The 230,686-nt window shown below is 64.5% G+C and carries 176 protein-coding genes, 3 tRNA genes and 1 pseudogene (2 of these 180 only partly in view); 90 read left to right on the forward strand and 90 right to left on the reverse strand.

Annotated elements, in window-relative coordinates; genetic code table 11:
• On the reverse strand, positions 1-432 hold the 5' portion of the coding sequence (locus FIV42_RS20590; protein ID WP_141199514.1) for an acyl-CoA dehydrogenase. It extends 1,383 nt beyond the left edge of the window; 432 of the gene's 1,815 nt are visible here — the first part of the coding sequence; it begins with the start codon at positions 430-432; its stop codon lies beyond the left edge, outside the window.
• Between the two features lie 382 nt (positions 433-814).
• Here FIV42_RS20590 and FIV42_RS20595 point away from each other — a divergent pair, with 382 nt between their 5' ends.
• Positions 815-1,777, forward strand: coding sequence for a transposase (locus tag FIV42_RS20595; protein WP_141199515.1), 963 nt, complete (start codon positions 815-817; stop codon positions 1,775-1,777).
• Positions 1,778-2,146: 369 nt separating this feature from the next.
• Positions 2,147-2,497, forward strand: a complete 351-nt coding sequence (locus FIV42_RS20600; RefSeq protein ID WP_141199516.1) for a DUF3140 domain-containing protein — start codon at positions 2,147-2,149, stop codon at positions 2,495-2,497.
• A 157-nt stretch (positions 2,498-2,654) separates the two neighbouring features.
• On the opposite strand, the gene FIV42_RS20605 is transcribed toward FIV42_RS20600, so the two are convergent.
• Positions 2,655-3,671 carry an SDR family oxidoreductase gene (locus FIV42_RS20605; protein WP_141199517.1) on the reverse strand — a complete coding sequence of 339 codons (1,017 nt, stop codon included), beginning with the start codon at positions 3,669-3,671 and terminating at the stop codon, positions 2,655-2,657.
• A 246-nt stretch (positions 3,672-3,917) separates the two neighbouring features.
• Here FIV42_RS20605 and FIV42_RS20610 point away from each other — a divergent pair, with 246 nt between their 5' ends.
• Both FIV42_RS20610 and FIV42_RS20615 read left to right on the forward strand, forming a co-directional pair.
• Complete coding sequence (locus FIV42_RS20610) at positions 3,918-4,580, forward strand: UdgX family uracil-DNA binding protein (protein ID WP_141199518.1); 663 nt, start codon at positions 3,918-3,920, stop codon at positions 4,578-4,580.
• Positions 4,581-4,775: 195 nt separating this feature from the next.
• Positions 4,776-5,525, forward strand: a complete 750-nt coding sequence (locus FIV42_RS20615) for a YceI family protein (RefSeq protein ID WP_141199519.1) — start codon at positions 4,776-4,778, stop codon at positions 5,523-5,525.
• Between the two features lie 113 nt (positions 5,526-5,638).
• On the opposite strand, the gene FIV42_RS20620 is transcribed toward FIV42_RS20615, so the two are convergent.
• Entirely contained in the window at positions 5,639-7,672 is a 2,034-nt protein-coding gene (locus tag FIV42_RS20620; protein ID WP_141199520.1) for a hypothetical protein, read from the reverse strand.
• A 98-nt stretch (positions 7,673-7,770) separates the two neighbouring features.
• A complete protein-coding gene (locus FIV42_RS30270) occupies positions 7,771-7,944 on the reverse strand; it encodes a hypothetical protein (protein ID WP_168210810.1) in 174 nt (57 codons plus the stop codon).
• A gap of 174 nt (positions 7,945-8,118) precedes the next feature.
• On the opposite strand from FIV42_RS30270, the gene FIV42_RS20625 reads away from it, so the two are divergent.
• Positions 8,119-8,754: a peroxiredoxin gene (locus tag FIV42_RS20625; RefSeq protein WP_141199521.1), complete on the forward strand. Its 636-nt coding sequence runs from the start codon at positions 8,119-8,121 to the stop codon at positions 8,752-8,754.
• Between the two features lie 98 nt (positions 8,755-8,852).
• Here the strand turns inward: FIV42_RS20625 and FIV42_RS20630 are convergent, their stop codons facing one another.
• Positions 8,853-9,281 (reverse strand): hypothetical protein, encoded by a 429-nt coding sequence (locus FIV42_RS20630; RefSeq protein ID WP_141199522.1) that lies wholly within the window; start codon positions 9,279-9,281, stop codon positions 8,853-8,855.
• 244 nt (positions 9,282-9,525) lie between these two features.
• Between FIV42_RS20630 and FIV42_RS20635 the strand changes: the two genes are divergently transcribed.
• The 9 genes from FIV42_RS20635 (at position 9,526) to FIV42_RS20675 (ending at position 24,933) form a co-directional block, all read left to right on the forward strand.
• Positions 9,526-10,032, forward strand: coding sequence for a PaaI family thioesterase (locus FIV42_RS20635; protein ID WP_168210811.1), 507 nt, complete (start codon positions 9,526-9,528; stop codon positions 10,030-10,032).
• Between the two features lie 39 nt (positions 10,033-10,071).
• Positions 10,072-11,256 (forward strand): DUF3089 domain-containing protein, encoded by a 1,185-nt coding sequence (locus FIV42_RS20640; protein ID WP_141199524.1) that lies wholly within the window; start codon positions 10,072-10,074, stop codon positions 11,254-11,256.
• Positions 11,257-11,413: 157 nt separating this feature from the next.
• Complete coding sequence (locus FIV42_RS20645; RefSeq protein WP_141199525.1) at positions 11,414-12,874, forward strand: DUF4856 domain-containing protein; 1,461 nt, start codon at positions 11,414-11,416, stop codon at positions 12,872-12,874.
• Between the two features lie 83 nt (positions 12,875-12,957).
• The gene (locus tag FIV42_RS20650) at positions 12,958-14,181 is read left to right on the forward strand and encodes an imelysin family protein (RefSeq protein ID WP_141199526.1); all 1,224 of its coding nucleotides are present in this window, start codon (positions 12,958-12,960) and stop codon (positions 14,179-14,181) included.
• A gap of 2 nt (positions 14,182-14,183) precedes the next feature.
• On the forward strand, positions 14,184-15,572 hold the full coding sequence (locus tag FIV42_RS20655; RefSeq protein ID WP_141199527.1) for an HTTM domain-containing protein: 1,389 nt from the start codon (positions 14,184-14,186) through the stop codon (positions 15,570-15,572).
• Between the two features lie 126 nt (positions 15,573-15,698).
• Positions 15,699-18,050 (forward strand): TonB-dependent receptor family protein, encoded by a 2,352-nt coding sequence (locus FIV42_RS20660; protein ID WP_141199528.1) that lies wholly within the window; start codon positions 15,699-15,701, stop codon positions 18,048-18,050.
• A 304-nt stretch (positions 18,051-18,354) separates the two neighbouring features.
• Positions 18,355-21,456 (forward strand): WGR domain-containing protein, encoded by a 3,102-nt coding sequence (locus FIV42_RS20665; RefSeq protein ID WP_168210812.1) that lies wholly within the window; start codon positions 18,355-18,357, stop codon positions 21,454-21,456.
• A gap of 2 nt (positions 21,457-21,458) precedes the next feature.
• A complete protein-coding gene (locus FIV42_RS20670) occupies positions 21,459-23,075 on the forward strand; it encodes an SWIM zinc finger family protein (RefSeq protein WP_141199530.1) in 1,617 nt (538 codons plus the stop codon).
• Positions 23,076-23,406: 331 nt separating this feature from the next.
• Complete coding sequence (locus FIV42_RS20675; protein WP_141199531.1) at positions 23,407-24,933, forward strand: reverse transcriptase family protein; 1,527 nt, start codon at positions 23,407-23,409, stop codon at positions 24,931-24,933.
• Between the two features lie 86 nt (positions 24,934-25,019).
• On the opposite strand, the gene FIV42_RS20680 is transcribed toward FIV42_RS20675, so the two are convergent.
• Entirely contained in the window at positions 25,020-25,997 is a 978-nt protein-coding gene (locus FIV42_RS20680; RefSeq protein WP_141199532.1) for a hypothetical protein, read from the reverse strand.
• 139 nt (positions 25,998-26,136) lie between these two features.
• On the opposite strand from FIV42_RS20680, the gene FIV42_RS20685 reads away from it, so the two are divergent.
• Complete coding sequence (locus tag FIV42_RS20685; RefSeq protein ID WP_141199533.1) at positions 26,137-30,513, forward strand: hypothetical protein; 4,377 nt, start codon at positions 26,137-26,139, stop codon at positions 30,511-30,513.
• A gap of 91 nt (positions 30,514-30,604) precedes the next feature.
• Here the strand turns inward: FIV42_RS20685 and FIV42_RS20690 are convergent, their stop codons facing one another.
• The 3 genes from FIV42_RS20690 to FIV42_RS20700 form a co-directional block, all read right to left on the reverse strand.
• Positions 30,605-33,529, reverse strand: coding sequence for a MopE-related protein (locus tag FIV42_RS20690; protein ID WP_141199534.1), 2,925 nt, complete (start codon positions 33,527-33,529; stop codon positions 30,605-30,607).
• Positions 33,530-33,637: 108 nt separating this feature from the next.
• On the reverse strand, positions 33,638-34,480 hold the full coding sequence (locus tag FIV42_RS20695) for a helix-turn-helix transcriptional regulator (protein ID WP_141199535.1): 843 nt from the start codon (positions 34,478-34,480) through the stop codon (positions 33,638-33,640).
• Positions 34,481-34,544: 64 nt separating this feature from the next.
• The gene (locus FIV42_RS20700) at positions 34,545-35,594 is read right to left on the reverse strand and encodes an alpha/beta hydrolase (protein WP_141199536.1); all 1,050 of its coding nucleotides are present in this window, start codon (positions 35,592-35,594) and stop codon (positions 34,545-34,547) included.
• A 126-nt stretch (positions 35,595-35,720) separates the two neighbouring features.
• Here FIV42_RS20700 and FIV42_RS20705 point away from each other — a divergent pair, with 126 nt between their 5' ends.
• From FIV42_RS20705 to FIV42_RS20725, 5 genes are all read left to right on the forward strand, one after another.
• Positions 35,721-36,560 carry a lysophospholipid acyltransferase family protein gene (locus FIV42_RS20705; protein ID WP_168210813.1) on the forward strand — a complete coding sequence of 280 codons (840 nt, stop codon included), beginning with the start codon at positions 35,721-35,723 and terminating at the stop codon, positions 36,558-36,560.
• 181 nt (positions 36,561-36,741) lie between these two features.
• Positions 36,742-37,614: an MbnP family copper-binding protein gene (locus tag FIV42_RS20710; protein WP_168210814.1), complete on the forward strand. Its 873-nt coding sequence runs from the start codon at positions 36,742-36,744 to the stop codon at positions 37,612-37,614.
• A 17-nt stretch (positions 37,615-37,631) separates the two neighbouring features.
• Entirely contained in the window at positions 37,632-38,816 is a 1,185-nt protein-coding gene (locus FIV42_RS20715; RefSeq protein WP_141199539.1) for a methanobactin export MATE transporter MbnM, read from the forward strand.
• Positions 38,816-39,679: a hypothetical protein gene (locus FIV42_RS20720; RefSeq protein ID WP_141199540.1), complete on the forward strand. Its 864-nt coding sequence runs from the start codon at positions 38,816-38,818 to the stop codon at positions 39,677-39,679. Before FIV42_RS20715 ends, FIV42_RS20720 begins: the two co-directional genes overlap by 1 nt.
• Before the next feature lies 1 nt (position 39,680).
• Positions 39,681-40,544 (forward strand): hypothetical protein, encoded by an 864-nt coding sequence (locus FIV42_RS20725; RefSeq protein WP_141199541.1) that lies wholly within the window; start codon positions 39,681-39,683, stop codon positions 40,542-40,544.
• Between the two features lie 165 nt (positions 40,545-40,709).
• On the opposite strand, the gene FIV42_RS20730 is transcribed toward FIV42_RS20725, so the two are convergent.
• Positions 40,710-41,648 carry a hypothetical protein gene (locus FIV42_RS20730; RefSeq protein WP_141199542.1) on the reverse strand — a complete coding sequence of 313 codons (939 nt, stop codon included), beginning with the start codon at positions 41,646-41,648 and terminating at the stop codon, positions 40,710-40,712.
• 334 nt (positions 41,649-41,982) lie between these two features.
• Here FIV42_RS20730 and FIV42_RS20735 point away from each other — a divergent pair, with 334 nt between their 5' ends.
• The 3 genes from FIV42_RS20735 to FIV42_RS30605 all read left to right on the forward strand — a co-directional run bounded on the left by FIV42_RS20735 (position 41,983) and on the right by FIV42_RS30605 (position 44,808).
• Positions 41,983-42,711: an RluA family pseudouridine synthase gene (locus tag FIV42_RS20735; protein ID WP_141199543.1), complete on the forward strand. Its 729-nt coding sequence runs from the start codon at positions 41,983-41,985 to the stop codon at positions 42,709-42,711.
• The gene (locus FIV42_RS20740) at positions 42,708-43,319 is read left to right on the forward strand and encodes a hypothetical protein (protein WP_141199544.1); all 612 of its coding nucleotides are present in this window, start codon (positions 42,708-42,710) and stop codon (positions 43,317-43,319) included. The genes FIV42_RS20735 and FIV42_RS20740 overlap by 4 nt, the downstream gene beginning before the upstream one ends.
• Before the next feature lie 478 nt (positions 43,320-43,797).
• A complete protein-coding gene (locus FIV42_RS30605) occupies positions 43,798-44,808 on the forward strand; it encodes a GNAT family N-acetyltransferase (RefSeq protein ID WP_187027609.1) in 1,011 nt (336 codons plus the stop codon).
• Positions 44,809-45,028: 220 nt separating this feature from the next.
• Here FIV42_RS30605 and FIV42_RS20750 read toward each other — a convergent pair whose 3' ends face one another.
• The 3 genes from FIV42_RS20750 to FIV42_RS20760 all read right to left on the reverse strand — a co-directional run bounded on the left by FIV42_RS20750 (position 45,029) and on the right by FIV42_RS20760 (position 48,345).
• Entirely contained in the window at positions 45,029-47,065 is a 2,037-nt protein-coding gene (locus tag FIV42_RS20750; protein ID WP_141199546.1) for a hypothetical protein, read from the reverse strand.
• Positions 47,066-47,219: 154 nt separating this feature from the next.
• Positions 47,220-47,591: a flagella basal body P-ring formation protein FlgA gene (locus FIV42_RS20755; RefSeq protein ID WP_168210815.1), complete on the reverse strand. Its 372-nt coding sequence runs from the start codon at positions 47,589-47,591 to the stop codon at positions 47,220-47,222.
• Positions 47,592-47,850: 259 nt separating this feature from the next.
• Positions 47,851-48,345: an NUDIX hydrolase gene (locus FIV42_RS20760; RefSeq protein ID WP_168210816.1), complete on the reverse strand. Its 495-nt coding sequence runs from the start codon at positions 48,343-48,345 to the stop codon at positions 47,851-47,853.
• Positions 48,346-48,591: 246 nt separating this feature from the next.
• Here FIV42_RS20760 and FIV42_RS20765 point away from each other — a divergent pair, with 246 nt between their 5' ends.
• Positions 48,592-49,413 carry an SDR family NAD(P)-dependent oxidoreductase gene (locus tag FIV42_RS20765; RefSeq protein ID WP_141199549.1) on the forward strand — a complete coding sequence of 274 codons (822 nt, stop codon included), beginning with the start codon at positions 48,592-48,594 and terminating at the stop codon, positions 49,411-49,413.
• 362 nt (positions 49,414-49,775) lie between these two features.
• Here FIV42_RS20765 and FIV42_RS20770 read toward each other — a convergent pair whose 3' ends face one another.
• Positions 49,776-50,342 (reverse strand): PhnA domain-containing protein, encoded by a 567-nt coding sequence (locus FIV42_RS20770; RefSeq protein ID WP_141199550.1) that lies wholly within the window; start codon positions 50,340-50,342, stop codon positions 49,776-49,778.
• 229 nt (positions 50,343-50,571) lie between these two features.
• Between FIV42_RS20770 and FIV42_RS20775 the strand changes: the two genes are divergently transcribed.
• Positions 50,572-51,081: a hypothetical protein gene (locus FIV42_RS20775; RefSeq protein WP_141199551.1), complete on the forward strand. Its 510-nt coding sequence runs from the start codon at positions 50,572-50,574 to the stop codon at positions 51,079-51,081.
• 751 nt (positions 51,082-51,832) lie between these two features.
• On the forward strand, positions 51,833-53,158 hold the full coding sequence (locus FIV42_RS20780) for a HEAT repeat domain-containing protein (protein ID WP_141199552.1): 1,326 nt from the start codon (positions 51,833-51,835) through the stop codon (positions 53,156-53,158).
• 389 nt (positions 53,159-53,547) lie between these two features.
• On the opposite strand, the gene FIV42_RS20785 is transcribed toward FIV42_RS20780, so the two are convergent.
• The 7 genes from FIV42_RS20785 to FIV42_RS20815 form a co-directional block, all read right to left on the reverse strand.
• Positions 53,548-54,396 carry a hypothetical protein gene (locus FIV42_RS20785; protein WP_141199553.1) on the reverse strand — a complete coding sequence of 283 codons (849 nt, stop codon included), beginning with the start codon at positions 54,394-54,396 and terminating at the stop codon, positions 53,548-53,550.
• 377 nt (positions 54,397-54,773) lie between these two features.
• Positions 54,774-55,337, reverse strand: coding sequence for a PP2C family serine/threonine-protein phosphatase (locus FIV42_RS20790; RefSeq protein WP_168210817.1), 564 nt, complete (start codon positions 55,335-55,337; stop codon positions 54,774-54,776).
• A gap of 304 nt (positions 55,338-55,641) precedes the next feature.
• On the reverse strand, positions 55,642-56,331 hold the full coding sequence (locus FIV42_RS20795; RefSeq protein ID WP_141199555.1) for a toxin-antitoxin system YwqK family antitoxin: 690 nt from the start codon (positions 56,329-56,331) through the stop codon (positions 55,642-55,644).
• Between the two features lie 11 nt (positions 56,332-56,342).
• The gene (locus FIV42_RS20800; RefSeq protein WP_141199556.1) at positions 56,343-57,059 is read right to left on the reverse strand and encodes an AAA family ATPase; all 717 of its coding nucleotides are present in this window, start codon (positions 57,057-57,059) and stop codon (positions 56,343-56,345) included.
• Positions 57,060-57,554: 495 nt separating this feature from the next.
• Positions 57,555-57,626, reverse strand: a tRNA-Val gene (locus tag FIV42_RS20805).
• A gap of 58 nt (positions 57,627-57,684) precedes the next feature.
• Positions 57,685-58,518 carry a hypothetical protein gene (locus FIV42_RS20810; protein ID WP_141199557.1) on the reverse strand — a complete coding sequence of 278 codons (834 nt, stop codon included), beginning with the start codon at positions 58,516-58,518 and terminating at the stop codon, positions 57,685-57,687.
• Between the two features lie 93 nt (positions 58,519-58,611).
• Positions 58,612-64,734: an IPT/TIG domain-containing protein gene (locus FIV42_RS20815; RefSeq protein WP_141199558.1), complete on the reverse strand. Its 6,123-nt coding sequence runs from the start codon at positions 64,732-64,734 to the stop codon at positions 58,612-58,614.
• Positions 64,735-65,073: 339 nt separating this feature from the next.
• Between FIV42_RS20815 and FIV42_RS20820 the strand changes: the two genes are divergently transcribed.
• From FIV42_RS20820 to FIV42_RS30285, 7 genes are all read left to right on the forward strand, one after another.
• Positions 65,074-65,448, forward strand: a complete 375-nt coding sequence (locus FIV42_RS20820) for a response regulator (protein ID WP_141199559.1) — start codon at positions 65,074-65,076, stop codon at positions 65,446-65,448.
• Positions 65,449-65,460: 12 nt separating this feature from the next.
• The gene (locus tag FIV42_RS20825; RefSeq protein ID WP_141199560.1) at positions 65,461-68,439 is read left to right on the forward strand and encodes a hybrid sensor histidine kinase/response regulator; all 2,979 of its coding nucleotides are present in this window, start codon (positions 65,461-65,463) and stop codon (positions 68,437-68,439) included.
• A 26-nt stretch (positions 68,440-68,465) separates the two neighbouring features.
• Positions 68,466-69,143, forward strand: a complete 678-nt coding sequence (locus FIV42_RS20830) for a YceI family protein (protein ID WP_141199561.1) — start codon at positions 68,466-68,468, stop codon at positions 69,141-69,143.
• Positions 69,144-69,881: 738 nt separating this feature from the next.
• Entirely contained in the window at positions 69,882-70,784 is a 903-nt protein-coding gene (locus FIV42_RS20840) for a hypothetical protein (RefSeq protein WP_168210818.1), read from the forward strand.
• A gap of 1,216 nt (positions 70,785-72,000) precedes the next feature.
• Positions 72,001-73,233, forward strand: coding sequence for a zinc metallochaperone GTPase ZigA (gene zigA, locus FIV42_RS20845; RefSeq protein ID WP_141199564.1), 1,233 nt, complete (start codon positions 72,001-72,003; stop codon positions 73,231-73,233).
• A gap of 54 nt (positions 73,234-73,287) precedes the next feature.
• Complete coding sequence (locus FIV42_RS20850) at positions 73,288-73,956, forward strand: DUF1826 domain-containing protein (protein ID WP_141199565.1); 669 nt, start codon at positions 73,288-73,290, stop codon at positions 73,954-73,956.
• Between the two features lie 144 nt (positions 73,957-74,100).
• Positions 74,101-74,271 carry a hypothetical protein gene (locus tag FIV42_RS30285; protein ID WP_168210819.1) on the forward strand — a complete coding sequence of 57 codons (171 nt, stop codon included), beginning with the start codon at positions 74,101-74,103 and terminating at the stop codon, positions 74,269-74,271.
• A gap of 50 nt (positions 74,272-74,321) precedes the next feature.
• On the opposite strand, the gene FIV42_RS31550 is transcribed toward FIV42_RS30285, so the two are convergent.
• From FIV42_RS31550 to FIV42_RS20895, 9 genes and pseudogenes are all read right to left on the reverse strand, one after another.
• Positions 74,322-74,693: a GTP-binding protein gene (locus FIV42_RS31550; RefSeq protein ID WP_141201374.1), complete on the reverse strand. Its 372-nt coding sequence runs from the start codon at positions 74,691-74,693 to the stop codon at positions 74,322-74,324.
• A 177-nt stretch (positions 74,694-74,870) separates the two neighbouring features.
• Positions 74,871-75,050 (reverse strand): annotated as a pseudogene (locus FIV42_RS31555) (GTP-binding protein); the annotation flags it as partial.
• Positions 75,051-75,087: 37 nt separating this feature from the next.
• Complete coding sequence (locus FIV42_RS20865) at positions 75,088-75,504, reverse strand: MerC domain-containing protein (protein ID WP_141199566.1); 417 nt, start codon at positions 75,502-75,504, stop codon at positions 75,088-75,090.
• Between the two features lie 198 nt (positions 75,505-75,702).
• Positions 75,703-76,074, reverse strand: coding sequence for a Fur family transcriptional regulator (locus FIV42_RS20870; RefSeq protein ID WP_141199567.1), 372 nt, complete (start codon positions 76,072-76,074; stop codon positions 75,703-75,705).
• Positions 76,075-76,156: 82 nt separating this feature from the next.
• The gene (locus FIV42_RS20875) at positions 76,157-76,897 is read right to left on the reverse strand and encodes a ZIP family metal transporter (protein ID WP_141199568.1); all 741 of its coding nucleotides are present in this window, start codon (positions 76,895-76,897) and stop codon (positions 76,157-76,159) included.
• A 20-nt stretch (positions 76,898-76,917) separates the two neighbouring features.
• Positions 76,918-78,834 carry a permease gene (locus tag FIV42_RS20880; protein WP_141199569.1) on the reverse strand — a complete coding sequence of 639 codons (1,917 nt, stop codon included), beginning with the start codon at positions 78,832-78,834 and terminating at the stop codon, positions 76,918-76,920.
• 13 nt (positions 78,835-78,847) lie between these two features.
• Positions 78,848-79,765, reverse strand: coding sequence for a metal ABC transporter substrate-binding protein (locus FIV42_RS20885; protein WP_168210820.1), 918 nt, complete (start codon positions 79,763-79,765; stop codon positions 78,848-78,850).
• Positions 79,766-80,092: 327 nt separating this feature from the next.
• A tRNA-Val gene (locus tag FIV42_RS20890) sits at positions 80,093-80,164 on the reverse strand.
• Between the two features lie 40 nt (positions 80,165-80,204).
• Positions 80,205-80,276 (reverse strand) — tRNA-Val (locus tag FIV42_RS20895).
• A 124-nt stretch (positions 80,277-80,400) separates the two neighbouring features.
• Here FIV42_RS20895 and FIV42_RS20900 point away from each other — a divergent pair.
• Positions 80,401-81,318, forward strand: coding sequence for an SDR family oxidoreductase (locus FIV42_RS20900; protein WP_168210821.1), 918 nt, complete (start codon positions 80,401-80,403; stop codon positions 81,316-81,318).
• Positions 81,319-81,515: 197 nt separating this feature from the next.
• Here FIV42_RS20900 and FIV42_RS20905 read toward each other — a convergent pair whose 3' ends face one another.
• The 5 genes from FIV42_RS20905 to FIV42_RS20925 all read right to left on the reverse strand — a co-directional run bounded on the left by FIV42_RS20905 (position 81,516) and on the right by FIV42_RS20925 (position 89,086).
• Positions 81,516-82,049 (reverse strand): DUF2505 family protein, encoded by a 534-nt coding sequence (locus FIV42_RS20905; protein ID WP_141199572.1) that lies wholly within the window; start codon positions 82,047-82,049, stop codon positions 81,516-81,518.
• Between the two features lie 81 nt (positions 82,050-82,130).
• Positions 82,131-83,282: an FIST signal transduction protein gene (locus FIV42_RS20910; protein WP_168210822.1), complete on the reverse strand. Its 1,152-nt coding sequence runs from the start codon at positions 83,280-83,282 to the stop codon at positions 82,131-82,133.
• Between the two features lie 172 nt (positions 83,283-83,454).
• Positions 83,455-84,807, reverse strand: a complete 1,353-nt coding sequence (locus FIV42_RS20915; protein ID WP_168210823.1) for a CAP domain-containing protein — start codon at positions 84,805-84,807, stop codon at positions 83,455-83,457.
• A 4-nt stretch (positions 84,808-84,811) separates the two neighbouring features.
• Positions 84,812-85,540, reverse strand: coding sequence for a uracil-DNA glycosylase family protein (locus tag FIV42_RS20920; RefSeq protein ID WP_222615282.1), 729 nt, complete (start codon positions 85,538-85,540; stop codon positions 84,812-84,814).
• 126 nt (positions 85,541-85,666) lie between these two features.
• Positions 85,667-89,086, reverse strand: a complete 3,420-nt coding sequence (locus tag FIV42_RS20925) for an Ig-like domain-containing protein (RefSeq protein ID WP_141199576.1) — start codon at positions 89,084-89,086, stop codon at positions 85,667-85,669.
• 351 nt (positions 89,087-89,437) lie between these two features.
• On the opposite strand from FIV42_RS20925, the gene FIV42_RS20930 reads away from it, so the two are divergent.
• Together FIV42_RS20930 and FIV42_RS20935 are read left to right on the forward strand one after the other, a co-directional pair.
• A complete protein-coding gene (locus FIV42_RS20930; protein WP_141199577.1) occupies positions 89,438-90,034 on the forward strand; it encodes a response regulator in 597 nt (198 codons plus the stop codon).
• 5 nt (positions 90,035-90,039) lie between these two features.
• Positions 90,040-90,519 carry a GNAT family N-acetyltransferase gene (locus tag FIV42_RS20935; RefSeq protein WP_141199578.1) on the forward strand — a complete coding sequence of 160 codons (480 nt, stop codon included), beginning with the start codon at positions 90,040-90,042 and terminating at the stop codon, positions 90,517-90,519.
• Between the two features lie 108 nt (positions 90,520-90,627).
• Here FIV42_RS20935 and FIV42_RS20940 read toward each other — a convergent pair whose 3' ends face one another.
• Positions 90,628-91,443 (reverse strand): symmetrical bis(5'-nucleosyl)-tetraphosphatase, encoded by an 816-nt coding sequence (locus FIV42_RS20940; RefSeq protein ID WP_141199579.1) that lies wholly within the window; start codon positions 91,441-91,443, stop codon positions 90,628-90,630.
• 186 nt (positions 91,444-91,629) lie between these two features.
• On the opposite strand from FIV42_RS20940, the gene FIV42_RS20945 reads away from it, so the two are divergent.
• The 3 genes from FIV42_RS20945 to FIV42_RS20955 are packed head-to-tail and all read left to right on the forward strand — an operon-like array spanning position 91,630 to position 94,648.
• Positions 91,630-92,997 carry a cystathionine beta-synthase gene (locus tag FIV42_RS20945; RefSeq protein ID WP_222615283.1) on the forward strand — a complete coding sequence of 456 codons (1,368 nt, stop codon included), beginning with the start codon at positions 91,630-91,632 and terminating at the stop codon, positions 92,995-92,997.
• 5 nt (positions 92,998-93,002) lie between these two features.
• Positions 93,003-93,923 carry a hypothetical protein gene (locus tag FIV42_RS20950; RefSeq protein WP_141199580.1) on the forward strand — a complete coding sequence of 307 codons (921 nt, stop codon included), beginning with the start codon at positions 93,003-93,005 and terminating at the stop codon, positions 93,921-93,923.
• Positions 93,924-93,976: 53 nt separating this feature from the next.
• On the forward strand, positions 93,977-94,648 hold the full coding sequence (locus tag FIV42_RS20955) for a hypothetical protein (protein WP_141199581.1): 672 nt from the start codon (positions 93,977-93,979) through the stop codon (positions 94,646-94,648).
• 6 nt (positions 94,649-94,654) lie between these two features.
• Here FIV42_RS20955 and FIV42_RS20960 read toward each other — a convergent pair whose 3' ends face one another.
• Positions 94,655-96,556 carry a putative metal-binding motif-containing protein gene (locus tag FIV42_RS20960; RefSeq protein WP_168210824.1) on the reverse strand — a complete coding sequence of 634 codons (1,902 nt, stop codon included), beginning with the start codon at positions 96,554-96,556 and terminating at the stop codon, positions 94,655-94,657.
• Between the two features lie 83 nt (positions 96,557-96,639).
• Positions 96,640-98,577 carry a putative metal-binding motif-containing protein gene (locus tag FIV42_RS20965; RefSeq protein WP_141199583.1) on the reverse strand — a complete coding sequence of 646 codons (1,938 nt, stop codon included), beginning with the start codon at positions 98,575-98,577 and terminating at the stop codon, positions 96,640-96,642.
• 194 nt (positions 98,578-98,771) lie between these two features.
• Here FIV42_RS20965 and FIV42_RS20970 point away from each other — a divergent pair, with 194 nt between their 5' ends.
• Together FIV42_RS20970 and FIV42_RS20975 are read left to right on the forward strand one after the other, a co-directional pair.
• The gene (locus tag FIV42_RS20970; RefSeq protein WP_141199584.1) at positions 98,772-99,605 is read left to right on the forward strand and encodes a tetratricopeptide repeat protein; all 834 of its coding nucleotides are present in this window, start codon (positions 98,772-98,774) and stop codon (positions 99,603-99,605) included.
• A gap of 9 nt (positions 99,606-99,614) precedes the next feature.
• Positions 99,615-101,036 carry a hypothetical protein gene (locus tag FIV42_RS20975; RefSeq protein ID WP_141199585.1) on the forward strand — a complete coding sequence of 474 codons (1,422 nt, stop codon included), beginning with the start codon at positions 99,615-99,617 and terminating at the stop codon, positions 101,034-101,036.
• A 40-nt stretch (positions 101,037-101,076) separates the two neighbouring features.
• On the opposite strand, the gene FIV42_RS20980 is transcribed toward FIV42_RS20975, so the two are convergent.
• On the reverse strand, positions 101,077-102,879 hold the full coding sequence (locus FIV42_RS20980; RefSeq protein ID WP_141199586.1) for a carbon starvation CstA family protein: 1,803 nt from the start codon (positions 102,877-102,879) through the stop codon (positions 101,077-101,079).
• A 200-nt stretch (positions 102,880-103,079) separates the two neighbouring features.
• On the opposite strand from FIV42_RS20980, the gene FIV42_RS20985 reads away from it, so the two are divergent.
• The gene (locus tag FIV42_RS20985) at positions 103,080-103,868 is read left to right on the forward strand and encodes a hypothetical protein (protein ID WP_141199587.1); all 789 of its coding nucleotides are present in this window, start codon (positions 103,080-103,082) and stop codon (positions 103,866-103,868) included.
• Here FIV42_RS20985 and FIV42_RS20990 read toward each other — a convergent pair.
• Complete coding sequence (locus FIV42_RS20990) at positions 103,865-105,136, reverse strand: aminotransferase class I/II-fold pyridoxal phosphate-dependent enzyme (protein WP_141199588.1); 1,272 nt, start codon at positions 105,134-105,136, stop codon at positions 103,865-103,867. The genes FIV42_RS20985 and FIV42_RS20990 overlap by 4 nt on opposite strands.
• Positions 105,137-105,212: 76 nt before the next feature.
• The gene (locus FIV42_RS20995) at positions 105,213-105,452 is read right to left on the reverse strand and encodes a phosphopantetheine-binding protein (RefSeq protein ID WP_141199589.1); all 240 of its coding nucleotides are present in this window, start codon (positions 105,450-105,452) and stop codon (positions 105,213-105,215) included.
• 251 nt (positions 105,453-105,703) lie between these two features.
• On the opposite strand from FIV42_RS20995, the gene FIV42_RS21000 reads away from it, so the two are divergent.
• From FIV42_RS21000 to FIV42_RS21030, 7 genes are all read left to right on the forward strand, one after another.
• Positions 105,704-106,867 (forward strand): GNAT family N-acetyltransferase, encoded by a 1,164-nt coding sequence (locus FIV42_RS21000; RefSeq protein WP_141199590.1) that lies wholly within the window; start codon positions 105,704-105,706, stop codon positions 106,865-106,867.
• 3 nt (positions 106,868-106,870) lie between these two features.
• Positions 106,871-107,851, forward strand: a complete 981-nt coding sequence (locus tag FIV42_RS21005) for an NAD-dependent epimerase/dehydratase family protein (RefSeq protein ID WP_141199591.1) — start codon at positions 106,871-106,873, stop codon at positions 107,849-107,851.
• 17 nt (positions 107,852-107,868) lie between these two features.
• Complete coding sequence (locus FIV42_RS21010; protein ID WP_141199592.1) at positions 107,869-108,504, forward strand: hypothetical protein; 636 nt, start codon at positions 107,869-107,871, stop codon at positions 108,502-108,504.
• 68 nt (positions 108,505-108,572) lie between these two features.
• The gene (locus tag FIV42_RS21015) at positions 108,573-109,586 is read left to right on the forward strand and encodes a helix-turn-helix transcriptional regulator (protein ID WP_141199593.1); all 1,014 of its coding nucleotides are present in this window, start codon (positions 108,573-108,575) and stop codon (positions 109,584-109,586) included.
• 274 nt (positions 109,587-109,860) lie between these two features.
• Positions 109,861-111,798, forward strand: coding sequence for an arginine--tRNA ligase (gene argS, locus FIV42_RS21020; RefSeq protein WP_141199594.1), 1,938 nt, complete (start codon positions 109,861-109,863; stop codon positions 111,796-111,798).
• Between the two features lie 328 nt (positions 111,799-112,126).
• Complete coding sequence (locus FIV42_RS21025; protein WP_141199595.1) at positions 112,127-113,767, forward strand: hypothetical protein; 1,641 nt, start codon at positions 112,127-112,129, stop codon at positions 113,765-113,767.
• A 9-nt stretch (positions 113,768-113,776) separates the two neighbouring features.
• Positions 113,777-115,495, forward strand: a complete 1,719-nt coding sequence (locus FIV42_RS21030; RefSeq protein ID WP_141199596.1) for a sigma 54-interacting transcriptional regulator — start codon at positions 113,777-113,779, stop codon at positions 115,493-115,495.
• On the opposite strand, the gene FIV42_RS21035 is transcribed toward FIV42_RS21030, so the two are convergent.
• Positions 115,490-116,272 (reverse strand): enoyl-CoA hydratase-related protein, encoded by a 783-nt coding sequence (locus FIV42_RS21035; protein ID WP_141199597.1) that lies wholly within the window; start codon positions 116,270-116,272, stop codon positions 115,490-115,492. The two genes, FIV42_RS21030 and FIV42_RS21035, sit on opposite strands and share 6 nt — an antisense overlap.
• Before the next feature lie 229 nt (positions 116,273-116,501).
• Between FIV42_RS21035 and FIV42_RS21040 the strand changes: the two genes are divergently transcribed.
• A complete protein-coding gene (locus tag FIV42_RS21040) occupies positions 116,502-117,461 on the forward strand; it encodes a diacylglycerol/lipid kinase family protein (protein ID WP_141199598.1) in 960 nt (319 codons plus the stop codon).
• Between the two features lie 49 nt (positions 117,462-117,510).
• Here FIV42_RS21040 and FIV42_RS21045 read toward each other — a convergent pair whose 3' ends face one another.
• From FIV42_RS21045 to FIV42_RS21060, 4 genes are all read right to left on the reverse strand, one after another.
• Complete coding sequence (locus FIV42_RS21045; RefSeq protein ID WP_141199599.1) at positions 117,511-118,602, reverse strand: tRNA-queuosine alpha-mannosyltransferase domain-containing protein; 1,092 nt, start codon at positions 118,600-118,602, stop codon at positions 117,511-117,513.
• Positions 118,603-118,607: 5 nt separating this feature from the next.
• Entirely contained in the window at positions 118,608-119,159 is a 552-nt protein-coding gene (locus FIV42_RS21050) for an ExbD/TolR family protein (protein WP_141199600.1), read from the reverse strand.
• Positions 119,160-119,241: 82 nt separating this feature from the next.
• A complete protein-coding gene (gene rpsD / locus FIV42_RS21055) occupies positions 119,242-119,853 on the reverse strand; it encodes a 30S ribosomal protein S4 (protein WP_141199601.1) in 612 nt (203 codons plus the stop codon).
• Between the two features lie 223 nt (positions 119,854-120,076).
• Entirely contained in the window at positions 120,077-120,745 is a 669-nt protein-coding gene (locus tag FIV42_RS21060) for an SDR family oxidoreductase (RefSeq protein WP_168210825.1), read from the reverse strand.
• A 225-nt stretch (positions 120,746-120,970) separates the two neighbouring features.
• Here FIV42_RS21060 and FIV42_RS21065 point away from each other — a divergent pair, with 225 nt between their 5' ends.
• The 4 genes from FIV42_RS21065 (at position 120,971) to FIV42_RS21080 (ending at position 132,558) form a co-directional block, all read left to right on the forward strand.
• On the forward strand, positions 120,971-122,368 hold the full coding sequence (locus tag FIV42_RS21065; RefSeq protein WP_141199603.1) for an NERD domain-containing protein kinase family protein: 1,398 nt from the start codon (positions 120,971-120,973) through the stop codon (positions 122,366-122,368).
• 636 nt (positions 122,369-123,004) lie between these two features.
• Complete coding sequence (gene rpoB / locus FIV42_RS21070) at positions 123,005-127,225, forward strand: DNA-directed RNA polymerase subunit beta (RefSeq protein WP_141199604.1); 4,221 nt, start codon at positions 123,005-123,007, stop codon at positions 127,223-127,225.
• Between the two features lie 110 nt (positions 127,226-127,335).
• Positions 127,336-131,493: a DNA-directed RNA polymerase subunit beta' gene (gene rpoC / locus FIV42_RS21075; RefSeq protein ID WP_141199605.1), complete on the forward strand. Its 4,158-nt coding sequence runs from the start codon at positions 127,336-127,338 to the stop codon at positions 131,491-131,493.
• A gap of 180 nt (positions 131,494-131,673) precedes the next feature.
• Entirely contained in the window at positions 131,674-132,558 is an 885-nt protein-coding gene (locus tag FIV42_RS21080; RefSeq protein ID WP_141199606.1) for an ABC-2 transporter permease, read from the forward strand.
• A gap of 168 nt (positions 132,559-132,726) precedes the next feature.
• Here the strand turns inward: FIV42_RS21080 and mtnC are convergent, their stop codons facing one another.
• A complete protein-coding gene (gene mtnC / locus FIV42_RS21085) occupies positions 132,727-133,473 on the reverse strand; it encodes an acireductone synthase (protein ID WP_141199607.1) in 747 nt (248 codons plus the stop codon).
• 301 nt (positions 133,474-133,774) lie between these two features.
• Here mtnC and FIV42_RS30290 point away from each other — a divergent pair, with 301 nt between their 5' ends.
• Together FIV42_RS30290 and FIV42_RS21090 are read left to right on the forward strand one after the other, a co-directional pair.
• Positions 133,775-133,951, forward strand: a complete 177-nt coding sequence (locus tag FIV42_RS30290) for a hypothetical protein (protein WP_168210826.1) — start codon at positions 133,775-133,777, stop codon at positions 133,949-133,951.
• A gap of 148 nt (positions 133,952-134,099) precedes the next feature.
• Positions 134,100-134,945: a class II glutamine amidotransferase gene (locus FIV42_RS21090; protein WP_141199608.1), complete on the forward strand. Its 846-nt coding sequence runs from the start codon at positions 134,100-134,102 to the stop codon at positions 134,943-134,945.
• Here FIV42_RS21090 and FIV42_RS21095 read toward each other — a convergent pair.
• Both FIV42_RS21095 and murI read right to left on the reverse strand, forming a co-directional pair.
• Positions 134,942-136,129: a PEGA domain-containing protein gene (locus FIV42_RS21095; protein ID WP_141199609.1), complete on the reverse strand. Its 1,188-nt coding sequence runs from the start codon at positions 136,127-136,129 to the stop codon at positions 134,942-134,944. The two genes, FIV42_RS21090 and FIV42_RS21095, sit on opposite strands and share 4 nt — an antisense overlap.
• Positions 136,130-136,263: 134 nt before the next feature.
• Positions 136,264-137,106, reverse strand: coding sequence for a glutamate racemase (murI, locus tag FIV42_RS21100; RefSeq protein ID WP_390618743.1), 843 nt, complete (start codon positions 137,104-137,106; stop codon positions 136,264-136,266).
• Positions 137,107-137,453: 347 nt separating this feature from the next.
• Here murI and FIV42_RS21105 point away from each other — a divergent pair, with 347 nt between their 5' ends.
• The 6 genes from FIV42_RS21105 to FIV42_RS21125 all read left to right on the forward strand — a co-directional run bounded on the left by FIV42_RS21105 (position 137,454) and on the right by FIV42_RS21125 (position 142,921).
• Entirely contained in the window at positions 137,454-138,275 is an 822-nt protein-coding gene (locus FIV42_RS21105) for a hypothetical protein (protein ID WP_141199611.1), read from the forward strand.
• A gap of 71 nt (positions 138,276-138,346) precedes the next feature.
• Positions 138,347-139,042, forward strand: a complete 696-nt coding sequence (locus FIV42_RS21110) for an ATP-binding cassette domain-containing protein (protein ID WP_168210827.1) — start codon at positions 138,347-138,349, stop codon at positions 139,040-139,042.
• Complete coding sequence (locus tag FIV42_RS30295; RefSeq protein WP_168210828.1) at positions 139,042-139,953, forward strand: cell division protein FtsX; 912 nt, start codon at positions 139,042-139,044, stop codon at positions 139,951-139,953. Before FIV42_RS21110 ends, FIV42_RS30295 begins: the two co-directional genes overlap by 1 nt.
• A complete protein-coding gene (locus FIV42_RS21115; RefSeq protein WP_168210829.1) occupies positions 139,916-140,989 on the forward strand; it encodes a murein hydrolase activator EnvC family protein in 1,074 nt (357 codons plus the stop codon). Before FIV42_RS30295 ends, FIV42_RS21115 begins: the two co-directional genes overlap by 38 nt.
• Positions 140,971-141,729: a glycosyltransferase family 2 protein gene (locus FIV42_RS21120; protein ID WP_141199614.1), complete on the forward strand. Its 759-nt coding sequence runs from the start codon at positions 140,971-140,973 to the stop codon at positions 141,727-141,729. Before FIV42_RS21115 ends, FIV42_RS21120 begins: the two co-directional genes overlap by 19 nt.
• 10 nt (positions 141,730-141,739) lie before the next feature.
• Positions 141,740-142,921, forward strand: coding sequence for a glycosyltransferase (locus FIV42_RS21125; RefSeq protein ID WP_168210830.1), 1,182 nt, complete (start codon positions 141,740-141,742; stop codon positions 142,919-142,921).
• Between the two features lie 8 nt (positions 142,922-142,929).
• Here the strand turns inward: FIV42_RS21125 and FIV42_RS21130 are convergent, their stop codons facing one another.
• The 3 genes from FIV42_RS21130 to FIV42_RS21140 form a co-directional block, all read right to left on the reverse strand.
• Positions 142,930-144,255: a DUF1552 domain-containing protein gene (locus FIV42_RS21130; RefSeq protein WP_141199616.1), complete on the reverse strand. Its 1,326-nt coding sequence runs from the start codon at positions 144,253-144,255 to the stop codon at positions 142,930-142,932.
• Positions 144,256-144,284: 29 nt separating this feature from the next.
• Positions 144,285-146,336, reverse strand: a complete 2,052-nt coding sequence (locus FIV42_RS21135) for a DUF1592 domain-containing protein (protein WP_141199617.1) — start codon at positions 146,334-146,336, stop codon at positions 144,285-144,287.
• 251 nt (positions 146,337-146,587) lie between these two features.
• Positions 146,588-148,669, reverse strand: a complete 2,082-nt coding sequence (locus FIV42_RS21140; RefSeq protein WP_141199618.1) for a recombinase family protein — start codon at positions 148,667-148,669, stop codon at positions 146,588-146,590.
• A 387-nt stretch (positions 148,670-149,056) separates the two neighbouring features.
• On the opposite strand from FIV42_RS21140, the gene FIV42_RS21145 reads away from it, so the two are divergent.
• A complete protein-coding gene (locus FIV42_RS21145) occupies positions 149,057-150,418 on the forward strand; it encodes an ISAs1 family transposase (protein WP_141199619.1) in 1,362 nt (453 codons plus the stop codon).
• A gap of 301 nt (positions 150,419-150,719) precedes the next feature.
• On the opposite strand, the gene FIV42_RS21150 is transcribed toward FIV42_RS21145, so the two are convergent.
• From FIV42_RS21150 to FIV42_RS21175, 6 genes are all read right to left on the reverse strand, one after another.
• Positions 150,720-151,073 carry a YtxH domain-containing protein gene (locus tag FIV42_RS21150; protein ID WP_168210831.1) on the reverse strand — a complete coding sequence of 118 codons (354 nt, stop codon included), beginning with the start codon at positions 151,071-151,073 and terminating at the stop codon, positions 150,720-150,722.
• Positions 151,074-151,199: 126 nt separating this feature from the next.
• Positions 151,200-151,532 (reverse strand): hypothetical protein, encoded by a 333-nt coding sequence (locus tag FIV42_RS21155; RefSeq protein WP_141199621.1) that lies wholly within the window; start codon positions 151,530-151,532, stop codon positions 151,200-151,202.
• 19 nt (positions 151,533-151,551) lie between these two features.
• Positions 151,552-151,890, reverse strand: coding sequence for a DUF883 family protein (locus FIV42_RS30760; RefSeq protein ID WP_222615284.1), 339 nt, complete (start codon positions 151,888-151,890; stop codon positions 151,552-151,554).
• Between the two features lie 184 nt (positions 151,891-152,074).
• Positions 152,075-152,368, reverse strand: a complete 294-nt coding sequence (locus tag FIV42_RS21165; protein WP_141199622.1) for a glycine zipper domain-containing protein — start codon at positions 152,366-152,368, stop codon at positions 152,075-152,077.
• Positions 152,287-152,799: a phage holin family protein gene (locus tag FIV42_RS21170; protein WP_141199623.1), complete on the reverse strand. Its 513-nt coding sequence runs from the start codon at positions 152,797-152,799 to the stop codon at positions 152,287-152,289. The genes FIV42_RS21165 and FIV42_RS21170 overlap by 82 nt, the downstream gene beginning before the upstream one ends.
• A 59-nt stretch (positions 152,800-152,858) precedes the next feature.
• On the reverse strand, positions 152,859-153,314 hold the full coding sequence (locus FIV42_RS21175) for a hypothetical protein (RefSeq protein ID WP_141199624.1): 456 nt from the start codon (positions 153,312-153,314) through the stop codon (positions 152,859-152,861).
• 508 nt (positions 153,315-153,822) lie between these two features.
• Here FIV42_RS21175 and FIV42_RS21180 point away from each other — a divergent pair.
• Complete coding sequence (locus FIV42_RS21180) at positions 153,823-155,934, forward strand: FG-GAP repeat domain-containing protein (RefSeq protein ID WP_168210832.1); 2,112 nt, start codon at positions 153,823-153,825, stop codon at positions 155,932-155,934.
• 88 nt (positions 155,935-156,022) lie between these two features.
• Here the strand turns inward: FIV42_RS21180 and FIV42_RS21185 are convergent, their stop codons facing one another.
• Positions 156,023-157,858, reverse strand: a complete 1,836-nt coding sequence (locus tag FIV42_RS21185; protein WP_141199626.1) for a coiled-coil domain-containing protein — start codon at positions 157,856-157,858, stop codon at positions 156,023-156,025.
• 234 nt (positions 157,859-158,092) lie between these two features.
• Between FIV42_RS21185 and FIV42_RS21190 the strand changes: the two genes are divergently transcribed.
• Positions 158,093-158,467 (forward strand): response regulator, encoded by a 375-nt coding sequence (locus FIV42_RS21190; protein WP_168210833.1) that lies wholly within the window; start codon positions 158,093-158,095, stop codon positions 158,465-158,467.
• A gap of 33 nt (positions 158,468-158,500) precedes the next feature.
• Here FIV42_RS21190 and mrtP read toward each other — a convergent pair whose 3' ends face one another.
• The 4 genes from mrtP to FIV42_RS21210 form a co-directional block, all read right to left on the reverse strand.
• Complete coding sequence (mrtP, locus tag FIV42_RS21195) at positions 158,501-159,685, reverse strand: myxosortase MrtP (protein ID WP_141199628.1); 1,185 nt, start codon at positions 159,683-159,685, stop codon at positions 158,501-158,503.
• On the reverse strand, positions 159,678-160,895 hold the full coding sequence (plbQ, locus tag FIV42_RS21200) for a PLuB system PQQ-binding repeat protein (RefSeq protein WP_141199629.1): 1,218 nt from the start codon (positions 160,893-160,895) through the stop codon (positions 159,678-159,680). Before plbQ ends, mrtP begins: the two co-directional genes overlap by 8 nt.
• Positions 160,895-164,695, reverse strand: coding sequence for a PLuB system helicase-like protein (gene plbH / locus FIV42_RS21205; protein ID WP_141199630.1), 3,801 nt, complete (start codon positions 164,693-164,695; stop codon positions 160,895-160,897). Before plbH ends, plbQ begins: the two co-directional genes overlap by 1 nt.
• A gap of 375 nt (positions 164,696-165,070) precedes the next feature.
• The gene (locus tag FIV42_RS21210; protein ID WP_141199631.1) at positions 165,071-166,000 is read right to left on the reverse strand and encodes a LolA-like protein; all 930 of its coding nucleotides are present in this window, start codon (positions 165,998-166,000) and stop codon (positions 165,071-165,073) included.
• Between the two features lie 427 nt (positions 166,001-166,427).
• Here FIV42_RS21210 and FIV42_RS21215 point away from each other — a divergent pair, with 427 nt between their 5' ends.
• Both FIV42_RS21215 and FIV42_RS21220 read left to right on the forward strand, forming a co-directional pair.
• Positions 166,428-167,705 carry a glycosyltransferase gene (locus FIV42_RS21215; protein WP_141199632.1) on the forward strand — a complete coding sequence of 426 codons (1,278 nt, stop codon included), beginning with the start codon at positions 166,428-166,430 and terminating at the stop codon, positions 167,703-167,705.
• Positions 167,705-168,160, forward strand: a complete 456-nt coding sequence (locus tag FIV42_RS21220) for a hypothetical protein (protein WP_141199633.1) — start codon at positions 167,705-167,707, stop codon at positions 168,158-168,160. The genes FIV42_RS21215 and FIV42_RS21220 overlap by 1 nt, the downstream gene beginning before the upstream one ends.
• 27 nt (positions 168,161-168,187) lie before the next feature.
• On the opposite strand, the gene FIV42_RS21225 is transcribed toward FIV42_RS21220, so the two are convergent.
• The 5 genes from FIV42_RS21225 to FIV42_RS21245 form a co-directional block, all read right to left on the reverse strand.
• The gene (locus FIV42_RS21225; protein ID WP_141199634.1) at positions 168,188-171,976 is read right to left on the reverse strand and encodes a calcium-binding EGF-like domain-containing protein; all 3,789 of its coding nucleotides are present in this window, start codon (positions 171,974-171,976) and stop codon (positions 168,188-168,190) included.
• Positions 171,977-172,074: 98 nt separating this feature from the next.
• On the reverse strand, positions 172,075-173,337 hold the full coding sequence (locus FIV42_RS21230; protein WP_141199635.1) for a choice-of-anchor D domain-containing protein: 1,263 nt from the start codon (positions 173,335-173,337) through the stop codon (positions 172,075-172,077).
• A gap of 167 nt (positions 173,338-173,504) precedes the next feature.
• On the reverse strand, positions 173,505-175,016 hold the full coding sequence (locus FIV42_RS21235) for an ATP-binding protein (protein WP_141199636.1): 1,512 nt from the start codon (positions 175,014-175,016) through the stop codon (positions 173,505-173,507).
• Positions 175,017-175,087: 71 nt separating this feature from the next.
• A complete protein-coding gene (locus tag FIV42_RS21240) occupies positions 175,088-176,227 on the reverse strand; it encodes a sensor histidine kinase (protein ID WP_168210834.1) in 1,140 nt (379 codons plus the stop codon).
• A 31-nt stretch (positions 176,228-176,258) separates the two neighbouring features.
• Complete coding sequence (locus FIV42_RS21245) at positions 176,259-176,915, reverse strand: MEDS domain-containing protein (RefSeq protein ID WP_141199638.1); 657 nt, start codon at positions 176,913-176,915, stop codon at positions 176,259-176,261.
• 220 nt (positions 176,916-177,135) lie between these two features.
• On the opposite strand from FIV42_RS21245, the gene FIV42_RS21250 reads away from it, so the two are divergent.
• From FIV42_RS21250 to FIV42_RS21265, 5 genes are all read left to right on the forward strand, one after another.
• On the forward strand, positions 177,136-178,563 hold the full coding sequence (locus FIV42_RS21250) for a class I SAM-dependent RNA methyltransferase (RefSeq protein ID WP_141199639.1): 1,428 nt from the start codon (positions 177,136-177,138) through the stop codon (positions 178,561-178,563).
• Positions 178,564-178,685: 122 nt separating this feature from the next.
• The gene (locus tag FIV42_RS21255) at positions 178,686-180,506 is read left to right on the forward strand and encodes a hypothetical protein (protein WP_141199640.1); all 1,821 of its coding nucleotides are present in this window, start codon (positions 178,686-178,688) and stop codon (positions 180,504-180,506) included.
• Entirely contained in the window at positions 180,506-181,036 is a 531-nt protein-coding gene (locus FIV42_RS30300) for a hypothetical protein (RefSeq protein WP_168210835.1), read from the forward strand. Before FIV42_RS21255 ends, FIV42_RS30300 begins: the two co-directional genes overlap by 1 nt.
• A 31-nt stretch (positions 181,037-181,067) precedes the next feature.
• Positions 181,068-181,922: an NAD-dependent epimerase/dehydratase family protein gene (locus FIV42_RS21260; RefSeq protein ID WP_168210836.1), complete on the forward strand. Its 855-nt coding sequence runs from the start codon at positions 181,068-181,070 to the stop codon at positions 181,920-181,922.
• A 31-nt stretch (positions 181,923-181,953) separates the two neighbouring features.
• Positions 181,954-182,334 carry a hypothetical protein gene (locus FIV42_RS21265; protein ID WP_141199642.1) on the forward strand — a complete coding sequence of 127 codons (381 nt, stop codon included), beginning with the start codon at positions 181,954-181,956 and terminating at the stop codon, positions 182,332-182,334.
• Between the two features lie 130 nt (positions 182,335-182,464).
• On the opposite strand, the gene FIV42_RS21270 is transcribed toward FIV42_RS21265, so the two are convergent.
• Entirely contained in the window at positions 182,465-184,513 is a 2,049-nt protein-coding gene (locus tag FIV42_RS21270) for a response regulator (RefSeq protein ID WP_141199643.1), read from the reverse strand.
• 260 nt (positions 184,514-184,773) lie between these two features.
• The gene (locus FIV42_RS21275) at positions 184,774-185,925 is read right to left on the reverse strand and encodes a 4-hydroxyphenylpyruvate dioxygenase family protein (RefSeq protein ID WP_141199644.1); all 1,152 of its coding nucleotides are present in this window, start codon (positions 185,923-185,925) and stop codon (positions 184,774-184,776) included.
• Between the two features lie 330 nt (positions 185,926-186,255).
• On the opposite strand from FIV42_RS21275, the gene FIV42_RS21280 reads away from it, so the two are divergent.
• From FIV42_RS21280 to FIV42_RS21330, 11 genes are all read left to right on the forward strand, one after another.
• On the forward strand, positions 186,256-186,846 hold the full coding sequence (locus tag FIV42_RS21280; RefSeq protein ID WP_141199645.1) for an HD domain-containing protein: 591 nt from the start codon (positions 186,256-186,258) through the stop codon (positions 186,844-186,846).
• A gap of 23 nt (positions 186,847-186,869) precedes the next feature.
• Positions 186,870-187,871: an NAD-dependent epimerase/dehydratase family protein gene (locus tag FIV42_RS21285; protein ID WP_141199646.1), complete on the forward strand. Its 1,002-nt coding sequence runs from the start codon at positions 186,870-186,872 to the stop codon at positions 187,869-187,871.
• A gap of 163 nt (positions 187,872-188,034) precedes the next feature.
• Positions 188,035-188,898 carry a Flp pilus assembly protein CpaB gene (cpaB, locus tag FIV42_RS21290; protein WP_141199647.1) on the forward strand — a complete coding sequence of 288 codons (864 nt, stop codon included), beginning with the start codon at positions 188,035-188,037 and terminating at the stop codon, positions 188,896-188,898.
• Between the two features lie 260 nt (positions 188,899-189,158).
• Positions 189,159-190,598 carry a type II and III secretion system protein family protein gene (locus FIV42_RS21295; RefSeq protein ID WP_168210837.1) on the forward strand — a complete coding sequence of 480 codons (1,440 nt, stop codon included), beginning with the start codon at positions 189,159-189,161 and terminating at the stop codon, positions 190,596-190,598.
• 42 nt (positions 190,599-190,640) lie between these two features.
• On the forward strand, positions 190,641-192,524 hold the full coding sequence (locus FIV42_RS21300; RefSeq protein WP_141199649.1) for an ATPase, T2SS/T4P/T4SS family: 1,884 nt from the start codon (positions 190,641-190,643) through the stop codon (positions 192,522-192,524).
• 125 nt (positions 192,525-192,649) lie between these two features.
• Complete coding sequence (locus tag FIV42_RS21305; protein ID WP_141199650.1) at positions 192,650-193,501, forward strand: type II secretion system F family protein; 852 nt, start codon at positions 192,650-192,652, stop codon at positions 193,499-193,501.
• A 15-nt stretch (positions 193,502-193,516) separates the two neighbouring features.
• Positions 193,517-194,455: a type II secretion system F family protein gene (locus FIV42_RS21310; RefSeq protein WP_141199651.1), complete on the forward strand. Its 939-nt coding sequence runs from the start codon at positions 193,517-193,519 to the stop codon at positions 194,453-194,455.
• A gap of 209 nt (positions 194,456-194,664) precedes the next feature.
• Positions 194,665-196,011, forward strand: a complete 1,347-nt coding sequence (locus tag FIV42_RS21315; protein WP_168210838.1) for an FHA domain-containing protein — start codon at positions 194,665-194,667, stop codon at positions 196,009-196,011.
• A gap of 43 nt (positions 196,012-196,054) precedes the next feature.
• A complete protein-coding gene (locus FIV42_RS21320; protein WP_168210839.1) occupies positions 196,055-197,431 on the forward strand; it encodes a tetratricopeptide repeat protein in 1,377 nt (458 codons plus the stop codon).
• 44 nt (positions 197,432-197,475) lie between these two features.
• Positions 197,476-197,958: a hypothetical protein gene (locus tag FIV42_RS21325; RefSeq protein ID WP_141199654.1), complete on the forward strand. Its 483-nt coding sequence runs from the start codon at positions 197,476-197,478 to the stop codon at positions 197,956-197,958.
• 9 nt (positions 197,959-197,967) lie between these two features.
• The gene (locus tag FIV42_RS21330) at positions 197,968-199,578 is read left to right on the forward strand and encodes a hypothetical protein (RefSeq protein WP_141199655.1); all 1,611 of its coding nucleotides are present in this window, start codon (positions 197,968-197,970) and stop codon (positions 199,576-199,578) included.
• Between the two features lies 1 nt (position 199,579).
• On the opposite strand, the gene FIV42_RS21335 is transcribed toward FIV42_RS21330, so the two are convergent.
• From FIV42_RS21335 to FIV42_RS21385, 10 genes are all read right to left on the reverse strand, one after another.
• Positions 199,580-200,269: a heme exporter protein CcmB gene (locus FIV42_RS21335; protein WP_141199656.1), complete on the reverse strand. Its 690-nt coding sequence runs from the start codon at positions 200,267-200,269 to the stop codon at positions 199,580-199,582.
• A 120-nt stretch (positions 200,270-200,389) separates the two neighbouring features.
• Positions 200,390-201,082 carry an ABC transporter ATP-binding protein gene (locus FIV42_RS21340; protein WP_141199657.1) on the reverse strand — a complete coding sequence of 231 codons (693 nt, stop codon included), beginning with the start codon at positions 201,080-201,082 and terminating at the stop codon, positions 200,390-200,392.
• Positions 201,079-202,449, reverse strand: coding sequence for a hypothetical protein (locus tag FIV42_RS21345; protein WP_141199658.1), 1,371 nt, complete (start codon positions 202,447-202,449; stop codon positions 201,079-201,081). Before FIV42_RS21345 ends, FIV42_RS21340 begins: the two co-directional genes overlap by 4 nt.
• Positions 202,446-203,012, reverse strand: coding sequence for a zinc ribbon domain-containing protein (locus tag FIV42_RS21350; RefSeq protein WP_141199659.1), 567 nt, complete (start codon positions 203,010-203,012; stop codon positions 202,446-202,448). The genes FIV42_RS21345 and FIV42_RS21350 overlap by 4 nt, the downstream gene beginning before the upstream one ends.
• Complete coding sequence (locus FIV42_RS21355) at positions 203,009-205,210, reverse strand: heme lyase CcmF/NrfE family subunit (RefSeq protein WP_141199660.1); 2,202 nt, start codon at positions 205,208-205,210, stop codon at positions 203,009-203,011. The genes FIV42_RS21350 and FIV42_RS21355 overlap by 4 nt, the downstream gene beginning before the upstream one ends.
• Positions 205,211-205,244: 34 nt before the next feature.
• On the reverse strand, positions 205,245-205,757 hold the full coding sequence (locus FIV42_RS21360) for a cytochrome c maturation protein CcmE (RefSeq protein ID WP_168210840.1): 513 nt from the start codon (positions 205,755-205,757) through the stop codon (positions 205,245-205,247).
• Positions 205,758-206,066: 309 nt separating this feature from the next.
• Positions 206,067-207,101, reverse strand: coding sequence for a GTP 3',8-cyclase MoaA (gene moaA, locus FIV42_RS21365; RefSeq protein ID WP_141199662.1), 1,035 nt, complete (start codon positions 207,099-207,101; stop codon positions 206,067-206,069).
• Between the two features lie 49 nt (positions 207,102-207,150).
• Positions 207,151-208,035 (reverse strand): hypothetical protein, encoded by an 885-nt coding sequence (locus FIV42_RS21370; RefSeq protein WP_141199663.1) that lies wholly within the window; start codon positions 208,033-208,035, stop codon positions 207,151-207,153.
• 143 nt (positions 208,036-208,178) lie between these two features.
• Positions 208,179-210,350, reverse strand: coding sequence for a protein kinase domain-containing protein (locus FIV42_RS21375; RefSeq protein ID WP_168210841.1), 2,172 nt, complete (start codon positions 210,348-210,350; stop codon positions 208,179-208,181).
• A 97-nt stretch (positions 210,351-210,447) separates the two neighbouring features.
• Complete coding sequence (locus FIV42_RS21385; protein WP_141199666.1) at positions 210,448-211,545, reverse strand: CpaF family protein; 1,098 nt, start codon at positions 211,543-211,545, stop codon at positions 210,448-210,450.
• 235 nt (positions 211,546-211,780) lie between these two features.
• Here FIV42_RS21385 and FIV42_RS21390 point away from each other — a divergent pair, with 235 nt between their 5' ends.
• From FIV42_RS21390 to FIV42_RS21400, 3 genes are read left to right on the forward strand one after another with little or no spacing between them, the layout of a single operon-like run.
• Positions 211,781-212,494 carry a cytochrome c biogenesis protein gene (locus FIV42_RS21390; RefSeq protein WP_168210842.1) on the forward strand — a complete coding sequence of 238 codons (714 nt, stop codon included), beginning with the start codon at positions 211,781-211,783 and terminating at the stop codon, positions 212,492-212,494.
• Positions 212,495-212,510: 16 nt separating this feature from the next.
• Complete coding sequence (locus FIV42_RS21395) at positions 212,511-212,780, forward strand: CcmD family protein (protein WP_168210843.1); 270 nt, start codon at positions 212,511-212,513, stop codon at positions 212,778-212,780.
• A 47-nt stretch (positions 212,781-212,827) separates the two neighbouring features.
• Positions 212,828-213,022, forward strand: a complete 195-nt coding sequence (locus tag FIV42_RS21400; RefSeq protein WP_141199669.1) for a hypothetical protein — start codon at positions 212,828-212,830, stop codon at positions 213,020-213,022.
• A 63-nt stretch (positions 213,023-213,085) separates the two neighbouring features.
• On the opposite strand, the gene obgE is transcribed toward FIV42_RS21400, so the two are convergent.
• The 4 genes from obgE to FIV42_RS21420 all read right to left on the reverse strand — a co-directional run bounded on the left by obgE (position 213,086) and on the right by FIV42_RS21420 (position 215,764).
• Positions 213,086-214,141: a GTPase ObgE gene (gene obgE, locus FIV42_RS21405; protein WP_141199670.1), complete on the reverse strand. Its 1,056-nt coding sequence runs from the start codon at positions 214,139-214,141 to the stop codon at positions 213,086-213,088.
• Between the two features lie 75 nt (positions 214,142-214,216).
• The gene (gene rpmA, locus FIV42_RS21410; protein ID WP_141199671.1) at positions 214,217-214,492 is read right to left on the reverse strand and encodes a 50S ribosomal protein L27; all 276 of its coding nucleotides are present in this window, start codon (positions 214,490-214,492) and stop codon (positions 214,217-214,219) included.
• Between the two features lie 67 nt (positions 214,493-214,559).
• Entirely contained in the window at positions 214,560-214,877 is a 318-nt protein-coding gene (gene rplU / locus FIV42_RS21415) for a 50S ribosomal protein L21 (protein WP_141199672.1), read from the reverse strand.
• Positions 214,878-215,041: 164 nt separating this feature from the next.
• Positions 215,042-215,764 carry a TrmH family RNA methyltransferase gene (locus FIV42_RS21420; RefSeq protein WP_141199673.1) on the reverse strand — a complete coding sequence of 241 codons (723 nt, stop codon included), beginning with the start codon at positions 215,762-215,764 and terminating at the stop codon, positions 215,042-215,044.
• A gap of 214 nt (positions 215,765-215,978) precedes the next feature.
• On the opposite strand from FIV42_RS21420, the gene FIV42_RS21425 reads away from it, so the two are divergent.
• From FIV42_RS21425 to FIV42_RS21435, 3 genes are read left to right on the forward strand one after another with little or no spacing between them, the layout of a single operon-like run.
• Positions 215,979-218,489, forward strand: a complete 2,511-nt coding sequence (locus tag FIV42_RS21425; protein WP_141199674.1) for a hypothetical protein — start codon at positions 215,979-215,981, stop codon at positions 218,487-218,489.
• Entirely contained in the window at positions 218,489-218,902 is a 414-nt protein-coding gene (locus tag FIV42_RS21430) for a hypothetical protein (protein WP_141199675.1), read from the forward strand. Before FIV42_RS21425 ends, FIV42_RS21430 begins: the two co-directional genes overlap by 1 nt.
• Entirely contained in the window at positions 218,895-219,746 is an 852-nt protein-coding gene (locus FIV42_RS21435; protein WP_141199676.1) for a hypothetical protein, read from the forward strand. The genes FIV42_RS21430 and FIV42_RS21435 overlap by 8 nt, the downstream gene beginning before the upstream one ends.
• Positions 219,747-219,779: 33 nt before the next feature.
• Here FIV42_RS21435 and FIV42_RS21440 read toward each other — a convergent pair whose 3' ends face one another.
• The 5 genes from FIV42_RS21440 to kamE form a co-directional block, all read right to left on the reverse strand.
• Entirely contained in the window at positions 219,780-222,059 is a 2,280-nt protein-coding gene (locus FIV42_RS21440) for a WD40/YVTN/BNR-like repeat-containing protein (protein WP_141199677.1), read from the reverse strand.
• A gap of 71 nt (positions 222,060-222,130) precedes the next feature.
• Positions 222,131-223,876: an OmpA family protein gene (locus FIV42_RS21445; protein WP_168210844.1), complete on the reverse strand. Its 1,746-nt coding sequence runs from the start codon at positions 223,874-223,876 to the stop codon at positions 222,131-222,133.
• Positions 223,877-223,945: 69 nt separating this feature from the next.
• A complete protein-coding gene (locus FIV42_RS21450; protein WP_141199679.1) occupies positions 223,946-228,187 on the reverse strand; it encodes a hypothetical protein in 4,242 nt (1,413 codons plus the stop codon).
• A 71-nt stretch (positions 228,188-228,258) separates the two neighbouring features.
• Positions 228,259-228,696, reverse strand: a complete 438-nt coding sequence (locus FIV42_RS21455) for a tetratricopeptide repeat protein (RefSeq protein ID WP_141199680.1) — start codon at positions 228,694-228,696, stop codon at positions 228,259-228,261.
• A gap of 393 nt (positions 228,697-229,089) precedes the next feature.
• A complete protein-coding gene (gene kamE, locus FIV42_RS21460; RefSeq protein ID WP_141199681.1) occupies positions 229,090-229,863 on the reverse strand; it encodes a lysine 5,6-aminomutase subunit beta in 774 nt (257 codons plus the stop codon).
• A gap of 142 nt (positions 229,864-230,005) precedes the next feature.
• Here kamE and FIV42_RS21465 point away from each other — a divergent pair, with 142 nt between their 5' ends.
• Positions 230,006-230,494: a CYTH domain-containing protein gene (locus tag FIV42_RS21465; RefSeq protein WP_141199682.1), complete on the forward strand. Its 489-nt coding sequence runs from the start codon at positions 230,006-230,008 to the stop codon at positions 230,492-230,494.
• A gap of 15 nt (positions 230,495-230,509) precedes the next feature.
• Here FIV42_RS21465 and FIV42_RS21470 read toward each other — a convergent pair whose 3' ends face one another.
• Positions 230,510-230,686, reverse strand: the end of a protein-coding gene (locus FIV42_RS21470; protein ID WP_168210845.1) for a pentapeptide repeat-containing protein. It continues 453 nt past the right edge of the window; the window shows 177 of its 630 coding nt (coding positions 454-630); the start codon falls outside the window, past its right edge; its stop codon occupies positions 230,510-230,512.

The following is a 230,686-nucleotide window of genomic DNA, read 5'->3' on the forward strand; positions in this document are numbered from 1 at the left end:
TTGTTCGTCGGTGGCGTGGGTGGCCAACAGGTTGGCGGCGGCGAGGGTCAAGAGCGGATAGCCCGCGGTGGCGCAGTTGGCGGCGTAGAAGACGGCCATGTAGGCCTGTGCGATGGAGTAGGGCAGCTGCATGCCACCGTCGTCGGCGTCGAAGGAGGCGCTCAAAAAACCTGCCTCGGTGAATGCCTCGATGGCTTCGGCGACCTCTGGAATGATGTGGACGCGGTCGCCGTCGAAGCTGGGAGGCTCGCGGTCGAGTTTGGCGGCGTGAGGCTCGAATTTGTCGCGCGCGATACGAATGGCGGTGTCGACGACCGCCTCGAATGTCTGCCGATTGTGGTCGGCAAAGTACGGGTGCTCGGTCAGTTGGTCGACATGGAGGCAGTCGTACAGCAGGAAGTCGAGGTCGCGGCGGTCGATGATGTCGCTCATATTCGCTGGCCAAGAAGGCGTGTGAGTTAAGTGGCACGTCGGCAGAAGCTTCCAGCCCGGCAGGTCTCGATGGTACTCCCGCGAGCCGCGCGGGCGGACCACGTTTGGCAGGTCGATGGTAATCAACACCGCGAGACAAGACCAGTGACTCGCGCCAATTCGACAAACAGAAAATGCCCCCCGATTTTACCCCACCCCCCACACGGTGTCAGACACCGTGTAGGCCAGCATTCATGCGCGTCTGAGCAGGATCTTGTGCGCGATCTCTGCCCGTGGCTCGCCAAGAAATTTCGCCCGATCACGCAACGAATCGTCCCCTTTTGCCGAAAACCGTATTGAGGGCTGTTGATGAACCTTCACCACATTACGGAGCACGGCACCCATGGGACACCCGTTGCGAAATCAAGAAAAGGACGTCATTTACGAATTGAGCAATCGCACTCTGCACCAGATGTACGCGCTTTTGCCCGAGGAGCAGGTCAACGCCATCATCCTGGGGCTGTTGGCCAAGTATGCCTGGCGCTACAGCGTCGAAATCTTCGCGTTTTGCTTTATGTCCAACCACTTTCACATGCTGGTGCGCTCCAAGAAGCTGCAGCTGCACCTGTTCATGCGCGACTTTCAGAGCCAGTTGGCAAAGAAAATCAACGCCCTGCGCAACCGCACTGGCACCTTCTGGGAGCGCCGCTACACCGCGACCAAGGTGATGGACGACGAGGCGATGGTCGACCGGTTGCGCTATATCGTGTGCAACCCCAGCGAGTCGGGCCTCGTGAGTCACCCGAAGCTGTGGCCGGGGTTGTGCTCGTGGGATATCCATAAGTCTGGTGAGCCCATGGTGGGAGAAGTCGTCAACCGCAAGACCTATTGGGCGGAGAAGCGCAAACGCAAGAACAAGTACAAGACCGAAGCCGAGCTCATCGAGATGGCCACCGAGCGCTACACGCTCGAGATGGCGAAGCTCCCGCAGTGGAGAGATCTCGACGACGAGACCTACCATCGAAAGATCGTCGAGACGTGCCACGAGCACGCCGGTGAGCTGGCCAAGAAGCGGAAAAGGCCATGTCCTGGGCCTCAGAAGGTGCTCAGCGTGAAGTGGAACGAACGCCCTAACAACCCCAAGAAGGCGCCTCGCCCGCTATGCCACGGCGGCGACTGCAAGCAGCGCCAGGCCTATCGAGAGAACAGACGCCTGCTCGTCAGTGGCTATCGAAAGGCGGTGCGCAAGTGGCGCAAAGGCAAGACTGAGATCGAATTCCCCGATGGCACCATCCCGCCCGGCCACCAGTTCTGCGTGGGCGGGAGTCACGATATCCGCCGCGACCCACCTCCCCCCAGCAATTAGCGTCTACAACGTCACTTTGTAGTATCAGGCCTTGTCCTTGACGGCTTGCCATCCATTGAACCCCCACTCACGCATCTCGCGTCGTGAGTCCACCGAAGTGCGTCTTCGTTTCGACGTGGATCTTGAAATCGATGCAATCGGACGGCCGGCCTACCGAGTGATGTCGCCGGTAATGGGCCGAGACACGTTTTTGTATGCTGGGGCGTGTGAGTGGGCGCTGTTTTTTGGCGGTGCGCAAATCGAAAAGCAGCCTGAGAGGCGCATGAGAGCTGGTTGCCACGGTGTCTGACACCGTTTGGAGGGGGTCGTTAGGTGGGGGGCACGTGCATACGTTCCGAGGGCAACAAATCCTCATACCTCGGAGGAGATATGGCGACGAGTAACCACGACGAAATCTACCGGGAGTTCAACGACGCGGTGAACATGGCGCCCAAAGAACTCGAGGAGTGGCTCGACACCAACGAGTCACGCTCGGTGGGCCAGGACTCGGGCGACGGGGAGGCCATCGGCCACAAGTCCGGCCGCCGCATCGTCGACATCAAACGGACCAAGAAGGCCGACCTGACCGACGGCGACTACGACCACATGCAAAAGGTCGTCGGCTACGTGAATCGCCATCTGGCCCAGAAGCCCTCATCGGACGTCGTAGACTCCAATTGGCGCTACTCGTTGATGAACTGGGGCCACGACCCCTGCAAAGATTCGGGTGTCAGTTGCTGACACTCAGATTATCGGTTGCCCATGCCGGATAGGCGCTGCTCCACTAGTCCGCACATCGCGCCGCTTCCAGTCCAGTGAGCGCTCTACGGACAGACCGTAGAGTCATCGTTGCCCGAGATGACGATCGGTCCGTCGATCTTGGCCGTTTTCATCGCGTCTACAACCGTCTTGCCAGCGCGGCAGCCCCCACCCCGAGCAACAGCCCGGCCGCCGCGGTGGCGACCGGGTGCATCGACAGCGCCGTGTAGAGGCTGTGCTCGAACACGGGCACCGATTCGTCGATATCCCCGCTTCGGGTGGGGGCTTCGTTGTTGTTCGGAGCGTAGAGCGTGCCCAACGACCCACCATTGGTCGGCTGGTCGGTCTTCTGCCCGGCGAACATCGTCGCCTCCATGACCCGGTCGCCCAGCCCGGGCGCCAGCTTGCCCATCAACGACAGCGCGCGGGCGCCGCCGCCAACGACGACGTCGCGTCTGGGATGTTCGGCACACTGCAGCACCGCGCGGGCGACGACCTCCGGGGCGTACACCGGCGGCGGCAGCGTCGGCTCGACGTCCATGTTGTTTTTGGCGTGCTTGACATAGTTGGTGTTGATCGACGCCGGCTTGATCAGACACACCGCGATGGGGTCTTCGTTCTTCTCCAGTTCCATACGCAGCGCGTCGGTATAGGCTTTGACCGCGTGCTTGCTCGCCGAGTAGTGGCCCTGCAGCGCCAGCGAACGATCGGACAGGGTGCTGCCGATATTGATCAGCGTGCCGCCGCCTTGGCGGCGCAAAAAGGGCAGGGCCGCCTGCGAGCCGTTGACCACGCCCCAATAGTTCGTCTCGAAGAGCTGGTGGGCGTCGTCGAGGGCGGTATCTTCGAGGCGGCCGAAGATGGTCACCCCGGCGTTGTTGATCCAGGTGTCGATCCCGCCGTAGCGCTCGATGGCGGTGTGGGCGAGGAGCTCGAGTTGGTCGGGCTTGGTGACGTTGGCGCGCACGTAAGTCGCCTCGAGGCCGCGCTCGGTGATTCGGTCGGTGATCGTGCGTAGCTTGGGCTCGGCACGCGCCGACAGAACCACACGCGCGCCGCGCTCGGCGGCCATCTCGGCGATCGTCATGCCGATGCCGCTCGAGGCTCCTGTAACTACGATAACTTGCTCGTCGAGTGGTTTCGGGTGGAAGTTCATCGAGCGTTCCCCGTCTATGGAGTGAGATGTTGACACAATTTGGGCTTGCGGCTGGGAGCGAAACCGAAGCAGAGGCCACTATTTGGTTCACAGCCGCAATCTAAGCGCCGAAGGTAATGTCGACAGTGCGGTGGTCGGGTGTTGGTGGGGTGAAAGGTGAGCGATCTTGACCGGTTAGCGTTGACGCGCACATTCGCAAGGGACACGGCCCGACCGAGCGAATCGACCCCCACCCAGGAGGAGACGATGGCACGTGACGAATATCCCGGAGCAGAGCAATTCGTTCCCGAACAGCGCAATCGCGACGACCTCGCGATGGCCGCAGCCGACTGTCGCGGCTGCCCCCTCTACAAAGACGCCGAACACGTCGTCTTCGGCGAAGGACCCACGGACGCACGTTTGATGCTGGTGGGCGAGTCGCCCGGACGCAACGAGGACAAACAGGGGCGACCCTTTATCGGTGATGCGGGCAAGCTCCTCGAGCGTGTGCTCGAAGAGGCGGGGCTGAGCCGCGACGAGGTCTACATCACCAACGCCGTCAAGCATATCCGCTGGAGTGTCGAGGACGGCCCGGGCAATCCCAAAGCTCCCGGCGTAAAGCATATCCAGGCGTGTCGTCCCTGGCTCGACGCCGAGATGCAGATGGTCACCCCGCAGCGCATTGTGGCCCTGGGCACGCGCGCGGCTCGCGGAGTGCTCGGCCAAGAGGTCACCATCTCGAAGAGCCGCGACCAGTTCCACACCTCCTTGTGGGGCGTCGAAGTCGTGGTGACCTATCACCCGGCGGCGGTGCTTCGCCATCCTGTCAGCGAGGAGCGCGACCGCATCTTCGAGCGCATGGTCGAAGATCTGCGCCGCGCGCAGCGTCCTCTCGAGGGGCCTAGCCCCGAGCCGGAGCTGCGAATCTGACCGCCTGGCTAACCACTCCTGCGTGCAGGGGATTGTTGTTCTGCGGAAACAGCCTGTTTTTCTCGCAGGCATTGCTCTTTCGGGGGGGCTCTCTATCATACGCCAAACGCTTTGGATGAAATATCCGGAGCCAAACTGGTATTTGAAGTCAACGAACACCGTTCATCCTGAAACTCGAACGATAGAGAGACCCCGATGTCCAAAAAGATTGCAGTCCTCCTCCTCGCCGCCGGTATGGCCATGGCCGCCGGTTGCAAGAGCGAAACCGACAACAAAGCCGCCGCGAAGGTCAGCGAGGCCTCGGCCGAAGAGAAGACCGACGAGAAGGCCGAAGAGGCCAAGGCTGACGAGAAGGCCGACGAGGCCAAGAGCGAGCCGCGCGAAGTGGCCGTGGCCACCGACAAGTCGTCCATCGGCTGGGTGGGCGCCAAAGTCACCGGCGACCACAAAGGCGGCTTCAAGAAGTTCGAAGGCAAGCTGTGGGAGAACGAGGGCGAGGTCGAGAAGGTCGAGTTCACCGTCGACACCACCAGCGTCTTCTCGGATGCCGAGAAGTTGACCGGCCACCTCAAGTCCGATGACTTCTTCCACGTCGAGAAGCACCCGGAGGCCAAGTTCGTCTCCAAAAAGATCGTCGAGAAGAAGTCGAAGTCTCCCGACGGCAAAGAGTTCTCGCACGAGGTCACCGGTGACTTCACCATCCGCGGTGTCACCAAAGAGCTGACCTTCCCGGCCAACATCAAAGCCGGCGACGACAAGCTCGAGGCGTCGACCGAGTTTACCTTCAACCGATTCGACTTCGACATCGTCTACAAAGGCAAGCCCGACGACCTGATCAAAAAAGAAGTCCTCCTGAAGGTCGACCTGGTCGCCCCGATGGACAAGCAGGCCGAAAAGCCCAAGCAAGCTGAGGCGGAGGCCGCCAAGGACGAAGCCGGCAAGTAATTGCCGGTCACGTAGTAGCACGCCGCCCGTTTCGCACACGACGGCAACAAAAAAGCCGCCGCTCCCTCGTTGGAGCGGCGGCTTTTTTGTTGCCCGGGTGGCCCTCGCGGGCGTCAGTTCGGCAGGATGATCCCGCCGGAGAAGGCGTAGCTGATGTAGTTGTCCATGCCGTGGACGACGATGCCGAAGTTCTGGTTGGCGCTGGCGGTGTGCACACCGCCTGCCAGCGAATCGACGAGCTTGTATGCCCAGCCGCTCTGGCCGCCGACCTGCGTGAACGTCGACGCGGCGTGGGTCGTCCCGTCGAGTTGGACGTCGGTGCCGCTGGGCGCGATCAGCGTCACGAAGTTCATGGCGTACTGGTCGGGGACCAAGAAGACGTAGCTGTCGCGGAACTGTTGGACGGCCGGCGGCAGCAAGAAGGCCGGGTCGCCGTCACCCGACGGCGAGTTCGTTCCGCCGATCATGAATTGGGCGACCATGATGGGAGCGCTGGCGTTCATCTCGAACGCATCCGGGGTGTGGAACTGGCGTACCTCGCCGCGGTCGAGCGTCATGCTCGAGACGCCGTTGACCGGCGGATCGATGCTCACCGTCGTGTTGTCGTTGGCGGCGGTGACTTTGTAGATCGAAAAGTCGTTGACGCCCCGGTTATAGAAGGGCGTGGCCACGTAGGAGGTGCCCCAAGTGTCGGTGGGGAAGAGTTGTTGCTCGACATGGTCGCCTGCGCTCAGGCTGTCCATGCACTCCCAGGCGACTTCGTTGCCGTTCTGATAGGGGTGGCCGCAGATGCCCGTGCAGCAATCGGCGTTGTAGGTGCACGGGCTGCCCGTCTGCACGCAACTCGACGGCGGGTTCGAGATGATCGGCTGGTCGGGGATATTGACGAGCGTCGCGCCCGTATAGACCGCCACCGGCTTGTTCGACGTGATGACCGTACCCGACAGATCGGTGCCCGAGCTGGTGATGCCGCCGTTTTCGGCCAGATGGAGCACGTGGTTGCGCGGGATCGAGAAGCTCTGCGAGCTATTCGCCGCCATCGAGCCCAACGAGCCGGCCGACAGCGCCTTAGGCCCGGAGACCTGGATGGTGGTGTTGTCCTGCATGGCGACCACGTCGATATAGGTGCCCGCCGACTGGAAGCCGCCGAAGCCGGGAGGGCCCTGCCAGCCGAGCACGATATGCTCGGTGCCGAGCACGTTCGTCGGCAAGAGCAGCGATGCGTCGCTCGTCTCGCTGCCTGCGCCCGGGTTGTTCAACGGGGCGAACTGGGTGGCGATGACCGGCAGCGAGGTGTTGAGGATGTAGATCTGGTTGGACACACCGGCCTGGTCGATCATCGGCGAGGTCGGAAAGTCGATGATCGCGCTCTGCTGGGGCTGGATGGTCTGGTCGGGCATGCTGAAGTTGGAGATGCCCGGGCTGGTCACACTGACCGTGGCCGGTTGGTCGCCCGGGTTGGAGACGACCACCGTGTGCGGCAGCGTCTGCAGGCCGTTGGCCTGGTTCAGGCGCATGCTCACGTACTCGCAGCCGAGGTTCGATTTTTCGTTGAGCACGCCGTTGCAACCCGAGCTGCACTCGCCGCCATCGCAGCTCTCGCCCTGGCCGCAACTGACGGGGTCGCCGAACGACGAGCCGTCCGACTCGCACACTGCATAGGCCGTCGGTGAGACGCAGCGCGACTCGCCGGGCTGGCAGGAGACGCCGTCGGGGATGCAGTTGCCTCGCTCGCAGATCTCGTCGTCGGAGCACTCATCGGTGAGCTGGAATTGCCCGCTATAGCACGTCTCGACGTTGCCGTTCTGGCAGCGACGTTCGAGCTCGGAGCAGGGCGCATCACTCGAGGTGTCCTCGGTCTGCGCATCGGGGCCCACGTCCGCGCTCCCGGTGTCGTCGGGCGGGTCGGCGTCGGCCTCCTCATCCGTATCGCTCGGCTCGCCGGTATCGTCGGTGCCGCTATCGAAATCGCCGCGCACGATGGGATCGCAGGAGCCCGAAATCTGGTTGAGTTGCGTCCCCTCCGGGCACTGCGAGCCACCGTCGGTGGTGTCGTCGCTGCAGCTGAAGAGGAGGGTTGCTGCGCTAAACAGCAAGACGAGGCGCCAGCGGAGGGCGCGGGGGGTAAGGCCGTAACAGGTAGGCATGATCTCTTGTCGTCAAAAAAGGTGCTCAGGTTATCCACATAGGCCCACACGGTAGCAGGAGTCGCCCAGCGGAGAAAGCGCGTCGCACTCTGCACGACTCAGCAATCGGCGAAGCATTGCGTGCGCCGGTTCAGGCAGTAGTGGTTGGCGTCCGGGGTGCCCATCTGGTCGAGGCACGCCTGGTAGGTGTCCTCGCAGGTCTCTTGGCAGCTCTCGGGGTTGCCGAGCACCGAGTCGATGACGGCGCCACACCCGCCCAGGCCTATCGCCACGAGACAAACGAGCAACGTGCGGGTGACATGAGAGGAAAGCCGGTGATGAGGGGTTGCCATCGTTGCGCCCGTGTTTACAGGTATGTCGACCGACGAGCAGCGTGCCGTCGGGATTCAGGTTCGATCTTCGTGTAGTTACTGACAGTTTCTCACACAACAAATGAGGTTTAGAAGATGACTCTACGACTTGGCGACGAAGCACCGAATTTCAAGGCGATGACCACCGAAGGCGAGATCGACTTCCACGAGTGGGGCGGCGACTCCTGGGTGGTCTTCTTCTCGCACCCGGCCGACTTCACCCCCGTGTGCACCACCGAGATCGGGCGCGCGGCGAACTTGAGCGACGAGTTCAAAAAGCGCAACGCCAAGCGTATCGTCCTGTCGGTCGACCCCATCGAAGACCACCACGAGTGGGTCAAGGACGTCGAGGAGACTCAGAACGCCAAGATGGACTACCCGATCATCGCGGACGAAGACCGCGAGATCGCCAACATGTACGACATGATCCACCCCAAGGCCGACGACACCGCCACGGTGCGCTCGGTCTTCGTGATCGACCCGGACAAGAAGATTCGCCTCACGCTGACCTATCCGCCGGCCATCGGTCGTAACTTCGACGAGATCTTGCGCGTGATCGACGCACTTCAGCTCAGCGACGACTACGATATCGCCACCCCGGTCGACTGGACCAAGGGTGAGAAGGTCGTGGTCAAGCCGTCGATCGACACCGAAACGGCCAAAGAGCAGTTTGGCGACGTCGAAGAGCTTCGCCCCTACCTGCGTCTGACGCCGGACCCGAGCACCAAGTAGAGGCGTCCTGATGCGGTCTTTCGACCGCTTCGAACGCAAAAGGCCCCGCAGCGCCACGGACGCTGCGGGGCCTTTCGTTTTCTGCTGTCGATGTCGCGTCAGCCGCCGGCCGACACGCGCTGGCGCAGCACCACCTTATTGCCCGGCGCCCCGACCGTCTTGTTCGGCTCGGCGGTCACCAGCACTTCGAAGTCGGAGTAGGGCGTGGTGAACTCGATATCGGCTTCGCGCGAATCCTCGTTGACCTTCAGTTGCCCGACTTTGATGGTCTGGGCCGACTCCGCAGTGTCGAGCCAGACGACGTAGGTCGACAGCGATGGCCCCAGATTCTTGGGCGGGGCCATATGTTTGACTTCCAGGTCGACCTTGTAATTTTCATTCTCGTCGGCGTCCTCGACTTCGACCTTGCCGGTGGCCGAAGGGGTCAGGTCAGTGGGTTGCAGTTGATAGGTCGACGGGCCGCAGCCAACGAGGGTGAGGGCGAAGACCGCAGCGATAGCGCTCAGCATTCCAGACAGACGCGACATGCAAACCTCTCATGTGTGCTCGAATGAAGTTAGCGTAATTGTTGAGGACAGCCTCCGGGTCGAGCAGCTTAGGCAGTCCTCATGAATGCTAATTTCGGCGTGGATTACATCAAGCTGCGGGCGCGGCCGGCTGGGGCGCGTCGGCGGGTAGCGCCAGGGCGAGATTCGTGGGTGCGCCAAGCGTCGAGTGCGCTACACTGGGCATCGAGGAAGGCTGTTCGCGAGATTGACTAGGAGTATGGCGGTGACAAGTTCCCTCCCACAAGACATCGACCTCAGCATCGGCCCCGGCCACCGGCCGGCCGACGAGCACCTCGCACATCTCAAGCTCGGGCGCTCCTTTTTGGCCGGGCCACACGCCGGCGAAGACATCATTCGACTGCGCTGGTACGTGCGTGAATCGGACGGCGCGTTGGTCGGACGCGTCTGGTTTGGCCCCGGCGCGCAGGGCCCGCCCGGCCACGCTCACGGCGGCAGCATGGCGGCGGTGCTCGACGAGGCGCTCGGCAGCTCGTGCTGGGTGGCGGGCCACCCCGTCGTCGCCGCCGAGTTGACCACCTCGTTTCGCGCGATGTTGCCGCTGGGCACCGTGGCGACCGTCGAGGCGTGGATCGAGAAGGCCGACGGACGCAAGCTGTACCCCAAGGGCCATATCCTCGCCGACGACGGCACGGTCTATGCCGAGGCGAGCGGCCTCTTCATCGAGATGACCTCCGAGGCGTTCGATGCGTTGGCCGACCGACTCGAGTAATTGATTGTCTGGCATATGCTGGCAGATTGAGGAGACAAGATGCGCAACTTGATAGGGCGAGCCCTACTGCTCGCAGTTGTATGTGTGTTGCCGGCTTGTTCTCCGGCGTGCTTTCTCAAGCCGACCGAGGCGTTCGACCAGGACCGCCTGGCCAAAGCTCCCGATTATAGCGATCCGGAATCTTGGGCCGCGTTGCCCGGTCGCGACGACAAAGCCGACTTCACGCCGCCGGGCGCAACCGATCGGCAGGCCGACGCCCCGGCCGACGTCTTCTTCGTCCACCCCACGACCTGGTTCGACCGCGACCTGTGGAACGACCCGCTCGATTCGGCGAAATCCCGCGAGTTTCTTCACGAGATCGTCCTGCCGGGCCAGGCCAGCGCCTTCAACGCGTGCTGCCGCGTGTTCGCTCCGTACTACCGCCAGGCGACCATCGGCGCGTATTTCGAGGAGCCCGCCCAGGCCAAGCAGGCCTTTTCGGTCGCCTACGCCGACGTCGAGCGCGCCTTCGATGCGTTCATCGACAAGTACAACACGAACGAGCAAGACAAGGGCCGCCCCTTCATCGTCGCGTCGCACAGTCAGGGCAGTCAGCACGCGATGCGTCTGCTCGAGAAGATCGACGCCGATCCCGAGCTTCGCGAGCGTATGATTGCTGCGTACGTGCCCGGCTTTGCGCTGCCGATGTCGCGCTACGGCGAAGTTTACGAGCACCTCGAGCCGTGCACGGAGCCCACCCAAACCGGCTGCATCGTCGCCTGGGACACCTACCGTTACGCCGCCGAGCTCAACTCAGACACACTCCTACACTGGCAGGGCGACGAGCTTCGTCGCGTGCCCGTCGACGCGCCGCGCCAGTGCACCAACCCGATCACCTGGCGAGCCGACGAAGAGACCTCCTCCCCCGAGGCGCATCGGGGCGCCGTCCAGCCGCTCAACGAAGGCGACGACCCGTCCCTCTTGACGGTACTTCGCTCCGACAAGCCGGTCGGCCTCGACGTGACCGGCCTGAGCGAGCCGCGCGAGGGCTTTTTGGTCGCCCAATGCAAGGACGGCGTGCTGCGCGTGCCCGATCTCGACGAGCTCGGCTACAACGAGGATGAGATGGCGCCCGGCAATTACCATCTGATGGATTACGAGCTTTTCTACATGGATATCCGTCACAATGCGGTGCGCCGCACCGAGGCGTGGCTGGCGAATCACGCGCAGCAAAAGACACCTTAAACCCCTCATTTCGAGCAAATCACGCTCAAACGGGTCTTCAGTCCGAAGAATTTGCGCTCGATCTCTTGATCGGAGCGTATTTGCCTGTTACGTTGCGCCGGAATTGAAACTCATTTTCATTTTCATTCAACCTTTGAGACGCAACACGGAGTAGCAAATGAAGTTGAAGAAGACGGTTTCGGTAGGCGCGATGGTCGGCCTGGGTTTGTTGGCTGGCTGCGGTGATGACACGGAGAGCAACAACGCCACCAACAACGGCGGCGGCGAGCTGCAGGTTCCGGAAACCTACAACTTCGACAGCAAATTCGTCGAAGGCGAGAGCAGCGTGTCGTACTCGGGCCAGGTCGCCCGCCAGGTGCTGATCGCCGACCTCAAGAGCTTCATCAGCGGACTGACCGACTCGGTCGACGCCGGTGACTACGATAGCGCGCAGGACGGCGACGTGGTCGCCGCACTCGACTACTACTTCCGCTTCGATTCGGACGCCAACGGCGACAGCGAGTTCATGCTGAGCACCGATCCGGCCACGAAGCAGACGACCTATAACGACATCTCCGGCGGCAAGAACCTCGTCGGCAAGCTCGCCGGCAACGACTCGGTCACCGACCACAAAGACTGGGCGACCGAGTTCACCGGCTGGAGCGACACCACCATTGCCGCCAACGGTGGCTCGGTCGACACGCCCGAGGGCCTTGTGACCGCCTTCTTCGAGACGCTCGAAGAGAACGCGCTGGGCCGCGTCGCCGGCACCGAGCGCACTGGCACCGACGGCCAGACGCTGCCGGTCCACGTGACCGAGCAGGGCCAGGACCTCAACCAGCTCACCCAGAAGTTCTTGCTCATGGCCGTGACCTACTCGCAGGCCACCGACGACTACATGGACAGCGACACTGACGGCAAAGGCCTGAAGTCGTCGAACACCCAGGACGAGGACGCGCCGTACACCACCCTCGAGCACCAGTGGGACGAGGGCTTCGGCTACTTCGGCGCCGCGCGTGACTTCCTTGCTTATAGCGACGAAGAGATCGCCAGCCCCGGCTACATGGACACCGACGGCGACGGCGCCATCGACCTCAAGTCGGAGTACAACTTCGCCAACGCCGCCTACTTCGCCAAGCGCGACCTGAGCGCGGTCGAGCCGACCGACTTCACCCAGCAGGCCATGGAGGCCTTCCTGACCGGTCGCGCCATCATCAGCTCGGCCGACGGTGAGCTGAGCGACGAGCAGATGGCCGCCCTCGAAGAGCAGCGCGACATCGCCGTGATGGCCTGGGAGAAGGTCATGGCTGCCAACGTCGTCCACTATATCAACGACACCCTCGAGGCGATGAGCTTCTTCGGCGGCAACGACTACGACTTCGTCGAGCACGCCAAAGTCTGGTCGGAGATGAAAGGTTTCGCGCTGGGTCTACAGTTTAACCCGCACTCGATGCTCAGCGACGCCGACTTCGAGCAGTTCCACACGCTCGTAGGCGACGCGCCGGTGCTGGCGGACGCCGACCAGGCCGACATCGATCAGTACAAAGCCGACCTGATCGCCGCGCGTCAGCTTCTGGGCGACGCCTATGGCTTCGCCGACGCCAATCTCGGCAATGACAGCGGCCAGAACGGCTGGTAAACGAGGTTAGAGTTACATCTTCGGGGCGGGTGCGCGAAGCACTCGCCCCGTTTCTAATCGACCCCCAGACGCATCTTCAAACCATGCGATATTCACGACACATTCTACTCCCCCTGCTGGTCGCCTCGCTCGTCGGCGTGGCCAGTCTGAGCGCTTGCTCCGACGACGACGGCCCGGCCAACAACGCCCCCGTCGAAGATCCGGAGGCCGCCGAAGCGCGCCGCGCAGTCCTGTCGAGCCTCGGGGACGACGTCATCTTGGCGACTTACGCCGAGTTCGAGCAGAAGACCGACACGCTCGCCTCGGCAGCCGATGCTTACGCGGGCTCGCAGAGCGACGCCGACCGCCAGGCCGTCCAAGACGCATGGCGAGAGGCGATGAACACCTGGCAGCGCGCCGAGATGTTCCAGATCGGCCCGGCCGGCCCCATGGGCGCGGTCGTCGGCGGCGAGGACCTGCGCGACCAGATCTACTCGTGGCCCATCGTCAACCCGTGCCGCGTCGACCAAGAGCTCGTCGAGCAGAACTACACCGACGCCGAAAGCTTCGCCTCCGAGCCGGTCAACGTGCGCGGTCTCGACGCGATGGAGTACCTGCTCTTCGTCGAGGGCACCGAAAACGCCTGCGCGCCCAACAGCTCCATCAACACCGACGGCAGCTGGGAAGCCTTGAGCGCAGACGACATCACGAGCCGACGCGCCGCCTACGCCCAGACGCTCGCCGCCAATCTCGCCGAGCGCGCAGGCGAGCTTCGCCAGATGTGGGCTGCCGACGGCGGCAACTTCCTGGGTGAATTCAGCACCGCCGGCGCCGACAGCGAGACGTACGCGACCTCGCAAGAAGCGCTCAACGCCGTCAGCGACGCGATGTTCTACCTCGACAAAGAGACCAAGGACATGAAGCTCGCCCAGCCCACCGGGCTGATCGACTGCGTCGAAGACGTCTGCCCCGAGGAGCGCGAGTCGCTGTGGGCCGACCACTCGCTGGCCAACGTGCGCAACAACCTCGTCGGCTTCCAGCAGCTCTTGACGGGTAACGAGGACGTCGACGGTTCGACCGGCATCAACACCCTGCTTCGCGACATGGGCGCCGGCGACTTGGCCGACGACCTGAACGCGCGCATCGACGCGGCCATCGCCGCGGTCGACGCCGTCGACGGCACGATGGCCGAGGCGCTGCAAAACGACCCGCAGTCGGTCATCGACGTCTACGACGCCACCAAGAGCGTCACCGATATCTTCAAGTCGCAGTTCTTCGACGTCCTCGACCTCGAAGTGCCCAAGCGCGGCGAGGGCGATAACGACTGATCATGAGCGTCGCACCCGCCACAACCTGGTTGGACACCCTGCGAGAGCGGGCAGCCGAGCACGTCGACGTCAGCTCGCTGGCCGCTTTTCGCGTGCTCTTTGGCCTGATGATGTGCTTCGGCACCATCCGGTTCATGGCCTACGGGTGGGTCGACCAGTTCTTCGCCGAGCCCGACTTTTTCTTCCACTTCTGGGGTTTCGAGTGGGTCGAAGTGCTCCCCCCGACGTGGATGCACGCCGCCTTCGCCGCGCTCGCCGTGCTGTCGTTTCTGGTGGCCATCGGCCTGTTCTACCGGTTCGCCATCGTCGGGTTCTTCGTGTTGTTCACCTACGTCGAGCTCATCGACGTGGCCAACTATCTGAACCATTACTACCTGGTCAGCCTGCTGGCGCTGCTTCTGTGCTTTTTGCCTGCCAACGCCGCCTGGTCGGTCGACGCCAAGCTGTGGCCGCGGGTGCGCCGCGCCAAGATCCCGGCCTTTTACGTCTGGCTGCTCCGCTTCCAGGTGGGCACGGTCTACTTTTATGCGGGCGTGGCCAAGATCGGCACTGACTGGCTCATTCACGGTCAGCCGCTCAATATCTGGCTGAGCTCGCGCGTCGACACGCCCGTCATCGGTCCCTTTTTGGACATCTGGTGGATCGCCGTGGCGATGGGCTGGGCGGGCATGCTCCACGACCTGCTGATGCCCTTTTTGCTGCTGTCGAAGAAGACGCGTCCCTACGCCTACGCCGTGCTCGTGGTCTTCCACGTGGCCACCGGCTACTTCTTTCGCATCGGCATGTTCCCGCTGATCATGATGGTCTCGGCGTCGATCTTCTTTCCGCCCGACTGGCCCAAGCGCTGGGTGCCCGAGAGGTTGTGGCCCGCGCCCGGGCAGTCGCAGGAGAGCCGCCGCTGGCAGACCCCGGCGATGGCCCTGGCGCTCGCCTTTTGCCTCTTGCAGGTGGCCATGCCGCTTCGCTTTCTGGCGTACCCGGGCAACGTCTTGTGGAGCGAGCAGGGTATGCGCTGGTCGTGGAAGGTGATGCTGCGCGAGAAGAACGGCGCGGTGACCTTTTTGGTCGACGTCGCCGGCCGCGAGCGCGCCTACCGCGTCTCGCCGTCGCGCTACCTGTCGTCGCACCAGGAGCGCGAGATGTCCGGCCAACCCGACCTCATCTTGCAACTCGCCCACCACATCGGCGAGGAGTACCGAAGCAAGGGCTTCGAGGACGTCGAGGTGCGCGTCGACGCCCTCGTCTCCCTCAACGGGCGCAAGCCTCAGGCAATGATCGACCCGACCGTCGATCTCATGACCGTCGACGACGGCGTCGCCCCCGCCCACTGGATTTTACCCGGCCCGACGCAACCGCCGCCGCGGTTGGGCCGGATGACGATGGGTCAGTAGCGGAGCGGGGGCTTGCCCCCAGCGGAGCCAGCGCCCGTGCAGCCCCGAGGCTCGCCTCGGGGTGAACCGTGCGCCACCTGAACAAAGCTCAATTGTAGAAGTTTCGTCCAAACCGGAAGCAGTCCCATGAACGCAACGCAGTACCGACGCATTCTCTCCATCGCTCTTCTGGCCGGCTCGCTGGCCGCTCCTGCCGGTCTTGTCGCCCAGGAGGCGTCCGACGAGGCGGGCGAAGAAGACGTCTTCATCGTCGTTCCCGAGGAGGGCGAGGAAGGTGAGGAAGTCGACGACGATGAGGACGCCGGTCTGGCCGACGAGGCCGAAGAGGAGTCGCGCGAGGTGCTCGTCGAAGAGGTCGACGACGACGCGGTGCGCCTCGAAGACGTCGAGGTGCGCGCCGAGCGCATCCAGAACGTCGGCGGCGTCGCCCACGAGCTCGACGAAGAGGAACTCGAGCGCCTCGAGTACGACGACCCCCACGCCGTGCTCCTGCAGGTGCCCGGCGTGTACGTGCGCCCCGAAGAGGGCTTCGGGCTGCGCCCCAATATCGGCATGCGCGGCGCCAACGCCGAGCGCAGCAAGAAGGTCGCGCTCATGGAGGACGGCGTGCTCTTCGGCCCCGCCCCCTATGCGGCGCCCGCGGCCTACTACTTTCCGATCATCAACCGCATGGTCGGCGTCGAGGTCTTCAAGGGCCCGGCGGCCATCCAATACGGCCCGAACACCATCGGCGGGGCGATCAACTGGCAGACGCGCGACATCCCGCGCGACGGCCAGACGGGCGGCATCGACGTCAACGCCGGCAGCTACTTCACCGGCAAGGCCCACGGCTACTACGGGGCGAGCAGCGACTGGGGCGGCTTCCTTCTCGAGGGCGTCCACTGGCAATCAGACGGCTTCAAAGAGCTCGACGGCGGCGGCGACACCGGATTCAACCGCCAGGAGATCATGGCCAAGGGCAGCCTGAACACCGACCGCAGCAAGTCGGTGGTCCACGAGCTCACCCTCAAGGCGGGCTACTCGCGCGAGCACTCCAACGAGACCTACCTGGGGCTGACCGACGAGGACTTCGAGGCCAACCCGCTGCGCCGCTACCCCGCAAGCCAGCTCGACGAGATGGACTGGGACCGCACCCAGCTCGAGCTTCGCTACCGGCTGGCCGTCGACACGAGCTTCGACGTCGACGTCGCCGCCTACCGCCACGACTTCCAGCGCACCTGGTTCAAGCTCAACGGCTTCGTCGACCCCACGCCGCTCCAAGAGATCTTGGACAGCCCCGACAGCGGCCGCCGCGCAGTGCTCTACGACGTGCTCACCGGCCGGCAAGACTCGACGGTCGAAGGCGAGACCCTGTTGGTCGGCGCCAACGCCCGTGAGTTCGTCTCCCAGGGCATCCAGGCCATCGCCCAGCACCGAAGCTACGGCGACGGCTGGTACAACCAGCTCGAGACCGGCGTGCGCCTGCACAACGACTGGATCGAGCGCAACCACACCGAAGACCAGTTTTTGATGCGCTCGGGCGACCTCGTCTCCAACGACGCGCCCACCGCCACGACCACCCGAAACCGCGGCGAGGCGCTCGCCCTGGCGGCGCACGTGCTCGACGAGTTCTTCATCGCCGACTTCACGTTTACCCCCGGGCTTCGCTTCGAGTATATCCTGACCGACTTCACCAATCGGCTGACCGACGAGACGACCGACAACACCCAGTCGATCCTCATCCCGGGCCTGGGCGTCCACTACGCGCTCACCGAAAAACTCGGCGTCCTCGCCGGCGCCTACCGCGGCTTCAGCCCCGTCTCGCCGGGCCAGCCCGACGGCGTCGAGCCCGAAACCAGCGTCAACTACGAAGCCGGCGTGCGCTTCGCCGACGAGAAGACCGGCACCTTGCTCGAAGCCATCGGCTTCTTCAACGACTACGGCAACCTCATCGGCGAGTGCTCCTTTTCGGTCGGCTGCGACGAGCAGCTCGTCGACCGCCAGTTCAACGCCGGCGACGTCCACGTCTGGGGCGCCGAACTCGTCGCCGCGCACACCTTCGCGCTGGGCGGCGACTGGTTCCTTCCCGGCCGCCTCGCCTACACCTTCACCGAATCGGACTTCCAGACGAGCTTCACCTCCGGCAACCCGCAATTCGGCGAGGTCGAGGAGGGCGACGAGCTCCCCTACGTCCCCACCCACCAGGCCTCGGTGCAACTGGGCGTGACCGACCAGACCTTCGCGCTCAACACCCGGCTGACCTACGTCGGCCAGATGCTCGAAGAGGCCGGCAAGGCCGACGACGAGGACGTGCGCACCACCGAGCGCTACGCGCTGATCGACCTCTTGGCGAGCTACGAATTCTTCGACGGCTTCAAAGCCTACGGCAAGGTGAGCAACGTGCTGGGCACCCAGGCCATCGCCTCGCGCCGCCCCTACGGCGCGCGGCCCCTGGCGCCCTTTATGGCGCGGTTGGGCTTGAAGTATGACTTCGAGTGAGGGTGGTGTTGCGGAGAGGAAGGCGTAGCTTGTTGGCGCCCCCCATCCGCCCTTCGCTTCGCTACGGGCACCTTCCCCCAGGGGAAGGGCTGCCTTAGCTCACTTGGACTACGTAGCTTTTCGCAGGGTCATCCCTTCCCCTGGGGGAAGGTGGCTCGAGCGCGGTTTAGCTCGAGTCGGATGGGGGCACCGCAAAGCAAGGAGTCGCAACTCGCAACCGCACCGAGACCACGGGCAAAGCGGTTGCCCGCACCCGTCCAGTGCAGTAAAACTACCGGGCGCCTGAACAAAACCGAGGATGCCCGTGAAGCTTATCCGCCAAACCAAGCTGCACTATCGCAGCGGTAAGTCCGACAAGGTCTACGAGGTCGATCTGTGCGAGGCCGGCGACGGCGAGTTCGTCGTCAATTTTCGCTACGGTCGCCGCGGGACGACTCTTCGAGAGGGCACGAAGACGCCCTTTCCCGAGTCGCGCGCCAAGGCCGACCAGATCTTCGACGACCTCGTCGCCAGCAAAGTCAAGAAGGGCTACAAGTACACCTCGGAGTCGAGTTCGCTCTCGGAGGTGCCTTCCTCGCCGCGAGAGACCGCGGCCGATACCACCGAAAATGATCCACGTGTAACAGCGACCCTGCGGCGCATCCAGCGCGCGGCGCGCGGCGAGCCGGCGCAGTCGGATTGGAAGCTGTCGCGGGCGATTTGGACCGCCGGGGCCTGGAAGCTCTCGCAGGCCGCCGACGCCATCGCGCAACTCGCGATGCAGTCCGACGACCACTTTTTGGTGTGGTCGAGCGTCTGGGCGCTGGGGCGTTGTGGCACCGGCGAGCATGTCCAGGCGCTCGATGTCATCGAGGGGCGCGAGTCGGCGAGTGCGTCGCTTCGGAGCCTGGCGCGTGTGGCCAAGATGATGCTCGCCGACGACGCGCAGCGCCAACGATTCGCCGACGCCGAGCTCGCCAAGCTTCCCGGGCCGGCGCGTGCCGGGATCCTCGCCGAGGATAAGGCCGAGCTCTTCGAGGCGTTGCTGGCGTATCTTCGCAACGATGACGCCGACAAAGACCTGGGCTCGCAGCTCTTCGCCGTGGCGATGGACCGTCCTTGGGTGCGCGAGGCGATTCACGAGCTCGTCTGCGAGCTCGCGCCCAACGAGCGTTCGATGGCCTTTTTGCGGCGCACGCTCAAAGCCGCCGAGATGGTCATGGACGCCGAGCTGTACGGCGCGCTCGTCAAGAAGTTCGAGACCTCGCCGGGGCGCGGCTCGGCGCGTTGGAATTGGCGAAAGAGTGCGTGGGGCAGGGCGCCGGCGTTTTCGTCGAAGACCAAGGCCTACTTCCAGCGCCGCTTCGTGCGCCACCTTCGCCGCCTCGGCGAGAGCGGGCGGCCCGAGTTGTTCATCCCGTTGGCGACCGGCGTGTTGCTCTCGAACGACGACCAGATCCAGCAGCCGAGCGAGGACCAACGGGTCGACTGGCGTTGGGACTGGGACGCGCGTCGGTACCAGCGCATCGAACAGTACGCGCCGCGCTACTCGAAGCATCACTGCTTTATTTGGCTGCTTCGCGGCGAAGGTCAGTCGCTGCACCGGCCGGGCGGGGCGCTTCGTTGGTGGTATCGCGACGGCGCCGAGCGCGGGCATGCCGCGCGACGCGAGGAGCCTTTTGGAGAGCTGTGGGACCAGGCGCCCGACGCCATCTTGCACCTGATGCGCCACGCGCGCTCCGAAGAGGTGCAGCGCTTTGCGGTGCGCGTGTTTCGCGCCAACCCGGCCTTCGAGGGCGAGGTCGACAACGCGCTGCTCGGTGACCTGCTGCAGAGTTGGTGCGATGCGACCGCCGAGCTCGCCCTCGAGCTGGCGAAGGTGCGCTGGGACCCGAATAACCCCGACGGCTTGCTCCTGCTCGCCGTGCTTCGCTCGAAGCTCGCCGAGGCGCGCACACTCGGTCTGCAGTGGCTCGACCGCACGCAGCACACGCTGGGCAAGGACGCTTCCTTTTTGGCGGGGCTGGCTTTCCTCCAGCATGACGACGTTCGGGAGCGCGCTCGAAGCTTTGCCAAGACGCTCTATCTCGGCCGCGACGAGCAGAAGCGCGTGGTCGGGTTGGTGGTCTCGGCGTTGGTGAGCATGACCGATCCCGACGACGAGAGCGTCGCTGCGCATGCGGCCGACTTCGTGCTCCTCATCGCCGGCGACGTCTTGTCCGAGGTGGCCGGCGACCACGTGGCCGAGCTGCTCGCCCATCCCCTCGAGGGATGCCAGCAGCTCGGCGTGAGGGCGCTGCTCGGGCGAAGCTCGCTCAATGGGCTACCCGACGCGCTGCTCCTGGCGCCGCTCTCGTCGGAGTACGGCTCGGTGCGACGCTTGGGCATGCAGCTGTTACAGCGGCTGAGCGACCTGCAGCTCGCCGAGCGCGCCGACCTCATCGCCGGCTTCGGAACCTCCGAGTACCCCGAGCTTCGCCAAGAGGCGCGTCCGCTCATCGAGCGACTCGTCGCCAAAGACGCCGAGTTGGGGCGCGACCTCGTCGAGCGCTGGTACCCGCTGTTGCTCCGCGAGGAGCAGTTCGAGGGGCTCCACGGCCAGCTCTACGAGCTGTTGACCGACCCATTGGGGGACTACCTCGACGCGATCCCCGACGGCTCGTTCCGGCGCATGCTCACGTTGAAGTACGCCCACGCGCAGCTGCTCGGCTTCGAGCTTCTGAAGCGAGAGGTTCGCCTCGTAGACGAGCCGCTCGACACGCTCATCGAGTGGGCGAGTCACGAGTTGCTGGTGTTGCGCGAAGCCGTGCGCGCACACTTCGCGCGTTTCCCGCAGCGCCTTCGCTCGAACCCGGGCGCGATGATGCCGATGCTCGAGACGAACTGGGACGACACGCGCGAGTGGGCGTTCGAGTTCTGTCGAGACGAGATTCCCGAGGAGGCGTGGGACCCCGAGGCGCTGGTCGCCATCTGCGACAGCGTGGACGAGCGCGTCCAGAGCTTCGGGCGCGAGATGATCACCCGCAGGTTTCGCGCCGAGCACGGCCACCTCTACCTGCAGCGGCTCAGCGAGCACCCCACCGTCGAGCTGCAGATCTTTGCGACCAACTACCTGACGCGCTTTGCCGCCGACGACCCCGAGGCGCTCCAGAGCCTCGACCACTACTTTCGCGCGGTGCTGTCGAAGATCGGCGCGGGACGTGTGGCCAAAGATCGCGTGCTCGCGTTTTTGGAGGCCGAGGCGGCCAAGGATGTCGAAGCGGCGCGCTACGTCGAGGGGTTGCTGCGCCGGCAGGTGGCCACGGTGTCCGTGACCGACAAGGCAGCGTGCATCAAGGTCTTGGCCAAGGTGCGCCGCCAGTGGCCCGAGCTCCCGAGCGCGCTGACCCGTAACGCCCCATCTGTTTACTCACCCGAGGCGAACTGAGCATGCTCTTCGAGTACAAATACAAAGGCTTCTCGGGCGTCAAGACCACGCCGAAGAAGACGGCGATGTCCTTCGTGCCCGACGCGGCGCGCTCGCCGACGTGGTTTCGCGGCACGGTGCATCAGGCGTTGCCGTTCCGTGAGGCGATCTCGGCGCTGCACGACGTGGTCGTCTCGGACCTTCGCTACACGCCCAAAGACCGCGAGGAGTACAAGCGCTGGGTCGCCGAGCAAGAGGAGGTCTGGCTGGCCGAGTACATGAGCCGGGCGGCCGACAACAAGGCGCGCATCGAGGAGATTCGCCGAGAGCTGAGCGAGGTGTATAGCCGCAAGCAACAACTCTTGAAGCCGTTCTACACCGCGCGCCAGCGCTACTTCGACTACCTGTGGAAGAATAATCGCGACTGGTGGTACGTGCTCGACCCGGTGATCACGGTGCACCCGGACGAGGTCTTCTTCGAGTGTTTCAGCGAGGACGAGTCGACCTACGCCAGGCTGTCGTGCGGCCACGAGGTGTTCACCCAGCTCGACGACTTCGCCTGCGGCACGACCAATATCGACTACTCGGCCGAGCTGTACGACGAGTTCCAAAAGATTCGCACCTACCGCGACACCGAGTTGACGGTCGACCCGCAGGGCTTCTCGGTGCAGACGGCCGAAGACGAGGCGCACCGCGAGGTCAAAATCGACCTGCCCGACTCGTGGGTGCGCGGCTTCTTGCAGGTCAGCTCCGCGATGAACCTGCCGGGCTACGACATCGACCTGCACCCGATGGACCTGCACAATATCTGCTTCAAGCTGCGCCAGCGCCGCGAGAAGGAGGGCCCGCGCTCGCTTCGCTTCCAGCTCGAGCCGGGCGAGCCGGTCTCGATCGTGTTCGACCCGTGGGGCACGGTGCTCGAGTGCCCGCGCTCGACCTATCACGGCCACAGGACCGAAGAGGTGCGTATCTGGGGCCGTCGCCGCCTGCACGTGTTGGAGCGGCTGATTCCGGTGGCCAAGAGCGTCAAGCTCAAGCTCTTGGGCTACGGGATGCCCTCGTTCTGGCTCGTCGACCTGGGCGACATGCAGTTTACGCTGGGGCTGTCGGGCTGGACGGCCAATGACTGGTCGAAGCAGGGCAACTTCGACCTGCTCGCCCCCCGCGCCGACGTCACGCCCGACATCTCGAAGAAGGTGCTCGAGGAGCTCGACAAGCAGTGGGTCGCCTCGAGCCAAACGCTCGCCCAGAGCCTGCAGCTTCCGCACGCCGACGTTCTCGGCGCGCTCAGCGCGGCTACGCAGGCGGGGCTTGCCATCTACGACCTCTCCAAAGAGGTCTGGCGAGCACGCCCGTTGAGCCGAGAGCCGCTGCCGCTCGAGAAGTTGCGCTTCGAGAACGAGCGCGAGGAGAAGGCGATGCGGCTCATCGGCGAGGCGCAGGTCAGCGTCGAGCGCGGCGCCCAGGCTCGTGTGCTCCGTGGCCGCGTGCACGGCAACGAGGTGCGCGTGGTCATCGATCTCGACGAGCGCATGGTCGAGGGCGAGTGCACCTGCAATTTCCACGGGCAGAACAAACTTCGAAAAGGCCCGTGCGAGCATATCCTCGCCACGCGCATGAAGGCGAAGAGGACGTCGTGAACGTTGACCCAACGGACATCTTTACGATAGCCTCGCGCTCCAGCAGTGAGAGGGCAGCACCTTGCATCATGAGCGGCGATTCGCCGTTCGCGATCAAAGCCCTACAACGCGTCACTGACTCGCTCGTGACTGTGCGGCCTAACCCTCCCCGGGCGCCGCTCCAGTCCGGCTTCGGTGAAGCGAGCGGCGCCCGGGGAGGGTGGCCGCTTGAGTTGAGCGATCCAGTCAACAGACTGGCACGAAGGTCCCTCTCACTGCTGGAACCTTTTTGGGGAGCCGCTCCGTTTTCCCACACACCCCACACAATTTGGTCGCACCGCTCGGAGGCAGCATGACGAGGCCGTCGCGAGAAGAGCTGTACAGGCGTATCCGCGAGAGCTCGAAGGATTCGGTCATCCTCGACGAGATGTTGCGTCTGGGGTTTTGGGATTCGGAGGAGGGCGCCAACGATGTGCCCGAGGAGCTGATTCGCCGCGAGGCCGAGCTTCGCCAGGAACTGCGAAAGCTCACCGCCCAACAGCGCCGCTACGAGAACCGCGACGCCGCCTTGAAGGCGATGCGAAAGGAGCGGCTTCGCGAGTCGCGCGAGAAACGCGCGGCCAACAAGCAGCGGCGCAAAGAGGAGCGGCTCGCCCGCGCCATGGCGTGGGACGAGACCCAAAAGACCCATATCGTCTACCTGGGCGAAGACGTCTCCACGCACCTCGAGAAGCTCGACTACGACGCCGAGAAGCTCGCCAAGCACGCGCTGCCCGACTTCCCCGACCACGTCGCCCTCGCCGACGCGCTGGGCGTGTCGATGGCCGAGCTGCGCTTTCTGGCCTACCACCGCGAGGTGTCGACGGTGACCCACTACCGTCGCTTCCAGATGCCCAAAAAGCGCGGCGGCTTCCGCAATATCTCGGCGCCGATGCCGCGGCTCAAGCGCGCGCAGACCTGGATTCTGGAGAATATCCTCGACCACGTCCCGCTTCGCGACGAGGCCCACGGGTTTCGGCCGTCACGCTCGATCGTGTCGAACGCCCGGCCGCACGTCGGCCAGGACGTCGTCATCAACATGGACGTCAAAGACTTCTTCCCGACGGTCACGTTGTGGCGGGTCTTCGGGGTCTTCGAGTCGCTCGGCTACTCGCCGTCGGTCGCCACGATTCTGGCGCTGTTGTGCACCGAGCTTCCCGTCGAAGAGCTCGAGCTCGACGGCAAGACCTGGTACGTGGCCACCGGCGAGCGCTGCCTACCGCAAGGCGGGCCGACGAGCCCCGCGATCACCAATATCTTGTGCCGACGCATGGACGCTCGCCTGGCGGGCATCGCCGACAAGCACGGCTTCGTCTACACGCGCTACGCCGACGACCTGACGTTCTCGGCCTCCGGCGAAGCCGCCGAAGCGGTCACCAAGCTTCTGTGGCACGTCAAAACCGTCGTTCAGGAAGAGGGCTTCGAGCTGCACCCCGACAAGCAGCGCATCATGCGAAGCGGGCGCCGCCAAGAGGTGACCGGGCTGGTGGTCAACGACCGTTTGTCGGTGCCGCGCGACGACGTGCGCGCCTTCCGCGCGTTGCTCCACCGCGTCAAGACCGCCGGCCTCGAGCGCGCCCACTGGAAGGGCGAGAGCGACAACCTGCTCGACCGCATCCACGGGTTCGCCAGCTTCGTGCACATGGTCGACGCCGAGCGCTACGCCGAGCTGCGCGCGGAGGCCAAAGAGGTGCTCGACGCCCACGGGTACGCGCCGCAGCCGGTGCCGCCGAAGCCGAAGTCCGAGCGCCAAGATGCCTCGGCCGAGGGCGACGGCGCTGCGAAGCCCAAAAAGGGGCTGTGGGCGAAGATCAAAGGCTTCTTTGCCGGGGCGGACTGACTCGTCGTGGAACGGAGGACTGTCGTCTTTCGGTGCGAGTGCCCCCGCACCGAGTAGACGAGGGCAAGATGCTCTCGCACCGACAGTCAAAGCTCATCGAAACAAATCTCGACCCGATTGACCACGAGGCTGTTCGACGGAGGGCCGGCGCGTAGTCGCAAGAGCGTGCCGTTGTCGCCGGCGGGCAGCGCGGCGGTCGCGTCGGCGCGGTACCACTCGTAGGGCGCGCTGTTGTGAACGAAGCCCGAGGGTGTGGCGCCGGTGCCCGAGAAGGTCTGCCAGGTGAAGCTTCCCGGCGAGGTGGTGTTGAAGCTTCGGCCGTATAGCGCAATCGTGACCTTGTCGAGGGGCCCGAGCCCGTCGGTGCTCAGCTCGATGTCGATGAAGACCGTGCCGCTCAACTCGAGGCCGCCTTCCCCCAGAAACGTATCCGTGTAGACCGGCGAGTAGCTGAAGCTCGACGAGTACGCCCCGACTCTCCAGCGCGAAGTGTCGGGCAGCTCGTTGACCTCGTAGTCGACGTATGCCGTCGAGTTGGGGCCGTTGCCCTCCCAGCCAAATCGCACCGCGTGGGTGCCGGTCGCGCCCGAGATGCAGTCGCCCGTGGCGGAGGCGACGTCGGGCTGCGCGTCGACGCCCATGTCGGTTGTGTCGGTCGTGTCGGCTGTGTCGAGAGCGGTATCAGACACCGTGTCTGCGGTGTCGAGGTCGGTATCAGACCCCGTGTCGGCCGCGTCTGCCGTATCCGTGGGCGCATCCGAAGCAGTGTCGTTCGGCGCGTCTGTTGCAGTGTCAGATACGGTGTCCGACGTCGTGTCAGATACGGTGTCAGATGTGGTGTCAGCGGTCGTGTTGGCATCTCGAGCCACGTCCGCCGCGTCGTCTGCGTCGTCTGCGTCGTCTACGTTGGCAGTGTCGGCAAGGGCAATCGCATCGAGCGCCACATCCCCGCCGTCGAGATCCTGCTCGTCCTCGCAGGAGCATCCTTGCGTGGTCGCGAGGAGGACCAGCGCTGAAAAGAGGAGCAAGCGTTTCGATACCAGCGTCGTGTTCGATGTCTTCATGTCACCTATCATTCCAGACTCTCGGCGGGCGGTAAATGGTCCCGCCCACTCGTCCCTTACTGATCGGTAACTTGTTGGCTCATCGCCCCGAAAGCTAGTGTTTGGGCCCATTTGAGACGGTTAAGAAGGGTCAATCATCATGCTGAAAAGTTGGGCGCGGGTTTGCGCAATTCTGATTTCGATTTCTCTTTTGGCCGCGTGCGGCTCGGAGGAGCACGAGAAGACCATCGACCTACCCGACGGGCCGGTCGAGCCGGCCGCAGAGGGGGCCATCGAGCTCGCCTCGACCTACGGCTGCGCGGTCGACTCGGACTGTAAGGAGGGGCGATTCTGCTTCCAGGGTACCTGCGCCTACGAGTGTTCGGACGAAGTCGCGTGCAGCGGCGGGTCGACCTGCTCGCCGCGCGGTCAATGTGTCGAGGCGAGCGCCGAGGACGGCGGACAGGCGCTGCGGGCCCAACCGCTGGTCTCCGAGTTCTTCGAGGACGTGGAGCTCGCCGACGTGCCGCAAACGCAGTTTACGGTGACATCGGCCGGCGACGAGGTCTCACTGGAGCTGAAATTCGACACGGCGCTGCCCGAGAAGGGCCTGCCGTATCGTATCTCACGCAGTGACGGCATCGGCGACGCCGAGCGCGTCGAGCGCACCGAAGGGGGCGTCGACACGGTGAGCATTCCCCTCGAGCTCGGCTTGGCCGACCTGACGCTGGACGAGAGCACCACGGTCTACGTCGAGGTGTTCACCCCGGTCGGCTCCTTCGAGGTGAGTTTGGAGCCGGCGTTTTCGGCCAACGGCGCCTACGCCGGCACCGCGGTCTTGGAGACCTTCGGCCGCGTGGGCCTTCCCATCGAGTTCGAGGTGGTCACCCAGCCGACGGACGCCACCCTCGACCAGGCCGACAGCGCTTGGCTCGTCCTTCCCGTCTCGCGCGAGAAGCTCTTCTCGCCGGTCTACCCCGACGGCACGGTCGACCATGTGGCCGCCGAGTTCGTCTACGACGACTTCGTAGGCACCTGGGTGGCCACCTTCGACAACGCCTTCGACCTGAACACAGCCGGCATCTGGCAAGTACCGCGCGCCGAACAAGTCGGCCGCTCGATGCGCTTCGAAGTGGCGATGGAGGGCAAGAACAAGATCTTCGGCTCGTTCACCGACCGGTGGACCGGGCTCTACGAGGTCGACTCCGCTCAGGGCGTGACCACGCTCGAGACGGTCGTGACCACAGGCGACATCGTCATGGAGCGCGTGGGCGAGGCGCGCACGGCGACCGGGCTGAACGTGGGCCAGCAGGCGGCGCCCGACTCGCAGTTATTGCCCGCACCGGCCATCGACGCGTGCGCCGACGACATCTTCACCGTGGTCGCGCGTGATATCGACGGCGAGTCGTACGGCTGCGACGGCATCACCAGCGCGGCCGACTTCGAGGCGGCCGACGCCGACACCAAAGCGCTGTGCGCGGTCGCCGTCGGCGACGAGGCGCTCTCGGGGCAGACGACTGGCGGTCGCATCAACTCCTTCCTCAACGACTCCGGAAACACCGGCGGGCAGAGCTTCGACGATTTCCTCGAAGAGTGCGCCGCCGGCACCGACGGCACCTGCCGTCCCAGCGCCGAAGTGACCTGCGGGCGCCAACTGCTCGCCCGCGCCTATCACGACCAGCCCGAAGGCTCGATGCGCATGACCGCGCTCGTCGAGCAGTACCTCGACATCGCACGCGAGTCGTACCTCGGCCGTCAGTTGGGCGCTTTCGCCACCGACTTCAACATGCGTATGGAGTGGCTCGAGGCGACGAACTACCCCGCGGTGGTGACCTCGGCGGTTCAGGAGAAAAACGAAGAGCTGCTCGACGAGTGGAAGCAGAAGGTCTTGGACGTGCACGTGGGCGTGCTCACTGGCCAATTCGACCCGAGTGGCCTGGCCGTGATGGCGCGCGAGACGAACTCGACGACCGCCGGCGACGCCCGCCAGCGCCTGCTCATGGAGATGACCCAGAGCTGGCGCGGGGCGATGGAATCGCTGACGCTGGCGACCGCGCGCTGGAACACGTTGTTGCAGGCCGAGGCCGACCGCGACGAAAAGGCCGGCTACGTGACCGAGCAGATGTTCAAGCTCTACGTCACCGCCGGCTCCCTTCGCAGCCTGGCACGCTCGGCCGGCGCGGGCTATCTGGTGGCGAGCTTCGGCTCGGGTTTCTCGACGCTGATGACCGAGCTTCAGAGCCTCGAGCGCGGCTTCGACGAGCGGGTCTACGCCCGTGACGGTGAGGTCGTGGTCAACACCTCCATCAACCCCGAGAGCTCCAACGACAACCTGCTCACCGAGCGCGAGGACACCGCCCGTGCCGAAATCGCCGAGGCACACCAGGCCATCACCGACGTGCTCGCCGAGGCGCGCGCCGAAGCTCTCAGCCAGGAGGAGCTGCGAAACCGCATCAACAACCAGATTGGCGACCTGCGCGCCGATCTCGTCGAGTATTGCGGGCTCCCCGCGGGCTGCTCGGTCGATGATTGGGCGACCGGCGTGGCCGGCTGCGAGGTCGACACGGCTGCGGGCCGCTGCGGCTTCGAGATCGACAGGGCGACCGGTGAGATCGCCGCCTTCGACATGGGCGACCAGAACGTCTCGGAGGCGGGCGGTGCGCTGCTCGAGCTGGCCGAGTCGGCTCAGAACGTCAAGATTGCCCGCCAAGACCTGCAGGCGCTCATTCAGCGGCTCAGCCTCGACTACAGCGAGCTCGAGGCCTTCGCCGTCGACATCGAGACGTGGAACCAGACACGGCTCGACGGCCTGCGCGAGCTCGAGGCGAATATCGCCCAGCGCCAGCAGATTCGAAACGACGCCGTCGAAGAGATTTTGGCCAATATCGCCGAGCGGGCCTCCATTCGCGAGGCGTCCATCGTGGATATGGGCGCGACGTTCTCTCAGTGGCAGTCGATGCGCGCCGGCAATATCGAGACGACGCTCGGGTTGATGACCCAGGCTGCCCAGGAGCGCAAGGCCGCCCGAGAACTCGGCCTGGCCGCCGACACGGTGATGGGAGCCTTCGAGGTCCTCGCCGAAGCCGTCCCCGACGAGCTGGGTGACGACGACGTGGTCATGGCGACCGCTGCTGCAGGCTTCTTGGCGGCCGGTGTGGCCGGCTCGACGCTCCTGAATATCCTGGCGCTCAACCGCGAGGCGAATGCCGAGCGGCTCGACCTGGCCGCCGAGGCGAACTCGATGATGCGCGAGGCCCAGATGGAATCCTTGGCCGAGGAGTACGAGCTCGCAAACGCCGTCGAGGATCACGAGCTGGCGACGCTTCGCGACGAGGTCGTGGCCCGCGACCAGCTCACCGACAAGCAGGTCGAGCAGCTCGAGCAGACCATCGAGCTCGCCCGCGCCTACCGCCAGGCTGAACTCACCTACAAGCGCGACCTGGCCGACTTTCGCGCCAAGCGCACCGAGCTTCGCCAGGAGCTGACCAAGATGACCGGCCTCGAGCTTCGCGTTCAGCAGGCGGTCACCCAATTCCAGCAGGGCCTGTCGGAGTATCGTCAGTGGGTCCAAAAGGCCCAGCTCACCCAGGCCAAGCTCGACGACCTGCTTCGCCAGCGCGACAATATCAACCAGATCATCGGCTCGCCGGCGGCCATCTTCGCCCGCGCCAACGATTTGGAGCGTGGCGAGCGCAAGCTCGAGCAGGCCAAAGACGCGCTCATGGATTGGCTTGTCACGCTCGAGTACTACGCGGTGCGTCCGTTCATGGACCAGCGCCTGCAGATCCTGCTTGCGCGCAACACCTACCAGCTCGAGAAGATCGCCGACGAATTGCTGCGCCTGCAGCGCGACTGCGGCGGGCCGATCAACGAGCTGACCACCACGCTGTCGGTGCGCGAGGACCTGCTCGGCATTCGACGCCCCGTCAAAGATCGGGTCACCGGCGAGCGCCTCGGCCCCGAGGAGCGCTTCCGCCGCGTGCTCCAGCGCGGCTACGTGCCGGTCGGAAAGCGCGTGCGCTACAGCACCGACGAGACCATCGGCGGGTTGATGGCCACCGACCCCGACATCCTGGCGGCGACCTTCTTCGTAGAGGTCAACGACTTCGCCAACCTCGAGTTGACGTGCAACGCCAAGATCAAGTCGATCAACGTCAAGCTCGACGGCGACATCGGCGAGGGCCGCCCGACGGTCACGCTGTTGTATGACGGCACGGCCACGCTCTTGTCGTGTCAGCCGAATATCGAGGAGTACGTCTCGCAATTCGGCCCGGGCGCGACGAGCTTCGGCAAGGTCACCCAGCTTCGCACCAGCGGCCGCAGCATGTCGCCGGCCGCGGGCATCAACGAGTTCATCGGCGCCGACGGCCAGGCCAGTGAGACCTTCGGCGGGCTGCCGTTGGTCAACCAGTACACAGTGCTCATCAACAAGAGCGCCGGCGAGAACCCCAACATCGACTGGAACGAGCTCGAGGATATCGAGCTCGAGCTGACCTACAGCTACCAGGACGTGTTCCCGGAAGGGCAGTGCGAGTGACCTGAGTGCACGAGACGCAAAACGCCCCGGTTCGACGATGTGTCGAGCCGGGGCTTTTTGTTGCAGGCAGCACATCTCGCGCTGGTGAATGCTACTGAATCAGGCTCAAGTCGAGGTTGCTGCAACGCAGCCGAAGGTTTGTCAGCGCGTGCATCGGCGTGTTGTTGGTGCCGAGCACGAAGCTCGCGGCGTATCCCGTCGCCACCGTGCCCACGGGGCATTCGCTCAGGCGGTCGGTCATGCCCGAGGCGTCCCAGCCGAAGATGTCGCTCGTGCCTGCGCTCAGCCCGACAGTCGCCGGGCTCGTGCCGGTATCGTTGGGAAGATGCAGGTCGATCACCGATGCGTTCAGCGTCAACTCCCGGATATGGTCGACGCTGTCTGCCTCGACGGCCAGCGAGGTGATCACCTCGGCCGGCTTGGTGCCCAATTGCAGCGTCTCGGTGGTGGTGGGGCTATCGTTGCGGTAGAGGCCGGCCCATAGGAGCCAACGTCCTGCGCTGAGCACCGTTTCATCGTCGATGCCGTCCCCGTCGCTGTCGCGCAAGTCGAGGCTCTCGCACTTGCCGCGCATGGCCGCAATCTTGAAGTACAAGGTGTCGACCTTGACCTCGATATCGGTCAGCACTTCGCCGTCGTTGCATTCGAATGAGGCCGACGAGGTCGGGAACGAAGGGACCCAGGTCGAGTTGGTCGAGGTCGTGCCCGGAGACAAGGCGCTCGGGCAGCCCTCGTTGGCGGTGCCGTCGCAGTTGCTGTCGATGGGGCTACCGTCGCTATATGCGTCGCAGATTTCGAGCGCGCCCGGATAGGCGGTGTCGTACTCGTCTTGGCAGTCCGTGCCCGGTTGCGTAGGGCCGTATTCGCCGACGCGCACCCCGGTCAAGTCGTCGCCGTAGCCGTCATCGTCGGCGTCTTTCATGCACGCCGTCGAGTTCTGCTCCAACTCGGCCGCCCCCGGGTAGATCTTGTGGTGGACGTCGAAGCAATCGTCGGCGTTGGTCACGTAGCCGGAAGGCTGGCTGCATGCTTCCACGGGTTGGTGAGTCGACCCGAAGCCGTCTCCGTCGAAGTCTTGGTAATAGGTCGTGGTGACGCCCTCGTCGACCTCACCGTCGCAGTTGTTGTCCTTTTGGTCACAGGCTTCGCTCAAGTTGGGCGCCTTCTCATCGTCGCCGTCGTCGCAGTCGGTGTTGTCGAGCACGTAGCCGGAAGGTTGGCTGCATTCGTCCCGGTAATTGGTCGGGTCGCCGAAGCCATCGGTGTCGGCGTCGAGGAAGTAGCGCGTGGTCACGCCGTCGTCGACGAGGCCGTTGCAGTCGTTGTCCTTCGTGTCGCACGTCTCCGTGTTGGTTGAATAACGCTGGTCGTCGCCGTCGTCGCAGTCGTCGGCGTTGGCGACGTAATCCGTCGGCTGCGTGCAGGCTTGCTGGCTCGTCGCCGCGTCGCCTTCGCCGTCGCCGTCGGTGTCGGCATACCAGGTCTGTGCGTCGATCGCCGTGGGTTCGTCTACGGTACCGTCGCAGTCGTTGTCCACGCCGTCGCACACCTCTTCAGCGGCCTGACCTGCGTCGCCGGCGCCGTACGCAGCGGCGTTGTCGTCGTCGCAGTCGTCGGCGTTGGCGACGTAGCCCGTCGGCGGGTTCTGGTTGGGGTCGCACAAAAACAGCGGCGAGTTCAGGTCGCCACGGCCGTCGCCGTCAGTGTCGGCGTACAGGAGGTTGTCGGGGTTGGTGATGGTGACCTCGCAGCCGTTGCTCACGTCGCCGTCACAGTCGGCGTGGGTCGGCTCGCCGTTTGCGTCGGTGTCGCACAGTGGGGTGCACGCCGGGGCGCTATTGCCGTTGGAGGTGACCGTCGAGCAGGTCTTGGTGCCGTTGGGCACCGCGCCCGAGCAGGTGTCGAAGCAGGCCGTGCAGTGCTCGGCGCCAAAGGCGTCGGCGCCGACCTGCTCGATCGCGTCGGACAGGCCGTTGCAGTTGTAGTCGAACTCGCCGCAGAACTGCGGGAAGGCATGGTTCGGGTCATTGGGCGCGTAGTAGGCGTCGGGGTTGACGTCGTCGCAGTCGTGCGGCGTGGTCGTGCCGTCGTCGGCGCAGCGTCCGTCGCCGAAGCCGTCGGCGTCATGGTCGCGGCAATTCGAGCAGGTCCCTTCGACGGGACGGCAGTAGCTGTTTTGGGCGTCGTCGCTCACGTCGCACACGAAGCCGCCGGGGCAGTCGACGTTGTCAGAGCAGCTCGGCAAGCAGGTGCCCGCCTCGCCGTCGGCGGCCGCGCCGGTCTGGAAATTCCAGCAGATGGCGCCCTCGTCGCCGCAGTCCTGGGTGCTCTGGCAGCTCGCGCACAGGCTGTCGTCGACGTCCTCGTCGAGGCCGAAGGGGGGGCGGCAAAGTGCACCGAAGGCCGCGCCGAGCTCTTGTTCGGCCGGGTCGAGCTGGTCGTCGAACGGGAACGCCGGCGCGCTCGCCGGGTAGGGTGGCGCGTCGACGAAGACGAGCTGGCAGGTGTGCGGCTCGGCGTCGGGCGTGGTGCCGTTCATCGACAGGTCGTCACAGGCGGCGACGTCGTCGGTGCACACATACGTGCAGATACCTTCGCCGGGGCTCACCGAGTCGAAGATCTCGGAGACCTGTACGCTGCTTCGGCCGTCCTGAGCCTGGCGGTTCAGCGAGACTTCTTTGGTGCAGTTGCCCAGCCCGACCGGGCAATCGGAGTCGGTATTGCAACTGCGATAGTCCGACAGGCTGCGCGCGGTGGCGCCGCCCGACCCGGCGTCGGCGTCCGATTCGGCGTCGGCGTCTTCGCCCGTGTCTTCGACGTCGCCCGCGTCATGCCGGTCGGCGTCATCGGGACCGCCGTCCTCAGGACCGATATCGGACGCGTCGAAATCGGTATCCGAGACGGCGTCCCTGCCGGCGTCGAGCGGTGATCGATTCGTGCCCGCGTCCGAGCAACCGGCCGCGGCGGCAGCGAGAAAACATAGATATACTAAGGTCCAACGAGACGAACGGAACATGACGTGCAGCCCTTCGATTGAGGTCTAATTCAACCGAAAAAGGCTAGCCCAGCGCGGGCTCGTGGGACAATTTACGGATCAGTAGGGGGGAGGCGCTTGGGGGCGACTTCAGGGCTCGGGGACTTCGATGCCGTAGTCGCCCATCCACTTGGCCATCAACTCGGCGCGGCTGTTGACGTTGAGGCTTCGAAAGACCGCGACCACGTACTGGTGCGCCGAGCCTTGGGTGAGGTTCATCAGCTCGGCGATTTCGGCTTCGGAGTAGCCGTCGAGCAGGTACAACAGTGTCTCGCGCTGGCGCGGGGTCAGAGACTGTTGGTGCTTGTAGAGCCCGAAGCTCATCGCCAGGCGCGCCCAGAAGGGCCCCAGCCCTTTGTTGAGGGCGTGGACCGTGTTGCGGTCGATAGGCGCGAAGGACGTGGGGCCGCGCCGGTCGAAGCCCAGGTGGACTTCGACGGAGTCGTCGAGCGCAAAGACGCTGATCATGCGGTCTCGAACGTCCATCTGCTCCATGAGCCAGCCTGTGCTGCAGCTCTCCCACGGCTCGTCGCCTAGCACGTCTTGGCGGATAAAGGTGCGGTGCTCGCCGGCCGCTGCGATATTGTGCTGAATCCAGGTGTCGTGGGGCATGCGCTCGCGGCGGAACTCCTCGATCGCTGCGGCGTGGGCCGGGTCGTAAGAGTCGGGGGCGTAGAACACCTCGGCAGGCACCCAGCCTTCGATATAGCCCAGGCGCTCGGCGCGTCGGTCGAGCTCGGAGTGATGGGCGAGCACCAGAAACGCGGTGTCGAAGTCGAGCACGTCGGAGACGCGTTGCCAGAACTCCTCGATCACCTCATCGGGCTTCGAGATCGGCTTGGCAGCCAAGCTCGCCCACACAAAGGCGATCTTGCGCCAAGTCTCGGGAGAGACAGCCGACTTCGAGTTGGCAGAAACTGCGTCGTCACTCATGTGCCACAGGCGTCATGTGGGATGGAACGGGCGCATTGTAGCCAATTGTGGCGCAGTTTCCAGTTCAACCCGTAGCTCGAAGAAAACGACGCCTCGCGCGGTCGGCGAGGGCTTCGTCGAGGAAGTCGAACAGGTCGCGCCAGTACTGCCGCGCATTTTCTCGCCACATGAGCGCGTGAAAGGTGTGCAACTCGCCGTCGTAGTAGCGGTCGTCGCAGAAGCCGCCGAGTCGGGCGACGGTGCGCGCCAGCCGGCGCGTGTCGTCGAGCAGCGGGTCTCGCGTGCCCACCGCCGCGAACACGGGCGGCAAGGGCCGGTCGGTCTTGTCGGCGCGCTCGAGCACCCGCAACGGATCGGCCATAGGGGGCGTCGAGGCGGGTTCGAGGTCGGCGTTGGGCAAGTAGGCGTCAGCCGCCTCGAGCAGGCGGTCGCGCACGAATTTGGAGACCCGCTTGTTCTTGCGACGCTCGATGCGCAACGGGTCGGACACCTGCAGGATACCGCAGGTGGGCACCGACGCAGCCGGCACGACGCCGCGCTCGAAGACGTGGCGCGCCCACGGCTCGGTACGCTCGACGGTGGCCGCCACGGTCAACGCCGTGACCAGGTTCGCCCCCGCCGACTCACCGGCGACGATGGCTCGGGAGGCGTCGGCGCCGTACTCGTCGGCCCGGTCGAGCATCCACAGATACGCCGCGCAGGTATCTTCGGCCGCCGCGGGATAGCGGTGCTCAGGGGCGAGTCGATAGTTGATGTTGAAGACCACGTAGCCCTGGCGAGCCAGCGTCTTGGCCATCATCCAGTGGGTGTCCTTCGACAGGATGCGAAAGCCGCCGCCGTGCACGTAGAGCACGGCCGGGTAGGTGCGGTCGTCGTCGGGGCGGTAGACGTCGAGGCGGTGATGCTCGGCGCCCGAGTCGGCGTAGGCGATGTCGCGATGGACCACCACGTCGTGGTCGCCGTAGCCCTCCGGCGGCTCGAGCATGCCGGCGCTCTCCATGCCCTGGAACGCGCTGCGCACGGCGAAGCCGCTCAATGCGCGCTCGAACGCCTCCGGCACCAAAAGGTTCTGGCCCGGTCGCTTGGTGGATTGTCCTGCAGTGAGGTTCAACATCGTCTGTCCTGCCGTCTACGTTTCGCGGCCATCGGCTCGAAATAGCGGCCATTGACGATTCGTTCATGGCCTTGCGAAACTAAGATGCAAGTGACCCCCACTTCGAAACATAAACAGGAGTTTTCGTTGGCCGATAGCCACGTAAACCGAGCAGGCACGTCGTACCCGGCGACAATCTGCGCCGATGATTCGATCCCGAAGGCGGCGATCAAGGCGCTCGACTACGTGCTCGAGTATTTCGACGTCACCGTCGAGGGCGCCGAGCGCATCCCCGAGGGCGGCTCACTGCTCGTCGGCAATCACTCGCACTTCGGCATCGACAGCCTGGCGTTCTTCCCGGCGCTCTACGGCGCCACCGGGCGCATCCCGCGCGGCATGGCGCTGCGCTCGCTGTTCGGCGTGCCCGGTCTCAAATGGCTGATGCACCAGCTCGGCGCCGTCGAGGGCACGCGCAGCACGTGCATCGACTTGTTGGACAGCGACGAGATGGTCGTGACCTACCCGGGCGGGGCGAAGGACTCCATCAAGGGCAAGGACGACCGCTACACCCTCAAGTGGGGCGAGCGCCAGGGCTTTGCCGATGTGGCCATCCGCGCCCAGAAGCCGATCGTGCCCTTCGCGGCCATCGGCCCCGACGAGGTCTTTCCCGTGCTCAACAACCGCGGCCTCGTCTCGGCGCCCTTTTTGGGCGACAAGTCTTACAAGGTCCCCATCCTCATCCCGATCGCTCGTCGCGTGCCGTTCTATTTCCATATCGGCGAGCCCATCTCACCGCCCGACATCAGCGACGTCGACGATCCTTGGGAGCTCGTTGCGATTCGCCGCGACTTCGCCGAGAGCGCCCGCGAGGCACTCGAAGAGCTCATCGGAGAGGGCCTCGAGGCGCGACGCGAGCGTCGACGGCAGAACGAACGCCGCGGCCGCCGCGGTCTGATCCGCGACGCGATTGCGGCGCTATTGCCGTAAGAAGCACCGAACGCTGTTGCCGTAAGTAGCACCGAACGCTGTTGCCGTAAGTAGCACCGAACAGGGTGCGACAATTTGCCACATTTTCATCCGTGCGCTGCCCGGTACCATACGACGCATTACCCCTCGCGGGTCCCAAATAGCGTTGTAATGGACCAATCGCACTGACGGATGAACCATGATGAGCACACCTAGCAGTCTCCTTTCGCCTCGCCTCCTCCTCTCCGCGCTGACCGGCCTGACCTTGATGGCCACGGCCTGCGGCGATGACGCCTCCGACAATGACGACGCCGCCCCGCAGGACGTGACCCTGCGCTTCCAGGGGATGGTCGGCGACGAGTCGTTCGCCTGCGGGCAAACCTACGCCGGCATGGGCACGACCGACACCGACGTCGAGTTCCACGACTTCAAGGTGTACGTCTCCGAGGTCGCGCTGGTGACCGCCGACGGGGCCAAGGTGCCCGTCGAGCTGGCCCAGGACGGCATGTGGCAGCACGAGAACGTCGCCTTGCTCGACTTCGAGGACAAGACCGGCGGCTGCGCGAACGGCACCGCCGAACTCAACGACACAGTCGTCGGCCAGGTGCCCGACGGCGACTATACCGGCGTCGAGTTCGTCGTCGGCGTCCCCTTCGAGCTCAACCACGACGACGTGGCCACCGCGCCCGCCCCGCTGAACTTGAGCTCGATGTACTGGTCGTGGGCGGCGGGCTACAAATTCCTGCGCGTCGACGGCCAGACAGGCGACACCGCCGGCTTCCAGCTCCACCTCGGCAGCACTGCCTGTGAGGGTGAGCAGGGCAACGTTTCTGGCTGCTCGAACCCCAACCGCATCCAGGTCAGCCTCGACGACTTCGATCCCGCCCAGGACGTCATCGCCATCGACGCCGGCCAACTGCTCGCCGATCTCGACTTGAGCACCAAAGAGAGCGGCGAGGCCGCCGTGTGCATGTCCTTCCCGGACCACACCGATTGCGAGCAGGTCTTCGACAAGTACGGCCTGAGCTTCGGCTCGGTGGAGGCCGGTGTGCAGACGTTCGTGACGAAGAAATAGACCCCACTGGCCACGCTATGCACAAACTCACCACACCACTGGCCATCATCGCCGCGACGCTCCTTGCTGCTTGCGGCGCGGACGACCCGTCCCCCACGGCCGAGTCGACCTACGCCTGGAACGTGCCCGAGGGATTCCCCCTCCCACGGGTGCCCGAGGACAATCCGATGTCCGAGGCGAAGGTCGAGCTCGGCCGCCACCTCTTCTACGACACGCGCCTGTCGGTCAACGAGACGACCTCGTGCGCGACGTGTCACAAGCAAGAGCTCGCTTTCACCGACGGCAAGACGACCGCCGAGGGGGCCACCGGCGACATCCACCCGCGAAACTCGATGGCGCTGGTCAACGTGGCCTACGCCTCGACGCTCAACTGGGCGAACCCGGTGACGACCACCCTCGAGCAGCAGGCGATGGTCCCACTGTTCAACGAGGACCCGGTCGAGCTCGGCTGGGTGGGCCACGTCGACGAGATCTTGGGCCGCCTGCGCGCCGACGAGCGCTACCCGGCGATGTTCGAGGCCGCGTTTCCGGACGCCGACGACGAGTTGGTCAGCCTCGACCACGTCGTCAAGGCGATCTCGGCGTTCGAGCGCACGCTGATCTCGGGCAATTCGCCCTTCGACCAGTACATGTACGGCGGTGACGACGACGCCCTGTCCGCCTCGGCCAAGCGCGGCATGGAGCTCTTCTTCAGCGAGCGCCTCGAGTGCTTCCACTGCCACGGCGGGTTCAACTTCTCCGACTCCAACGACCACGAGAACACCGTGTTTCGCGAGGTCGCCTTCCACAACAACGGCCTCTACAATATCGACGACACCGGCAATTACCCGGAGGGCAACCAGGGGCTATACGACTCGACCGGCCGCCCCGAGGATCGCGGCCGCTTCCGCGCGCCCACCCTGCGCAATATCGCGCTGACCGCCCCGTATATGCACGACGGGAGCATCGCCACGCTCGAAGAGATCGTCGATCACTACGCCGCCGGCGGCCGATTCGTCACCGACGGGCCCTATTTCGGCGACGGGCGCGACCACCCCAACAAGAGCCAGTTCGTCAGCGGTTTTCTGATCACCGACGAGGAGAAGGCCGACCTGGTCGCCTTCTTGGAGAGCCTGACCGACGAGACGTTCATCAACGACCCGCGGTTTGGCGACCCGTTCGCGCAAGCTGGCCCAAGCCAAGAGCAAAACGAGGAGCAGTGATGCGACGCGTTGTACGGGTTTTCTTGGCGACCGTCGTGCTGGCGGGAGTGTCGGCGGTCGCCCTGGGCGCCTGCTCGTGGCGCATCGACTGGCCAGAGCACAGGCTCGACGTGTTCATCACCCACGAGTCTGAAACCGAACGAGCCGGGCAGGGCGAACAGGTCGAGCAGGGCGCCTCGGCCGACGCGGTCATCGTCAACGACCTGGGCTTCGAGGTGCGCGTCGACGCCGCCTACCTGGTTACCGACACGGTCACGCTGCTCGCCTGCGACGAGGTCGACGACCCGCGCGACTTGCCGGGGTTTAGCCTGCGCACGCTCACCCGAGCGCTGCTCCCTTCGGCGCACGCCCACGGCCCGACCACGCCCACCCGGCTGGGCACACCCCACGTCGAGGCGCTCGTTGGAGCGTCCAGCCGATCGTCGCATCCGTGGCGCATCGGGGAGTTCCTGCCGCCCCCGGGCGACTATTGCGCCGTGCGCCTCGACGTGCGCGCCGCCGACGACGACGCCATCGGGCTTCCCGCCGACGTCGACATGGTCGGGCGCACCCTCTACGTGCGCGGGACCTATCTTGCGCCGGACGAGGATGCGCCAAACGAAAATGCCCCAAAGCCCTTCGAACTCGCCACCGGCGCAGCCTTCGACATCGAGCTCGACAAGGTCGCCTCGACGACCGGCGCCGCCGCGCCGTGGAGCTTTCCGCGATCGGGCGCGAAGACGGGGCGAGTGATCCTGAACAAGAATATGGCGGCCTGGTTCGAGGGCGTCGATTTCACCGACGCCGACCCCGAGCAGACCGCCCGCGCCGTGCTGCTCAACGCACGCGAGTCCATCGAGCTCGACGTCGAGCTGGGGAGTTGAGATGACCCGACCGAACACGCCCAAGACGCTCGCGCTGCTCGTCGCCGCGCTCACCTTGCTCACCGTGCTCACGGTGCCCCGCGCAGCCCACGCCCACCACGTCGTCTCCGAGTCGGGCATCGCCTTCGTCGAGCCGATGTCGGTCGCCGAGGTCGAGCTTCGCGCCGCGTCCTTCGACTTCGGCCGCTACTTTCGCGGCGACTATCAGATATTGACCGCCGCCCTCGAATGGGCCGCGACCGACCGCTTCTCGGCCACCGCTCGCGTGCCCGTGGCCTACATCCAATACGACGACGGCCGCCAGGTCATCGGCCTGTCCGACGTCGAGCTGAGCGCCAAGTTTTCGCTCTACGAGTCCGACCACGGCGGCTTGCTCGTGTCGGCGGGCGCGGGGACTGCGTTGCCCACGGGCGTCGAGGAGGACGGCCTGGGCGCCGGCCACGTCGAGTTCTCCCCGTTCGTGGCCGTCTCCACCCAGCCGGCCGACTGGCTCGTCTTCTACGCGCTGGGCGCGGGGCGCTTTTCTGTGTTCGACGGCGACGACGCCGCCGACGACGAAGAGATGGTCGACCCGACCACCGGCGAGCAGCTCGGCCCCCACGGCTCGGTGCTGTCGCCGCACAGCCCCCAGGAGGCGTTCACTCGCCTGGGCGGCGCGCTCGTCTGGGGGCCCGCGTACGCCTCGGTGGGCGTCGACCACGTCTTCGTGCTCGACGGCGCGATGGACGACACCACGGTGCTGCGCAACGAACTCGGCTGGGCCAGGGCAGGGGAGTATCGGCTGGCCGCCGGCGTCGACCTTCCGGTCGCCGGAGCCGATCGCTACGGCTGGCAAGGGCGGGTGAGCGTGGCGTGGATGTTTTAAGTAACTACACGAAGATTCTGTCGGTCATCTCGGCGGCTCTCGACGCCAATCACTGCGTCGCCATCCCTCGACGATGCCGCTGGCATCGCCTGCGGGCTGTCTCCTTGTGCTTGCCGCCGATTGCTCGCCGAGCTTTCCCGCACAATCTCCGTGCAGTTACTTAGATTATCGCACGATGTTGACCACGATCGTCTCGACCATCGCATCGCACTCCCACCGGCCCTCGCGCGTGGCCTCGGCGACCATCCCCGGCGACCAATTCGCGCAGCGCAGCGCGAACATCTCCGGGTACAAGCTCACCGGCAACTCCCCCGACAGGTTAACCTGCAGGTAGCGCGGCGGCTGCTTGTTGAGCTCTTCGGCCTGCTCGGCCGCCTTGTTCAGCGCGGCGTGGGCGCGGTCGAAGTCGTAGCTCGCCGCGAGTTTGTTTAGGAGGGCCTTTGTTTGTTCGCCGGAAGATGGGTCGGACGCGCCTCGCGCCTCGGAGACCCACCGGCGACGCTCGGTCGCCCGCGCCCCGCAGGTGTTGTCGTCGACGCAGGCGCCCAGCTTGGCGACGTTCATGAACGCCGCCAGCCGCATCGTCTCCCAGGTGGGCGACAGGGTGAGCATGGGGGCGGCGGTGAGCTTCTCTTGCGCCATGAGCTTGCCCATGTCGGGCACCGACACCACCACCGGCGGCGCGTCGCCGACGATCAGCGCGTACTCACCCACCGACATCGCGCTGGGGGCGGTGTAGATCACCGACGTGAACAGATCTGCGCCCACCGCCGGGTCGACGACCACGGCCAGCGACGCGTCTTCGGGGGCGCCTTTGGCCGCCTTACTCACCGCTCGGGACACCGGCACGACGTAGAGCCCCTCGATATCGCGCCGCTCGACGCCCTCGTCGAACACGACCCGGTCGTGCGTCGCGACCTCCTTGCCGTCCACCAGCACGGCGTCGGCCGTGATCTGGACGACGACGTCGTAGTCGTCGGCGCTCCAGGCCTGCGTCGAGGCGTCGGCTGGCTGCGCAGGCTCGGCGTGCTTCGGCGCGCCGGCGCAGCTTGCAACGAGGGTCAGAGCCGAGATGAGCGCGATGGCGAGTCGGTGCGTGTTCACGGGTCTCCGGAGGCTGTCGGTCGTGTTGGGAGCGAGCGCACGAATAACCTACGTCGCCCGGATGCAGAAGCAAACGACCGACACGCTACGCCAGTCTCCTCTCCCGGTGGAATCCCACGACACGTTGCGGTAGTTTTTCACCCAGCTTGTAGACGCACCAGCCAAAGACGTTCGTAATAATGACTCACTCAAATCGCGCCGCACTGAGCGACGAGGACAAGGCGCGAGGCCGACGCGATGCAGCGCATCGTGGAGAACGAGCAACGCAGTCATCGTCGTTCAGGACAAGCGAGAAGTGAGTCATTATTGTGAACGGCGATTTAGGAGCCTCGCCATGACCCATTCGCAACGAGATCTGACCCACGGCGTGCGCGTGCTGTTCGAGGACGACGCCCTGATGGTCGTCTCGAAGCCCAGCGGCATGCTCGTCCACCGAGGCTGGGGCGACGCGGAGGTCGTCCTGGTCGACGTGATGCGCGAGGTGGTCGCCAGCGACAAGGTCCACACCATCCACCGCCTCGACCGGGCCACAAGCGGGGCGGTCATCTTCGCGCAGACGCCCACCGACGCCCGCACGCTCAACGACATGTTCGACGCAGGCGAGGTCACCAAGCGCTACCTGACGCTGGTGCGCGGGATTACGCCCGAGTCGGGCCACATCGACCACCCCATCCCCAATAAGGCGCGCGGCAAAGAGCGCGTGCCCGCCCAGTCGAGCTTTCGGCGCGTGGCCGCACTTCGCGACACCGAGCCGCGCGCCCTGTCGCTCGTCGAGGTGCGCCCGCACACCGGGCGCGTCCACCAGATTCGCCGTCACATGCGCCACATCAATCACCACCTCATCGGCGACACGACCTACGGCAAAGGCAAGCTCAACCGCGCCATTCGCGACCGCTACGGCCTCGATCGCATGGCGCTGCACGCCCTGTCGCTCGACTTCCCCCACCCACGCACCGGCGAGCCGCTGCGCGTGGTCGACCCGCTGGCCGACGACTTCGTCGAGGCGTTGAGACGAATGGGCCTCGAGGTCGGCGCATGGGCGCACGGGGAGATGGAGCGATGACTCGCCGAGCTGTGTTTGCCATATTGTTGGCCGCGCTCTTCGTCCAATCGGCGTGCCTGCCCGTGCCCGTATTGATCCCGCCCACCAAGCTCGACGGCGGCGTCTCGCTGGGGGGCCCCGCCGACCCCGAGCCGGTGACCTTCCCGCTGCGCGCCGGCGTCCACGTCATGCACCTCCTCGACGCCGAGCAGGCGCGCCGCTTCGACGCCGCCCCCGGTTGGAGCTTCTTTCCCAACGTCGAAGGCGGCTTCGTCCACGGCCCCTACGTCGAGGGCGGGCTTCTGTGGGCCCAGGAAGGGGGCGTGCGCTGGGGCTCGAACCTCAAGCAGCACTACCTGCTGGGAGCGCCCAGCGTGGATCGACAGTTCATGACGTCCCTGCAGGGCACCGTCGAGTGGGCCAGCTGGGCCAACGGCGAGGACGCGAGCGACAGCGACTGCTCGGGCGAAGGCTGCGCGATTTTGCTCGCGCTCGGCGAGGCCGGCGTGGGCGCGTTCGTCGAGGCGAGCGTGGCGTACGGCGCGGGCGCGCCGCAGTTCTGGGTGAGCACCGGCGTGCTCGTGCGAACGCCGCTGGTGTTCGGGGTGTTGTTGGCGCCGTTATTTTGAGGGGGAGGTGTCGAGCGTGGTTTGCGAGACGGAAGGGGCCCGGTCGCATGGCAAGGGCTGACGTAGGGCGACACTCTAATGGCCGTTTCGCGAGGTCGCCGTCCAACCTCGCCGCTAATAGCGGGCGTGGGAGACCTGCAAGGCTCGCAATTCGAACGGAGGAGCCACCTTCCACCCGCTTGTAGCTTCTCGACTCAAAGGGGGAGGTGTCGAGCGTGGTTTGCGAGACGGAAGGGGCCCGGTCGCATGGCAAGGGCTGACGTAGGGCGACACTCTAATGGCCGTTTCGCGAGGTCGCCGTCCAACCTCGCCGCTAATAGCGGGCGTGGGAGACCTGCAAGGCTCGCAATTCGAACGGAGGAGCCACCTTCCACCCGCTTGTAGCTTCTCGACTCGAAAACGTGCGACCGGTAGCGCATCTATGGCCGGCTGTCACCGCTGGGAAACTCTACCGGATCGAAGCACGTCTGGAGCTGAAATGAGCCCGATGCATATTGTCTACGGATTAGTCTTCGACGAGCACGACGAGCGCGTGCTGATGGTACAAAACGACCGTGGCCGCGGCTGGAGTCTTCCCGGTGGCGGCCAAGAACGCGGCGAATCGCTCGCCGAGACGGCGCGTCGTGAGGTGTTCGAGGAGACGGGGTACGACACCGAGCCCTATAAGCTCGTGGCTATCAGCGAGCGTCTGGGGGCGTGCGACGCCACGTTCTTCGTCTTCGCGTGCCGGCTGTTGGAGCCCGAGCCTGTCGGCAGGCCCGACGACGCCGAGATTCACGAGGTTGCGTGGATGGAGGTCGATCGGGCCGATGAACTGATGCCGTGGTATCCGGTCTCGGTCGCCGAGATGCGTCGGCGCTTCGAGGCGAGCTACTTTGTGGACCGTGAAGCCGTATCGTCGGACGAGCGGGAGGACGGGGAGCACTTCTCAGTGTCCATCGCGCCGATGAGCCTGACGCACGGAGCCATCACGCTGCACCTCATCACCGAGCAGAGTGTGGCTGAACTCGAGGAGTACCTGCGCGACAACCGCGATAGCCAGACGTTCATCGACGCCGTTCGTGCGCACTATCTGCCACGTTACGACGCCGAAGGCCGGCGCACTAAGTGGGGCTTCTACGCTGTGAACGACGGCGAGGTCGTCGGATGCAGCCTGCTGGGGATCGGCAGTTGGCCCGTCCGTCGAGGCTACACTGGGGCGTTCACGCTGCCCGAGATGCGTGGCCGGGGCATTGCACCCGGCAGCAAGCCGCATCTGTTCTACCTTGGCTTCGAACTCCTCGGCCTGCACCGCATCGAAACCGGCTGCAACGCTTCGAACCTCGCCTCGAAGCGGTCCATCGAGAAGACGCCTGGATTTCGGTTCGAGGGGACACTTCGGGGCTACGCCAGGGGGGACGACGGCGAGTTCGAGGACGAGCACCGCTACGCGATCGTGCGGGAGGACTGGAAGGCTTTGTACGAGCCTGCCGAGATTGTCGAGGACTGACGGGTTCGACGTGAAGTGCAAACACGGAAGTTGTGTACTTTAAGAGTCGCACTCCGGCTATCGAATCGCCTGGTAAGCATGCAGCTGTTCTTGGTAGTTGGTTCGTGGTCGATGTTTCGACGTCCTTGCCAAGAACCAAGAACCAAGAACGGCTGCAACTGTCGTGGAGGCTCATCGGAGCAGGCACTTCTCGTAAGTCACAGACATTATGTGCTTGTACCTAGCGTGCCACGCGCACGAGGCCGCCATTGGGGGCGGCGGCGTACAGCTCGGTGCCGAGGTCGAAGAGTTCGACGCCGCCGGTCTCGTCGAGGATGTCGTAGCTGTCGTCGGGGCGTACGAGCGCGATCTTGGTGTCGGTGGCCACCACCAGGACGCCGCCGAAGACGGTCGCGTCGTGGATGTCCGGGTCGTCGAACTCGCCGAATGCCTCGATGGCGGGCAGATCGAGAGCGTGGCGAATCTCGTCGGAGAGCACGCCTTGCCAACGGCCGTCGACGCGCCGGTAGACCTGCCGGCTGCTTACCGCCAGCAGACGCCCGTGAGCGTGCCGCAGGGCGTCGGGGCGGTGCGTTTCGGGGAGGCCTCGCTCCTCGCGGCGCCAGTCGCCGTCGCCGATGGGCTTGCTCCACAACTCGAAGCCGGGCATCGCCACCCAGATGCGGCCGTCGAAGAATGCGACCGAGTTGGGAGCTGGGATGCCGTAGTCGGTAGGAGGGAGGTCGACCTGCTCGAGGCTGTCGCCGCCGTCATGAGAGACGAACAACCCGCTGCCGAGGCGATGCTCGGCGATGGCGACGTGGTCACCGTCGACGTGCACGCGCACCTCCAGGATATTGGTCTGCGGCGAAGCCCAGATCTCGTCGGGGTCGGCCTGGGGGCCGCTCGTGCGGTAGACCGCCGCACCCTCGTCGGTCTCGACCGTCACAAATAGGCGGCCATCGCTCCCGTGGACGTCGCGTACGCCTTCGAAGCTGACCTCGTAGAGCCCGTCGCTCAACTCGCGAAACGCGGTCGTATGCTCCCAGCGGCTCTGGTCCTGCGGCTTCTTCCAGGTCGGCGAGAAGGACTGGCCGCTGTACAGGTCGCCGTCGCTTCGAAACAGGTAAGTAGGTGTCGAGAAGGGGGAGCCTACTTGCTGCCAAGTCTGCGCGCCGTCGTCGCTTCGCCAGGCTCCGGCGTCGGTGATGACCACGAGCGACTCGCCGCCCACGCAGTGGAGTCCCCCGCCGGAAAGCCGAAGCGGGATATAGGTCTCTTCAGGAAGCTCGAGTTCGGTCCAGGTGTCCGAGGCCGTGTCGATGCGCCCCAGCCGGGTACCGTACGGGGTATCCAGGTTATCGGGCTCATCTCGGGCAGTGGCATAGAGCTTGTCGCCGCAGGGGGTCAGTGTTTCGAGGGAGTCGGTCTCGCTCAGCCCGGCGAGCGGGCGGTAGTCGACGAGCCCGTCGTCGTCGACCACACCCAGGTGGCCGTCCATGTCGTACGGATGCTTGAGCGGGGGCGTCAGCCACTCGCCGTCGAATTTGACCCACTCCTCGGCGCCGAATCGCTCGATATACGAGCCGAGGTCGCGCATGCTGCCGAGATCCTCCCACGTCGCTCCGGCGTCGGTCGAGCGCACCAGCCGCCCCGACCAATCGGATTCAGCGGCCACCGCCGCGACCAGAAGATCCGGCATGGCGCGCACGGCATCGCGTTGGATCGCCTCGAGAATCGGCTGCCAAGTTTCGCCGCGGTCATCGCTCCTCCACAGCACGCTCGCGTCCGAAGGGCCGCCCACGGGCGACTCGAGCACGTACAGATGCTCGCCGTCCCCCAAAAGCCTGCCACCGCCCACTTCGGGGACGTCGCCCATCTCCTGCCAGGTCTGGCCGCCATCGCTCGTCCCGTACAACACGGCGCCGCCTTCGAAGAGGTAGAAGAACTCGCCGTCGACCTCGACGATCTGCTCGCGGTGGCCACCATCGCCGCGTGCAGCCGCGGTGACTTCGGCCGGCGCGTAGTGCCACCTAGCGGCGGCCGAGTAGACCGTCGCCGGGTTGCTCGGCCTCAAGTGGAGGTTGTTATTACCCGCGAAATAGAGATTGTCACCGATGCGCCCCAGGTAGTCCCCCGGCTCTTCGGGCGGGCCTTGAAGCTGCTCGACCTCGAACGTCACGTTCTCGTCGATGCCCCAATCTCCGTCGACGGCGTCTTCGGAGCAGGCGTTGAGCAGCAGGCTTGTCGCCGACAGGCAAACGGCGGTAGCGAGCACGGTGATTCGTTCGACTGACGGACGTACGGAAACTTCGGTCGAGCGCATCGAGTCATTCCCCATGGGATGTGCGTGATGGGTGTGTTTGGCTTACAGGCGCTCAGACGCGAGGGGGCGGGCCGATATTCAAGTCGTCTTCGTCGTTTGGCGACCGCTACTTCCAATTGGCGCAACTCCCATCAGCGCGCGTCCGCGGCTCTTCGAAGTCGCTCGGCAACAAGAGCGCTCCTTCCTCGACTCGGTTGTTGAGTTGCTGGCCTACCACACAGGGAACGTCTTCCTTGGAGAACACGCGACTGGGGAGGAAGTACGCGGGAACCTTTACGAAGGTGATGTCGGCAGCGGTCAGACGCTGGCCCTTCTGCAGGACATGGGGTGCGCTGGCGACCTCGACCTGCGTGGCATAATGCGTCTTGCATACACTGCAAGTGTGGGAGCTCTTGTAGGCGTAGGCCAAGAGACATGATGCGGCGACCAAGAACAGAATCACGACTGCGAATTTCGATATGCGAATCAGTGCGATCATCGTCATGTTCCTATGGGACGAGGGGCGTCCAGCCTAACAGCCTGGCCATATCGCGTCCACACGTTGGCGACTGGCGTGCGGCGAGTTGAGCGTCTTCGCTTGCCTTGGCCGCTGTGCAGGTTCCCGGGGCCGGTGAAGTCGGGGAGCGCTCATTTCAGGAAGGCTTTCGCGATATGTGTTCGGTGCGGGGGCATCTTGCCCTCGTCTGCGAGAGCTGGAAGCACTCGTGCCGAAAGACGAAAGTCCTCCGTAACTGCACTTAAACGCCCACCCGCAGCGGTTCGTCTGGAAGCTCGCCTTGCAGCAGCGGCACCAACAACTCGGCGAGGTCGCCTGGCACGATCAGCTCGTCGCAGTCACGCAACTCGTCGGCCGTCCACCATCGGTGCCCGCGAAATACTTCGGCTTCATACTCCTCGAGTTGTTGGGGCTGGGGCTCGAAGCGGTCGACTCTGGCGAAGAAATAGTGCTCGTGGGTGTGCACAGGACAGTCGTCCCACATCCACTTGTGCTCGCGAACCCACACGTGTGGAAGCTCGCCGTCGTGTTCGAGGCCGGTCTCCTCCCAACACTCGCGCCTGGCAGCCTCGAGGTACGATTCGTCGGCTTCGAGCGCACCGCCCGGGGCGAGCCAGATGATGCACTTTCGTGTCTCGAACCAGCTCGACAGAAGCAACACGCGATCGTGCTGATCGACGAGAAGAATGCGCGCCGCTTTGCGATGCTTGCGCAAGATTTCCGGTGTGGGGGGCATCGAGAGTCCCGTTTGGCTGATTTGCTCGGAGTCGAGCCGCACACCGTACATCGACCGAAGCCGAAGGACAAATGATGACCGAATACCGAACCGAGTTGCAGGCTGTCCTGTTTCCGGGCAAGAAGAGGCCCTTACGGTGCGCGGTGTGGTTGGCTCGGTTTTCGTCCGGTTTGGAGCTTGCAACTCGGGTGGGGAGCCACCATTCTGGAGGGCCCGATAGACACTACGAATCACGGAGGCTCAGCCATGGCGTCGACGTACGATTTTACCGGAAAAACCGTCTTCATCACCGGCGCGTCCAAAGGAGTGGGGCGCGCGACCACCGAGGCCTTCCACCGCGCGGGCGCCAACGTGGTGTTGGTCGCGCGCTCCCCGGGGCCGCTCGAGGAGGCGGCCGAAGGGTTGGAGCGCTCGCTGGTCATCCCGCTGGACGTCTCCGACCTGGACGCCATGCAGGCGGCGCTCGAGCAGACCGTCGAGCATTTCGGCAGTTTGGACGGGGTGGTCAACAATGCAGGCGCTCACTTTCGTGGCGATCTCGAGACGCGTACGCCCGAGGAGGTCGCCACGATGGTGGACGTGAACCTGCGCGCGCCGCTGGTGCTGACGCGCATGGCGCTGCCGTACCTGCGCGGGCAGGGCTCCGGCTTCGTCGTCAACGTCGCCAGCCTCGCCGGCAAGGTGCCCCTCGACGGGGCGGCGACGTACTCGGCGACCAAGTTCGGGCTGCGCGCCTTTACCTACGCGATGGCCCAAGAACTCGACGGTTCGGGCATTACGGTCAGCGCGGTCAGCCCCGGGCCGATCGACACCTCGTTTATCATGGAGAATCTCGACGAGGTCGAGGATATCGTCTTCAGCCAGAAGATGTGCTCGGCCGAGGACGTCGCTGACATGATCCTCGCCTGCGCCCAGGACGGCAAAGTCGAGCGCGAATTCCCTCCCCTGGGCGGCAAGCTCGCCACGCTCGGCTACCTCGTCCCCGAGGTGCGCCAGCGACTCAAGCCGCTGCTCAGCGAAAAGGGACGAAAGACCAAAGAGCGCCTGCGCGAGGAGCGGGGGGAGTAGGCTGCTATTTAAGGCGCCTGAACTACGGCGCAAACTACGATTTGAGGGTCGTCCATTTGAAAGGTGCGGGTGGCCGCGAGGTGCCATTGCGCGAGCCTGGCCAGCCCGAACGCTGCAAGATGTCGACCCGCAAATGGTAGTTCTGCGAGGTCGCTGTCTGACCTCGCCTTTAATAGCGGGCGCTACTACCCTGCAGGTCAAAACGCCCCCGCAGCCTTCACCATGCACCGAGCTTCAGTGGTGAATCGGCACAGGCAAGCGGTATCGTGTGCGAGTCAATTGAAATGAACACAGGGGAGATGGAGCGTCCACTGCCACGAAAGGGAACCAGATTCCCCGACGAAGCCGGGGTTCCTCGAGTGCTACGCCTTCTTGAGAAACTCGGTCTTGAGCACGAGCATCACGCCGTTGACCTTCCCCTCGACATGACCGGGATCGTCGGTGAGGCGGATATTCTTGACGCGTGTGCCTTGCTTGGCGACGAAATTCGTCCCTTTCACATCGAGGTTGCGCACCAACGTCACCGCATCTCCATCCTGAAGTTGCTGGCCATTGCTATCTAGGGTCGGGGGACCGACGTGAGATGTCTGGGCGACGCCCTCGTTGGCCCATGCCTGCTCGTCTTCGGTCAGATACGCTTGCTCGAAGAGATCCCGGGCCCACGACTCGCCGCGGAGCCTGTGGAGCAGACGCCAACTCAGGACCTTCACAGCCGCATTTTCGCTCCAGATGGAACCCTGCAAGCAGTACCAGTGATTGGAATCGAGCTCGGCGCCCTCTTCGAGTTGGGCCGCGCACTCGCCGCAAATGACAATGGCCGTATCCCTCGGCTCGTCGGAGGGAACGTCGTACTGACGCAGCAGCGCTGTGGACGCGCATAACTCACATTGGTTGTTGGCGCGGTCGAGAAGTTCTTGGGCGATGCTCATGGTCCAGGCTCGTAGAGGGAGATTATCGAGCCGCGTATAGCACGGGGGCGGTCGAGTGGCACATGGAGTCTCGATACCCGCGTGGTTTGTTGCCTTGGTTTACGCTCGGAGCGAGGTCGGAGTACAGTAGGATGCGCTACCGCTGACTCTCCGAAGCTTTCCGATCGGCCGGGGCGAGCAACTCCTACGACCCACATGGGGGAGTCCAGATGCAACGAGGTTTTCACGAATGAGTTCTCGGGTGCCGGGTACATCGAAACGCGAGCCACGAGGGCGCGGCTGGCAATTCTTCCTGATCGTTGCGCTTGCTTTGCTGGGCGGCACGGTGGGGCTCAAAACAGTGTGCGAGATGTACCTCGAGGAGTTCACGCACTCCCGTCCTAGGCCAATCTACAGCGCGGCGACGCAAACCCAGAGCTACTACGAGAAACACTGCAGGTTCCCGCCGTCGCTGCCTCCAACCGCCAGACTATCGAGTTGTGTTGAGGGCGCGATATGCATGCCCGATGAGGTCGCGTTCGACTTGTGGGAGGCGGAGGGCTTCGAGTTGCCGCGAGAGCAACGGATGAGCATCTCCGGCGTTCGTGTCGGCTCGGAAGCCTACAAACTAATCGAGCGGGCTGATTTCTCACCGGGTGGGAGCATGCACACCACAACCGTAACGGTTCGAGGTTCGCGCGACGATGGCCGGTGTGTCGCAAAGGTCGGGCCGATGAGCGTGATAAATGAGTTCCAGTGAACTTGTCGCCGACGTTGGGCCGTGAGAACGACGTCAGCGCACGTGTTTGGCACAATCACGCTGACGTATTCATCCCATCACTTCTCGCTCGGCTCGACAATGAAGCCTCCTTCGAGCCGCAGCACCGGTTTCTCTTGTCGAGCCAGCGGTGTCCATTTGCGCGAACGGGAACCAGGTTCCCCGACGAAGTCCATGTCATGCGGGTTTGCGCGTGGTGGGCAGTTCCAAGACGCCGTGATTCAGGCGCCCTTAACAGCGGGCGCGTAACGGCGATTGGAGTGCGGCGAGTTGAGGTGTCCTTGCTTGTTGAGGCGGCCCCTCCGTCTCGCGCTGGAAAGCGCGCTCGACACCTCCCCGCGGCCTGCAATGCGGCCCGGGGAGGGGGATTGCGCCTCTGAACCACTTTCCTTTCCTGCAATCCCCCTCCCCGAGGCGTGGTTCAGCCTGCGGGGAGGTGTCGGCGCGGCGTAGCCAAGCCGACGGAGGGGACCGGTCAACTGGCAAGGGATGCCATCACGCCCACAAAAATGCCCCGAAAGTCCTGTCGACCTTCGGGGCTCTTCCGAGTAGGCGTAGCTGGGTTCAAATCAGGGACTTCTTGCGAGGGGGGATACCAAATGGGAAAAGGAGGTGCGTCAGAGGCTCGAGAGGATGTGTTCGACGAGGCCCGACGACGCACACAGACGAGCAACCAACGTTTGGAACCTGAGATTCGCACGGGTACGCTCGACCGACTAGCGGAGATAGACGATTGAACAATCCATTCATACCAGAACAATTCTGCAGCGCCCTCTACAAGGGCCTGGGGCGTGCTGTGTTGCATGTGCGCAAGTACGGCGACGAACAGATTCGCAAGCACTTGCTGGACGCCTGCGTGCACGTACGCTCATACGATCCCCAGATCGAGGGGAGCCGCGCAGAATGGCTGCTTGAGATGGTCGACGCGACGTCGCACGGCGACTTCTACCGTGAAGCAATCCTCGATGCCCTCGAGGTTGTCGAAGAGGGTGCTGTGGACGCTGTCTGGAGTGCCGACCAGTTGTGCGACTTTGCGCTGCACTATGCTCGTCGAGGCCACCAGCGTGGACGGGAGTTGCTCTACCAGGTGTATCGTGAAAACCGCTTCAGCGAGGCCGATTGGGTGGCTGCTGATCAATTGCTGTCCCTCGACGGACTCGACGGCCTCACGTTTATGGCGGAGGTCGCGGGCGAACGCATCCTCGCCGGGGACCGGGTAGACCAGTGGGACGCGGCTGTCCCGACGGCGTGTGAGGAGTTTGGTTCCGTCCAGGTACTGGCGCGCCTGCAGGAAGCCAGCGCCCAGAGTCTCGGAGTGAGTGCTTTTCTCGAGCAATTTGCTGAAGCGTTGCCGCGTCGAGACAAGGGCGCAGATGTCACAGGGATACGCCGAAAGGTGCCATCCTACGAAGTCATCAGCCAGGCGATTGACGAGGCGCGCTGGCAGGTTGGCTTTCAGTTCAGGTGGTTCGGAAGGCACGCTTCAGCCGAAGAGCTTTGTGCCATCTTCGATCGACTTCTTGGCGAGCAAGAGCTCGAAGCCGCGTTGCGGTGCCTGTGGGTGTTCGACAGCCGAGAACTTCCCGAACTCGCTCCGCGAGTCTTCGAATGGCTCGATTCGGACGACGAGCGGCTGCGCACTGCGGCCGCGTCGGCGCTGGCCAATACGTCTGACTCGCGCGTGCGGCAGGCAGCGGTCGACCGGCTGGAGGAGCCTTCGTCGACGACCGATTTGGCCGCAGCGATCGAAATGCTGCGGAGGAATTTCAGGACTGACGATGCGGACCTGATCCTGCGCTGTCTTCCGAACGACGAGTCGATCAGTGACGAAGCAAAAACGCGCAATCATTCGCTTGGGTCGGTGCTCCTCGAGCTGGCCGAGAACAACGCCGACGCAGCCCTTGCGCCATGTCTGACGTGGGTCTACGAGAAAGGGCCGTGTTCGAGGTGCCGCACTCGTGCTATCGAGCATCTGTTGGAATGGGGCGAGCTGTCTGACAAGCTCCGTGACGAATGCCGCTTCGATGTGGTCGAAGAGATACGAGAGTTGGTTGTGTAGCCGCGCGAACGGGAACCCGCGCGAACGGGAACCAGGTTCCCCGACGAAGCCCGTGTCATGCGGGTTTGCGCGTGGTGGGCAGTTCCAAGGGGCCGGCTATTGAAGGCGCCCCGAACAGCGGGCGCGAAACGGCGATTGGAGTGCGGCGAGCTGGGGCGTTCTTGCTTGTTGAGGCGGCCCCTCCGTCTCGCGCTGGAAAGCGCGCTCGACACCTCCCCGCGGCCTGCAGTGCGGCCGGGGAGGGGATTGCGCCTCTGAACCACTTTCCTTTCCTGCAATCCTCCTCCCCGAGGCGTGGTTCAGCCTGCGGGGAGGTGTCGGCGCGGCGTAGCCAAGCCGACGGAGGGGACCGGTCAACTGGCAGGGGATGCCATTTCGAACCACGCGATTCATACCTTCGGCAGATCGACCGGCACAGCGAGCGACTGCGCCAAGCTCTCGGCCAGTGACTCGAGCCAGATGGTATCCGCCATCAGGTCGATTCCGTCGTAGCAGACGTCGTAGTACGGTGCCCAAGACCGAGACGAGACGAGCGTGACCTCGCCCCTATCGGTTTCGGCGATGACGGTGAGGCGCGTCCAGGACTCGGAGACTCGGGCACAGATTCGGCGAATCCGGGAGCGATGAATCCGCAAATCGCCTCGGAGGCGACGGCTTACAACCAGCACCTCATCGTCGACTCGAACCTTGATGCCCCTTCGGTCGACCAACAGGAATTCACCCGACGGGTCGGTCCACGCCAATGACCACCGCGTGGCGTGATAGAAGTCGATCGTACCCGGGCGCACCGTCGTTACGCTGCTGAGTTTCTGCCTCAAAACGGCAAGGTCACCTTCGGGGAGATACCCTTCCCAACACATCGAACCAGCATCGCCGTCGTCGGCGGTGACCACACCGGCACGCACGTATCCGGCGAACCCGCACCAGCAGCCGATCCCCACAATCACCTGTCGGCCCGCGATCCGTTTCGCAAGGCCCGCGACGACGGCATCGACGTCGACTTGTGGTGGTGAGCTTCGGCGTTCCTCGTCGTCGGCGCGGTTTACGTCCGCGATCAACACGAACAGGCCGACGACGTCGACGAAGAAGACGCCAAGAATCCACCCTCGTGACGCACCGAATAGGAGAAGCGGGCCGCATGTGACGAGGACTGCGAACATCCATCGCTTCACGAGGCCGCGCCACCGGCCTTCCGGGCTGTTCTTGGCGTCGTTTCCAGATGATGTGGTCTCTGTCATGCCAAGTCCTCCTCCGACTCTCGGGCCATCAAGAGGCCGCGAGCCGTTTGCCATGTAGCCTCAGCCGCAGTGCCGGACGGAATTACGTCGGGTGCTGTCGCCGCGACCCAGGCAGCGCCAGCGTCCGGCCGAGCGGATTCGCCGGTAGCGAAGAGCGCGTCGATGAGTTCCAGCAAGATTTCTTGCTTGCTGGCGAAGTGGTAGTGGACCGGGCCCGGCGTGAGGTCTGCCACAGCTACACCCTCTATCTTAGTTGGTTAGTTGACCGAGTTGGTCGATTGACCAAGTATAGGCGGGAGCGTCATTACGTCAAGCGCCTCGGACGGTCCTGGCGATTGCCTCCTTGGAATGTGGCGACGTTTCCCGACGAAGCCCCACTAGCTCAGACGGCCTCGTATGAGCGCAACGTCATCATGAAATGCCTCGTTTGCGAGCTGAACGGCTTCGAGCAGTGCGTCGGCCGATCGCTCGATGTTCTCGTCTTCGAGCGCATCGACGAGTTCGTCGTGGCCGAGGTACTCGAAGAGGCCGTCGGTGCCCAAGAGGAGTTGGCCTCGAGCGGGCAGGGGACCGATCGGGGTCGGGCTACACTGGCCGGTGCCCAATCGTGGAGTGCGAACTTGGGCGGCCGTCAGTTCGATAGGCGCGCCATGGCCGTCGGCGAGCCAGGCTCCGGAGTCTCCGACGCTCGCACCGGCGAGGAGGCCATCGCGGACGTAGATGATGACCGCTGTCGATTCGCCGGCGTTTTGCGTTCGGTAGAGGTCGCGATCGATGTTGCTTAGGCATTCGCACCACGTCCAAGGGTCGAGCAGGTCATCGGGACGTTCGCCCGCCCAGGTCGGCACGGCAGCAATGAAGTGTTCGGCCGCCGTTCGACCGCCGCCAACTCCGCCGGCGCCGTCTGCGATGACAAAGAGCAGCCCGTCGTCGAGTTCCATGGCGTGGGCTCGGTCCTCCGAGGGACCTGGAGATGTTCGAATGGAGGTATCGGAAGTGGTCAGCATGAGTTCGTGTTCGCCGGAGAATCGCGTCACGGTGCATTAATCACATCATAAGATTACGCATCGACAACGAGCCTATCATGGAGTCGCAGCATCGGCGGGCGTGGAAAACCGGCAAGGCGTGCAGCAACCCGACCCAAGGCGGCGCCGTCCAGCCGCCGCGCCAAGCGGTTTCCAGCGAGGCCATGTAGCTGAGGGTTCGCACGAGGCGTAGCCGAAGGGCGTACCTTCAGCCAGAGTTTCAGCCACGGCGGCCGGCGAAACGCTCCAGCATCGCGACAGTCGATTCGAGCAGCGTGCGTCCGGGCGCATCCTCCGCAACTCGATACCGGGGCAGGGTGGCATCCTCCCGTGCCGCCTCAATATACTCCTCGCGGCCGATCTCCTCGTCATCGATGAAGAACTTCGGGTACCCTCCAACAAGCTCCTCATCGTCCCACTCTCGAAAAATACCGTGGCGCAGGTTCTGCTTGTAGTGCTCCTCCCTCCATACGCGGCCGCCGTCAAAGTCATCCCACACACGCTCGTAGCCGTGGACCTTGCCGTCGCGATACTCACGCTCTTCGGCCAGTAAGCCCGTGTTGTAGTTGTACCAGAGGTCGGTGCCCGTCCCGAGAGTCATCTCGTACTGGCCAAGGACGCTGCCGTCGGCCAAATACTGCGTGGCGACGCCGTGCTCGAGTCCATCGATGTAGCGCGTGATAAAGCTCAGATGGCCGTCTTGGAACTCGTACCAAGGGCCGTGTGGCTGATTGCCTCGAAAGTGATTCTGCGCCTCCAATTCACCATCTTCGGACCAGTGACGGTTTCCGACATACTCGCCGTCGACGTAGTACTCCGTGCGGTACGGCTTTCCATTCTCGTGACGCTCGTCGATCACCTCTTCGGCACCAGCCGGAAACGTCTCGATGTCGTGTTCGAAGGTCTCCATTAGCTACGCCCCTACTCGAAAAGATGCTGAAAGTAACGCTCTCGGTGATTCAGAAAGTCGCGGGTGAGTTGGTAGTGGTCGGTCTCCTCGTACTCGACCTCCTCGATCCCATCCTCGGAGAAAAGAAAGATTGTTGCCTGCGGGAAGGCCATCAAGATGGGCGAGTGCGTGGCGATGATAAACTGCGAGTCCTGCTCGACCAATTCGTGCATGCGCGCCAGAAACGAGAGTTGTCGCTGGGGCGAAAGAGCGGCCTCCGGCTCGTCGAGCAGGTATAGTCCCTGCGGCCCGAAACGGTGCAGCACCAGGTTCAGGAATGACTCGCCGTGTGATTGCTCGTGAGGGGAGCCACCATAGAATCCAGTGCTGTTATGCTCTTCCAGGGCGGTTGCGACGTTGTAGTAGCTCTCGGCGCGCAGGAAAAACTCGGTCTGCTCGCGGCGCGCATTTCGCACGGTGCGAAGCACTTCGTGCAGATTCGACTCAGATGAACGGGTCGCAAACCTCAGATTCTTGCTGCCGCCCTCCGGGTTCATGCCGAGCACTGCGGCGAGCGCCTCGATGATGGTCGACTTGCCACTGCCGTTCTCGCCGACGAAGAAGGTCACCTTCGGGTCGAAGGCGAGCCCGCCGAGCTGGCGCACGGCCGGGATGGAGAACGGATAGTTGTCCCAGTCCGGTTCGACTTCGTCACGAAAGACGACGGTGCGTAAAAATCCCTGCTGCATTTGGTATCCCGGGGCTGGCGGCTGCGGTGCGTGCTGCAGGCTACCGAAGCTGGGCGGCTGCTAGCAAGGAGATGATGCGACGGAGGGGCCCGGTCCATTGGCTGTTGGAGATAACTCGACAGTGTGCAACTCCGCGGCAGAGTCGCGGCGGGAGTCGAAATGAACCTCGACGCTCTCACCACATGGCCGGAATGGTACATCGGCTCTTGAAGGGGAGCAGAGGCGTCCTTGCTTGGTGAGGCGGCCCCTCCGTCTCGCGCTGGAAAGCGCGCTCGGCACCTCCCCGCGGCCTGCAGTGCGGCCCGGGGAGGGGGATTGCGCCTCTGAACCACTTTCTTTTCCTGCAATCCCCCTCCCCGAGGCGTGGTTCACCCTGCGGGGAGGTGTCGGCGCGGCGTAGCCAAGCCGACGGAGGGGACCGGTCAACTGGCAAGGGATGCCATCACGCAAACAAAAAGCCCCGAAGGTCGTGTCGACCTTCGGGGCTTTTCCGAGTGGGCGTACCTGGGTTCGAACCAGGGACTTCTTCCGTGTGAGGGAAGCGCTCTCCCGCTGAGCTATACGCCCTCGGGGCGAACTGAATTAGCACACACAGTTCGCCCCGTGCAAGTACTTTTTTTCAGATTCAGAAGTACAGGCGGTAGCCGGCGTCGATGACGACTGCTCCGGTATTCGAATCACCGGTGATGCGCTGGTTGAGATCACTCCACCCGAACTCGAGCGCTCCATAAATGGTGCCCGGGCCGACGGCGAAGTCCGCGCCGCCGCCAAACACAAGACCGTACTCGTCGTTGGTCTGGGTGTTGGTGCCGAAGTCTTGGCCGTCGTTGCCCGAGGCGACCATTTCGGCCTCCATGAAGTAGGCGCGCGGGCCGATCATGCCGTAGGCGCTGATGAACTCGCCGGGGGGCATGAAGCGCCACAGGGCGTACAGCTCCAGGACGAGCATGCGCTGGGTGAGTTCCCAGTCGTAGTCGCCGGCGGTGTCCGCGGTGGGGTCGCCCAGGTTGGGGTCGGTGCCGGTGCCGTCGGCGCCCGGTTGGGTGTACATGAGGTCGAGGCCAATCTCGATGGGGCGCTCGAAGCCGGCGAGGTCGATCGGCAGGATATAGCCTGCCGATAGGCCGAAGACCGGCCAGGTGCCCAGGTCGCTCGTGAGCTGCGGGAAGAGCGCGCCGACGTGGGGGGCGACCACGATGGAGTTCGTGGCGGCCGGGTGGTCCGACTCGGGTTCGACCTCGACCGCGGCGTCTGCGTCGGTTTCCGGTGCAGGTTCGGCTTCGGGGGCTGCCTCCGCCTCGGCTTCGGGCTCGGCCTCGGCTTCGGGCGCGGCTTCCGCTTGAGGGGCGGCGTCGCCGCCTTCGGGCGGTCCGCCTACCTGCTGGGCAAACGCGTTGCCGGACAGGGTCAGGCCGGCGGCGAGCAGCGCGGCGCTGAGAATCTTGAGTTTCGTCTTCATTGTATCTCCTAAACTTCTCGTGCTTTCACAGGTCTTGCGTTCCGGTTACCGCTACGACCCGCGCCGGCCGAAACCGGCGCGGGTCATCCGGTCTTAGGGCGTGCCGCCCAGGACCGAGTAGTCGGTGGTGTCGAGCACGGCTCCGGTGCCGGTGTCGTAGCCACCGGTCAGGTAGAAGAAGCCGTTGTACGACACGTAGCCGGGAAGCGCGCGCAGACGCAGGTTGACCTGCGACAGCGAGTTCCAGCCGACCAGGTCGGGGGCCGTGCAACCCTCGGCGGGGTTGCAGATCTCCGAGGAGTCGGCGGTGGTGTTGGTCGAGCCGGCGTCACCGCCGGCCACGGCGACCGCGTTGTTGGCGATCGCTGCGCCATACTCGGCGCGGCTGCGCTGGTTGTCGTCGACTTGCGTCCACGCGCCCAGTGAGCCGTCGGGGTTGACCAACGCCGCTTCGTTGCGACGGGTGACCGTGCCTCCCTGGTCGCCGCCCATCACGTAGACGTATGAGTCGGTGACCAGCGAGTTCTGCGGGGTGGCCGCCAGCGCGGGCATCTTCCAGCGTGCGATGCTCAGCACGTTGGTCGCGTCCTGGGTGACCGGCGAGACTGCCTGGTCACGCGGGCCGTTGACGGTGACTGCGAAGTACTCGTAGTCGCCGAAGACGCTGGTGCCGTCGCCACCGCCGGCGGCGTACACGAAGTACTGGCCGGGGGTGTCCGGGTCGGGCGCGAACGTCACGCCGTGGTGATAGCGGGCCACGTCGAGCGCCAGCGGGTTGCCCGCCGTGTCGGTGGGCTGGTGCCAGGCGCCCAGCGAGCCGAGCGGCAGGGGCGTGGCGCCCGTGGTGGGCGTGTCCGCGCCGGTGTCGGTGTAGGTGACCGGTCCGCCGTTTTGCGGGGCGGGCACGGTCGCCAGCAGCTCCTCGGTGCCGACGGGCTGGTCGGGGGTGGCCGTTCGGTACACGCGGTACTCGACCGCGTCGGGGAACGACGCCCAGGTCAGCTCGACCTTGAGGAAGTTGAGCGGGATGCTCACCGGCTGCGGCTCGCTGGCCAGGGTCTCACCGCCGGGGTTGTGGGCTGCGCTCGTGTCGAGCACCGCCGAGACCCGGTAGTAATAGGTACCCGGGTCGTTACCCACGATGCCCTCGCCGAAGCCAAGCTCCAGGTTGGTGATCTCGGGCACGTCGAGCGGGTCGAGCACGTTGGCGCGAATGACCTTCGTGGTCGCTCCGTTGGGACCTTCGTAGCCGCCGACGGCGTAGATGAAGTCGTCGACACGCACCGCCTCGGTGTGGGTCAGACCCACGGGCAGCTCGTTTTGAGCCACGTTGAGGTTGTACGGCTTGGGCATCGTCCACCAGGCGGTGGGGTTGCCGAAGCGGTCGAGCTGGCTTGCCTCCATCGAGGTCAGCGCGTTGGCGCTCGCGCCGTCATCGCCGCCGAAGGCGTAGATGAACTTGGCGCGCCTGGACGGCTGGCCGCTCGACATGAGCGGGTCGCGTCGGGCGGTGACCAGGTTCGGGCCGGCCTGGAAGCTCACGAAGTTGCCGGCCGGGTTGAACACGGTGACCGGCGAGTACTCCGCGTAGGTGCCGTCGTTGCCGTTGGTGACCACGATGTAGCACGACGACAGGTGCGACAGCGGGTTGGTGTCCACGGTCACGTCGATCGTGGTGGTGGTGAAGCCCACGCGGGTGATCGGCGCGGCGGTGGTCGTCGTGCCGTCGTTGCAGAACGCCTCGACGGTCGGGTCGCGGAAGTTGTCTCCCTCGATGGTGACCGGAAGCGCGGCTTCGCCGGTGGGCCAGGAGCCCGGGGTGACCGTGTCGACCAGGGGCGGCGGATCTTGGGTGATCTCGAAGGCGCCCAGGGCCGGGTCGTTCGGGTCGGTCAACAGGCCGACGGTGCCGTCGGGGTTGACCACGATGACGTCGTACTGACCCACGGGCATGCCGGTGGGCACGATGCCGTTGAGCTCGGTGGCGTCGACGAATTGCAGGGCGCTCAGCTCGGTGGCCAAGGTCGTCGGCCCGGCGTTGACCGGGTTGATGTAGACGCGCGGGGTGGCCGCGAACTGCACCTGGCCCTGCGGAGCGGGGTCGGTGGCGGTCACGGTGACGCCCGTCGAGCTGCTCGTCCAGCCAAAGGGCGGGTCGATGTTGTCGACGGCGACGGTCAACTCGTCGGTGACGGTGAGCAGGTCGTTGCCGGTGCCTGCGCAGTTGACGTCGTCGGTGACCGTGATGTCGAAGACGTCCGAGGTACTACCCTGCGCCAAGATGCCCGCGGGGATGGTCGCCTGGACGACGTTGGGGGTGTTCGGGTCGAAGTTGATGGCGACCGAGGTCGCGTTGCCCTGGCTGTCGGTGATGGTCACATCCGAGATGCTGCCACCCTCGAGGCCGGACAGGTAGACCTTCACCTGGGTGTTGATGCCGTTGTAGGCCACCGGCGGGTCGACGTAGAAGACCTGCGGGCCGGCCACGACCGTGATCGGCTGGCTGAAGTCCGACGAGCACGTCGACGGGTTGGTCACCGTCAGGGTGCGGTCGCCGGGGGGAAGCCCCGAGGTCCAGGTGGCCGTCGCCGAGGTCGACGAGGTGACCGTGACCGTGTCGGCGTCGATGCCGGCGATGTCGACGGTCATGCCTTGCTCGAAGTTCTGGCCGTCGATCTGGACGCTGCCACCGTCGCGGCAGATGCGCAGCGGGGTGACCGCGGTCACGATCGGGGCGGGCTCGACGGGAAGCGTGAAGCTCGTGGGCTGGCCACAGTCGGCCGGCGCCGGGTTCTGCAGCTCGAAGAGCATGTCGACGTCGCGCTCGCTCGAGGGGACCTCGACGGTCAACTCGGTGCAGCTTTCGACGGCGTAGGTCGGGTTGGTCACGCTCGTGCAGTTGGCCGTGCCGGTGACGATGGCGGCCACGCCGTTGACGGTGACGGTGGGGTTGGTGCTGTCGATGACCAGGAAGTTGGTGCCGGTCAGCGTCACGCTGCCGCTTCCCTGGAAGGCGGTGTCGTTCGAGCAGACCAGGTCGGGCTGCGCGGCGGTGATCGTCGGGGCGCCGGCTTCGACCACGGGCGCGGTGCTGCTCGACGGACAGTCGAGCGGGCCCGGGTTGATGACGCTGGCGTCGTAAGTGCCGCTGGTCAGGTCGGCTTCGGGGACGGTGACCGTCAGGCTCGTGCAGCTCTCCACGCGCGCGGTCGCCGTGGTGCACGTCGAGGTGTCGACGGTGGCCGTGTAGGTGGCCGTGCCGATCTGGACCTGCGGGGCGTTGCCGTCGACGACGAAGAAGTTGCTGCCGTCGATGGTCAGCTCGGTGCCGCCTTGCTGGTCGCAGTACAGCGACGGGTTGACCGCGCTGACCTGAGCGACGCCGAAGACGTCGACGTCCGTGGTGCTACCCGAGGCGCAGCCGCCGCCACCGGGGTTGGTGACTTCGATGGCCTGCGCGCCCTCGGCGAGGGTGCCTGCGCTGGCCAGGACTTCGAGCTCGGTGCACGTCTCGATGGCGGTGCCGGTCACGACCGTGCAGCCGTTCGCCGCGGTCGTCTGCACCGAGGTGCCGCCGATGGTGACCGTGGGCAGCTCGCCGGTGGCCGTCTTGGCAAAACCGGTGCCTGCGATGGTCAGGGTGGTGTCGGCGGTCTCGTTACACGCGATCGCTTCGGTCACGCCGCTGACCGTGGGCGGCGCGAGCGCCACCAGGCTGGTCGAGTCGGTCGAGTTGCAGCCGACCGGGCTCGGGTTGGCCACTCCGACCACGTGCGTGCCCGTCGAGATGTCCGACGCAGGGATGTCGAGCGTCAGTCGCGAGCAGTTGTAGACGGTGTTGGCCGTCACGCTCGTGAGTTGGGTGCAGTCGTTGGTGGTGTCGGCGGTGGCGGTGTGGGCCACGCCGTCGACCGTAACCGTCGGGGTGGTGCCGTCGAAGACGATGAAGTCTTGGCCGGTCACTTCGACCGAGCCGCCGGCGTCCGAGCAGATCGGGTTGGGCTGGATGGCCGCAACCGTCGGGGCCGGGTGGATGGTCAGGTCGGCGGTGTTCGTCGAGGTGCACGCGGCGCTGTCGGGGTTGACCACCGACACCTGGACCACGCCCGGAGCGATGTCGTCCTGCGGGACGGTGAAGCTCAGGCTCGTGCAGGTGTCGACGCTGCGGCCGTTGACCGTGGCGTTGGTGCAGCTCGAGGTGTCGACGGTGGCCGCATAGGTCTTGCCTGCGACCTGTACGGAGGGCTGAGCGCCGTCGATGACCAGGAAGTCGGCGCCGTCGACCACAAAGCTCTTCTCGCCCTGGGCCACACACGCGATCTCTTCGGTGATGCCGTTGACCGTCGGCGGGGGCACGATGTTCAGGTTGCCCTCGGTCGACGAGCAGTTGGCTTCCAGCGGGTTGGTCACGCTCACGGCGTGGTCGCCGGCGGCCAGATCACCCTGCGGGATGACCACCTCGAGGGTGGTGCAGATGCGCGTGGGGCGCTGCAGGCCGTCGTCCTGGAGCGGCGCGTCGGTGCAGTTGCCGATATTGGCCGCGTCGTAGACGTTGCCGCCGATGGTCACCGTGGGCCAGTGGGCCGTGTTGGTGTCGTCGGTGATCTCCAGGAAGTTCTCGCCCTCGACGAGCATGGTGTTGTCGCCGTCGGCGGTGCAGATGGGCTGCGGGGTGATGTTGGTGAACGTCGGCGGGCCGGCCACGTAGTACTGGACGTCCTCGGTGCTCGAGCACGCCGCCGTCTCCGGGTTGATGACGGTGATGGCGTGGTTGGTGTCCGGGTCGACCGCGGCGGTCGGAAGCGTGACGGTCAGCGTGTCGCACGACTCGACGCTCTCGGCGGTCGGGTCGCCGTCGGTCTGCTCGACCGCGGTGCAGTCGCTCAGCGCGTCGGCGTCGTAGGTGTTCGGGCCGATCTGGACCTGCGGCAGCGTGCCGTCGATGTTCAGGAAGCCGAAGCCGGTGACCGTGACGGTCTTCGACTCTTCGGCCACGCAGCTCGGCTCGGGCTGGGCGTCGGTGACCGACGGGGGCGGAACCACCGTCAGCGACAGCGCCTCGGTGCTCGAGCAGCCTGCGGGCTGCGGGTTCTCGACGACCACGTCGAGCTCGGCGGAGCGCTCGCCGTCGCCGATGGCGGCCTGATGGTCGTCGGCCGCGATGGCGAAGGTCAGCTCGGTGCAGCGCTCGGCGGTCTGGTTGACCAGCCCTTCGATGGGCTCGCAGCCGCTGGCGTCGCTCGCCGTGTAGGCGGTGTCGCCCACGGTGACGGTGGGCATGGCCACGTTGCCGTCGGCGTCGGTCACGCGGATGAAGTTCTCACCCGAGACGCTCATGTCGGCGTACTCGTTTTGCTCCGAGCAGATGGGCTCGGAGTTGACGTCGGTGACCGTGGGCGGCGCGACCACGAGGAAGCCGGCGGTGTCTTCTTCGGGCTTGCTCGAGCAGGCGGCCGGCTCGATGTTGTTGACGGTGACCTGCTGCTGGCCCGGCTCGAAGTCGCCCTCGGCGACCGTGATCGTCAGGCTCTTGCAGACCTGGTGGGTGCCGAACGCGCTCGAGAGCAGCTCGCGGCAGTCGTTGGCCTCGTCAATCTCGTAGGTCTTGTCGCCGATGGAGACGGTGGGCGTCTCGCTGTCGCTGACCAGGAAGTGATCGCCCTGGACCTCGACGCTGCGCTCGCCCTGGGCGACGCAGGCCATGTCGGGGATGACCCCGGTGACCGTCGGGCGCGGCAGTACGCCGAAGGCGCCCTCGGCGGTCGCCGACTCCCCGTTGGGGTTGGTGATCGTGACGTCGAAGCTGCCCCGAGGAAGGTCGAGGTCGGGGTCGATGTAAAAGGCCAGCGTGTTGCTGTCGATCCACTTGACGTGGGACTCGTCAGCGATATCGCTCGCCTCGAGCGTCTTGGTATACACGGTCTCGGTCGTCAGTTCGTCGCCCTCGATGGTGGCGCTGCGGGTCAGCGTCACCGTCGGGAAATCGACCGATGGGTCGTTGAGTGAGTCGACGACCAGGGGACTGAACTCTTCGCCGGATACGGTGATCCAGCTCTCGACTTGTTCGTTGCAGACGAATCCCGGATCGAACGTCGGCGCCAGCGTATCTCCTGCTGGCACGCTCGGTGCGGGACCCTCTACCTCCTCGGCACAGCCGGACAGCCCTATGAGCAGGGCCGTGGCCAGTGCGAGGGAACCTCGTACATCGCGAAACATCAAACTCCTCCTTACGGCGACAACGTTGAAGACGGTCTGACTGTGTTCTTGTTACCTTCAGTATACAGACCGATGGTGCACCAAATTGTATGGTTGCTAGACATTCTGCTGTTTATATTACGCAGATGAGCGGGGATCGCTCAACCGTGGAAGGATAAAAAATCGTATGCGCTTAGAATACACCTCCGCGTTCCCTCGAAGTACCTTCGATGTTCGACCTATGTCGTGTCGGACCCATATTTCAGACGGATGGGCTGGCGGCGATGACGACGCCGTCGAACACCTTCGACAGCCCCCCTGCTCGCAAAGGGAAGTATCCCTGCATTTGGTGTAACGACGATGTCCCATTCCTCCCAAAACCGAAGCAGCTCGCCCGTGCTTCTCATCGAGGATGACAACACTCTGCGCGAGAGCCTCGAGATGCTCTTGGAGCTCAAGGGCTACGAGGTCATCGCAGCGCGCAACGGCAAGGAAGGCTTGCAGCTGCTCGAGGAGCACGGCGAGGTGTGCCTGATCGTGCTCGACTGGATGATGCCGGTGATGAGCGGGCGCGACTTCCTCGACGTCGTCTCCGAGCACGAGGCGTTCGGCCATATCCCGGTGATCGTCGTCTCCGGGTTTGCCGGCTTCGATAAGACCCTTCCTGTCGACTACCTGTCGAAGCCGATCGATACGGCCGCGCTCATTTCCAAGATACGTACTCAGTGCAGCTAGGCGGGCCCAGTCATGGATCGAAGCTCCGACAGTTCGGGCTCGGATGAGCCACGCAGTTTTCTTGTCGGCGGCGGGGAGATGGCCGAGCTCATCGCCCAGAAGGACTGGTCCGAGACGCCGCTGGGGCCCATCTCCCAGTGGCCGACCACCCTCAAGAACGCCGTCTCGTTGTGCCTGGCGTCGACCTTTCCGGCCACGGTCATGTGGGGCGAGGAACTCGTCTACGTCTACAACGACGCCTATCGCGCCATCCTCGGGCCGGCCAAGCACCCCCAGGCGCTCGGGCGCACCCAGCACGAAAACTTCCCGGAGATTCGCGACTTCACCGAGCCGCTCTTCAACCGCATCTGGCGCACCGGCGAGGGCGAGCTCTACGAAGACCTGTTGGTGCTGCTGCAGCGCGAGGAGGGCTTCGCCGAAGAGGTCTACGTGACCGCCGACCACGCGCCCATCCACGACCCGTCGGGCGAGCGCGTCGGGATCTTCCACGCGCTGCTCGAGACGACCGGCGCGGTGGTCGGCGCGCGGCGCCTGGAGACGTTGTCGGCGTTGGGCGAGCAGACCTCGCAGGCCGGGGGCGTCGCCGAGGTCTGCGAGGTGGCGACCGAGGTGCTCGCCGACAATCGCCAGGACGTGCCCTTTGCGCTGCTCTACCTGGTCGACGAGGCCCAGACGGCGGCGTCGTTGCAGGCGACGCTCGGCGTCGAGGCCGGGTCCGCTGCCGCGCCGCGCCGCATCTCCTTCGACGCCCGGGACGATCCCTGGCACATCGCTCGCGCCGTGGACGAGCGCGCCACCCAGCATCTCGACACCACCGACTACGCCGCGCTCCCCGATGAGCCCTGGTCCGAAGCACCCAACGAGGCGCTCGCGCTGCCCATCAGTTCGGCGTCGGGCGACTCGATCGGGGCGGTCCTCGTCGCCGGGGTCAGCCCTCGGCGGCGCCTGTCGAACCAATATCGCGACTTCTTCGAGCTGGTGGCGCGCCAGTTGGGCACCGCCATCGCCTCGGCCCACGCCCTCGAGGAGGAGCGAAAGCGCGCCGAGATGCTCGCAGAGCTGCACCGCGCCAAGAACACCTTCTTTAGTAATATCAGCCACGAGTTTCGCACCCCGCTCACGTTGATGCTCGGGCCGCTCGAGGACGCCCTGAACGACGCGCAGGCCCCGCTGCCCGACGCCCAGCGCGACCGCGTCGACCTCGCCCGGCGCAACGCCGAGCGGCTGCGCAAATTGGCGAATACCTTGCTCGACTTCTCGCGCATCGAAGCCGGGCGCGTCGAGGCGCAATTCGAGCCGACGGACCTGGGGGCGTTCACCGCCGACTTGGCCAGCAGCTTTCGCTCGGCGGTCGAGAAGGCCGGCCTCTACTTGGAGGTCGCCTATCCCGACGACGGCGAGCCCGCCTGGGTCGACCGGCGCATGTGGGAGAAGATCGTGCTCAACCTGTTGTCGAACGCCGTCAAGTTCACCTTCGAAGGGGGCATCGAGGTCGAGCTTGGCTGCGAGGAGGGTCGCTGGACCCTGGAGGTGCGCGACACGGGCACGGGCATTCCGGCCGGCGAGGTCCCGCGGCTCTTCGAGCGCTTCCACCAGGTGCAGGGCGCCCAATCGCGTACCCACGAGGGCTCGGGCATCGGGCTGTCGCTGGTCGCCGAGCTCGCCAAGCTGCACGGGGGCCGGGTCGAGGTCGAGAGTGAAGAGGGCCAGGGGAGCACCTTTCGGGTCGTGTTGCCTGCGGGCAAGGAGCACCTGCCGGCCGAGCAGGTCGCGAGCGAGCCCGACGTCGCGCCGGTGCACGGCGAGACCACCGACGAGATCGCGCGCCAGTTCACCGAAGAGGCCGAATTGTGGAGCCGAACCGACGAGCGCGAGGCCCCGGGGGAGGTGGCCTCCGAGCCCCTGGAGGCGATTCTCGTCGTCGACGACAACCCCGACATGCGCCGCTATATCGCCAATTTGCTGCGTCCCCACTGGCCGGTGCTCACCGCCGGCGACGGCGAGGAGGCGCTGCGGCTCATCGACGAGGCGCCTCCGGCGCTCGTGTTGAGCGACGTGATGATGCCGAAGATGGACGGCTTCGAGCTGCTCGCAAGGCTCCGCGAGCACCCCATGTTGGCGCAGACGCCGGTGATCTTGTTGTCGGCGCGCTCCGGCGAGGAGTCGGTCGTCGAGGGGCTCGAGCGCGGCGCGGACGACTACCTCGAAAAGCCGTTTTCGGCCGCCGAGCTGCTGGCGCGAGTGCGCACCCACCTCGAGCTGTCCCAGTTGCGCCGCGACTTCGAGGCCGAGCGCGAAGCCTCGCGAGCCCGCGACGAGTTCATGCAGCTCGTCGCCCACGAACTGCGCACGCCCCTGAGCTCCCTGCGCTTGCAGCACGAGCTGCTCGACGAGCTGAGCTCGCGCGACGATCTGGCGGATTTGCCGCCCAAGATGCTCCAGAAGGTCGCCTCGCGCGCCGGCACCCAGGTCGAGCGCATCTCGAAGCGCGTCCAAGACCTGCTCGACATGTCGAGCATCGTCCACCGCGGCCTGGAGCTCGACCGCGCCGAGACCGACCTCGCCGCGCTCGCCGCCGAGGTCGTCGCGAGCTTCGAGCTCGAGGCACGACAAGCCGGCAGCGAGCTCACCCTCGACGCTCCCGAACCGGTGGTCGGAGACTGGGACGCCGATCGCCTCGACCAGGTGCTGACCAACCTCATCGACAACGCGCTGACCTACGGCGAGGGCGAGCCGGTCCGCGTCCAGGTGACGCAAGAGCAGGGCGAGGCGGTGGTGCGCGTCATCGACCGGGGCATCGGCGTCAGTCAGGCCGACCAGGACCTGATCTTCGAGCGGTTTGGCCGCGCCGTGCCCACCGAGCACTACGGCGGGCTGGGCCTCGGCCTGTATATCTCGTGCGAGATCGCCCAGGCGCACGACGGCACCATCGAGGTCGACAGCGCCGAAGGGGAGGGGAGCACCTTTACGGTGCGTTTGCCCAATGACTAACCGAGGATTGCGACGACGAGGAGATCATGGGTGAGCAGACGACGAGTTGGGTCGGCCGGGGGCTGGCAGCAGTGCTGTGCCTCGGCTTTCACGCGACGGCCATCGCCCAAGAGAGGGCCGGGGACACCTACACGATTTCGAAGGACGACAGCCTGCTCTACGTGCAGATCTACAATGACCCGGACACCCTCGGGTCGCGCTTCGCGCACAACCACGTGATTCGCGCCGGCGGGTTCGACGGCCAGGTGCGCTTCGACGCGCAGCGGCCGCGAAGCTGCGAACTCGCCCTGCGCGTGCCGGCGCGCGAGTTGGTCGTCGACGAGGCGTGGCTTCGCGAGCAGGTGGGCTACGACAAGAGCATCGGCGACGACGACCGCAAGGAGGTGCGCGGCTCGATGCTCGACGAGGGGCAGTTGAACGCAGCCGAGCACCCGGTGATCGAGCTTCGCGCGAGTGATTGCCGACCCGTCGGGGAAAGCGACGTCTACGAGGTCCGCCTGACCGTCGAGGTGCGCGGCGAGGCGGCCACTCGCCGGGTGCGCGTGCAGATGCAGACCGACGGAGACGAGTTGACCGCACGCAGCGCCTTCAACATGGAGCACGCCGACTTCGGCATGGAGCCGTACTCGGCCCTCTTGGGCGCGGTCAAAAACGCCGAGCCCATTCGGTTCGTCGCACGCATCGTCGCGAAGCGCGGCGAGTGAGCGCAAAAGACCACCAAAGGCCAAATCGAGCGTCGACTCGGCCCGCGTGCGCGCACCAACCCCGCGCTCGTTCGCCAACTTGGCCTCCTCGACAGCACCAAACCCGCGCTGGTCCGCCAGGACGCACTTGTTTCCGGAACCAACCCCGCGCTGGCCGAGCAGAACGCACTTGTTTCTGGAACCAACCCCGCGCTGGCCGAGCAGAACGCACTTGTTTCCGGAACCAACCCCGTTCTGCTCGGCCAGCTCGCCTTTGTGAGCCTCACAAACGCCAACCCGCGGGCCAGCGCGGGGTTGGTTGGCGAACCAAGCGCCCACCCAAAAACCAGCGCCGGCTTGGTTCCAGCGCGCGCGCCAACCCGCGGGCCAGCGCGGGGTTGGTTGGCGAACCAAGTGGCTTTGGCCGGGGGCAGGTCCTTGTTCGGTGCGTGGGCATCTTGCCCTCGCAAGCGAGAGCTGGAAGCACTCGCACCGAAAGCGCGCGAATCGTTCGGTGCGTGGGCATCTTGCCCTCGTAAGCGAGAGCTGGAAGCGCTCGCACCGAAAGCGCGCGAATCGTTCGGTGCGTGGGCATCTTGCCCTCGTAAGCGAGAGCTGGAAGCACTCGCACCGAAAGGCGGAAGATGGCCGTACGCCCCTACAACCAGCGCTGGAACCGCCGCCTCCAGTGACGGCGACCTTTTGCGTGGTAACATGGTGTCTGACACCATGTTAGCGGTTCCATGAGATGAGGCTGCGATGCGTCCGTTCGAACATACAGATTTCTGCCGGAGCGTGTGGCTTCTGGCTTTGCTGAGCCTTCCTGCCGGCCTCGGATGTGACAAGCCGACGGAGCCGGCCGAGCCTGCGACGCGAGCCGAGGCGCCGCAGGCGCCGCCGGCGACCGACGAGTCGGCCGCGCCTGGCGAGGCCGACGGGGCCGCCCCGAAGCCGACGGAGCCAACGAAAAACAAGCCGCCGAAAAACAAGCCACGCGACCCGCTCGGGGCGCTGTTGGGCGCGATTTGCGACGCCGGCGAAGCCACCGAAAAGGGCTGCAAGGCGTGTCCGGAGTTCACGCTACAGAAGGATGACGACCAGCCCTTCCGGCTCGTGGCGAGTGCCGGCGTCAAGCTCACCTCACCGACCGCTCGAGAGCGGTTGGTCACGTTCCAGGGGTGCACGACTCACTCGGCCAATGACCGCTGGACGGTGTTGGTCGCCAGGCGCGGCGACCGATGGCGGCGAATCACCGAGCTGGCCAATACCGACGTCGACGAGTGCGAGCGCCTCGCGAACGCGGACGGCCGGGAGATGGTCGCCTGCGTGCGTCGAGACGCGGCGCGTGGCACCAACACAACAGGCGTGCATGCGCTGATCGGCCGGTCCGGCGGAGAGGTCTCGACGAAGATGCTCACCTCCGTCGAAGGCAGCCCCGGCAAGTGTCAGCAGGGGACCTACCGACTCGACGAACTTCGCGACGTCTACGGAGAAGATGCCGACGGCGATGGGGACGACGACCTGCATGTCACGATCGACAAACGCAATGGCCGGGTCCCCGACCACCTCGAGAGCACCTGCTCGCAAGGGTTTTATGCGCCTCGCGACGCGGAGCGGTTTGTGTTCGTGAACGAGGGAAATGAGTTGAAGTGCTGCCGTTGACGCCGCCCGCCGACATCGAACGCCGCCGTAACACGATGACTGACACCATCTGGGCGGAGCTAGGTGTGCCAGCTTTAGTTGAAGGCCTTGCTGGTTAGTGACGCCCGCTATAATCGGCACCCTGAACGACGGGCGCAAACTACGATTTTGGGGCGGACGAGCTGTGGCTGCCGAGCGAGACGGTCGTATGGACGACGAGCCACGTGGCTTATCGGCAATTTGCACCGCCACGCAGATGCGCCGCGAATCGTCCGCCCCTGCAACCAGCGCTGGAAGCGCTGCCTCCAGTGACGGCGACCTTGTGCGACAGCCTCGGGATACCGCGCCCGCGACCGCGACCGCGCCCCGTCGTTTGAGTTGCAGGGCGTTCGGGGGACGGCGCGAAACGAGCGGGCAGAGCGACCGCATTGCAGGTGAAAGACGGGTCGCGGTCGCGGGCAGGGGCGCGGTCGCGGAGTGTCGCCCGAAACACGATGACTGACACCATTCGGGCGCAATGATCGAGTTGCGGGTATCCTTCGCAGCTCGATGAGGCAGCCGCCCCACCGGGCTTGTCCCAGTGGACGGAAAGCCTGAAAGCTAGATGCGTGCCGCCTCCCCCCATGGCGCGCGCAGCGCGCCGAGTCGACGGCCGATCACGGACACGGTCACGGTCACGGTCAAGGTCTCGGCGACGTCCCCTGACTTGCGTAGTGTGCTTCGGCGCGCGAATTGTTCGGTGCGTGGGCATCTTGCCCTCGTCAGCGAGAGTTGGAAGCGCTCGCACCGAAAGCGCGCGAATTGTTCGGTGCGTGGGCATCTTGCCCTCGTTGCAAGGCCGTACGCTCCTGCAACCAGCGCTGGAAGCGCTGCCTCCAATGACGGCGACCTCGTGCGACAGCCTCGAGAAGACCGCGGTCGCGGGCAGGGGCGCGGTCGCGGCAGGGCGGCAGTATGGACGACGAGCCACGTGGCTTATATGCGCATTGCACCGCCACGCAGGTGTGCCGCGAATCGTCCGCCCCGAAATGGCCGTACCGCGAGGGCGTGTAGCTGAGGGTGACGGGCGAGTGGTAATGATAGCTCGTTATTGACAGTTTCGAGGGTGAGTTGTATCCGTGTGGCGATAATGGGATCTCAATAGCGCTCGGGTGACTGCGTCCAGGTGGGCTGAGTTGTCTCACCGAGCCGTTGTCCATTCAGATCCGCCAGCTTACCGACCTCACGGAGATACGAGATGACCTCAACCCAAGAGAACCGTTTGCCCGTCACCGTCCTGTCCGGCTTTTTGGGCGCCGGCAAGACCACATTGCTCAACCACGTGCTCAACAACCGCGAGGGCTTGCGTGTGGCCGTCATCGTCAACGACATGAGCGAGGTCAACATCGACGCCCAGCTCGTCGAGGAGGGGGGCGCGCAGTTGAGCCGTACCGACGAGGAACTCGTCGAGATGTCCAACGGGTGCATCTGCTGCACCTTGCGCGAGGATCTGCTCGCCGAAGTCTCCCGCCTCGCCCAGGAGGGGCGCTTCGACTACCTGCTCATCGAGTCGACGGGCATCTCCGAGCCGCTTCCGGTCGCCCAGACCTTCACGTTCCGCGACGAGGAGGGGATCAGCCTGGGAGACGTCGCCCGGCTCGACACGATGGTGACCATGATCGACGCCAAGAACTTCTTGGAGGATTACCAGTCGCGCGACTTCCTCGAGGACCGCGACATGAGCGCCGGCGAAGGCGACGACCGCACCCTGGTCGACCTGTTGATCGATCAGGTCGAGTTTGCCGACGTCATCATCGTCAACAAGACCGACCTGGTCGACGCCGACCAGATCGACTTGCTCGAGGGCGTGCTCGACAAGCTCAATCCGAGAGCGAAGAAGCTTCGCGCCCAGTTCGGCAAGGTAGCACTGGGAGAGGTCCTGGACACCGGCCTCTTCGACATGGACGAGGCAATGCAGGCGCCCGGCTGGTACCAGGAGCTCGAGGGGAATCACACCCCCGAGACCGAAGAGTACGGCATCTCGAGCTTTGTCTACCGGGCGCACCGACCCTTCCACCCACAGCGGCTGCGCTTGTGGCTAAGCACACGCTGGGAGGGGGTCATTCGCTCGAAGGGCCACTTCTGGCTGGCCAGCCGGATGATCGCCGCCTTTTCCTGGTCCCAGGCCGGCGCCGCAACCCGTGTGGCGCTCGCCGGGGCTTGGTGGGCGGCTACCGACCGTTCGCAGTGGCCCCAGGAGCCCGAGATTCGCGCCATCATCGACGGCAATTGGGAAGAGCCCTTCGGCGATCGGCGCCAGGAGTTGGTGCTCATCGGCGTGGACATGGACGAGGAGCTCTTGCGCCAGGGCTTCGACGCCTGCCTGTTGAGCGACCGCGAGATGACAGAAGGCCCGGCCGCGTGGGCGAACTACGACGATCCCTTCGAGGGATTCGAGCTGCCCGAGAGCCATCCGAGCGCGGCCGAGTGACCCGGCGGTTCATCGGAATGACAGACCATCACCCAACCGCAGGAGAGACCTGTGATGAGCACGCTCGCCAAAAGACTACGAGGAGCAGACGAACCGGAAGGTTCTCATTTTTTCACTGATACCGCCGAAGAGCTGTCACGGATCGGCGATTCCGAAGTCGACGTCGCCATCTGGAGACGTCAGATGGACCCGGCTCTGCGTGAGGCGCTCGACGCGTTCGTCGCCGACTATCCGGCGTTCAACGTACGGGGGAAGATCTCGCGGCGCAGCCCGGATTTGTCAGAGTTCACCGCCCACTTCGAGCAGACCGCGTTGGCCGATTCCGTCGCTGAGGAATTGGAGGCGTTGGTCGAGCGATTCGCCGCCTTGAGCGATGCGCACGAGTTCGAGGCGCGCCTCGAGCTGACGAACCAGCAAAACTGCCCGAAGTTTCACGTCGACCACGTCCACCTCAGGCTTCTGTGCACCCTGGCCGGTCCGGGCACCGAGTGGGTGGCTCGCGAGGACGTGCGCGAGATTCGCCGGCAGTCAACGTGCCGCGATCACCTGCACGCCCCGGCGCACACGATCCGGTGGGCCGAAGCCGGGGATGTCGTCGTGCTGAAGGGACGGCTTGGTAGTCCGTCACGCTCGCGCGACGACTGGTCGCTGCACCGCTCCCCGCAGTTGAAGGCGGGGGAGGCGCGGTTGGTTTTCAAGGTGACCGCCGGCCGTCTGCGCTGAGGAGCAGCCGAGGTAGCCTCCGGCAGGTCGCTTCATGACGCTGCCGAGGCTCAAGCTGGACGCCACATTGTTCGAGCCTCGTCTGGTTTACTCGGGGATGCACTGCGTCGAGTCCTCGGGGTCGACGCGGTAGCCCGAATCGCAGTGGCGTTCGTCGTCGTGCAACTCACCGTGGCCGCCGCACTCTGGGTCGGCATCGGCTTGGTCATCGCCGCAGCTCGAGGCGAACGCCAGGGCGAACAGAACGAAGGCGACGAGTACGGGGCGACGAGTACCGGGCGGAGGGTGCGACTGGTACGGATGGACAGCATGTGAAGCTCCTTAGATAGTTGTAGTTAGTGTGTTTCTGCCCGGCGCCGGTAGCCCTAAATTAAGCATTCTTCGAGGCTGGATACGAGCACGTCTTCGTCGAGGTGGCGCCCGATGAAGACCATCTGGCTGCGCCGCGGCGCGTCGCCCCACGGCTGGTCGGAGCGAGCTTCGAAGAGCTTGTGGACGCCTTGAAAGACCATTCGCGTGTCCATTCCGTCGACGGCAACGATGCCCTTCATCCGAAAGATGTGGGCGCCGTTTAGCATCAGGAAGTAGCGGAGCCATCGCTGCAGCTTCTCCCCATGGAAGGCGCGGTCCCATTCAAAGGCAACCGAACTTACTTGGTCGTCGTGCTCGTGAGCGGACCGGTAGTGGTGCTGGTTGCTCCACTCGACGAGCTGGTCGTCCGGATCGCACAACACCATCGCAAAGTCCCGGGGGGCGCGCTCGGCGAAGATGGCGAGCCGGCTCGGTTGGGCGATTTCGATGTGGAAGTCCTGAGAATTGCGCCCGAGTCGGAGGCTCCAGTGGGTGTCTCCGGGGGCGAGATGGTGAGCGTGACCCACCGGCTGCTCTGGTTGGCTGTAGAGGCGCGTGGCCTTCTCTTGTCCTTCTTCGATGATCAACGCGTCATCGATGCCGACCTCGCCGAATTCGTTCTCGATGATCGCGATGCGTTTGCCGTGTTCGACGCTCAGAATGCGATTGACGAGAGTCGTCTTCCCGGCGCCCAAGAATCCGGTCACGATGGTCACGGGAGTCTTGTCGAAGGACTTACTCATACGCTCTCCTGCAAGTGTGCGAACCGGCGACAGACGGTCACTGGCGGTGACAGTCTTGGCCGCATTGGTGGCATGCCCACAGGTTTCGCACGTGAGCGGAGGTTAGGAGCACGCCGCCTGCGACAGTCAGGATGGTCTCCCAGTGATGGCCCCCCAGCGCGTGGGCCAGCGGATGCGCGGCGCACAGGCCGAGCAGGCCGGCTGCACCGGCCACAAGCACAAAGAGTTCTTTGTGGCTGCGATAGCCTTTCAGCAGAGCGAAGAGCGCAATTGGCACCACGGTGGCGAGCATGCCCCAATGCACGGCGGGGTGGAGCAATGCGTCACCGATGACCACGGGGAGCAGGGATACGGCGATCGGCAGCACCAGACAGTGTGCGACGCACATGCCGGAGAGCACGATACCCGCCGAGTCGAAAGCTTTCGAAGGAACCAGTTGCGTCGGGTTGGTCATCGGTTTTTGGGTGTTCGGGGTGAGTAAACCGACTTCGAACAAGTCAGTGGCGATAGCTGGTTATCGATAGCGGATTGTGGAGGGAAGGTGGTCGGTTGTCAATAATGCAAGTGCGTTATCGTTAGGGGTTCGGCGGCAGACATACTGCCGCCCGAGAAGGCAGGGTGGCAGTTGATTGTATTAGGGCGAAGAGCCGGGTTAGGCCGCTTTGCAGGTGGGGCAGACGCCGTACATCAGGATTTCGTGGCGCGTAACTTCATAGTCCTCGGGGACGATGGACTTGATGTTGGGGCAGCCGGGGATGTCGAAGACGAGGCCGCACGCGTCGCATTGGAAGTGGTGGTGGTGCTCGAGATCGACCGACTCGTAGCGGCTCGGCTCGCCGGGCAGGTCCACCGGGGTCAGCACGCCCTCGTCAACGAAGGCTTTCAAGTTGCGATACACGGTGGCGATCCCCAAACCCGGAACGTGTTCTTGGGCCAGGTCGAGCACCTCTTGGGCGGTCAGCGGCCGCTTCGCTTCGTCGAAGACCTTCTTCATCGCCTCGCGTTGTTCGGTTCGCCGTTCCATATCGTCTGCTCCTCTTTGTTTCGAGTCCGTATCAGGCGCACGACCCTACCGTGTGGGCCCACGCCCATGCAATGCCCGCTGCTCAGTGTGCGGCGCGTACCAGGTACAACAGGCCGGCGCCAAGGACGAAGGCGGCGAAGCGCTGTAGTGTCTCGGTGAGTTTGTCGGCACGCTTGACCTCGGGAAGTAGATCGGCGCCGGCAATATACAGAAAGTTGCCACAGCCGGCCGCAATCAAGAAGTGGGTGTCGACACTGCCTCCGAGCCACCAGGCGATGGCGCCACCCAGGGGAAATGTCAGCGCTGAGACGAAGTTGTAGACCAGTGCGCGCCGCCGCGAGAATCCGGAGTGGACGATGGCGCCGAAGTCGCCGATCTCTTGAGGAATCTCGTGGAGGGCGGCGGCCGTCCAGGCCGCAATGCCTGCGCTGATGTCGACCAGGAAGATGGCGCCCACGGCCAATCCACCCAGGAAGTTGTGAATTCCGTCGGCGACCAGAAGCAATGGCCCCAGCGGCCGAGTGTGTTCCGAAGGAGGCTTGTGGCAGTGGTGCCACTCGAGCAGCTGGTCGAGTGCAAAGAAGCTGGCAAAGCCAACGATGATCCAAAGGAGCATGTCGAGCTGACCGGCCGGACCTTCGAGGGCGTGCGGGAGCATGTGGAAGAACGCACCGCCCAGTAGGGAGCCGGCAGCAAACGCCACGATGACTTTAAGCCACGCGGCGAGGAGTCGCTCGGGCAAGAGGACGAAGAGCCCACCGATGAGCGCGATGGCCGACATCAGGAAGCCGAAGCCCAGAATCCAGATCAGTGTTGGGTCCATCGCATTAACTCCACATTGTCTCAGCCATGCTCGTGAGCGGTATCGCAATGCCCTTCGAGTTCGTGGTGGTCGTGACCGTGGTCGTGGTCGTGGTCGTGGCCGTGGCCGTGGCTGTGGCCGTGGTCGTGGCCGTGGTCGTGGCCGTGGCAATGGTCGTGATGGTGCTGGTCGTGACCGTGGTCGTGATGGTGGTGAGAGCCAAATTGCAGCACCGTTTGCAGCCAGTCTCTGGGGCCACGACGCAGCAGCGAGACCCCAAAAAGTACAATCGCGACACCCAAGCCGGCCCAGTTCCACCACGCGTCGTGCGCCAGTTCACCCGCGTGTGTCGAGGGAGTCGGTAGGCTCGCCGGGAGCGCCAGGTTGATTGCATAGCCGGCTCCGATGGCCAGTGCGATGACACCCGCGCCGAAGATAGCGGCGATGCGTTTGTCGTGAAGCTTCGAGAGAACACCGAGGGTGGTCACGTTGGTTGCTGGACTTGAGAGTAGGAAGGCGATGGCCGCGCCGGGAGACGCTCCTGCAAAGATCAGTGCTGCTGCCAGCGGCGTGGCTCCCGAGGCGCACACGTACATTGGGAGTCCGAGCGCGGCGAAGACGACCACGTCCAGGCCCGCAGGCAATTGTGCGAGCCAGTCGGGGGTGGCCGTGGCGGTCACGGCGGCCGCGATCACCAGCCCCAACACAATCCAGGGGGCGGTGTCGTCGACCACCTCTCGCAGGCCGAAGTGCAGGGCGCGCTTGGTCTTTTCTGCGCGAGTGCGCTCGGGCTCGTCGCTGCTCTCGAGGTCGTCAGGCCCCTCATGCTGGGCAGGTGTGATGCCGCCGATGACGGCGCCGACGAGCAGGGCGACGACCATGGCGGCGATTAGTCTGGCAATCGTCAGTTCTGCGCCCAGGAGGGGAAACGACAGCATCACCGCGCCGATCTCCAACTCCGGGGTAGCTACCAGGAAGGCCATCGCCGCGGGCACGGGCACTCCCCGACGCACCAGACTCTGGTACAACGGCACAATCCCACACGAGCAGATCGGGATGGGCAGCCCGAAGAGCATGCCGCGTGCAGATTGGCCCCACCGAGAACCGCGGCGAGTCCACGCGAGCGACGCTTGGGGCAAGAAGCCGGCAGCCAAGCCCGCCGGTAGGTAGCCGATGACCAAGGCCGGTGCACTCTGTAAGGCGAGCTCCGCCAGGCTGTGTCCAACTGCACGCATGAACTCGTGATGGGCGTGCCCGGCGTGGTCATGGATTTGGCCGAGGCCGAGGACCAGCCCTGCTCCCGCCACTCCACCGAGGAGCTCGGGAAATTTCCACGTCGTGACGGAGCCCTCCGAGCCACCGTCGTGGTGAACGAGAACGTGGAGCAGGCTTCCGGCCACGAACGCCTGGAACAGCGCGAACCAGACGCCCTGGGTCATTTCGACGGGGCCGTCGGCAAGCCCGAAACCTGCCAGAGTGCCAACGGCGACAAGTCCGAGCACCGCTACCGCGTTTCGGCTGCCGAACTGAGGGCGCACCAGCGCCCAGACGGTCATCCCCACCGGCAGTCGATGCAATGCGACCGCAAGCGCGAGCTCACCGCCGTGCTTGTCGTGTGCTCCATGGGCCAGCACCATGCCGTCGAGCGCCGTGTGGACGATCAGCGCCACGAGGCCGAGCGCCAGCGCGACCTGGTGGGTCCGCTTGGACGCCACACCGGCGAGACGCTCGATCGCGACCGGCCCGAAGACGCCGGCGAGCGCGACGACGAGCGCCAGGCCGCCGGCGACGGCGACGAGTTCGGGGAGCACCACGCCCAGGACGATCGCGCCCACCGAAATCAGGATGAAACTGTCCAGTCCGGCTCGCACACCACGGTGGCCGCTGGAGAACTGGTAGGCGATGGGGCCGACGACGAGCATCGCTAGGCTCGACGCTAAAAAGAGAAGCTCGTTCATGAGACGTGGCGGTCTATTTGTCGAGGGCCTTGTAGATGGCGCTTGCGAGCGCGTTGATGCGGTCGATGTAGGACTTGCCCAGTCGTGTTTGTCCCTGCGAGCTCACAACCTTCGCGCCGGTCTTGTCGGCGATTCGCTCGACGGTGGTCGCCGGGTAGTACTCCATCTTGAGGATGACCGGGATTTCGTCGCGCTCGATCGTCTTGATGACCTCGACGACGTGACGCGGGTTTGGCTCGACGCCAGGTTTGGGCTCGACGGTGGCTACGCGCTCGAGGTCGAGCCAGTCGAGCACATAGATCCAGGCCTCGTGGTAGACCACTACTTCTCGGCGTTCGGCAGGCAACTCGGCAAACTTCTCTTGCCAGTGTTTGTAGGTCTGGAGGCATTCTCTGGCGAATTTGCGCGCCCGCTTTTGGTACGCCGCCTTATTCGCGGGGTCGATCTGGCCCAGGCGCTTACCCAACGCGATGGCGACTCGCGCCATCTGGCGTGGCTCGTAGGTGTAGTGGGGGTTGCCCTCGGGATGGACGTCGCCCATCGAGCGGTCGATCTGTTGCTTGGGGACTTCCTTTCGCTCGATGAACGTCGAGGCGTCGAAGTGGCCGGGTTCGCCGCGCTGGATATCAGGATTGCGCGAGTTCTTGACGAGCATGGGGAGCCAGCCGATCTCGAGAGACATGCCGTTGAGCACCACTAAGTCGGCCTGAGCGACCTCGCGAACGAAGCTCGGCTTGGCGTCGACGTAGTGAGGGTCTTCCTGAGGCCGGGCGAGCAGTTTGACGTCCACATCCTCTCCGCCGACCTCCTCGGCGGCCGCGGCGAGGTCTCCGAGCGTGGCGACAACTTTGACTTTTGCTGCGGCCAGGTCGGGAATCAGTATGACCAGCAGGAGGGCGACCGTGGGCAGAATCATCTTGCGTGCGTTCATAGCGTTGCACCCAGTGTGATTGGGCAGTAGGGCGGTAAGCGAGACAAGGATACGCTCGACCATCATTGACCTCGAACTGCATGTGATGCGTCCGCCGGCGACTCAGAAGCGGATTACTTGGTTATAACGGGAGTGCATTATCATTAGGTTGGTTTGGCATGTGGGGAGGCTTGTGTCAATAGTCGGTTCTCATTAGTGGGGTTGTCGAATTGGACGAAATGCCGTCGTTTTTCGACCAACCCGGCAGCAACTTGTCTTTGTAGGCGATAAGGGTGACAAGAAAGCAAAAACCCCGAAAGCCGTTGCCGGCTTCCGGGGTTTGCGTAGTGGGCGTGCCTGGATTTGAACCAGGGACTTCTTCCGTGTCGGGGAAGCACTCTTCCACTGAGTTACACGCCCTCGTGGGCGCGGCGTTGGAGCCGCGTCCCTATGTTTGCAGTGGGCGTGCCTGGATTTGAACCAGGGACTTCTTCCGTGTCGGGGAAGCACTCTTCCACTGAGTTACACGCCCTCAAGGGACGGCGTTTATAACGGCGCCCCCGGACCAATGCAAGGGAAAAATTGGCAACTTGATGCGAGGCGTCAAGGGCACTAGTAATCAGCGTGTAACGTGGCTCTTTCGAGGACAGAGAAAGATGGTCGAACGCATCGTCATTGTGGGCACCGGATATGTGGGCTTGGAGCTTGCGCGCCAAGCGATCGAGCGCGGGTTTGCGGTCACCGGGACCAGCCGCTCGCCCGAGACGCTGGCCAGGCTCGAGGGGATGGGGGCGACGGGGCTTCGCTTCGACGTGCTCGACGACCCGGTCGAGAAGCTCGCCGAGGTGCTCGACGAGCATGCGGCGGTGGTCTACAGCGTGCCCACCGTCTACCGCGACTACGAGGAGGCCGAGTCGGGCATGCCGCGCCACGTCGAGCCGGTCGATCGCGTGCTGCAGACGTGCGCCGGCGCCGGCGTCGAGCGATTCGTCTACCTGTCGTCGACGTCGGTCTACGGAGATCAGGACGGTGCCTGGGTCGACGAGGGCACCCCGCGCGCGCCGACCTCGCCGTACGGCAAGATGCGTCGGGATATCGAGAATCAGGTGCTCGACTACGACCGCGACATGGCGGTCAATATTGCCCGGTTGGTGGGCATCTACGGGCCGGGGCGCACCATCCTCGAGTACATCAAGTCGGGGCGCTACAAGCTCGTCGACGGCGGCAAGAAGCCGACCAACCGCGTGCACGTCTACGATATCGCCCAGTCGATCTTGGCGATGATCGAGCGCGGCCCGCAGGGCGGTCGGGTCTACAACGTCAGCGACGGCGACCCGCGCACGGTCGCCGAGTTGGTCGATTTTCTGGTGGACCGACTCGGGGTCGAGCGCCCCGAAGAGGTGAGCTTCGAGCAATACGCAAAAACGCGCGGCCCCAATGTGGCCGCGCGCTGGAAAAACACCTACCGCTGCTCCAACAACCGCCTGGTCGACGAGTTGGGCGTGTCGCTGCGATACCCGAACGTGCTCGAGGGGTATCGGGCGATCTTTGGGTTGGGGGAGGAGGGGGACTAAGGGGAACTAAGGGTGACTAAGGGTGACTAAGAGAGACTAAGGGTGACTAAGGGGAGCTAAGGGTGACTAAGAGAGACTAAGGGGAACTAAGGGTGACTAAGTAACCTTTAGTAACCCTAAGTAACCTTTAGTCACCCTAAGTCACCCTAAGTAACCTTTAGTAACCCTAAGTAACCTTTAGTCACCCTAAGTAACCCTTACTCATTCTCCGCCAAATACTTCTCCATCCCCCGGTTCACGTCTTTGAGGTTCGGGGTGATCATCTTGACGACGAAGTCCTCGACCGCTTTGCCCACGCGGCCGGCGAGCATGCCGGGGACGCCGGGGATCTGGCGGGCGTCGACCTCGAGGGTGCCGTCGATGATGATCTCGACCTCGTCACCCTTGTCGATGTAGCGGTTGGTCCCCTTGGCCGTGATTGCGTCGGACAAGAAGCCGACCTCCATGTCCCAGTCGCAGGTCCACTCGTCTTTGTGCCACACGGCCGTGTCGGTCCACTGCAGCATCTCGGGCTTGATGAACTTGCGGGCGAGCTTGGGGATCTCTTCGTCTTTGGCCTTCCAGACGCGCACCACCTTGGTGGTGTTGTCGTCGATGTCTTCGCGATCTTTGGTGGTGATCGACTCGATGTCGGGAAGGTAGGCGTCGAGGTCGTCGAGGTCGTCGCGGAAGGTTCTGTAGACGAGCTCGCGCGGGTAAGTGACTTTGTCGGTGACGCTGATCTTGGCCATCGGTCATCCTCCGGATCGATGTGAAAGTTCTTGGTGACGTTCGCGTCAGGAAGTACCGCACTGGGCGGCTGAAAGCAACTGCTACCCGAAGATGACGCCGGTCAGCGAGTGGTTCATGTGCAGTGTCTCGAACTGCTCGCCGTAGGTGTTGAGCCCGCAGGTCGGCCCCTGGCACAACGCGTCGGCCAGCGCGTCGACTTTGCCTTCGTGGCGCGCCTCGATGTAGCGCGCGATGCAGTGAAACAAGAGCAGCGCCTCGGCCTTGCACCCGCGTGCGGTGAGCGCGTCGATGGCCTCGTCGATCGCCCGGTGCGTGCTGCCGACCAGGTCGTTGGGCTCGAGGATACTGAGCTGCTCACCGTGCTGAACCGAGCTTGCGAGCCGGAAGGTGCCGTCGTTGCGGATGCGCAGGACGGAGACCGGAAAGGGGCGGCCGCGAAAGCGATAGCCGAGCGGGAATTTCGCCACCGTCGCTGCAGTGACCTGAGAGGGGTCGATCCCCAGGGCTTCTGCGTAGACGACTTGAGCGAGCTTGCCGTCGAGTTGCTCGAGGATGCGGCCGCCGCCGGAGACTTTGGTCACCTCGACGTGCCGGTCGGTCAGCTCCATGTGGGTGTGCTTGAAGGTCTCGAAGGGGCTGTCGTACTCGAGCAGAATCGCGGCGGCGGCGTCGCGGTAGACACGCCCGTGGTGGGCGACGCGCGCGTGACGAAAATCCTCACCGTCTCCCAGCGATGCACCCACCAGCCCCAGCCTGGGGGCGGCCTGCATGAAAAAGGGCGTCAGCAGCCCCTCTTTGCCCGAATGACCGTCGACCATGAAGAGCCACAGATGGCGCTCCGGGTCGAGCTCACTCTTGGAGCGGCCGATGCCGCGGGCGAGTTTGCCGGGAAGATGGACGATGGGGACCAGCGAGAGCTGGCGAAGCTTGGGAACGATCTCGACGGCGGCGCGCACGCCGTCTCCGTGAAAACTCATCCCGGTCATCGAGTTGTGCGAAAACCCTTTGCAGCTCAGCTCCCCGGCCGTCGTCCCGGCCACGCCGCGTGCGCCGGTGGTCGAGTCGAGGGCGCGAGCGATGACCTTGTCGTCATGGTCGCCCCCATAAAATACCATCGTCAACTTGGCGTGCTCGGCGTCGAGTTCGTCGAGAAGTGCGGTGACGGCACGCGCCGTATCCTCGATGGCGTTGGCGGCCACCTTCACGCTGGCCTTTGGTTGTTGATCGCTCACAGTCTGTACGCTTGCATATGATTCGTCGCGCATCCGCGGGCATGACCGTGCGGCAGTCTGCACGGAGCCGCTCCCAAAGCGCCTCTCCAGTCAGATCAAACAAGATCGTGGTTGAGGTTATTCGCTTATTACGAATGGAAAGCGTGTCGTCAAGCTCGGAAGTGAGGTGTTTTCAGGCTGCAGGCCGCGACGAGCGTCGACGATAGGCGAGCAGGCTGCCGAGGCCGACGAGAAGCGCCCAGCAGACACGGGAGGGGGAGGGGCGCGCGTCTACACTCGTACAACCGCCCGAGGACGAACCCGCGCCGCCGGTGGGACCGGCGTCGACGCCGCCAACATCCGGCGCGCCGCCGCAGCCGTCATCGACTTCGCCGTTGCAGTCATCGTCGAGGCCGTTGTCGCAGACCTCGGCCTCTTCGGGGAGCTCTTCGAGGCGGCACTCGCCGGTCCACTGCGCGCCGATGCAGCGCTCGACGCCCGCTTCGCACACCCCGACGCCTTCGGTGCCCCAGGGGCCGGTGTAGCAGGGCCGGGTGTGGCCGGTCTCGCAGCTCTGCCCGCTCGGCGAGCAGGTGTCGGCGGGGCGGTTTTGCGCGTAAAATGGGCAGTTGTCGGTCGCGCCGACGGCCACCCCGAAGCTGCCCTGGGAGGGGTAGACGTGCTCGTTGCCGTCGCCGTCGGTGACGTGGAAGTAGTAGCGATGACAGCCGGCCTCGAGCCCCAGGCTGGTCTCGAAGGCGCCGTGCTCGGGCTCGCCGTAGGCCAGGTCGAGCTCGTGGCACTCGCCGTCGACGATCGCCAAGATCGTCTGCGGCCCGCCGGTGCCCGGCTGGTAGTAGGTGATGCCGAAGGTGTGGTTGGTCTGGTTCTGGAAGTGAATGCCGTCGGCGGCGACGGGACGGCTTCCGCCGCCTGCGCCGAAGTCCTGCACCCAGCCCGTCTCGTAATTGCCGGGGCCGAGCAGGGTGTGCCCGCCGTTGTTGATATTGGCCCAGTGCCCCGACGAATGGATCCACCCGTCGACGGCGCCCTGGCCGCTCGGATACCCCTTGGCGGCGTTCTCGCCGCTGTAAACGCTGCTCCAGTAGCCGACGCGCTCCGACGAGGTGGTCGCCCCGCACGCGCCCGAGGGGCCGGCGCACTGGCCGCCTTCGTCGCCCGCCGCCTCCATGTCGCAGCACGAGGAGTGGTCCTCGCACCAGCAATTTTGATCGATGATGTGCTGGGCGTGAAACCGCGCCGCCTTCGACAGGTTCAGGTCGAAGGCGAGCGGCGGCGTCGGGTCGTAGGGCTCGTCGGGGTTGAAGGCGGTCGGCTCGGTGCGAGCGCGATTGGTCAGGTAGAGGACCACCCGCTCCGAGTAGCTCGGGTAACCGTCGCGCGGCAGGCCGAGCGCGAGCGTGCGCTCCTCGACCTCAGGTTGGGCCTGCAATGCAGGCGCTTCACTGCTTCCACAGGCCCACGCGCCGAAGGGGAGGGCGGTCGAGAGGGCGAGGGCGGCAAGAAGGCGACGGTTCATCGACATGCGTTTACAGCTCCACTCCGACTTCACGGAGTTCATTTTCGGCCTGCTCGGCCCAGCCGCGGTTGGCCTTGGGGCTCGCCGGGCTCGGGTGCAGGATGCGTCCGATTACGGGTTTTTCGCCCTCGTAGCTCTTCAGGGCTTTTTTGACGCGCTTGGTGGCGAAGGCGCCCACGCCGATGACGTAGTCGGGCTCGAAGTAGTCGACGAGCTGGCGAAGCGCCTCGTCGCACGGCTCGAACAACTCGCGGCGCTCGTCGGCCTTGAGCTTGTTGGGCGTGCGGTTCCGGCCGCTCTCTTCCAAGAAGAGAAGGGGGCAGTAGTTGTGCACGAAGTAGCGCTCGAAGAAGTTACTCGCCTCGCCATAGCGCTCGCGCGCCCAACCCCAGAGTCGCGAGCCGCTGACCTCGTTGCGCGGGCAGTCGAGCCCGTCGATAGGCCGCTTGGGGTGTTCGTTTTCGGGCTTGCCGACGGGTGCCTCGAGTCCCATCCACTCGCCGACGAAGTCGACGTCGCCAAAGGGCACGCCCGTCTGCGCCATGCCCCAGGGGCCGGGGTTCATGCCCACGAGCAGAACTTCGCGCGGCGTCTTCGCGCCGTAGGTCTCGAGGTAGGCGTCGTGCAGCGGTTTGGCGTACTCGAGCGGGTGATAGACGTCGGTGACCGGCTCGGCGAATTCCATCGAGGCGACCGCCTCTTGGAGCGCTTCGGAAATTTCGATGAGACGTGAACTCACAACCAATGACTCCTCACACAGGTGAACACGATTTTCGGTGCGTTCGATTCGCTCGATCCATAGCACGGCTGCCGTCATCTTGCATGGGCGGCAGCCGTGCGGGTCGAGGAGAGCGCCAGGCGGGGCTCACTGTGCGGTGATGACGACGGTGTCCGAGTGGGTCGTGGTGCCGTCGTCGACGGTCAACTGCAGCTCGTAGGTGCCGGTCTTGTCGGCCACGAAGGTCGGCGACACGGCGTTGGCATCGCTGAGCGTGACGCCGGGGCCGCCGGGTTCGCTGGTGATGGTCCAGGTATAGGTCAACGCGTCGCCGTCGACGTCGGCGCTGGCCGAGCCGTCGAGCTGGACGGTGTCGTTTTGGGCGACCGTCTGGTCGGCGCTGGCGTTGGCCACCGGCGCGTCGTTGACCGCCGTGACGGTGATTTGCACCCAGATCGAGCTCGTCCCGCCGCTGCCGTCGCTCACCGTGTAGGCGAAGGCGTCGGTGCCGTTGAAGTCGGCGTCGGGCTGATAGTCGATGGTGTCGTCACCCTTGATGGTCGCGGTGCCGTAGGCCGGCTGCAGGTCGATGGAGGCGACCGACAGCGTCAGGCTGTCGATGTCGGTGTCGTTGGCGAGCACGTCGATATTGACGAGCGTGTCCTCGTCGGTCGTGGCCGTTTCACTGACGGCCTCGGGGGCGTCGTTGACCGCGTTGATCGTGACGTCGACGCTCGCCGTCGCCGTGCTGGTGCCGTCGCTGACGTCGTAGGTGAACGAGTCGCTACCGTTGAAGTCGGCGTTGGGGGTGTAGGTGAGCGTGCCGTCGGCGTTGATCGTCACCGCGCCGTTGGTAGGCGTGCTCGTCGCCGTCACCGTCAGCGTGTCGCCGTCGATGTCGGTGTCGTTGGCGACGACGTTGAAGGTCGTGCTCTGGTCCTCGTCGGTCGTGACGGCGTCGTTCGTGGCCGTCGGGGCGTCGTTCGCCGTGGTCACGTCGATCGCGACGGTGGCCGTGTCGCTCAGGGTCGCGTCGGAGACCGTGTAGGTGAAGCTGTCCGCTCCCACATAGTCGGCGTCGGGGGTGTAGGTGATCGTCTCGTCGCCGTTGACCGTGACCGAGCCGTGGCTCGGCTGGGTGTCGATGGCGACGCTGAGGGTGTCTCCCTCGACGTCGGAGTCATTGGCGAGCACGTCGACGGTCACCGCGGTGTCCTCGACGGTGGTGTCAGCGTCGTCGGTCGCCACCGGCGCGTCGTTGACCGCGTTGACGGTCAACGAAACGGTCGCCGAGCCGCTGGCTCCGGCGCCGTCGGTGACCTTGAAGGTGAAGCTGTCGGACCCGTTGAAGTCAGCGTCGGGCACGTAGGTCACGTCGCCGGTGGCGGTGTCCAGCCCGGTCAACGTGCCATCTTTGGGCAGGGTGATCAGCGAATAGCTCAGGGTGTCGCCGTCGGGGTCGGTGCCGCTGAGCGTGAGCACCAGCGGGGTATCTTCGTCGGTCGACAGGGAGGCGGCCGTGGCGCTCGGGGCGTTGTTGGGCGCCGCGCTCGAGGTGACTTGGACGGCAGCGAGGCCTGTCTTGGCGTCGACGGTCGCGCGGATGAGCGTGTAGCCCGGCGCCTGGCCGGTGACCACGCCCTGGGTGTCGACCGATGCGATCGTGGCGTCGTCGCTCGACCAGGTGACCGTGCGACCCGACAGGGCGCTGCCGTCGATGGCCAGCGGCGTAGCGCTCAACGTGGTGGTGTTGCCCTCTTCGACGGTGTCGAGCTGCGGGCTGACTTCGACGGCGGCCACCGCACGTTCGGTGACAGTGATATCGGCCGTGGCGGTCGCCGTGCCGCTGGTCGCCGAGATCGTGGCCGTTCCTCCGGCGGCCACCGCGGTGACCACGCCGTTGGCGTCGACGGTGGCAGTGGACTCGTCGGAGCTGGTGTAGGTGATCGTGCGGCCCTCGAGGATCGTGCCGTCGTTGGCGCGCACCGTGGCGTCGAGCGCCAGGGTCTGGGTTGCTTCGATGGAGGCGCTCTGCGGCTGCAAGTCGATCGTGTTGGCCGAGCGCGGGCTTACGTCGACCGTGGCGGTCGCGGTCGTGCCGTTGGCCGCGGTCGCCGTGATCGTGACTGTGTCGGGCCCGGTCAGGGTGGTGGTGCTCACGCCGAGCACGAGCCCGGTGCTGTCGACGATGGCGATGCTCGGGTCGGAGCTCGACCAGGTGACGAGCGCGTCGGTGATCGTGGTGCCGGAGCCGTCCTGGGCGCTGGCGCCGAGGTCGACGGTCTGACCCACTTCGATGCCGGCGGTGGCCGGCGAGACGCTCAGCGAGGCGATTTGTCGGGGGGTGACGGTGATCGCGGCGCTCTTTTCGACGCCGTCGGCTTCGGCGGTGATGGCCACCGTACCCGGCGCGACGGCGGTGACGGTGCCGTTGGCGTCGACCGTGGCGATCGTGTCGTCGGAGCTCGTGTAGCTGATCGTCGGCCAGCTCAATTCACTGCCATCGTCGGCGAGTGCTCGTGCGCTGAGTGTGAGGGTCGCGTCGACCTCCACGCTCGCCGTCTGGGGGCTGAGCTCGATGGTGGAGACCGACGGGGGGACCACCGTGACGTCGGCGCTGGCTTGTACGCCATCGATCGAGGCCGTGATGGAGGTCGAGCCGCTCGCCACCGCGGTGACGGTGCCGTTGGCGTCCACTGAAGCGATCGCATCGTCGGCGCTCGCCCAGTCGAGGGTCGCGCCTTCGACGATCGCGTTATTCGAATCACGCACGGTCGCGGCGAGTGTGAAGGTGTCGCCTTCGGTCAACTCGACGGTGCTCGGCGTCAACTCGACGCTGGCGATGCCGGCCGGGCTGACGCTGACCGTCGTGGTCGCCTGCGCCGAGCCGCTCGTGGCGGTGATCGTGGCTGTTCCGGGGCTTATGGCGGTGACTTGGCCACTCGCGTCGACCACGGCAACCGTGGGCGCCTCGCTCGACCACGACACGGCGCGTCCGGTGAGCTCTTCGTCGTTCTCGTCGAGCACGGTAGCCGTCAGCGTGCCGGTCTCTCCGGGCTCCAGCTCGAGCAGCTGTGGGGCGATGACGACCGAGGCGGCGTCGACCTCCGAGACGGTGATCGTAGCCGTGTCGAACGAATTGCCGGCCGCGGCGACGATGATCGTCTTGCCGGGGGCCAGCGCCTCGACCACGCCCTCAGCGGTCACCGTGGCGACGCTCTCGTCGCTGGAGGTCCACTCGAGCTCGGCGTTGGCGACCACGCCGCCTTCGCCGTCGAGCGGGCTCGCCTGCAGCTGAATCTGCTCGCCGGGGGTGAGTTCGGCCGACTCGGGGCTCAACTCGACGTCGGCGACGAGCGTGTTGGGCGCGTCGCTAAAGCCGGCGTCGGCGATCGAGACACAATAGCCCTCGAGGCACTGGGCGGCGCCTTCGCAGTCAGATTGCTGCGAGCAGCGCTTTCCCTCGAACGATCCTGAGTACTGACACCCGCTCAGAACGAGCGCGGCGGCACACAGCGATAGGAAAAGCGAATTGGGGCGGATCAATCTACGAATCGACTGCGACATGCAAGCTCCCAAACTCGGTCGTTAGAGCACACCACTGGACGCGAGTATGTAATGCGAACGGAAAAATACAGTGTTGATGGTATCCCTTCCGTTCTTAGCCTTCAACAACGGAGCGAGCCAAGCGTCGTCGGCAGGGACGCCGCCGCTCTGGAGCCAAGGCTAGGACGTCTCGGTCAACCAAATTGACACGCCTGCTTTGTGCAGACTAAGCTGACGGCGTCGCCACCGCGAACACAACCGTTTTTTCGGGCACCCGCGTTCGAAACACAGGCGCAGTATCCTCCGTTGGGAGCGAATGCCTTTGCTGACGCTAGTCTAATATTGCTCCGCGCGCTTTCTCAGGAGGGCGTTTTGAGAACCATCCGCATTCTGATCATCGACGACGACAAAGATATCTGCGAGTACATGCAGTTACTCTTGTCACAGAGTGGCTATGAGGTCACCGCCGAGACCGACGCTCGCGCGGCTCTCGAGTTGCTCAAGGAAGAAGAGTTCCACGTCGTCATCCTCGACATCATGATGCCGGAACTCAACGGCATGGAGCTATTGGAGCGCATCCGCGACTTCGACAGCGACATCGCCATCATCATCTTCACGGGCTACCCGTCGGTCGACACCGCGGTGACCTCGATGAAGTACAACGTCAGCGACTACATCAAAAAGCCGTTCGACGTCGACGAGTTCAACCAGACGCTCGAAAAGATCTTGCGCGAAAAGGGGCTGTTGACCGACCCCGAAGAGCAGCTTCTGGCGACGATTGGCAAAAATATTCGTCGGATGCGCAAAGATCGCAACCTCACCCTCAAGCAGATGTCACGGCGAACGGGGCTGTCGGTCAGCTTGCTGTCCCAGATCGAGCGCGCCGAGTCGAGCGCGTCGGTCTCGAGCCTCTACAAGCTCGCCCGCGCCCTGGACGTCAAGCTCACCCAACTCTTCGGCGATTACTAAATCCCATGGTCCGTCCCGACGACTTGCACCTCGAGCGCCTGGCGCCCGAGCAGGTCCAACCGCTTCGCACCAAGATCTTGCGTCCTCACTTCGACGAGGGCGAATTGTGCGAGTTTGTGCAGGACCATCACCACGACACCGCCCATTACGGGATTGTCGATAGAGACTTCGACGTCCACGCCGTGGTGACCTACATCCACAAAGAGTGCCCCCACAAACCCGGCGTCGAGGCGCTGCAGCTTCGCGGCATGTGCGTCGACGAGCCGATGCAGCGCCGGGGCCTGGGCGAGCGCCTCCTGGAGGGCTCGCTCGGCCAGCTCGCCGTGCGGTTCCCGTCGGTCAAGATCGTGTGGTGCAATGCACGCACGAGCGCGGTCGAGTTTTACGAGAAGATGGGCTTCGAGAAGATCGGAGAGGTGTTCGAGGTCGACCGTATCGGCCCGCACGTCGTCATGTGGAAGACGCTGCCGGTGGCGTTGGCGTAATGGGTTGTGCTGACATTTTGGGTTTTCGACGGCAAGATCCCAAGGCGAGCCTTGGGGCTGCACCGGCGCTGGCTCCGCGGGCAGCAAGCAGCCGCTCCGCATAGGCTCTCAGACCCGTTTGGGCATCTCGGAAGTCACCTGGAAGATCGCCTCGTCGTCCAGACGCATGGCGGTGAGCTTTCCTCCCCACACGCACCCACTATCCAAGCAGGCGACGCGCCCGACTTTGTGGACGCCGAGCGCCGACCAGTGCCCGAAGATGACCGTGTGGTCGCTCCAGGCGGGCTCGTCGGCTTCGAACCAGGGCCTGCGGTCCTCGGGCAGGTCTTCGATCGGACCGCTGAAGTCGAAGGCCATGCCTCCTTTGGGCTCGACCACCCGCAGGCGCGTCATCGCGTTGATGATCACGCGTAGCCGCTCGGCGCCGCTCCAGTCGTCGCGCCACTTGGTCGGTTTGTTGCCGTACATGTGCTCGAAAAACTCGCCCGGGCTGTCGCCCTGGAGCATCGCCTCGACCTCGCCCGACAGCGCCAGAGCCTGTTCGGCGGACCAGTCGGGCAACAGGGCGGCGTGGACCATCAGGTAACCGTCTGCGCGCCGCACCAGCGGCTGTCTGTGCAGCCAGCCGAGCAGATCGTCGCGGTCTTCGGCCTCAAAAATCGCTTCGAAGTTGTCCTTTTTGCGCATCTCTCGAGTGCCGGCGGCCACCGCGAGCATATGGAGGTCGTGATTGCCCAGAACTGTGGTCACCACGTCGTCGTGGTCGATGACCCAGCGAAGCGTCGCGAGGGGGTCGGGCCCGCCGTTGATCAGATCACCTGTCAGCCACAACCGGTCGTGGGCCGGATCGAACTCGATGCGCTCCAACAGGCGTCCAAAGGTTTTGAAACATCCGTGAATGTCGCCGATTGCGTAAGTCGCCATACTGCCTCGCATCCTGCATCACGCCGCCCGCTCGCGCGGCGTGCATCATGAGGAACATTTCCACTGCCCGTAGCGGTTATCATACGGGAACGCTTGTGACCCTTGTCGATCCACACAAACCGGTGTTACGAATCGGGGCATCAGGGGCATTCCCTATGACATCCTTAACCCCGTGGAGTATCTAGCATGATCGAAGCAGCAGACAATATTCTCGAGCTCATCGGCAACACCCCGCTGGTCAAGAGCCACAAGCTCGCCGCGAACGTCAAAGCGAATATTTACTACAAGGTCGAGTACCTCAACCCCGGATCGAGCGTCAAAGATCGCCCGGCGTTGCAGATCGTGCTCGACGCCGAGGAGTCCGGCGAGTTGCAGCCCGGCGGCACGATCATCGAGGCCACCAGCGGCAACACCGGCATGGGCCTGGCCCTGGCGGCGGCCATCAAGGGCTACAAGTGCATCTTCGTGATGCCCGACAAGATGAGCGCCGAGAAGATCGAGTCGCTGCGAGCCTTCGGCGCACGCGTGGTCGTCTGCCCGACCGCCGTCGAGCCCGACGACCCCAGAAGCTACTACTCGGTGGCGCGTCGCCTGGCCGAAGAGACCCCGGGCGGATTCTTGGCCAACCAGTACAACAACCCGTCGAACCCCAAGGGCCACTACCTGAGCACCGGCCCCGAGATCTGGGAGCAGACCAACGGCGAAGTCGACGCCGTCGTCATCGGCGCGGGCACCGGCGGCACGGTCAGCGGCATCGGTCGCTACCTCAAAGAGCAAAACCCCGACGTGCAGATCGTGGCGGTCGACCCGATCGGCTCGATCTACTACGACTACTTCAAGACCGGAAAGATCACCGAGGCGAGCACCTACCTGGTCGAGGGCTTCGGCGAAGATATCATCCCCGGCACCATGGACTTCGACGTGGTCGACGAGGTCGTCCGCGTCGACGACCGTGAATGTTTCCTGACCGCGCGACGTCTTGTTCGTGAAGAGGGCATCTACACCGGCGGCTCGGCCGGCGGTGCGGTGGCAGGCGCCATCAAGTATGCCGAGCGCATGGACAAGGAGATGAATATCGTCGTCATCATTCCCGACTCGGCGTCGCGTTATCTGTCCAAGATTTTCAACGACGATTGGATGCGTGAGAACGGCTTCCTCGAAGAGGACTGGAACGAAGATGTGGTCGCCGACCTGCTGGCCACGAAGACCCAGAGCAAGGTCTACACCGCCGATCTTGGCGACAGCGTCGCCGAGGTCATCGAGCTGATGAAGTCGCACGGCATCAGCCAGCTTCCGGTGCTCGACGGCGGCCGCGTGGTCGGCGTCGTCAACGAGACCGACGTGCTCGAGCACCTGCTGGGCGAGGGCGCCGGCGAGGAGACCATCGACGAGCTGGTCGAGACCCAGTTCGCCATCGTCGAACCGACCAACCGCATCAGCATCATCGGCCAGTTCTTCAAGCAGAACAAAATCGTCATCGTCGTCGACGGCAACGATTTGGCCGGCATCATTACGAAGATCGACTTCATTGATTACGTATCGCAAAAAATGTGAGCTTGATGAGTCTTGATACTTGGGATTTGGGTCGTGGGTCGCGGATCTTTCGCCGGAGCGCTAGCTTTGCGCTGGTGCTGCTGGCGTACATCTTCACCGTGGGGCTCGCATACGCCGGCGAAGGCGGGCGTGCGAAGGTCAAGTTGATCGTCGCCGACTCGGTCGATTCGAAGTCGGCCGACGAGGCTTACGAGCGAGCTCGACTCCAAGAGATCACCAAGGAGGCGGCCCGCAGGGTGCGAAAGCGCCTGAAGACCGCCCGTATCAAGAACTTCGATGTCGAGACCGAAGCACCCCGCACCGTGCGCGTGAGCGCCGGCGGCGGGGTGTCACATTCACTCTTGGCCGGCATCGTCGCCCCCCAGGGGCGCTTTGCGCTGCGGCCGGTCGAGCCGGTTGGTGAGCGTTGGACGAAGATCTCGACCAAGCTTCCCGCCGGGGTCGAGGTTCGCCAGAAGAAGGGCAGCCTCGAGGCCGAAGACGCTTATCTTTGGAGCCGCAGCCGAGCCAAGCTCGCCAAGGCGATCGCTCAGGTCGACGCCGGCGCCTACGAGATCGAAACGTATCCGGCCGGCGGCGGCTGGCGCACCCTCGCGCTGGCCGCACCGGTAGCCACGCACAAAGACGTGGCCGGCGCCAGCATTCGCATGGGCAAGACCGGCGATGTTTACGTGCGGCTGACCTTTCGCCACAAAGTCTCGGCAGCGCACCTCGCCGCGCGCACTCACCGCACCTTTGCGGTGGTGCTCGACGAGGAGGTCGTGGCGACCTTCCAGCGCATCGACACCAGTTTTGGCAGTAGCCTGACGGTGACGGCTCCCGAGCACCTGCAGTCCGACCGCGCCCGCAAGCTGTGGGCCCAGCAGGTCGCCGGCCGCTTGGCCGCTTACATGACCGTACCGCTCATCGAAGTCAACGACGACTGAGTGACGTCCTTCACTCGACCCTACGAAAAACAAACGCGCCTGACGGAGACCTCATGTCCGAACGTCTGTTGCCCGAAGCCATCCGCGGATCGTGGTACCTTCTGCCCGAGGAGGGCTCACCGGCCGAAGCGCTCGACGACAAGGGCCAGCTGCTCGCGCTGCGCCTCGACGGCACCTTTACGCGCTACACGGCCGATGCCACCTCCAAAGAGGTCAAAGAAGAAGGAGATTATACCTTCGACGGCGACTTCTTGATCTTGCGCGCCCGCAACACCGACACGTTTCGCGTGCACATCAAAGAGGACTGGTACTGGTTCTTGGAGGCCAAAAAGAAGAGCCGCCGCCTCTACCGTGGTCTGATCGACGAGGGCGATTTCGTCGAGTTGGACGCGGAATCTCGCCGCGAGATCGACATGTTGCCGATGCGTGTGAGCGTGCAGTGTCCGTATGACGATGAGGAGGGGGCGATCTTCGATCTCGTCTACCAACCCAAGGAGGGCGACAAGCAGCGCATTGGCTGCTTTAGCGTCGATCCGGACCCCGAGACCGGGGCGCTTTGGGTGGGGCTGACCGCGCTGGCGACGAATCTGGAGGTCGAGACCTGGGAGAAGGTCTTGCGCAAGTCGTATTTGGGCGTGCACCGCGGTGACGAGGAGTTCGGGTGGGTCGCCCTCGAGATCTTCGGCCCCGAGGGCGCCACCCACGAATTCAACGTCGCAGAGTAACGTGCATCAAAGGCAGTTGCCGCCCGGGTTGGCGCAGCAGGTCACGGTGCTGTCGGTCGGGTCGACGATGCAGTTGTCGTGGCCGTAGCCGCCGCCGTTGGGATCGATGCACCAGGCATCGGCGTCAGCGTCAGCCTCGGCGGTCTGACCGTCGCAGTCGTAATCGAGCAGGTCGTTGTTGCAGATCTCGGTTGCGCCCGGATAGATGTTGCTGTCGGTGTCTTCACAATCCCCATCCTGGGTGGCCGTGTATTTGCCGTCGGGCGAACACGCCTCTTGGCTGTTGCCGGTTACGCCATATCCGTCGCCATCATCGTCGTAGTAGTAGGTCGTCGGCGAGGCGTTGCAGTCGCTGTCGAAGCAGTCGATGTCGCCGTCGCCGTCGTTGTCGTTGCCGTCGCTGCAATTGTCCTCGATGCAGGTGTTACTGGCGCAACTGGTACCGCCTCCGCATCCGCCACAATCGATGGTGCGCGTCTGGCCACACGAGTCGGTCACCGAAATCGTGCCGCACTGGGCGCCTTGATTCGAGCAGAGCGTGGCGTCATCTTCGGGCGTGCAGCACGACTGCTGGAAGCAAATCGCACCGCTGCCGCCGCAACTCTCGGCGGCGCAGTCGTCGTCTTCGCAGTCGGTCAACCCGTCGCCGTCGTTGTCGTTGCCGTCGCCGCACTTGTTCGGGTCTTCCTGGCAGGTGTTATTCGCGCAACTCGAGCCTCCCGGGCAGCCGCCACAGTCGATGTCGGTGCGCTGCACGCCGCAGTTGTCGGTGCCTGAAGAGAGTCCACATTGGGCGCTCTGATTCGAGCAGAAGTCTTGATCGCTTTGCGGGGTGCAACACACGTCGTTGTGGCAGACCTGGCCGCCCGAGCCGCAGGTTTGGGCGGCGCAATCATCGTCCTCACAGTCGGTCAGCCCATCGCAGTCGTTGTCGCTGCCGTCGTCGCAGACCTCCGTGACCGGGGTGACTTCGTTTTGGCACTCGCCCCAGGCTCCGGCGCCATCGCACGTCTTGGTGCCTTGCTGGCACAGGCCGACGCCGGCGGTGCCCTGTGCGCCCGTATAACACGGAGCGGTTTCGGTGCCGGTGCATGGGCAGCCCTCGTCGGTGTTGCCGTCGCAGTTGTCGTCGAAGCCGTTGCAGCTTTCGGTCGAGCCGGGGTTGACCGACGCGGCGTTGTCGTCGCAGTCACCGGCGTCGGTGGCGCGGTAGTTGCCGTCGGGCGAGCAGGCTTGCTGCTCCTCCCCCGTGACGCCGTAGCCGTCGTCGTCGGCGTCGAGGTAATACGTGGTGGTGACGTCCTCATCGACCTGGCCGTCGCAATCGTTGTCGACGCCGTCGCAGATCTCGGTGCCGCCGTTGGTCTCGGTGCACTCGACCTCACAGCCGTTGCTCGACGCCGGGTCGTCGGTGCCGACCCAGTCGCCGTCCAAATCGACGAATCCTTGGGCGCAGGTGCGCTCGCAACTTCCACTCTGGCACAACGCCACGGAGTTTTGGCCGTAGGTGTTGCACGCCTGGCCGCAAGCGCCGCAGTGGTCTTCGCTGGTCTGAGTGTCGACGCACACGCCGTCACACAACTCCTGGTCGGGCGCGCAAGTCTCGGCGTCGGTGTCCGGAGGCGTATCAGTGGCGTCGTCGGGCAGGGGAGTGTCGGTGGCGTCGTCGGGCACGGGGGTGTCGGTGGCGTCATCAGGCTGGCTACCGTCGAGTTCGACGTCGGCCTCCGTGATCCAGTGACCGTCCTTGCACAGCCTTCCGTCGGTGCGTGCGCCTTCTTCCTCGCAGCGTACCCCCTGGAGACTCGAGTCGAAGGTGCAGCCTGAAGCGAGCATCAACACCGTCAGTGCGGCGATGCCTAATAGCTGGACTGCTCGATGTGTTGCGACTTCTGTACGCCTAACCACCACGTCACTCCTCCTAGCAATAAAACTCATGGGAGCAACTGTACTCGATTTTTGCCGTGGCTCCAAATGAACGTGCTCTCGGCTCAAATGGCCTGGCAACTCCCCGACTGGCAGGTCAGGCCGTCACCACATGAGAGTCCGTCACAGTCGGCGTCGGCACAGTCGGTGTTGCCGTCTCCGTCTTCGTCGGTGCCGTTGCCGCACAACGTCTCGAAATCGCACCCGAGATTGCCGTCGCGCGAGTACTCGCAGCAATAGTCGCTCACGCCGTTGCTCGGCCCGCCACAGTAGACCGAGGCGCCGTTGCCGTAGCGGTTGTTACACCAGTTGCTCGCATCCGAGCCGCCGGCGTCACGTTCGATGCCGTTGCAGTTGTTGTCTTTTCCGTCGCAGATCTCTTCGGCGTACGGGTGCGTATTCGGGTCTCCGTCATCGCAGTCGCCGTACTGGTCGACGTAACCGGGGGTGTTGGGGCAGACGCGTGTTCCGTCGTTGTAGTCGCCGGCGCCGTAGCCGTCGCCGTCAGCGTCGGGGTACATGTAGCGGGTCAAGTTCTCGTCGATCTCGCCGTCGCAGTCGTTGTCGAGCCCGTCGCAGCTTCCCTCCTGAACCTCGTAGTCGGCCGGGCGCTGACACTGGCCGCTGGGGCCGATGGTGCCCTGCGCGCAGACGCCGTCGGAGTTGCCGTTGTAGTTGCAGTAGCATCCCTCGTCGACCTGGCCGTCGCAGTTGTTGTCGATGCCGTCGCCACAGGTGTCGGTGGTGGCCGGAGAGCCGGGAATAGCGTCGCATTCGGTGCCCGAGCCGTCCTGGGTGCACACGTAGACCCCGGTATTCTCGCAGGCGCCCTGACCGACGGTGCAGGAGGTGCCCTTGTTGGTAAACCCGTTGTCGATCTGGCCGTCGCAGTCGTTGTCGACGCCGTCGCAAACTTCGGTGCCGGGCGAGTTGGGAGTCGCGTCGCAGACGGTGCCCGAGCCGTCCTGGGAGCACACGTAGGTGCCGGTGGACTCACAGGCGCCCTGGCCGACGGTGCACGAGGTGCCCTTGTTGGTGAACCCGTCGTCGGTCAAGCCGTTGCAGTCGTTGTCGATGCCGTCGCAGATTTCGGTGCCGGGCGAGTTGGGGGTGGCGTCGCAGACGGTGCCCGAGCCGTCCTGGGAGCACACATAGGTGCCGGTGGACTCACAGGCGCCCTGGCCGACGGTGCAGGAGGTGCCCTTGTCGGTGAACCCGTTGTCGACTTGGCCGTCGCAGTCGTTGTCGAGGCCGTCACAGGTTTCGTTTGCCGGGCCGGTCGAGTTTCTGCACTCGGTATCCCACTGGCCATTGGTGCACGTCTGGGTGCCTGTCTGGCAAATACCCTCGTCGGTGCCGCACTCACGTGTTTCGCCGTTGGTGCACGGACAGTTTTCGTCGACGGTCTGGTCGCAGTTGTTGTCCGCGGTGCCGTCGCAGACTTCGGGGGCATCCGGGTTGGTCGACGCATCGGAGTCGTCGCAGTCGTCGGCATTCGCCACGTAATCGGCCGGGGCGCTGCACGCGACGATCTCGGTCGCCGGGTCGCCAAAGCCGTCGGCGTCGGCATCGCGATAGAAGGGCTGTGCGCCGTCGGCGTCGGGGCCGTCGACTTGGCCGTCGCAGTCGTTGTCGAGGCCGTCGCAAATCTCGACGCCTCCGTTGGAGGGCTCGCAGCCCGAGGTGTCGGTCTCGACGTCGTCTTCGCCGGTATCCGTGGGGACGTCGGGCAGATCGGTGTCCTCGCCGGCGTCCGACGCGCCGCCGTCGTCAGGCGTGTCGGCGTCATTGGACGTGCCCACATCCAAGCCGCTGCCGTCGTCGTCGACGCGCCAAAAGCCCTCACGGCACACCTCACCGTCGCGCGTCGCTCCTTCCTCGCTACACTCGAGCCCGGACGCCGTGGTCTCGAATGAGCAACTCGCCCCCATAAACATCGATACGACAGTGAGGCTTGCGGCGAGGAACAACCGCAGGTTGCGAGCGGAAGACGACACGTTCATAAGCTACCTTCTCGAATCCATGATGCATTCAAATGCGACTTGCCGCAGTGTAACGGTTTCGCGCGCGAACGCCAAATACACAGCGTCAGTGGCGGCCGCACAAGCATCAAAGGTCAACTATCTTGTGACCAAAATCTTGCGGTGATAACGTCGAATGCAATTCGAATGACTCGAGATTTTCGTCGGAGTTGTCTGTGAGATTTGTTACGAAACGTCGTACGCGCATGCTCGCCGGTGTCCTCACTGCGTGCAGCATGCTCTGCGCACTGGCCTCGCCTGCGATGGCTCAACAGGAGCCACCGGCTGAAGCGCAACCCGAGCAAGAAATCGTCGAGCCCACCGAAGCGCAATTGTCGCTCAACGATGACGGCGTGCGCGCGATGATCGAGGGCGACTACGCCGGCGCCATCGCCCAGCTCGAGCGCTCGATTCGCCTCGGCGAAATCAACGTCACCTACCTCAACCTCGGGCGGGCCTACCAGAAGCTGGGGCGCTGCGCCAAAGCGCGCGAGGCGCTCGAGAAGGTCAAGACCGCCCCCGCGGTCCAGGACCCTCCGCCGTCGGAGGTGCGCGCGGTCGCCGACCAGTACTTGGCCGAGTTGGATGAGACGTGCACGGGGGACGACGCGCCCGCCGGCGGCGACACGTCCAAAGACCCGTCGTCGACCATCGAGCCGACGCGTATCGACTCGTCCCCCAATATGCTGGGCTGGGGCACGGCGTTGTCTGGCGTCGCGCTTATCGGCGGCGGCGTGGCGATGCACTTTGTCGCCGAGTCGGAGCGCGCCCCGGTCGTCGATAGCAACGGCGTGGTCACCGACGTCACCCAGCGCGAGGCGGCCGATATCGAAGAGACCGCCGACACCTACGACACCATCGGCCTCGCCATGGGGATCGGTGGCGCCGCGCTGGCCGGTGTCGGGACCTACCTTTTGTTGACCGATGATGCCGAGGGCGGCAGCGGTGACGGCACGACCGTCTGGATCGGCTCGGACAATATCGGAATTAGCTGGACTCATTCTTTCTAGAGACGATCGATGGCCGCAAAAACTGGTGAAAGGCAGTCCTCGCGTTGGTGGGGCCTCCTTGGATGGGCTTGTCTGGTGGCGCTGTGTTGGGGGACGGGTTGCCACACCGACATCGGACTCGAGTCACGACGCTTCGAGTGCGTCTCCGATAACGACTGCCTCGACGGATGGCACTGCAGCCCGGACGAGATGGTCTGTGTCGAGGGCGCGTTGGTGCCGTCCGATGCCGGCGACGTCTCCGACACCGCCGATGTGCAGCCGCCGCAGGACGCTTCCGATGTCCCCGACACGACGGACGTCTCCGACGACGTGCGCGTCGACGCCGAAGACGATGCCGGCTCGACTTGCACGGACTGTGTCTCGGGCTCCTACTGCGAGCCTTCCAGCGGTCAATGTGTCGATTGCCTGGAGAACGCCCACTGCGCACCCGAAGAAGTCTGCGACGGCAACGCGTGTAAGAGGCAAGAGTGCGACTCGTCCGAGGACTGCGGCCGTGGCCAAGACTGTGATCCAAACGTCGACGGCAAGCCGTACTGTCGCTATCAATCTTGCGCCGCCGAAGGTGATCCGTGTCAGCGAGCCAGGCTGTCCGACGAGTTGATACAGGGCGACTTTCTGTGCATGCCCGATTCGAGCAGTGGCCACCCCGACGTGGGCCGATGTGTGCCGAACGTGTGTTACGCGGCGCGCACGCAGTCGGTATGCCCCGAGAGCACGTACTGCGTGCGAGGCTCCCGCGATTTGAGCGTGCTCAAGTGTGAGCGCAGTGAATGTGCCACCCAGGGCGATTGCGACCGGTCCCCTGAGCCGACCTCGCAGTGCTTGCTGTTGACGCCGGATTTCGGCACCTGCGTGCCGGCGGGTACGCTTGCAAAGGGCGACCGCTGCGGCCTGTCGACTCAGAGTGATTACTGCGAGGCGGGCACCCTTTGCACCACCGCCGCCGGGTCGCGTGCTTGCGCCTCCATGTGCGACTTGAGCGACCGCCTCGGGTGCAACGGCGACGTCTGCACGCCGCGCACCGCCGCGGTCGGAGTCTGCTTGCAGCCGATCGGCGGGCGCGTCTACCAGAGTTGTAGCTCGCTAGGCTCGCCGTGCGAGGAAATGTCGGTGTGCGCCCAGGACCCTCGCCTGGGTGGCAAAGGCGGGAATGTCTGCGTGCCATACTGCCGCATGGCGCAAGGTGACAAGGATTGCCAGGACGTCCTGGTCGACGGCAGCGCGACCACCTGTAACCCCTACCTGGCGCCGGGCAAACCCGACCTTGGAGTGTGCACGCCGCCATGTAGCCGCGACGGCGACTGCACGGTGCCCGGCAGCGCGTGTGACCGGGCTGCCGGCGTGTGTCGGATGGCGTGCACGACCGACCGGCAATGCGCCGAGAGTCTGTCGAGTACCGGCTGGATTTGCCGTGACGGATTCTGTGAGTGACGGCCCGCGGGGTGATAAGATTGGTTCGGCGGCGAGGCGCTCAGATATCGATGTCGAGCGCTTCGACCTTTTCTTGGCGCTCTCGGTAGCGCGCCACTGCCAGACCTGCCTCGACGACCAGCCACAGCGCGAGCACCAGCAAGAAGGTGCCCACCCCGAAGAGCAGCCAGTTTTCGCCCTCCAAGAATGTCTTCGCGTTCGAGAACATCGCCGTGATGGTAGTCACGAGCATGCCCACCATCGGGATTCCGGCGACCCACCAGGGCTTTTGGCGCACCAGCAGGTACAGCGTGACGACCAGCAACGCCAGGGCGGCCATGATCTGGTTGGTGGTCCCGAAGAGCTGCCACAACACCAGGCCCGCCGGCTTACCGTCGACCTCGTAGAAGGCGAAGAACCCGATCGCGCCCACGGCGACCATGCTCGACAAGTACCGGTTGTCGAAGAACTTCAGCCCCAGCGTCTCGCCGATCTCCTCGACGTTGTAGCGCAGCAGGCGCGTGGCGCTGTCGAGCGAAGTGAGCGCGTAGCTGACCACAAAGACGCTGATAAACGACGCGCCGATTTCTTTGGGGATCCCCAGGGAGCCCAAAAAGGTGGCGCAGCCGTTGATGAAGTTGCCGATCTTGGCGCCCAGCGACCCCGCCTGACCCCAGTTGGCGTACGCCTCGTTCCACTCGGCCACGCTGGTGATGCCGGCGGTGGTCGCCAGCACGGCCACCAGCCCCAGCAGCGACTCGCCGATCATGCCGCCGTAGCCGATGAGCCGGGCGTCGGTCTCGCGGTCGAGCTGCTTGGCCGAGGTGCCGCTCGACACCAAACTGTGAAAGCCCGAGGCCGCCCCGCAGGCGATGACGATGAAGACGAACGGGAACAGGCTCGGCGCCCCTTCCGGGTTGGGGCGCACCGCCGGGGCGGAGAACTCCGGGGCCATGACGAAGAGGCCCAGGTAGACGCTGCCCAGGCCCAGATAGAGCAGAAGGCAGTTCAAGAAGTCACGCGGCTGCAAGAGACTCCACACGGGCAACACCGACGCCAAGAAGGCGTAGAAAAGGAGCACGTGGCTCCATCCGGCGGTGCCCGGCGCGATGTCAGGATCCGCGAGCATCGTCGCCGCCATCACCGAGTCGAGCTGGGCGACCCAGATGAGCACGAGCAGTAGCACGAAGCCGATGGGCGTCATCACCTTCCAGGAGACGCCCTTCTTGAAGCCGAGCCAGCCGATGGTCGCCGCGATGAGCATCAACCCGAACGACGGGATGATCGCCTGCGGGAAGGAGGCTGCCCCCGGCGGCTCGCTGGCCACGGGGCCCGCGGAGCCGGCGAACAGGGTGCCCAGGTAGCCGAAGATCGTCGTGTCGCTGCCGGGGTTGGGGCTGAAGAGCAGGGCGATGACGTAGACGAAGACGCCCATGGCCAGCGCCACCAAAAAGAAGATGATGATGTGAAGCAGGGTCTTCGCCCGCGGACCGATCAATCCCTCGGCGACCTTGCCGATGCTCTTTCCCTTGGCGCGCACGCTGACGACCAGCGCGCCGAAGTCGTGCACGCAGCCAACGAACAGGGCTCCGACGACCACCCAGCACATCGCCGGCAGCCACCCCCAGATCACCGCCACGGCGGGGCCGAGCATCGGCGCCAGCCCGGCGATGGACGCGTAGTGGTGGCCGAAGAGCACGCCTGGGCGGGTCGGCACGTAGTCGACCCCGTCGCGAAGCGCGTGCGCCGGGGTTTTGACGTCGTCGCGCAACTCGAAGACCCGCTCGGACAGGTAGCGGCTGTAGATAAGGTAGCCGGCGACATAGCCGGCAAAGGCGATGGCGGTGGCGACGGCGGCGTTCACACAAACTCCTGAAGTCTCGATGCAATCCGATACCCCACACTACACGCTCCTGCGGTGCGCCGGTCAAGCCTTGGTCGTTCTTGAGCGAGCCACGCGCCGATGTTAGCGTTTTCATCGCCGGACAACGTCGATTCCATCCAGACCCACGAAGACGCCCCACGGCGCCTCGAACCGCGGTAACCATGATGCGTACGCAACGAATGACCAAGATAATCGGGATGTTGGTGGTCGCCGCCGTGACGCTAGGCGTTGCTTGCCACACCGATCTGGGCGTCGAGTCGCGCCAGTTCGAATGTCAGGGGGACAACGACTGCCTGTCGGGGTGGACGTGCTCTTCCGAAAACCTCTGTGTTCGCCAGGGCAGCGTCGAGGTGGACGCCGGCGATACGCGCGACGCTGAGGACGTGGCGACCGATACGGCGCCGCTGCTGGACGCCGAGCCCTCGGACACAGCGCAAGACGCGGCCGACGCGACTGTCGACGCGGCCGAGGATGCCGCCGATACGTCGAACCCCTGTGAAGGCGTCCACTGCGATGGCACTCAGGTATGCGATCCGGAGACGGGTGCATGTGTCGACCCGCCCGAGTGCGTCGTCAACAGCGACTGCAGCGGCTCGGGAGAGCAGTGCGTCACCGACGCCGAGGGCGTCGCCTTTTGCTGCGCGGCGATCGGTGTGCCCGAAAACCAGTGCGACCCCATCTGTCAGACGGGCTGCGATGTCGGCGAAGCCTGCCGGGCGAGCTACGACGAGAGCACTTACGAATTTGAAGGGTGGGTCTGCAAGCCGGCTGGTGATGGGCTGCAAGGAGAGCCTTGCGGTGGCGTGCAGGACTGTGCCGCCGGCTTTACCTGCGGGTCGGGGGCGACGCCTCAGGGAGAGTGTCAGGAGATATGCCGAATGGACATCGACAACTGGTGCAGCACAGGAACGTGCAACGACACGTTCCTGCACGACACCGTCGGCTCGTGCGGTGAGCAGGTCAACTAACCGCCGACCGTACCCAACGGCTTGGCGATGACGTCTTCGATGATGTTGCACGCCTCGTCGATATCCTCTTTGGTCAGCTGCGAGGAGACCGAGATGCGGAAGCGGCGCGCGTGCGCCTCGACCGCCGGGAAGTCGACGGGCTGCAAGAAGAGGCCGCGCTGCTGGCACTGGATGGCCATCGAGTAGAGTTGGCGGCCGTCCGAGCCGATGATGATCGGGATGATCTGCGACTCGGTCTCGCCCAGATCGAGGTTGAGCGCCTCCAGGTTCTCTTTGAAGTACGCCACGTTGTCCCACATCTTGTCGCGCAACGTCGAGTCGCGGGTGGCGACCTCGAGCGATTTCATCATCCCCGCCACGATGGGGGGCGGAAGGGCGCACGAGAACTGGAACGGTGAGGCGTAGTACTTCATGTAGCGAATGATCGCTTCGTTGGCGCACACGAAGCCGCCGACGCCGCCAAACGACTTGCTCAGCGTGCCGAAGCTGATGCCCACCTGGTCTTCCAGACCGAAATGCTCGGCCACGCCGCGCCCGTTCTCACCGAACATCAGCGTCGAGTGAGCCTCGTCGATGTAGATGGGGGTCTGGTGCGCCTTACATACCTCGTTGATGGCAGGCAGGTCGCACAGGTCGCCGTCCATCGAATAGACGCCCTCGACGACCACCAACTTGCGCTTGTCGCTATACTTGTCGAGCACCGCGTCGAGGTGCTCGGCGTCGTTGTGATCGAAGGTGGCCAGCTTGGCGCCCGACAGCGTGCCGCCGTCGACCACGCTGCGGTGGCACTTCGAGTCGATCACCAGCACGTCGCCCTTGCGCAAAAGCCCCTGCATCGCCCCCATATTGCCGCCCAGCCCGCTCGAAAAGAGCATGCAGGCGTCCTTCTGCTTGAAGTCGGCCAACTGTTGGGCGAACTCCTCGTGCAGATCGAAGGTCCCCGACAGCATCGCCGCGCCCGACGCGCTCAACCCGTACTCGTCCGCCGCCTGCTTGGCTGCCTCGACGACCTCGGGGTGGGTCGACAGGCCCAGGTAGTTGTACGAGGTCAGGTTGATCGTGTCGCGCTCTTCGCCGTCGAAGCCGTTGCGGATGCGCGTGCGCGGTTTGGGCGAGCTTTGCAGCGGTTGCTCGTACAGGCTCATGCCCATCGCCACGGCCGGGTCGTGGGACCACTCTTGGAAGTCCTCCGGCGGGGCGAGCACGTCCGGGTTATCGTTCCAACCAAAGTCGGCCAGGCTGAATTTTAAGGGGTCGATATTCTTCATAGGCTCGGGAGTGATCGAGGGAGCGGGTCATCGAGGGATCGAGGAGACGACAAGGGCCTACGACCCCTCGACCCGGTCAGACATACTGCATGAATTTGTCGGCGAGCCCGTCGATCGTCTCGATCTCGGCGAGTTCGGCGCGCGGCACCTTGATGTTCATCTCGCGCATCGAGGCGGTGACCACCTCGAGCATGTCCAGGCTGTTGGCGCCGAAGTCGCGGAACGAGTCGGCGAACTCCAGGTCTTCTTCTTCGACGTCGTCGAGGTGCTCGACCACGTTCTTGCGAATCACGGCTACCACTTCGTCTTTGGTCATCTCGTATCCTTTCATTGTTGAGCATCAATCCGGCAGTGCCGCCACTGACAGCGCAATGTCGACGCGGCTGACCGGTAAGTCAAACGCTCATCATGTAGCGAGAGAGGCGCGTGAATTCAAGGGGAGAAACCGGACAAACGGTCGGAATGGTTTCAGATTTCGCGTCTAGATTAGGCAGGGGTGCTGGAAGTCTCCGCCCGAATGCGGTATCGACTGGAATCCGGCACCCAACTCTAACCTGTGAGGCCTCCGTGTTTCGACTCGATTCGACAAAGAAGGACGCTCAATCTGCGGTGGCAGTACGCCCGGTGATTTCGCTTCGCGACCGCCACCGGTTCATCCGCTTTCCCCACCGGCTCTACGCCGACGACCCCAACTACTGCGCTCCGCTCGACGCCATGGTCTGGGAGCAGACCTCGCGCCGGCTCAACCCCTGGTTCGAGCACGGCGAGGCCCAGTTCTACCTGGCCTTTCGCGGTGACCGCGTCGTCGGGCGCATCAGCGCGCAGGTCGACCAGATGCACCTCAAGCAGCACGACGACGGCGCTGGCTTCTTCGGCTTCTTCGAGGTCGAAGAGGATCCCGAGGCGGCGCGCGCGTTGTTGACCACGGCCGAGGACTGGTGTCGCTCGCGAGGAATGGAGCGCATTCGCGGCCCGTTTTCCCTGTCGATCAACGAGGAGTCGGGCCTGCTCGTCGACGGGTTCGACACGCCCAACTACATCATGATGCCCCACGGGCGCCCCTACTACGACGAGTTCGTCACGGGGGCGGGCTTCGAGAAGGCCATGGACCTGTACGCCTGGCAATACAGCCGCGAGCGCATCCCGGAGTACGCCTTCGAGATGGCCGACGCCGCCAAAGATCACCCGGGCGTGACCATTCGCGACCTCGATATGGACAATATCGAGCGCGACGTGCGCATCATCATGGACATCTTCAACGAGGCCTGGTCGAAGAACTGGGGGTTTGTGCCCCTGACCGAGGCCGAGCTCGACAAGATGGCCCAGGAGTTCAAGCTCATCGTCGATCCCGAGTTGTGCATGATCGCCGAGGTAGACGGCGACCCGGCTGCGATGACCGTGGCGCTTCCCAACATCAACGAGGCGTTCCGCGACCTCGACGGCAAGCTGTTGCCGGGCGGCTGGGCCAAGGTGCTGTATCGACTCAAGGTCAAGAGCCCCAAGACCTTCCGCTGCGTGCTGCTCGGCATCCGCAAAAAGTACCGCAAGGTCGCCATGGGCGGGCTGAGCGTGCTCCTCTACACCACGATCTACAAGCGCGCCTTCGACAAGGGCTACGAGTTGGCCGAAGCCGGGTGGACCTTGGAGACCAACAAGGGCATCAACCAGGGCATGGAGCTGATGGGCGCCGAGCGTTACAAGACGTACCGGGTCTACGAAAAGGAGCTCTAGAAGATGCGCGTCTTCGTCACAGGCGGAACAGGTTTTGTCGGCTCTCATGTGGTCGAGCGACTCGTCGACCGGGGCCACGATCCGCTGTGCCTGATTCGCAAAACGTCGAATACCGCCCACCTCGACGAGCTCGGCGTCGACACTCACGTCGGCTCGCTGGCCGACGTGCAGACGATGCGCGCGGCCGTCGAAGACGCCGACGCGGTGGTCCACATCGCCGGCGTCATCAAGGTGCGCGAGTTCGACGACTTCTACACCATCAACGGCGAGGCCACCGGCGAGCTCGGCCGGCTGGCCGCCGAGGTCAACCCCGACCTCGAGCGCTTCGTCTACGTATCGAGCGTCAGCGCCCAGGGCCCGTCCGACGGGCCCGAGCCGCGCCCCCACGACCGCACGCCGCAACCCGTGAGTCATTACGGGCGCAGCAAGCTGCTGGGCGAGGAGCGCCTCGAGCCGCTGGTCGACGCGCTTCCCCTCACCATCTTTCGTCCCCCGCCTGTCTACGGCCCGCGCGACTACGAGATGCTCGCCGCCTTCCAGATGGCCAAATACGGCATCGCCCCGGTCTACGGCGACGGGGAGGGCTATTTGAGCCTGATTCACGTCCACGACCTCGCCCGCGCCATCGTCAAGGCGCTGGAGGCCGACCACCCGAGCGGCTCGGTCTTCGCGATCGACGACGGCGAGGTGCATACCTGGAAGACGCTCACCCGCGACTTCGGCCGGGCGATGGGCAAAGAGCCGCGCCACGTGTGTGTGCCGCGCGTGCTCTTTCACGCCGCCGGCCACGTCAGCGAAGCTTTTGGGCGGCTGACCAACCGTGCTACGATTTTCAACACGGACAAGGTCGCCGAGATGGCGCAGGGCAGTTGGGTTTGCGGCAGTGTCCAGCTGCGTGAGCTTCTCGATTGGCAGCCCCGATGGCCGATCGAGAAGGGCGCGCGTCAGACGGCCGAATGGTATCTCGAGGAGGGCTGGATTTGATTCACGGGCATCGAGACATGGCGGAACTCGTCGAGGCGGCATACCGCATCGAAGTCGACCGCCAGGCCTGGCTCGACGGGTTGGCCGAGGTGCTCGGTCAGATCCACGGCAAGGGCCCCGGCCTGATGGTCTACCTGTTCGATGCCAGCCAGCGAGAAGAGGGCGTCCACCTTCCCGCCTACGCGCTCTATGGACTCGACGAGACGTTCGCCGAAGCCACGATCAAGCACAACGCCGCCTCCCCGCCCGACGACACACGACTGGTGTACGGGCCGGGCGTCCGCTGCTCGACGGTGAGCGAATTGCTCGCCGATCAGGGCATCGTCCCTGCCGAGCACCCCAGTTTCGGCCCCAACACCCGCCTGATCGGCATCGAGGATGCCTGGGGTCTGACGGCTTCAGACGCCCATTCGCGTGGGGTCGCCGTGGCCGCCCCCCTGAACGACGTGTCCCAGATGTCCGGGGAGATGCGAGAGCTCTGGCAACTGATCGGCACCCACTTGCTCACGGCCTACCGGCTGCGCCGGCGTCACGTCGGCGGCCAGGACATCGACGAGGCCGCCCGCGATCTGATCGGCGCCTCGGTCGACACCGCCAAAGAGCTCGTCAAGCAAGAGGTGCTCATCCGCCTGCGTGCACATTTTTCGCGTTAGGTGCATCTAAGCCACAAGCCGTAAAAAAACATGTAGTGCTTCGCCCCAACAGACGGTTCGAGGATTCAATGATTGGCATCCAACGAGAGCTGGTGGGAGTGGTCGAGGCGGCCTATCGGCTGGAACTCGAACGGCACTCTTGGCTGCAGGGCTTGGCCGATGTCCTCGCGACGATGGCGCGACAACTGCCCGGCTTGATGGTCTACGTGTACGACGCGAGCACTCCCGAGGCGGGAGCAATCGTCGAGGACTACGCGTTGCACGGGCTGCCGGAGTCCTTCGGTGAGGCCACCGTCGAGCTCAACATCAACACCGCTCCTCATATGGTGCGCGAGGTTTACCACCGCGGCATCATCTGCTCGACGGTCAGCGAGATTCTGGCTCCCCACGGCATGTCGCCGGAAGAACACCCCCTGACGGGTCGGCTCAATCGTCGCATCCATATCGCAGACTGCTGGGGCGTGAGCGGCTCGAACCCCGATGGACGAGGCGTGGGCATCGCCGCGCCGCTCCTCGAGGTGTCGGCGCTCCCCGAAGAGGTGCGCGAGTTGTGGGGGCTTGTCGGGGTGCACCTGGCCACTGCCTACAGGCTTCGCCGCGGCGTCGAGGCGAATCGCGCGGAACCGGAAGCCGCCATCCTCGACCCGGGCGGCAAGCTCGTCCACGCCGAGGGCGACGCCGCCGACGGCGAAGCGCGCGAAGCGCTCGAGAGAGCCACCCGCCGCATCGACCGGGCCCGCTCGGGCCCCTTGCGCCACGAGCCCGCCGAAGCGCTCCCTATGTGGCGAGGTCTGGTCGAAGGCCGCTGGTCACTTGTCGACCGCTGGGACTCCGACGGCCGCCGCTACGTGGTCGCCCACCCGAACGATCCACACTTCGACGAACCCCAAAAGCTCACCGACCGCGAGCGTCAGGTCGTCGCCTACGCCTCGCAGGGCGACACGAACGCGCGTATCAGCTACTCGCTCGGCCTCGACGAGCCCACCGTCGAGGCGCTCCTGCACAGCGCGCTCGCCAAGCTCGGCTTCGACTCGCGCGAGCGGTTGGGGGAGCTGCGCCGGTTTTTCGAAGATCCGTCCTGAGGCGGGGGGCGAGGAAGCGAAGAGGAGGCCTTGCAGGAGCGTGGCGCCAGCTATTAGGGGCTAAGGCCATTATTGGGTCGCATGATCGTGGCGTTTCGGGTTCTCGAAACCTCAAAAAGCAAGGCCTGGCCGATCCGCGACTCCCTAATGGTCCAAGCCCCTAATAGCTGGCGCTGCGCTCCTGCAAGGCGCCGCAAATTGCCAGGCGCCAACCCCGCCTTGCCAAAGCCCCCACTCGAAAATATGTTGCCCCCGGCTTACTGAATCGCCCCAAATGAACCAGGCACTACCCATGCGCATCCAAGACATCGAAACCCGCGTCGCCGAGCTCAAAGACCAGGCCCTCGAGGCGCTGGAGGTCCCGGAAGAAGCCATCGCCGACATCAACGTCGAAACCCCGCCCAACCCCGAGATGGGCGACCGCGGGTTTCCGTGCTTCGTGCTCGCGCGCCATCTTAGAAAGGCGCCGCCGATGATCGCCAAGGAAGTCGCCGCCAAGCTCGAGGAGTTCGTCACCGACGAGGACGTCATCGCCGAGGTGCGCGCGGTCGGCCCGTACGTCAACGTGCTGTTCAGCAAGGCCAAGCTCGCCCGCGTGGTCGTGGGCGAGGCGCTCGACGACGAGCATTTCGGCGGCGAGACCGCCGACGAGCCGAAGCATTGGATGTTCGAGTACTCCGCGCCCAACACCAATAAGCCCCAGCATCTGGGCCACGTGCGCAACGACCTGCTCGGCCAGTCGGTCGCCACCATCGCCGACTGGGCCGGCCATGAGGTCACCCGCGTCAACCTGATCAACGACCGCGGCATCCACATCTGCAAGTCGATGCTCGCCTACCAGAAATGGGGCGAGGGGGAGACGCCGGAGAGCGCCGGGATCAAAGGCGACCACCTGGTGGGCAAATACTACGTGCTCTTCAACAACAAGTTCATCGAGGAGTACGAGGCCTGGCAGCAAACCGATGAGGCCGAGGCGCGCTTCGGGGAGTGGATGGCCGAGCGCGACACCGACGAAGATGAGGATCTCGACCCGCAAGAGCTCCGCCAGAAGTTCTTCAAGGCGTACAAAGACGACTACTTCAACCGCGAGAGCAAGCTCGGCCAGCAAGCCAAGCAGATGCTGCTCGACTGGGAGGCCGGCGACGAAGAGGTCGTCGAGCTGTGGAAGACGATGAACCAGTGGGTCTTCGACGGCTTCGACCAGACCTACGAGCGCCTGGGCGTCGAGTTCGATCACGTCTACTACGAGTCGAATACCTACAAGCTCGGCAAAGACATCGTGCTCGAGGGGCTCGAAGAGGGCAAATTCGAGAAGATCGAGGGCGGCGCCATCGCCTGCGACCTCGAGAAGGTCGGCCTGCAGGGCCAGAAGGTTTTGCTCCGAAGCGACGGTACCTCGGTCTACATGACCCAAGATATCGGCACCGCGCTCGAGCGCTTCCGCGAGTATGACCTCGACCAGATGGTCTACGTGGTGGGCAACGAGCAGGACTACCACTTCAACGTGCTCTTCAAGATCCTGGGGCTCTTGAAGCCCGAGCTCGAAGGCCGGCTCTTTCACCTGTCCTACGGCATGGTGCTCCTGCCCGAGGGCAAGATGAAGAGCCGCGAGGGCAAGGTCGTCGACGCCGACGACCTGATGGACCAGATGGAGAAGTTGGCGCGTGAGGCGGTCGTCGAGCGTTGGCCCGACATCGACGAAGACGAGGTCGACACCCGCGCCAAGGCCATCGGCATGGCCGCGCTCAAGTACTACATCCTCGACTTCAACCCGCGTACCACGGTCAACTTCGACCCCAAGAAGTCGATCGACTTCCAGGGCCGCACCGGCCCCTACTGCCTGTATAGCTACGCGCGCATCCAGTCCATCGGCCGGCGCATCGGCGGCTGGCCCGAGCTCGACGACAAGAGCCGCGCCGCCTGCCTGGAGGCGCTGGGCACCGACCTCGAGATGGCGCTCGTGCGCGAATTGCAGACGTGGCCCAAAGTCGCCGCCACCGCCGCGCGCGACCTCGACCCGAGCAAGGTCACCGAGCACATGTTCAACATGTGCAAGTCCTTCAGCACGCTCTACAACGACGACGACCACAAGATCGTCGACATCGACGACGAACAACGCCGCGACGGCCTGCTGTATTTGGCCCAGGCGGTCGCCGCGACGTTGCAGAAGGGCCTGGCGTTGTTGGGGATCGAGACGCTCGAGGAGATGTGAGCTCTTCGATTTGCGGCGCCTTGCAGGGGCGCGGCGCCAGCTATTAGGGGCTTGGACCATTAGGGAGTCGCGGATCGGCTAGGCCTTGCTTTTTGGGGTTTCGAGAACCCGCAACGCTTTTTGAGGTTTCGAGAACCCGAAACGCCACGCTCCCACGACCCAAAAATGGCCCTAGCCCCTAATAGCAGGCGCCACTCACCTGCAAGGCCTCCTCAACGCAACATGATCCAAGGTCGCGCCGCCACGCACGACCACTGAAAGATTGGCCGATCTGTCTGCGTTTGCTAAAGTCGTGTCAGGAATCCCTCGCGTACCTCAGACAGGCTCTATGGCTCAGCGTAGTTTTTCCGTGGTGGTGTTGCCCGACGACTGGGACGGCTCTCTCGAGGAGTTGGCTCAGAAGATGATGCCGGTGACTCGCCGCGGGCCCAACCAGGTGCTGCCCCTTCTGGCGCGCGGCGCGATGACCCTCGAGGCGGATTTGAGTGTCGAGGAAGCGGGACTGCTGCAGGCGCGGCTCAACAAGTTGGGCGTGCCCGCGCGGGTGATCAACGAGGCGGGCGACGTCGTCTCCGACTCGGCGCACGGCGGGGCGGAGGCGTCCGAGCCGAAGCCCGAATCCAAGCCCAAACCTGCGCCCAAATCGAAACCGAAGCTGAAGCTTCCCAAGCCGAAGAGCGCGTCGAAGCCCGAACCGGAACCGAAACCTGAGCCAACACCGGAGCCGGAAGCCTCGACGGGCGGCGAATGGGCGAATGTCTTTCCCGACCTCGACGAGCCTCCGAAGTCGCTCGACGAACTCGCCGGCGATTCGGATGCTTTTGGCGCCGAGCCGGCGCCCAAGCGAGAGCAAGATGCACTCGCACCGAAAGACGCGGCGCCCGAGCGAGAGCAAGATGCACTCGCACCGAAAGACGCGGCGCCCGAGCGAGAGCAAGATGCACTCGCACCGAAAGACGCGGCGCCCGAGCCCGAAGACAAGCCGCAGGCCACGCCGCCCCCACAGCCGCCGTCGCGCGGCCTGCCGGGCGCCCAGCCGACTTCGAAGCCGAAGCCGCGTCCCAAGAATTTCGATGCGGGCAAGATGTCGAGCGCGCTGCGCTCGGCGTCGGGCGACAAGCCGCCGTATGCGCCCGAGGGCTTCGACGACTCGATGTCGCATATCCCGCTCATCGCTGCGCTGCTCAGCCTCATCGCGCCCGGCGCCGGGCAGGTCTACAACGGCCGGGTCGAGGAGGCGCGCGAGTACGGGGTGCGCTTTGCGCTGATCCTCCCCTGGTATCACAGCGTGCGCGAGGCGTACGACTACGCCGAGAAGATTCGCACCTACTGGGCGCCGCGGCCCGAGCCGGGGGCGTTCGTGGGGGCGCTGAAGCATCTGGCGATCTGGTGGCTCGTGGCGGGCACCGCCTTTGCGGCGTTGGGGTGGGTCGGCCTCGAACTCTATGATGTGGCCAAAACGCCCGAAGCGCCCAAGATTACCGAAGCCGACGTCGACAGCGCTTTCGGCGAGGCGCGCACGAAGGTTCAAATGGCGCGCATCGCCGCGCTCGACGGCGTCACGGCCTATCTCGACGAGCGCGACCGCAACCACAAACGCTTCACGATGTCGCAGAACGAGCGCGCGGAGCGGTTGTTTCGCCGCGGGATCGTCTTCTGCAAAAATGGAAACTACGCGACCTGCGCCAGCGCCATGAAGCGGGTGAGCAGCCTGAGCCCCAGGCTGCGCCGCGACGCATACCGGCTGCAGGCGTGGGCGAGCGTCCAGCAGTCCTCGCAGCGCACGAACGAGCCGATGCCCGAGGTCAGCGTCGGGTCACTTTCGGACTTCGAGCAGCAGGGATTCGAGCAGCAAGACAGCGAGCGGAGCGACGTCGGAAAGAACGAAGCCGACGCCGCCGCCGAGGCGTCCAATAACGACAACAGCGCGTCCAAAGAGCAGAACCAGGCACCCCAACCCCCACCATGAGGCCCCGTCATGACCGTCCGACTGCGTGTCACCTTCGAGGATAAGGTTCGCGAGTATGCCTTCGACCGCGCGACGGTTTCTGTTGGGCGAGGTCCGTTCAACGACATCGTCGTCGCCGAGGCGAGCCTGGGCCGGGTGCACGGCGAGCTGGAGGTGCGCGACGACGGGCTGGTCTTTCGCACCCGCGCCAGCTCGACGCCCACGAGCATCTTTCGTGACGGCGAGTGCACGCAGTCGACCGACGGGGAGACCGAGGACACCCTGCATTTCCACGCCGGCGACGTGGTGCGCATGGGCGAGCAGCCGTCGGTGGCGCTCGAAGTCGTCGAGGTGGTGCGCCGGCCGGAGCGTAACTGGGCTACCCACGCCATGCCCACCGGCGCGGACGCCTCGCCGTCGGACACCACGGGAAAGCTGTTATTTCGGCTGACCCGCGGCATCGCCTACGAACCCAACATCGAGACTTTTTTGCGCACCTGCGCGCTCTTCGTGGGCTACGTGTGCGATCGCATGCCCGACTGCATCGAGCTGTCCATTCCCATCGAGGCGAGCCCGTGGCGCTCCGACGATCACCTGCTGCAAGCGGTCTCGATGGACCTCGACCGACCTGCCGAGGAGCTGTCGCCCGTCGATGTCGACGGCGGCTACCTGCAGACCCGCGACCCGCTGCCCCCCTTCGGGCCGGACGCGGCCGCCATCCTCGACGAGCTACGCGGCCTCGACTGCTGCGTGGTGGTCGACGACCGGGGCGCGGAGGCCAGTGTGCTCGTGCCATTCGACTACGACGGCGAGCTCGCCGCGGTGCTCGATCTGAGCTTTCCGCAAGGCAAGGTCGACGAGTTGATGGAGGCGGTGGCGCTGGCCGGCGCGCTGCTCAAGCCGATCGCGGCCATCGTGCTGGGGCGCGACCGCCAGTGGCGCGTCTACGAGGGCGTCGTCGAGGAGAACCACTACTGGCGCGAGCGCCAGCGACGCCGCTACCACTTCAAGGACCTCATCGCCGAGAGCGACTCGATGCGCGAGGTCTACGAGAAGCTCAACGACTTCGTCGGCCTCGACTCGCCGGTGCTGCTGCACGGCGAGGCGGGCACGGGCAAGGCGCTGGTGGCGCGCGCGCTGCATCATATGGGGCCGCGCAAAGACGCCATGCTTACCAGCATCAACTGCCGCGAGCTCGCCAGCGACACGCTCGACTTCGAGCTGTTCGGCAGCGTGGCCAACGAGTTGTCGGGTGATGTCGAGCCCCGAAAGGGCATCTTCGAGCTGGCCGAAGGGGGCACGGTCTTTTTGGAGGAGGTCGACCAGATGTCGCTCTTGCTGCAGGGCAAGGTGCTGCGCATGCTGCGCGAAGGCGAGCTGCGACGCATCGGCGACGCGGTCGCGCGACGCGTCGACGTGCGCGTGGTCGCCAGCACCCACCGCGACCTGTCCGCGCTCGTCAGCCAAGGCCGCTTCCGCCGCGACCTGTACCTGGTGCTGAGCGAGCACGTCCTCGAGCTACCGGCGCTCAGCGAGCGACAGGAGGACATCCTGCCGCTCGCCCGCACCTTCCTGCGCAAATTCGCCGCCCGCTACGACCGCCCCTGCAGGCGCATCTGCGAGCCAGTCCAGCAGAAGCTTCGTGATCACCGCTGGCAGGGCAACGTGCGCGAGCTGCAGGCGGTCATCGAGGCGGCGGTGCTCAAGTGCGATGGGGAAGAGGTTGGTGTGGATGATGTGGCGTTATGATTTACTGATCTTCTCCAACATCGCTTCGACTGCCTCTTGGTGCTCGTCGGTGCGCTGCACGCAGGCCTGCAGCGCGGCCGTGATCTGCAGCGCCGTCTCGATATCTCGATCCACACAGCGATACAGCGCCGCCTTGGCCGTCTTGACGGCTTTGGGGGGCAGCGAGGCGATCTGTTCGGCGGTGGCGCGGGCGCGGTCCATGACGTCGTCGCGGGGGACGACCTCGGAGACGAGGCCGAGCTCGAGGGCTTCGTCGGCGCCGATGACCTTGGCGGTCAGGATGAGCTCGACGGCCTTGGAGAAGCCGACGATGCGGGTGAGCAGGTAGGCGCCGCCGTCGCCGGGGATGAGGCCGACGCGGGCGAAGGTCGAGCCGAATTTGGCCGCGTCGCTGGCGATGCGGATATCGCACATGAGCGACAGGTCGAGGCCGGCGCCGATGGCGTGGCCGTTGATGGCGGCAACGACCGGTTTTTCGAAGCGCTCGAAGCGTCGCGGGATCGTCTGCATGCCACGCAGGTAGTTGTCGCGCAGCTCGACCGGGTCGCCGGCGAACATGCCGCTCTCCTCGCGCATCGCCTTGAGGTCGCCGCCGGCGCAGAAGGCCGGGCCGGCGCCGGTGACGATCACCGCGCGCACCTCGTCGTCGAGCTCGGCGCGATCGAGGGCCTCGACGAGCTCTTTGGCCATCTCGGTGGAGTAGGCGTTGCGGGCGTCGGGGCGGTTGAGGGTGATGGTGGCGACGGCGTTTTCGACTTCGTACAGAACGTCAGACATGGTTGGGGGTCCTTGGGCCTGCGGCGCGGTCTTGGGGCCTGCGGCCCGGTCTTGGGGTCTTGGTTTCTTGGGGCCTGCGGCCCGGTCTTGGGGTCTTGGGTCGTGCTGTGAGTGGCGGGAAAGCTAGAGCCCATCGGGTTGGAGTTCAAGCGTGCGGGGGCAGTTGTATTGCGTGGGGGGCTGCTTAAATTGCAGGGGGCGCGAGCGAAACTAAACGGCGAGTAGTACCATGAATACGAGGCTGATCCTCAATCCGGAGGCGGGGTCGACGGCCAAAAACGACGAGCTGGTCGCCGAAATCCGGCGTCTCGACGGCGTCCAGGTCTTCCAGACCGAAGGGCCGGGAGACGCCGAGAGGCTGGCGTTGCAGGCGGCGCGCGACGGCATCGAGCGCGTGATCGCGGCCGGCGGCGACGGCACGGTCAACGAGGTGCTCAATGGGTTGGCGTCGCACCTCGACAAGGTGACGCTGGGCGTGTTGCCGCTGGGTACGGGCAACGACCTGGCGCGCTCGCTGGGGCTTCCCGACGACCCGGGCCTCGCGCTCAAGTATCTGTTGCGGACCGACGATACGCGCTACATCGACGTGATGCGGGTGACGCATCCCGAAGGCTCTCGGCTCGGGCTCAATCATATCAACGCCGGCTACAGCCACCTGATCACCGACTCGATCACCCCCCAGATGAAGCGGCGTTGGGGGCCACTCGCCTACCTAAAGTCGGCGGCCTCGCAGCTTCGCGAGCGCGAGGAGTACCACACTCGGATTCGCTGGGACGACGGCGCCGTCGAGGTCGTCGACGCGGTCAACGTGTTGGTTGCCAACGGGCGCACGGTCGCCGGCGGGCTGCGTGTGGCCCCGGAGGCGAGCATGGAGGACGGGGCGATTCAGGTCGTCGTCTTGCGGGCGGGCTCGCTGGTGGAGCTTGCGGGGATGGCCGCCAAGATGCTCGTGGGCAATATCCTCGAGAGCGACCAGGTCATCTCGCGGCCGGCGCGCTCGGTGCACATCGAGTCGACGCCGCCGATGGTCTTCAGCGTCGACGGCGAAGAGGTCTGCGAGCATGTCGTCGACGTGCGGGTGGTCCCGGGCGCGCTGCGCGCCGTCGTCGGGCCCAATTACGTCGTCGAGCCCGCGCTCACCGAGTTGGACGTCGACGAAGGGTTCGATGAGCATCCGCCGCCGGCTTAAATAGGGACGGTAGGCATTGCAGGACAGCGACGCATCAGCAAGGCGATCTCTACGCCTCCAGCAACTCCTGATACGCATCTGACAGCGCATCCCACGAATATCTCGACACGTCGATCGCGTCGCTGTCGCGCACCCGTTGCGGGTCCTCCGCAAACTCGGCGAGGCGTCCTGCCAACACCGCCACCTCCCGGTCGGCGTCGTCGACAAACGACTCATAGCGCCACGCCTCGGGCACGTACTCGCGGTAGGCGAGCCGGTCGGGGGCGAGCGGACGGCATCCCGCGGCGATGGCCTCGAGCATCGCCAGCCCCTGGAACTCGTGCAGCGAGGTCGACACGACGAGGTCGGCGCGTCGCAAAATGGCGCGGTAGTCGTCGGCCGATTCGACGTATCCCCAGGTCGCAATATGGTCGGCGAGTGCTTCGTGGGCTCGGTCGAAGACCTTCGGGTAGCTGCGGAATCGCTCGCCGAGGACGTGCAACTCGAAGTCGAGGCCGCGCTGGTGGAGCCGGTCGAGGGCGTCGAAGAAGCGCGACGGCGCCTTGTCGTACTCCCATCGGTGGTTCCATACGATCGACAGCGGGCGCGACGGCGAGGGCGCGTCGTGCTCGGCGAAACAGGCGGGGGCCAGGGGGACGGGGAGGACGCGTGAGCGGCCCTCGACGGCGTCGGCGAGGCCCTCCGGCACGTAATCGGGCATGCGGCTGGCGAAGTCGCGCGTGCCCGCGAGGAACGACTCGAGGTTGTAGCGCGAGTTGAACGCGACGCGGTCGGCGCAAAGGGCGCTGTAGAGGTTGACCACCGCCGGGGTGATATCCTCGTGCTGGCCGCTGCTGGTCGGGTAGGCGAATTGGTTTTCGTGGAAGTAGACGACGTTGAGGGCGTCGGCCAGGCTGGGGACGAAGCCGCGCAGGGCCGACAGGTCGACCATCGAGGTGGCCAGGACGACATCCCAGGACTGCTCGAGGAGCTCGCGCCACTCGTGGGCCCAGTAGAGGCTATTGCCGCGGATACGCCAGCGAAAGTAGCGGGGCGGCAGGGAGAGCGTGGTGAAGGTATCGGCGCCGAGGCGCGCCGCCAGCCCTTCGTGCCAGCGGCGGTGGCTGCCTGCGTCGTACGCGGAGAGGCACAGAACACGCATGAGGCTTATTGGTCGGTCGGTGTTTCGTCGGCCGGAGATTCGGTGCCTTGGGGGGCGTCGCCCTCGACGCGAATCTCCATATTCGTGAACCCTGCGCGCCTGGCGGCCGTGATGAGATCGACGATGGCCTTCTGGGGCGCGTCGGCGGCCGCGCGGATGGCGATGGTGCCGGTCGGCTCCTCGGCGCGAAGCTTCTCGAGCGCCTCGAGCAACTTGGGGACCTCGGTAAAGGTCTGGTCGCCCAGGGTGTAGGTCGAGTCGGCGCTCACGCCAATCTCGACCTGCTCGGGTACTTCGGGCGGCTCGTCCGGCTGGGCTTTCTCGTCGGCGTCGTCACTATCTTCGTCGGCGCCGGGCTCCAGATCGGCCTCTTCCATGCTGCTCGAGTAGAGCACGAGGTCGCTGCCTTCGGCCTCGTCGGCCGCGTCGCCGGCCTCTTGGGCGACCTGCGGAGCCTTGGGGCGCTTCTCGGCGCCTTTGACGGGCTTGGACGTCGTGCAGCCGGCTGCCAAGAGCAGGGCGGCGGCGACCGTAGTGATCAGGCGTAGTGTGGGCATGGCAATCCTCCGCGCAAAAAGAAACGCGATGAAGCTACTAACTTCACCGCGTTCCAGATTCTCAGTACCCGAGTGGGTAGGCTTAGAGACGGGGCGAGTAGTACTCGACCACGAGCGTCTCGTCGACCTGCACGGGCACGTCTTCACGACCCGGGAGCTGATCCATCGTCGCCGTCTTGGCGTTCTCGTCGACGGTCAGGTAGGTCGGGTAGCGCAGCGCCGGGTTGGCGATCGACTCTTCGACGATCGTCAGGTTGCGGCTCTTCTCGCGCAGCGAGATCTGCGAGCCGGGCTTCACGCGGTAGCTGGGACGGTCGACCTTGTTGCCGTCGACCTGGATGTGGCCGTGGACCACGAGCTGGCGAGCAGCCGGGATGGTCGGGGCCAGTCCGGAGCGGAAGACCACGTTGTCGAGGCGCTGCTCGAGCAGACGAAGCAGCATCAGACCAGCGGGCTCACGCGAGCGCTGAGCTTCGACGAACAGGTTACGAAGCTGCTGCTCGTTGACGCCGTAGTTGTAGCGCAGCTTCTGCTTGGCGTAGAGCTGCTTTTTGAATTCGCTGAAGCGCTGGCGACCCTGCCCGTGCTCTCCGGGGGGATAGGGGCGGCGGTCGGCGATTTTTCTGGTCAGGCCGGGAAGGTCAGTTCCCAGGCGACGAACGATTCGGAGTCGGGGACCCGTGTAACGTGCCATGTGTCTACTCGATGTTGTCGATGTAGTGAGCTTTGCTGGCGCGCCTGAGTGCCGGTCAAATTGGCCTACACAGGCTTGGCATGCGCCAGACTATAACGTGTAAAAGCGTAGTCTGTTCCGGCGGAGAGGCGGGCCGAGCCCGCAATCGTGTCGTGGCGCGACCGAAGGCCTCTCACCGGAGGGGGAGTATCTTCCACACTTGGCTCGAAATTGCAAGAGGAGGTCACTGAATGAACATCGCGTCGCCCAGATAAGCGATGTCATCGACCTCCAACACGCCGGTGGTCTCGGGTTGTAGCGCTGCGCGCAGCGCCGCCATGGCGACCTTCTCGCGGCGGAGGCCGGTGGTCTCTTCGGCCCACACGCGCACCGGCGGCAGCTCACCGGCCGCAGTCCCCAACATCCCTGCGGCGCGACCGTCTTCATCGTGCACCAGCACCGGCCGAAGGATCGCCACGGCCATGTCGAGGCCCTGGAGCGACGCCTCCCCGTCGAGCTTCGACTGCAAAAAGCCGTGGGGCATCGCCGGCGGGACCTTGCCGGCGGACAACATGACGAATTTGGGCACGCCCGCCTGCTCGGCGGCCCGGGCGGCCTGCTGCACCGAATGGCGGTGCAGGCGCCTGTAGGTTTGCTCGTTGGCGGGATCTTCGGCGGCGATGCCCACGCTGTGAACCAAAGCCTCGCACCCGGCGAGATGCGCCGACCACGATTCGACGTCGCCTACGTCGGCGCTCACCCAGTCGACCCCCTCGACCCATGGTTCGTCGATGGGCGGGCGGCCTCCGCGCGACACACTGACCACGCGGTGACCCATAGCGACCGCGAGGCGACAAATCTCGGCGCCGATAAAACCACTGCCGCCGAGGACACACACCTTGAACCGATCCATTGAAACTCCTTGTGGTGACGAACAATCAAGCGCGCCAACTCCGAATTCTTCATTGACGCGGCGCGGCGTCATTGGCCACACTTGGCCGTGGCGATGACCCGCAACTCATCTGCCTCAGCGCGACCGACACCCCCCTGCGGTTCGGTAGTACGACTGGGACGGAAGCATATGAATCACCCCGCCGAGTCGACACTGGCAGGTGGCACGGAAACCTAAGGCACATCCATGGCCAAATATATCCCCATTGGAGATCCGATAAACGAATCGGAGCGAGACGGTATTCGGCAACTACGCGATCAACTGCCCGATCACTATATTGTGATCGGCAATTTCGAGCTGCAGTTGCCCCGGCGCAAGAACACCCTCGAGTACGACGCGGTCGTGGTCGGGGAGTGGGGGCTTTATGCCGTCGAGATCCGCGGCTGGGACGGGACCATCCGTGGAGACATCCGCCGATGGGAGCTCGAATGGGGCCGCGTCGAAAACCCGTTTATTCGCATCGAGCGCAAAGCCAAGGCCTTGCGAGATCTGCTCGTGCGATCCGTGTCCGATTTTCCTGACGAGCTCTTTTGTGAGGCGGTCGTTTTTCTGACCGGCGACGACGTCGACGTGCAGGTCAAAGACGAGCGCAACCGACGGCTGCTGTTGCCCGGTCAGCTCTACGACTTCTTCGTCGACCGCAAGCGCATGATCCAGCGCGGCCCCGGCCCGCTGCTCGACGCGACCATGCGCAAGCGCATCGTCGACGCGATCAGCCCGCTGGCCAGCCCGCGATCGCCGCTTCCGGTGATCCAGAACTTCGAGGTCGAGACCGAACTGGCCGCCGACACCGCGCCGTACCGCGAGTTTATCGGCCGCCACAAGCTGCTCCAGGCGCGCGGTAAAGTGCGCATCAAGGCCTACTCCATCGATCCGCTGCTCCCCCGAGCCGAGCGCGAGGCCGAGTACAACCGGGCGGCGCGTGATATGGAGGCGCTGACGCAGCTCGAGGACAACGCCTATGTGGCGCGTCCCTACGAGATGCTGCAGGACAAAGAGGACGAGCTGACCTTCTATCTGGTCAGCGAGTGGGTCGGGCCGACCACGCTGCGAAGCTATATCGAGCAGACCGACTACGACGCCCTCGACGCCTCGAAGCGCGAGGAGTTCGGTCGCTTTGCCAAGCACCTGCTCAAGGCGATCTCGTTCATGCACAGCCGCGACATCATCCACCGCAACTTGCATCCGGGGGTGATCTACCTGACCAACAGCGAAGAAGGCGTACCTCTGAAGATCGCCGACTTCGATTACGCGCGGGTAGCCAACCTGAAGTCGATCGCCGGCCAGATCAGCGATCTGGGCACCGAGGGATACGCGGCCCCCGAGCTTTGGATGGAGGATGGCTACGACTTTCGCGTCGACATCTTCTCGGCCGGGGTGATCCTGTACGAACTGTTCACCGGTCGGTACTTCTACGCCGATCTGCCCGAGATGCTGCGCCACGACGAGGTGTGGCAGGAAAAGCGCGAGCTTCTCGACGATCCCATCCTGCGATCGCTGCTCGACAAGATGGTCTCCTCCGATCCCGACGCGCGCAGTGTGGGGCTCCAAGAGGCCCTGGAGCACTTCGACGCGCAGGGTTGAGCCGCGCGCGGACAAAATTTTGATTCCTTGGAATAGGGCGGGCGAAAAACCGTTTGACACAAAGGTGTAGTACTCTTACAGTTACTCGCCTTGATTCGGACGCGATCCAGGCACCATTGTATGTTGATGGCGTTCGAAAACTGAAGTGAGAAGAGCTCTTCACGAGTTGTTTGACAGAGCACCTGGCTGCCTCAACCGCGCCAGCCGGGTGTCACAAGGGGGCTACCCGCGGGTTCCGGCATCGCGACTTGTCAACTCGTCCACGATATGTTCAAAGGTGGGCGCGTTTGCGATGGGCAGGAGCCTGCTTCCGTTGCAACCCGTGAGTTGCACGGCAACCGTAGGTAGCCTGCCGCGCGGGGATCCCAATTACGATATGTTCGATCTCGAGTCGATGCAAATCGAAAATCTTCACAGTGCGCGCTCAATCCCCACTCAAGAAGCGGTCCCGGTCGCTCATCCAGCGTTCGTCTGGCGCCGGCCGCCTGTTGTGCCGTTAGGCCAGCCTGACAGGCCCCTCTGACGCGCGACCCAGCAACACAAGATCGATCACGCGGCTGACGCCACGGCCCCCGGCCTGGCGCTTGCCGCGCTACTGCAAGAGACATAGCTCAGCAGAACCCTTAAGGAGAGATGATGGGTCAACCGATCAAAGAGAACTTCCGCATCCGCAAGGATTACGGAACCATCAAGAAGGTCGCTCAAGTTCCAAACCTCATCGACGTGCAGCGCAAGTCCTACCAGGAGTTCCTGCAGACGGACGTGCCGCTCGAGGAGCGTACGGACACCGGCCTTCAAGGCGTGTTCAAAAGCGTCTTTCCCATCAAGGACTTCAACGAGACGTCTACCCTCGAGTTTGTCAGCTACGACCTTGGCAAGCCCAAGTACGACATCGAGGAGTGTACCGCTCGCGGCATGACCTACTCGGCCCCGGTCAAGGTGGTCATCCGCTTGGTGGTGTGGGACGTCGACGAAGACACCGGCACGCGCACCATCCGCGACGTGAAGGAAAAAGAGGTCTTCTTCGGTGAGATCCCGCTGATGACCGCCTCGGGTACGTTCATCATCAACGGCACCGAGCGCGTCATCGTCAGCCAGCTGCACCGTTCGCCGGGCGCCTTCTTCGACCACGACGGTGGTAAGAAGCACTCGTCGGGCAAGCTGCTGTACTCGGCGCGCGTCATCCCGTACCGCGGATCGTGGCTCGACCTGGAGTTCGGCTCCAAAGACATCATGCACGTGCGGATCGACCGCAAGCGCAAGATGCCCGCCACCGTGCTGCTGCGCGCCCTTGGTTACTCGGCCGAAGAGCTGCTCGACTACTACTACGACACCGAGCGCATCTTCTTCGAGAACGGCGAGTATCTCAAAGAGATCAACCTCGACGTGCTTCGCGGCCAGGTCGCATCGGTCGACGTCAAGGACAGCGGCGGCAACGTCATCGTCAAGTCGGGCAAGAAGTTCACCCGCAGCGCGATTCGCAAGCTGGCCAAGGCCGAGATCACGCGCATCCCGATCTCGTTCGACGAGCTGACCGGTAAGGTCGCCGCCGAAGACATCTACGACGCCTCCACCGGTGAGGTGCTCGTCGAGGTCAACGAAGAGCTGACCGAGAACTCCATCAAGGAGCTCGAAGCGCGCGGCATCGAAGCGATCAACGTGCTGTTCATCGACAACGTCAACGCCGGTCCTTACCTGCGTGACACGCTCGAGTCGGACAATATCAGCACGCCCGAAGAGGCGATCCTCGAGATCTACCAGCGGCTGCGTCCGGGCGACCCGCCCACCAGCGAGCAGGCGCAGAACCTGTTCGACAACTTGTTCTTCAACCCCGAGCGCTACGACCTGTCGAAGGTCGGTCGCCTGAAGTTGAACTACAAGTTCCACCGCAAGATCGTCGAGCCGCTCGAAGAGCGTGAGCGCGAGATCGAGGCGGCCCTCGAAGAGGCCGGCGACGCCGAGCGTGAAGAGCTCGAGGCCGAACTCGAAGAGGTGCGCGAGCAGCTCGACCCGTGGCGCATTCAGACGCTTCGCGAGGAAGACATCCTCGAGACGGTGCGCTACCTCATCGACCTGCGCACCGGCAAAGGTTCCATCGACGACATCGACCACCTGGGCAACCGCCGGGTGCGCACCGTCGGTGAGCTTCTGGAGAACCAGTACCGCATCGGCCTGGTTCGCATGGAGCGCGGCATCAAAGAGCGCATGAGCATGTCTCAGGAGATCGAGACGCTGATGCCCGACGACCTGATCAACGCCAAGCCGGTCAGCGCGGTCATCAAAGAGTACTTCGGCTCCAGCCAGCTGTCGCAGTTCATGGACCAGACCAACCCCTTGAGCGAGGTCGCCCACAAGCGGCGCCTGTCGGCTCTCGGACCGGGTGGTCTGACCCGCGATCGCGCCGGCTTCGAGGTGCGTGACGTCCACGTGACTCACTACGGACGTATCTGCCCGATTGAGACCCCGGAGGGGCCGAATATCGGTCTGATTACCTCGCTGTCGACCTACGGGCGCATCAACGAGTACGGCTTCATCGAGACGCCGTACCGCAGCGCCGCCGACGGTAAAGCCACCAGCGAGGTGCGCTACTACTCGGCGCTCGAAGAGGAGAACAACGTCATCGCGCAGGCCAACGCCGAGCTCGATGACGACGGCAACTTCCTGAGCGACACCGTCGCCGCACGTGTCAACGGCGAGCCGACGATGGTCGCCCCCGAGGAAGTCACGCTGATGGACGTCAGCCCGAACCAGCTGGTCAGTGTCGGCGCCGGTCTGATTCCGTTCCTCGAGAACGATGACGCCAACCGCGCCCTGATGGGCTCGAACATGCAGCGCCAGGCGCAACCTCTGGTGCGTACCGACGCTCCGTTCGTCGGCACCGGCATCGAGCGCACGCTGGCGCGTGACTCGGGTGTGACGATCGTCGCCAAGAACGACGGCGTGGTCGAGAGCGTCGATGCCCAGCGCATCGTCGTTCGCCCCGACGGCTCGGATAGCGACCTGTTCGTCAAGCCCGACATCTACACCCTCATGAAGTATACCCGGTCCAACCAGGGTAGCTGCATGAACCAGAAGCCCATCGTGTCGGTGGGCGACCGGGTGGAGAAGGGCGAGATTATCGCCGACGGACCGTCGACCGAGCGCGGCGAGCTGGCCCTGGGCCGCAACATCACCGTGGCGTTCATGCCGTGGGGTGGCTACAACTTCGAGGACTCGATTCTCATCAGTGAGCGTCTGGTCAAAGAAGACATCTACACCTCGATGCACATCGAGGAGTACGAGTGCACCGCTCGCGACACCAAGCTCGGCCAAGAAGAGATCACGCGCGACATCCCCAACGTGGGTGAAGACGCGCTCAAGGACCTCGACGAAGCCGGCATCGTCCGCGTGGGCGCCGAGGTCTCCTCGGGTGATATTTTGGTCGGTAAGATCACGCCCAAAGGCGAGACCCAGCTCTCCCCCGAGGAGAAGCTGCTTCGCGCCATCTTCGGCGAGAAGGCCGGCGACGTGCGCGACACCTCGCTGCGCATGAGCCCGGGCACCAGCGGCACCGTCATCGGCGCCAAGGTGTTCTACCGCCAGGGGGCCGAGAAGGACGCGCGCACCCAGCAGATCGAGGACACCGAGGAGGCTCGCCTCCTCAAAGACCAGAATGACGAGATCCGCATCCTTCGCGATGCGGCCTACCGCAAGATGCGCGACATCTTGCGCGGCGGCAAAGTCGCCTCCGATCTGGTCGACGAGTCGCGCAACGTGCTCATCGAAGAGGGCACGACCATCAGCGACGACGTGCTCTCCGAGGTGCCGCGTCGCTACTGGACCGACGTCGATATCGACGACGAGACCACCGACAAGCTCATGCAGATTCTGGGCGACGTCGAGGACCAGATTCTGGTCATCCGGATGAACTACGGAGAGAAGATCGAGAAGCTCCGCAAGGGCGACGAGCTTCCTCCGGGCGTCATCAAGATGGTCAAGGTCTACGTGGCCGTGAAGCGCAAGATTCAGGTGGGCGACAAGCTCGCCGGCCGTCACGGCAACAAAGGTGTCATCAGCCGCATCCTTCCCGACGAGGACATGCCGTTCCTGGAGGACGGCACGCCGGTCGACATGGTGCTCAACCCGCTGGGTGTTCCCAGCCGTATGAACATCGGACAGGTCCTCGAGGTGCACCTGGGCTGGGCCGCCAAAGGTCTGGGCATCCGGTTGCGCGAGATGATCGAAGAGATGCAAAAGCCGGAGAATATCCGCGAGTACCTCAAGGATATTTACCACAACGAAGAGACTCAGGAGCTCATCGACACGCTCGATGACGACCAGGTCCTCGACATGGCCGACGCGGTGAGCAAGACCGGCGGCGTGCACGTGGCGACCCCGGTCTTCGACGGCGCGCCCGAAAAGCGCATCCGCGAGCTTCTGCAAAAGGCCGGGTTCCCCGAGTCGGGAAAGATGGTTCTGTACGACGGGCGTACCGGTGAGGCGTTCCAGAACGACGTCACCGTCGGCGTGATGTACGTGCTCAAGCTGCATCACCTGGTCGACGACAAGATTCACGCACGCTCCATTGGACCGTACAGCCTGGTCACCCAGCAGCCGCTCGGTGGTAAGGCCCAGTTCGGTGGCCAGCGTCTCGGAGAGATGGAGGTCTGGGCGATCGAAGCCTACGGCGCTGCCCACACGCTCCAGGAGTTCCTGACGGTCAAGTCGGACGATGTGCAGGGACGTACGCGCATCTACGAATCGATCGTCAAAGGCGACTTCCGCCTGGATCCGGGCATGCCCGAGAGCTTCAACGTGCTCATCAAAGAGCTGCACGCTCTTTGCCTGAACGTCGAATTGCTCGAGGACGTCGCCTAACGAACGCCACACGCACTCAACGCGCAGGGCCTGACCTCCACAGTTAGAGGCACGGGCCCTGCGAGTTGCGGCTACTCAAGAGATTTACTCAGCCGTCAAGGGAGGCTGCTTTGAAGGACATTTTCAGCTTTTTCGAGAAGCCCAAAGATCCGCTTAGCTTCTCAGCGATCCGCATTGGAATCGCCAGCCCGGAGCGTATCCGGGAATGGAGCCATGGCGAGGTCAAGAAGCCCGAGACCATCAACTACCGCACGTTCAAGCCGGAGCGAGACGGCCTGTTCTGCGCCAAGATTTTCGGACCGGTCAAAGACTACGAGTGCATCTGCGGCAAGTACAAGCGCATGAAGCACCGTGGCGTGGTCTGTGAGAAGTGTGGCGTCGAGGTCATCCAGTCGAAGGTGCGCCGCGAGCGTCTGGGTCATATCGACCTGGCCACGCCCGTCGCCCACATCTGGTTCCTCAAGAGCCTTCCGTCGCGCATCGGTAACCTGCTCGACATCACGCTCAAGGACCTCGAGAAGGTCCTGTACTGCGTGGCCTACATCGTCACCGACCCGGGCCTGACTCCGCTGGTGACCGGTCAGGTTCTGAGCGAGCAGAAGTACATGGAGTACTTGGAGACCTACGGAGACACCTTCGAGGCCCGCATGGGCGCCGAGGCGATCCGTGACCTGCTCGACCGCATGGACATCCCGCTGCAAGCCCAAGAGCTTCGCGCGGAGATGAAAGAGGCGACGTCGAACGCCAAGCGCAAGCGCATCTCCAAGCGCCTCAAGATTCTCGAGGCCGTGCGCGACTCGGAGAACAACGCTGGTTGGCTGGTGCTCGACGTCATTCCGGTGCTTCCGCCGGACCTTCGTCCGCTCGTGCCGCTCGACGGCGGCCGCTTTGCGACCAGTGACCTCAACGATCTGTATCGTCGAGTCATCAACCGCAACAACCGCCTCAAGCGCCTGCTCGAGCTGCACGCCCCCGAGATTATCATCCGCAACGAGAAGCGGATGCTCCAGGAGGCGGTCGACGCACTGTTCGACAACGGCCGTCGCGGCAAGACCATCACGGGCCCGAACAAGCGCCCGCTGAAGTCCTTGAGCGACATGATCAAGGGCAAGCAGGGTCGTTTCCGCCAGAACCTTCTGGGTAAGCGCGTCGACTACTCGGGCCGTTCGGTCATCGTGGCCGGCCCCGAGCTCAAGCTGCACCAGTGCGGTCTTCCCAAGAAGATGGCCCTCGAGCTGTTCAAGCCGTTTATCTACAACAAGCTCGAAGAGAAGGGCTACGTCACCACCATCAAGTCTGCGAAGAAGATGGTGGAGAAGGAAAAGGAAGAGGTCTGGGACATCCTCGACGAGGTCATCAAGGAGCACCCGGTGCTCTTGAACCGCGCGCCGACGCTTCACCGCCTCGGTATGCAGGCCTTCGAACCGGTGCTCGTCGAAGGTAAGGCGATTCAGGTCCACCCGCTTGTGTGTGTGGCCTACAACGCCGACTTCGACGGTGACCAGATGGCCGTCCACGTGCCGCTGTCGCTCGAGGCGCAGATGGAGTCGCGCGTGCTCCTCTTGAGCACGAACAACATCCTGTCGCCGGCCCACGGCGGGCCGATCATCCTGCCCACGCAGGATATCGTCCTGGGTTGCTACTGGATGACCTGCGTGCGCCCCTACGCCAAAGGCGAGTACCGCGAGGACGACGAGGGACGCCCGGTCCAGGGCCTGTTCGCCAACTTCGACGAAGTTCGCATGGCCTACGACAACGAGGTCGTCGAGCTGCAGGCGTCGGTCAAGGTTCGCTACAACGGCGAGCTGATCGACACCACCGTCGGCCGCGTGCTCTTCTACGAGGTCTGCCCCGACGAGCTCCCCTTCGAGCTGGTCAACCGCACCCTCGACAAGAAGTCGCTGGCCAAGATCGTCGACGTCTCGTTCCGCAGCGCCGGCAACAAGGCGACGGTCCTTCTGGCCGACTCCATCCGTACCATCGGTTACGAGTACGCCACCCGCGGTGGTATCTCGATCGCGGTCGACGACATGGAGATCCCGAGCAACAAGTGGAGCGTGGTCGACAACGCACGCGACGAAGTTGCCGAGATCGAAAGCCAGTACACCGAAGGTCTGATCACCGACGGTGAGCGCTACAACAAAGTCGTCGACATCTGGGCGAACGCGACCGAAGAGGTCGCCAACCAGATGATGGACGAGATTGCCCAGCAGAAATTCGTCGACGAGAAGTCCGGCGAAGAGCTGACCGCGCAGTCGTTCAACTCGATCTACATCATGGCTGACTCGGGCGCTCGTGGCTCGGCCCAGCAGATGCGTCAGCTCTCCGGAATGCGTGGCCTGATGGCCAAGCCGTCCGGTGAGATTATCGAGACGCCGATTGTCGCAAACTTCCGCGAAGGCCTGAGCGTCCTCGAGTACTTCATTTCGACGCACGGCGCTCGTAAAGGTCTGGCGGATACGGCGCTCAAGACGGCAAACTCGGGTTACCTGACCCGTCGCCTGGTCGACGTCGCCAACGACTGTGTCGTCGTCGAATACGACTGCGGCACCCTCGACGGTGTGACCATGACCCCCTTGTACGAGGGTGGTGAGGTCGTCGAGTCGCTCGCCGACCGTATCCTCGGTCGTGTCGCGCTCGAGCCTGTGTGGGACCAGAACGACGAGGTGCTCGTCGACTCGAACACCGAGATCGACGACGACAAGGCCGAGCTTATCGAAGACGCCGGCATCGAGCGGGTCCGTATCCGCTCGACGCTGACCTGCCACTCCGTCGACGGGGTGTGCGCGCTTTGCTACGGCCGTGACCTGGCGCGTGGTCGCCTGGTCAACGTCGGTGAGGCGGTCGGTACCATCGCCGCTCAGTCGATTGGTGAGCCGGGTACCCAGCTTACGATGCGTACCTTCCACATTGGTGGTGTCGGTTCGCTGTCCGTCGAGCAGTCCTCGCACGAGGTACGCCACGGCGGTACGGTCAAGTTCCACAACGTCAAGTCGGTCGAAAAAGAGATGGCCGGCCGCACCGTGGTCATCGTGATGACCCGTAACGGCGAAGTCTCCATCCACGACGACCAGGGCCGTGAGCGTGAGCGTTACCCGCTCGTGTTCGGCTCGCAGCTGTATTACAACGACGGCGACGAGATCGAGCCGGGCGCACTGCTCGCCGAATGGGAGCCGTTTGCGACGCCGGTTCTGGCCGACACCGACGGTGTGGTCAGCTTCGAAGACGTCGTCGAGGGCATCTCGATGGAGGAGCGCTTCGACGAGAACACCGGTCTTTCGAGAAAGGTGATCATCGAGAGCCGCGACTCCAGCGTGCGTCCGCGCATCGTGGTCCGCGAGAAGAAGGGCGGCAAGCAATTGTCCAGCCACTTCCTGCCGGTCGGTGCTGCGCTCTTTGTGGGCGAAGGCGAGAAGGTCGACCCGGGTACCATCCTGGCGAAGATCCCGCGTGAGACCACCAAGAACAAGGACATCACCGGTGGTCTGCCGCGTGTCGCCGAGCTGTTCGAGGCGCGTACGCCCAAAGAGCAGGCGCTCATCTCCGAGATCGAGGGTGTGGTCTCTTACGGTCGCGAGACCAAGACCAAGCGCACCATCGTGGTCACCCCGGACGTGGGTGATCCGAAGGAGTACCAGATCAACAAGTCCAAGCACGTCACCGTGCTCGAGGGCGACCGGGTCCGCGCTGGTGAGGCCATCATGGAGGGTTCGGAGAACCCCCACGACATCCTTCGCGTCAAGGGTCGCAAAGACCTGGCCAAGTACCTGGTCGACGAGATTCAGGAGGTCTACCGCCTCCAGGGTGTGCGCATCAACGACAAGCACATCGAGATCGTCGTGCGCCAGATGCTTCGCAAGGTACGCATCGTCGACGTGGGTGACTCCGACTTCTTGGTCGACGAGCAGGTCGAGCGCTCGACCTTCGAAGAGGTCAACCGTCGTCTGATGGAGAAGGGCGGTCGTCCGGCGGTCGCTCAGGACTTGCTCCTGGGTATCACCAAGGCGTCGCTGTCGACCGAGAGCTTCATCTCGGCATCGAGCTTCCAGGAGACCACCAAGGTGCTTACCGAGGCGGCCCTGGCCAGCAAGATCGACCACCTGCGCGGCCTCAAAGAGAACGTCATCATGGGACGTCTCATCCCGGCCGGTACGGGGGCGACTCAGTACCACCACCTGCGCCACGAGGTCGAAGAGCCCGAAGAGCTCCCCGAAGACCTCAAGCGTCGTTTCGGCACCATCGACGAAGAACTCGCCGCCGGCGAGTGAGTTGAAGTGCCCGCGCTGAGCGAATAGAAAAGGCCGCGTCCGTTGGTTCGGACGCGGCTTTTTTATGGCGCACTCCCCGATGGGGTTGAATATTTGAGCTGACGGTGATGTTTGAGTTACGAGTCCAACCCGGTATCGTAGTCAGCCGATCTGTGTAGCAGGAGCCTGTGGGGCAACTCGATGAGTGAGAATGAAGAAGAATTGAACGACGACGAGCTTAATTCGCTGCTCGCCGATCTCGAGAGTCGCGCGGATAGCGGCGGAGGCGGGGGTGCGTCGTCGGCGGATGACGACGAAGATCTCGAGGCCTTCTTGGCGCGCCTCGAGTCGGAAGAGTCGTCGTCGGGTGGAGCCCAAACGGGCGGGGCCAAGAAGGTCGCGACCAAAGAGAAGGACGACGACCTCGACGCCCGATTCGCTGAGCTCGACAACCTGCAGCCGGACGACTTGCCGGCGAAGACGCCGGACAAGAAGAGCAAAAAGGCGAAGAAAAGGAGTAAGAAGAGCAAAAAGGGCGAGGAGAGCACCGAGCTCGCCAAGAGCGACGCTGAAGCCGGCGAGGAGGGCGAAAAGGCCCCTTCGAAGGGCGCGGTGGTCGCCAAGGTGGCTGCCAAGTGGCTGTTGATGGCGCTGCCGGTGATCGTGCTGACGTGGGTGGTCGGTGCGTTCTTGGCCAACTGGGTGTCGGCCGGCTGGCTCATCGCCGCCGTCGCGCTCGTCTTCGCGCTGGGCGTGCCCGCCCTGGCGAGTCATTTCGTCAAGAAGGGAAAATTTGCGTGGTGGGCGGCCGGCGCCGGCGTCTTGCTCACCGTCGCGTTGACCGCGCCGATGCCTCAGACCGCCGGAGAGACGCTTGTGCGCTACGGCCACTGGCCCGCCTCGGCGGTCTCAGAGCTGGCCGGCTGGGAGACGGACAACACCCTTGTGGGCATCAACTCGACGGTGGCCAGCTGGCTCGGCGGGCTGCTCTACTCCGGCGAGGTTGCGCCGGCTGAACTCGGCACTGATCATCCGCTCGATCCTGACGCCGCGCCCGAGTCTGCGGAGACTCCGACTGAGCCGTAGGGTGCGCCTTGTTATTGAGTAGAGTCTACCTTGCAGGTGAGCGACGCCATCTACTTAAGCATCTAAAGATTTCGGAGCTGCGAATCGTCACGACGCGACAACTCGCAACCCCGAAATCCTTAACTGCCCAAATAGCGGGCCCTGCTACTCTGCAGGGCCTTCGCTTTGTTAGACAAGCGCTTCGAAACTCTCGATGACCGGAAACGGATTCTCCGACAACTCGGCGTTGCCCGGACGCTTCGACACCGCCACCTTCATCCCCGCCTCGTTGGCCGCCTCGGCCTCTTGGAGGTTGTCGGTGACGAAGAGCACGTCGCCGGGCTGCTCGCCGATTTCCTGGCTGATCGTGCGGTAGCTGTCAGCCTCTTTTTTGTTGCCGGTGTGGGTGTCGAAATAGCCCGACAGCTGGTCGCGCAGGTCGCCTTCCTCGGTATATTCGAACAACAGCTTTTGAGCTTCGACGCTGCCCGACGAGTAGATGTAGACGGGCGCGCCGCGCTCGTTCCAGGTGCGCAACGCCGCGGGCACATCGTCGAATAGCGGCGCCTTCAGCTCGCCATTCTGATAGCCGGAGCGCCAGATGCGGCCCTGGAGCGACTTGAGTCCGGAGTGTTTTTTGTCGTTGTCGATCGCCCAGTTGATGCGCTCGATGACCTCCGATTTGAAGGCCTCGACGTTGCTCTGATCTTCGCCTTCGCCGGTGGGGCGGCCCTTGTCGTCGCGCGGCTCTTGGGCAAAGTGCTCGATGAGCGTCTGGAGATCCTCTTGGACGTTCGGGTCGCTCCAGTGCTGCTCCAGGTAATTCTGCAACTCGCGTTGGGCGTAGGGAAAGAGCACCTCGTAGACGAAGTGGACCGGAGTGGTCGTACCTTCGATGTCGAGGAGGACGGCCTTGTAATCGGTCAGCTCAGACATGCGGTTCTCCCAAGATAAAGAGTGAGCAAGCCACCAGTGAATGTAAGGATCGAACAACCAGTGGAAAAATCAAATGTTTGGAACGGCTCCAAACTCCGAGTACAATGAAGGATGACTTGGGTGCCCCATCCAAGGCTCGGGGCTTTTCGGAATCAGCCTCGTACAAAGATTTGTTAGATGTACGAGGCACATTGACTCAATCGTGAGTCTCGGCAGTCTGGAGGGTGCGCGCGCAGCTTGCCATCGGATTAGGCTCGCTGTCCAGCAGCTGACGTGCCCGCTTCCCTTCGGCGGTGTCTGAATGCTGCTCGGCAAGACGGCTCAGCAGCATCTGCCATGCATCCGCATCGTGTCGGCGACAGGCGTCGTGGGCGAGCTCGAGGAGCTCTGGTGGCGCGGCATCGACGGGCTTCCCCTGGTGCGGATAGCATCCTGTAGGGCCCGTCAGGGTCAGCAGGGCGAGGAGCAACAACGGTGAACAAAGGCGCATGATCGTTGTCGAAAGGATTCAACTTAGGACACCCCTCGTGGCAGGGGCCATATCAATGTCCTAACAGCAGTATCGCGAAGTTCACAAGCGCCAATCGTGTTGATGCTTGGAGCGAGCGCAAACAAGGAGTAGCAATATGTCCCGGTTGCTCGGCTATATGTGCAGTGACGATAGTTTGACCCCCTACGCCATGGAAGAGGTGCGCCAGCAGGCTTGGCTCGATGAAGCCAACCAGCCGGCGAGCCTGGGCTTTGGGTGGGTTCAAGAGAGTCGTACCCTGCTTCGCAAGCACCCCAGTCAATCGAGCGAGCCGGTCGACGTGCTCGGCTTGCTCGCTGATATCCCCGCGCGGGCCATCGTCGGTCACATGCGCGAAAACCTCGACGGCGCGGTCGACTCACTCGATCTGCAGCCGTTTCGATTCCGTAAGTGGGTCTACTCGCAGAGCGGCCAGGTGCCGCGCATGGAGGAGTTCCGCGACGAATTGGTGGCCCGAACGCCCGACCACATCCGGCGCAATATTGCCGGTAAGACCGGTGCCGAGGTCGTCTTCCACCGCTTCTACCACTGGCTGAAGAAGACCGGCGCACTCACCCCGAGCCGCGCCCAGGGCCGGCGGGCCGCGCAGGCACTGGCGGCGACGGTCGACGAGCTCGAAGAGCAGGCGCATTCGGCCGGCTTCGAGGGTCCGCTATCGCTCGACATCGTGGCCGCCACCGAACGTCTGGTGGTCGCCGCACGTTTGGGCGATCCGATTCATTACCGGGTCTTCGACGGCATGGAGCAACCCGGCGAGGAGCCGCTGTTTGCGGGCCATCGGCCCAAGCAGATCAAGCACCCGCACTTCAAGGGCGTCTTTTTGGGGAGTAAGCTTCGTCCGGAAGCGGACGGTTGGCGGGAACTCTCCGAGCGCAGCGTGATGTGGGTCGACGGCTCCTGGGAGGCGAAGACCGCCACGCTCGAAGAGTTGTTGGAGCGTTAGAAGGTTCCTCGCAACAGAAGACCTGCCCCGTCGGCTCCGACCGACGGGCTCAAGGACATCGTGCGCGCCGGCTCTTCGTCGCCGGCGGGTACGGTCTCCTCATCCTGCGGCTCCTCGCTGCCTCCGGCGAGCGTCTCCCAGGCCAGCAAAGTTGCGCCGCCCGTCAAAAGTGCGGTGCCCAACACTCCCATAGTCATCCCTGCGCCGCCGGTGGCGTAGACTTCCGGGCATTCTGCGTCCGGTACACCATCGTCACAGGCGGTATCGCCGTCGATGGCTACCAGGTAGATGCCGGTGCCCAGAAGGGCCGCGCCGGTGCCCGCAGCCAGTAGTCCATAGGTGGTGCGCTGTGTGCCGAGGCGGTCAATCGCGCCGACGCCCGTGGGGACTTCGACGGCTTCCGGATCTGTACGGCTCAGGTGCACGCGAACGATGACCGGGCCTTCCGTTTGTTCGTTGACTACGATCGTCTCGATCAGCCCACCGTAACCTTCGCGTTGGAAGCGAACTTTGTGCGTACCGGGGCCAACCGCGCGGGTTACCTGCCCTTCGCCTGCCATTTGATCGTTGACGTAGATCTTGGTGTCGGCGGGCACCGCGCTGATTTGAAGCGGCACGTCGCCGGGGCTGGGCAACGCACGATCAGCTTCGGGCTCGGTCGGTTGCGGCGGCTCGGTCTCGGCCTCGGCTCGCGCGCCTTCGGGCAGGCCAGTGCCGATAAGCGCCGCCTTCATGCTCGCCAAGAAGTTGCGCTTGACCTCCGTGTGGCCACACAACTCACAAGCCCCTTTCTCGGTCTTTAGCTTGGCGCCGTTGCGAAGGTCCCAGGTCTCGATGGTCCAGTCGTAGATTTCGGCCTCGCCGGAGATTTCGACGCTCACGCCGGCCGGTGCGCCGGTGGCGTTGCCCGCCTTGGTCAAACAATCCTTGGTGAAGCAGTCTCGCGTGATCGGCGCCATCTTTCCGCGCGCGGCGTCGAACCCGATAAAGCTCCACCGGTCGACCTCGCCGAAGGCTTTGGTGACCTGCGTGCGAAGACCCTTGGCGAGATCATCTTCGATCTGGCCGGTCTCGAATTTCAGCCCGGCCATCTGTTCGGCGTGCGCCTCGGAGGAGACAGCCAGAGATGCCAGGGAGACTGCAAAAACGACCGAAAGGTGAGCGACATTAAAGCGTCGAAGCATCAGTAAACCTCGAACAAAAAAAATAACAAACCAGTAACCTTGGCGAGTTTAACCCCAAAGTGGCCACGCGCCAAATTCCTCTCAGTTCGACGGATTGGAGCACTGGAAATTCGAACGGAATTCCAAAGCGGCACTCAGTCGCCGACCGGAATATTGACGTGCTCGAACTCGGAGATGTGGCTTCCAAAGAAGCGCTCGGCCGTCGGTTTGAACCCGTCGGGCACATCCGTCAGCAGGAAACGTAGCTCGCGGCCGGAGCGCTCCGGACGCAGCAAATCGTGCTGGCTCAAGCCCTCGCGCAGGTCGCGGGCGGTCGACGTAGCCGAATCGTACAGCGTCACAGGCTGCGAGATGACTTCTTGGAGGACCTCGGCGATGGTCTGACGCAAAATCGGGTAATGGGTACATCCCAAGATCAAGGTGTCGACGTCGGTGTCGGCCAGTGAGCGTAGGTACTCGCGGGCGACCTGCCGGGGCACGTCGCCGGTCAGCCAGCCCTCTTCGGCCAGCGGCACGAATAGCGGGCAGGCGGTCTGGTGGACGGTGACGCCGGGTCGAAGCGCCTCGAGCGCCTTGGGGTAGCAGCCGCTTCGCACGGTGCCGCGCGTGCCGATAACGCCAATGGCGCCCGCCTCGCTAGCGGCGGCGGCCGTGCGTGCCACCGGCTCGATCACCCCGAGCACAGGCACGTCGAGCCGCGCGCGGACGGCCTTCAGCGCAAAGGCACTGGCAGTGTTGCAGGCGATGACAATTGCTTTGACGCCGCGATCGACGAGCAATTTGGTCGCGTTGAGCGCGTAGCGGCGCACCGTTTCGGGCCCGCGGTTGCCATAAGGAACCCGGGCGGTGTCGCCCAGATAGATGATATCCTCGTAGGGCAGCAGCTCGGTGACTGCCCTCATCACCGTCAGGCCACCCACCCCGCTGTCGAAGACGCCGATGGGTAGGTCGATATTGCTCGCATTGTCGGCCAACACACACTCCGTACTGCTCGAATTCCAGCAATCGCGCCTAATACTACAACGTCACTTCCCTCGCGGCACCTCGCCGGTCCATGAAACCGATGTCAGCGTGGCCGTCGCTCGACGATGCTCAGCCGCATCGCCTGCGCGCCGGCGCCTTGGCCTCGCCGAGGGCGCTCACCTCGGAAGTGACGTTGCAGTACTGAGGGTAGTTCCATCCCGCCATTTACTACAAGCCCGCGCGCGCCACCGGTTGTTCCCCCCGATCCTCTGTGCTAGTCTTTTCTACCGGAATCTGGTGAATTTACGGGCGCGCGTGCCGTATGTGGAGCCCGAACCAAAGTGTGTAGGTTGGAGCGTTCATGCTGATCGGTTTTAACAACGACGTCGAGTACCGTGGAAAGACTTTCCACATTCAAACCGAGGATCACGGTGAGGGAGACCCCCGCATCGAGACGCAGCTATTTTTCTCCGGTGCGATCCTCGACACGGTCATCACCTCCTACGAGGAAACCCTCGATGAGTACGATGGCAAGGAAGCCGAAGAGCGTATTCGCGCCCAGATGAAGGCGAGCCACCGAAGCCTCTACAAGAAGCTCTTTGCCGGCAAATACGATGAACTGGCCGGCCTCGAGCCGCTCGAAGAGGTCGACGAGGAGATCGATGCCGAGGCTGAGGACTTCACTCCCAGCCAGGACCGCGTGCCGGCTGCTGCCGCCAAGGTCGAGCAGGAGGGCGAGGACGCCATCCTCGAGTTCCAGAAGAAGAAGGCCAAGAACCACGTCAGCCTCGACAAGCTCAAGGATCAGCTCGCCAACATGAAGGAGCAGAGCGCGCCTTCTGAGGATTCCGAGGCCGATGACGTCGCGCCGACCCAGGTCATCGACCCGTCGGCCGGCGGTTTGGACTTCAGCTCGGTCTCCGAAGACGGCGGAGAGGCACCCGTCGAGTCGGCTCCGAAAAAGCCGGCCTCGAAAGTGCCAGCCCCGAAAAAAGCGGCCACGCCTGCCGCGGCAGCGTCTGCTCAGCCTGCTCAGCCCGTCCAGTCGACGCCACCCGCTCAGTCCACTCGGCCTGCGCTCATCGAGTACGCCGCCACCGGGCGAGACGCGTGGGACGGATGCAAGCCGGCCTCGGACGATCTGTCACTTACCGGTCTGGTCGAGAACTTCCTCGGCCTTTGATTTCCTCGCTGCCGGCACCTCCGGCAGCGACCTGCCACAGGCCGCTCCCTACAGGCTCCAAGTCTCACTCGATGATTTCGTGTTTTCATCTGACAGTCGCGCACCCGCATCACAAGCGCCCCCTCCTGGACGACATCTCACTCGAGGTCGAGAAGGGGGATTTCGCCGAGATCGTAGGGCCTGCAGGTGCCGGTAAAAGCCTGTTGTTCTCAATTTTGAGCCTCCGCAGCAAAGTGGCGCACGGCAAGTGCATCATCGCCGGGCGTAATCTCGACCGGCTCGACCCCAACGCCATCGCCGAGCTTCGCCAGACCCTGGGGTCGTGTGCGCAGCAGCCGACCTTTTTGGACGAGCGCACCGCGCTGGAGAATTTGATCTTGCCGCTCGTCGCTCGTGGGCGAGCCGAGGGGGCGCTCGAGACGGTCGAAGCCCAAATCGAAGGCACGCGCCTCGAGCAACTCGAGCGCGTGCCGGCAGGTGGGCTTTCCGACGCCGAGCGACGGCTGCTCGGGATTTACCGCGCGCTCGTCGGGCGTCCCAGGTTGGTGCTCGTCGACGGAGGACTCGAGGGGCTCGGGGAGTTGGAGGCCGACGCCATTGCCGGTTTGAGAGCGGCCTCCGAGCGGGGCGCGACGATCGTGCTCACCGGACGTCAACTCTCCGCGCTCGACGGGCTTCGCACGCGGACGCTTCGCCTGAACGATGGGCGACTCGAGGCCGACGGTGCACCCTCCGAGAATCCCGCTGCGATTCATGGGGCCGCCTGATGCTACGCCCGGCCAATGATGCGCTCAAAGAGAGGAAGGTGGAGACCGCCACCACGGTCGCCGTGCTCGCTTTCGCGCTGGTAATCCCGTGTTTGGCCGTGCTCGCTGCGGCTTTTGTGGGCGACGTCGCCAAGACCTATCTCGAGGCATACGAGCCGATCGTCTACCTGACCGCCGACGCCCAAGAGGCCGACGCCAAGACACTCGCCGAGGAATTGGGAGCCTGGCCGGCGGTCGGTGAGGCGAAGTTGCGCACCCCCGACGAGGCGTTCTCGCAGTTGCAGGAGCGTCTGGGCAATGGGGAGGTCGCCAAGCTGGGCGTCAGCGCCAAGATGCTCCCCTACAGCGTCGTGCTCCAGCCGTCGACGCCGGTCGCAGGTCACCTCGATCTCATCGCCGAGATATCGGGGCTGGAGGCGCGCATGGAGGTCGAGTCGGTCGACGTTCCATCGGCACAAGCCGCCAAGGCGCTGTCGTTCGTGCGCTGGCTGTTGTGGCTGGGAGCTGGGCTATTGGTCGTGCTCGTCGTCACCGGCGTCAGTCAAGTGCGTGGATATCTGGTTCGTCTGGCCGACGAATCGACCCGCGAGACCGAGCTGTTGGCCTTGTTCGGCGCCCCGCCGTCGAAGCTGCGGCGCACTTCGCTTGTACGCGGGGTCACCATCGGTGTGTGGGCGGGCGTCGTCGCATTCGCAGGGTTGTTCGCCTTGCTGCTCATGTGGCAAGACGCGCGTCCGGTTCTCGTCGGGGTCGCCCACGGCGCCTCGGCGTGGTCGTGGGCGGTCATTGCCGCGCCGGTCATCTTCGGTCCTCTTTTTGGGGCCACCGCCGGATGGTTCGCCAATCGCAGTCGTCGACACAAGAGTCATGCTCATGACCTGGAACTCGAAAATCTTGTTTCGCTGCGCTAGTGCAGCCGGAGCGATGCTGCTCGTGCTCTTGGCGACGCAGGCCATCAGCGCGCAGAGCCGCGATGGTGCGGCCGGATTCGTCGAGCGTCTCGACAAGCTCGAGAAGTCTGTCGGCGAGCGACAGCGCCACACCGCCGAGCTCCGCGAGGAACTCGAGGCGATGACCCGCGCCCTTCGGCGTGAGGCGACCTCGCTCGAGACGGCCAACCGCGCCCGGTTGCGCGTCAAACGCAAGGTCGCCGAGCAGCTCGTGGCCTGGGAGCGTGCCGACCGCGAACTCCGTCGAGCCGCGCGTTATCTGCCACCTGGAGACGCCGCCGACACGCAGGTGCTGTTGGCGCGCGCCGAGCCCGAGGCGCTGCGTGGGCGCATGGACGACATCGGCGTGTTACAGACCATCGAGACCGATGTGCGTCGCACCCGTGATCGGGTCGCCGACCGCGCCGGCCTTGTGGTCCAGATCGCCCAGAGCGCAGGCGACACCGAGGCCGCCGAAGCCACCCGTGAGAAGGTCGTCGAGGAGGCTCGCCGGCCCCAGAATCAGAAACAGGTCGACGAAGAGCTCGAGCGCGCCGACGAGGCGTTGGAGAATTCGCTCGGGATGCTCCTCAAAAACGAGACCCAACGCGACTTCCACCGTCTCAAAGGCACACTGCTGCCGCCGGTCGCCAACGGCCCGACCTTCGGGTATGGTCCGCGCAAGCAGAAGGGCTCGATGAGCTACGTGCGCCACACCGGGTTGACCTGGAAAATCCGCTCCAATACGCCCGTCAAGACCGTGGCCAGCGGCGTGGTCGTCTTTGCTGGACGCTTCGAAGGCTTCGGCAAGATGATCATCGTCGACCACGGCCAAGACTATCACAGCCTGTATGCTCATCTGGGCTCGCTCGACGTCGAAGTCGGCAAGTCCATTGGGCGCGGCACGGTGCTCGGCAAGTCCGGTGAGTCCGGCAGCTTCGAGGGCCCCAAGTTGTATTTCGAACTCCGAAAAGACGGAAAACCCTTCGATCCTTCACCATGGTTCATTCAGCGCTGAACGAGCGAAAGACGCTCGCTGTTGTCGTTCCGGCGTACTGCGAAACGAAGCTTCTGCCCGAAACGATCGCTTCCATCCCCGATTTCGTCGACCACATCGTCGTGGTCGATGACGGCTCTCCCGATCGCACCTTCGAAGTGGCTCGACGCCTCGAAGACCCGCGCGTCGAGGTGATCCGCCTGGGGTTTAACTATGGGGTCGGCCGCGCGATCTCGCGGGGCTACGAGCACGCGCTCCAACTGGGCGCCGATGTCATCGCGGTGATGGCCGCCGACAACCAGATGGATCCCGACGACCTGCTCAAGGTGGTCGAGCCGGTGGTCGACGAGCAGGCCGACTACGCCAAAGGCAATCGCCTGGCCCACCCCGAAAGCGAGCAGATGCCTGCGCTTCGACGCTTCGGCACGCGCCTTCTGGGCCGCATGACCGGCATGGTCTGCGGGCTCCCCGAGCTCGACGACTCGCAGTGTGGCTACACCGCCATCAGCGCCGAGGCGCTTCGCTACGTGCCGCTGCACAAGCTCTATCCGAGCTACGGGTATCCCAACGACCTGATCTTGCGGCTGCGCGAACTCGGCGCGACCATCGAGCAGCCGGTGGTCCGTCCGGTCTATGCGACCGAGCAGTCCGGGCTTCGCATCCCCGCGGTCATCGTGCCGATCAGCGGCATCTTGCTTCGCGGGGCCCTTCGCCGGCTGCGAAATCGGCTCGCCGGGCGCCACAAGCTCCTCGCGGCATGAGATTTCGAACATGAAACTGCTCGTCGTCACCAGCAGCTACCCGCGCTTCGAAGGGGATATTGCCGGGCGCTTCGTGCTCGAGTGGGTCGAGCATTTGGTGGGCATCGGCCACGAGGTCAAGGTGCTCACCTGGTTCGATTCGGCGGCGCGTGGAGCACCGCTGGAGGTCGAGCACGACGTGGTGCGCATTCCCTACGCGCCGCCTGGCGCCGACACGCTCTTCTATGGCGCCGGTACCCCCGAAAATATTCGTCAGAAGCCCCTCCGAGCCCTGCTCACTGCGCCCGCTGCGCTAGTGATGGCGGGTCGTATCGCCCACGAGATCCAGCACTTCGAGCCCGACGTGCTCGTCGGCCATTGGCTCGTTCCGTCGGGCTTATTGGTTCGTGCGGCCGGTCAACTGACGGGTGTGCCGACTGTGGTGGTCGGTCACTCGGGAGGCGTGCACCTGCTCGACAAGCTACCTCGTCCCGTCGCACGAGCAGTGGCCGCGTTTGTGGCTGCTGGGCCGACCACGGTACCGTCGTTGCCCTTGGCTGAAAAACTCGGGCGCCTCGGCGGGTACGGAGCACACGTCTTGCCGATGGGCTTCGAGCCTGTTCGGGGGGCGGATCTCCGGCCCTCGTCCGGGGAGCGTACCGATTGGCTCTGTATGGGCCGTCTGGTCGACATCAAAGGGATCGATTTAGCCATCGAGGCGTTTGCCCGCGCTGACTTGCCCTCGACGACCACCTTGCATATCGCCGGCGACGGCCCCAAGCGTGTCGAGTTGGAGAACTTGGCAGATGCGCTCGGCGCCAACGTCTCCTTCCACGGCTTCGTCACCGGCGAAGACCGCGAGCGTCTTTGGGCCCGCTGTGGCTACGCGTTGTTTGCGTCGCGAGAGGTCGACGGACGCCACGAAGGCCTGCCGGTGAGTCTCCTGGAGGCGTGCTCGCGCGATATCATGCCCCTTTGCGGCGGGATTCCCGGAGTGGGCGCATATCTGGCCGACCGGGACTTGCAGGAGATGACCACGCAAAGTGTCGAGGAGTGGGCGCGCCGCATCAAAACTCTGGCCGGGCTGCCGACGTCGGAGCGTGAGGAATTGGCCGAGCGCCAGCGCGCCAAGATCGCCGAGCTCGAGTGGCCGCGGCTCATCGAGCGGTGGGACTCGCTGCTCGACAGCGCTCGAAGCCCTGGGTTTCGGTAGCGCCGGCCTCAGGCCAGGCCGGGCAAGGCGCCGGTGCAGTATTGTGGGTTGCCGAACGTGTCGGCCTGCACCCCCATGGCTCGGCACAAGGACACCAAGAAGTTGTTGTGGGGATCGTCATCGAACGTCAGGTAACGGCCGGTCTGCCATTGGCCGCCGCCGCTTCCGGCGATGACGTACGGTACGTTGTTTCGGGTGTGGCTGTTTCCCTTGCCCAACTCGTTGGCCCAGACGACCAGCGTGTTGTCGAGGAGTGTGCCGTCGCCCTCGGGGATCTGCTTCATCTTGTCGATGAGGTAGGCGAACTGCTCGGCATACCACCGGTTGATCTTGACCAGACTCTCGACCGCGTCGGTGTTGCTGTCGCCCTCATGGGACAGATCGTGGTGGCGTCCGCTCACGCCTGCCCATGCGTGGGCTATCTGGCTGACCGAGCGGCTCCACTGCAGGCTCGCCACACGCGTCAGCCCACAGGCGAGTGAGGCGACGAGCATGTCCATCATCAACTTGCCCACTTGTGGGAAATTCGCCTCCTTCGATGGGTCGATGACGCTGCCTTGATCGGGCGCTTCACAGGCAAAGCCGCGATCGTCACCCGTGTTGAGCTGGCCTTCGAGTTCCCGGATCGCCGTCAGGTGCTGTTCGAGGCGTTGGCGGTCGACGCTGCTCGCCTTCTGTTTGACCTGGCGGAGGTCCTCGCGCACGAAGTCGAGTACGCTGCCTCGCCGAGCGCGATGGCGTGCACGCTCGGCCTCGCTCTGGTCGATGGCGCCGAAGACGCGTTCGTAGATGGTGTATGGGTTCTGCACCGGCTCGACCGGCTGGTTATTGCCCTTGCTGCACATGCGCGACCAGGTCGTCGGTCCGCCACACTGGACGCCCAATTCGAGGGAGTCGAACATCTCGCCGTTGTGAATCTCGCCGGCGATATACTGGTCGACCGAGATTCCACCGGCGTAGCCGGCCAGCTCGCCGTTGCCGCCGGTGAAGTCGCCCGTGCCCAACTCGGTGCCCGTGAGCATATGACCCATGCCGCGCTGATGGCCGTCGCCGGGGCCGTAGCGCGCCGAGATCATGTCGATGCCGTCTAGGATGAGCAGGTCGTCCTCGTATCCGCGCAGCGGCGCCAAAATGCCGTCGTCGGGGATCGACCAGTCCGTTTCTCCACCGCTGGGTTTCCAGCGCCACGGGATCGTGCCGTTGGCGCTAAAGAAGATGACCATGCGCGTTGGGAACTGTTCGCCGGCCGACATGCTCAACGAAGGCATCAACGGCAAGGTGGCCGCGCCGGCCACACCCAATCCCAGAGTTTTGAGGAAGCTTCGACGGTCCATGGGTTTCTTCCTTTGCTCTCGAGTCGAGCTCACTGTGCGTCGTAAGCCAGGCGGTAGCGGAACGCGTCCGAGGTCGCGATCGTGACGATGAGCTCACGGATATCGTCGTCGGACGATTGCAGCGCTTCTTCGAGTTGCTGCAAGCTGCAGGCATCCTCGCGTGTCATCGTGCGCGCAAAAGCCAGCCGGAACCACTGGCGCACCACGCACTGGCGCACCTCGCCGGACTCGGCCAGCGCGCGGGCGAGTTCGACCGGTCCCCGAACCTCCTGGTCGGTCGACGAGGTTCCGTAGATGGCGCCGGAGTCGTGAACCGGATTTCCGTGTTCGTCGGTCTCGGTCCAACGCCCCATGCCGTCAAACTCGTCGAACGCGAGGCCCAGCGGGTCGATCTGTTTGTGGCAGGCGCCGCACTGCTGGTGGTTCATGCGATCTTCGGCGCGCTCGCGTGCAGGCTGTCCCTCGTACGTCTCCGGCGGATCCTCGAACTCGTTGGGCGGAGGCGGGGGGCGCGAGCAGAAGAACGCGTCGCGAATAAATAGCCCGCGGTGCACGGTCGTGTCTCCGTAGGCGTAGCGGGCGAGCACGGCGGGCTGGGTCAGAAGTCCCAGCCGCTTCTCGCCGTCGAGATCGACGCGCACGATGCTATCGTCGTCTGGCGGCTCGACGCCGTAGAGCGGGGCGGTCTCTCTGTCGACATAGGCAAACGGCGCGGTCAAAAGGGTCGACAATCGGCCGTCACCCTCCCAGATAATCTGGTCGATGAACGCCAAGGTCGCCGCTTCCATCGAGGTGCGCATCTCGGGGGTGAAGTCCGGGTCTTCCTTTTCGACCGAGCTGAGGTCGTCGAGCCCCATCCACGTCATGAACGCCCGGTTGAGCGAGCGGCGGGCGTCGGCTGTCTCGAGCAGCCGGCGTGTCTGGGCCTCGACGCCTTCCTTCGTGGATAACTCGCCGGCTTCGGCGGCTGACAAGAGCTGTTCGTCGGGCATCGAGTCGAGCAAAAAATACGACAGGCGCGAGGCGACCTCGAAGTCGGTGAGTTCGACCACGCCGTCGTCTGCGAGCTCTCCAACTTCGAAGCGGTACAGAAATTTCGGTGACTGCAACGCCGCCTCAACCACGGCGCGTATCCCGGTGCCAAGGCCATATTCGGCGCGCATGCCCTCGAAGAGCTGCCACAGGCGGTCGGATTCGTCTTGGCTGAGCGGGCGCCGAAAGGCGCGGCGCCCGAAGCTGTCGATGAAGCCGCGCACGCAGCTATCGTCGGCGGTCACGCGGTTGGTGTGGGTCACCGAGATCGAGTCGACGAGCAGGTTGCGATCGTTGCCGCTCGCCTCGTCATAAAAATCGTTGGTGAACGCGACCGAGATGGTGTGACTGCCGGAGGGGAGCGTCGTCTCGGTGTGGTAGGTCTTCGGTGTGCCGCCCTGGGCGTCGACGTCGACGTCGAGCACGCGGTCGCCATTGATCGTCACCGTCATGTGGGGCAGATCCGCACCGGCGCGGGTGCCCGAGGCGCTGACGGCGATCTCGTAGTCGCCGGCTTCGTCGGTGGTGAAGTTGGTCGCCAGCGTGCCGTTCGTCCACAGGTTCCAGTAGATATTCTGAGACTGTCCGACGCTGCCGCCGATTTCCTCGGCCTCACCGTGATAGACCTGCTCGGGGCTTGTCTGGGCACAGGGGAGCACCGCGCCGATATTGGCGGCCACATTTCGACTCACGGCCTCGGCGTTGAGCTGGTACTGGCCGGCGATGGTGTCGCCGACCGAGGCCATCACGTTGGCATCAAACGGCCCGATCTTCTCGTCGCCCGGTACGTCGAGATGGGCAACGTCGAGGCTCGGAAAGAGGTCGTCGAGCGTATTGTTGTACTCGGCTTCGGTCAGGCGGGGCAGGGGAGACTCGCCCGGGGTGATCCGGGAGCAAACCCTGTCGGAGGTCGGCGTCGGGTTGCCATCGGAGCCGTTGTCCGTCGCCAGCGGGCCACGACCCGCCTGCATATAACCGTCACAGGCAAGCGTCAGTGCCGCGAGCGACAGGGCCGACAGCATGTAGACGTGCGAGCGGTGGAAGGGCATCAATGAACCTCTCGGGTTGATCCATTTGCCCGAGCGAAGCCCTGTTGGCTACGCCGGTACTACGCTGGTCATCTGATGATGGACGAATAGTAGCACTCGAGGCGCAAAGCTTCCAGCGTATCGATGGAACGGTTGGTGAGGGGCCAGGTTCGCTCAACGATTGAGCTGCGGTTCTTTTTCGCAGTTCGGCGAGGCAGCCGCCCCAGTGGGTGATTCATGATGCCACCGTGTTTGAAGGTGTTATTAGATGATTAGCGACTCGTTCCTTGCTCTCTGAGGGCTTCAAGACGCTGGAGTTCAGCTTGATCGGCGGTGATGACCCATATCTTGCGCTTCTGAGCGGCTCGCTTTTCGGCATTGACCTTCTGGCTTCGGATCCAGTTGTAGAGTGACGCTCGCGGCATCTGGAGTCTTTCGGCCAGTTGGTCGGTCGTCCACTCATCCTCGGCTAAATTGAGGAGGTCGGTCGGCTTGCTCGACTGTGCGCGCTTCAGCCCGAGGTTGTAGCGCAATGATGTGAGCGCTGCCCGCGTAAATGGGCGGGCTTCGGCGGTTCGATACCCCTGCTCGTTTAGCCGCTCACTTATCTGGGCATCGCTTTTGCCGGCTTCGAAAAGCCGGCTGATCCTATCGACAAGCTCGTCGTAGTAGCTCAATTGCTTCCAGCTCTGCACCGGCCGTTGCACGATGGCCGCTGTGCGGTCACCTCCGGCCCAGTGGACCTCGACGCGGAGTCGCTCGGTTTCGCCTTCGACCTGCGCGTGAATTTCGTCGACGATCGCGCGCACGATTTCTTGGCGCTCTTTGGGGAGCGTCTCCTCGGCATGCCACAGGACCGGCAGATCTTGGGCCAGACGGCGTATTTCTTCGGCTTGTTCGCCAGGAAGCGGCGTCTGCCACTCGGCTTTTTGGCGGGCGTAGTCGCGTCGGATTCGTTCTTCTTCCTCCAGCGCCTCTTGCCAGCGATCTTCGAGGGTCTGGGCCACCAGACGGTTTCTCGGGTCGACCGCGTCATACTGCTCGAATGCTCGTTGGGCGCGATAGCGCGCCCGCTCGAGCTTTTGCTCCCACAGCTCTCTTAGCTTTTCTCTTTCCTTCTCGGCCTCCTCGATAACCCTCAAACTCATTTCGATGGCTGCTGGCTCCAGAGCCTGCAACACAAGCGTTTCGATCAGCTCGTCGAGCGACATCCCACTGAAGGAGCGACAGCCATCTTTGGCCTTCGTCTTGTAGTTTTCGCATTCGTAGCGCCACGTTTGTGGGTCTTTATAGTGCAGGCTCATCCGCCAGCCGCACCCGCCACAAAGGACCAGTCCTCCCAGCAGCGCTTGGCCATTTTGCGCATATCCCTTCACGGCCGGTTTGTTGTCCTCGAGTTGTTCCACGTTTCTCTCGTAGGTCTTCCAGTCGATGTAGGCGGGGTGATTGGCTTTGAGCAACACGAGCCACTGCCCCTGGTCGACTCGGACCCGGCCTGGCTCGCCTCGACTCCCGAACCCGGCGTTCGAGGGCCGCTGGCGCCGCCCGTAGACATAGGCCCCCGCATAAATCGGGTGCCGCAAAAGGTTGCTCACCGCCGAGTTCGTCGCCTTGTGCCACTCAAGCGGGCCCAGGTGGGCCAGATGCCCGAAGCTGTCGCGACGATGCGGAAGCTTGATGTCGTGCGCCTCGAGATATCGACACACACCACCGATGGTGCGCCGCCTCTCGAACACCTCGAAGATCAGTTCGATGACCCGGCGCACCTGGGCGTCGGGGTCTTTGATGATCTCCTCGTCGACACTCCATACGTAACCACGCGGCACATCAAAGACGAGCTCGCCCCGCTTGGCCTTGGCCAGCTTGCCGTCCTCGAGTCGCTGCTTCATGATGTGAAGCTCTGTCTCCGACATCGTCGCTTTGACTCCCAATAGCATGCGGTCATTGGGGTCGCAGGGCTCGTAGACCACGTCATTTTCGGCAATAAGCGTATCGTACTGGGCACACAGTTCCAGGAGACGATACCAGTCCAGGCAGCACCGGGCGTAGCGAGACAACTCCAGGGCCAGAATCAGCCCGACATGCCCACAACGCACCTCCTGCATGAGTTTCTGGAGACCTTGCCTTCCCTGGATGCTTGCTCCGCTTGTGCCCAGATCGTCGTCGATGGTCAAAATCTGATCATCGCTCCATCCCCACCGACGAGCGCGTTTGGCGAGCGCATACTGTCGACGCGTCGACTCTTGATGCTCCTCGAGCTGCTGGAGAGTTGATTGCCGTACATAGACCACCACCAGCTGGTTGACATGTCGCTCGGTGATCTTGGGTGGGCGCAGAATCGCGGACTCCGTCATTTCGACCTCCGTGTCGATTTGTCGAAGTCATCTGCCGCCTGGCTATCGCCCGAAGCTGGTCGACCAGTACAGCCTTGCGTCTGTCCGTCAGCCTTTTCCAGATACTCCTCGGCGCCTTCGGCTGCTTGTGCATGATGCCTCCGTGCCAGTTGAACGAGTTTCTGAAGTGCTTGCCGTCCAAGTTTGGCAGGAGATGGCCGCTTTGATAACAGCCGATCGTAAGTGGTCTTACCAAGTACCCGTCCCACCGGGCTTGTCCCGGTGGACGGAAAGCCTGAAAGCTAGATGCTAGATTTCGTATCATCTGAGCCAAGAAAGAGTGACGGCGTCCCTGCGGGCTAAGCTGCGGACGCCGTCGATGCCTTTTCCCTCACGAATGAGGTCGATATGGCACAGATGAGAATAAGCAGAAACGCCGCTACACCCAAGGGCTTTTTACGTCGTATTTCGGATGCCCGCTTTGAGAGGGTCGACGATCCGCGAGCCCAGCAGTGGGTTGTCCACCCGCTGCACGCGCTTCTCAAGCTGGGAGCACTCGCCTTTTCGACGCACGCCCGCTCGGTGCGGGCCGTGGAGGTCAGAAGCGAGCAGCTTCGGCCCACAGTGCGCGCCCAAGTCGGGCTTAAAGAGCGGGTGTCGGACAACGCCTTTGGTCTGGTTTTGCCCCGCATCAAATGGCCCCAGCTTCGCCGATGCCTCCATCGGCAGGTCAAAGCCGAGTGGCGCCGAGGCCGTCTTGTACCGGTGCGCCTGCAAAAAAGCACCGCCGCGATCGACGGCAAGCATGTGGCCACCGTCCCCGAAAAGCGCCTGCGCGCGCTCGTCACCCAGCGCACAAGCCTCGATGGCGCCACGTTGGCCCCCGCCGAGCTTCGCCAGGTGCTGTCGACTCAGTTTCCCCACGTCCAGCTCCAGGAGAGCAGCCACGGCAAGCTGTGCGGCCTTATCCGCGTCCATCGCACTACATTGATCTCCTCGAGTGCGGCGGTCGCGCTGGATCAGTGGCCGATCGCCGGTCAGACAAATGAATGGGGCGCCATCGAGCTGACCGTCTCGGCGCTCATGTCGGCCTACGGACGCACCAAACTCATTGAGCGGGTCACGCTCGACGCCGGTAACGCCACCCCCGAGGTCGCCCAGATGCTACAGGGGCGCGACATTGATTATTTGATGTCGCTCAAAGTCGGCCAGGGCAGGCTCTGGGAGCATGCCGTCGACACTCTCGGTGATAGAGAAGGTCGTCAGGCTGACCATCGGGACGTGGTCGAAGAGCGTGGAAAGACGATCTGCTATAGCGTCTGGCGCGAAAAGCTCGACGGGGAGTACGGCTTCGAGGGTGCCAGGCAGGTGGTGCGCATCGAGCGGGTGGTCGCCGGCGACGAGGACGCCGAGGTAGGAAACCGCTACTTCGTCAGCTCCGAGTCCCCAGATGAGCTTGGGGCGAAAGAGGCGCTCGCACTCGCCCGAGCCCACTGGCGCTGCGAGAATGAAGGCCACTGGACCGCCGATGCCATCTTCGATGAAGACGCGCGTCGAACGCCGTGGACGATGCATCCCGATGGGGTGCTCGTGGCGGGGCTTTTGCGCTCCATTGCCATCAATATTCTGGCGGTGCTGCGTGCGCTGACTCGCAACAAATCCGCAGAGAAGTGGCACAAGCCAACCTGGAAGATGGTTGTCGAGCAGGCGCTTATGACGCTGTGCATTCCCATACTGGACACCACCGAGTTTGACGCCTTCGAGGCTTGAGCCCGCAGCCGACGCCGTCACTCTTTCGAAAGACAACCCGGGGCGAAAACGCCCCGAGACCAGACCTGGAAGGTCTGCCTCCAAAAAAGCGCCCGCATCGCTGGGGAAAGGGGGAGGTATGCCATTGCCGGGGCGTTGAGTCACCCCGGCGGTCTCGAACGGCCTCGTCACCCCTGGACGGGCGATCGCTGATCGAACCTGGGTGAGGGGCTCCACCGCGGATGCGGCGTTTGGAGGGGGGAGGAACAGCGTTCGACCTGCCGAGCGTCGGAGCTCGGCAGGTCGAAGAGGGCGTCACGCGTTACTCAGCTTGCGGAGTGGCCTGTGTCGACTCTTGCTGGGTCTCGGCGCCCAGCGATTCGGTCGCGCCGCGGCTGCGAAGCTGCTCGTAGCTCTCGTAGCCACGCTCGCGAAGCTGGCCGATCTGGCTGCCCAGGTCGCTGCGAATCTCTTCACCGCGCTTGGGGGCGAAGAGCACGCCCAGAGCCGCGCCGACGGCCATACCTGCTCCAAAGATACCCAGTGCAGGGAGGATGACCTCCATGGTGCTGCGCTTTTGCTCCAGACCCATGCGGTCGAGCAGCGAGTTCACTGAGTTATCGTACGAGCTGCGTGCGGAGTCGTTGAAAGTCTGCAGGCTCTTTTTCCAGTCCATATCTTCTCCTTTGGCCCTCAAGAGTTCGATGAGTTGCCCGGCTGACAAGTCCATTTTGGTCCTTAATTAGTAGCTATTCAAGTTCGAGCTCGAGCCCGCGCTGGTGCGCAGGGCTCGAGGGTGGGGCTATTGGCCGCTCTCGTAGGGTCCCTCGGAGGGATGCACATTGGCGGTCAGATTCTTGATCTGCGAGCTGGCCAGCGGAATGAGCATGCCCTTCATTGCGACCTTGAGGATCCGCTTGGTAAACGGGCTGAAGAGCCCCCCGCCGAGCACGTAGCCCACGCCGGCGGCCGCGGCCAGCACCGCGTACGGATTCTCCTGGTAATACTCGCCGATCGACGCCTTGTTTCGCATGTTGTCGTAGAGCTGCTGGACGTCGTCGAAGACCTGCTTCGAGTCGTTCATCAGCGTGCGACTGTCGTCGATGAGCCGTTGTGCGTCGTTGTCAGCTGCCATGATTCGTTGCTCCTGATGCTCAAGTCAACCAGCGCCGCGAGGCGAGGCGTCCGACGAAATAGCCGATGCCGACGGCGCCGACCAGGCAGACCACCGGGTTCTCCCGGATGAACTGCACCGCCGAGTCGTTGGCGTGGCGAAGCTGGACACGCGCATCGTCGTAGCGCTGTTCGAGCTCGTGATAGCCCTCTTCGATGCGCTCTTGGACTTCACGGGCCCGGTCGCGAATCTCCTCGGTGCGTGCGGCGTGCTCGCCACCATGAGGTTGGGCGGTTTGAGTCTGGGCGCCGCCAGGCGTGTGGCCTGCTGTCGACGACTCCTCGGGCGAGCCGGGAGTCTTGGGAGTGTCCGTGCTCATCTGTCGATCCTCGCGTCTGACTTATGAATGTTAGCTCGTGCGAAAAAGGCGCTTGTCACCCACCAACCGTCCGTGGGCGGTGCTGAGGGCGACTCGACGCCGATTATACCCTAGCGAGTGCTCCCATAATACATGGGGGCGCCCCCCTAGAAGTCAAGAGCGATCGTCGTCGCCCCTGGCGCCACTAGCGCAGCCCCAGATAAAACCCGACCGCAAAGCCGATGCCCACCGCTTGCCAGGGGTGATCGCTCACCCAGGCCTTCCAGTCGAGCGTCTCTTGGACGCTGACTTGGATGTCGTCGAGGCTGTCCGAGATCTGGCGGCGCGCCTCGTCGATGGAGGCGCGAATCTCGGCGGTGCGCTCGTCGAAGTGTTTGTCGGGCGCCCGCGCCTGGGTCAGCTCGGTGGAAGTTCTTCTTGTGAGAGCTGTTTCGGTTTCGTGCCGTTTCGGCTCTTCTCCCCGATCTCGCGTAGCCATCTTTTGTCCTCGTTTAGTTCGTCGTTGGTCTGCGCCAGATCGACCGGCTTCTCGTCGCGCAACTGTTTGCCGAAGTAGGCGGTCAGCCCGCCGGCGACGGCCAGATGGACCACCGCGATGGCGGCCGCGGTGATAAAGGCCGCCAGAGCACCGCCCAGCCAGGCGGCCAGCAAGATCCCGGCGCCCAGCAGCGTGACATAGCCGATCAATCCGATGACCGCACACACGGCGATGATCGCCACGCGCTTGCCGGTGGTCGTCACGTCCTGCTTGAGTTCGTAACGCGCCAGCTCCAGGTGCTGTTTGACCAGCGTCGACAGCCCGTCGGTCAGTCGCTCGAAGGCGGGCTTGAGCCCGTTGATCCCGTTGGACGACGACGGTCTGCGCCTGCCGTTGGTCGAAGTCGATCTGCGTCGATTGAGTTCACTCATGGTGACACCTGATTGATGGCGTGGCGACTGCGTATGGGCCGACTCACCTGCGGGCCGACTCAGGGGGTGACTCGCACCGTCGCCAGATCGAGTTCTTGGACACTCTCTCCGGCGTCGGAGACCACCCGAGCACCAATATTGTAATCGCCAGGCTCCAGGTCGACGAACCAGGCGTAGCGTACCCCGGTGATATCGATGGTGTTGCCGGTGGCTTCGAAGCCTTCCTTGGCTGCAAAGCGTTCATCGCCCTGAAGTTGGATGAATACGTCGGCGTCTTCGATCTGGCCGGCAAAGTCGGCCACCGTCACTTGGATGTCGAAGAATTGGTCGGTCATCCCCGCAGTCTGGTTCTGCGAGATGGTCGATGGACTCACCGTCACCGAGACGATGTCGGGGAACCCGTCCCCTTCGTCGACACACGACGGCAGCAGCATGACCGCGCCGACCAACAATATTGCTGCGAGTACGCCCCCAAAACGGCGATCCCCGAAGCCTACTCCATCCAAACAAGCCATTGGCGCTCCTCAAAATATCTAATCAGTAGCAATCACCAAAAACCTCGGCGACCTGACAAAACGCGTACGTCAGTTATAGGTCGTCCATGCTTAATGTTGCAACGCTCGTGGGGACATCAAGGGCTGGCCGGCGGGCCCTGGGGCGCGGCCCGTTGTCTGCCCTGGGCGCAGGTGCAACAGCCGCCCGCACGGCGGCGTCAGGATGCTCTTGTCTACATGTGTTGACGTTTGCTTGGGGGCTGTTATGCTGTTGTCTCACCGTATCAGTAGATTTTTGGAGGGAAAAGTGAAGCCGAGAAACGTCTATTGTTTTTGTATGTGTCTACTTTTGTCGGTCTGTGGGGCGGCGTGTGGTGAGAGCACGTCGCCGGAGCCGGAGCCGGCCCAGGCTCCGCCGTCGGAGGCGTCGGACCCACCGGGCGAGTCGGAGTCGGCACACGCCCCTTCAGCCCGCCAGACACGGTCGCAACCGCTGCTCGGCGAAACCACCTTCGACTCGAGTTCGGCCGTGTGTACCTCGCTGGAGCGCGAATACTTGGAGGACTGGTCGTTCGTCGCCAAGACGGTGGTCACCTCCGAGGCGTTCGAGCAGTGTATGTACGACCGCATCGTCACCCAGGGCGATTACATTCCCTGTCAAGAGGATCCCGCACACAGCACTCCGCAGGAGAGCTACGAGACCGCCCTGGAGGCGGTGCGCAATGTCAATGATTTGGAGCTTCGTTGCGACGCGCTCACCAACAGCGGCAACGCCTCGGCCTACATCGGCTCGTATGGCAACTATACCGACGATACGATGACCTTCCACAGTTGGCTCGACGGGGTCGTCGAGTCCATCGGTGAACTCGACACCCACGCCGATGACTGGACGATGTCGGACTACGATCAGTACGGCAATCGCACCGGCTGCAGCGACCCGTCGGGAGAGTGTCGCTGGGCACCGTTTCCTTGGCCCATCAATCAGGGCTCGGACATCGTGGTCCATGAAGCGCTGCACCAGCAGGGCTACCGTCACGCCGAAGACAGCAACGACACCACCTGCACGCCCACCTCGTCGTCGGGCTATTCGATGTACTCGAACAGCATGCCCTACATCGTGGGCAGTTGCATCAACCGCGTGGTCACTCGCTCTGCCGATCACTGCTCGCCGATGTGCGAGGGGCGCGACGCAGACTCGCTGTTCGACTGTCGCAAGCGCGGCCGCCTGAACCTGGTCGATACCTACACCGAACCTTCGGGAGGGTATACCTGCTCGCCGCACTTCGACCCGTCGCGCAACGGGCTCGGGGTGCTCGAACTCGACTCGAACTCCGAGTTGGACCTGGTCGACAATATGCCCCATGGCGAACGCTTCGGCAGCTGGGTCAACGGCATGTACGACTCGGTGGCAGTCACCGGCGACATCTGGCCCTATCCGTCGGACGGACGCGAAGAGTTCGTCGTGATGAGCGGCTGGGGGATCGGCGTGATCGGCTGGGATGAGAATAACTCGTTTGACGATGAGGCCATGGCCGCCGACGGGACCACCTTCACCCATTGGGGAGACGGCTCGGGCGAGTGGACCCACCAGACCGGCTGCAACGGGATCTGGCATGCAGGGCGCTTCTCCAGCCAGACCCAGTATGGCTCAGCGACACTGCGCGACGAGATCTTCATCGAGTGTTCCAATACCGGCATTGGCATCTTGTCGGTGTATAGCGGCCAATTTCGCACGCGAAACTACGAGCCGTGGGGCACCGCCATCGGCGGACCTTACGGTCACTGGACGATTGGCTCGACCAATGACTTTGTTGGCTTTGGCGACTTCAACGGCGACGGCCAGACCGACATTCTGGTCCAGAGTGGCTGGGGCATTGGCTTGCTGTCGCGCACCGGCTCGAATGGGGCGCTGCAGACGCTCGATCTTCGCTCGTACTCCAGCAGTTTCGGCAGCTGGTCGCTGGGCAGCGACAACGAGGTGCTTGCCGTGGGCGACTTCAACGGCAACGGCCGCGACGAGTTCATCATCCGTGACGGTTGGGGCATCGGCGTCATCGGCATCAAGAGCGGCGATACCCGCTTCTCAGACTACATGATGCGCTCCTTCGGCACGACCGTCTCATCGAGTTGGACGCTTCGGAGCACCGATACGGTCGCCGGGGCCGGGCGCCTGAAGTGGGGGCCGAGTGAGTCGATCGACAAGGACAGTATCCTGCTGATGGGCGACGACGGGCTCGCCGTGATGAACTTCAACAGCAGCAACATGTCGCCTTACATCGATTCCAACCAGCACGTCCAAAATGGCAACGCCATCGCTGGGCTGGGCAGTCAGGGGCACTGGAGCTACGACACCGCTGACAACTGGATCCCCTACCGCGCGTTCGGCGACTGGGACGGCGACGGATTCACCGAGTTTCGCATCAAGAGCGACTGGGGAGCTGCGGTCGTCGGGCGGACCAGCGCGAGCGACTCCCTGCGCGTGCATTCGATCCACAAGTACTCGTGCCCGGGCACGTCGGATTACAACGCGTGCCACGGAGGATTGGCCGGCGGTTGGCTGGTCCGCCGCTACGACGGCATCATCACCCAACCCATGCAGAGCCCATGGGGACATGATTTTGCGGTGTTTCGTCGCTACTAAGCGACCACGCTGACGCCGCCTCCGGGGCGCCCGACCGGCAGTTCGACTGCCGGTCGGGCGCCCTTTTATCGTTTGACGAGCCGACACTTCAGCCAATCAGCTTGGTGCGAAGCTCTTCAAAATCATCGGCGTCGAGCTGCCACGCCTCGTACGGCACGTCGACCAGCTCGTGGGGGGAGTTCTGCCAGCGCCGGCGGCTCGGCTCGGGGGCGACCAGGTAGGCCTTGGGGTGGTCGGGGGGATGGAACATCAAGACCCAGCCGTGGATCTCGTCGGCGTCCGACTCCCAGCGGCGAAGCCGGGTGGCCTCCAATTCGTCGTAGCGCCAGCGCACCGGACCGATGGTCAGGCTGTCGGCGGCGATGACGAGTTCTTCCTCTTGGCGGACGTCGGCGCTGCGCAAGATCTCGAGGCGCCAGCCCGACCAGCGGGTGCGCCAGCCCAGCGCGAACGGGACCAAAAAGAGCCAGGCGGCGGCCACGGCCAGCGCGGCGGGCATCCACGAGTAGTGGGTGACCGGGTTCGTCGAGCCCGGGTCGCCCAGAAGGTGGGCCACGGACAGGGCGGCGACGCCGAGCATAAAGACGATCGGAGGGGCGAGCACGGCCACGATTTCGGCCAGGCCGGCCGGGGCGTAGCCTGCGCGGATGCGAAAGCAACTGCTGTGCAGCGCCTCGGCAGTCGGCTCGGCGGCTTCTTCGGCCGCGGGCCCGTCGCTCTCGGCGGGCTCGTCGATCTCCTCGGTTTTGCGCGCGGTGTCGGTCTCTTCCCAGGCGGTGGAGTCACCGCCGCGGGTGTAGAGGCGTTGCGACGAGATGTCGGCGGTGGGCGTGGAGCTCGTCTCGGCGAGTTCGGGCTCGGAGTAGTCGCTGACCGAGCTCGACTCGAGCGTGCTCATCTCCGGCTCGGAGGTCGGCTCTTCGAGGGGGACGATGCCGTGGACGAAGCCCTCGTCGGGGATGGTGTCCGAGGGTTCGTCGACCGCCAGATCGGTCTGGCGGGTGGTGTCGGGGACGGTGGGTTGGCCGACGTCGTCGATTTCGTCTTCGAGCTCGTCGGCCTCATCGCGGCTCGGCTCGCTGGCTTGTTCGGTGACTTGTTCGGTGACTTGTTCGGCAACCGGATCTTCTGGGGCGGGGGGCTCTTCTGGAGTAGCGGGCTCGGGGCCGACCGCCTCGAGCCGCTCTTCGAGCGCCGGATTGGCGCCCACGAGCCCCTGACGGGCGCGCTCGAGCATGCTTTCGAGCTCGTCGAGCCCCGCGCGGGTCATCTCGAGGCCCTCGTCGACCAGGGCGGTGATCGGAGCCCAGCGGTCTTGGATTTCGGCGGCCTGGTGACGCTGTTCTTCCCACAAGTCGGCGATCTCCTGGCGCGCGGTGCGCCCGCGGCCGATCTCGCCTTCGCGCACCAGCGCCTCGATGGCGTCGATGTCGCTCTCGCGCTGGGCGTCTAGCTCGGTGAGCACGCCGTCGAGCCAGCGCTCGAGGGTTTTTCGGGCCTCGCCGGCCACGCGCTCGGCCTCGTCGCGCAGCGCGTCGAGGTAGGCGCGCACCGCGTCGTAATCGTCGACGAGCTCGTCGTGGGATGCCTCGGCGGAGTCGTCGAGGGCCTGGTCGGCCTGCTCGTCGAACCAACGCTCGACGAATTCCTCCACGCGTCCGGCGCCCAGCGCCACGGTGCGCGGACCCAGGATGCCTTGATTGTCGACGCTGTCGTCGGAGAAGCGAAACAGCTCGCGCACCCGCACAGGCGAGAGCTTGAGCCACTCGGGCAGAGCGCCCGTGTGCTGGCGCAAGCGCTGCTCGTAATCGGGCAGCGCATCGAGCAATTCGTTGCGCAGGTCGTCGATGTCTTCATCGAGACCCAGTAGGGCGCGCCGAAGAATCTCGGCGCGTCGTGCATCATCTGAGATGTTGCTCGCCACGCTCACTGCCTACATCGGTGGGGGTCGATCGCCGCGCACACACTAATCTGTTGCGGTCGGTCCACGCAACAGCAGCGCCAGTGTGGCACGTCTGCGGCGGGATGCAAGACTTTGATCAAATCGCCCATCGCGCTGGAAGCTCGCCCAGCGCTGTTTATCTTTGTGTGCGCAAGCTCCATTCGGCCGATCCTAGAACGCCATCGTGCCAACATGTTTCCAAGGGAGGTGATGGTCATGAATAAGCGTATGCTCGTGGTCGAAGACGAAGAAAACGTGCGCGAGAGCGTCGCGGCGCTGCTCGAGGTCGAAGGCCACGAGGTCTTGACCGCCAATAACGGCGCCGAAGCGCTGGCAGTCCTGCGAAATGGACCGCCCGTCGAACTTATTTTTCTCGATTTGATGATGCCCCAGATGGACGGCTGGGCCTTTCGTGCCCGGCAGCTCAACCAGCCTCAGTACCGCGACATTCCGGTGGTGGTGCTCTCGGGCGCTCACGAAATCGAGCGCGAGGTCGCCTCGCTCGAGCCGTCTGCGGTGCTCCGCAAGCCGGTGGGTATCCAGGAGCTGCTCGACGTGATCAACGAGGCTTTGCAGCAAAAGCCGAACTGAGTCGCCGTGCGATGTTTGGTTGAAGTGGGTGGTTCAGTAGAAGTGCGGCGCGGCCATCAGCACCATCAGGTTGGCGCCGGCGTGGTAGACCACTGAGGCGGCGATGGTGTCGGTGCGCTCGCGCAGCCACCCGAAGACCAGCGACGGAAAGAAGACCGCCGCGCGGGTGATCATGATCGCGCCGCCCACCGGAATGAGCACGTGACCGATGGCGAACAACACGCTTGTGAGCGCGTTTGACGCAGAAATCCCCAACACCCGACGTCCGTCCTCACCTTCGCGTTCGCCGCCGCCGCGCGCCCGGCGTCTGGCGGCGAACGCCTCCGACAGCCTCGTCTGCAGATACCCGCGGTAGAAGAACTCTTCGGGCAACGCGATAAAGACGAGCTGGGTGAGCACCCACAACACAATCCAGGTGAGCCCGCGGTCGATCTCGACGGTCGAGCCCGCCTCGATCTCGGCGGCGCCCTGACGGATCACCACCGGCGCGTCGGACTCGGGGCGCCAGGCGTTGATGCGCAACGCGTCGGGCGTGCCGCCGCCGGTGGGCCGGCCAATGCGCACCTCGGTGCGCTTGTGGGGCTGGGCGAGCTCGATCGTCCACTCGCTGTGTTCGCCGGGGCCGGTCTTGCCCTCGGGGCCTCGCAGCGTGGCCGGGCCGATCACCCGCGGGCGAAACGCCTCATCGGCCCTGAGCGTCACCTCGACGGGCTCTTGGCCCGCACGCATGCCAATGTGCAGGGTCTGACCCGAGGCCCACGTCCACACGCCCGATTCATTACCCCATTGGTCCGGCCGCCCGTCGAGCTCGACCGGCCACTTGAAGAAGTTGTCGACCGAGAAGGCGTACTCGCGCTCCATGACCTTCGTCTCCCACCACCAGTAGCCGACCGCGAAGGGCCCGAGCGTGATGGCGGTGAAGACGAGTCCCCAGATCGCGCCGCGCCCGGCGCGCTCCCAGGTCAGCCCGAAACGCTCGAAGCTCCAGCCTTTGCGAGTGAGCCACCAGTAAGGCAGGCCCACGAAGACCGCGGCGACGAGCGCGTACAGGTTCTGGGCGACGATGGGGACGGCAGAGGCGACGAGCACGCAGGCCAGCACCAAGAGCAGGGCGCCGACGTAGATCGCGCCGGACTCCTGGAGGATGGGCTTTGCCGCGGCCTGCTCGTCCTGCCTATCGGTCTGGTGGGGCTGCTTGTCGGTCGGCGAGTCACTCAAGGCCGCTTACCTTTTGGACGGCGCGCACGCTGCGCAAAATGAGGGTGTCTTCGTAGCTGCGGAGCTCGAGTGTACCGGTGGGCACCTCCCCGTACCAGTTGACCTGGCCGGACTGCGGCTCGAGTTCGTACAGCAAGTTGGGATCGGCTTTGCGGCGGAGCAACAGGTAGAGCTTGCCGCCGCGGGCGGCCACCGGGGGCTCGTCGTCGCCGACGGTCGCCGACCACAGCAACTCGCCGGTGTCGGCTTTGGCGGCATAGATCGCCTCGTCGACCTTGAAAAGCACGACGCCCAACTCACCGAACGCGTGTGTCCAGGTGGCGCGGGGGCGCGCTTCGAGCCCGAGCCGCCAGATGGGCTCGTAGGACTCGAGGTCGAAGGCGGTCATCTGAATCGCGTCTGCCTCGTCCTGCTGGGCTGGCACGAAAAAGAGCCGCTCGCCGTCGGTGGCGTAGAAGGCCGCGCGCCCGCCGCGGTTGTCGAAGGGGCGGTAGCGCATCTCGACGCCCGAGTAGGGATAGCGGCGCGTCAAGCCGCTCAGGGTCGCCGAGTTGAGCGCGTTGGCCGCCGGCTGCGGGGCCATGCCCGCCCAGAACTTCATGATGCCGTCCCACTTCGCCTCGCCCGACTCGGCGTCGACGCACGCCGCCTCCGTGCCCCCCGACCACAACGTGCCCGCGCAGACGAGCCGCGGCAGAATCGGGGCGATGAACGAGCCGCGAAAATTCGCGGTGAAGTTCTTGGCGTTCTCGGAGCGGTCGAGTCGGTAGTGCCAGTTCAACTCGCCGGAAGGCGCGTACGACACCAGACGCATGTCCCAGCCGGGGCCGTCGGGCGGGGTCGCATAGGCGACCAGCCGCGTGCCGTCGTCGAGGACGCGATACGCCTCCGGCTCGCAGCCGGCCAGCTCGAGGGGGCGCTGCTCGTCGTCGCTGAGCGGAAAGCTCTCGGCGGGCGTGCCGTCGGGCTCGAAGATCTGGTGACAATCGGGGAACTTACGCGCCTCGCTCAACGCGAGCTCTTCGATGGAGTGGCTCCCCGGGTTGGTCAGGTCGACCGCCTCGGGCGGCTGCCAGGCGTGGGTGGTGACCTCGGGCTTGTCGACCTCGGGCGCCTTCTCCGCCGACTCCCCTTTGTCGCACCCGCTCCACACGGACAACGCGAGGAGCACCAGCGCGAGCTTGGCTGCCTGCTGTGGGACCATGCGCATCATCCCTTCCATGTGACCACGTGGGTTTGGGGTTGCTCGATGAGCCGGCGGTATAGCGGGTTGAGCTCGAGACATGCGCGGCTTCCGAAGACGATGAGTTTTTTGCGGGCGCGGGTCAGCGTGACGTTCAGGCGGCGCTCGTCGGCCAAGAAGTCGCCGGCGCGCTCGGTCTTCACCAAGCTCACCAGAATGGAGTCGCGCTCGCTTCCCTGGAAGCGCTCGACGGTGTCGACGTCGACGCCGCCGGCGCGCTTGCCCAGCCGGTCGGCCAGGAGCTGGCGAATCCAGTAGACCTGGGCGCGAAACGGGCTGACGACGCCGATCGACGCCGGCTCGTCGCTCGACTCGAGCAACGCGGCGACCGTGTCGACGACCGCCTCGGCTTCGAGCTTGTTGTGCCGGGCCTGGTTGTGCGGGGACTGGCCCTCGTGAGCGACGTCGGCGAAGACGAGCGGGTGGGCCGGGGCGAGCAGCTCACCGGTCGTCTTGGCGAGCGCGCCCGATTCCAGCGCTCCCGGGTCGACCGACAGCATATGCCCGGCGACCGACTCGTGGGCGCGAAGCTTCTCGTCGTAGAACGCCCCGTTCGAGAACTCCATGATGTCGGCGTGCATGCGGTACTGCTCGTCGAGCATCACGTACGGAAGCTTCTCGATGAGCCGCTCGAACAGGCTTCGATCGAGGCCCGCGCAGCCCATCTCCTCGAGCTCCACGCGGCCGCGGTCGTCGAGGAAGTTGGTGTGCGTCTGCTCGTTTTCCACGATCGGGGGCAACTGGCGGTGGTCGCCCACGAGCACGAAGCGCTCGCCCAGGCTAACCGACGCCAGGGTCATCGGCTCGGTGATCTGGCCCGCCTCGTCGACGATGGCCACGTCGAAGGGCGTGTCGCCCAACTCGCGTTGCAAAAACTCCATCTCGGCCGACTTCGCGCACCGGTGCGCGGTGCTGGCGATGACGCTCTTGCCGAGCAGGTCCTCGGCGAGCAGGTCGAGCGAGGCGGTCTGGGCGGCGTAGTCGGCGGTGAAATAGTCGAGCGGGTGGCGCCCCGACGCCTCCAGGCGGCGCGTCAGGTCGGGGCTTCGAGTGCTGTGGCCCACGCGCACAAAGTCGTCGCAGCCCACGTCGAGCAGCTTGGTCAAAATGGTGTCGACGGCGGTGTTGGTAAACGCCGAGACGAGCACGCGCTTGCCGCGGGCGACCAACTCGCGCACCGCGTGGGCGATGACGGTCGTCTTGCCGGTGCCCGGCGGGCCCTGGATGAGCGCGCCGCCCGGCGCCCACAGCGCTTGGCGCACCGCCGCCTTCTGGCTCGGGTTGAGCGACGCGGCTGCCTCGCCGAGCGTGTAGCCGTTGTCGACCGCCTTCATCAGCTCTTTGGCGCGCTCGCCGTCGGGCCGGAAGAGCACCTCGATCTTGTCGGGGCTCCCCTTGGCCAGCGTGCGGTACAGCGCGTGGTGCGCCTGTCGAAAGCCCAGGCGCGCCGGCAGGTCGTCCAAAATCCAGCCGTCCTCGGGCAGCTCGTTGGCGATGCCCGCCCCGCGCGAGGCGATGGTGATCTGGTCGCCGTCGACCGCCACGACGCGCCCGCGCAGAATATGAGACGTATGGAAGTCGCCCCGGTGGGCGATGAGATAGTCGCCCGGGCTAAAGATCTGGCCGTGCTCGCCGCTGAAGACCACGTAGCCCGACTCCGAGCCCACGCGCACACGGCGCATGTTGTCGACCGCGGCGTAGTTCTCCTTGCGCTCGTGCAGCCGCCCGCTGTGCAGCACTTTGCCCAGCTCGGCGGTCGCCGCCCAGCGCTCCATCTCGATGAGCCGCGAGAAATGTTCGTGCCATGTCCAGGCCCGCGCGACGAGCTCGGGGTCGGAGCCGAGCCACGGCTCGCGGGTGATCGCGTCCCACGGCGAGGCCTCGTCGGACAGCCCCAGGATCGCCGTCTGCGCCTGGCATCGGTCGCGCCGGAAATTGCACGAGTTCGACCGACACGCCCGCGGGTGCTGCATAAAGAAGGGCACGTCGTACTCGTAGTCGGGGTCGACGAAGCTTCGCAGACACGCGATGAGCTCGTTGCGGGCGCGTAGGATGCGCCGCTCGCGCTCGGTATCCTCCATCGGCGCGGCCTGCATGCGCCCCTGCTTCGAGTACAGCAGGTGGCCGGTGATCGTCAGGCCGCGCTCTTCGGCCAGCCCGTCCCACAAAAACTTGTAGAACCGAACCTGGCTCATGTGCCCGTCCCAGCTCTTGCCCGACTTCAATTCGACGATCTGCAGGCCCTCGCGGGCGTCCTCGGCGACCAGGTCGACACGTCCCTCGATGCCGTAGCGCGTCGAATAGCGGGTCACCTCGACGTTGCGGCCGCTCCAGCCCACCCGGTCGGTCTCCGGCGAGTCGTTCGTGCGTGGGGCAGTGAACCGGCGGATATTGTCGAAGTGCTGCCGGGCGTCTTTGCGAAGCCTGGGCAAATCGGTGTCGCGCAGGCCGGCGGCGAGCATGTCGAGGCGAAGCTCGCGCACGCGGTCTTCGAAGGCGTCCTCGAAGCCGGGCGGGTCGGGCTCGACGAGGTCGTCGAGTAGGCCGTGGACCAGGTTTCCGAACACCAGCGGGCGGCTCGAGCCCCCGCGGTCACGCTGGTCAACCAAGAACCGGCTCGGGCACCCCTCGGCCTTGAGCACATCCGACACGCTCATCGGCATATGCGGCTCGAGCACCGGCAGCGTCTTGTCCTGGCTGGTCAAAAAGCGCTCGCCGGCGGAGTTGGTGATGACGCGCGCGTCGAGCAGGTTGAGCTCGCAGCCATCCCAGACCCACTTGACGCTGTCGAAGACCTCGGGCGCCTGCTTCTCGTAGAAGAACGCGCCGAGCTGCTCGTCGCCGAGGGACTTGTCGGCGTACATATTCAGGTAGAACTTGATGCCCTGTCCGAACTTCGGGTGCTCGAGGCGCTCGATGCCCGAGACCCGCGCGTGCAGCACGGACATGGTGTCAGAGACCGTATTCTCGTGCGAAATCTCGACCGACGGCGCCTCGTGGAACGACTTCGGCGCCATCGCCGCCAGGAGCTCGGCCACCCGCGCCGGGCGCTTGGCCGGCTCGTCGGCCAGCGCGGCTTCGAGCGCGGGGATCGCAAACGCGGGGATTCCTGTGAAGTTCGGCCGCGGCATGGCGGCCTGCTCGGCGGGGAGCGCCAGACGCACCAGCAGGCGGGCCAGGCCGTAGATGTCGGTCGCCGGGCTCGGGTCGCGCTCGTCGAGCGGCCCGCGCATTTCGGCGGCGAGCCAGACATTTTGGCTATCCCCGACCGGCGAGAAGTCCTCGCCGATCCAGCAGCCCGCCTCGATGGCCGTGAGCTTCCCACTCGCCTCGTCCATCCACAGCGCCCACGGCACGAGCTGGCCGTGGACCAGCCCCCTTCGGTGCAGCCGCGTGACCGCCTCGGCGAGCGGGCGCCACAGCTCGAGCGCCTCGGACCAGCTCGGCCGGGCGAAGTCGGATTCGTCGAGCAGCACCCCGCGCGGCTTGGGCGTGGCGACCCACAGCCCCTCCTCGCCGCGCGTCCAGTAGCTCGGCCCCCACAGCCGAGGGTGATCGAAGCGCGTCACCTGCTCCAAGATCGGCCCGACGGTTAGCATCGAGCGCGCGTTCGGCAGCCGGCGCACCAGGTACGCCTGCGTGGAGTCGAGGGCGTTGTCGGCCTCGAGAATGGCGCCGGCCTCGAGTTCCCACACCGGTCCGGTGGGCGCGGTGTAGAGGGCGTCTTGGTCGGCTAGATTTTCGGGCGGTGAGAAGGTCGAGAACATCCGTCCGTGGGGCAATCGTGGAGGAGGTCGAATTCGACCTTCTGTATGCCACGAGGCACGGGCGATTTAAAGGATGGAATCACCGAACCCCCCCAGCTTCGCTACGCTTCGCAGGGGGCTATCAAATCAGGGGTTCCGCCCCAGGCCCTTCAGGTGGCGGAGGTCCTGATTTGCGCTACACCTTCGCCACACGAACGCCCTGGCAAGTCGCCGCATGATGGAGGCGTGGTCGATTGTGCAAGGCCGACGAACGGCAAGCCCGGAGGGCGTTATCCGAATTTTGATAGCCCCCTGCGGAGGGAGCGCATAGCGCGACCGTAGCTGGGGGAGGTCCGAATCGAGACCTCGCGCACATGAAATCTCCGATCGAGCCCATCAATACCCCTCGAGCGCCTTCGCGCCCTCGGGCATCTCGAAATAAGCCTGGGGCGTACCGGGCCGAAATTCCACGTCGCTCATCTCGATGGCGGTGACTTTGTCGAGGGGCTTGGCGGCCTCTGTGTCCCATTTGTGGGTCGGGAAGTTCTTGGCGAAGGTGATCCCGTCGACGGTCTGCTCGCCCTCGTAGATCATCAGTTTTTCGGGGGTGTGGCCGCCCTCGGGGAAGAAGCCCGGGTAGGAGACGACGTAGCGAAGCGCGCGAAGCTTGTGGGTGTCGGGGTGGAAGTAGAGCACGTAGTAGTCGTCGGGGGCGTCGCCGGTGCCCGCCGAGAAGGTCGCTTTGACGACCTCGTAGGTCTGGCCCTGCAGCTCCTCGTCGCCGACGAGCTCCAGGTTGACGCCCGGGTCGCCGAGCACGAACGGCATGGCGACAAAGTAGTAGGGCGTGAGCGCCCAGAAGCGCGGGTTGAGCGCGATGTCGGCGTCGGCCGGCTTCTGCCAGGCCTGCTCGCCGTCCCAGCCAAACTCGACGTCGCGGTCGTCGGCCATCTGATGGCGAGCGCGCGACGACCAGGTGTCCACGGTCTGGTAGGTGTCGCGCGGTTTGCCCTCGCCCAGCGGGCGGTAGTCGAACCGAAAATGGAGCGGGCCGTTCTCGAACCAGCGTTGCAGCCCGCCGTGAGCCTCGATGGACTTCCACACGAGCGTGCCGGCCTCGGTCGCCTGCAGGCGCTCCTTCGACTCGGCGACGCGCTCGGTGACCCAATTTTCGGGCGGCGTGGCGTTCTGGTCGTCGAACTCCTCGGCGACTTCTTCGGCCGCCTCTTCTTCGACTGGATCCTGTTGGGGCTGTGCTTCAGGCGTGCTCTGGCACGCGGCCAGGGCGAACGCGGCGACGAGGACGAGCAAGATGCGTGGGTTCATCGTGGGCTCCGTTTGGATGAGTTGTAGGTCATGATTAGGCGCAGCGTACGTCTTTGGCAACGTCGCCCCTCTTTCCCCACCCCCGATCCCAAGGCCCCGAAACCCCCAAACCCCCAGCTCCGCTACGCTTCGCAGGGGGCTATCAATTCGGGGATTCCGCCCGAGGGGCTCCAGGTGGCGGAGGCCTAGGCTCTAGCGACACCTGCGCCACACGAACGCCTTGGCAATTCGCCGCATGATGGAGGCGTGGTCAATTGTGCATGGCCGATGAACGGCAAGCCCGGAGGGCGTAACCCCTATTTTGATAACCCCCTGCGAAGGGAGCGCATAGCGCGACCGTAGCTGGGGGAGGACGTCACGCATCTTTACATCCACGCGACCCCACGACTACGTTGTCCGCGTCAACGTGATCCGAACGCGAACCACCATGTCACAAGCTCCGCAAGTCTCCCCACAAATCTACCGGTTGATGTACGTCGGCCGCAGCTCGCTGCAGATCGAGCGCGACTACGGCAAGCGCCTGTCGCGCCTCATTCGCGAGGGCTTCGAGGTGCACGTGCTCGCCGGCGACGACGGCGGGTTCGCCGACCTCGACGCGCGCGGCGTGGTCTGCAAACCGATCCCCGTGGAGCGAAAGCTCAACGTCGCCGGGCTTCTGGGGGCGTATTTCATCGTGCAGGCCTACTTCATCGAGGAGAAGCCGGTGTTGGTGCACGCCTTCGACGACGTGCTCGCCTGGGTGGGCGCGTTCGCCGCGCACCGCGCCCACGTCGACGCGGTCTTTGCCACGGTACATCGCCACGCGTTCGTCGAAGATCCGGTGCGCCTCGAGATCGATACGTTCTTGCCGGTGCCGCCCAAGTTTTTCGAGGGGGTGGAGGCGTTTCTGAACAATATCGTCGACGCGCCGGTACGCAACGGGCTGTATCGTGCGTACGCTTACCTGGGGGAGATCGTCGACAAGTACTTCGTCATCAACGAGCACGATTTCGGGGCGCTGCAGGACCTCGAGCTCGTCCCGCCCGACAAGCTCGAGATGATCATCGGCGGCGACGGGGTCGATCTCGACCGCTTTCCGGTCGACGACGACGATTTTCCCACGATCTCCGAAGCTCGCCGCGAGCTGGGCCTCCCCGAGCATTGGCGCCACGTGTTCGGCTACGTGGGCCCCTTCAGCCTGCCGCGCGGCGCCACCGACCTGCTCGCGTGCATCGAGCAGGTCGCCCAGACGCACCCGGCGGCCGGCTGGCTCGTCAATATCGACGGCGGCGTCTCCGACGTGTTGCTCCGCCGGCTCGAGCGCCTCGAAGAGAAGGGCAGGGTGGTGATTCGCCGCCGAATGGACGACCTGGCGATGGTCTACCGCGCGCTCGACGCGTTCGTGATGCCGAGCTACCGCGAAGGCGCGCCCACCCACCTCATGGAGGCGGCGGCGTGCGGCGTGGGCGCGATCACCTACAACCTGCCGGCGACCCAGTCGGCCGTCGAGCACGGCCAGACCGGCGAGCTCATCCCGCTCGGTGAGGTCGACGTGCTCGTCGACTCGCTGCGACGCGCGCTCGACGACCCCACGCGCCTCGAGAATTACGGCCTGCGCTCGCGCACTCGCGCCGTGCGCCGGTTCAACCGCCAGCACGTCGAGGACCAAGTCTTTCGCATGTACGACACGGTGCTCGAAGTCAAACTTCACGGAGCCGGACTCTGATGGCCGACGAAACTCCCAACGACGACACCTCGAACCAACCCAAGCCGCGCGGGTGGCGAGACGACGCGCTGTCGATCTTTCTGATCGTCGCCGCGTTCGTGTTGGGGGCGATGTACCTGTACGACCAGTGGCAGGCCTCGCGCCTCGAAGAGCAGATGGCCCGCGCCCACGAGATCGGCGATACGCTCGAGGTGGGCGGCGTCGACTGCCAGTGTCACTCGGCCGGCTTGCAGGGCGAGATGCTGGTGGTGCTGTGTCCGGGGCTCACCGCCGACGAGATGGCGTCCGGCGGCGCCGAGGCGCTCGCCGACCCACTCGCCAAGAAGGCAGCGCACTTTGAAGAGGTCGTCTTTCGCGGGACGAACCGGTCGCTGCGCTGCCCGGCGGCGCCGGGCGGTTGGCCCGACGCCTGCGAGACCATCGAAATGGTGGAAGAGGGCGACGAAGCGCCGTGATTGCAGGGCGCGGCGTCCGCCTGCGCCTTACTGAATATCCATGCACATCCCCAGATACACCGTCCCTTCGGGAATCTCGTAATAACTCGACGTCAGGCCGAGCCTCTGGTCGCTCGAGTCGGTCGTGTAGATGAGGTCGTAGGTGCCCGGCATGATCTTGGTGGTCGTCGACAGCGACCCGCCGCTATTGCTCGGGTTGTTGTAGCGGCCAAGCTGCACCCAGACGCCTGTGTTGCGGTCGACGGCGTAGACCGAGAAGGCGTAGTACGGGTCGGTCACCTCCGGATCTTGGCCCATGAACGTGATCGTGGGGTCGTAGGGCACGGGGGTGACGTCGAAGGCGAGCGCGTTGTTCGACGCGTCGATGGTCACGCCGCGCTGCAAGATGACGGTGCCGGCGGGGATATCGTAGTAGCTCGTCGTCAGGCCCAGGGTCCGGTCGACCGAGTCGGTGGTGTAAACGATATCGTAGGTGCCCGGCATGATCTTGGTCGTGGTCGACAAGGACCCGCCGCTATTGCTCGGGTTGTTGTAGCGGGCGAGTTGGACCCACACGCCCGTCTCCTGCTCGATGCCGTAGATGGAGAAGGCGTAATACGGGTCGGTGACCTCGGGGTCCTGGCCCTCGAAGGTCACGTCCACCGTCACAGGCGTGGGCGTGACGTCGATATTCAGCGTGTTATTCGACGAGTCGATGGTCACGCCACGCTGCAAGATGACGGTGCCGGCGGGGATCTCGTAGTAGCTCGTCGTCAGGCCGAGCCGCTGGTCGGTCGAATCGGTGGTGTAAACGATGTCGTAGGTCCCCTCCATGATCTTGGTGGTCGTCGACAACGTGCCGCCGCTATTACTCGGGTTATTGTAGCGGGCGAGCTGGACCCACACGCCCGTCTCCTGCTCGATGCCGTAGATAGAAAAGGCGTAGTAGGGGTCGGTAACTTCGGGGTCCTGACCTTCGAAGGTCACGTTCACCGTCACGGGCGTGGGCGTCACGTCGATATTGAGCGTGTTATTCGACGCGTCGATGGTCACGCCGCGCTGCAAGATGACGGTGCCTGCAGGGATATCGTAGTAGCTCGTCGTCAGGCCGAGTCGTTGGTCGGTCGAGTCGGTCGTGTAGACGATGTCGTAGGTGCCCTCCATGATCTTGGTAGTCGTCGACAACGAGCCGCCGCTATTGCTCGGGTTGTTGTAGCGGGCGAGTTGGACCCAAACGCCGGTCTCCTGCTCGATGCCGTAGATCGAAAATGCATAGTAAGGATCGGTCACCTCGGGATCTTGGCCCTCGAAGGTCACGTTGACGGTGACCGGCGTGGGCGTGACGTCGATATTCAGCGTGTTATTCGACGCGTCGATGGTCACGCCGCGCTGCAAGATGACGGTGCCGGCGGGGATATCGTAGTAGCTCGTGGTCAGGCCGAGCCGCTGATCGGTCGAGTCGGTGGTGTAGACGATGTCGTAGGTGCCCTCCATGATCTTCGTCGTGGTCGACAACGAGCCGCCGCTATTGCTCGGGTTGTTGTAGCGGGCGAGTTGGACCCACACGCCAGTTTCTTGCTCGATGCCGTAGATCGAAAAGGCGTAATACGGGTCGGTCACCTCGGGGTCTTGGCCCTCGAAGGTCACGTTGACGTTCACGGGCGTGGGCGTGACATCGACGCTCAGCGTGGACGAGCCGGCCGGGATCACCACGTCGTGCTGCAAGATGACGGTGCTTGCGGGGATATCGTAATAGCTCGTGGTCAGGCCGAGTCGTTGGTCGGTCGAATCGGTGGTGTAGACGATGTCGTAGACGCCCGGCATGAGCTTGGTGGTCGTCGACAGCGAGCCGCCGCTATTGCTCGGGTTGTTGTAGCGAGCGAGCTGGACCCACACGCCTGTCTGCTTTTCAATCCCGTAAATCGAGAACGCGTAATACGGGTCGGTCACCTCGGGGTCTTGGCCCTCGAAGGTGACGTCCATCGATACGAAGGCGACGGGAATGTCGATGGGGCCGATGGGCGTGGTCGAGGTGCAGCTCGTGCCCGGCCCGGGCGCCGCGCACGTCGATTGCAGTTGGCCGACGCATTGGCCCTGGGCGTCGCAGGCGTCGCCGGTGGTGCACACGATGCCGTCGTTACAGGTCGTGCCCGTCGCCAGGGTCTCGAGCACGAAGCTCTGGGTGGCGTTGTCGCAGGTCGTGTACTGCTCGCAGGGGCCCGGGTCGGCCGGCGGCTGCGGCACGTTGCGCGCTACGCAGCCCTGGGCGTCGGCGTCCGAGGCGCTCGGCACGCACGACTCGACGCCGGTGCACCACAGGGCGTCGTCGCAGGCGGTGTCGTCGGGGGTGTGCGAGGCGATGCCGCCCGAGCAGGTGTCGGCGGTGCAATGGACGCCGTCGTCGGGCACGTTGGTGTCATCGTCGATGTTGACGCAGCCGCCCTGAGCAGGGTCGCACACGTCGTCGGTGCAGGGGTTCTGGTCGTCGCAATCGAGCGGGGTCGACCCGACGCATTGGCCGCTCTGGCAGGTCTGGCCCACCAGGCACACGTCGGTCGAGCAGCTCGTGCCGTCGGGCTCGGTGGTGTGCTGGCAGACGCCACCCACGAGCGTGTCGACCGTGCAGGGGTTCCCGTCGTCGCAGTCGGGGGTGTAGCACTCGGCCTGACCGTTGCCGTCGACGCGGCAGGCTTTGTTCTGCGCGGCGCAGGTGTCGGGCAAGCACGGGTCGTCGGTGCAGCCGCCCTGGCCGTCGGGGTGAAAGCCCGTGTCGCACTCGCACACGTAGGCGCCGCTGCTCGACACGCAGCTCGTCTTGTTGGGTTCGGTGCACGGGTTGGGCAGGCAGGGATCGGTGGTGCAGCCTCCCTGGCCGTCGTCGTGGAAGCCGTTGGCGGTGTCGCAACTCGAGCAGTCGTCGCCCGCGTAGCCCGAATCACACGCACACGAGATGATCCCGCCGGTGTCGTCGCAAGTGCCGTTGCCCGAGCAACTGTCGGGTGCGCACGTCTCGTCGGGCACGCAGGCGTCGTCCTCGAGGTGGTAGCCCGGGTCGCACGCGCAGCTCGTGCCGTTGGTGTCGGCCTGGCAGATGGTGCGGTTGGGGTCGGTGCACGGGTTGGGCAGGCAGGGGTCGGTGGTGCAGCCGCCCTGACCGTCGGGGTGATACCCGTTGACGTCGTCGCACGCGCCGCAAAACTCACCTTTCCAGCCGTCCTCGCAAGCGCACGAGACCTGCCCTTGGGTGTCGTCGCAAGTGCCGTGGCCGTTGCAGGTCGTCGGCATGCAGCTCTCGTCGACCACACAGGCGCCGTCTTCGTCGTGGGTGCCCGCCGGGCACTGACAGACGGCCGCCCCCGCGTCGACCACGCAGACCTTCTCGGGCCCGCAGTCGACGAGCGAGCATGGGTCGTCGGTGCAGCCGCCTTCGCCGTCGCTCATCCAGCCGTCGGCGGTGTCGCAGTCCGCACACGCCGGGCCGGTATAGCCGGTCTCACACGCGCAGGTCGGCTCCCCGTCGACCTCCGAGCAGGTGCCGTGGCCGTTGCACGTCGTCGGCTCGCAGGCCGCGTCGGGCACGCAAGAACCTGCCTCGTCGTGGGTGCCCGCGGGGCACTCGCACACGGCTTGGTCGTCGCGCACGACGCACTCACGCCCGCCGGTGCACGAGTCGGGGTCGCACGGCGAGGCGGCGTCGACATCCGCGTCGGCGTGGGCGTCGATCCCGGCGTCCGGCTGGGGCTGCTCGACCTTGTTGTTGGTGGTGGTTTCGTCGCAGGCGGCCAGGCCGACCGCGAGCACCAACATGGAGAAGAAGACACAGAGCCGGCGGGTCATGAAAGTCTCTCGGGTCGCAAAAGATTCGAGGGGGGCAGGTTGTCCAGCGTGTTCGGCGGATGATGACAACCGGGAGCGCGCAGATCAAGCGGGATTGCTCATTCCTCGACGTCGCATACGCGGGTGACATACATGGTCTGCTGGCCGATGTCACCGCCGCCGCCGTCCACCCAATACCCACCACCCGGCGACAGGTCGACGATGCGTCGGACCTCGTAGCCTTCGACCCGGATATTGTCTCCGGCGCTCACCGTGCCGAGCTGGCGCGCTGCTTCGTCGGAGCCGTTGATCGTCAAGATGTTGATGAGGGTGCTTCCATCCTCCAGCGTGCAGGCTGCACCTTCCCAGCGAAACGAGGCGCCGTTATTGGACACGATACATCCTTCGTGGGTGAACGAGCCGGTGGCGGTGAGGATCGCGCTGCGCAACAAGGTGGCGTACGACTCGTTGACCCCGTCGACCTCCTGGACGATGCCCCCGTACGAGACGATATCGGTCGACTCGAGCTCGAGCCGGTAGTTCTGGACATCTTCGGGAGGAGGCGGGACGTCGCCACGCGGATCGCTGCAGCGGGGGCGCTCACCAATACCGACCCCGCGCACCGAGATTTGCTCGATCGTGGTGGAGTCGTCGGTGAGCGCGAGCGTCGTCTGGTACGGCTCGCGTGCGGCCGGTGCAAACGTGACTTGAACCTCGAGCCAATCCATCGGGGCGAGTGTGGCGGGCAACGCGGGCGATGACGAGCCGAGTTCAAAGGCTTCGGGGGCGTCTGGGGCGAGGGAGGCCTGACCGATCGACACCTCCTCTCCGCCCGCTGCGGCCAAATTGACACATTGGACGGCGGCGGACTCGGTGTTGCCCACGGGGACGTTGCCAAAGTCGACGCTCGAGCAGCGCAGTGCCTCGTCACAGGGCCCGCCGACGGCGACCTGAACGGCCAACGGCACAAAGCTGCCGCCGGTGGAGGTTCGGTAGCGCACGTCGAGCGTCGACTTGGCGAGCAGGTCGCACCCGGTAGGAGCGTTCGGCGAGGGCGTAAACGTCACCTCGAATGTAGCGCTCGCTCCGCTGGCGACCGTCGACGGCAGGCTGTCCGTGACCACGCTGAAGCTGCCCGCCGAGCTGGCGCCCTCCTGCAGAAAGCTCGCGCGAAGATCGCGCGCGGCAGCCGAACCGGTATTCTCGAGGAGCACTTCGAGCGTGACGGGGCCGGATGCTGGATCGACGTCGGTGGCGACGATCGTGTGGGAGTTCGTGACGAGTTCGGCGGTGCCGGCGTCGTCACCGCAGCCGGTCGCGCTCGCGAGGGCGACGAGGAGGGAGAGCCAAATCGAGGTCGGGTTTGCGGCAATTCTATACATCTTCAGTCCGCTGATACTTGTTTAGTTCGCACGTACTTGTTTAGTTCGCACGTACTTGTTTAGTTCGCACGTCCTTGGGGGGGGAGGCCGTGTTGCTCGACGGCCACAGTCTACCCCTGCGATTCGACGTTTCAAGCAGAGTTGCCTCGGCGCAGGGAGGCGCCAACCTATCGGCGGGAGGTCAGGCGCTCGTCGATCAGCGCCCGCAGCATGCTCGAATCGATGGGCTTTTCGAGCACATGATTCGAGCATCGGTTCAGAAACTGGACTGCGCGCGGGGTGAACGCGCCGCCGGTCAAAAAGAGGATCTCGTCGGCCAGGTCGGGAGAGGTCTCGGCGAGCTGCTCGAAGAAATCCATGCCGGTCATGTCGGGCATCATCAGGTCGCACAAGATCACGTCGAACCGCTCGCCGGCTTGCAGTCGAGCCAGCGCCTTGGCCGCGCTGGTCTCCACCTCGACGTCGTGGTCGGGGCGCAGCGTGCGGCTGAGCGAGCGGCCGATCAACGGCTCGTCGTCGATGAGCAGGATGCGCGCCCGCGTCTCGTTTGGCGCCGAGGAGACCGGCTTGGCCGTGTTGTGCGGCGTGTCTGCATGCGGCAGCTTGATGCGCGCGGTCGTTCCCTTTCCCGGTTTGCTCTCGAACTCGATCTCCCCGTCGTGCGCCTCGACGATCTGCTGGCAGATATACAGGCCAAGCCCCGTTCCCTGGCCCACCGGTTTGGTGGTGTAGAAGGGGTCGAAGATACGCGGCAGCTGCTCGGTGGTGATGCCCCCGCCGCTGTCTTGTACTTCGACGATGACCCAACTGTCGTCGGTGCGCGTACGCACGATGATCTGATTGTCCCCGCGCGAGCCCTCCTCGATGGCGTGAGCCGCATTGATCAGCAGGTTCAAGAAGACCTGGCCCAGCTTGTTCTCGTTGCCGAAAAAGCGCGCCGTGTCGTCCAGCTCGAGGACGAGCTTGGCGCGGTGGCGGATCTCGTTGGAGACCATGCGCAGCACCGACTCGATGACCGCGCGGGCCGACAGCGAGGTGCGCGCGTCGTCGTCCGACGGCGAGAAGGTGCGCAGTTGGCTGACGATGTCGCGGATGCGCGTGCTGCCCGAGCGGGCGTCCTGGAGCGCCTCGCGCACTGAGTCGAGCCCCTCGCGGCCCTCGAGTTGCTCGAGGGCGAAGTCGATATTGGCGGTCACGAACGTCAGCGGGTTGTTGATCTCGTGGCCCACCCCGGCGGCGAGCGTGCCGGCGGCGATCATGCGGTCCATCTGCATCATGCGCGCGGTCATCTTCTGCCGCTCGGTGATGTCGCGAGCGATGCTGGCGATGGCCGGCTCGCCGTCGAAGGTGACCCGCCGGGCGGTCAGCTCGGCCAGCCACACCGAGCCATCCTGGCGCAGCAGCCGGGTCTCGCGCACGGGGATGAGCTCGCCGTCCAGCAGTCGGCCCACGCGCTCCTGCAGGGCGGCGTGCTCGTCGGGGTGGACAAAGTGGTAGACCCAGGTGCCCAAGACTTCCTCGGCGCTGTCGAGGTGGAACAGCTCCAGAAAAGAGGGGTTGATGTACAGAAATTGTCCGTCGCGGTGGATGGCGATTCCGTCGGGCGAGTGCTCGATGACCTCCCGAAAGTCTCCCTCGGAGACGCGTGGGGGCGAGTGGTGCTGCTTCGAAGAACTCACGGAAACTGCCTGTGCATCAATCGGTTCGGGGTGAGCGATGCTTCGACGGTAACAGAACCGAGGGGCAGCGGCTACGCCGAAGTAGCCGGTCGGGCCTCGTCAAGCTCGTCGATCAAAGGAAGCCGCACGCAGAAGGTCGTGCCGTGTCCCGGGCCTGCGCTGTCGACCTCGACGGTGCCGCCGTGGGCGTCGACGAGCCCTTGGACGAGCGAGAGCCCCAGTCCGATGCCATCCTGGGGCTCGCTATGCGGGTCGCGAAGCTGCTTGAAGGGGGCGAAGAGCGTGTCGAGCAACTCTTCTTCGATGCCCACGCCGGTGTCGCACACCGAGACGACGACCTCGCTGGGGTTGGCAAGACACTCCGCGCTCAATTCGACGCGCCCGGGCGCCTCGGTGAACTTGCGGGCGTTGTCGAGCAGGTTGTCGAGCACCTGGGTCAGCCGCGTGCGATCGCCCTCGATGGGCATCGGCGTGTCGGGCAGTGAGACGACGAAGTCGAGGCCGGCCTTGTCGAAGCGCGGCCGGTGGTCGTGGGCGGTATGCTCGAGGAGTTCGCGCAGATCGAGCGGCTCGCACTGCAGGTGCAGCCGCTCCCGCGAAATGCGCGCCACGTCGAGCAGGTCGTCGACCATGCGCTTAAGGTGCGCCGACTGGCGTTTGAGCACGGCCACCGCCCGGTCGAGGTACTCGTCGTCGATGCCCAGCACGTCGAGGATGGAGATGGCGTTGAAGATGGCCGCCAGTGGGTTGCGAAGCTCGTGGCCGAGCAGGGCCAGAAAGTCGTCCTTGTACGCGAGCTCGTCGGCGAGGCGTTTGCGCTCGCGTTCGAGTTGGCGCTGGGTTTTCTCGAGGGCGATGGCGCGCTCGCGATTCTCCACCTCGGTGGCGATGGAGTTGGTGAGGTTCTTGAGAAAAGGCTGGTACGGCTCGAAGCGGGTGAGGTCGTCGATCTCGACCTCGAGGGCGCCGTAGCTCGCCGTGGCCGTGCGAAGCTCGATGCTTCGGTGCTCGGGGCCGGTCGGCGTCGTCTCGGTCGGCGTACCCGGATGGCTCTTGGTGCTGATGCGCAGTGTCGACGCGGCCAGGCCGGGCACGGACATCAGGCCGCGCTCGATCATCGCGGCAATCTGCTCGTAGGTGGGCACCACGTGGAAGCTCGTCTGCAGCGAGCAGATCATTCCCAAAACGGCCGGATCACGATCAGTCTCCATTCTCAGACTCCGCATATTCAGAGCTTCTCATTCAACAGCTGTCCTCGGGTCGGCAGGCCTCGTCGGCGTCGACGCGCCGGCGATACTCGTCGATGAACTCCTGTGGGTCGCGGTAGTACGGGTTGAGCACCAGTTGCCCGCGCACGATCATGTACGGGTGGACCTGCAAGACATCCATCAACACGTCGCCCGGGAATTGGCGTGCGTCGTACTGGCAGATGCCCGTGCAGGGATAGTGCTTGAAGAGCTCGTTGACCTGCGCCTCGTACTCCATGGCTGTCTCGGCGCACTCGATCTCACCGGCCGCCCAGTTCATCTCGCCGGTGCAGCGTGCCCCCGAATAGCCCTCGTCGATGGCGTCGGCGTAAAAGGTGCGCACCTCCTCGAGCATCGCCTCGGCCGAGAAACGCCCCTCGGGCGCATAGGCCGACTCGGTCGTCTCGACGAGCGCGTCGCACTTGTCGGCCAAGTCGACCCCCATCTGCTGCATGCGCTCGCGAAGCTGCGCGGGGGCGAGCGTGTCGGAGACGTACAACAACTTCTCGTTGTCCTCGCAGCCGGCCTTGAAGAACTTGGCGAGCGTCTCGAGGCGCTCCTCGTCGCTCGAGTAGATGTAGCAGATGTGGCTTCCGCTCAGCGGGTGCTCGTCGCTGAAGCCGAGGTTGATGGGGCGGCGCTCGTAGGACATGGGATACTCCCTGAGTATGGACTACTTGCGGTCTCAGGCGTCGGGGCGTGTGGGCTTTCGAAGGAAACAGCCAATCGCTAAACATGGCCACGAGGCAGGGCGCGACAACGTCGCGCGCGGCAGGGCGCAATCCGGCGTTGTATCGGGAGCGGTGAATGCCTATGTTGCCCGAGACGTTAGAATCTGTGCGGCTCACTCGAACTTCGACCCAGTTAGCGACGTGGACGAACGCACGCTCGAACAAATCATTGCGCAAGGCACCGTCGACGTGGTCATCGATGACTACGGGTTCACCGGCGAGGGCTACGTGCGCCTGGCCGATGGCTGGTTGTCGGTGCACGGCACCTTGCCCGGCGAGAAGGTGCGGGTGCGCGTGGATGTGGGCGAGGAGCACGGACGACGCATCTTCGGCATCCTCGAGCAGGTCCTGGACGCCTCGCCCGAGCGCCGCGACCCGCTGTGCGCGCGAGACGCGGTGTGCCGGGGTTGTCAGCTGCGCCACGTGACCGTCAACGAGGAGCTCGGCTACCACGTGCGCACGGTGCGCGAGGTCATCGAGAAATTCGCCGGGGTGCCCGAAGACGAGCAGCCCCACTGTGAGATCATCACCCCGCAGCCCATCGCGCGCGGCGACGCGTTTCGCATCCGCTCGGCGCTGACCTACCGTCGCACCGACGACACCTGCGAGCTCGGCTTGAACACGCCGGTCCAAGAGGCGCTCGTGCCGATGTTCGACTGCCCGGCGCTCACCACCCCGGTGCGCCGGCTGGTGGCCACGGTGCGCGAGGCCTTCATGGAGCTCGACGAGCTCCCCTGGGATGAGGCGATGGCCCTGCGCGCCCGCGACGAGGGCGCCGAGATCGCCCCGGCGATCCGCACCGTGAGCGTCGCCTCGCCGGTCATCGGCCGCGGGTTCGTCGACGTGCGCTTGAGCGAGATCGCCGGCGAAGACGTGCTCGAGCGCGCCATCACCGAAGGTCCGGTGGCCGCGCTGGTCGCCCGCCTCGAAGAGATGCTGCCCGACGAGGTCGGCCTGGCCGTGTCGGTGGGCGAGCGCCGCGCGCACTTGAGCGGCCCCGAGCGCCTGCTGCTGCCCATCGCCGGGTTGAAGATCGAGGTCGGCTACGAAGACTGGTTCCCGGCGACGATCGCGCCGTCCGACGCCCTGTACGACGCGCTCTTGGAGCTTTTGGACCTGCGCGAAGACGACGCCTTTTTGGACGTCGGCACGGGCATCGGCACCATCGCCATTCTGGCCGCCAAGCGCGTCGAGCGCGTCGTCGGCGTCGACATCAACCGCAGCTCGGTGTCGACCGCCGAGCTCAACGCGGTCGCCAACGAGGCGACCAACGCCGAGTTCGTCGTCGGCGGTTGGGAGAACGCGCTGCGCAAGCTCACCCTCGACGGCCAAAGATTCACCGCCGCGAGCATCAACCCCATGCGCGAGCCCCTGGGCAAGCGCGCGCTCACCTACCTCAAGGCGCTGGGCGTGCGCCGGCTGGTCTACCTGGGCCCGTCGCCCGCCTCGGCCGCCAAAGACATCGGCGAGCTCCGCCAGATGGGCTGGAAGCTCGACCACCTGGCCGCCGCCAATATCCACCCGGCGACCTACCACACCATGTTGGTGGCGCGGTTGACGCTCGACTGACGCACCACCTCCCCAGCCGCTACGCGATTGGGCGGGCCGCCTGCGTGATTTGACAATCGATGCCTTTTCGATGACCGTGCTTCCAAACTTTGAAGCCAATTTTTTCCGCACGAAAAGGCACCATGCGGCATACAGTACGAACTTCTTTGATTGGTCTGGCCACGGCCCTGCTCCTTACAGGCGCTGCCGGCTGCGGTGACGACAACTCACAAGACGGGGCGAATAACGGCGAGCCCGACGCGTACTCGGCTCCGGATTGGGAGATCAACCGGATGTTCCCGAGTCAGGGGGCCACGTCGAAGGAATTCGAGGGCTGTCTGTACAGCTCGCCGATGCCCTACGAGCGGGACGGCGCGACCGAGATCGTGGCCCTGGGCGCCGAGGGGACGCTCGCCGGACTCGACCCCGACACGGGTGCCGAGCTGTGGAGCCTCGAGCTGCCGACCCCTGACGGGGAGGGCGTCTTGTCGATCGCCCAGCCGGCGTTCATCGACGAGCATCGCATCTTGATCGCGTATCACAGCGTGCCTGGAAGCGCCGAAGAGGTCGATCCGAACACCCGCCGCCTCACCCATCGCGTGGCCGTGGTCGATCTGCAGAATCGTCAGGTCGATCCCGCGTTTGGCGACATCGCTCTCGAGGCCACGGTCGACGGCAACGACGACAAGACGGTCTCGTTCGACCCGGCGTATGCCCTGATTCGCCCGGACGTCGAGATCGGCAAGGTCGACGGGGACACTTTTGGCAAGGCGTATATCACCTCCGGGAACGCCCGTGATATCCAACCCTGGCACGGGTGGGCGTTCGAGATCGACGTCGATGCCTGGCACGAGCAGGGGGCTGACGCCTCGGTCTCTTCGGTATTGGTGACCACACCCGAGCCCGCCGAAAACTGTGGCCCGGAGGGCTCGTCGGGCTCGCGCGAGCGCCTGTGCGGCGGCGGTCTGTGGGCTCCGTCGGGGCCGTTGGTTCTCGACCAGCCCGGCGGCTACGAGCTGGTGCTCGCTCCGGGCAACGGCCAGCTCGACTTGGCGCGCAACGACTACGCGAACACGCTGATGCGCACCGGTCCCGGGCTCGACTTCGACCCGGCCTGCGACCCGGATGCATGCGCCGACTTCGACTCCGACGCCCCCTCGAACGCCTGCATCGAGTCGTGCGAGAACCTGTGGATTCCGCGGCTCACCGGCCAGGACGACGAGCCGCCGCAGGTATGGGACAACCGCTGCGACGGGCTGACGCTTTTCGAATGCTGGCAGCAGCTCGATTATATCGGCGGCAGCACCCCGGCCTACGTCGAGGTCGGCGAGTACAAGACCCTGAATTACCCCACAAAGGACGGCCATCTCTACATGGTCGACCAGACCCATTACGGAACTCAATTCGACCGCCTCAAGCTTGTGGAGAATTGCGGCACGGCCGACGATCCGTGTCGCTGGACCTGGGCGGGCATGGCGGTGACCGAGCCGGTGGTGGCCTGGGACGGCGACACGCCGATCATCATGACCCCGACGTTCATGCCCGATAAGACCCACCCGGCCGGCGTGGTGGCCACGACCATCCGCGCCACCGACGACGGCCCGGTCTACGAGCGTCTCTGGGAGTTCCCCTCGTTCGATACGGACGCGGCCACCGAGCGATTCCGCCGCCACCCAAGCCGCATGACGCTGTCGACGCTGGGCGACGAGGGGCGCCAGATCGCCTGGATCGTAGACATCGCCTCCGGGCCCGACAACAAGGGACAACTGGTGGCCATCGACGTGCTCGATGGCACGCGGGTCTTCGAGACCACGCTGGGCGACCGGGGCCGCCGATACACGGTGCCGCTGGTGGTCGACGACCGGGTCTACGTGTCGTCTTGCTCGGGCGACTTCGGCCCGGGGCATGTCGAGGGCTTCCAGATTACCCGGGAAGATAGCGGCGCTGCCGACGGAGGTCTGTGATGCGACGGGGTAGAGCAGAGACCATCGCCGTAATAGCGTCACTCCTCATCACCGCGCTGGCCGTCGGATGCGGTGACAACGGCGGCGATGCGCCCGAGGGGCTGGTCTCCTCGGACTCCTGTTCCTCCGGTCTGGTCTGGGAGGGCGGCAGCCAAGGCTCGGCGCTGATGCACCCGGGCGGCGACTGCATGGGTTGTCATAGCTCCAACGACGACGCTCCCTCATTTGCCATCGCCGGTACCGTCTACCTCGACGAGCAGGCCGACGATGATTGCGCCGGCGTCGAGGGCGCGATCGTGGTCGTCGAGGACGACGAAGGGCAAGTGCTCGAGTTGCCGACCAACCGCGCTGGCAACTTTTTCGCGCGCGACGCCGACGTCGACTTGTCCATGCCCCTGCAGGTCAAAGTGCGCTACGAGGGAAACGAGAAGGTCATGCAGGAGCCGCTGTACAGCGGCAACTGCTACAACTGTCACAGCGGCCAAGACGCCGTCCGCGCGCCGGCCCGGGTACTGGCCCCGGCGCCTTGATTCCTCTTTCCCAACGCATCGAGACACCACCATGCAACGCGCCCTGGTCATCGGAGCCACCGGCTTCATCGGCGATCACATCTTGCGGGCCCTTGTCCACAAGGGCGTCGAGGCGGCCGCCATGCGCCGCTGGAACAGCCAGGCGTCCTCGCTCGGGGGCCTGGGCGTCGAGTCGATCGTGGCCGATCTGCTCGACCGCGAGACCCTCGTCGAGACGCTGGCCGGCTTCAACTACGTCTTCGTGGCCTCGGCGCCCGACCCGTCCAAAGACGAGTGGGCGTACCTGCGCGAGAGCGTCATCGGCATGCGCAACCTGCTCGCGGTCGCCCGGGACGCCGACGTCGAGCGGGTGATCGTGACGAGCTGCGCCTCGACGATCGCCCCGCCCACCAGAGGGCGCGTCTCCACGGCCGCCGACGTCTACCTGCCGGGCACCGCGCAGTCGAACGTGGTCGAGGCGCAATACGCCGTCGAGCAGGAGTGCTTCCGCCAGGCGGCCGACGGCATGGATCTCTTGATCCTCAACCCCGGCATCTGCATCGGCGACGGGGCGGTGCTCCCGTCGAGAAAGCTCCTCAAGAAGGTCTCCGACGACGCGCCCATCAACGTCGTCGACGTCGACGACGTCGCCCGCGCCCACGTCGCCGCCAGCGTGCGCCAGTCGTTCGGCGAGCGCTTCGTGCTCGGCGGCGAGAACACGACCGTGGGCGAGCTGTACGCGCGCCTGGAGCCCGCCGGCCCGCAGGCCGCGCGTCTGGGGCGCTACGAGGTGCGCCTGAGCGACGACCCTGCCGAGATCCGCCACCTGCCTCTCTTTCGCCAGGGTGTCTGGCTCGACAACTCGCGCGCCGAGCGCGAGTTTGGTTTTCGGCCGCGCTCGCTGTGAGCGACGGCGTTTCGACGCCGAACCATCCCCGTTGCAAATTCTGCAAAGGCGTTTCGGCGCCGCCGAACCCGTGCTGCGATCTCTGCATGGGCACTTTGGCGCCGCCGAACCTGTGCTGCGATCTCTGCAAAGGTGTTTCGGCGCCGCCGAACCTGTGCTGCGATCGCTGCGAAGATGTTGTGGCGTCACCGGCGCCGGCCTGCGATTTCTGCACAGGCACTTTGGCGCCGCCGAACCCCACTGCGGTGGATTGCAGGGGGCGCTGAACGACGTCCAACCGCCGTTGCAGACTCTGCAGGGGCGGTTGGGCGTCGTCGATCCGCCTGTGCGGTGTTTGCAGGAGGACTTCGTCGTCGCCGAAGTGCTCGTGTGGAGTTGGAGGGGGCAAAACACGGTGTCTGATACCGTGTGAGGCTCGCACGTCGACCACGCGAGGTTTGCTCCAAAGGTCGCCGTCGTTTGGAGGCAGCGCTTCCAGCGCTGGTTGCATGAGGGTACGGCCTTGCAACCAGGACAAGATGCCCTACCTCCAAAGGTCGCCGTCAATCGGAGGCAGCGCTGTTGTCGCAGAAGATCTGATTGCGCCCCGCCGCCTTGGCGGCGTAGAGGCGCTCGTCGGCGGTCTTGAGCAGTTGGTCGGCCTCTTGGCCGTCGCCGGGGACCTGAGCGATGCCGGCGCTGAAGGTGACCTGGAAGGTCTGGCCGTCGGCGCCCTCGAATTCGACGGCTTCGAACTCCTTTTGGATGCGCTCGAGCACCTTCTTGGCGGTAGCGGCGTCCTCGTTGACGATGGCGATGGCGAACTCCTCGCCGCCCCAGCGGCCGCGCAAATCTTCGAAGCGAAACCGGTTCTGCAGCAGGCGGCCGAGCCCGGCGAGGACGCGGTCGCCGGCGATGTGGCCGTGGGTGTCGTTGATCTGCTTGAAGTGGTCGAGGTCGAGCAGGCAGAAGGCCAGGGGCTTGCCTTTGCGGCGCACCTCCGAGATGCGCGCGGCGACTGCTTCCAAAAAGGCGCGGCGCGTCAGCAGGCCGGTGAGCACGTCGCGGTCGGCGCGCTGGCGCATCAGCCGGCTGCGCTCGATGCGCACCTCGACGCGGGCGAGCAGCTCCTCGGCGGCGACCGGTTTGAGCAAAAAGTCGTCGGCGCCGCCGCGGAAGGCGGCCACCCGGGCGTCGAGGCCGCCCTTGTCGCTCACGAAGACGATGGGCAAATCTTGCCAGCGCGGGATTGTGCGAAGCATCCGACACAGGTCGAACCCGCTCACCCCGCTCATCGTCGCGTTGATGACGACCGCGTCGGGGTTGGTGCGCTCGAGTTGTTGGAGGACGTCGGTCGAGTCGTCGAGGTGAGCCAGGACCATGTCGTGGGCGTCGAAGAGGCGGCGGGCTTGGCCCACGAAGTCGCGGTCGTCGTCGATGACCAGCACGGTGGGCTGGGCGGCGCGCTTGAGGGAGACGAGCTGGTGGACGGCCTGGCTGAACTCGGTGCTGTCGACCGGCTTGTCCAAGAAGAGCACCGCACCGGCGTGGGCGGCTTGGACGCGGTCGCGCAGCTTTCCCTCCTCGGAGATAAACGCCAGGGGGGTGGGCTTGGCCTCGCCGCGGGCGCGGATCTGGCGCACGAGCGAGAAGGCGTCGAAGTCGTCGCCCATGTCGACGTTGATGAAGATCGCCTCCGGTCCGCTCGCACACTCGTCGAGCTTGTGCAGCGCCTCCTGGCTCGAGGTCGCCTGACACACATGGATGAGCAGTTGGTCACCCAGGGATTGGGCTTTGTCGACGAATTCCTGGTCGTCGTCGACCAAGAGCACCGTCGAGGTCGGCGGCGGGGCGGAGTTGGTGGGCTCGTCGCCCGCGCCGTTGTCGCGGTTGCTCTCCAGGTGCAGCGAGGATGCGCGCGCGTTTCTGAGCGCGGTGTCGACCGCGCTCCACGCGCTCGTTCGCTCCTCGGGGCAGACCTCTTCGACGCGTTCGAGCGCCTGCTCGAGGGCGCCGGCGGACTGACCCACGTCGAAGTAGCCGTGGCGGCCGGCCACGCTCTGCAGGCGCCGGGCGACCTGCCGGGCGTCGCTCAACTGGTCGGCGCTCACCGGCTCGCGGCGCGCGCTGCGCACCTGATCGGACAGCTCCTCGAGCTCGGCGCGAAGCTCGTCGATGAACGCCTCGCGCATGTCGCCGACCTCGCGCTCGACGGTCGAGTCGGCGGTCAGCGTCTCGGTGTCGGGCGCCTCGAGCAGGTTGTCGATCTGCACGCCGAACTCGAGCGGGGCGATGGGCTTGTGCAAGACCAGCTCGACGCCGAGCTCGCGGGTCAGCTGGTCGTACAGCCGCGAGTCCTGCTGGAAGAAGGTCGACAAGAAGACGACCTTGGCCGCGCCCAGCTCGCCGCAGCTCGCCTTCAGAAAGCCTGTGCCGGTGGCGTCCTCGAGCTCGCTGTCGACCACGCATAGGTCGACGGGCCGACGGGCGACCTGCTCGCGGGCGCTCTGGGCGCTCTGGGCGTGTAATACCGAGTGGCCGCGTCGCGACAAAATGCGCGCGTACAGTTCGCGGCGGCGCTGATCAGAGTCGATGAGCAAAATTGTCTTCATGCGATCGAGGCGCGGAGGCGTTGGGCTTGGATTGGTAGAGGAGGTCTCTACCGAAGGAAGGTAACCGCTTGGGGCGGGGTGAGAAGGGGGAGGAAGGGTGAGGAGTAGGACTTGCAGAGATCGAGACGCCCGCTACATAGGCAATTAAGGACATAGGGGCTGCGAGCCGACCAAGAGTGGCGATTCGCAGCCCCTATGTCCTTAGATGCTCATGTAGAGGGCGTGGCGCACCTGCAAGGCGAGCGCGCGGTCAATTCATCCTATTCAGACGTCCCTGCCAGCTCGCCCAGCTGGTCGCGTTCGATGGCTTCGAAGAGCGCGCGGAAGTTGCCGCCACCAAAGCCCTTGTCGCCCTTGCGCTGGATGAGCTCGATGAAGAAGGGGCCCGCCTCGGGCTCGTCGTAGAAGAGGGCGGCTTCCTTCATGAAGATCTGCAGCAGGTAGCCGTCGTCGGAGCCGTCGACCAGGATGCCCAGGTCCTCGAGCACCTGCCAGTCCTCGTCGATCTCGTCGACGCCTTGCTCGGCGAGCGTTTCGGGGCGGGTCTCGTAGTAGGTCGACGGGGTGTACAGAAAGTCGATGCCGCGCTCGCGAAGCTCGCGCACCGTCTCGATGATGTCCTCGACCTCGAAGGCGGCGTGTTGGACGCCCGGGCCGCCGAAGTCCTCGAGGTATTTCTGGATCTGGGAGCGGTTGAAGAAGGGGCGCATCGGCTCGTTGTTGGCGAATTTGGTGCCGCTCTCGGCATCCCAGGTCACGATCGACTTGAGCCCCGAGCCGACGCCGGCGTCCGGGTTGACGTCGCTGGTGTGGAAGGCGATCTCCCAGAACTTCTCCATGCCGAGCACGTCGGTATACCAGTCGATATACGGCTTGAGCGTCCGCATATTCGAGGTCAGGTGGTCGATGGCGCCGATGGCAAACTCGTTGGTCTCGTCGTGGTCGAGGTCCTCGAAGCCGGGGGCGTAGCCGGTGTACTCGGTCTTTTCGACGAAGCCGAAGGTGGCGTTGCCCAGGGGGCTGGCGATCTCGAAGCGTCGGTAGCGCCCGCCGTCGACCTCGTCGACCTCCATCTCGTCGATGAACGTCGCGCCGCGCTCCTCGAGGCGGTCCCAGGCTTCCTGGGCGTCGCGCACGCGGAAGTTGACCGTGGCGATGCCTGCCGGGTGAAACTGGCGGTGGTAGGCGCCGAAGGAGTCGTCGCGCTGCGACTCGATGACCTCGATGGTCACGTCGCCGGCGTGGAAGACCTCGGCGCGGTCGCCGGTCTGCTCTTCCCATTGCGGGGTCGACTGGGCGATCTGAGTAAACCCGAGCTTGTCGGTGTAGAACTCGCGGCTGCGGTCGAGATCGAGCGACACGAAGCGCAGCCCGTCGTAGCCGAGGATGCCGAGATTCTTGATATCCGCCATGGTAAGCCTCTTGTGTTCAGTTTGTTGGAAGGGTTCTAAATTGTACGATTTCGACTAGCGAAAAATTTGCGTGGTGTAAAGGTTGGGGGCTGCGTATGAGTAGGGCTTGCAGGGAAGAGTGGGGCTTGCAGAGATTGGGGCGCCTGCTATTGAAGTAGTTAAGATTTAAGGGCGGACGATGCGCCGCGTTTGCGCGAGGCGGTGCGATACGCCAATAGCCACGTGGCTTATCAGCAAGACGACCGCTTCGCGCAAACGTGTCTGGTCGTCCGCCCCTAAATGGTAGTTCCACGTAAATAGCGGACGTGACTCATCTGCAGGGCCGACTCTATGAACCTCCAAGCACACGCCGACGACTTACTGCGCCTGGTCGCGCGCACCGAACGCCTCGAGAGTTTTCCGCGCTCGGGCTGGGTTGTTTGCGGTGTGCAGGGCCCCGAGTCGGTGGCCGCCCACGTCTACGAGACTACGCTCATCGCCATGTGGCTGGCCGACCGAGTCGAAGAGAACGTCGACACCGAAAGGGTGTTGCGAATCGCCTTGTTGCACGACATCGGCGAGACGCTGCTGACGGATCTGCCGTGGCCGGTCAAGAAGTTCATCGGCAAAGATGCGATCGCCGACGGGGAGGCGCGCGCGGTCGACGAGGTGCTCGCCGACGCACCGCAGGGCTGGCGCGAGGCGGTGAGCGCCTACGAAGACGCCGACACCCTCGAAGCGCGCATCGTCAAGGCTGCCGATCGCATCCAGATGCTCGCCAAGAGCCTGCAGTACCGCGCCCAGGGGCGGGGCGACGTGCAGCGCTTTTGGGAGGGGACGCGAAATTTCGAGGACTACGGCATCCCGCTGGTACGCGCCGTGCTCGACCGGCTGCGCGAGCACTGGGACAATGACGACTGGTATCCCGCCGACTACGACTGAGCCGACTACGACTGAGTGAACTGATGGCAGACAAGCCCAAAATACTGGTTCTCGGAGCGACCGGCTTTCTCGGGGCGCATATTGCCCGCACGCTGGCCGAGCGCGGCTATCCGGTGCGCGCCACCAAGCGTGCATCGAGCAAGACCTGGCACGTCGCCGACGTCGACGTGGAGTGGGTGGAGGCGGATCTCGACGACCCGCAGAGTCTCGACGGCGCCCTGGGCGGATGTCTGGGCGTGATTCACTCGGCCGGGTTCTACCCGCGCGACGGCCTCGATGTCGACGCGGCACGCCGCCGCGGCGTCGACCAGCTGCGAAACTTGCTCGACGCCTGCTCGCGCCACCGCATCCCGCGGATCGTGTACGTGTCGAGCCCGGCGACGCTCGGCGTGGGCGAGGGGCCCGAGGCGGTCCTCGACGAGGACGACCAGTACGTGCCTGGGACCGTGGCCAACGCCTATTACGAGTCGAAGTGGGCGATGGAGGCCGAGCTGTATCGCTACCTGCGCCGGGGCGTGCCGGCCGTGATCACTATTCCGGGGGCGGTCTTCGGGCCGGGTGACATCAAGCCGTCGACCGGTGAGTTTTTGTTGGCGGTCGCTCGGGGGAAGCTCCCGGCGGTGGTGGGCGATGTGCTCAACGCGGTCGACGTGCGCGACGCCGCCGACAGCATCGTCAACGCCCTGGAGCGGGGCCGGCCGGGGCGTCGCTATATTCTGGGCGGCGAAAACCTCGACGTCGATCGCTTCGTCGAACTCGTCGGGGAGCTGGCCGGCGTCGACAAGCCCCGATTCCACCTGCCCGCGACGCCGGTGCGCCATCTGGCGCGGCTGACCGAGCGGCTGGGACGCAAGGTCGGTGTCGATGTGCCCCCGATGGTCGTCGGCGTCGAGCTCGCGGCCTTTTCGCGCAAACTCTGCAGCGATCGCGCCCGCGCCGAGCTCGGCCACGAGTCCCGCGCGCTGCGAAACACCCTCGCCGACGCGCTGGCGTGGTTTCGCGAGCACGACTACCTGGTGACCTGACACGGAGCCGTAACTGTAAATAGCTGGACCGATTTTTCGGTGTCTGCTATTGTACTTCGTGTTTACAACGCAAATGCGGCAAGTGAGTATATAACGGCGCCCGCGTCATACGGCGGCGTCGCCGATCACCGGGCTCCGAACTACCTCTCGGGAGGCTATCCCCATGGCGAAGAAGAAATTGCTCATCGCGGCGGTCATCGTCGGCGCGTTCGCCGCGCTGCTGGTGTACCTGTACCACACGCAGCAAGAGAAGAAGGTCAAAAACCTGATGAAGAATCAGGTCGAGGTCATCAAGGCTGCGCGTGACATCCCGGCGGGCACCCCGCTGACCGAAGACAAGGTGACCAGCGAGAAGGTCCCCCAGCGCTTCTTGCCGCCTAACCCGGTGCTCAAAGAAGACTTCGACATTTACGCCGGTCAGCCCGTCTCCTCTTCGATCGAAGAGGGCGCGATGATCTTGACCAGCGACTTCAACGTCAAAGAGGTCTCGAGCAACCTTTCGAGCAAGATCCCGCCCGGCGAGCGCGCCATGTCGATTCCGGTCGACAACATAAGCGGCGTGTCCGGATTGCTTCGCCCCGGTGATCGCGTCGACGTGCTCGGCACCTTCCCGGTCAGTAGCGAAGACCAGGTCATCCGCGAGGCCGGTGGCGGCCAGAGCGTCGGTTACGTGACGATGACGCTGCTGCAGAACGTCACCCTGCTGGCCGTCGGCCAGGAGATTTCGGGCGTCGCAGCCGGCAAGCAGCAAGGCGGCGGGCGTGCCCGCGGCGGCTACAGCACGGTCACCGCGTCGGTGACCATCGACGAGGCCGAGCTGTTGACCATCGCTCAGACCCGCGGCGAGCTGATGTTGCTGCTGCGTCACAACGAGGACGTCGAGATTGGCGGCGTCAAGCGCAAGACCCTCAAGCAGGTCCTTCAGGACCTCGAGGTGCTCAACCGCGAGCGCAAGAAGCGCGTGAAGACGCGCGTGCGCAAGAAGAAGGACGACACGATCAAGATTTATCGCGGCACGGATAAGTGATCGGTGGTCGCCACGAAGAGCAAAAGCGGTGCGGAGTGAACTCCCGGAGAGATACGACCGTGAGAGGGCTCCGCACCGCTTTTTCGTGGAAGCAGTTCAGCCGGACGAGAACTTGTCACAAGGTCACTTATCAGAAAGGGCTTCTTGGGGTAGAGTGTCTCCAAAATGCCCATTCATTTTGAATTGAGCCCGCGCCGAATGATTTACGCATCCCGCCGGTCCCAAAGGGTATGGAGCGGCAAGTCGTAATGAGGAGTAAGATGAAGTTGTACAAGCGGTTGGGAGTACTCTTCCTTCTGATGTTGGCATCGACGGCGGTTACGGTGAGCATCTCGCCGACGCCGGTGCATGCGCAGGCGCCAGATAAAGAATTTACCATTTCGGTGGGTGAGACCTTGACCTTCAGCGGGCGCGGCGTGCGCTCGGTGAGCATCGGTCTGCCCCAGATCGCCGACGCGCAGGTCGCCGACAACCGCCAGTTGATCGTCACCGGCAAGCAGCCGGGCACGACCACGATCAACATCTACGGCAGCAGCGGCCAGAAGACGCTTCTGATTCGCGTCGTCGGGACCAACCCGCAGTCGCTGGCCGAAGAGGTCCGCGAGGTGCTCGGGCCGGGCTCGGGCGTCGACGTGCGCGTGGTCAAGGGGCGCGTGCTCCTCGAAGGCGAGGTCGCCGGCGAGAAGTTCAAGCGCAAGATCGAGGCGCTGACCACCCTGTATCCCAACCAGGTGCTCAACTTCACGACCTACCGCGAGGCCTTCGTCGAAGGCGCGCGCATGGTCGCCGTGGACATCTACTTTGTGCAGCTGGCCACGACCAACCGCGACCAACTCGGTGTGAAGTGGGGCCAATTCATCGGCGCCAACTACACCTTCGGTAGCGGCGACGTGCCGCTGTACTACGGCAACGAACTCGACGACGGCGTCACTCCCGGCAACACCGGGACGCTTCTGTCGAACCCGGCCGCGCTGACCGGTGGCGACGGCATGACCTCGTACTGGTCGCTGGTCGGCCAGGTCAACGTGGCGCTCGATTTCCTCGTGGAGAATGGTCTCATCAAAACGATCAGCCACGGCACGATCGTGACCGAGGCGGGCAAGACGGCCAGCTACCACAACGGTGGTACCTTGCTCATCCGCATCGCCGGGCTGTCGGCCACCGCGCTTCGTGAAGTCCCCTACGGCCTCAAAGTCGAGATCAAGCCGGTCATCGACGCCAACGACAACGTCAAGCTCGAGGTCGTGCTCGACTACAGCGAGCTCGACTACGCCAACGCCGTCAACGAGGTGCCCGCGCTGCGCAACAACGCGGTGGAGAGTGTCGTCAACACGATGGCCGGTCAGTCGGTGCTCGTGTCGACCCAGGAAAACCTGAACAACACGTCGAACTCGACCGGTTGGTACATGCTGTCGCGCATTCCCATCTTGGGATGGCTCTTCAAGAGCCGCAACTACGTGGCGACCACGCTCGACAACGCACTGTTCATCACCCCGCGCGTCTACGAGCCGGGTGAGAAGACCCACGATGAGTACATCGACGGGGTCTTCAAGCAGTTGATCGAGTCGGGCGCCGAGCCCGAAGATCTGCCCGACCTCGACGACGTCGATAGCGGCGGTGGTTCGGCCCCGGCGAATAATGCCACCGGCAACTCTCAGTCCGGCGGCGGCGCCAACGCCCAGCCGTCATTGCTCGAGTGAGCCGTCTAACTGGCTCCGTCTTTTGAAAAGCCGCATGGAACGATGAAGCAAATACGCGTGCTGGACAACAAGGGGCAGGAGTATCTGTATCCTGTCGAACAACCGGTGGCCGAAGTCTCCATCGGGCGGAGCAAGAGCAACGACATCATCCTGAGCAGCAAGACGGTCAGCCGTCGACACGCCATCATCAAGATCATGGGCGACCGTATCTTGCTGGTGAATCAGTCGGCCAACGGTGTGGTCGTCAACGGCGAGCGCATCGACCGAGTTCAGGAGATGGAGCTCGGTCAATTCGCCACCATCGACATCTACCGCTTCTGCGTCGAAGAACAGGCGAGCGCGCGCCCCCCGTCGCGTACGCCTTCGCGCTCGAACGGTCGAAGCCAGCGGCGCGTCGAGCGATCCTCGCGTCTGGGCGGCGGTTCCGGGCGCACCAACCGCTCTCGGGCGACCGAGGCGATGCCGGCGGCCAGTCGAAGTGGTGCGGCTGGCCAGATGACCGCCGAGCGCAGCCAACCTCGTGCTCGCGACAACGACTCGCCGTTGGGCGGTCACGCAGACCTCGACAGTTACCTGGGCGACATCGCCCCCGACGAAGACTACAAAGAGCCGCGCATCAACCTGGCCGGCGAAGAGGCGCAGGTCTTCGACCGTCAAAAGCGCCGTGCGCTCGTCGAGTTCAAGGCGATGCTGCACGACGAGCTCAAAGAGCGTCTCGACCTGCACAGCTTCGAGATCACCGACTACCGCACGCCGCGTACGGTGCGCCAGGTGTCCGAGCGCCTCAAGCAGCTGCTCGAGATTCACGCCCACGAGATCCCGCCGCCGTTTACCCGCGACGACGTCTTCAAAGAGTTGATGGACGAGGTGTGCGGTCTGGGGCCCATCGAGGACCTCATCAAGCACCGCAAGGTCAGCGAGATCATGGTCGTCGACCGCGACCATATCTACGCCGAACTCGACGGCAATATCGTGCTGACCGACCGCTTCTTCAACGACGAGAAGTCGATGATGACGGTCATCGAGCGTATCGTCATCCCGCGGGGCCGGCGCATCGACGAATCGAACCCGCTGGTCGACACCCGCCTGGCGGACGGCTCGCGTGTCAACGCGGTCATTCCGCCGCTGGCGCTCAAAGACCCGTGCCTGACCATTCGTAAGTTCCCGGAGGACCGCCTCGGGGTGGGCGATCTGGTCAACTTCGAGAGTTTGACGCCCGAGATGGCCAAATTCTTGGGGCGCGCGGTGCGGGCGCGAAAGAATATCATCATCTCCGGTGGTACCGGCTCGGGTAAGACGACCTTGCTCAACGTGCTGTCGAGCTTCATCGGCCAGACCGAGCGCGTGGTGACCATCGAGGACGCCGCCGAATTGCAGCTCCAGCAGGATCACGTGGTCAGCTTGGAGACCAAGCCGCCCAACGTCGAGGGCAAAGGCGAAGTGTCGATTCGTGACCTGGTCAAAAACGCGCTGCGTATGCGTCCCGACCGTATCGTCGTCGGTGAGTGTCGTGGCGGCGAGGCGCTCGACATGCTCCAGGCGATGAACACCGGTCACGAAGGGTCGATGACCACGGTCCACAGCAACAGCCCCCGTGAGGCGATCGCGCGTCTGGAGACGCTGGTGTTGATGAGCGGCATGGAACTTCCGACCCGCGCCATTCGCCAGCAGATCGCCAACTCGGTCGACGTCATCGTCCAGCAGTCGCGTTTTTCGGACGGCAGCCGGCGTGTGTCGTACATCACCGAGGTCATCGGCATCAACGACGACGGCTACGTCGAGCTCGAAGACATCTACCGCTACAAGCAGACGCACGTCGACGAGAATAAGAAGGTCCACGGCTACCACATGGCCACCGGCTATTTGCCAAGTTTCCTCAACCAGTTCCTGGTTCAGGGATTGGCCGACGAGGAAGACTTCTTCTAGTCGCGCGTAGTTGCGCCGATGGTAGGTCAAAGTTACACTGACGTTCGTTGCAAAGATTCTTCGAACGAAGAGACGCGCCGCCGACCGCTGAGGCGTCGCATTTTACTCAAGCAGGAGTCACCCAGGTGCTCTATCTCTGGCTTGCACTAGTCGCGGTGTTTGTCACCGGCATTCTCGCCGTGCTCGGCGGGGGTGAATGGGTGGCGGGCCGCATCTCGCAGGAGCGAGGCGTCTACGAGCGCGTGGTCGGCAAAGAGCTGTACCGGCTCTTTTTGGACATTTCGCCGCAAGAATTCGTTCTCATCCACCTGTTCGTGATCTTGGCCGGCATCGGCCTGGGCGTCGTCTTTTTGGGCGGCATCATCGGCGGGCTCGCCGGCGGCGTGCTCGGCTTCGTGGCGCCGCGATTCTGGCTGAAGATGAAGTGGAACGAGCGCGTCAAAAAGATCAACGAGCAGGTCGAAGAGGCGATGGTCTACATGGCCAACGCCTTCAAGGCGAACCCCTCGCTGCCCGAGGCCATCGCCGACGTGACCAACTCGATGCCGCCCCCCATCAGCCAGGAACTTCAAGTTCTGTTGCGTGAGTACAAGCTGGGCACCCCGCTCGACCAGTGTCTGATTCGACTGCAGCAGCGCATGCCCGCGCGCAACCTCGAGCTGGCCATTTCGGCGCTGCTCGTGGGTCGTACCGTCGGTGGTAATATCCCTCAGATTCTCGACGACATCAGCTCGACGATTCGTGAGAGCTACCGTCTCGAGCGCGTCATCGACACCCAGACCGCCCAGGGCAAAATGCAGGCCTGGGTCATGGGAGCGATGCCGGCGGTGGTCATCGGCGTGTTCTACTTGATGGATCCGGAGTTGATCGAACCGCTGTTCAGCTCGTGGATCGGCTATATCGTCATCGCCATCGCCGTCGTGCTCAACATCATCGGCGTGGCGCTGATTCTCAAGATCGTCAATATCCGGGTCTAACGGCAAGGAACGGTTGTGGAGCAACTTCTACACCCCACAATTCTGATCATCTCGGCCATCGTGCTGATGTTTGTGGCGTTTGCGCTGCTGACATTTGGCTTCGTGCCCGAGGAGGTCGAAGAAGACGAGATCTACGGATACCGTCTGACCAAGCGAAAGCGTCTGTTGCAGGAGGATGGGCTCTACGCGCTGACGCTGCCGCTGATCAAGATCTTCGCTCACTACTTCCGGATGATTCCGGAGAGTGACAACTTCATCGAGCGCATACGTAAGAAGCTGCGCGATCAGTTGCCTCGCTCGGGCTACATGGGCGCGTTCACCCCCAATGAATTCTTGGGCGCCTGCTGTACGACCGCGCTGGGGATCTTCTTTTCGATCATTCTGCTCACGACGTTGGCGTCGAACACGCCCAATATCCCGATCGCGTTGATCGTGGGCGCCGGCGGCCTGTATTTCCCGTTTCTGAACCTGCGTGGGGCGATCACCGAGCGTCTCATCGAGATCGACCGTCGCCTTCCGTACACCATCGACCTTCTGGTGTTGTCGATGCGCGCGGGCCTCGACTTCATGACGGCGCTCGACCGCGTCGTCACCCGCGGCCAGGAGCAAAACCCCGACGACCCGATGATCCAGGAACTCGGCGTGGTCCTCCAGGAGATGCGCGTCGGTACGCCCAAGGCCGACGCGTTGCTCAACCTGTGTGAGCGTGTCGACTCCGACTACCTGAACTCGATGGTCGGCGCGATCATCCAGTCGGAGAAGCGCGGTAGCCCGCTGGCGCGCGTGCTCGAGATCCAGGTCGACACCATCCGAAACAAGCGCACCCAGAAGATCGAGAAGCAGGCCAGCCAGGCCGCCGTCAAGATTCTGATGCCGCTGATGTTCATCTTCGGGGCGGTCGTCGTCGTGGTCATGGGGGCGATGATTCTGAAGGTCAAGAACCAGGGAGGTTGAGCCACGGGGCTCGACCTTCGAGGGTCGCGTGACGATGTCTGTTTTCCCTCCTGACGCCCCAACGGGTTCACCCGGCACAAAGAGTTTTGTTTTCGCCAGCAGTGGCGTACAATGGCCCGCAGGCCGTGCCGGAGAGTATCTGCGGTTTGGTAAAGCCCGCCCCAGACAGCGGCGGGTCGAACGAGCTCACTAGCGAGGACATGTCTGTCATGCCTTCTTTTTGGCTAGAATACGACAACAACGGGGATATCCAGGAGTTTAGCTTCGACTCGGACTCGGTCAGCGTCGGCCGGGACAAGGGGTCTGATTTCGTCTTGGACCATCCAACGGTATCGCGCCAGCACGCCGTTATCGTGTTCAAGAACGGAAGCTACTACCTGGTGGTGCTCTCGCGTGGCGGGCTGACCGCGATCGACGGCCAGCAGCTCCAGGGCGAGCAGATGCTGTACGACGGCAACATGCTCCACCTGGGCCAGCTCCAATTCCGCTTCCGCTCGAACCACGCCCCTCAGAAGCCCGCAAACCATGCGCAGCAGCAGGCCCCGCAAGCGGCCGGATTCGGCGCCCAGGGCGGCGGCAACCAAAACCAATTTGGCGGCGGCAACCAAAATCAGTTCGGCGGCGGCAACCAGAACCAGAATCAGTTCGGTGGAGGCGGCAACCAGAACCAGAATCAGTTCGGTGGCGGCGGCTTCGGTCAGCAGTCTCAGTCTGGGTTCGGTGGGCAGAATGGTCAGGGCGGCGGTCAAGGCGGCCAAGGCCAGTACGCGAACGGGTTCGGCTTCGGCGATTCTCCGGCCGGTGGAACCGACGCCAACATGGGCGGCGCACAGCCTCAACCCAACGACGCCCAGGCCGACGGCGGCTCGGAGAGCGGCATCATCAGTTGGGACGAAATCGCCAGCAGCTCCGAAGCGATGGAAGAGGCCGACCGGCCCAAGGAAGCGACGGTCTACGACCGGATGCAACAGGGCAAAAAGAAGAACGAGCAGACCAACCCGCTGCTCGTGGTCGTCGCCGGTGCCGCGATCGTCGGACTGCTGTGGTTTACTTTCTTCAACGACCCGGGCGGGGGCGGCGGCAAACAAAAAGACAAGGTGCCCGTCGAAGAGCAGCCTCCGGTGGTCATCGAAGTCAGCTGCATGGGGGAGTCGGCGTGCCTTCAGAAGGCAAAAGACGCCTACAGCGTGGGCATCGAGAAACTCGAGAAGAAAGACGCCGCCATCTCCAACCGGTTCGAGGGCTACAAAAAGCTGCTCGAGACCGAGAAGTACCTGGAGAAAGCCGGAAAAACCGAGCTTCCCAAAGAGATGGCCAAGCTCGAGCCGGCCAAAGCTTCCATCCGCAAAGAGTTGACCGACATTTGGCGTCAGCGTCGCCTGCAGTATCACAAGGCCAAGAAGCGCAGTCGCCACCGTGAGATGGCCCAGGCGCTCGACACCGTAAAAGCCTATTTTCCCGATCCGACGGCCCGCGAGAATCGGTGGGCGGCCGGCGAAGAGCTATACATGAAGAAGAAGGGGATCTACCCCAAGCATGTTTATCCTCAACACTGAGGACGGCGATCGGGCACATGCCTCATCCAACTTGAAGTTCCCCATGATCAATCCGTTGTCACCGCGTTCATCTGGCGGGGCCTGCGTGCGCAGCCCCGTCATTTCACTTTTGTTGATCGCGACGCTCACCACGCTGTCATTGCTATCGGGGTGTGCTTCGGTCAAAGAGCGCGGAGATCGCGCCTTTAAAGCTCAGGAGTACAACCGCGCGCTCGACCACTACGAGCAGGAGATGGAGCAGGGCAGCCGCGACCCCGACTTGTACTTCAAAGCCGCCCAAGCGGCCGTGCGTGTGGGAGATTTCGCGCTCGCCGAGCGCTACTACAGTCGCTCGCTTCGCTACGGTGGCGGTGAAGAGGTCAAGCGGTCGCTGGCGGAGTTCTACATTGCCACGAGCAACTACACCAAAGCGGTGCGCGTGCTCCAGCAGTTGCTGGAGACGACCGACAATCCCCAGTCCGTCTTCAACAACCTGGGCGCCGCCTTGATGTATGCAGGTGCGCCGCTCGACGCCGAGTCGTATCTGCTGGTCGCTCAGCAGATGAACCCGAAAGATCCGGTGCCCTACGTCAATTTGGGCGTGCTCTACGACAAGCACATGAACCAGCCCCGCCTGGCATTAGGGTTTTATCGCTGCTTTCTCGAGCTCGGCAAACAGGCCAGCAACGAGCGTAAGATCGAGGCGCGCAAACAGGCGATCGAGGTGCGCTATGGAAAAGAGGTGCCCGAGCGCTATCAGGTCGAGTGCGGTGCGCCGTACCAGCCGCCCGGACCTCCGTCCAAAGAGGAGCTTCGCCAGACGTTGCGTGCCGAACAGAACGCTCAGCAAGAGCAGGGCGGTCAGGAACGGCAGGGCGCTCAGCCAGAGCAGGGCGCTAAGCAAGAGCAGGGCGCTAAGCAAGAGCAGGGCGCCCATAAGGCGCCGACGGCCCTGCAAGACGAGTCAGCGGGCCAAGAAGGGGCAGACACCGAACCGCCGCCGGTGATCTATCGGCAGGTCGACGAGCTGCCCGAGCAGTCGAAGGCCGCCGAAGGGGCCGACTCGAAGAAGCCGTCGACGGCCAAGACGCTGGCACTTGCCGAAACGGCGTTCAGCCAGCAGAATCATGCCCGAGTCGTACAGTACCTCGAAGATGTGCCAGCTTCGGCGCTCGACGCCCGAGCCATGTCGCTTTACGGCCGCTCGCTCGCCGCGCTCGGCGAACACCAGCGCGCCCAGCGTTGGCTCGCCGCCGCGGTCGAGGAGAAGCCGAATGCGGAGAACGTGGAGGCGCTCCTTGGCGTCTGCAGGCAACTCGACGATGCCGCCAAGATCGGTGAATTGTGCGAGCGGTTCGAAGGCGACGAGGAGCTGGCTGACGTGCTCGAGGATTGCCCCAAGAGGAAGTTGCTCGAGCAACTGAAGCAGAAGAAGCAGTAGCGTAGACTGGTCTTGCAGCGTCGTATTACCGCGGGAGAGAGACGATGAGGCGACTGGGCCGCAGCTTGAAGCAGCAACGGGGAGCCACGGCGACCGAGACGATCATTTTGGTCGTGCTGGTCGCGATGGTTGTCCTCGCATCCATCAAGGTGTTGCGCGACAACCTTGGCAACAAGGTCGACGAGGCCAACACGCACGTCTCGGCGGTGTCGATCGACCGCGAGGACCCCGACGAGAAGCGCCGCCGCCAGAAGGCCAAAGAGATGGCCCAAGAAGGCGGCGAGGCCGGTGCCGGTGGGTCATCTGAAGCCGGCGCAAAAGGTCAGGGTTCCGGCGGCTCGCAGGGCGGAGGCGCTGCCGTGGCCGGGCCGGATGACGAAGCCGGTGGCTCCGCGGTCGCCTCGGCCGACGGTCAGGCAGCTGCGCCCGAGGGCGGCTGTGGCGGCTTCAACCCCTTCATCATTCCGATCGCCCTGGGACTCATGGGGCTGTTGGGCTACGTCGTCATGAAGACCAAGAAGGGCTAGCCGAGGTCTATGGCGCATCACTCCTCCGACTCCACTTCCACCTCCAAGCCGCCGCGGCGTTATCTTCAATGGCCGCTCCCCCTGGCGGCCATCTGGTTGTTGGCGCCCGTCGTCGGCATTCTGATTCGGCTCAGCCTCGAGCCGGTCGGCCCACACGACTACTGGTGGCATCTGGCGATGGGAAAGCTCATCGCGGCCACCGGCGGCATTCCGACCGAAAATCTGTTTCTCTACACACTCGAGGCCGACGCGGCGTTCTTCGATCAGCCTTGGCTCGGGCAGTGGGCGATGTATGCGCTCTACGAGGCGTTCGGACACGCCGGGCCGATCGTGTTGCGAAACGCACTAGCGGCGACTGCATGGGCCGGAATTGTCGGCGCGGCGCTGATGCGCTGTCGGGATCCGCGCGTCGTCGGGGGCCTGGCGCTCTTGACCGCGGTGGTCAGCGGGCCCGTCTTCGGAGTGCGCACACAGATGTTCGCCTTCGTCCCCTATGTGCTGCTCGTAGGCGTTTTGTTTGCCGTCGCGACCGAGCGCCTTCGCCGACCTTGGCTGCTCGTCCTCGTGCCGCTCACAGCCCTGTGGGCCAACCTTCACGGTACGTTCATGCTGGTGCCGGTGCTCGCCGGCCTCACCGGCGGATCGCTCGTGGTCGAACACTGGATCGAGGAGCGCACCTTCGATCCCGTGCAGATTGGCTGGTGGGGCGGCACGGTGTTGGCAGTGAGCCTGGCGGCGATGCTCAACCCACTCGGTCCCCACATCTTCGTGTATGTCTGGGAGCTTACCTTCGTCTCGCAGGTCTCTGAGACGGTCACCGAGTGGCAGCCCCCGAGCATCGACACGCCCATGGGCGTGGTCGTCTTGCTTACGCTGACGGCGAGCTTGGTAGTGCTGGCGCTTCGCCGAAAGAAGGTGCGCCTTTTCGAGGCCGTTTTGTTCGCGGCCACCGCCTATTTGGCAGTCAGCGCGGTGCGTCAGATGTTTTGGTGGGGGGCCGTGATGCTGATGGTCGTGCCTCGTCATCTGAGCGCGTTGCTCTCGCTCGACCCGTGGTGGGAAGATCGCACGAGCCAGGCTCAGGGCGTCGCCCACGCGGTAGCAGCGGCGGTGCTCGTCGCGGCAGCTGTGGCAAGCCAGCCGGGGCTTTGGCTACACGATGTCGGCAGTGAGTTGCGCGCCGGGGTGGCGCGGCGTACCCCGCCGGCCCAGGGGCTCTTGAAGGTCGACAGCCCCACGCGCCTCGTCTCTCAGCTCGCCGAACGGGGCTATCCCGGGACGATCTTTCACGACCAAGCCTCGGGTGGTTATTTGGGTTTCGCGTTGGGCATCGGTCCGACCGACGCGCGAACCAATCAGGTCGCCTTCGTCGACCAGCGCATGGAGCTGATTCCCGAGGCCGTGTGGGACGAGTACTTCCAGTTGTCGCGTGCGCAACAGGGGTGGCGGGAGGTGGTCGAGCGCTACGGGATCCGAACGATGCTGTTGTCGCCGCGCGAGCAGTGGCGACTCGTCCAGGTCCTGCAGGGAGATCCGGCATGGACTTTGGTCGGCGTCGATGAGGCGCATCTTTTGTTCATGCGAAGCGATCAGACAGACCATCTGACGCAGTGGCGCTGAGCTACTCGATGGCGCTGAGGACCCAGCGAAACAGAAGCATCGAGCCGATGACGAAGACGCCGTCGATGGCGACCATGATCTTCGCCCAGTCCCACACGGCTTCGAGGCTACCGTCGCCGAGCAAAAGCGCGGTCGATTTGACCCCGGCGATCACGAGGGGAACGATCAGCGGAAAGAGCACGATCGGCAGCAGCACGTCCTTGAGCCGGCTGTGCACGAGCATCGCCGAAATCAGCGTGCCCAGCGCGGCGAATCCAAGCGTGCCGGCGCCAAGCGTGAGCAGATACCAGCCCAACTCCCCGCCCACATCGACGTTGAACGCCAGGATGAGAAGCGGCACGAGCACCGCCTCGAAGACGAACATAAAGAGCAGATTAACGGCAAGTTTGCCGATGTAGAGGCTGGTATGGGTGTTCGGAATGAGCGCCAGCGCGCGAAGCGTGCCGCTCTCTTTTTCCTGCGCGAAGGTGCGTCCGATCGCCAACATACCGGCGAAGACGACCGCCACCCACAGAATTCCCGGAAAGACAAACGCCACCGTCTCCTCGTTCTGATAGAACGCGAAGGTAAAAATGACCATCAGCAGCACCGAGAACGCCGTCGTCGTCACCAGCGTCTCGCCGGTGCGCATCTCGCGGCGCAGGTCCTTTCGGATGATGGCCAGGGTCTGTCGGAGAAACGTCGGGTTCATGAGAGATGTGCTACAAGAAAACGAGTGAACCGCAAAGGGCGCAAAGCTCGCAAAGGGCACAAAGGAAGATCTCGGTTGGCGTCCTTTGCGTCCTTGGCGACCTTTGCGGTTAGCTCCCGATCAAGCGTGGACTTTGTAGGTGTCGGCGACGTCCTCGTCGGCTTCGACGGGCCCGAAGTGGGTGAGCTTGCCGCGACGCAAGACGGCCAGGCGGTCGGCCAGGCCCTCGAGCATGTCGAGGCTGTGGGTGATGAGTACGAGCAGGCGGCCCTCGTCGCGAAGCTGCATGAAGAGCTCGGACATCTCGCGTCGGCCGTCTTGGTCGAGGCCGGTCATCGGCTCATCGAGTAGCAAGATCGCCGGCTCGTGGAGCAGCGCTCGAGCCAATGTCAGTCGCTGTTTCATGCCGCGCGAGTAGGCGTTGACCCGCCGATCGGCCGCACGGGTCAGCCCTACGCGCTCGAGCCAGCGATCGGCGAGGGCGGCGCCGTCGCCGAGGCCGTACATGGTCGCGAAGAATTCGAGGTTCTCTCGGCCGGTCAGCTCGCCGTAGACCAGCGAGTCGTGGCTGACCCAGCCGATTTTGTGACGGCCCTTTTGAGCAAAGGTCGTCCAGTCGTGGCGACCGAAGTGGACCTCGCCGTCGGACGGCTTGTCGAGGGTGGCGAGGATGTTGAGAAGGGTGGTCTTGCCGGCGCCGTTGTCGCCGACAAGACCGGTCAAAGTGCCGGGCTCGAGCTCCAGGGAGACGCGGTGCAGCGCAAAGGTGCGCCCGAAGACCCGCGAGACCGACTGGAGCCGAATCGACTTCATGCTGCCTTGTCCTCGAGGTCGCCGATCTTCTTCATGACGAGCGCGATGCGCTCGCGCAGAAGCAGCGACTCGCGCTCGTATTCGAGCTCGGAGACGCGGCCGTCCTCGTAGTCCTCTTCGAGCAGGGCGAGCTCGTCGAGAAGCTCCTCGCGCTCGCGCTCGAGCATGGTGATGAGCTCGCCGGAGCTGTGCGATTCTTCGACGCGCTTCTTCTCGCGTCGCGCGAACCCGAAGACGAAGAGGGCGCCCAAAATACCGAGTCCCAGGGCCGTCCACGCGCCGATCGGGCGGTTGAAGGGGAGGCCGTCGAGCTGGAATTTAAGCGTGCCGCCAGGCTCGATGCTGCGATTCTTGGCGGTCAAAAAGAGGCCGCCATTTTGTGAGCCGAGCGCGCCTTGGTCGACGCCGACGTTGTCCGGGTCGAAGCCCGGCGCGGCGATCGTCAAGTCGGAGAAGTACCGAATTTTAACGCGCTCGTTGGCGGGCTCGAGCGGCACGACCACCGACACGTCTTCGACGGGATAGTCGAACTCCTGCGAAAAGGAAAACTGGGGGCGGTTGGCCGTCATCGAAAAGCTGACGCTGATCGGCACGGCTTCGCCCGGCTTGAGTGTGCCTTTCCAGAAGACGCTGCTTTCGATGACCTTGGTCGGACCTGCGGCCTGTGCCTCGATGCCCCTTGCTTTGAGGGGCAGGTCGAGTGGCATGCCGTGCTCGTACTCCTCGCCGGTCAACAGCGAGGTGTCGAAGACCTGATTGCCGTCGACGGTCAGCCGGTAGAACTGCTGGAAGTACAGGTTGTCCTCCCAGACGTGCGCGATCGTCTGCAGGTCCTGAATCTTGACCGTCGAGAGGTCGTTGCCGCGCTCGTAAACCGGGACCTCGAGGGTGACGCCCCGTGCGGGCACCTTGGGCGCGCTCTTGAAAGTCATACCACCGTGGGTGGTCAACGCATGCAGGCGAAGCCCCTCTTCGGCGAGGTTGGCAGGGATGCCTTTGAAGGTGGCCGTGCCCGAGGCGTCGGTCACCGCCGTCCACTCGCGGGCCGGCGCAGGGTCCTGTTGTTCGAAGGGGCCCTTGGGGCGCGCGGCGCGCAAGATGACAGGCTTGGAACCGAGCGCTTCGCCGTCGCTGCCACCGCGGACGACTTTGACCGGGACCGAGAAGGTCGCTTCGGCCTCGGCTGTGTCGGGAGCTGCCGGCTTGGCGTCGGCCGCGGCGGTTTCAGCCTCGGGCGCTTGTTTAGCCTCGGGCGCTTGTTTGGCCTCAGAAGCTTGGTTGTCCTGAGCACTGGCCACACCGGGGATAAGGGCGGTGGCGAGCAGCGCGCACAGGAGGCTCGAGGAGACGTGTCGAAAGACTTTCATGTCGCCACCTCCGAGCCCGAATTGGGCAGAGCGCGTGATTCCATAGGGGATGTTTGGTCGTCTATGTTGGCTTTGCTTGTGCTCACGTCAGCGAGTGTGGTGCCACATTGGCTGCAAAACCGTGCGTTGGCCTCCATCTCATGGCCGCACTCGGGACAGTCGATGAGTTTGGGCGAGGTCGACTCGGCCGGCGCCTTCTCGCGCTCGGCGCGAATTTTGGCCACGCGCTGGTCGAGTTCGGCGTCGATGGCCTCTTCCCAGCCGCGCCCTCCATGGAGGTTGTCGAGCTCACGCATGACCTCGATCGCCTGCCGTTCGTAGCGGGCTTTGAGGTCGCGATAGTCATTCTCGGTGATCTTGCCCGTCTCGTAGTCGAACTCGACGTCGCGCAGCGTCTGCAGGAGCGACGACTTGCGCGCGGCGAGCTCCTCGACCTTGCGCAGGTCTTCGTCGAGCACCTCGAAGCGCAACGACTGCTCGTGAGTCGTCAGGAAGGGGAGCACCAGATGGTAAGCCGCGACCAACGTGAAGATGGCCGAGGCGATGATCAACAGAAGCGTCATGACGGCTCCTCTGTGACTTGAACAGCGAAATCAGCCGCGGAGGGAGGGGCCTCTTGGGGTTGGGTCAGGTCAGCTTTCTCCCAGCGCAGCGCCGAGCCCCAGTCGGTGTCCGACTCGATTTGCCAGACCACCATCGGCATGCACGACACGGCGATGAGCGACATCGCGGCGACCGAGCGTCCGAAGCCCATCGGGTTTCGTCCCAGGGCTCTCATGGCGTCGCGGGTGGGCCACAGACAGATGAATGTTCCGAGCATGATGACCAGACAAGCGATCCAGAACCACCAGGTAAACGGGCCGACGAAGACCTTGAAGGTGGCCGACTGGCCGCCCTGCGAAGCGCTGACGAACGCCACGTAGAAGTCTTCGATGGGATTCGAGCGGATGTCGATCTCGCTCGTCATCATCTCGTGGTCGCCAAATTTGGCCTTACCCGGGTGCATCTCGAAGGCGTGCTCGCCGTTGCGAGTCACGTCCATGTTGGCGAGGATCAGCAGCTTGCCGGGCGGGTTTTTCTCACTCAGACCGCGGTAGGTCATCTCGTAGTCGCCGATGGTGACCGACTCGCCGATCTGCAGGGCGACGTCCTTTTCGATCTTCATGGCGTTGCCGGCAAACGCGAGAAACGCGAAGACCACGCCCAGGTGCACGATGTATCCGCCGTAGCGGCGCCGCTGCTTTTTGAACAGCTTCATCAGGGCGTCGATGGCCGACTCTTCGTGGGCGCGCATACGTGCGGAGATGCCACGGTAGAAGTCTTGGACGATGGTGGCGGTTACGAAGATACAGCCGGCGACCGTGGTGACCGCGTAGAACGCTTCCAGGCCGGTCGGCTCGACGCCGAGGCCTTGGCCGCGCAGGTACCAGTAGCCGAAGATGAGCGCCGGAGTGCCGATGACGGTGGCGACCAGGGGGCCGACGAAGTCACGGCGGAAATTCTTCCAGGTGGCGCGACGCCAGGCGATGACGGTGCCCACGCCCATCATGATGAGCATGATGATGCCCAGCGGGATCATCCATTTGTTGAACCAGAGCGGCCCGATAGAGACTTCTTGACCGGTCAGCCCCTCTTTGATCTTGGGCCACAGCGTGCCGAAGAAGACGACCACGGTCATCGCCAAGAAGAGCCAGTTGTTGAGCATGAAGCTCGCCTCGCGGCTGGCCACGCTGTCGAGCTTCTGGGTGCTCTTGAGGCTCTTCCATCGCCAAGCGAAGAGCGAGACGCTGATGACGGTCGCGGTGAGCAGGAAGGCGAGGAAATAGTCGCCGATATCGCTCTGAGCGAAAGTGTGGACCGATTCGATGAGTCCACTGCGGGTGATATACGTGCCGAAAATGGTCAGCAGGAACGTGGCGATCATCAGGCCGACGTTCCAACGCTTGAGCATGCCACGGCGCTCTTGAATCATCAGCGAGTGGATGAGCGCGGTAGCCAGAAGCCAGGGCATGAACGAGGCGTTTTCGACCGGGTCCCAGGCCCAGTAGCCGCCCCAGCCAAGCTCCTCATAGGCCCACATGCCGCCCAAGATGTTGCCGATGGACAGAAAGAGCCAGGGCACCAAAATCCAGGCGCGGGCCGCCTCGACCCACTTCGAGCTCGAGCTTCCGGTGATCAAGGCGGCGATGGCGAACGCAAACGGCACGGTCATCGAAGCCAAGCCCGTCAGCAGCGACGGCGGGTGCAGCACCATCTTCGGGGTCTGCAAGAGCGGGTTGAGGCCCTGGCCGGTGGCCGGATCTTTGACGACGTCATAGACCTCGAAGGGGCTCGATCCAAAGGCGAGGATAGACAAGAGCCCGGCGATCACCGCCAGGCAGACCATGGTCACCCACGGCATGAATTCGCGATAGGAGTCTCGGTAGACCCACAAGCACAGGGCCGTGAAGCTTGCAACGACGCTCACCCAGAAGAGCAGGCTGCCGGCTTGGCCGCCCCAGAAGGCGCCGATGAGGTAAAACAGCGGCATCGACTGGTCGGTGTTGCCAACGACGTACTCCAGGCTGAAATCGTGGGTGATCAACGCGTGCATGAGCACGCTCGATGCCACCGCGATCGAGCCGAAGGAGGTGAACGCAGCAAAGCGACTGGCGTGCAAAAAGCGATTGCTGCCGGTTCGGCCGGCGACAAACGACAGCGCCACGCCAACCACAGACACATAAAGGGCGAAGTAAATCGCAAAGTTGCCGATTGTACTCATCGGGGGCTACCCACGGTTCGAAGAACTCAAATTTTCAGCGCTTGGCCTGAGGACCTTCTTTGGAGATCCCCTCCGGGTGAGGGCCCTGGCCTTCGTAGCGGCTGGGGCACTTGACCATGACCTCGTCGGCCTCGAGCGTGTAACTGTCGTTGACGGTGCCTTGGGCCACGACTTCCACGCCCTCCTCGAAGGTGTCGGGCAGGGCGCGGTCGTAGGTGACCCAGATGGTCTTGCCCTTTTCGGCCACCTGGAACTTGCGTCCCAGCGTGCCGGCCTCGCCTTCGATCGAGCCGGGCTCGACTTTGCCTTTGATGCGTACCGTCTGGCCGACGAGATCGTCGCCTTGAGCCACCGCCTCGTCGACGGTGTAAAAGTACGTCTCCGCTTCGAGCCCGTCGAAAATCACGTAGCCGACCAAGCTTACCGCCACCAAGAGCGCCAGCACTATCGGCCAACTGCTTCCTCCGTCGGCGTTCGACGACTCCAGGTCATCGAACTCTTCGAAAGGCTCTCGGGGGTCATTTGGGGTGTGGTTGGACTCCATCATATACCGCCTCCGGATCACCAACGCGTTAGAGAGTCGCGTGTGGACAACGAGAATGCGCGCCTCGGCATTCCCGTACAACAGGTTCATTGAATACTCTGAATCAGCGCACCTGTGGGGTCGGTGGCAAGCGGCGGCTCTCGACGCCTGCTCGACCCGATCCCTCGTTACTGAAAATGGGCAGGAAAGACAAGGAGAGGGCTTCGGGGCTGTGTCAGCGAAAATCGTGCGCAGCCGCCGCCAGGGCGGCCCAAGGGGGGATCATATGGTGAAATCGAAGCGAGGATTGGAAATTATCTTACCAATCCGCGCTCATCCGCCGATGGAGGTCATCTGTTTGTTGGTCACCGAGCCGCCGTCGATGTCGAACGCGTGGCGCTCCTTTTTGCCGAAGAGCGCCATCTGGATGCGGTGCTCGACGACTTCGCGGCGGCGCTGGGGATCGTCGACGGTGCGCAGGGGCTCGCGCAGGTCGACCTCTTGGTCATCGGCCAAGCAGGCGCGCAGACCGCCCACCGAGGTCAGACGCACGCGGTTGCACGCGGCGCAGAAACACTCGGTGACCGCGCTGATAATGCCGAAAGGATGGCCTTCGTCGGGAGTGTCGGCGCCGTGCAGACGCCAATAACGCGCCGGGCCGGTGCCGTAGCGCTCGGTGTCGGCTTCGAGCGTCCAATGCTCCGAGAGCGTCTCGCGCATCGTGCGCGCCGGCACGCAGTCGCCTTTGCCCTCGGCCCACACGGTGTCCCCGATGGGCATGAACTCGATGAAGCGCATGATCAGGTCGCGCTCCATGGCGAAGCGGACGAGAGCGGGCATTTCGTCGTCGTTGAAGCCTCCGACGATGACCGCGTTGAGCTTGATCGAAGAGAAGTCCGCCTGGCGAGCGGCCTCGATGCCTTCGAGCACACGCTCGAGGCTGCCGACGCGGGTGATCTCCTTGAAACGAGCAGGATCGAGGGTGTCGAGACTGATATTGACGCTGTCGAGGCCGGCGTCTTCGAGCGGTTGGGCGTACTTTTTGAGCAAAAAGGCGTTGGTGGTCATCGCCACTTTGTCGATGCCGTCGACCTCTTTGAGCATCGCCACCAGCCGAGGCAACTCGGCGCGCACCAGCGGCTCGCCGCCGGTGATGCGCACGCGACGCACGCCCTGGGCGGCGAAGACCTCGACCAGTTCGGTGATCTCTTCGTAGCTGAGCAACTCCTCGCGCGGGGCGAACGGAAGACCGTCGGCGGGCATGCAGTACACACACCGAAAGTTGCATCGGTCCGTGACGGAGATGCGCATGTAGGTGAGCTTGCGCCCAAATCGGTCCGTCAGCTTGTCGGATGCGGCTTCGTTCATGGGAAAAGTCCCGGCCTCGTTTACGAAAGAGACCGGGTCATTGCGAGTGCTACCACAGGTCGATGACGCCGTCGTCTTTCTTCTTTTTCGCTTCTTTCTTCTTCGCCTTCTTTGCTGCCTTTCGGCGCTTCGCGCGTCGGTAACTCCGTCGGCGTTTGGCCTTCTTCTTGGCCTTGGCCGCAGCTACGGGATCGCTGAATTCTTCGGTGATGCGCAACACTTCGGAGTCGAGACCCAACTCGATGTCGTAGCTCGGGCTCTCGGGCTTCATGACGAAGGTGTCGTCTTCATCGTCGTCGGCGCTGGGCTTGTAGGTCGGCGTCTCCAGGCTGACGGTGACTTTGTCGCCGGGCACGCCCTGAAAGCTGAAATGAGCCTGACCCTCCTCGTCGGTATGCGCGACGACCTGGTCGTTATGCTTCACCGGTATGTTTTGACATTTCTCGCTGCCCAAATATTTCCCACAATTCGTATCGAGCCAGACCAAGTAGTCCTTGCGGGCCGAGCGAACGGAGGTCTGCAGGGTGATAGGCACCGGCTTCTTCTTGCCGTCGAGCGATTTCGACAGCTTGAGCGTGCCGCCGGCGACGGCGTCCTCGGGGACCAGGTACTCGTCCATCTTGCCGATGGCCACTTCCACCTGAGCGCCGGCTTGCTCGTTGATGACCGCCTCGAAGAGGCCGTCGCGATCGGTGAAGCCGACCGTCTTGCCGTCCAGCAGTACCGGTGCTTCGGCGACGGGGCTGTCGTTCTCGTCGCTGACCGACACGTTGATTTCGAACTGATGGACCTTCGGAGCGGCTTTCTTCTCCTGTTCGCCGCAACCGGCGGTGAGCAGAAGGGCCAGCAGCACGGCGAGTGGGCCAGCCAGCCGGGTCCATTCGAGCCGGGACAAGCGATGAGCCGTCGAGTCGCGCAAAGTTGATGTCGTCATAAGTGTCTCCTGCACCGCAGATTCCGTGGTTTCGAGCCGTATTGGCTGTTAACGCATCGGGCGGCCCATGGATCTAAATTGATTTGGCCAGCCGCTCTGCAGTACGCAGTGTCGTGCTCGAGTCAAAAGTGCGAGCGTCTCGTTCAGTCCTCGTCTTCGTCTGCTTTTTCCGCCGGCTCGTGCACGGTTCGCACCTCGGCGCTGGTCGCCCGATGGAAGAACCCGATCGCGTCTGCGCGATAGTCGACCGAGTGCAGTCGCTTGTACTTGAGCCTCGCTTCACCCACGGCGCCCTCAGCCAGCGCCTTGTCGATGTCCTTGCGAAGATCGTCGCGGAATTGGCGCACCTCTTTTTCGGAGGTGAGCTCCTCGAGCATCTTCTGGTCTTCGTCGTTGGGCTTTCCGCCGCTGAGGCGTACTGCGGAGGTGAGCTTGGTCAGCGCGGCCTTGTACTCCTCGAGCGAACCGCTGTTCTTGGCGTCTTTGAGGTGCTTCTGCGCCTCGGCGCGAAGCTTTTTGGCCTCGGCGGCCGCCTCTTCGTCGCTCATCTTCTTGTCGCCGCCGTCAGCGGGCGGGTTGGTCCGATAGCTGCTGACGATGGTCAGGCGCGGATCGCTCTGCACCGCACCGGGGGGCGCGACGGCACCGGCTGCGGCGGGCGCACCCGCTTCGCTACCTGCGCCGGCATTGCCGGCTTCCGAGCCCGCTGCCGGGGAGCCCCCGGCCGGTTGCGCCGCCTCTTGCTGCTTTTTGGCGATGGCCGCCTGACGAGCTTGCGCTTGGCGAGCCTTCTGCGCCTGCTGCTTGTTCCAGTACATGTAGCCGGCAAAGCCGCCCAAGAGGAGCACGGCAATGGCTGCCACGATCTTGATGTCGAGCTCGGCCGGGTTCAGGCTCAACCCGTCGAGCGACACGCCGCCGCCGGCTTTGAGGGCGTCGGTCAGCTCGCTGGCACGTTGGGGGCGCTCGGCCGGGTTAGCCGACAAGGCCGCTTCGAGCTTTTTGGCGAGCTTCTGGTCGTCGTAATTCGACAGCTTCTCGGCGTGGAAGGGCAGGCCGGTGAGCGCGGCTGCACCCACAGCGGCCAAGCTGAAGACGTCGGTCGCAGGCGACATCTGGCGGTCCTGCGGCGGACGCTTGAGCTCTTGGGCGCCGTACGGGCCCAGGTCGCCGCGCTTCTCGAAGCTGAGAAGGTCGAACGGCTCGAGCACGATGGAGTTGTCTTCTTGAATCCAGATCGCGTCGGGCGTCAGGTTGCCGTAGAGCAACTCGGCGTCGTGAATCAGGTCGAGCACTTCGGCGACCTGTTTCATCCAGTCGATGACATTCTCTTTGTCCTGGGGCCCGTGCTGCTGGAGGACCGCCGACAGTCGGTAACCCTCGGGCTTTTGCAGGTCGGCCCACAGGCCGCTCTGGGTGGCAAAGACCCCGTTGAGCTTGACCAGGCTGGGGTGCTCCAGAGCGTCGAGTTGGGCGATGCGCTGGCGAATATCCGGGGGCATCTGTGACGGATCGCCGGCCCACACCTGGCGCAACACGACGGGGCGTCCCAGCGGATTCTGGGCAAAGATGAGGGTGACTTCGCCCTGTTGGATGGACTGCGGGCCGAACTGGTAGCTCTGGCGCAGCATCTGGTCGTTGGCGATATTCGTCGGCCCCTGCGGCCCCGACGCTTGCTGTTGCTGCGAGCCCTGCAGATCGTCGATCTGGATAAAGGCGGTTTTGCCCTCGTAGCCCGCCGAGCTGGAGTCGGGGGCGAATTCGGCGTTCTGCTGGGCGAAGTCGTTGATGTTGATGAAGTCGGTTTTGCCCTCATAGCCGCCGCCTCCGCCAGGGGCGAAGACCTGCTGGTTGCCGCCGTGGCTGGGGGCCGGGGAGGGCGACGAGCCGACCGACAACGCTTCGCGATGCGGCTCGGTGCTCTCTTCGACGCGGCCGGCGCCCTGCTGCAGGCCGTGCAGATCGACCATCTGGGTGGCCTCTTCGGCGAAGTCGTCGTCGGCGAAGTCACCGCCGGCGTGGATGCCGCCGCTGTTCTGGCCGCCGCCATTTGGGCCGCCGCCATTTGGGCCGCCGCCATTTGGGCCGCCGCGATTCTGGCCGCCGCCGTGGCCCGAAGGGGGCGCGGAGCGTTGGGGTCCGCTAGGCGGGCCCTGCTGCAGCCGGTCGACGTTGACCATCAGAGTCTTTTCATCCTCGTGAAAGTCGTCGTTGCCGCTGGCGGTGCCAGGTTGCCCCTGGTCCTGCTCGCGCTGCCGCTGCTTGTTGCGGTCGATCAGGCTGCGTCGCGCCTGCTTGAATCTATCGTCGGACATGAGCTCTTTGGGTTTAGCGTCACTTGTGGCGCGCGCGCCGGTCGGCGTGGCCCCAAAGGGAGCCGGCCGTGGCGGGAGCTTGCCTCGCCGGGGTCAATCAGCGGCGAAACCAGCCCTCGTCGATCTTGATGCCGCGCGATTCGGCTTCTTCCATGAAAGTTGGCAGGTTGCCCACCGGCTCGAGTTGACCGATGACCGTGCCGTCGTCGTCGGTGCCGCGATGCTTGAACTCGAAGAGCGGGTGAATCTGATATTCGCCGTTGTCGGCCAGATCGAGCACCTCGACGATATGCGTGATCTTGCGCGAGCCGTCGTTGAACCGGCTGGTCTGCACGATCATCTGGACCGCCGAGGCGACCTGGCTACGAAGCGCCTGAAGCGGCATCTCCACGCTCGACATCATCGCCATGGTCTCCAGGCGGCGCAACGTGTCGTCGGGGTACGTGGCGTGGGTCGTGGTCATCGAGCCGCCGTGGCCCGAGGTCATCGCCTGCAGCAAGGAGAGCGCCTCGCCGCCGCGAATCTCACCGATGACGATACGGTCGGGGCGAAGACGCATGGCCGAGTGGAAAAGGTCTCCGATGGTCACTTCGCCGCGGCCGCGCGCGTCGGGCTTGCGCGCCTCGAGCATGAGCACGTGTGGCTGCTGCAGCTGCAATTCGGTCGAGTCCTCGATGACGATGATGCGGTCATTCGGGTCGATCAGCAGCGAAATGCAGTTCAGAAGCGAGGTCTTACCACTGCCCGTTCCGCCGGCGACGACGAGGTTGCGCTTCATCTTGACGCAGACATCGATAAAATCGACGGCGTCGCGGGTGACGCTGCCGAATTCGATGAGCTTCTCCATATTCAGCGAGAAGGTGCCGAAGCGACGAATCGCCACGCTGATGCCGTTTTGGGCGCAGGGCGGCAACACCACGTGCACACGACTGCCGTCGGGCAGACGCGCGTCCATGCGCGGGTTCATCTCGTTGAGGGTCTTGCCGACGTACTGGGCGATGTTTTTGACGCCGCCCATCAAGTCATCGACGGTGTCGAACTTGGCGTCGGTCTTTTTGAGCTTGCCGCTGACCTCGATCCAGATGTCGTCCGGACCGTTGATCATGATTTCGCCAACGGAACTATCTTCCAGATAGGGTACGATCGGCTTGAAATAGCGCCGAATCGATTGTTCGAAGATTCGCTTCGGGATCATGGCAACAGCTTCGTCTGGTCCGGGTTGTGACTTATCCTTACCCTGCGGGAGTATACAGTAGCCCCTGTGGTCACGCAATCACGACGGCCTGAGAAAGGCTGGCGAGCGAGGCGGGGCCGCCACTCCGTTTGCGACCGCCCTAGACCGGGCCACCCCACTATGTTAATCGCTGGCGGGAATGGCGCGGGGCTCTGGTGCATTTTCTTGCGGAGATGCCTTTAGGCTCAAAAAAGCGATGATTAAAGCAATAGACAAGTTCTTTCCGGCCCTGGTGGTGCTCACGGCACTGGCCACTCTGGCGGCGTTGTACCTGATCTTCTTTTACGCCCCCGTCGAAGCATCGATGGGCATCGTCCAGAAGATCTTTTACGTGCACGTGCCGTCGGCCATGGTGATGTACGCCGGCTTTACGATCACCTCGGTGGCCAGTCTGGTCTACCTGTTGAAGCCTAACCGCGGCTGGGATATCGCCGCGCTGACCGGCGTGGAGCTCGGGCTCATCTTTTGCGCCTACGTACTCATCTCCGGGCCGTTGTGGGCGTACAAAGCCTGGGGCGTGGCGTGGACCTGGGACCCGCAGCTGACCGCGACCTTCGTGCTCTTTTTGCTGTACGGCGGCTACGGCTTGCTGCGCGCGTTCTCCGGAAAGAGCGAGCAAGTACGCAAAATCGCCGCTGTCTTGGCGGTCATCGCCTTTGTCGACATCCCGATCATTCACTACGCGGTCAAGAAATGGGGCGGGCTGCACCCGGTCGTCGAGCGAGAAGGCGGCGGCGGACTCGCCCCGGAGATGAAGCTCGCCGCGTCGATCAGCATGCTCGCCTTTTTGGGAATCTTCTTGGTGCTTTTTTGGCTTCGTATGCGCGTGCGCCTGACCGAGCGTCAGGTCGACCAGCTGTACTTGGACGTCGAAGACGCCAGCCACGTACTGGGCAAGCGCACCAACTGAAATGGAGGCCGTACCGATGAAATCGCTCGTTTCAGCTTCGATCTTCGCGCTGGTCAACTTGGCATGGGCCGGCGTGGCGTTCGCCCAAGGGGGCGCCGGCTCGCTGGCCGGCCAAGAGACCTCCATTCCGGGAGGCACCCTCGCACTGGCTGCGTACATCGCACTGTGGATCCTGATTTTCGGTTTTCTGATGATCACGATGCGTCGCCAGCGCGCCATTGACAATGAGCTGACCGAGCTCGAGCGGCGCATGGACGAGGTCTTTGACGACTTGGACAAGAAGTAACACGGCGACCGGGTGGTTGAGCCAGCGGTCGCCTGCGGAGGTACCCCATGGGCATGTCTAGCGCCCACATTTTTTATATCCCGATCATCTTCTTCGTCGGCGTCTTCGCCGGGTTCTTCCTGGGCCGGCGCGCCGCCGAAAACGAGGCCCGCGAACTCAAAAAGCGTCGCGCTCGCCGCAAGGCCGTGCGCGACCACGCCAAAGAAGAGCAGGGCGCCGACGAAACCAACGCCGCCTCCTGACCTCTGGCCTCGAGCTGGGCGGACCGGCACATCCTCGGCCGGTCTCTCAAGCTCTCGCCCCGCTTACTCTTCCCACCACTCTTTGGCCGGACCGGTATCGAAGCTTCCTTCTTTGACCGCGTGGCCAAGCATCTTCTTGAACTCTTCGATATTCTGGTGAGTCGCCGCCGAGATGGCCATGAACGGCAGGCCGAGCTCGTCTTCGAAGTAGGCGCGAAGCTCGTCGGCCTTTTCGGCCACGTACGGCAGGTCGATCTTGTTGAGGCAGACGAGCTCGGGCAGCTCGAGTAGATCCTCGTTGAACGCGCGCAGCTCGCCTCGAAGCGTCTCGAAGTCGGCGATCGGCTCGCGGCCGTAGGCCTCGGCCTCGGCCTCCGGGAGCACCTCGATGACGTGCACGATCAGGTTGGTGCGCTCGATGTGCTTGAGGAACTGGATTCCCAGCCCCTTGCCCTCGTGCGCGCCCTCGATGAGCCCGGGGATGTCCGCGATGGTGAACTCCTCGAGGGGATTCCACTGCACCACGCCCAGGTTGGGAGTAAGCGTCGTGAAGTGATACGCAGCGACCTTGGGGCGCGCGCTCGACAGCGTCGAGATGATCGTCGACTTGCCCACGGAGGGAAAGCCGACCAGGCCGACGTCGGCGATCAGCTTGAGCTCGAGGCGCAGCATGAGCGACTCGCCGGGCTTACCCTGCGTCGACTTGCGGGGCGCGCGGTTGGTCGCCGACTTGAAGCGGGTATTTCCAAGGCCGCCTTTGCCGCCGTGGGCGGCCACGTAGGTCTGGCCTTCCTCGACCATATCGACGAGCAATTCGCCGCTGGTGTCGTCGTAGACGAGCGTGCCGACGGGCAACGCGATCACCTTGTCGTCGCCGTTGGCGCCGGTGCGGTTGTTGCCCTCGCCGGGGCGGCCGTTTTTGGCGCGGATATGCTTCTGGTGGCGATAATCGCTCAGCGTGTGCTGATTGGTCGTCGCCACGAGCACCACGTCGCCGCCCTTGCCGCCGTCGCCGCCATCGGGGCCGCCGCGGGGCACGTATTTCTCTCGGCGAAAAGAGGTCACGCCGTCGCCGCCGCGTCCTGCTTCGATCTCAATTTTTGCTTCGTCGACAAACATGATCTTCCCAAAATGCAACGCCCCTGTACCACTGGAAACGTGGACAGGGGCGTTCGATTCTCAGTCGCCGTAGGCTTACTCAGCCGCGGCCTGCTCGTCTTCCGGGATCACCGAGATGACCTTGCGGCCGCCGGCGACGTTGCGGAAGTGAACGTGGCCATTCTTCTTGGCGAAGATGGTGTAGTCTTTGCCCAGGCCGACGTTGAGACCGGCGTGGAACTTCGTGCCCAACTGGCGCACGATGATCGAGCCGGCTTTGACGTATTCGCCGCCGTAGGCTTTGACACCGCGATACTGTGGATTCGAATCGCGGCCGTTACGAGTACTACCCTGTCCCTTTTTATGAGCCATTGGAACGCTCCGTTAATGCTCGTGTGAAATTCAGTGCGCCAGCTTCGTCGCTTTCGCCTCGTCCGATTCAGCTCGCGCTGACGTCGGTGATGCGAATGCGGGTGTAGTGCTGACGGTGGCCGCGCTTCTTGCGATACTTTTTGCGCCGCTTTTTCTTGAAGACGATTTTCTTGCGGTCTCGGCCGTGCTCGACGATCTGAGCGGTAACGCTGGCGCCGTCGACCACGGGAGTGCCGACAGCCATGTCGTCGCCGTTACCGACGGCGAGCACTTCGTCAAAGGTAATCTCGGAGCCGACTTCGGCATCCTTGAGTTTCTCGACGTTGAATTCGTCACCGGGCTCGACCCGGTACTGCTTACCGCCGGTTTTAATCACTGCATGCATAGTTGAGCTCCTCTATCGCATCTTTGTGGGATCGCGCGGTCAGCAATGTCTCCGGCTGACGAACGGGCGCGACCCGCCTTGTATTCCTGTTCTCACGGGCCCCACGCATACCTAGGAGGACCGGGTTGAAGGACGCCGAACCCTACACGAGGGTTTAGGGGGCGTCAAGTCGCCCTCGCCAACAACTCCGCGAGATAGTCACGACCCCGATCGATCCCCCTCAAAAAGAAGTGGGCGCGCAGCAGTTTCTGCTCGCGCTCGCTCAGCTCACCCTCGCGCCCGAGCCGATCGATGCGCCAGCGGCGCACGTGATACAGGGTGAGCGCGGCGGCCACCGAGATGTTGTAACTCTGGGTGAACCCGGCCATGGGGATGATACAGCGCAGATCGCTCGCCTCGAGCACTTCCTGGCTGACCCCATCTTGCTCGTTACCCATCACCAGAGCGGTGGGCTCGGAGAAGTCGATCTCGGCGATGGGGCGCGAGGCCTCCAGGTGGGTCGCGCAGATCCGATAGCCGCGCCGCTTTAGATCGGCGACGCACTCCTTCGGATCTTTCCATCGGCGAATGTCGAGCCACTTTTCGGCGCCCTGGGTGACCCGGTTGGCCTCCTTGAACTTTTCCTGGGTCTCGATCAGGTGCACGGGTTGGATTCCCAATCCTTCGCAGGTGCGCAGCACAGCCGACACGTTCCCCATGTCGTAGGGGCCGTCGAACACGCAGGCGATTTCGCAGGTGCGCTTGGCGATCACCTCGTCGATGCGCTGCATCCGTCGTTCGGTCAACCGCGGGGCGAGCAACTCGATCACCTCGTCGGCTGACAATTCGTGCTCGCCGATCGTGATCGTCTCGTCGTGCGGGAAGCGGGGGTTGAGCGGGTCGGTCATGGGTTTGATGGGGAACAAGGGCCGTTTGGGGCACATGTAGTTGGAGGATGTTTGGGTGGCAAGGCTTTTTGATGGTGCGACTTGATGGTGCGACACCGGCGCACCGCTGCGCACACCGCCACACAAACACCTGACATGCCTTCGACAATCCGTTATATTGCCCGCGTTACTACGAAAAACCATGTGGATCTTTCCTTTCCCGTCGGTGCCCACAATGAATGTTTGGATCCAACAGCGTCTCCTCGTCCTCGCCTCCGCTCTCGTCCTCGCCGCCGGCCTGCCGGGGTGCAGCGACGATGCTGAGTCGAATAACGGCTCGAGCGGTCAGTGTCAGGCCGGCGAACAGTTCAACGAGCTCTCCGGTAAGTGCGAGGCGATTCGTGACCCCGGTGGAGATACCGGCTCCGACGCCGGCGGCGGGGAGGACACCTCCGGGCCGTCGGACACGGGCAGCGAAGATACCGGTAGCCCCCAAGATGCTCCCGTCGACGTGCCTGACGGCGTCTCGGAGCGCTGCAATCCCCAACTCGACAGCGACAACGACGGGTTGACCAACGCTTGTGAGTGTACCTTGGGGACGCACTCGTACTCCGAAGACACCGACGGCGACGGGTTAACGGACGCAGAAGAGGACGCCAACAGCAACTGCAGCTTCGACGCGATCGACGGCGAGACCGACCCGACCCAGGCCGACACCGACATCGACGGGTTGAGCGACGGCGACGAAGTCGCCAACGGCACGGACCCGCTGATCGCCGATAGCGACGGCGACGGCGTCGACGATGGTCCCGAGGTCGCATCGGGCTGCATGGACCCGAACTCCGACGACACCGATGGCGATGGGTTGACCGACGGGGTCGAGGACAGCAACGGCGACGGGCAGATCGGTACATGCACCAACGGCTTCGACATCTCGTGCGCTCAGGGCGAATCGGACCCGTGCGCCGAAGACAGCGACGGCGACGGCACCGCCGACCAGGAGGAGGCCCAATATCGTGAGTGCCGCCCCGAGGACACGCAGAACCTCGCCCAACCTCAGTTCATCGAAGACGCCACCGCCGACTACAAACTCGCCGCCGAGAGCAGCGTCACGTCCGCCTCGGTGACCTTCGCATCCGGGTCGGCGACCGCACACGTGTTCGGCGATGCGTCTCACGGCTACACCGGTTTTGTCGCCTCGCTGACGCCGCCCAACAGCCAGGTCGACCCGTCGCTTCTGGCCGACGGCGTAACCACCGCGGTGCAGGGTGTCTATGCAAATGCATCGCGGCGCTCGTCGGGCCGCCAGGTCACCACCCACGACGGCTTCAAGGCCGTGGTCGGCTCGGTCGCCGATCTTCCGGCCGGCACCGACCTCGGCACGGCGCGCGACAAAGTGCTCGCCGCCATCGCCGGCGTGCCCGAGGCCGATGTGAGCCACTCGCTCGGCGGTACCTTCGCGGGCGACGCGAACGCCCCCACGCTCTTTGTCTACGAGGTGGTCAGCCGTTCGCAAAACCAGTACTTGGTCACCGGCGCCTTCGCCACGTTGACCGACTACGAGAACAATGCCGCCGAGACGGGCTTCCGGGTCGATGATCTGACAGGCGGCCCCTCGCTGGGTCGTACGAGTGATACGCTGGTCGCCGACTGCGTCTCCTACAAGGTGACCGCGCGCCCCGAAGTCGACATTATCATTTCTCTCGACGCCTCCGGCTCGATGGGCGACGAGCAAACGGCGCTGTCGAACTTCGCCACCGAGTTCACCAACCTGCTCAACCAGTCCAACGTCGACTGGCGTGTGGGCGTGACCGGGGTCGACTGTGGCGGCATCGGCAGCGACAGCGAATTGTCCCAAGAGTACCGAAACCTGTGGCCGTCTTCGGGCGGTGGCGGCGGTTTCTTCCCCGATCCGGACGCGATCTGTCCGAACGTGCCGTTGCAAGGCGCCGGTAACGGCAAACTCGTCGGCGGAAACTTCAGCACCGATGCGGGCACGATCGCCAGCCGATTGAGCTCGGTCAGCGGCTCGAACTCCGAGTTTACGATGACCATGGGCGTCGCTGCGGTCGACCGGGCGCTGCCGCGTACCGCCGGGGCCGCCGACAAGATTCGCCCCGACGCCGCCATCATTGTCATCGCGGTGACCGACGAGGAGGATGAATTCTTCAAGGAGAAGCTCGACTTCCTCGGCGGCAGCGCGCTCACGCTGACCCAGAGCCAGCAGGCCGCCCTCGAGACCGAAACCCAGCCGTGGGTCGACTACCTGCTCAAGCCCGACATCGGCGCGACCGCCTTCGGCCTGTACTGGCCCCCCGGCGAGCAGTGTGGCACGGCCGCCGACGTCGCCCACGCGATCAACGAGATCGTCAACGAGACTGGCGGCAATGGTGGCTCGGTCTGCCAGGGCGACATCACGAACACGCTTCGCGGCATCGCCAACGCCACCGCCGGTATCGCCTCGGGGCTGCGCCTTCGCGGTGCCGCTGCCCCGCAGACGATTGCCGTCAAGCACGGCTCGGTCAGCACCGGCACGGTCAGCGACATGGCCCGAAGCCGCGCGGACGGATTCGACTATGATGCCATCGTCAACCGCGTTATCTTCAGGGGGCCCAACCCGCCGCAGACCAATGACCGCGTGGTCATCCCGTATCTGCGCTGGGACGGCAGTGTCTTTACGTGCAGCTCGAACGCCGACTGCCCGCAAGAGCAAAAGCTCCAGTGTATCGACGGTGAGTGCCGCTGATGTCTCGAAGTCTCATTCTTTTCGCCGCCGCTGCTTGTTTGGCGGCCGGGTGCGTACCTCCGGAACTGATGGAGGAGGACGCCCCGGCCGAGCCGGCGTCTTTCGAGCCGGTCGCAGAGCTTACTCGCGGCTCGTGCGCGGCGGTCTCGTCGTGTCACGGCGCCACGAGCCCCACGGCGTTTGCCGTCGAAGGCGACGGTGCGGCCACCGACGCGCAGGTGCGCGCGGCCATCGAAGGGGTGACGACCAACGCCGACGTGCCGATGGTGGTGCCTGGCGAGCCCGAGCAGAGCGCGCTCTATTTGCGGTTGGTCGAGACCGGTCCCAAGAGGATGCCGCCCGTGGGCAACCTGACCGAAGAGCAGATCGAGTCCGTACGCGTGTGGATCGCCGACGGGGCGCATTATGAGTAAGAAGCGCGTCATCGTGGCGACCCTCCTCGCGTTTGTGAGTTTCAATGCCGATGCCGACGCCCAAGAGGCCGAGGCGAGCGGCGAGGTCTCCGTCGAACCATCCACCGAGTCTGCCGCCGGGGAGGCGGTCGAGCCGGCCGGCGTCAATTTGTCGATCGGCCCGCACGTCATCAGCCGCTCGATGCAGTTTCGCCTAGGCGACAACGCAGTCGACCACAGCCCGGGGGTCTATATCGGCGGCATCGCCCACATCTCGGTGGAGGCCTACGATTTCGACTCCCTCGACGCCAAGCTTCTGATCAACGCCGAGGGCGGCTACGCCGGCACCAAGAACAGCAAGGTCGCCGCCGAGTTGAACCGTCAGCCGGTGACCGAGTGGTCTCAATTCGCCGCGCGCGCCACCGTGCGTCGCCCACTGACGGACGCACTGGACCTCGATGTAGGCTTGGGCGCCGTGGCTAACAGCTTCATCGTCGAACCCAACCTCACCTACACCGGCCACCGCTATATTGCCGCCGAGTTTCGCGTCGGCCTCGATTGGGCGAAGCCTGCCGGCTCGTGGGTCTTCGGCGCCGACGCCAGCGCCTACCCCGTCCTGGCTGTCAACCAGTCGAGCGGCGCCTACGGCGACAGTTCGGCTTTCGGTGCGCGCGCCGGTGCGCAGGTGGGCTACAACGTCTTCGCGGTGTCCTCGACCGACAAGTACGCCGGCGGACGCGTGCTGCTGCGCTACGACTTCACGCGCTTTCGCAGTCAGTTTCCGCAGGGACGCGTGGCCATCGGCGGCGGGGTGTCAGAGGACGATATGCACGCGCTGACGTTGATGTTTGGCTATTTTATGTAGCTTCTGATTCGTCTCGCGTCGGAGCGAGTGCATCTACGCCTTCCAGCGCAAGATCCCGAAGCCAATCCCGGTCAAAACTAGAATCGACACGATGGTGGCGATGATCGCCAACCCGTCGGGCAGCCGTTGCTGGCCGTCAGGCAGGGTTCCGGTGAGAACGCCGGCGTGGGTCATGACGTAGACACGCCCGTTGCGCAGGGAGACGCGGCGGATATCGTCGCGTTGCGACTGGGCGCTGGCCGGCCAACGCAGGGTGTACGAGGTGATCTTGGGCTTCTCCTCGTCGGTCTCGCGCACGCGCAGCAGGCTGGTGGTGTGGCCGGTGTCGAGCGCGAGCAGGTGGTTGCGTCGGTCGATGTTGTAGGCGAGCACGCGTGTGCCTTTCCACGGGCCGGGGATGTCGGTCCAGGAGTTGCCGCCGTCGAGCGATTTGGCGAAGCGGCCGCGGTGGGCCATGAACAGCATCTCGGGGTCGTAAGCCGAGCTGCGGGCGACGTAGACACCGTTGCGCTGTTTGTCGCGCGGCAGGCTCCACACCGCGTGCCAGGTGTCGCCGTTGTTGTACGAGCGCCACAGCTGCGCCGGCGCCGTGCCGTCGAGCGAGTGGGTCATCAAGTACATGCGCTCGCCGAAGTCGGTGGTGAAATTCGACAGGTAGGTGCCCTCGAGCGCGCTGCGAAACGCCGGGTTGAGCATCAGGCGGGTCCACGAGATGCCGCCGTCGAGCGACATCAGCGGGCCCTCTTGGGCGGACCAGGCGAACACGTGTTGGCTGTCGGGCCGTGAGTCGATCGCGATGATCGATCGCGGCGGCAACTCCGTGCCGCGAAACCGCATCGGCCGGTAGGCGATGCTGTCGAGTTGGTCGAAGGGGGCGGCCTCGGCGGTGGTGGTCTTCCCGTCGGGCTCGAGGCGCACAATCGCCCCATTGGCGGTGCCGTTGATGATCGCGCCGCTGTCCGTCTCCACGAAGATGGTGGTGGTCGCCCGGTCTTGAAGCATCTGCCAGTGACCCTCGGTCGCCGAGCCGACCTGACGAAAGAGCCCCGCGTCGGTGCCGATGAGAAACCCGCCGTTGTCGTCCAGACCCATGTCGAAGCCGCGCGTCGTACGAAGCTCGTCGTTGATCTGGTGCCAAGTCTGGCCGCGGTCGAGCGAGCGTAGAACGCCTGCGCCACGCGAGGCGGCCCACACGCGGTTTCGCTTGACGCTGTGCACGAAGTCGGTCACCGGCCGGCGGTCGGCGTCGGCGGGGCGCACCTCGTTCCAATGCTGGCCGAGGTCCACACTGCGAAAGATCTCGCCGGTGTCGAGGGACAGCAGGACGACCGTGGGGGCCTCGTCTCGAGAGGGGAGGACCTCCAGCGCCATCCCTTCCGGGGAGGTCTGCGCGGGCTTGGGCAGCTCGATGGGTTGCCAGTCCTGGGCGCCGTCGGAGGTGCGGTAGAGCCCCTGCGGGGTGAGCATCAGGACGCCGTCGGAGCCCGGAATCGGCACCAGGTCGCGGTCGGCGCCCGGGAGCGTCGCCACTCGGTTCCACTTGCCATCGCCGTCTCGGCGATAGACGAAGAGCTTTTCTCGAAGCACCGTGAGCAGCTCGAAAGGGCGGGCTTCGTTGGCCGGAAGGTAATGGCGCAGCACCGTCGGTAGCTTGATGTCGCCTGCCTTCGTTTCGAACTCGACCCCCTCGAGCTCGAGCGGCTCCCAGGGTTCCTTGGCGAGCACCGCGCCGGGCTCGGAGCTGAGCTTCCACAAATGGGTGGCGTTGATCAGGTAGAGGCCTTCGTCGCCGAAATTCAGCAGGCGCACGTGCGCAGCGGGGATCTCGGCGGAGGTTGTAGCGACCGATGTCGTGCCGGTCGCCGACGGAGCGGCGTCGTCATCGGAGCCTTCTTCGGCGCCGACCGTCTCGGGCAGCGCCACCATCCGCCAGGTGCGACCGACGTTGTCGCTGACCATCAACTTGGTGCCGTCGGGGCCGGGCACGCCCGTGACCATCCACAGCCGGCCTTCGTGGGCCGTGAAGACCTCGGAGTGCGGGAAGTTCAGGGAGTTGCCGGCCGCCTCCAAACCGCGCAGCGGCGCCGAGTGGCGTTCGGGCAGCTTTTCGGGCCAGCGCGGCGAGACGCGCTGCCATGGCCCCGAATCGTTTCGGTGCACGAACAGCCCGGCGCGCGAGGGCGCGACGACGTCCAAGCGCGCCTCGTCGTCGAGCACCGCGACCGTGTAGACCGAGCCTCCTTCAGGCATCGGCACCGGGCTGAGCTCGATCGTCGTGTGCTCCTGGGCGCAGCCGCTCAGAGTCGCCAGCACTCCCAGAGTCGCGAGGACAAAGAGAGGCGCGAGGACTTCGAGCGCAGCGTTCGCATGGCAGGCGGGGCGCATCATTCGGCTGTGGAACTCGCAGTCTCCAGAATCGTGAACGCAACGCGTCGGTTATCGCTGCGGCCCTCGGCAGTCTCGTTGTCGGCGATCGGGTCCGACTCGCCGTAACCTGCCGCGATGAGTCGGTCGCGGTCGACGCCCTGTTTGATCAAGTACTTACGCACGCTGTCGGCGCGACGCTGGCTGAGCTTTTGGTTGTAACTCTCCGAGCCGCGGTCGTCGGTGTGGCCTTCGACGCGCAACAGCTTGATCTGCGGGTTCTGCTTCAACACCTTGGCGACCTCGTCCAAGATCTCGTAGCTCTCCTGGCGGATCGTGGCCTTGGCGGTCTCGAAGTGAACCTTGTCGGCGATGACGAGCTTATCGTTGGTGATCGTCACCTTTTCGGACGGGTTGTCCGGGCAGCCGTCCTCATCCTTGAAACCGTTGAGCGTCTCGGCTTCATCCGGGCACTGATCTTGGGTGTCTGGAATGCCGTCTTTGTCGTTGTCGACGTCGGGGCAGCCGTCGCCGTCTTCAAAGTCGTCGAGGTCCTCGGGATCTTCGGGGCAATCGTCCTTGCTGTTGGGGATGCCGTCGCCGTCGAGATCATTGTCGACGCAGCCGTCGGTGCGCACCGGAGTGTCGGGCGGGGTGCCCGGGCAGCGGTCGACCTTGTCGGGCACACCGTCGCCGTCATTGTCGGGATCGACGCAGCCGTCGTGGTCTTCAAAGCCGTCGTAATCTTCGACCTCGTCGGGGCACTGGTCGACCGAGCCGTAAAAGCCGTCACCGTCGTAGTCGAAGGACCACCGGCCGCCCGAAACCCAATAGCCGCCCAGCCCGATAAACGCGCGCATGTCGGGCGAGCCGATGCCCTCGCCCAGGCTCGAACCCATGCCGAAGGTCACCGTCCAGTCGTCGCTGAGTGCGTAGCGGCCCGCCAATTTGACTTCGGTCGATACCTCGCCTTTGGAGAGGCCGCCATAGCCCTGGTCGCGGGCCAAGCTGATCGCGCCGTCGAACTCGAGGATGGCGTCGAGTTCGCGCACGAAGAGGGGGGCGTTGAATGCCACGCCCCACAGGAATTCGTCACCCAGAGTGCTGTCGCGCAACACGGCGCGGGTGGGGCGGTAGCGGTAGCCCAGGTTGGCGCCCAGGCGAATGCCCCGCCACAGCCAGTAGTCGGCCGCCGCGATGAGCTCGCCGCCCACGCCGCCGTCGCTTGTCAGTGTCTCTTGAGTGGCCAGCGGGAGGTAGAGACCACCCACCACGGCCAGGCCCAGCGGATCGGTGAGCAGATCGAGGATCTGATACTTACCCGTCAGCCGCCAGTCGTTGAGTCCCATGATCGACAGATCGGTGCTCGAGCCGGCGCCTTGCGGCAAGATCGGCTGCAGCTCTTGACTCGTCTGCAGAAGGGTGACCGGCAAGAGGATGCCCACCTCGAACTTGTCGTACAGACCGACGCTTCCGAGCAGCGACATCGTCGACTGGACGTCGACCGTCTCGCGAAACGGAAAGTTGCGCGTCGAGATCTGCATGGGGTCGTCGGCGTAGCCCACGTAGAAGCTCGCGTCCCACTCCAGGTGGTTGGGCACGCCGGTGCCGTAGACGTTCAGGTAATCGGCCGGACCGGGCGCGGGGCGAAAGCGCTCGAGCTGCAAATCGGGCAGATCGAGATCTTGCGCGCGGCTCTCCGCCGGCTGCAGATACACCGCCAGCAGCGCCAACATCGCTACGCCCCAAATCGAAAGGCGCTGCATGGAGAGGCGGCTCAGGCCGAAGGGGAAACGCCGACGAGAGTGGCTTTGTGCGCAGGTGGTCATTGGTCCCTAACCTTCTTGGTCGGCCTGGAGGGCGCGAAGCGAGCGTCGAGCCGCGTCGAGTCCCTCGGGCGGTTCGTCTTGGTCTTGAACAACCGCGATTGCCTCCGCAAAGAGCGGACGCGCCAGATCGGGGCGGCCGAGCTGCTCGGCGTGGAGCGTCGCAGCTTCGACTAGCGCCTCGAAACGGCCATAAGGATCGAGCAATAGTTCAGCGTATGATTCGAGATCGTCGGCCAATTTGGTCGATTTGTCGAGAACGCGGTCGAGGGCGATGCGCCGCTCGAGGGCCTCGACGTGCTCGGGCCACAGCGAAAACGCCATGCCCCACAGGCCCCAGGCCAGGTTCTGGTCCTGGAGGTCTTCTTCGGCGATATGCGCCGCGTCGGCCACGATTTGGCTGGCGGGTACACGCACCGCAGGGCTGATATCGTTGGCCGACAAGCCGGCCATCTCTCGGGGCGACAGCCCGTCGGGTTTGCCGATGAGCAGGCCGAGCTCGTGGCCCAAGCTGCTCACGTACCCATGCCAGTCGCCGAGCGCCGCCTGGCACTGCTTGACGCCCTCGAGCGCCATGGCATCGCCGGGCGCGGCGTCGAGCACCTGCTCGAAGTGTTTCTGGGCGTCCTTGGGGCGTTGGAGCTCGTCGAGCAGCAGGTGGGCCAGCTCGCGCTCGAGCTCGACGGCGTCGAGTCCGCCTCCGGCGACCTGCAACACCGTCTTGAGGTGGCGAGCCGCCGCCTCGAAGTCGCCCTCGTCGCGGGCCATCTGGGCGAGCAGTCGATGAGCCGACTCGTGGCGCGGGTCGGTCTCGAGGACCTCGTCGAGCCAGCCGCGCGCGGCTTCGGAGTCTTCGCGCTCGTCCCACACGAGCTGGGCCAGGAGCAGCCGGTAGGTCGTGGCCATCTCCTCGGTGTCGGCGGCCTCCAGACGGGCCTGCAGGATGCGAACGCGGCTTTCGACCTCGCCGCTCTCCTCGTAGATCGCCTCGAGGGTGGTCAGCAGGCTGGACTTGGCGCCGAGTCCATCGGGATCTTCGTCGCGGACACGCTCCAGGTGCTCCAGCGCCGCCTGCGGCTCCTCGAGGTCGTAGTAGTAGAGCTCGCCGAGCTCGAGGCTCACCCGCATCAACTCGGCGTGGTCGAGCTCGAAGCCGATCGACGCGTCGAAGTGTTTTTCGACGAGCTCGGCGAGCGCCTCGCAAAGGAGCAGCGGGTTGTCCATCGAGCGCGCTTCGGCCACCTGCGCACGCAGGGCCTCGACATCGGTTCCGGGCACAGCCTCCGACTGTGTTGCCGGTGTCGTTTCTGCTTCCCTCTCTCGAGCTTCCTTTTCCTGTCGTTCGCGCTCCGAGCGTTCCTTGAACAGCGCCTGATATTTTTTGCGAAAGTTCGTCAGCTTCTTCTCGTCGACGTCGACGAGGGGATCGTGTCGGGGCGTTTCGGCAGCCGTGTCGACGGGGGAGGTCACTTCGTCCATCCCTTCGAGCAGCTCGTCGAGGCGCAGGTCGACGTCGACCGCCTCGGCCATATTCGCGCGGTCGAAGGCCTCGTCGGCACGACGCCGCGCTTCGTTGGCGCTGGCCTCGTCGCCGCGGCGGTCGGCCAACTCGGCCATGCGCTCGTAGGCACGCGCTTGGACCATCGGCTCGGGCTCGAGTTCACTGAGCTTGACGAGCACCCGCTCGAGCATGCGGTCGACGGTGCCCGAGCCTGCCGGCGCGGCTGCGTCGAGCCCGTCGCGCTCGATGAGTTTCTCGAGCGCGTCGGCGAGCTTTCGCATCGCGTCGAGGTCCATCGAGCGAATCTGGACGGCCTCGAAAAACGCTTTGGCGGCGTTCTTGTACTGGTCGAGCTCGTCGAGCAGCAGGTCGCCCAGCGCCATCGACAATTCCCAGCGCATGTCGGCGCTTCGCGAGCGCGAGAGCAGCCCCTCGAGCGTCTGGCGAAGCTTGTCCGGATGGCCCTCGGAGCGCATCAGCGCGATGAGCTTTTGGCGAGGCGCTTCGGCGGACGGGTCGATCTCGAGGGCGCGCTCGAGTTGCTCGGCGGCGTCGTCGATCAGATGGAGCATCTCGTAGACGTCGGCCATCTTCTGGTGGATGGCGATCTTTCGCTCCGGCGAGCGGATGCGCGAGACGAGGTCTGAGTAAAGCTCGATGAGTTGCTCGGGGCGGCCGGCCTGCCGATAGAAGCGCTCGAGATGGTCGGGGGCGGTCTGGTGCTCCGGGTCGAGTTCGATGAGGCGGCGCAGGTGGCTGGCGGCGGCCTCCGGGCGGTCACGTCGCTCGTACAGCGAGGCGAGTTGCTCGTGGGCGTTCGCCAGTCGGTCGCGAAGCTCCTCGGCAGACTCGGCGAGCGCGTCGAGCTCCTCGTCGGGCGCGCTCGACGGCGCACCGAACGGCCCGGTGAATTGCTCGGCCTGCGGCTTTCGGCTCGACAGGGCGCGGGCGCGCTCGTCGAGCTTCTCGAGCAGGGGAATCGTCTCCATCCAGTAGTCGGTCGCCTCTTCGAGGCGCTCGCGCTCCTCGCACAGCGTCGCGGCGAACTCGAGCACCTGGGCGTGCTCCATCATCGACTGCGGATCGTCGCCCGACTGCCACATGGACAGCGCGCGCCGGCAGCTCAACAGCGCTTGCCCCGTGTCGCCAAGCTCGTCGTGCCAGAGGCGAGCCACGCGGTACAAAAGTTGGCTGGCTTGCTCGGTCTGCCCGTTTGCTTCGGCCGCGCGGGCCGCCGAGCCGAACGCCTTGAGCGCTCGAAGCGGCTCGTCGCTCAGCACGTAGCTCTCGCCGAGCGTATTGAGCGCCTCGAGCTCGGTCGGGTCGAGGCGCAAGACCTTTTCGAGGTAGAGTCGGGCTTCGGCCAACTCCCCTTCGCGATCCATCAGGTGGCGCGCCAGGCGAAGGTAGGTGTTCTTGAGCGTCTGGCGGTCGGTATAGACCCCCGTCAGCCGTTTGAGCACCTCTTCGAGGCCCGACTGCTCGCCCAAACGAGCGTACAGGTCGCGAAGCTGCTCGAGCGCCACCCGGTTTCTGGGCGAGGCTTTGAGCACCTCGCGAAGTCGGGAGGCGGCCTCCTCGGGCTCGCGGTCCGCCAGCGTCTGAGCGGCCGCCAGTTGGCACAAAATCCAATCGCCCGTCTCCCCGCGCGAGCGCAGCGCGTGGGCCAGGCGGTCGAAATCTTCGATGACCTTCTGGGTGTTGCCGGCGACCAGGTCGATGGTCGGCCGTGCCAGAAGCGCGCGCAGGTCGTCGGGCTCCTCGGACTGGAGCTCGCGGCACATCGATTCGGCTTCGGCAATATTGCTCGGCGACGGGTCCGCCAGCAGGCAGTCGAGCGCGCGTTCGACGAGCTGGGTGTGTAGCCCGTAGATGTCTCGGTAGCCGGCCAGAAGCTCCATCGCTTGGCGAATCTGGCCGTCGAACAGCGCTTGGTCGGCGTTGGCGAACAGATCTTTGGCCTCGTAGGAGGCCAGCGCCCGCGCACCTTCTTTGGTCCCGCTGAGCTGATAGCTGCTCGAACGTGCGTTGTGCCAATCCTCGTCGCGGGTGCTCGCCCGGATGGTGAGTACGCCGGGTCGGATACGCGCCCCTTCCAGGAGCACGCCCGACAGGTTCGGCAGCTTCCATCCTACGCGCGGAAAGATGTGCAGTAACAGAAGCTTGAGCGGTCGAAAGCTCAAGATGTCGCCGGCTACTCCGACGGTGAATGACTGGCCGCGACCCGGCGGGCGCAAGAGCGGTGTGTTCAACAGCCCCGTCATCAATTCGAAGGCGACGAGCCGGGCCGGAAAGGGCAGCGGGCCGAAGGCGCGGTAGTCGTACAACGACAGGTGGATTTCGTCGGCGCGTGCCGGCTCGGGTGGGATGAGCGCGGCGCGAAAGCTCACGTAGGTGTCCGAGCCGAACGCCTGCACGCGCACGCTGATGTGGACGGCGTCGTCCAGAAAGCGCACCTGCAGATCTTGGTAGCGGTCGAGTTGGTCGGCCGCCTGGCGAAGCAGGTCGCCCAGGCCCACCTCCGAGATGGCGAACTCGATCTCGCGCACCAGGCAACGCGTGTTGCGGAATCGGTCGAGACCGCCGCGCGCGTCGAAGGGGAAGCTGAGATCGGGGATCTCCATGCGCAGCGACTCGAGGGTGATCCAGTCGGAGAGTCGCTCGCGATTTGCCCACAGGTAGCCGCGCCCGAACATGAAGTCGAGGTTGAGGCCGAGGGGATTTGTCGTCTCCACGTTCGTGGGCTGCATACTCGCCACACAGGGGGGCAAGGTTTGACGCGCTCGGGCCTGGTGTTTGGAGGCCCGGCAGCGCGGGGGCGTCAGTGTTCGGGGAACTCTTCGAGGGCGTCGTTCGCCTTCTGGAGCAGACGCTGGTCTTGGCGCCGCTCGGCTAGCGACGCCAAGCTCAGCCACGCCACGTAGCGCGCGGCATGGGGAGCATCGTCGTCACTGGCGATTTTTTTCCACTCGCGAATCGCGGCCGCTTCTCGGCCGCGGATGCGCTGGCATTCGGCGAGCGCGACAATGGACAGAGCGTCGAAGGGGGCGCCTGCTTTGCGCGCCGCGCTTCGAAACCCGTCGATGGCACCGTCGACGTCCCCGGACTGGAGCAGGAAGAGCGCTTCGAAAAACGCTTCCCGGTCCTCCTCGATGGTGTCTTCGTCGATGCTTCGCTCGACCAGCTTGCGCGTGGTCTCCAAAAAGGTGTCGGACAGGGTCGATACGCCGTTTGTCTTCTGATCTACCTGATCTGCCATAGTTTCCAATTGCTTTGGGCAAAAATTATGGCCTCTACAGCGTTTGCGGCCCCTCTCATCCCTTAGTTCGTGACAATACTTTGATGGGGGAAGGATGTAAACTGATATGGTTTTGGGGCCGGTGTCCGGTGTCCGGGAGCCGGGGGCCTTGCAGGGGAGTGGCGCCGGCTATTTGGGGGGTCGTCGCATCAACCACATATGGTGCATTGACACGACCCTCAAATTGTTGTTCCGCGAGGGCGTTTTTCAGCCCTCGCCCCAAATAGCGGGAGTCGCGCGCCTGCAGGGCCTGCACCACCACGACCCCCAAATTGCTGTTCTGAGAGGGCGTTTTTCAGCCCTCGCCCCAAATAGCGGGAGTCGCGCGCCTGCAGGGCCTGCACCACCTCGATCCTACGCCAACTTCCGCGCCACCAACTCCTGTGCCACAAAACTCGCCACGTCCGGAGCGGTCGTGCCGGGGCCGAAGCCGGCGTCGAAGCCGAGCTCCAGGGCCAACTCGTGGGAGATGCGCGGTCCGCCGGCGACCACGATCAGGTGTTGGCGCAATCCCTCGGCCTCGAGCATGTCGATGAGCTCGGAGAGATTTTTGATGTGGATGTCCTTTTGGGTGACCACCTGGCTGACCAACAGCGCGTCGGCGCCCTTGTCGATGGCGTGGGCGATGAGCTCTTCGTTGAGCACCTGCATGCCCAGGTTGTGCGCATCGATCATCGGGTAGCGTTCCAGGCCATACTCGCCCGAGTAGCCCTTCATGTTCATGATCGCGTCGATGCCCACCGAGTGGGCGTCGGTGCCGGTGCACGCGCCCAAGATGGTGATTTTTCGGCCGATCTTGGCTTTGATGTAGTCGTTGATCTCGTAGAAATCCATCCGCTCGGTCTCGACCTTCGCGACGTGGATTTTGGTGTAGTCGACCGACTGCAGAAAGCGCCCGTAGACGATGAAGTAGGTGTAACCCTCGCCGAGATCTCGACTGTGGTAGACCTGCGGTTCCTCGAGCCCCATCTTCTTGGCCATCTGCCGCGCGGCTTCGTCGGCCTCCGGGCCGTGAGGCACCGGCAGGGTGAACGAGAGCTGGACCTGTCCGTCGTCGAGCGTGTCGCCGTAGGGGCGGACCTGGGTGAGATCGGGTGGCGTGGCGCCTTTTCGGCCGGTGGTGGTCATCGTTTCGAGTGTGCTACGTTCTGGGTTGTTGTCGCCCCCCATCCGCCTCGTGCTAAACCGCGCGAAGCGAAGCGTAGGGCGGATGGGGGCGCCGAGTTGCTACGCGTTACTGTACATAATTCCCACGCTTAAAAACCACAACATGCCCACAGAAATCGAACGAAAATTCCTCGTCACCGGCGACTCTTGGAAAGAACGCGTCGTCGCCCAAACGCCAATGCGCCAGGGCTATTTCGAGACGGGGCCGATGTCGACGGTGCGTGTGCGTATCGAGGGGGAGCGGGCGGTGTTGACGATCAAGGGGCCGACGGTGGGGATTTCGCGGGCGGAGTACGAGTATGAGATCCCGATGGAGGACGCCCGGCAGATGCTCGACATCTTTTGCACGGACCGACAGGTCGAGAAGGTGCGCTACGACGTCGAGTTTGGCGGCAAGCTGTGGGAGGTCGACGTGTTCGAGGGCGCGAACGCAGGGCTCGTCACGGCAGAAGTGGAGTTGGAGCGCCCCGACGAAGAGGTCGAGCTCCCCGCATGGATTGGCGACGACGTCTCAAAAGAGAGTCGCTATCGCAACGCATGCCTGGCACGGCAGCCCTGGACCACCTGGGCCCCCGAATCCCGAAATCCCTAGACCCCTAGACCCTACTCAAATAACCCGGCGACGGCCCGTCTTCTCGACAAAGCCCTCGGGGAGTTCGGTGTCGGTCATTTCGACGCCCTTGAGGTAGCAGCTGGCTGCGTCGCACCCGGTCAGGTCGACGCCTTCGATGCTCATCTCGCGCAGGGTGACATAGCGCAACTCGCCCGATTCGGCGTTGACGTT

Origin of the sequence: Persicimonas caeni (genome assembly GCF_006517175.1) — a bacterium.
Lineage (GTDB): Bacteria > Myxococcota_A > Bradymonadia > Bradymonadales > Bradymonadaceae > Persicimonas > Persicimonas caeni.

Excerpts from the sequence above, each read along its gene's own strand:
- FIV42_RS20595 (WP_141199515.1), top strand. The coding sequence starts at position 815 with ATGGGACACCCGTTGCGAAATCAAGAAAAGGACGTCATTTACGAATTG.
- FIV42_RS20600 (WP_141199516.1), top strand. The coding sequence starts at position 2,147 with ATGGCGACGAGTAACCACGACGAAATCTACCGGGAGTTCAACGACGCG.
- FIV42_RS20605 (WP_141199517.1), bottom strand. The coding sequence starts at position 3,671 with ATGAACTTCCACCCGAAACCACTCGACGAGCAAGTTATCGTAGTTACA.
- FIV42_RS20610 (WP_141199518.1), top strand. The coding sequence starts at position 3,918 with ATGGCACGTGACGAATATCCCGGAGCAGAGCAATTCGTTCCCGAACAG.
- FIV42_RS20615 (WP_141199519.1), top strand. The coding sequence starts at position 4,776 with ATGTCCAAAAAGATTGCAGTCCTCCTCCTCGCCGCCGGTATGGCCATG.
- FIV42_RS20620 (WP_141199520.1), bottom strand. The coding sequence starts at position 7,672 with ATGCCTACCTGTTACGGCCTTACCCCCCGCGCCCTCCGCTGGCGCCTC.
- FIV42_RS20625 (WP_141199521.1), top strand. The coding sequence starts at position 8,119 with ATGACTCTACGACTTGGCGACGAAGCACCGAATTTCAAGGCGATGACC.
- FIV42_RS20630 (WP_141199522.1), bottom strand. The coding sequence starts at position 9,281 with ATGTCGCGTCTGTCTGGAATGCTGAGCGCTATCGCTGCGGTCTTCGCC.
- FIV42_RS20640 (WP_141199524.1), top strand. The coding sequence starts at position 10,072 with ATGCGCAACTTGATAGGGCGAGCCCTACTGCTCGCAGTTGTATGTGTG.
- FIV42_RS20645 (WP_141199525.1), top strand. The coding sequence starts at position 11,414 with ATGAAGTTGAAGAAGACGGTTTCGGTAGGCGCGATGGTCGGCCTGGGT.
- FIV42_RS20650 (WP_141199526.1), top strand. The coding sequence starts at position 12,958 with ATGCGATATTCACGACACATTCTACTCCCCCTGCTGGTCGCCTCGCTC.
- FIV42_RS20655 (WP_141199527.1), top strand. The coding sequence starts at position 14,184 with ATGAGCGTCGCACCCGCCACAACCTGGTTGGACACCCTGCGAGAGCGG.
- FIV42_RS20660 (WP_141199528.1), top strand. The coding sequence starts at position 15,699 with ATGAACGCAACGCAGTACCGACGCATTCTCTCCATCGCTCTTCTGGCC.
- FIV42_RS20670 (WP_141199530.1), top strand. The coding sequence starts at position 21,459 with ATGCTCTTCGAGTACAAATACAAAGGCTTCTCGGGCGTCAAGACCACG.
- FIV42_RS20675 (WP_141199531.1), top strand. The coding sequence starts at position 23,407 with ATGACGAGGCCGTCGCGAGAAGAGCTGTACAGGCGTATCCGCGAGAGC.
- FIV42_RS20680 (WP_141199532.1), bottom strand. The coding sequence starts at position 25,997 with ATGAAGACATCGAACACGACGCTGGTATCGAAACGCTTGCTCCTCTTT.
- FIV42_RS20685 (WP_141199533.1), top strand. The coding sequence starts at position 26,137 with ATGCTGAAAAGTTGGGCGCGGGTTTGCGCAATTCTGATTTCGATTTCT.
- FIV42_RS20690 (WP_141199534.1), bottom strand. The coding sequence starts at position 33,529 with ATGTTCCGTTCGTCTCGTTGGACCTTAGTATATCTATGTTTTCTCGCT.
- FIV42_RS20695 (WP_141199535.1), bottom strand. The coding sequence starts at position 34,480 with ATGAGTGACGACGCAGTTTCTGCCAACTCGAAGTCGGCTGTCTCTCCC.
- FIV42_RS20700 (WP_141199536.1), bottom strand. The coding sequence starts at position 35,594 with ATGTTGAACCTCACTGCAGGACAATCCACCAAGCGACCGGGCCAGAAC.
- FIV42_RS20710 (WP_168210814.1), top strand. The coding sequence starts at position 36,742 with ATGAGCACACCTAGCAGTCTCCTTTCGCCTCGCCTCCTCCTCTCCGCG.
- FIV42_RS20715 (WP_141199539.1), top strand. The coding sequence starts at position 37,632 with ATGCACAAACTCACCACACCACTGGCCATCATCGCCGCGACGCTCCTT.
- FIV42_RS20720 (WP_141199540.1), top strand. The coding sequence starts at position 38,816 with ATGCGACGCGTTGTACGGGTTTTCTTGGCGACCGTCGTGCTGGCGGGA.
- FIV42_RS20725 (WP_141199541.1), top strand. The coding sequence starts at position 39,681 with ATGACCCGACCGAACACGCCCAAGACGCTCGCGCTGCTCGTCGCCGCG.
- FIV42_RS20735 (WP_141199543.1), top strand. The coding sequence starts at position 41,983 with ATGACCCATTCGCAACGAGATCTGACCCACGGCGTGCGCGTGCTGTTC.
- FIV42_RS20740 (WP_141199544.1), top strand. The coding sequence starts at position 42,708 with ATGACTCGCCGAGCTGTGTTTGCCATATTGTTGGCCGCGCTCTTCGTC.
- FIV42_RS30605 (WP_187027609.1), top strand. The coding sequence starts at position 43,798 with ATGAGCCCGATGCATATTGTCTACGGATTAGTCTTCGACGAGCACGAC.
- FIV42_RS20755 (WP_168210815.1), bottom strand. The coding sequence starts at position 47,591 with ATGATCGCACTGATTCGCATATCGAAATTCGCAGTCGTGATTCTGTTC.
- FIV42_RS20760 (WP_168210816.1), bottom strand. The coding sequence starts at position 48,345 with ATGCCCCCCACACCGGAAATCTTGCGCAAGCATCGCAAAGCGGCGCGC.
- FIV42_RS20765 (WP_141199549.1), top strand. The coding sequence starts at position 48,592 with ATGGCGTCGACGTACGATTTTACCGGAAAAACCGTCTTCATCACCGGC.
- FIV42_RS20770 (WP_141199550.1), bottom strand. The coding sequence starts at position 50,342 with ATGAGCATCGCCCAAGAACTTCTCGACCGCGCCAACAACCAATGTGAG.
- FIV42_RS20775 (WP_141199551.1), top strand. The coding sequence starts at position 50,572 with ATGAGTTCTCGGGTGCCGGGTACATCGAAACGCGAGCCACGAGGGCGC.
- FIV42_RS20785 (WP_141199553.1), bottom strand. The coding sequence starts at position 54,396 with ATGACAGAGACCACATCATCTGGAAACGACGCCAAGAACAGCCCGGAA.
- FIV42_RS20790 (WP_168210817.1), bottom strand. The coding sequence starts at position 55,337 with ATGGAACTCGACGACGGGCTGCTCTTTGTCATCGCAGACGGCGCCGGC.
- FIV42_RS20795 (WP_141199555.1), bottom strand. The coding sequence starts at position 56,331 with ATGGAGACCTTCGAACACGACATCGAGACGTTTCCGGCTGGTGCCGAA.
- FIV42_RS20800 (WP_141199556.1), bottom strand. The coding sequence starts at position 57,059 with ATGCAGCAGGGATTTTTACGCACCGTCGTCTTTCGTGACGAAGTCGAA.
- FIV42_RS20810 (WP_141199557.1), bottom strand. The coding sequence starts at position 58,518 with ATGAAGACGAAACTCAAGATTCTCAGCGCCGCGCTGCTCGCCGCCGGC.
- FIV42_RS20815 (WP_141199558.1), bottom strand. The coding sequence starts at position 64,734 with ATGTTTCGCGATGTACGAGGTTCCCTCGCACTGGCCACGGCCCTGCTC.
- FIV42_RS20820 (WP_141199559.1), top strand. The coding sequence starts at position 65,074 with ATGTCCCATTCCTCCCAAAACCGAAGCAGCTCGCCCGTGCTTCTCATC.
- FIV42_RS20825 (WP_141199560.1), top strand. The coding sequence starts at position 65,461 with ATGGATCGAAGCTCCGACAGTTCGGGCTCGGATGAGCCACGCAGTTTT.
- FIV42_RS20830 (WP_141199561.1), top strand. The coding sequence starts at position 68,466 with ATGGGTGAGCAGACGACGAGTTGGGTCGGCCGGGGGCTGGCAGCAGTG.
- FIV42_RS20840 (WP_168210818.1), top strand. The coding sequence starts at position 69,882 with ATGCGTCCGTTCGAACATACAGATTTCTGCCGGAGCGTGTGGCTTCTG.
- zigA (WP_141199564.1), top strand. The coding sequence starts at position 72,001 with ATGACCTCAACCCAAGAGAACCGTTTGCCCGTCACCGTCCTGTCCGGC.
- FIV42_RS20850 (WP_141199565.1), top strand. The coding sequence starts at position 73,288 with ATGAGCACGCTCGCCAAAAGACTACGAGGAGCAGACGAACCGGAAGGT.
- FIV42_RS31550 (WP_141201374.1), bottom strand. The coding sequence starts at position 74,693 with ATGGTGTTGTGCGATCCGGACGACCAGCTCGTCGAGTGGAGCAACCAG.
- FIV42_RS20865 (WP_141199566.1), bottom strand. The coding sequence starts at position 75,504 with ATGACCAACCCGACGCAACTGGTTCCTTCGAAAGCTTTCGACTCGGCG.
- FIV42_RS20870 (WP_141199567.1), bottom strand. The coding sequence starts at position 76,074 with ATGGAACGGCGAACCGAACAACGCGAGGCGATGAAGAAGGTCTTCGAC.
- FIV42_RS20875 (WP_141199568.1), bottom strand. The coding sequence starts at position 76,897 with ATGGACCCAACACTGATCTGGATTCTGGGCTTCGGCTTCCTGATGTCG.
- FIV42_RS20880 (WP_141199569.1), bottom strand. The coding sequence starts at position 78,834 with ATGAACGAGCTTCTCTTTTTAGCGTCGAGCCTAGCGATGCTCGTCGTC.
- FIV42_RS20885 (WP_168210820.1), bottom strand. The coding sequence starts at position 79,765 with ATGAACGCACGCAAGATGATTCTGCCCACGGTCGCCCTCCTGCTGGTC.
- FIV42_RS20900 (WP_168210821.1), top strand. The coding sequence starts at position 80,401 with ATGGTCGAACGCATCGTCATTGTGGGCACCGGATATGTGGGCTTGGAG.
- FIV42_RS20905 (WP_141199572.1), bottom strand. The coding sequence starts at position 82,049 with ATGGCCAAGATCAGCGTCACCGACAAAGTCACTTACCCGCGCGAGCTC.
- FIV42_RS20915 (WP_168210823.1), bottom strand. The coding sequence starts at position 84,807 with ATGTCGATGAACCGTCGCCTTCTTGCCGCCCTCGCCCTCTCGACCGCC.
- FIV42_RS20925 (WP_141199576.1), bottom strand. The coding sequence starts at position 89,086 with ATGTCGCAGTCGATTCGTAGATTGATCCGCCCCAATTCGCTTTTCCTA.
- FIV42_RS20935 (WP_141199578.1), top strand. The coding sequence starts at position 90,040 with ATGGTCCGTCCCGACGACTTGCACCTCGAGCGCCTGGCGCCCGAGCAG.
- FIV42_RS20940 (WP_141199579.1), bottom strand. The coding sequence starts at position 91,443 with ATGGCGACTTACGCAATCGGCGACATTCACGGATGTTTCAAAACCTTT.
- FIV42_RS20945 (WP_222615283.1), top strand. The coding sequence starts at position 91,630 with ATGATCGAAGCAGCAGACAATATTCTCGAGCTCATCGGCAACACCCCG.
- FIV42_RS20950 (WP_141199580.1), top strand. The coding sequence starts at position 93,003 with ATGAGTCTTGATACTTGGGATTTGGGTCGTGGGTCGCGGATCTTTCGC.
- FIV42_RS20955 (WP_141199581.1), top strand. The coding sequence starts at position 93,977 with ATGTCCGAACGTCTGTTGCCCGAAGCCATCCGCGGATCGTGGTACCTT.
- FIV42_RS20965 (WP_141199583.1), bottom strand. The coding sequence starts at position 98,577 with ATGAACGTGTCGTCTTCCGCTCGCAACCTGCGGTTGTTCCTCGCCGCA.
- FIV42_RS20975 (WP_141199585.1), top strand. The coding sequence starts at position 99,615 with ATGGCCGCAAAAACTGGTGAAAGGCAGTCCTCGCGTTGGTGGGGCCTC.
- FIV42_RS20985 (WP_141199587.1), top strand. The coding sequence starts at position 103,080 with ATGACCAAGATAATCGGGATGTTGGTGGTCGCCGCCGTGACGCTAGGC.
- FIV42_RS20990 (WP_141199588.1), bottom strand. The coding sequence starts at position 105,136 with ATGAAGAATATCGACCCCTTAAAATTCAGCCTGGCCGACTTTGGTTGG.
- FIV42_RS20995 (WP_141199589.1), bottom strand. The coding sequence starts at position 105,452 with ATGACCAAAGACGAAGTGGTAGCCGTGATTCGCAAGAACGTGGTCGAG.
- FIV42_RS21005 (WP_141199591.1), top strand. The coding sequence starts at position 106,871 with ATGCGCGTCTTCGTCACAGGCGGAACAGGTTTTGTCGGCTCTCATGTG.
- FIV42_RS21010 (WP_141199592.1), top strand. The coding sequence starts at position 107,869 with ATGGCGGAACTCGTCGAGGCGGCATACCGCATCGAAGTCGACCGCCAG.
- FIV42_RS21015 (WP_141199593.1), top strand. The coding sequence starts at position 108,573 with ATGATTGGCATCCAACGAGAGCTGGTGGGAGTGGTCGAGGCGGCCTAT.
- argS (WP_141199594.1), top strand. The coding sequence starts at position 109,861 with ATGAACCAGGCACTACCCATGCGCATCCAAGACATCGAAACCCGCGTC.
- FIV42_RS21025 (WP_141199595.1), top strand. The coding sequence starts at position 112,127 with ATGGCTCAGCGTAGTTTTTCCGTGGTGGTGTTGCCCGACGACTGGGAC.
- FIV42_RS21030 (WP_141199596.1), top strand. The coding sequence starts at position 113,777 with ATGACCGTCCGACTGCGTGTCACCTTCGAGGATAAGGTTCGCGAGTAT.
- FIV42_RS21035 (WP_141199597.1), bottom strand. The coding sequence starts at position 116,272 with ATGTCTGACGTTCTGTACGAAGTCGAAAACGCCGTCGCCACCATCACC.
- FIV42_RS21040 (WP_141199598.1), top strand. The coding sequence starts at position 116,502 with ATGAATACGAGGCTGATCCTCAATCCGGAGGCGGGGTCGACGGCCAAA.
- FIV42_RS21045 (WP_141199599.1), bottom strand. The coding sequence starts at position 118,602 with ATGCGTGTTCTGTGCCTCTCCGCGTACGACGCAGGCAGCCACCGCCGC.
- FIV42_RS21050 (WP_141199600.1), bottom strand. The coding sequence starts at position 119,159 with ATGCCCACACTACGCCTGATCACTACGGTCGCCGCCGCCCTGCTCTTG.
- rpsD (WP_141199601.1), bottom strand. The coding sequence starts at position 119,853 with ATGGCACGTTACACGGGTCCCCGACTCCGAATCGTTCGTCGCCTGGGA.
- FIV42_RS21060 (WP_168210825.1), bottom strand. The coding sequence starts at position 120,745 with ATGGATCGGTTCAAGGTGTGTGTCCTCGGCGGCAGTGGTTTTATCGGC.
- FIV42_RS21065 (WP_141199603.1), top strand. The coding sequence starts at position 120,971 with ATGGCCAAATATATCCCCATTGGAGATCCGATAAACGAATCGGAGCGA.
- rpoB (WP_141199604.1), top strand. The coding sequence starts at position 123,005 with ATGGGTCAACCGATCAAAGAGAACTTCCGCATCCGCAAGGATTACGGA.
- FIV42_RS21080 (WP_141199606.1), top strand. The coding sequence starts at position 131,674 with ATGAGTGAGAATGAAGAAGAATTGAACGACGACGAGCTTAATTCGCTG.
- mtnC (WP_141199607.1), bottom strand. The coding sequence starts at position 133,473 with ATGTCTGAGCTGACCGATTACAAGGCCGTCCTCCTCGACATCGAAGGT.
- FIV42_RS30290 (WP_168210826.1), top strand. The coding sequence starts at position 133,775 with ATGCTGCTCGGCAAGACGGCTCAGCAGCATCTGCCATGCATCCGCATC.
- FIV42_RS21090 (WP_141199608.1), top strand. The coding sequence starts at position 134,100 with ATGTCCCGGTTGCTCGGCTATATGTGCAGTGACGATAGTTTGACCCCC.
- FIV42_RS21095 (WP_141199609.1), bottom strand. The coding sequence starts at position 136,129 with ATGCTTCGACGCTTTAATGTCGCTCACCTTTCGGTCGTTTTTGCAGTC.
- FIV42_RS21105 (WP_141199611.1), top strand. The coding sequence starts at position 137,454 with ATGCTGATCGGTTTTAACAACGACGTCGAGTACCGTGGAAAGACTTTC.
- FIV42_RS21110 (WP_168210827.1), top strand. The coding sequence starts at position 138,347 with ATGATTTCGTGTTTTCATCTGACAGTCGCGCACCCGCATCACAAGCGC.
- FIV42_RS30295 (WP_168210828.1), top strand. The coding sequence starts at position 139,042 with ATGCTACGCCCGGCCAATGATGCGCTCAAAGAGAGGAAGGTGGAGACC.
- FIV42_RS21115 (WP_168210829.1), top strand. The coding sequence starts at position 139,916 with ATGACCTGGAACTCGAAAATCTTGTTTCGCTGCGCTAGTGCAGCCGGA.
- FIV42_RS21120 (WP_141199614.1), top strand. The coding sequence starts at position 140,971 with ATGGTTCATTCAGCGCTGAACGAGCGAAAGACGCTCGCTGTTGTCGTT.
- FIV42_RS21125 (WP_168210830.1), top strand. The coding sequence starts at position 141,740 with ATGAAACTGCTCGTCGTCACCAGCAGCTACCCGCGCTTCGAAGGGGAT.
- FIV42_RS21130 (WP_141199616.1), bottom strand. The coding sequence starts at position 144,255 with ATGGACCGTCGAAGCTTCCTCAAAACTCTGGGATTGGGTGTGGCCGGC.
- FIV42_RS21135 (WP_141199617.1), bottom strand. The coding sequence starts at position 146,336 with ATGCCCTTCCACCGCTCGCACGTCTACATGCTGTCGGCCCTGTCGCTC.
- FIV42_RS21140 (WP_141199618.1), bottom strand. The coding sequence starts at position 148,669 with ATGACGGAGTCCGCGATTCTGCGCCCACCCAAGATCACCGAGCGACAT.
- FIV42_RS21145 (WP_141199619.1), top strand. The coding sequence starts at position 149,057 with ATGGCACAGATGAGAATAAGCAGAAACGCCGCTACACCCAAGGGCTTT.
- FIV42_RS21150 (WP_168210831.1), bottom strand. The coding sequence starts at position 151,073 with ATGGACTGGAAAAAGAGCCTGCAGACTTTCAACGACTCCGCACGCAGC.
- FIV42_RS21155 (WP_141199621.1), bottom strand. The coding sequence starts at position 151,532 with ATGGCAGCTGACAACGACGCACAACGGCTCATCGACGACAGTCGCACG.
- FIV42_RS30760 (WP_222615284.1), bottom strand. The coding sequence starts at position 151,890 with ATGAGCACGGACACTCCCAAGACTCCCGGCTCGCCCGAGGAGTCGTCG.
- FIV42_RS21165 (WP_141199622.1), bottom strand. The coding sequence starts at position 152,368 with ATGGCTACGCGAGATCGGGGAGAAGAGCCGAAACGGCACGAAACCGAA.
- FIV42_RS21170 (WP_141199623.1), bottom strand. The coding sequence starts at position 152,799 with ATGAGTGAACTCAATCGACGCAGATCGACTTCGACCAACGGCAGGCGC.
- FIV42_RS21175 (WP_141199624.1), bottom strand. The coding sequence starts at position 153,314 with ATGGCTTGTTTGGATGGAGTAGGCTTCGGGGATCGCCGTTTTGGGGGC.
- FIV42_RS21190 (WP_168210833.1), top strand. The coding sequence starts at position 158,093 with ATGAATAAGCGTATGCTCGTGGTCGAAGACGAAGAAAACGTGCGCGAG.
- plbQ (WP_141199629.1), bottom strand. The coding sequence starts at position 160,895 with ATGCGCATGGTCCCACAGCAGGCAGCCAAGCTCGCGCTGGTGCTCCTC.
- plbH (WP_141199630.1), bottom strand. The coding sequence starts at position 164,695 with ATGTTCTCGACCTTCTCACCGCCCGAAAATCTAGCCGACCAAGACGCC.
- FIV42_RS21210 (WP_141199631.1), bottom strand. The coding sequence starts at position 166,000 with ATGAACCCACGCATCTTGCTCGTCCTCGTCGCCGCGTTCGCCCTGGCC.
- FIV42_RS21215 (WP_141199632.1), top strand. The coding sequence starts at position 166,428 with ATGTCACAAGCTCCGCAAGTCTCCCCACAAATCTACCGGTTGATGTAC.
- FIV42_RS21220 (WP_141199633.1), top strand. The coding sequence starts at position 167,705 with ATGGCCGACGAAACTCCCAACGACGACACCTCGAACCAACCCAAGCCG.
- FIV42_RS21225 (WP_141199634.1), bottom strand. The coding sequence starts at position 171,976 with ATGACCCGCCGGCTCTGTGTCTTCTTCTCCATGTTGGTGCTCGCGGTC.
- FIV42_RS21230 (WP_141199635.1), bottom strand. The coding sequence starts at position 173,337 with ATGTATAGAATTGCCGCAAACCCGACCTCGATTTGGCTCTCCCTCCTC.
- FIV42_RS21240 (WP_168210834.1), bottom strand. The coding sequence starts at position 176,227 with ATGGAGACTGATCGTGATCCGGCCGTTTTGGGAATGATCTGCTCGCTG.
- FIV42_RS21245 (WP_141199638.1), bottom strand. The coding sequence starts at position 176,915 with ATGTCCTACGAGCGCCGCCCCATCAACCTCGGCTTCAGCGACGAGCAC.
- FIV42_RS21255 (WP_141199640.1), top strand. The coding sequence starts at position 178,686 with ATGCGGCATACAGTACGAACTTCTTTGATTGGTCTGGCCACGGCCCTG.
- FIV42_RS30300 (WP_168210835.1), top strand. The coding sequence starts at position 180,506 with ATGCGACGGGGTAGAGCAGAGACCATCGCCGTAATAGCGTCACTCCTC.
- FIV42_RS21260 (WP_168210836.1), top strand. The coding sequence starts at position 181,068 with ATGCAACGCGCCCTGGTCATCGGAGCCACCGGCTTCATCGGCGATCAC.
- FIV42_RS21270 (WP_141199643.1), bottom strand. The coding sequence starts at position 184,513 with ATGAAGACAATTTTGCTCATCGACTCTGATCAGCGCCGCCGCGAACTG.
- FIV42_RS21275 (WP_141199644.1), bottom strand. The coding sequence starts at position 185,925 with ATGGCGGATATCAAGAATCTCGGCATCCTCGGCTACGACGGGCTGCGC.
- FIV42_RS21280 (WP_141199645.1), top strand. The coding sequence starts at position 186,256 with ATGAACCTCCAAGCACACGCCGACGACTTACTGCGCCTGGTCGCGCGC.
- FIV42_RS21285 (WP_141199646.1), top strand. The coding sequence starts at position 186,870 with ATGGCAGACAAGCCCAAAATACTGGTTCTCGGAGCGACCGGCTTTCTC.
- cpaB (WP_141199647.1), top strand. The coding sequence starts at position 188,035 with ATGGCGAAGAAGAAATTGCTCATCGCGGCGGTCATCGTCGGCGCGTTC.
- FIV42_RS21295 (WP_168210837.1), top strand. The coding sequence starts at position 189,159 with ATGAAGTTGTACAAGCGGTTGGGAGTACTCTTCCTTCTGATGTTGGCA.
- FIV42_RS21300 (WP_141199649.1), top strand. The coding sequence starts at position 190,641 with ATGAAGCAAATACGCGTGCTGGACAACAAGGGGCAGGAGTATCTGTAT.
- FIV42_RS21315 (WP_168210838.1), top strand. The coding sequence starts at position 194,665 with ATGCCTTCTTTTTGGCTAGAATACGACAACAACGGGGATATCCAGGAG.
- FIV42_RS21320 (WP_168210839.1), top strand. The coding sequence starts at position 196,055 with ATGATCAATCCGTTGTCACCGCGTTCATCTGGCGGGGCCTGCGTGCGC.
- FIV42_RS21325 (WP_141199654.1), top strand. The coding sequence starts at position 197,476 with ATGAGGCGACTGGGCCGCAGCTTGAAGCAGCAACGGGGAGCCACGGCG.
- FIV42_RS21330 (WP_141199655.1), top strand. The coding sequence starts at position 197,968 with ATGGCGCATCACTCCTCCGACTCCACTTCCACCTCCAAGCCGCCGCGG.
- FIV42_RS21335 (WP_141199656.1), bottom strand. The coding sequence starts at position 200,269 with ATGAACCCGACGTTTCTCCGACAGACCCTGGCCATCATCCGAAAGGAC.
- FIV42_RS21340 (WP_141199657.1), bottom strand. The coding sequence starts at position 201,082 with ATGAAGTCGATTCGGCTCCAGTCGGTCTCGCGGGTCTTCGGGCGCACC.
- FIV42_RS21345 (WP_141199658.1), bottom strand. The coding sequence starts at position 202,449 with ATGAAAGTCTTTCGACACGTCTCCTCGAGCCTCCTGTGCGCGCTGCTC.
- FIV42_RS21350 (WP_141199659.1), bottom strand. The coding sequence starts at position 203,012 with ATGACGCTTCTGTTGATCATCGCCTCGGCCATCTTCACGTTGGTCGCG.
- FIV42_RS21355 (WP_141199660.1), bottom strand. The coding sequence starts at position 205,210 with ATGAGTACAATCGGCAACTTTGCGATTTACTTCGCCCTTTATGTGTCT.
- FIV42_RS21360 (WP_168210840.1), bottom strand. The coding sequence starts at position 205,757 with ATGATGGAGTCCAACCACACCCCAAATGACCCCCGAGAGCCTTTCGAA.
- moaA (WP_141199662.1), bottom strand. The coding sequence starts at position 207,101 with ATGAACGAAGCCGCATCCGACAAGCTGACGGACCGATTTGGGCGCAAG.
- FIV42_RS21370 (WP_141199663.1), bottom strand. The coding sequence starts at position 208,035 with ATGACGACATCAACTTTGCGCGACTCGACGGCTCATCGCTTGTCCCGG.
- FIV42_RS21375 (WP_168210841.1), bottom strand. The coding sequence starts at position 210,350 with ATGTCCGACGATAGATTCAAGCAGGCGCGACGCAGCCTGATCGACCGC.
- FIV42_RS21385 (WP_141199666.1), bottom strand. The coding sequence starts at position 211,545 with ATGATCCCGAAGCGAATCTTCGAACAATCGATTCGGCGCTATTTCAAG.
- FIV42_RS21390 (WP_168210842.1), top strand. The coding sequence starts at position 211,781 with ATGATTAAAGCAATAGACAAGTTCTTTCCGGCCCTGGTGGTGCTCACG.
- FIV42_RS21395 (WP_168210843.1), top strand. The coding sequence starts at position 212,511 with ATGAAATCGCTCGTTTCAGCTTCGATCTTCGCGCTGGTCAACTTGGCA.
- FIV42_RS21400 (WP_141199669.1), top strand. The coding sequence starts at position 212,828 with ATGGGCATGTCTAGCGCCCACATTTTTTATATCCCGATCATCTTCTTC.
- obgE (WP_141199670.1), bottom strand. The coding sequence starts at position 214,141 with ATGTTTGTCGACGAAGCAAAAATTGAGATCGAAGCAGGACGCGGCGGC.
- rpmA (WP_141199671.1), bottom strand. The coding sequence starts at position 214,492 with ATGGCTCATAAAAAGGGACAGGGTAGTACTCGTAACGGCCGCGATTCG.
- rplU (WP_141199672.1), bottom strand. The coding sequence starts at position 214,877 with ATGCATGCAGTGATTAAAACCGGCGGTAAGCAGTACCGGGTCGAGCCC.
- FIV42_RS21420 (WP_141199673.1), bottom strand. The coding sequence starts at position 215,764 with ATGACCGACCCGCTCAACCCCCGCTTCCCGCACGACGAGACGATCACG.
- FIV42_RS21425 (WP_141199674.1), top strand. The coding sequence starts at position 215,979 with ATGAATGTTTGGATCCAACAGCGTCTCCTCGTCCTCGCCTCCGCTCTC.
- FIV42_RS21430 (WP_141199675.1), top strand. The coding sequence starts at position 218,489 with ATGTCTCGAAGTCTCATTCTTTTCGCCGCCGCTGCTTGTTTGGCGGCC.
- FIV42_RS21435 (WP_141199676.1), top strand. The coding sequence starts at position 218,895 with ATGAGTAAGAAGCGCGTCATCGTGGCGACCCTCCTCGCGTTTGTGAGT.
- FIV42_RS21445 (WP_168210844.1), bottom strand. The coding sequence starts at position 223,876 with ATGCAGCGCCTTTCGATTTGGGGCGTAGCGATGTTGGCGCTGCTGGCG.
- FIV42_RS21450 (WP_141199679.1), bottom strand. The coding sequence starts at position 228,187 with ATGCAGCCCACGAACGTGGAGACGACAAATCCCCTCGGCCTCAACCTC.
- FIV42_RS21455 (WP_141199680.1), bottom strand. The coding sequence starts at position 228,696 with ATGGCAGATCAGGTAGATCAGAAGACAAACGGCGTATCGACCCTGTCC.
- kamE (WP_141199681.1), bottom strand. The coding sequence starts at position 229,863 with ATGACCACCACCGGCCGAAAAGGCGCCACGCCACCCGATCTCACCCAG.
- FIV42_RS21465 (WP_141199682.1), top strand. The coding sequence starts at position 230,006 with ATGCCCACAGAAATCGAACGAAAATTCCTCGTCACCGGCGACTCTTGG.